We start from the raw sequence: 226,246 nt of genomic DNA on the forward strand, positions 1-226,246 counted from the left end.
CTATAACGAACAATATACCGGCAGTTTTTCAGCGGGTACTTCCGGCTTATCCTTACGCGGCATCGGTCAAAAAAATACCCTGATCCTGGTGAATGGCAAACGCGTGAGCAGCTATGCAACTGCGCAAAATATTCAGGATGTATTCGTTGATCTGAACAGTCTGCCTATGGCTGCGGTACAACGTATAGAAGTGCTGAAAGACGGCGCGTCTTCTGTCTATGGTTCCGATGCGGTGGCCGGTGTGGTGAATATTATCCTCTACCGTGAATTCACCGGAACCGAGCTGACGGTGCAGGGTGGTCAGTCTGCTACCGGCACCGGCCAGTCTGAGCAAAGCGCCTTGCTGCAAACAGGCTGGGGTCAGCTGAACAAAGATGGCTACAGTATTTCGCTGTCGGTGGATGCGCAAAAGCGCAGCAAATTGCAGCAGAGTGATGTGAGCTGGTTACGCGATGCGGATTTCCGCGATCAGCAAAATGGCAGTCTGGGCTGGGTCGCGACCAATTACTTCGGCTCTGATCCTACCCGTACTTTGGGCGGTGTGCAGGGACCTTTGCAGTTGCTGCCTTACTCCGCGCTGACCCCGGGTAAGACGGGGCAGGTGCTGGCCTATAATCCTGCGCCTTACCGTACCCTGATTCCAGGCATAGAGCGTGTGCATACCGCCTTGTCCGGTACGTATCAGATCAACGCTGATACCCAGGCTTATGCAGAATGGCTGCATAGCTATTCGCGCGCCGACCAGACTTTCAGCGCACCACTCAGCGTATCGAGTAATCTGCGTGCCTGGAATAATGCAAATCAATCGCTGACCACGATCCCGGTCGTGCTGCCGGTCGGTCATCCGAATAATCCGGGCTCCACACCGCTGGCTTTCAGCGCCACTTTATTCGATCTGGGACCGCGTCTGAAAACTGATCGCGTCACGTTTTACCGCGCACTGGCTGGGATAAAAGGCTATACCTCAGGCTGGGACTGGGATTTATCCGCCGGGAAATCCAGCAGTGTGATGGTGGAAACGGTCGCCAATTTCGTGAACCGTTATGTGTTCCAGCAAGTGCTGGCTGACGGCAGCTATAACTTTGCCGATCAGTCGAAAAATTCTGAAGAACTCAGAAACCGTCTGCGTCTGTCTACCCGCCGTCCTGCACAATCTGAGCTGACCACTGTGGATCTGAGTGCCTCGTCCGAGTTGTGGACGCTGCCAGCCGGTAAAGTGGGTTTTGCCGGTGGTGCGCAATGGCGCAGGGAGGCCATGGATTCCCAGACTTCCACTGCAGTGTTGAGCGGCACCGAATTGCGTCCCGCGATCAATATCATCAACGGTCAGCGTGACGTGTCTGCACTGTTTGGTGAACTCAGCGTGCCGCTGGTCAAAGACCTGAATCTGAATCTGGCTGGTCGCTATGATCATTATTCCGATTTCGGCAATGCGTTTTCACCTAAGGCCAGCCTGCGTTATCAGGCGGCTGACTGGTTGCTGTTACGTGGTACTGCCTCGCGTGGTTTCCGCGCACCGTCTTTCCCGGAAATTACCAAGAGCACCTCGGTCAGCTATGGCAGTGTGACCGATCCGCGCGATCCGCTGACGCCGAATCAGCCACGTGGCGTGACCAATATCACGATCGCCAATGCGGCTTTGCAGCCTGAACGTTCCGATAATCTGAACTTTGGTATCGTGATCGCGCCTTCCGCCAATACCAGCCTGGGCATCGATTACTACCGCATCACCCAGAAAGGCGTGATCGGTACTGAGTCCGCTGACACTATTCTGGCTTCAGAAAAAACACGTCCGGAAAAAGTGACCCGCGATGAGCAGGGCCGTATCACGACGCTGTATCGTCAATACCGTAATCAGGGCAATCGTGAAGTATCCGGACTGGATCTCGATATACGTCAACGCTTCCAGAGCAGTGACTGGGGTCAGCTGACTCTGAATGGCCAGCTCAGCTATGTGCTGCGCTTTGCCGAGCCTTTATCTGCGGGTGCTGAACTGACAGAGGGAGCGGGCACTAATTACTTCGGTTCCATTCCTAAGTGGCGTGGCGTCAGCTCCGTCAACTGGACTAAAGCTGCCTGGTCAAATACTCTGATCTGGAATTATGTCGGTGGCTATGAGCAAAAATCTGCCAGCAATGAAACGGTGGTGGCTTTCAGTAGCCTGGATCTGACGACTTCTTACAAGCTGAGCCCGGCAACCACGTTGAGTTTGCTGGTACAGAATCTGACGAATCGTCGTCCATCCTGGGATTCATCAACCAGCTTCTTCGATATTACCCAGGCTGATCCGCGTGGCCGCTTTGTGTCGCTCAAAGTGCAGCATCAGTTCTGATCAGGTATCAGATGCAAAAACGCAGGGCGGTGTGATGCTGCCCTGCGTTTTTTTTAGTATGCGATGGCCGCACCATCAGGATTGCGCGGATCTGAATAACCGCTGATCCCATCGGATTTGATCAGGATAGTCTGGGTTTTGCCCATGGTGGCACCGGCTTTTAATTGCTGGCCTTTTTGTTCCAGCAGACGCAGGGTATCGAAGCTGATACCTTTTTCGAAGCGTAGCTGATCCGGCATCCATTGCTGATGGATGCGCGGAGCGACGGCGGCTTCCGCCGGATTCATGCCAAAGTCGATCACATTCAGAATAGTCTGCAAAGTGGTGGTGATAATCCGGCTGCCGCCCGGGCTGCCTGTCACCAGATAGGGTTTGCTGTCTTTGAGTACGATAGTCGGTGTCATCGAACTCAGCGGACGTTTCCATGCCTGCACCGCGTTGGCATCACCGCCGACTAAACCAAATGCATTCGGCACCCCGGCTTTAATCGAAAAATCATCCATCTCATTATTCAACAGGATGCCGGTACCGGCGGCGACGATGCAGCTGCCAAAATTCAGATTCAGCGTGTAAGTGGTCGCTACCACATTACCATATTGATCCGCCACGCTGTAATGCGTGGTCTGATCGCTTTCATAGGCCTGCGGCTGGCCCGGTTTAATCTCGGCCGAAGGCGTGGCTTTATCCTGCTTGATTTTCTGCGCTAAGGTGTCTGCATAGCGGCGTGAGGTCAGGCCAGTGACCGGCACCTTGACGTGATCCGGGTCACCCAGAAATTCCGAACGGTCGGCATAGGCAAGTTTCATGACTTCACTGAGCTGATGCAGCGTCTGGGCGCTGTTATGGCCTTGCTCGCGCAAGGGGAAACGCTCCAGCATATTGAGCATCTGGATAATATGTACGCCGCCGGAACTTGGTGGCGGCATGGAGACGATGTCAAAGCCGCGATACTGACCGCGTACCGGCTGGCGCTGCACGGCGCGGTAAGATTTCAGATCCGCTTCAGAAATCAGTCCCTGATGCTGACGCATTTCGGCTACGATTTTCTTCGCAATATCACCTTCATAAAATGCTTTCGCGCCTTGTGCTGCAATCTGACGCAAGGAATTCGCCAGATCTTTTTGTATCAGACGCTCGCCGGCACGCAGCGGACGACCATCCTGAAAGAAAATCGCTTTAGCGGCAGGGAAGGCGGCCAGTTGTTCTTTACTCGCTTCCAGCATCGCAGCCAGATGCGGACTGACCACAAAGCCTTGTTCGGCATAACGGATCGCCGGTGCCAGCAAGTCTTTGAGCGGCAGGCTGCCATAGTCACGCAGTGCCATCTCGAATCCCGCCACGGTGCCGGGCACGCCGACGGCCTGATGGCTGTACAGGGATTTGCCACGTATCACATTGCCATTGGCATCCAGATACATATCGCGGCTGGCCAGTTGCGGTGCCAGTTCACGGAAATCAATCGCCACATCTTTGCCGCTTTTCGCGTGATGTATCATCATGAAGCCGCCACCACCGATATTACCGGCATTCGGCAATACCACGGCTAGCGCAAAGCCGGTTGCAATCGCCGCATCGACCGCATTACCACCGCGTTTGAGGATATCGATACCCGCTTGCGAGGCCAGTTGATGCTCACTCGCGACCAGGCCTTTTTTGCCTTCTACCGGACTGATGATGGGATAGCTGGTGTCGTATTTGATGTTGGCCGCAATCTGCGCCTGCGCGAACTGTGCATTACTCAGTGCAGTCAGGGCCAGCAGTGTTGCACATACTGTTGGCAATAAGGTAGGAAGTAAGGCTGGTAATAAGTGGGAACGGTTCAACAATGGTCTACTCCGGTCAGCATCAGATGTGTGGGGGCTTAGGCAAAACCATGAGGCCAGCAGGACGATGCCAGGCCATTTGCTGGCATGATTTTGCGTAAAACGAAACCTGTAGTGTAAGCGAAAAACTGCAGACGTAAAAAAACCAGCCCGCAGGCTGGTTTTTTCAGATCATTCTGACGAAATCAATTCGCAGAATTATTTTGCTTCAGCGTCAGCAGAAACAGCACCTGCTGGTACGGTAGCGATCGCTACAGTTGCGTCGTCGCCGTGTACAACTGCTGTTACGCCAGCTGGCAAAACCAGTTGAGAAACGTGTACGGATTGACCAGCTTCCAGTTTGGACAGGTCAACTTCAACGAATTCTGGCAGATCAGCTGGCAGGCAGGAAACGTCCAGCTCAACAGCAACGTGGCTGATGACTGCTGCGGACAGTTTTACTGCTGGAGATACGTCAGCGTTAACGAAGTGCAGAGGCACTTTAACGTGGATCTTTTGGTTAGGATCAACGCGTTGGAAGTCTGCGTGCAATACCAATTGTTTGTATGCGTGGACTTGGAAGTCGCGCAACAGAACTTTTTCTACTTTACCGTCAACTTCCAGATCCAGAATGGAAGAGTGGAATACTTCTTTTTTCAATGCGTGGTACAGCGCATTGTGGTCCAGGCTGATTGCTACTGGCGCTTCTGTGCCGCCGTAGATGATGCCAGGTGTTTGGCCAGCATTGCGCAGGCGGCGGCTCGCTCCGGTCCCCTGTTCTTTGCGTGCAAATGCGATAACTTTCATGGTGTTACTCCAAAAAATGCAAGAGCTAACTTGCGGTTTTGTATCCCCGCGACCAGGGATACAGTAAAAAGCGCCACCACGTACATGGCAGCGCCGGAAACGGGTTCGTCGATTAGTCTGTTAGTCTGTGAACAGGGAGATGACCGATTCGCCTTTAGTAATACGGCGGAAGGTTTCTGCCAGCAGGCTGTCACAGGACAGTTGACGGATTTTACTGCAGGCGCGTGCTGCGTCTGACAGTGGAATGGTGTCAGTCACAACCAGCTCATCGAGCGGGGACTGGGAAATACGCTGAATCGCCGGGCCGGACAAGACTGGGTGAGTACAGTAAGCCAGCACTTTTTTCGCGCCGCGTTCTTTCAGTACTTCTGCTGCCTTAGTCAGTGTGCCTGCGGTATCAACCATGTCATCCATGATTACGCAGTTACGGCCTTCAACTTCACCGATGATGTTCATGACTTCGGACACATTGGCTTTTGGACGGCGCTTGTCGATAATCGCCAGATCGCAGCCCAGGCGTTTTGCCAGCGCACGTGCACGAACCACACCACCGACGTCAGGCGATACCACCAGCAGGTCATCATAGTTTTTAGAAACCAGATCACCCAGCAAAATCGGGGATGCGTAAATATTATCAACCGGGATATCGAAGAAACCCTGAATCTGATCTGCATGCAGATCCATAATCAGAACGCGGTCTACACCGGCTTCTTCCAGCATATTGGCAACGACTTTGGCAGAAATAGCCACGCGTGCGGAACGCGGACGGCGATCCTGGCGTGCATAACCGAAATACGGAATCGCTGCAGTGATGCGGCCAGCGGATGCACGTTTGAGCGCGTCGACCATCAACATGATTTCCATCAGGTTGTCATTGGTTGGCGCACAAGTGGACTGCAGAACGAAAACATCTTTACCGCGCACGTTTTCATTGATTTCGACAGCAACTTCGCCATCAGAGAATTTGGAGACATCTGCTTTACCAAGCGGAATACCCAATTGTTTTGCAACGCCGGCAGCCAATGCAGGATTGGCGTTACCAGTGAAGACCATCATGTTGTCGTGTGCGCGCGCGTTTGCCATGGCGGGACCTATCGGCTGAATTTTTTGAGGGCCAGACTATTTGTCTAATTGGTGAAGCTTTAGAAAATAATCAGAGGTATAAACTGAAAAAGCCGCCGCACATTGTATGCGGCGGCTTTAATTTAATGGCAGGGGAAGAAGGATTCGAACCTTCGCATGCCGGAATCAAAATCCGGTGCCTTAACCAGCTTGGCGATTCCCCTACACAACCGTTTATCTGTTGTCAGAATCTTTCGCTATTCTAGCGTAAAACTCGCAACAGACCAAATTTTTATCTCTGCAGCAAATCAACTAAAGGATGTTGATTCAGCGATTTTGCCTTCCATGATTTCCAGCGACCGGGCATTTGCATTATTACTTTGTCTGCTGCTGATTCATCAGCAAAAGCACAAAAAACACAAGCTCCTGATCCTGTCATCTTCGCATTTCCAAATTTCGAGAGCCACTGTATGGCTTCATCGACTTGCGGAAACATTGCGCAGGCAACTGTTTGCAGATCATTTCTCCAGTAATTTTCTGCATTGCTGGAAAAGTCCGCTATTCTGACGGCCTTACTGTCTCTTGTCAACTCCCTGGACGAAAAAATTGCTGGAGTCGGTACATGTACGCCCGGTTCTATCACCACAAACCAGCGTTCCGGCGTGCTGATCGCTTGTAATTCCTCGCCTACGCCCTCGGCAAATGCATTTTCGCCGAAGATAAAAAACGGCACATCGGCACCCAGCTGCAAACCCAGTGCCATCAGCTCAGTGCGGCTCAGTCCGGTTTGCCATAAATGATTTAAAGCCATCAGCGTCGTCGCCGCATCCGAGGAGCCACCACCGACACCGCCGCCCATAGGCAGGATTTTATGCAAAGTCAGGTCAGCTCCCAGCGTGGTGCCGGTTTTCTGTTGCAGCAGGCGGGCGGCGCGTACGATCAGGTCGCTGTCCGCCGGAACACCCGGCACATCGTTGGTGCGCAGAATTTGCCCATCCTGACGTACATCGAAATCGAGCAAATCACAGCGATCTATCAATTGGAATGCGGTTTGCAGCAGGTGATAGCCATCATCGCGGCGACCTGTCACGTGCAGGAATAAATTCAGTTTGGCCGGTGCCGGACATTGATGTAAAGACTTCATGGTGAGGAAGGGGCTTCTAAAATAATTTGCAGGCTGACCTGGCCAGCCTCGGTAGTGTAACGGGATAATTCTAGGCGCTTGGGTGAACCCGGCTGATGCCAGCTGGCGTAACGGATTTTCCAGCCATCGGTTTCTACCACCTGATCATTCGTGCTTAAGGCGATCAGCTGACCATCAGCCTGGCGTATCTGTCCCTGCAGCCAGTAGCGCAAACCGGAAACCGGCAGCGGGAAGTGCAGGCTGTCTTGCAGCAGCTGTTCCAGATTGTCGGCTTGTAGCGGCAGCTTGTCCTGTTGCTCCAGCAGCGCGGATTGCGCAGTCTGGGTAATTCTGGCGATGGTTTGTCCCAAGGGATTGTAGAGATCGATGACCAGATTTTGCGCGTTCTGCTTCCAGTCAAAGTTGCCGGGTAATTGCTGTGCTTTGCCATTCTGTTCATAGCGTATAAACAGTTTGCCGCTCAGGCTGATTTGCTGCTGATAGCTGCTGACTGGCTGAGTCTTGAGCGTGCCGCTTTCGGATGGAGTGAGCGGTATGACGGAGCAGGCGCTGCTAAGTAGCAGCATGCCCAACAGCAGGGGATTAATCAAATTCATAGAGGTAGACCTGGATGTCAGGGAGGGCAGTGCAGAGTGAGCCTAAGGCAGGCGATACCTGTGCCGGTATCGCCTGTAGTCGTTAGCCGTTCAGTCTTTAGGGCTGAAACTGAAAGCGCTGCAGCGTGCCTTTTAATGTCGTGTTGCCCGCATCCTTGCGGTGCGCTTCACGCCAGATTTTTTTTGCGGCATCCTGATCACCTTTGCTCCACAACAGTTCGCCTAAATGTGCCGCGATATCGGCATCGTTACGGATTTCATAAGCACGGCGCAAGGCTTTTTCTGCCTCGTTGATTTTACCGAGGCGGAAGTAAACCCAGCCCAGGCTGTCCAGAATATACGGATCATCCGGTGCCAGCTGATTCGCTTTCTGCACCAGGGTCAGCGCTTCATCGAGCCTGATATTACGGTCTGCGAACGAGTAACCCAGCGCATTGTAAGCATGCTGATTTTCTGGTGCCAGCGCGATCACTTTGCGCAGACTGGTTTCCATTTCCTCCAGGCTTTGCTGGGATTCCAGCAGCATGGCATAGTCGTACAGCAGGTCGGCATTGTCCGGGAATTTCTTACTGCCTTCTCTGAGTAACTGACCGGCTTCCAGCACGGAACCGCGGTCACGCAGTAACTGCGCTTCGGTTTGTATCAATTGCACTTGTTCTGCTTCATTTGCTGCAGACGTGGTTTTGAGTAATTGCATTGCGGCGTCCGCATTGCCAGTGCGTGCTAACAGGTGAGCGCGCCGGATTTGCACATTGAACCAGACCGGATTTTTGCCATCATAGGATTCAATTTGTGATAACCAGTCCAGCGCTTGTTGGTAATCCTTTTTTTCGATGGCGATACGTGACAGGTTCAACAGCGCCGGGCTCAGATCGCGATCTTCCGGCTTATCTTCTGCCAGTTTCAGATATTGCTTCAGATAGTTTTCAGCCTGCTCGGGCTGGTTACGCTCCATAGACAGCACACCCAGTGTGTAGAGTGCATTGGTGTCGTCCGGCTTATCGCGCAGCAGTTGAGCAAATTCGTTATAGGCCTTGTCGTACTCTTTCAGTTCAATCAGCAAGCTGGCCAGCGCCAGTCTCACATCACGTGCCTGCGGATTTTTTTTCAAAAAGCTATTCAGGAATTTAACCGCATCGGCCTGCGTGGAAGCCTGTGCTATGGTCAGTGCGGCGATTTGGGAATCGGTTTTTTTGCTGAGCACCTGTTGTGCCTCGGACAGTGCACGTGCTTTGTTACCAGCTACCATCGCGCCTTGCGCCAGTGCCAGATGCGCTTCCGGGAAATTTTGATACGGTGCCAGCAGTTCTTCCAGCATATTCATGGCGGCTTGTTTGTCGCGCGCGCGTGACAGCAAGCGCTGCGCCTGCAGCATGATGACCTGATATTGCTCAGGGCTGGCGGCTTTCAGTCTGTCGGTGTAGACCTGACGGATTTCGCTCAGATTATTATTCATCAGCATGAAGCCCAGGTAATACTGCATGGCTTCATTCGATTCCGGTGCCAGTTCGCGCCACAGCCTGATGGCCGACAAGGCTTCGCTCGGTTGTTTAGCGCTCAGCGCGATTTCAGCGGAGCGGCTGGCAAAGCGTGGATCACGCGTTTCCTGTGCGGTCGACATCAGTGTCACATAGGCTGCTTGCCAGCTGCCGCGCTGATAGGCGACTTCTGCCATCATCACTTTGTACAGTAATTCGGGGCTCAGGCTGAGTTCGGGCAGCTTATCCTGTTGCGGCACCTGCGCCACCGGGGGAGCACCCACTTCTTTTTCGGCGGACAGCGCAGCATGGGCGGCATCGCGTGCATGATGCGCATCCTCAGGCTGTAGTGCCGTCTGTGTTCCTAATCCGGCGCAGGCAGTCAGCACGACGGTGCATGCCAGATAAGCAGTAGGCCTGAGAGCGGCTACAATAGCGGTCGAAACAAAATTGTTCAGAGTTTTCAAGTCGGATCCGAATAGAGAAGAGGATGAGCGATTTTACGCTGAACTTATCTCAGCGTGGGTTTCTTAGGATTTTATACAAAACGCCGCCAGCCTTACGATTTGAGCGACTGGCCTTTATCCTCAAATTATTGCTCTGTGTCAAATTGTAAATGCGTTTGTCTGCCTTGATTGCTTACACCATGATGACGGTAAAAATGCATCCCGGTCACAAACTGAAGTGGCACAATGGCGCATCCAGCTTTTTAGATTTATCTGCTCAGAAAAGTTCCCGCTATGCCTGAATTGCCAGAAGTTGAAGTGACCCGTCAGGGGCTTGATCCACATCTGCATGGACAAGTCGTCACCAGCGTCGTGATGCGCAGGGCGGGTTTGCGCTGGCCATTTCCTGAGCAATTGCCCGGCCTGCTCAGCGGACGCAGAATATTGAGCACTGGCAGACGCGGGAAATATTTACTCTTGCATTTTGAGCATGGCAGTCTGTTGATACATCTGGGCATGTCTGGCCATTTGCGCATATTGCCCGCAGATCAGCCTGCCGCAAAACATGATCATCTTGATATTGTGGTCGGTACGCAGGCTTTAAGAATGACAGATCCGCGCCGCTTTGGTGCGGTGTTATGGCATGACCATGCAGATGGACCGCTGGAACAGCATGTGCTGTTGAGCGGCCTGGGTGTGGAGCCCCTGCAGGCTGATTTCAACGGGCAGTTTCTGTACCAGCAAAGCAGAAAGCGCAGTGCGGCGATTAAACAGGTGCTATTGGCGGGTGATATTGTGGTCGGGGTCGGCAATATCTACGCGTCTGAGAGCCTGTTCAAGGCCCGTATACGCCCGGAAACTGCCGCACAGCGTATCAGTCTGCAGCGCTACCAGTTGCTGGCTCATGCCATTAAGGAAACCTTGGAAAGAGCCATTACTCAGGGTGGCAGCACCTTGAAAGACTTTGTCGGCGTAGATGGACAGAGCGGTTATTTTCAGCAATCGTATTTTGTGTATGACCGCGCGGGGCAGCCCTGTCGCTTGTGTGAGCGCCCTATAAGGCAAATCCGGCAGGGGCAGCGCAGTAGTTTTTATTGCGCGTATTGTCAGAAATAAGTCAAAAAATAGTCAAAATGCCTGCACTTTGGGGCAATGCTTGTTGGTAATACCGTGTTTTGCGTTTTTTTTGCGGCGCTTACATATATACTTGAACGAATAAAAAATTTACTGAGGGGAACATGAGCAATCTGGTTCAAAAATTCCAAGAATATAGCGAATGGCGCAAGGGTGTCGCCCGGGCGCTGGAACAGTATCGCGGCTGGATTAGTGGATCAGACATGGCTGATGCGGCAACTGATCAGCGTCTGGCCCGTTTGCAGGAGCGTCTTGTTGACGATAAGTTATCAATTGCTTTTGTTGCTGAATTTTCCCGTGGCAAGTCTGAGTTAATTAACGCTATTTTCTTTGCTGATTATGGTCAGCGCATCCTGCCGTCATCGGCCGGACGCACTACCATGTGTCCGACTGAACTGCTGTACGACGATACGATTCCGCCTTGCATACGCTTATTGCCGATTGAAACCCGCGCCGAAGCGCAGTCAACCAGCGAATACAAGGGACAGAACCACGTATGGAAAGTGCTGCCGCTGAATATCAGTTCAGGCGATGGCATGCTGGAAGCCTTCAAGCAAGTCAGTCTGACCAAAAAAGTCAGTGTAGAGATGGCCAAGCAATACGGCCTGTTCGATGAAGATGATCCCGACGCAGCGCTGGAAGTCGATGAAAACGGCCTGGTCGAAATTTCTCAATGGCGTCACGCCATCGTCAATTTCCCGCATCCTTTGCTCAAAGAAGGCCTGATCATTGTTGATACGCCGGGTCTGAATGCGATTGGTACCGAGCCTGAACTGACGCTGAACCTGATCCCGAATGCGCATGCCGTCCTGTTCATTCTGGCCGCCGATACTGGTGTGACCAAGAGTGATATCGATGTCTGGCGCAATCATATAGGCTCTGGTATGGGCCGCATGGTGGTGCTCAATAAAATCGACAGCATGTGGGATGAGTTGCGTACGACTGAGGAAACTGAGCGGCAGATTGCACGTCAGGTCAGCACCGTCGCACAGACCTTGGCGCTGGAAGAAAAACAGATTTTCCCGGTTTCCGCACAAAAAGGCCTGGTTGCAAAAATCAATAAGGATGCGCCTTTGCTGGCACGCAGCCGTTTGCCCAGCCTGGAATATGCCTTATCGAAAGAGCTGATCCCGGCAAAGCAAGACATCATCCGTTCGCAACTGATCGCAGAAATTACTGAAATCACCCATGCACAACAAGCCGTGATCACTTCACGCAGCCGCAGCGTGGTGGAGCAGATGCTGGAGCTGAAAAGCTTACGCGGTAAGAACATGAACGTGATCGAGCACATGATGAAGCGTGTCGACGCCGAGAAAAGGGAATTCGATGCGAGCCTGATTCGTATGCAGGGTACCCGTGCGGTATTTACCAAGCTCTCAACAGAAGTATTCACCAGCCTGGGCATGGATATTCTGCGCGAGGAAGTGCGCAAAACCCGGGAAGCGATGGAAGCCAGTCATTTGACAACCGGTTTGCGTGATTCGATACGTCAGTTCTTTGCGCAGGTCAGACTGAATCTCATTTCCTCTAACAAAAAGACCGATGAGATTTCTGAGATGATGGCGGTGATGTATCGTAAATTCTCGACTGAGCATGGCCTGGCTTTGTCCGCACCTATGCCTTTTTCACTCGATAAATACATCAATGAGTTAGACGCTATTGAAGTAGTGTGTCAAAAACAGTTTAGCTACACCAAGATGATGAGCAAAACCCGTGTCAAGCTGATTCATAAATTCTTTGATTCAGTGGCAGCGCGCGTCAAACAAAACTTTTTACAGGCAAATAAAGATGTGGAAGCCTGGCAAAAAGTGGTGATGGCACCGTTGGAAGCGCAGATTCGTGAGCATAAATCTCAGCTCAAAAATCGCATGCAATCGATACAGCGTATCCATGTGGCGACTGATAGTCTGGAAGATAAAATCACTTCATTTGAAACTATGCAGGCTGAGGTCGATGCGCAGAAAAAAGCGCTGACTGATCTGGAAACCGAACTCAAAGAAGCGCTGGCCGCTAATTTATCCAAATTAAAAGTAGCCGCCTGAATTTATCCATGACCCATGTGACACCGGCGGCTGCGGCCGCCAGTTTTTTTTCTGACTATGCACCCGATGCCGGCTTTTCCTTTGCTGTGATTGAATGGCAAAAGCAGCACGGCCGCCATGGCTTACCCTGGCAGCAAAGCCGCGCGGCGTATCGCGTCTGGCTGTCAGAAATCATGCTGCAGCAAACCCAGGTCAGTGCAGTCATTCCGTATTATCAGAAATTTTTAAGCAGCTTCCCTGACGTATATGCGTTGGCGCAGGCACCGTCGGAACAGGTGATGGCGCATTGGGCCGGACTCGGTTATTACACCCGTGCGCGCAATTTGCATCAGTGTGCCAAACGCGTGGTGGCTGAGTATGGCGGGGAATTTCCGGCTGATCCAGCTTTACTGCAGGATTTACCTGGAATAGGAAGATCCACGGCGGCAGCGATCACTGCTTTTTCTTATGGCACTAAGGCGGCCATTTTGGATGGCAATGTCAAGCGGGTGTTGGCGCGAGCGTTTGGCATACATGGTTATCCCGGCAGTAAACCGGTTGAGGATAAAATGTGGCGACTGGCCGATGCGCTATTGCCAGATAGCGGCATTGAAGCCTACACCCAGGGCCTGATGGATCTGGGCGCGACCGTTTGTACCCGTAGCAGTCCGACTTGTCTGCTGTGCCCTTTGCAGCAACGTTGTGTGGCCAAGGCAGAGGGATTGACCGGGCTATTGCCCTTCAAAAAACCTAAGACAGCCGCAAAACAAAAACAGACTGTGATGCTGGTGCTGATGCACCAGGATGCGGTATTAGTCGAACGTCGTGCCGATATCGGCATCTGGGGAGGCCTGTTATCACTGCCAGAACTGGATGGCATGCAAGCCTGCGAACCAGGCCGCAGCCCCGATCTGCCACAACTGCCCACTGATGCCTTCAACACGGTGATACGGCCATTTGGTCAGGCTGGAACCGGCCGCTTATTACCGGTCATGGAGCATGTGTTTACCCATTTCCGCTTATGGATGCATCCGCTGCTGATGGAGTTGCAGCCTGCCGCCGCAAGCTCCCGGTTGGTTGTGGCCGAAGACAAATACCAATGGCTGCCACTCAATGAAGTGCAGGATGCTGCTTTGCCGGCACCGGTGAAAAGCTTATTGCTGAGCCTGGCCGGTGATGTGCAGATCACTGCGCGCTGATGGCTGTGTCTGAGTACACAACACAGCGCTGCTTAGTTCAGCATCGTGTTGCCGTATTTAGTCACTGCAAAACCTTGTTTCGTCACATGCTGCCACTTTTCTAATTGTTAGCGATACACTAGGCGTCCTCAAAGTAAAACAACTCAGGAGACTGCCTTGCCCCGTCATGTTTTTTCTCAGCTACTGAGCCTGACAGCCTTACTGGCCGCAGGCGGTGCGCAAGCCGCGACCAGCGCTTGTCGCGTGCCCGATTTTCCTCAGGAAGTGCAATGCGGTGTGGTGTCACGCCCGCTCAATCCGGATCAGCCTGCCGGTAAAAAAATCGACGTACATTATGTAGTGTTGCCATCCCAGGATAAAAACAAATTACCGGATGCGGTGTTTTTGCTGGCCGGTGGACCTGGTCAGAGCGCGGTACAGGTCGCGGGTTTTGGCCAGGCTGTGTTGGGACGTCTGAATAAGCGGCGCGATCTGGTGTTTGTCGATCAGCGCGGTACTGGCCGCAGCGCTTCGCTCAGTTGTCCTGAGCTGGAAGCACGCGATGAGGTGCTGGATGAGGTGCAGACAGAACGGCGCACCGAGGCTTGTCTGAAACGCCTGCAAAGTTTGCCGCATGGCGAACTGGGGATGTACACCACCAGTATCGCGGTGCAGGATCTGGAGGCGGTCAGACTGGCGCAGGGCTATAACAAAATCAATCTGGCCGGTGCATCGTATGGTACCCGCGTTGGTCTCGAATACCTGCGTCAGTTCCCAGGCTCAGTCAGACGACTGGTGCTGGATGGTGTAGTGCCGCCCGATATGGGCATACAAAGCGCTGATGCACAGGCGGCACTGGATGGGCTGTTCACGGATTGCGCCAAGCAGGAGCGCTGCAATCAGGCTTATCCGCAACTGGCACAGCGCTGGCAGCATTTACTGAACAGTCTGCCTAAGCAAGTGACACTGACACACCCGCGTACCGCAGCCACGATGAAGCTGGAGCTGAGTCGTGATCAGGTCTTGGGTATGGTGCACCGTACCCTTTATACGCCAGCCTTGACCGCAGGTTTGCCCTACGCGATATCGCAGGCGGATCAAGGGAATTTTCAGGCTTTGGTTGGCCTCAGTGGCTCGACCAATTTGCCCGGCCCGGCCGCAATCAATTACGGTATGCATTACTCGGTCTGGTGTAGTGAGGCAATGGCTAAACCCTTGCCTGCGGCGCGCAATGAATTTGAAAAACTGATGAATGGCATGTATGAAAAAGCCTGTAAAAACTGGCCGCGCGGCAAAGTACCTGAGGCTTTTTATCAGATACCGGTGACTGCCGCGCCCGTCATGCTGTTGAGCGGTGGTATCGATCCGGTCACGCCGATACGCAATGGTGCCGCAGTTGCACAGGCACTGGGTGCCAATGCACGGCATATCACGGTTGATAACGCCGGTCACGGACTGCTCGCTCACTCATGCGTGCGCGATGTGGTGGTTCGCTTTTTCAGCGCCAAGGAAGATAAAGAAGCCCTGGCGACTGACAGCAGTTGTGTACGTCAGATACCCAGACCGCTGGCATGGATGCCAGTACAGGAAAAGAAGGGAGCTCAGCCATGATTATCGTCGACAATCTGCATAAAGAATTTGTACGCGTAGGTAAAGCAGAAGCGCTGACCGTGCAAGGCATAGCCCGTTCGCTGGGTTTGATGAAAAAACAGCCTGAGCTGGTGAAGGCAGTCAACGGCGTCAGCTTCAGTGCGGAGGATGGTGCGATTACCGGCTTACTCGGCGCGAATGGTGCGGGTAAAACCACCACGCTGAGAATGATTGCCGCCTTATTGAAACCGGACTCAGGTTCGATACAGGTTGATGGTGTCACTGTGCAGCCAGGTGCGCAATCCACTCAGTCACAAATGGGTGTGTTATCGGATGCGCGTGGTCTGTATCCACGATTGACGGCACGTGAAAACATACGCTATTACGGTTTGCTGCATGGTCTGCAGGCAGACGCGGTGGATGCCAGAATCTCCCAGCTCGCGCATTGGCTGGAAATGGAAAAACTGCTGGACCGGCGTACTGATGGTTTCAGTCAGGGCGAGAAAATGAAAACCGCGCTGGCGCGTGCATTGGTACACGACCCTAAAAATATCATTCTGGATGAACCGACCAATGGACTCGATGTCGTCGCTACAAGGGCACTGCGCGAGTTTTTACGCTGGTTACGCTCAGCAGAAGGCGGCGCCAAATGCATCATTTTTTCTACCCATATCATGCAGGAAGTGGAACGTCTTTGCGATGATGTGGTGATCGTGGCACAAGGCCGGAATGTGGCGCGCGGCACGGTACCGCAATTACTGGATTTAGCGGGTAAACCGGACTTTGAAGACGCCTTCGTGAAACTCGCATTTTTAAATGATGCCGACGCTGTGAAAGGAGTGCCGGCATGATGGCTACCATAGAAATTCTGAAAAAAGAATTACGCGATGCCTTGCGTGATCGCCGTACCCTGATGACTGCGCTGATCAGCTCTTTGCTGGGGGTACCCATCATGTTGGTGATCTTTTCAGCCATACTGTCCCAGGTCGAAACCCAGGAAGAAAAGCGTATCGTGATCGCGGTCGGCATGGAGCATGCGCCGCAACTCGAGAACTTCATTCTGCGTCAGGGTTATCAGATTCAGGCGGCAGCAGCCGATTACGAAGCTAAGTCACGCAATAAGGAGCTGACCCAGCCGGTGTTGCTGATCCCGGCAGACTTTGAAAGCAAGCTGCTGAGCGCTGAGCCAGTCCGGCTCGAGCTGGCCTACGATACCTCGAATCGTCAGGCTGAATTCGGCCTGCGGCCTTTGCGCCGCTTGCTTGATGCGTTTGTACAGGAGAGCATGGTGATGAATCTGACCATGCGTGGTATTTCTCCTGACTTGTTACAGACGATAGAAATCCGTGAGCGCCATCTGCAAAAACCGGAGGAACGCAAAACCACGCTCACGGAAATGCTGCCCATGATGGTATTGATGGCGATCGTGGTGGGTTGTATGTACGCGGCGATCGACACCACCGCCGGTGAGCGTGAGCGTGGTTCGCTGGAACCATTGATGATGAACCCTGTGAGTGGCTGGCAACTGGCCGTCGGTAAATGGGGCGCGGTGGCGCTGGTCGGTATGGGGGTGGTCGTGCTCACGATCTTCAGCTTCTTTCCTACCCAGTGGCTGATTAAGAATGAGACCCTGCGGGCTGCATTTCAATTTAATCTGAAAGACGCCTTCGGTTTCCTGTTCATCTTATTGCCTTTGGCGGCCAGCGTCGCAGCCTTACAGATCGCGATTGCGCTGGATTGCAAGAGCTATAAAGAGGCACAGGTCAGGAATCAGATCGTCACCATGTTTATCCCTTTTGTATCGCTCGCACCTATCCTGTTTCCGGGGCGTGAACCAGCCTGGTTTCAATGGGTGCCAGTGCTGGCGCAGAACCAGATGATGAATCAGGTGCTCAAGGGCGAAGCGCTGAATTTCCCGGCTGCCGGTGCCGCACTGATCGTCTGCAGCGGAATCACGCTGACCGCCTTGCTGTATATCGCACAAAAAATGCGTAAAGTGGTGATGGTCTGAGCAGGTCTGAGCTTGAGCAAGGAAGTTGAAATAAAAAAAACCGGGAAAAATTCCCGGTTTTTTTATGCATCATTTCCAGTGCGCTGCGCTTAATGCAGGCGGCGATGGCGTATCAAAACTTGTTCCGTCGTGAGGAATTGTTGAGTCAGTTTTTCCACCATATAAACAGAGCGGTGCTGGCCACCGGTACAGCCTATCGCCACCGTCAGATAGCTGCGGTTATCTGCCTTAAACGCAGGTATCCATTTGCGCAGGAATTGCAGGATATCCTGATACATGTCCTGCGCCATGGGTTGTCCATCCAAAAATTCTATCACCGGCTCATCGCGTCCGGTCAGCGGGCGCAGCGCCAGGTTATAGTGCGGATTCGGGATCATGCGCACATCGAATACCAGGTCGGCATCCAGTGGAACGCCACGTTTGAATGCGAAAGACTCAAACATTAGCGTCAGTGGAACGTGCTGTATCTGAATAAATTCTTTCACCCATTTGCGTAATTGATTGGCGTTCAGATCAGTCGTGTCTATCACATGCGCACTGGCCTGGATAGTCGCCAGTATTTCTCTTTCCTCATCTATGCATTCGGTTAAGGTCAGATGAATCGATGCATAGGCATCGATGCCCATGCGATGCGATAAAGGATGGCTACGGCGTGTTTCTGAAAAGCGTGCGACCAGCGATTCTGTGCTGGCAGTCAGGAATAAAATTCTGACGGTATGGCCAGCCTGACGCAGTTTTTCTATGGTGGCTGGCACCGTGGTCAGCAAATGCGCGCTGCGGGAATCCATTGCAATCGCAACCGTTTGTTGTGACTCGCGTTCCAGCGTGTCTATCAGTTCCGGTAACAGTGAAGGCGGCAGATTATCGACACAGAAATAACCAGCGTCTTCCAGCACATTCAGCGCCACCGATTTTCCTGAACCGGAAATACCTGAAATCAGTATCACATCCATGCTCAGTCTCCCGCTTCCATGGCACGACGCTGGCGTTCCATAAAGTCTTCCAGTGTATTGATGCCGCGCAGCTGCAGGATAGTGTTACGTACCGCCGCTTCCAGCAAGACCGCAATATTGCGACCAGCCGCGACCGGGATCACCACTTTGCGTATCGGCAGGCCCAGCACTTCCTCGGTGTGCGAATCGATAGGAAGGCGTTCATAATTTTCTTCCAGCGTGCTGCGTCTGACCAGATGCACGATCAGCTTCAAACGCATTTTGCGCCTTACCGCCGTTTCGCCGAATATGGTTTTAATATCGAGTAAGCCCAGGCCGCGTACTTCCAGCAAATTTTGCAGTAATTCTGGACAGCGGCCTTCTATCATATTCGGTGCAATGCGTGAAAATTCCACTGCATCATCCGCCACCAGGCCATGGCTGCGTGAAATCAGCTCCAGACCCAGCTCGCTTTTGCCTAAGCCGGATTCACCGGTAATCAGTACACCTACACCCAGCACGTCCATAAAAACGCCGTGCATGGTGATGCGTTGCGCGAGTTTTTTCGACAAATAAACACGCAGATAATCGATGACCTGTGCTGATGGATAGGGCGTGGAAAACAAGGGGATATTGTTATCGTCGCAGGTAGTCAGAAACGCCGGTGGCGAATCCAGACCCTGCGCTACGATCAGTGCAGGCGGGCCACCGGCCACCAGTTCACGGATCAGATTAGCGCGCGAAGCATTGGATAAACGGTTGTAGTAAGCAAGTTCCTGATGCCCGAGTACCTGAATACGGCCAGGATGAATCAGGTTTAAGTGGCCGACCTGATCGGCCGAAGAAGCGGCATCGCCAGTGATTTGTTTATCCGCTCCGGCAAAGCCGGCAAACCAGCCCAGCTGCATGATGTCGCGGTTGTCGTCGTAGATTTTTTGTATCGTTAATTCTGTAAATATTGGCATGGCGGGGAAATCAACAATCTGCGAAGACGATCAGGCGTTAAACAGCAGGAGGTAAATTCGGGCGCCAGGCCAGAATTTTATCGTAGACGACACTGGCATCGGTCTCAGTCTGTAATTCATCACGGAATGCTTCATTGGACAGCATTTCAGCGATTTCAGAGAGTATGGCCAGATGCTGTTGCTGTACATTGTCAGGCATCAGTAAAAAAATCAGCAGGCTGACCGGCTGTCCATCCGGCGATTCGAACGGAATCGGATCTTTGAGGCGCACAAAAGCAGCAATCGGCGCTTTCAATCCCTTGATGCGACCATGGGGAACCGCAACGCCATGCCCCAGCCCGGTTGAACCCAGGCGCTCCCGCGCGAACAGATTATCCGACACGGTGGAACGGGCGATGCTGCAGTTATTTTCAAATAACAAGCCTGCCTGCTCAAATGCTCTTTTTTTGCTGGATATTTCCAGATCCAGCAGCACATTGGAAAGGGGCAGAATTTTTGCAATATTTGTCATGGTGCGAAGAAAGTACAGCTGCGATAGGAGCTAGACATGCAAATTATAGGCTGGAAATGGATGCTCAGTGTAATTAACTTAAGTTAATCATTGTGCCAGCTGCGCTGAAACAAGGTTTCAAATTCGGCCGCAGGTACCGGGGGGCTGAAGTAATAGCCTTGCATCTCCTGACAGCCTGATCCGGCCAGGAATTGCATCTGCTCACGGTTTTCCACGCCTTCAGCGGTGACGCTCATTTGCAAGGCCTGACCCATCGCGATAATCGCACGGGCCAGCGCGACGGAATCCGGGTTGTGCGGGATATCATGAATAAAAGAGCGGTCTATCTTCAGGTTATCAATTGGAAAACGCTGCAAATAAGACAGCGAAGAAAATCCGGTACCGAAATCATCTAAGGAAATACTGACACCGAGCTGACGCAGACTCTCAAACATAGGCAGCAAAGTATCGAGGTCTGCCATCAGCAGCCCTTCGGTAATTTCCAGCTGCAGTGCATGGGCGGGTAAGCCCGTGCGCTGCAAAGTGCGCTGTATGAACTTACATAAGCCGGTATCCTGAAACTGTTTGGGCGAGATATTGACACTGATGACCAGATCCGCATGATGCTGTTCGCGCCAGTACTGGGTTTGCTGGCAAGCTTGTTCCAGTACCCAACGCCCAAGCGGCAGGATCAGGCCGATTTCTTCCGCAATAGGGATAAACTCGGCCGGAGAAATCAAGCCCAGTCCCGGCATCTGCCAGCGCAGTAATGCTTCGGCCCCAACGATGCTGGAGTTGCTCAAACATAGCTTAGGCTGGTAATACACGCGGAATTCCTGCTCTGCCAACGCACGGCGCAGGTTGGTTTCCAGCGAGTAGCGATGCTGGGCCCGCACATTGAGTTCGGTGGTAAAGAACTGGTAATTATTGCGGCCACATTCTTTGGCGTGATACATCGCAGAATCGGCGCAACGCATCAGTGTCGCAGCATCCTGGCCATCATGCGGAAAGACGCTGATGCCTATCGAGGTGCCCAGATGATATTCATTGCCGTCTATGATGAATGGCTCGCGCATGCGCACCAGTACCCGTTCACCCAGTTCGCGCAGATAGAACGCATCTCTGACTTGTTCCGCAATGATTACGAACTCATCGCCACCCAGGCGCGCCAGCATATCGGTCTCGCGTATACAGGAATGCAGGCGTTCGGCGACATTGCGCAACAGGCTGTCGCCAGCCGCATGTCCCGCAGTATCATTCACATTTTTGAAGCGGTCGAGATCGAGAAAGAGTAAAGCGACATGTTGGCGATGCTGTTTGGCCTCGCTGATGGCTTTATCCAGCCGCTGATTCAACTGATGCCGGTTCGGCAGGCCAGTCAGGGCATCAAAACTGGCCATCAGATTAAGCTGGTGCTGGGTTTCTCTTACTTCTGTGGTGTCGGTAAATGAAATCAATACGGCCGAGGCATATTGACTGTTTTTGCCGGAAATCGGTAAGCAATTGACCAGCAGCCAGACCACAGAGCCATCCTGCAATTCCATGCCTATCGACAGATCCAGTATGGCGGTTCCATTGCGGAAAACCTGTGAAGCAGGGTCTTCGCCCAGTTTCAATGCATCGCCATTTTCAGTGAATATACGTTTGAAATAGCGGTGACGGCGTCCGACCGAGCTGATATCTGCAATTTTGAGGATGCGCAGTGCGGAAGGGTTGGACGTCAGGATCTGACCGCCCGGGCCTATCACCATGATACCCTCAGTCAGGTTGGTCACGACGGAACGGTAGCGCTCCTCGCTCTCTTCCAGACTTTGCTCCATGTTCTTTTTGTCGATGGCCAGTGCGATCAGACCGCAGGCATCCATAATCATGGCTTGTTCATCTTCATCCGGCGCATGTGGATGCTGGTAGTACACATCCACCGTACCCAGCAGCGAGCCGAAGGCCGTACTGATGGGAGTAGACCAGCTTGCATGCAAGCCATTGTCCGCGGCCACTTGCCGCAGCTCACCCCAGACCGGACTGTGCTGTATATCCTGTACGATAGTGACCCGGTTTTTCAGTATCGTCGCTGCGCTACAGCCATTGTTTTCCTGTACTTTCAGCTGCAATATCCGTTTTACAAACGCTTCCGGTAGCGAAGGGGCGGCTCCCAGATTCAGCACTTGCAGTTCCTCATCGACCAGGCTGATGGCGCATAAGGCACCGTTGTCCAGCAAGCGCTCCATGCGATCGCACACATCTTCCAGGATATCGGCCAAAGGCTTATCCAGTGCGATCATTTCCAGGATTTCTTTTTCGTGGTGCAGCGCTTCGTGCACCCGGCTGCTCTGGTGTTTGACTTCGTTGATTAATTGCTCAATGGTTTGCTGCGCTGGGGAAGGGCTTTTGTAGTGCCGTGCGCTGAGTAAAATTGCGGTCTGTTCGCCGATCAGCAAGCCTTTGCTGTAAACCTCTACGTCTACAGTCTGCCCATCCAGTCCTACGCATTGATAGTACTGTGGGCCAGGAATACGTTCGTTTTTTCCGAGTTCAAATAACTGGCGTACCGCAAAGTGATACTGGCCTGTCAAAAAATCTTCTGGCCGCATTCCCATGATCTGCTCGGTGTTACTGGCTTGCAGCAGCTCCAGTCCTGCCTGGTTGGCATAGGCGATTTTCTGATCGAGCAAAACAAAGATCGCATCCGGCTGCATGTCCAGCATGGCGCTATGCCATTCTGGGCTGACGGTGAGCACAGCTGGCGCAGGCTCAAAATTAGGTTTGGACGGTATCACGACAACGTAAAAACAAGGCAGCAACAAGTTCAACAAAAAAAGTCAGCTGCGTTCTGATCGGCGCTAGCGACTCACATAATATGCTTCTTAGGACCTGTGTGGAAATGCAAACTGGTGTCAGTTTTATTGCATTTGTTACATGAATTACGACGTATGATCCGGCTGCTGCGTATCCGCATGCATGCCTGGTCATTGCTTTATGCCATCAAATTGACACAAGGCAATGATCATCGCAAATACGGATGGCGTCCGTCAATCGTTTAGTTTAGATCGATGCGTACGAATAGCAATAAAACGTCACCATTGCCTTTGTTTTTAGAAAAACGCGGTACATAGGCCGCCATCAGCTTACTGTGACGGGTACCGACTGAGGCGACCGGCAATACGGCCGGGAAGGGGAAGCCACCAAAATAGTCGGTGCGGCTGATCAGTAAGCCAGTCGCGCCTACGCCGACTTCCAGTTTTTCAGATAATGGTTTAGTCCATTGATAGGCATAGCCGACCATAGGCTGGGGCTTGAAGTGGGAATCTGAAATCACCATGCCATAGATGGATTCTTCATTATCCTTTTCATCACGCATGACTTTGCTGAAACCCAGTCCCCAGGCGCGTTCATTCAATTCAGCGATACGTTCTGGGGTGTAGGTATTACGTCCATGACGCGCATAACCCGACAACATCAGAGACAGCTGTCCATTGTCATACAAGCCAACGGCCTTGTTTTTATATTTTTCCCACCAGCTGGTGTCGGTTTTTTCCTGAGCCATGGCGGCCAAGGGTAGTGCTGCGGCCAGACATAGGCTAACGCGTAGCAGAGTTTTTGTGAAATAAGACTTCATGGGTCCAGTCGAATAAGAAGTTAATTAAGTAGCTAATGGTTTAAATGAAAGTGTGTGCAGGGTGTTTATTGCCGCGCATTGCGTGCATTCCCCGGTGCCTGGGCAGTGGAAAAATTGCTGCGCCACGGATTGATGTCCAGCCCGCCACGTCGTGTGTAACGTGCATACACGGCCAGTTTCTGCGGCTGACACTGACGCAGAATATCGACAAAGATGCGCTCTACGCATTGTTCGTGAAACTCGTTGTGATTGCGGAAGCCAATCAAATAGCGCAACAGGCTCTCCTGATCGATTTGCGGACCGACGTAATGGATTTGTACACTGCCCCAGTCGGGCTGGCCGGTGACCAGGCAGTTAGACTTAAGCAGATGCGACACCAGGGTTTCTTCGACTATCGCTTCATCGTGGTTAGCGCGCAATAATTCCGGTGCCGGATGGTAGTCATGGACTTCAATATCCAGCCGGTCAAGTAAAGTGCCGCTGAGTTCCTGCATCTGCAATTGGGAAAACTGTTCCGGCAGGGTCAGGCTGACAGACACATGCGCACCGGCTGCGGCAGTCAGATCGCGTTGTAAAGTCTGGATCAGCGTATCCGTATCCACCACCTTAGTCTGGTTAAAGGAATTCAGATACAGCTTGAAGGACTTCGATTCTATGATGTTAGGAGAGTCTGCCGGCACATGGAAACGCGCAATCGCAACTTGTGGCTTACCGCGCTGATTGAGCCAGGACAGTTCATAGCCATTCCAGATATCCACGCCAAAGAAAGGCAGGGTGCCGCTGACACCGATTTCCTCGCGTTTGGCACTGCGCGGAATCGGGAACAGCAGGGATGCATCATACTCCGCCTTGTAGGTGGCGACTTTACCCAGCTGGGATTGTTCCGGTGAATTCAGTGTGTGGTCTTGTGTCATGGTTTTAAAGTTCTAAAGCGCTTACAGTTCTTAAAATTGTTGAAGAACTCAGCCTAAAAATAATTTGTATACCGGATTTTGACTCTCATCCCAGTAGCGATAGCCCAGCGTGGACAGGAAGGAACGGAAATCCTTCATTTCTTTTTTCGGCACTTGCAAGCCGACCAGTGTGCGACCATAGTCGGCACCGTGATTACGGTAGTGGAACAGGCTGATATTCCAGTTCGGAGCCATGCTGTTTAAGAAGCGCATCAGCGCACCCGGACGCTCAGGGAATTCAAAGCGATACAGCAGCTCATTCTGCGCCAGTCCACTCTTTCCACCGACCAGATGGCGGATATGCAGCTTGGCGAGTTCATCATGTGTTAAGTCCAAAGTTGGGAAACCATGTTTCTCAAAATTTTTGGCAATCTTGCTGGACTCCAGCTTGTCATTGACCTGGATGCCGACAAAAATATGCGCGGCTTTATCATCGCTGATGCGATAGTTGAATTCAGTGACATTACGTGCGCCGACCAGTTCGCAGAAACGACGGAAACTGCCGCGCTCTTCGGGGATGGTCACCGCAAATACGGCTTCACGTGCCTCACCGACTTCGGCGCGTTCAGCCACAAAGCGCAGCCGGTCAAAATTCATATTTGCACCGCAGGCTATCGTCACCAGGGTTTCGTTTTTGAGTGGTTTTTTCTGTGCTTTGGCGCGCTCGATATAGGCTTTGCAGCCAGCTACCGCCAGTGCACCGGCGGGTTCCAATATGCTGCGCGTGTCCTGGAATACGTCTTTAATCGCAGCACAGACCGCATCGGTATCAACCGTGATGACTTCATCCACATACATTTTCGCCAGGCGGAAGGTTTCTTCGCCTACCAGTTTGACTGCAGTACCATCCGAGAACAGGCCGACATCGTTCAGCGTCACCCGTTTGCCTGCAGCCAGGCTGCGTGCCATGCCATCAGAATCGGTGGTTTGCACACCAATGATTTTAATGTCAGGACGGATCGCTTTGACATAGGCGGATACACCGGCGATCAGGCCACCGCCACCAATCGCAACAAAAATCGCATGAATAGGACCAGCATGCTGGCGCAGGATTTCCATACCCACCGTGCCCTGACCGGCGATCACATCCGGATCATCGAAAGGGTGGACAAAGGTCAGCTTGCGTTTTTTTTCCAGCTCCAGCGCATGGGCGTAGGCATCGGAATACGAGTCACCATGTAGCACGATTTCCACCAGTTCGCCGCCATGCGCACGCACCGCGTCGATTTTGACTGGCGGGGTGGTGGTCGGCATCACGATCACTGCTTTGCAGCCGCGTCGTTTGGCGCTCAGTGCCACACCCTGCGCATGATTACCAGCGGAAGCGCAGATCACACCGCGCTTGAGCTGGGCAGCATTCAGATGGGCGATCTTGTTATATGCGCCGCGAATCTTGAAGCTGAACACACTTTGCATGTCTTCGCGTTTGAACATAATTCGATTATCCATCCGGGCTGACAGGCTGGGTGCAAATTCCAGCGGTGTTTCAAAAGCCACGTCATAGACGCGTGCAGTCAGGATCTTTTTCAGATAATCAGTGCTCATATGCTTTGAAAGTGAGTCTGAGCTCAGTGGCAGGCTCAGTAGGGTTGAAAATTGCTGCAATTAAGCATCTATTATAATGGATGCGGTTTTGAGACCCGCAGGCTGAATGTAACATCGCTTAATTTGACCTGATTTGAAACAGAATGAAAGCTAAATGGAAGCCGAATGGATGCACTGATACACTGGATTTTTGAGGTTTTGGCAGTGCCCGAGGTGGGCTTGCTGTCAGTCTTTATTGTTAGTTTTATTTCGGCAACATTGCTGCCCATGGGCTCAGAGCCTGCCGTGTTTGCCGTTATCAAAGCCAATCCCGAACTATTCTGGCTGGTGATTGCGGTTGCCACCGTTGGTAATACGCTGGGTGGAGCGGTCGATTATGCGATGGGCTACGCGGCAGAAAAGGCTTTTCACAAAGAGCGCCGCAGTTTCTGGTTTGGCTGGCTGGAAAGGTTCGGCCCGAGGGCCATGCTGCTGGCCTGGCTGCCCATCATCGGCGATCCGATTTGCACCCTGGCCGGCTGGCTCAGACTGCCGTTCTGGCCCAGCTTGCTGTACATGGCAGTGGGTAAGTTTCTGCGCTATGTAACGGTCACTTTTTTATTGTTGAAGGTGCCAGATGGCTTTTGGCGCCGCTTGGTTGAGCTGATTTCCTGAAATCAGGCTGACCTGACGCCAGGATTCAGGTAATATTTTGCCATTTGTTTCCCTGCGGCATGTTTGTTTGTCGTAACAATGTCATGAATCGCTGACATACTCGCGGGTTACTCATACGACCGGTCAGCGTGGATGCGCTGGTCAGTATTTCGTTTCACTATCTTTTAAAGGATCATAACGATGCAACACACAGACAAACCACGTCGTGGCTTTATTCAGGGACTGATGGCAACGGCAGCTGGCGCTACGCTGGCAGCACCAGCGCTGGCGCGCCCGGTAGCAGCGGCTGTACCTGCCGTTATCCTGGACAGTGCGAAATGGGCACCACGCAACCGTGAACTGATCGCTGCTATGATCGCTAAGCATGGCATCACCAGCAAGACCTATAACCCTAAACGCAAGCCTTACGCCGTGTTTGACTGGGATAACACCAGCATCATGAATGACTGCGAAGAAGCCTTGCTGCTGTACCAGATCAACCAGCTCGCCTTCAAACTGAGCCCGGCAGAATTCTCTGCGATCGTGCGTCAGAATGTCCCGGCTGGTAATTTTGCGCCTGACTTCAAAAATGCAGCTGGTAAAGTCGTCGATCTGGAAAGCATTTGCGCCGACCTCGACAGCGATTACGCCTTCCTGCATGCGAACTACAAAGGTCTGGCTGGCAGCCGCACGCTGGAAGATATCGCAACTACCGAACAATTCCTCGATTTCCGCGCCAAGCTCTACTTCCTTTACGAAGCGGTGAATGATACTCACGGCGTGAATGTCGGCTATCCATGGGTGATCTACTTCTTCGCCAACATGACGGTGAGCGAAGTCCGCAAACTGGCAGAAGCCTCGCATGACGCCAATCTGGGTATGAGTCTGGTTAAGGCTAAATTCACCAGCCCGGCGTCTCTGCCAGGTAAGGCCGGTGTGATCACTGCTTCGCATTCCCAAGGTATACGTCTGTGCACTGAAGTAGCGACACTGATGGATACTTTCCGCAATCACGGTATCGATGTGTATGTGAGCACCGCTTCGCTGGAAGATGTGGTCGCAGAGTTCGCAACCAATCCTAAATACGGTTACCACGTCAAGCGTGAAAACGTACTTGGCCTGCGTTTGGAACAAGACGGCGAAGTGTACAAAAATGCCTATCGCAAAAACTGGACACTGAACTGGGGTCCGGGCAAAACTATCGTGATCAAACAAGAGCTGGTCGCGAAAAAAGGCTACGGCCCGGTATTTGTTGCCGGTGACAGCGATGGCGACTACGACATGCTGCGCGACTTCCCGGAAACCGCAGTCGGCCTGATCGTCAATCGCCTGAAAAAAGGCAAAATCGGCGAATTATCCAAAGCCGCCGCCGACGCACTGAAAGAAGCGAATCCACGCTTCCTGCTGCAAGGCCGCCAGGAATCGACAGGTAACTGGTTGCCTGTAGAAACGACCCTGAAGTTAGGTAAGACTGCACCAGCCTTGTTAGGCTAATTGGACGGGCTGCCAGCGCATTGATGCTGGTTAGCAGAAAACCCTCAGCACACTGCGGTGGCTGAGGGTTTTTTATTGGGCCTATGCGTTTTATGGCTTGTTGTTAGTGTGACGGAGGCGCCGTATTTTATTCTTTTCGCATACGCACTCTGGCTGTTATCGCGCTCTGACCTTGCCCTGTAAGCGTTTGTTTAGTAAAAAACCTAAACATGCCCCGAAGAGCAAACTGGATTTGCACGCTCACTCATAGCGCAGTATATATACAAACAGTAGTTTCCTAATCAAGCTCAGGGTGATAGCGATTGCTCTCATCGTAGTTGATCAAACTGCCAAATAAGCAAGCCTTAAGTAAGCGTTAAATAAGCGTTAAATAAGCGTTAAAGAATAACTTCCTGGTGCAGTATGTGCAGTCAAACCTAAACTATTTATATCACTATGCATGCGACAAATACAAAAACACAATGGGGACAATTTATACCACTGGTGACAGTGTTTTTCTTTTGGGGGTTCGTGGCGGCCAGCAACGATATCCTGATCCCAGTCTTCAAAGAAGCCTTTCATCTTAGTCAGGAGCAAAGCCAGCTAGTGTCGCTGGCTTTTTATGTGGCGTACACCGTTGGTTCGCTGATCTATCTGGCTGTTTCCCGCTTCATCGGCAATGATCTGGTCAATAAACTGGGATACAAAAATGGTCTGGCTCTCGGCTTAATCATTTCTGCTGCGGGTACGCTGTTGTTTTTACCCGCCGCTAACACCGGCTCTTTTACGCTGATGTTGTCGGGCCTGTTTATCGTGGGACTGGGATTTTCACTGCAACAGACTGCTGCCAATCCTTTGGCAATTGCCCTGGGCTCACCCGAAACAGGTTCGCAAAGACTGACTTTGGCCGGAGGTGTGAATAACTTCGGTACGACCATAGGCCCGCTCATCGTCAGCTTTGCTATCTTTGGTGCGCCGACTAGCATGAACCGTCAACTCAGTATAGAAAGCGTCAAATTCCCCTACCTGATGTTAGGCGCTGCGTTTCTTCTGGTCGCGATTATGCTTAAATTTTCATCTCTGCCAGATCGCCCGGCGATACAGGCTAATGAAGATGCAGCAGATGGCTCGGGCAAGCAATCTGCACTGCAGTTCCCGCAGCTGGTGATGGGCATGTTGGCTATTTTTGTCTATGTCGGTGTGGAAGTATCTACCGCCAGCAATCTTCCTGCCTACATGGAGAGCAAGCTGGGTTTGCCAACCAGAGATGTGGCTCCGTTTATTTCGCTCTACTGGGCCAGCCTGATGATAGGGCGCTGGACGGGCGCAGTTGAAGCTTTCGATTTGGGTGCGGGCTTGGGTAAGCTGTGTAAATTTTTGGCGCCATATCTGGCCTTTAGCGTGTTTTTACTGGTCAATGCAATTGCCCGGCACGAGCTCAGTCATTTTTATGTGTATGCCCTGATCGTGCTGGTACTGATTGGGGCTGACATGCTGAGTCAGGGTAATCCAGCCAAAATGCTTGGCATATTTTCTGTGCTCGGCATTTCTGCGCTGTGTATAGGGATGAGCACCACCGGCATGATCAGTGTCTACGCTTTCACCAGCATAGGTTTATTTTGCAGCACCTTGTGGCCATGCATATTTACGCTGGCAATCAGCGGTCTGGGCAGGTATACCGGGCAGGGAAGTAATTATCTGGTCATGATGATTATGGGGGGCGGTATCGTCAGCTGGCTGCAAGGCTTTGTGGCTGACAAGATCGGTATACAAATGAGTTATGTGGTGGGCGTTGCCTGTTTTTCTTACCTGGCTTTCTATGCCTGGAAGGTGCAGGGCATTTTGCGTGCGCAAGGCATCAGGCTTGGTAAGTCCACTGCGGTAGCGCACTAAAATTAGCCTTGTTCATTGTTGTGGCGCACTGTCATCAGTGCGCCATTATTTTTGAGCGAATTCCGCTCAGTGTTTTTTCCGGTCTTGTTTACTAAAATTAATAAACTGAGACCATTTTTTCTCGCTTAATTGACCCTTGATTTTGCCACTTGTATAAATGAGTTCAAATGAAGAATTCGTATTTTGGGGCAAATAGTTGCTAGCTTGAAGTGGTCTGTATCGTTTATTAAACATACTGTCGCTGACAGGCTGGAAGTCGTTAAATGGAATAGGTTTAACGATGTAAATACCAGCCAAGGTAAACGCATCACATTCGCATTTCAGCACTATCCACTACGAGCACTATCAGCAGGAACAAAGCAATGAACAAGATACAGGCTCGCTTTCCTGATTTTGAAACTGATCTAACTTGCAAGGAGTTCACGGCATGAGTGTGACCATACGCGATATTGCGCAGGCTACCGGGCTGTCGATTGGTACGGTATCACGTGCATTGAAGAACCAGGGTGGATTGACCGAGGCTACCCGCGTGCGTATCAGCAAAGTCGCGCGTGAGCTCGGCTATGACTTTGCCAATCTGAAGCAGGGCAGAATCAGGCGCATCGTTTTTCTTTTACATCGGCAGCATAATACTCTGTCGAGCAGTCCCTTTTTCTCTCCTGTGCTGCATGGAGCTGAAGAGGCTTGTCGCAGGGAGGGAATCGCGCTCTCGTTCGTGGCCATTGGCCCGTCAGAACCCGTTATGGAGCAGATACGTCTGCATCAGCCGGATGCAATTTTATGCGCTGGTTTTTTTGAACCGGAATTACTCCAGGCCCTGCTGCATACCAGTAAGCCTATCGTGCTGGTCGATATGCGCTTGCGCGGTTATACCTCGGTGAATCCGGATAACCGGCTTGGTGGTTTTCTGGCGACCCGCCATCTGATACAGAGCGGACGCAAACGTATCGCCATGATCTCTGGATCACTTGCGCATTTCAGTATTCAGGAAAGGGCACGCGGTTTTCGTCAGGCCTTGTATGAATCCAAAACCCTGGCCGACCCCAGTCTGGAAGTCAGCATTCCGGACCCCAGTGATATCGAAAACGGCGTGCGTGAAGCGATGCGTGAATTGCTGAGTCTTAGTCGTCCGCCAGATGCTGTGTTTTGCTACAACGATAGTGCCGCACTGACGGCGCTGCATTACTGTCTTGATCTTGGCATGAAGGTGCCGCATGACATCGCCATCGTTGGCTTTGATGATATCAATGCTGCCGCCAAATCTATCCCTCCGCTGAGCAGTATCCGAGTCAATAAAGAAGCACTGGGCGCGACCGGCGTGGATTTACTGATACGCAAACAAACTGACGACATCATAGAAAAAACGCTGGCAGTTGAATTAATCGTACGCGAAAGCAGCTGCGACGATTAGCCGCAGCACTCAGGCTTTCACTTTTCTCTCTCTTTTGAGCTCCATTCCTAATTGTATGCATCCACTTCCCGACTTTAAATCAATTTCTGTCCTGACCGATCACATCAGTGACACACTGAATTTCTACTACCCGCGCAGTATTGATCCCAGTGGTGGTTTTTTTCATTACTTTAAAGATGATGGCAGTATTTATGATCTTCACAGTCGTCATCTGGTCAGCAGTACCCGTTTTGTTTTTGTGTATGCCATGGCCTATCGCCATTTCGGCAATCCCGCATATTTGGATCAAGTCAAACACGGAGTGGATTTTTTACGGCAGGTACACCGTGATTCGCTCACAGGTGGCTATGCCTGGCAACTGCGCTGGGAAAATGGCAGCAAGACCATTATCGACGCTGATAATCACTGCTACGGCCTGGCTTTCGTCATGCTGGCCTATGCCCATGCTCTGATGGCAGGGCTGACTGAGGCGCGCGCTTTTCTTGATGAGACGATGGACTTGATGGAGCAGCGTTTCTGGGAGCCGCAGCATGGTCTGTATGCCGACCAGGCGAGTGCTGACTGGCAGCAGCTGGACAGTTATCGCGGTCAGAATGCCAATATGCATGCCTGCGAAGCCTTGCTGGCTGCCTACGAGGCAAGCGGCGAACTGCACTTTTTACATCGTGCAGAAACCGTGGCGCACAACATCACGCAGCGCCAGGCCGCGCTGGCGCAAGGCATGATCTGGGAACACTACGACGCGAATTGGAACATCGATTGGAATTACAACCTCGAAGACAAGGCCAACCTGTTCCGTCCCTGGGGATTTCAGCCCGGCCACTTTACCGAGTGGGCCAAATTATTGCTGCAACTGGAAAGTCATTCCCAGCATCTTCAACATGACCAGGCATGGCTATTGCCGACTGCTGAAGCCTTGTTCGAAAAGGCCATGCAGTTTGCCTGGGACGAGCAATACGGTGGCATCTGCTACGGTTTTGCGCCTGACGGCAGCATCTGCGATGGTGACAAATATTTTTGGGTACAAGCGGAATCTATGGCCGCAGCAGCGATGCTGGCCAAACGAACGGGTCACGACAGCTATTGGGAGCGTTATGAACATCTGTGGCAATACAGCTGGCAACACATGATCGATCACGAGTTTGGTGCCTGGTTCCGTATTCTGTCCCGTGACAACCGTAAGCTCAGCGATGAAAAAAGCCCGGCAGGCAAAGTCGATTATCACACCATGGGTGCCTGCTATGAAATCCTGCGTGTTTTGAAGGAGGAACAACATGGATGCTGAATTTCCTGTAATGCTCAGTGCTGGCGAAGCACTGACTGACATGATCGCTTGCGGTCATGGACAGTGGCGCAGTGTCGTAGGTGGTTCGACCTGGAATGTCGCACGCAGTATGGCCAAACTGGGACTGTCTACCGGTTTCGCCGGTGCGGTTAGCAAGGATTTGTTTGGTCAGGAACTGTTGCGGGCCAGTGCCGATGCCGGGCTGGATTTACGCTTGCTGCAGCAATATGAACGTCCCCCTTTACTGGCTATCGTTGGTGAAAGTACTCCCCCTGATTACTTCTTTATTGGCAGCGATAGTGCCGACTTGCATTTTGACCCGGCACAGTTACCGACTGGCTGGAGTTCGCGTTTGCAATGGGCGCACTTCGGCGGCATCAGCCTGGCTCGCCAGCCTTTGGCTGGAAAACTGGTGGGACTGGCGCGACAGTTGAAAGCGCAAGGCGTAAAGATCAGTTACGACCCGAATTTTCGTAACAATATGCATGCTGACTACGACGCCACGCTGCATGAAATGGGGCGCCTGGCGGATCTGATCAAGGTCTCCGACGACGATTTGCGCGGACTATTTCGCTGCGATGATGCTGATCTGGCATTCAAACAACTGCGTGCTATCAATCCTGCTGCGACCGTCTTATATACCCGTGGTGAATTGGGTGCCTCACTCCATATCGAAGAATCGGTATGGCGCGCAGATGCACTCAAGGTCGCGGTTGCAGACACCATCGGTGCTGGCGACGCCAGCATTGCAGGCTTGCTCTACAGCCTGTTCATGCATCCGGAAAGAGCGCCGGAAAATCATCTGCGCTTTGCTCTGGCAGCCGGGGCTGCAGCCTGCATGGCATCAGGCGCACAGGCGCCAGGCTTGCAACAAATAGAGGCCTTATATAAAGGCCCGTACAAAAAGAACTGAATCTTGACAGTGATAAAGGAGAACAACATGCGTATCAAAATATGGTCTGGCATCTTGCTGGTGCTGGCTCTCGGTGTCGCGACACTGAGTCATGCGACTCAACAAGAAAGCGTGACGGAAAAAGAAGCTGCTCATCTGGCATTACAAGTGAAAAATGAAACCCGGCATGCCTGGGAATCCTACAAACGCTATGCCTGGGGCTACGACGCCTTAAAGCCGCTGAGTAAATCCGGACATAACTGGTACGCACAATCCTTGCTGATGACGCCGGTGGATGCACTCGATACGCTGGTATTGATGGGCTTGAAGAAAGAAGCTGATGAAGCGCGCGAACTGATCGCCACTAAGCTCTCTTTTGATCACGATATGGAAGTACAGAATTTCGAAATCACCATACGCTTGCTGGGTGGTCTGTTGTCCGCCTACCAGATGACCGAAGACCCAAGATTGTTGAATCTGGCAAAGGATCTGGGTCAGCGTTTGCTGCCGGTTTTTGAGTCGCCTACCGGCTTACCTTTTACGCATGTGAATCTGCGTACTGGCAAGGTACGCGGCAAGATCAGTAACCCGGCTGAAACTGGCACCTTGCTGCTGGAGTTTGGCATGTTGAGCAAACTGAGCGGCGATCCGGTTTTCTATAACAAAGCCAAACGCGCGCTGGTTGCCACCTATGAGCATAGGTCCAAACTGGGGCTGGTTGGTTCAGCCATTGATGTAGAGACGGGTGTCTGGGTTAACAAGAACGCGCATATCGGTGGTGGCATCGATTCCTATTACGAGTATCTGTACAAATGCTGGAAGCTGTTTGGTGACCAGGATTGCAAAATGATGTGGGAAAAGAGTATTCCCGGTGTCAATCAGTATCTGGCGGACGAAGTACGCGGCGAGCTGTGGTACGGTCATGCTGACATGGATAAGGGGACCCGCAACGCCACCCAATATGGCGCATTGGATGCCTTTATGCCAGCCTTGCTTGCTCTGGGTGGCGATCTGGATCGCGCCAAACGTCTGCAAGAATCTAATCTGAAAATGTGGCGCTTGCATGGCATGGAACCTGAAGCCCTGAACTATCAATCCATGCTGGTCACTTCGCCGGAATACGCATTGCGGCCTGAGATCATCGAGTCGGCCTATTACTTGTATCACTACACCGGAGATAACAAGTACCGCGCCATGGGTAAAGAATTTTTCCTCGATTTTGTGAAACGCTGCCGCAGCGAGGCTGGATACACTGCGCTAAAAGATGTGCGTAACAGCAGCCGCGAAGATTCGATGGAGAGCTTTGTGTTTGCCGAAACCTTCAAGTATTTTTATTTGTTGTTTGCGCCAAAGAAGACCATTAATTTTGAGGATGTCACTTTCAATACAGAAGCCCATCCTTTCTGGCTGAATCAAAAAAAGAAAATCATCAAAAAATAAGAAAAGAGTCCATCACAATGGCCGCTACCGTTGTGGTGGCTGACAAAATTCAGGAGACAAATTGAATACACTATCCAACTTTGGACGCGTGGCCGTTGCAGCTGTGCTGACGCTGCTGGCCGGTACCGGCGATTTTACTTACGCAGCTAGTGCTACCGACAAGCGCTTCCCGGTCAATACGTTTATTGGTACGCAGGACGACGGGAATACCTTTCCCGGTGCGGTCGCTCCGTTTGGCATGATACAACTCAGCCCTATCGGCGAGCACTATGCAGGCTGGCGCTATACTGATCAGAAAATTCGTGGCTTTGGCCATTCATTTTTGTCTGGTGCAGGGTGCTGGGAACAGGGTGGTCAACTCTCTGTGTTGCCGGTCACAGGCAGCATTCAGGCGGGCGGAAATTTTGATACCAGTAAAGCTGGCAGCTTCGATCACAAGAGCTATGGTTCCCGCTATACCCACGATGGCGAAGTGGGGCAAGCGGGCTACTTCAAAGTCAGGCTCACTGACTACGGCGGCATTACCGCCGAGACCACCGCACTCACCAGAGCGGGGGCAGAGCGCTATACCTTTCATCAGCCGAATGGACGCGCGCATATCTTGGTCAATCTGGGGCAGGCCAATGAGCGTCATTCAGTCGTAGGCAGCCATTTGCAAGTAGTGGACAAACATACGCTGGAAGGAAAAATCGTCACACGCAGTTTTTGTGGCGGGGCGCAATATACCACCTGGTTCAGGATGGAGTTTGATCAGGATTTCCGTACCCATGGTATTTGGAATGAAAGCGGCGGTACCGAAGCCAGCATGCAATTAAGTCAGCAAGGGGATAGCAAGCCCCATGGCGCCTGGCTCAGTTTCGATCTGAAGCCGGATCAGGCGGTGACGGCCATTACTGCGATCTCCCATGTCGATGCAGAGGGTGCCCGACGTAATTTACAAGCTGACGGAAAGTCTGGCGGTAAGCTGCGCAGCTTCGATGCGATGCGCAAGCAGGCGCAGGATGAATGGAATAAGGAACTTGCCAGTGTCCGCATAGAGGATGGCAATAATGACGATCGTACCGTGTTCTACACGGCGCTGTATCATGCACTGTTGCAGCCGCTGACCGGCAATGACAGCGACGGCCGTTACCGTGGCTATGATGATGCCATTCATACCGTCGATAGCGGCACTTATTACGAATTCTTTTCGCTGTGGGACACCTATCGCGCGCAAAATCAGCTCATCGCCTTGCTACGGCCAGAACGGGCGCGTGATATCGCCGGTTCTGTCTTGAAAATACAAGAGCAGGCCGGCTGGCTACCACGCTGGGGCTATGCGAATTTTGAATCGAATGTGATGACGGGTGATCCGGTGACACCGTTTTTGGTGGATCTGTGGCGCTACGGTGCGCTGTCAGGCAAAGAGACGGCAGCCTATGCCGCCTTACGTCAAAATGCCTTTGGTGTACCCAGCTTCAAATTACGCTCAGAAGGACGGGCAGGCAATCCACAATATCTGCGCGAGGGCTTTGTGCAATATGACAAAGGCTTCAGGGCGAAGGGGATGGACGTAGACCCGCATCACGGTGCTTCAGCCAGTCTGGAATATGCTGCAGCCGACGCCGCCTTATCCTATATGGCAGCAGCTTTGGGCGAGCAGGCTGATGCTGCTTTGTTGCGACAGCGTGCGCAAAACTGGCGTAAGTTGTGGGACAAAGACGCGGTCGATAAAGAGTTGGGATTCACAGGATTCCCACGCCCACGGCTGGAGGATGGCAGTTGGTTCTCTGAATTGCAGGGGCATTACAATCCACGGGCAGAACATGGTTTTCATGAAGGTACGGCCTGGCAGTATCAATGGCTGGTTCCTCAGGATGTACAGAAGCTGTTTGCTGCAATGGGCGGGCGCGAGGCCGCTGCGAAGCGACTGGATGCTTTTTTTGCCTTTGATCAGATAGAAAAAAACGCCTATCAGACTGTGCGTAAAGACTGGGTAGTCGGGCCATACAGCTACTACAATCAATATCGCTACAATCCGAATAATGAGCCAGACTTGCATGTACCCTGGATGTACACGCTGGCCGGTCAGCCGTGGAAAACAAGCACCGTATTACGTGCCGCCGAAACTCTGTTCAGCAATGCCCCCAATGGTGTGACGGGCAATGATGATTTAGGCACGATGTCCGCCTGGTATATATTCAGCAGCCTGGGCATTTATCCGTGGATGCCGGGCAGTGGTCAGTTCTTGCTGCATGCGCCTAAGTTCGCAAAGGTGGAGCTGGATCTGGGCAATGGAAAAACGCTTAGCATAGTGAGTAAGGCAGCAGCACCTGCAGCACCAACAGGTTCAACAGGGTCAACAGCGGTCCCTTTGATCCGGCAGGCACAATGGCAAGGCAAGCCTTTGTCTCAGGTATGGCTGTCATGGGAGCAGATACAAGGTGGCGGCAAACTTGTTCTGGATCTGAGCCATGACGACAAGGCTAAATCCTGGGGCAGCAGTGTGCAGGCACTGCCTCCGGGTCCGCTGGATGGGCATTAGACTGCACTAGTGTTGCGGTGAGCTTGTTTGTTCCGGGCTGCCCTTGCTAATGGCTAGGGCAGCCCGGCGTGTTTTAAGAGCGGATTTCGGCGCATAGCCGTATCCCGGTATCGCAGGTACATGCCGGCATGTACCTGCGACCGGAAATGAACTCAGTAGTTGAGTGTGATTTTTCCAGCGCTGTTCGGGATAGTGAATTTGGATACATTCAACTCCCTGTCTTCCTGCCCAAAAAATCCCAAGCGCAGTGTCTCCAGGTCGATGGTCTTGCCATTGAACGCTATGCTGCGCACGTCATTAAAGCCGTGTAACAGGATCTCCAGCTTACGAAATTTGGATGCGTGTTTCCCCTGGCTGGCCTCGAATTGAATTTCCCTGCGCTCAGGAACAAAGCGCATCTGACGTTGGTAGAAATCTCCGTTCTGGTACGCATAGGAGTGGCCGTCATCTTCGTAATAGCTGGCGCTGTTGCTTTGGGTACCGTTATACACATGGATAAACAAGCTGTCTTCCGGCTGCTCAGCGGTGCTTTGGACTTGAGATTGCATGGGGATGATGCTGCCGGCTTTGACATAGACAGGTAAGCGGTCCAGGCGCAATTCCAGCGTTTTTGCTTGTTTGCCGGGTTCCCGTTTATCGCTATACAAGTCATACCATTCACCTTCAGGCAGATAGAGGCGGCCAAACTCTTTGTTGCTGGTAAAAGGCGCAATCAGGAAAGCATCGCCAAACATGTATTGGTTTTGGTAATGCCTGCTATACACCTGCGCATCATGAGTGTAATCGATTGCCAGTGAGCGCATGACTGGCAGACCTGAGCTGGCGGCCTGGTGAAAACTGGAATACAGATAAGGCATGAGCCGGTAGCGCAAATTAATGTAGTTGCGGCTGATGTTCAGCACATCCTCGCCATAGGTCCATGGTTCGGAAGAACGGCTGTCACTGGCGGCATGATTACGGAAGTAGGGGGTGAAGGCACCAATCTGCATCCAGCGCGCATACAAGCCAGCTGTCGGTGTACCTGTGAAGCCACCAATATCCATGCCGGTAAAAGGCATGCCACTCAGACCCAGACTATTGAGCAGGCGGACACCGAGCAGCATGTGTTCTTCGTCTGCCGTATTGTCCCCGGTCCAGATTGCCGCATAACGTTGTAAACCGGCATAGCCCGAACGCGACAAAATAAACGGACGTTCCCCGCTCGCCTGCTTCATCCCTTCATGGCTGGATCTGGCCATTTCCAAGGCATACACATTGCGGCCTTGCTTGTGGGTAGTGAGCTGGCCATCATAGTCGAATAAGATATTGTTGGGCATTTTCTGGCCCCAGGTGGAAATCTCGTTCATGTCATTCCATATGCCGGCCACGCCTTGTTTTGCATAACTGGCGACTTCAGCCTGCCACCAGGAACGGGTGGCGGCGCGGGTAAAATCAGGAAAAACCACCCAGCCCGGCCAGACTTCGCCAGCGTAGTGCGTACCATCGGCATAGCGCAGAAATGCATCCTGCTGCAGACCGCGTGTATAGGTGGCGTAGCCTGCGTCTATTTTGATGCCGGGATCAACGATGACCGTAGTTTTAAAGCCCAGCTTGGCCAGCCTTGCTGTCATGGCTTTGGGATCTGGAAATGCCTGCTTATCCCAGCTGAATACCCGATAGCCATCCATGTAGTGAATATCTAAGGTAATGCCATCAGCCGGAATTTTCTTTTCGCGTAAAGTTTGAGCGATACGCATCACTTCTGATTCCGGATAATAAGACCAGCGATTTTGCTGGTAACCCAGACTCCATAACGGAGGTAAAGGCATACGCCCGGTCAGGTCGGTATAGGCGCGGAGGATATCCGCCACACGCGGCTGAAAAATGAAGTAATAGTTTAACTCGCCACCTTGCGCCGAAAAGGAGGAGAAACGGCGGTTGCTGGCACCAAAATTGAAATCCGTCTGATAGCTGTTGTCAAAGAAGATGCCATAGTTCATGCCATGATGAATGCCGATGTAAAAAGGGATACTTGCATAGAGCGGATCGGTTTCTCCGGTATAGCGAAACGCATCGGTATTCCAATTGGTATAAGCACTGCCACGCCGGTCGAGATTACCTGTTTTTTCACCCAGTCCAATAAAACGCTCGCCATCCTGCAGCGTTTTGTAACTGCTGACCTCATCGCCTATCCATGAATTCGACAGACCGGGTTCATCCTGATTTATCAGCACGCCGTCAGGGGTCTCAAAGCGCAAAGAAAAGGTCTGCTTCTGTATCAAGAGCTGCAATGCTGAGGTTTGCAGAATCAGCTTGTCGTCAAGCTCAGTGAGTTGAAAATCCGTCTTACTTGCCTGACCAGTGACTGCATAAGAAAAATCGGACCCCAAATTTTTTTTATCCATACGCACCCGTATCACGCCGGGTGAAAACACTGTCAGTTCGACCTGTGCATGTTCGGTTTTTATCGCCACCCCGTTGGGATTGCGTGTGTAAGAAATGAGCTTCCCTGGCTGCAAAACAGGGTGAGCAAGCACCTCTGTCATCATCAGCACCAGGCTGGAGCTACACAGCAGAATAGTGCAAAGGTTTTTCAGTTTCTTTCGTGGCAGACGTGGTATCGACATATGATGCCTCTTCAAGGAGATGGTGCCGGAGCTGCGGCTTTGAGTTGAGCCAGGTGACGAATGCGCAAACTGTCGCGCAGCGTCGTCAGGTTTTGCGCACTGTCGAGACGCAGGGAAATGCTTTCGCCAGGGAGTAAGGTCAGCGCGTTGTCGGACAAGCTGTGCTGATGCTCGCCAAAATCCAGCCAGACAGCGCGTGCCAGCTTGGTTGCATGTAAGTGCAGACGATAATGGTCCGCCTCAGCGACAATAGTCGCCTCCAGTAATGGATCGGGTAAAGTCAGCTGTTTGGATGCTTGCAAATAGGCGATACTGCGCGCGATGCTGTTCCCGTCTCTGATTAATTCAGCCACGATAAACGTCGTATCGGCTTTGCTCGCCGGAGGTAATTCTGCATCGCTGATTTGTGCCAGTTCTATCGCGCTGTTGGCAGATAATGTGAGTGGCCGGATTTCATCGCGCAAGAGCTTGCCGTCTACGTCCATGATGCGCAATCGCCATTCCAGAGCCTGGTCTTGCAGCAGATCAGACACAGCGCTGATCCGGGTGATGCCCTTATCATGTAGCGCTGCAACGGCGAGCGGTGCGAAAAATCTTCTCGCATGAAAATGCAAAGCTTTCCAGTGCCCAAAATAATCGATGCCGGACCAGGATGCGCCAGGCCATACGTCATTCAGTTGCCAGTACAGAGAACCCATAGTGCGAGGTTTGCTGCTGCGGTGATGCAGCGCTGCCAGTTCTATGCCTTCGGCCTGCATCAACTGACTCAGATAAATAAAATCGGCAAAGGTTTTGGGTTCCGGGTAACTGGCGCGGATATAGTGCAGCAGGCGCTGATTGCCATCACCCGCCAGGAATTTTTGATGGGCGCGGATCAGCGGGCTATCGCTGCTCTGTTCACTGCGGGGCGCAAAGGCATCGACGGTACTTTGTACTGGCCAGGCTTGCAGGCCAAATTCTGACATGAACCTGGGTGTCTCGGATAAATAAGACTCTATCGCTTGTGAGCCGGCCCAGACATCCCAGTAATGTTTGTCACCGTTATTGCTGTCATTGGCGCGATCCGCCAGATCATTTCCTGGCGAGCTGGACCAATACGGAACCCCCGCGCCTAAACGGGTAACCTGCTCCCGCAAATCTTTACCAAACAGCGTCTGATAGCCTGCCCAAACGTGCGCAGCGAAAATCGGATTGGCTTCGGTGAGTTTCTGGCCTATTCCCCAATCCTTCCAAGCCGTCTCCTGTTCGTTGTTGCCACACCAAAGTACTATGCTGGGATGGGAGCGCAGACGCAGTATCTGCTCTCTGGCTTCAGCAATGACATTGTCACGAAATTTTGGATCATATGCCGGAACGACGCCACCGCCAAACATAAAGTCCTGCCATAGCATTAAACCCAGCTCATCTGCCATGTCGTAAAACGCATCGCTTTCGTAGTAGCCGCCGCCCCACAAGCGCAGCATATTCATATTGGCATCTTTGGCTGATTGCAGAATGGCGCGTATCTGCCCGGGCTTGACGCGGTTGGGAAACATATCGAAGGGAATTACATTGGCACCCTTGGCAAACACCGGGATACCATTGATCACAAAGCCAAATGCCTGGCCCCATTGATCCTTTTCACGCGCCAGTTCAACCTGCCTCAAACCGGTACGCTTAGTTGTCTCCGTAATGATTTTTTTGCCCTTGCGTATGCTGAGCCTGACACTGTACAAAGCTTGCTCACCCATGCCATGCGGATACCAGCGCCGCGGATGATCTATGTGTAGCGGCAGTGAAAGTTGATTGTGTCCTTTGCCAAGCTGAGCCTGCACATTTTTGGAGAGGATCTGTTTGCCATCCGGATCAAGGATGCGTAAATCCAGATCGATCTGTGTATCCTGATCGGCTTGTATTTCCAGCTTAGCTTGCAGTTCCGCACTTTGGGTATTCAGCCGGCCTTGCTGAATATGAAAATCCTGCAGAAACACCTCGTCATAACTGACGATTTTGACGGCGCGCCAGATACCGGCACTGACATACCTGGGGCCCCAGTCCCAGCCATAATGATATCCAGGCTTGCGGGCAAAATTGCCGGTCATGGCATCACGCGGCTCATCCCCAAATGGCGATGGGTAGTTACCTGCCAGCTTGATGGGCATGGCTTGTACCTGTGGCAGTAAGCGTTGTATGGGGGAATGCAGGATGAGTCTTAATTCATTCTGACGTTTTTTGAGCAGGCTTTTGGCCGGTAAAACCCAGCGCCGGAAGGCATTGTCCGTCGTCGCAATTTTTTCCCCATTCAGATAGATGTCGGCAAATGTATCGATACCCTCAAATACCAGATCCTGATGTCTGGATTGCCGGATATGTTCATCCAGATCAAATTGCAGCCGGTATTCCCATGCCGCATTTCCTATCCATTGCAAGGCAGCTTCAGCATCACCCACATAAGGATCGGCAATCAACTGGTGTGCCAGTAAATCTGTATGGACATGGCCGGGAACCTGCGCTGTATGCCATTCGGTTGCTTTCGCATAGTTGGCGGCCGCAGGGTCGCTGTGTGGCAAGCGAAAAGACCAGCTGCCGGATAAATTCTGCACACGCGTAGTGGCTCCCGTTACAGGTGCCGCCATGATCAGGCTGGATGAGGCTGCAAGCAAGCCCAGGCAAGCCTTGTGAAAATAGCGCCGGAAGGAAGAGTGGGGTAGGTTCATGTCGACATCCTGATCATCAAAAGAATTGAAGAAAGAGACAGCTGAATCAGCCATCACAAACCAACTGCAATCGACAAAGCTGCGACAGTAAGAACGGGCTGCCAGCTTGTGTCAGCGTGCTGGATACCGCCTTATCCATAATTTTTTTGCCGACCTGGGGGATGGGCTGGGCTTCGCGCACTGATTCGTCAGACCTGCCTGAATGCGCAGTTACTGAGTTGCTAAGCGACTGAAAAAACAACGCGGATTGATCCGAAATTTGCATGCGACAGAGGAACTGCTGCGCATGCATTTCATCGTTTATAGGTAAACAGGCCCTGAATCCCTCTGATGAAGGTTTATATAGCGCCAATTTTTTTACTTCAATTAATACAAAAAAATCTGCGCTTGTTTATAGAGTTCACTAAACAAAATTTCTTACTGTCGGCAGCGCTTGTGCGCTCGCGCGCATCGTGCCTGGGCTGAAGTTCAGCTTTCGTGATACGGAGTCTGGATTTAGAACTTGTATCAGGATGCTTACCATCAGCGAAGAGGAGAAAGTTGACTTAACTGCGCGCAGTCCTGATTGCAAAGGCAGTATGTCCGGCTTTGGCTGACAGAGCAGGCATGCGTGACAGCCGACGCGGAATGACAGAGTCAGTTGGCATTACATAGATTATGCGGGAGCACGATCCACACTTTTCGACTTGTGTTTACTAATCAAGCTAAACTTCGCCCAAATTTTGAGATCTTGTTTAAGTGTGTTTTCTTTTTTTGTATAAACGGATTTGGGTGTATTTCCGTGCCCAACGACATGTACATAGAAAAAATGTCGTTTAGTAAATCGTCAGGACTCTCATCAGTTTGCGTAATGCGCTTTCTGGGGAAGCGAGCAGATTCGGAAGGTGCAGGTCTGTTCCACGAACGAAGAGTAATCAGCCAGCGCCATATAACAAGCCCGCTGTTGGCCACAATCAGGAGACATAATATGAGCTTTAGAATTGATCCCGCCTCACATCATTATCGTCGTTGTCGCTTTACCCCCATCGCCATGGCTGTGAGTGCCGCATTGCTGGCTCTTTCCAGCGCGCACGCACAAACTGCTCCAACAGAAAAACCTGCTCAGAAGGAAGCAGAAAAATCAACCGAAACGACACAACCAGCTGCAGTGGTCGTGACAGGCTACCGTTATGCTATCGAGCATAGCCTTGATCAAAAGCGCTCTGCCAATGCGATTGTTGAAGTGGTGACGGCTGAGGATGTTGGTAAATTCCCTGACAAAAATGTCGCTGATGCCTTACAACGCGTACCCGGTGTGATTGTGAATCGCAGCGGTGGTGAAGGTAAAAATGTCAGCGTTCGTGGCTTATCTTCTGAACTGACACTGACCCAGCTGAATGGCAATTACATCGCCACAGCTGAATCCAATGGCGATCCTACCCGTTCATTCAACTATATGCTGATGCCCTCGAATATGCTGTCGAGTGCAGAGCTGTATAAGACACCGGAAGCGCGTCTCGATGAAGGTGGTATTGGTGGCACGGTTATCTTGCGCACCCGTCGTCCGCTGGAGGTCAAGTCGCATAGCGGTTTTATTTCGACGGAAGGAACCTGGGCGGATACCAGCAAGAAGCTTGATGGACAGTTTTCCGGTCAATATGCCTGGCATGATGAAAGCAATCGCTTTGGCGTGCTGGTCGGCTACACCCAGCAAAAGCGCACCACACGTACCATGGGGGCCAGCACAGAAAACTGGCAATGGTATGCCGATAACTACAAGACTAATCCACCTGTCGATGTCAATGGCGCACCGTCGGGGCTGAACTCCAAATGGTGGGGGCAATCCGGTTTCTACGACCAGAATGGCAAGTACTACAAAAACTTCATGATGCCAACCTCAGTCAATCTGGATGTGAAGAGCGAGGATCGTGAACGCAAGGGCGGACAGCTGACCTTGCAATTCAAGCCTGTGCGCAACCTGAATCTGACAGCCAACTATTTCCGTTTCGATCTGTCGCAAAACTCACAAACCAATACTTTAAAAATTCCGGAATGGAATCTGGCACGCTATGACGGAGACGGCAACTGGCCAGGCGGGCGTATGCTCGACGGCCTGACTTTCGACCGTAGCGGTACTATTGTCACTGGTGCGCAATACAGCGCACGTCCCGGCAAGACTTATTATTGCAGTGGTAGCGCAGCAGCGGCTGGTGGCCTCAAAAATACAGGTGGTTTCGGTCCTGATGACTGTACTATCCCGACGCCGCAGATTACCGGTAGCTTTAATCGCGAAAGCTCTTTGTCACAGACAGCTGATTTCGAAGCTGAATGGACTGGTAGCTCGATCGATGCGACTTTCAAGGGCGGACGTACCTGGGCCAGCGGTGGTCCTGAGATGCAATTTACCATGCCGATCAAGCCGCGCATGCAAAACGCGGACAGCAGCTGGACACTGGGGAACTACGCCAGTTCCTGGAGTACCGTCGGTACGCCGACCATGAACTTCTCGCCGCAACTGATGGATAACCTGAGAAAAGGCATAGGCGAAATCGACCTGGGTTCAACCTCTTCTTCATGGACTAAGAACAGTACCGAGCAAAAGTATGCGCAGGCCGACTTTACCTGGCATGTCGATGGTGACTGGCTTGACTCCTTGCAATTTGGTGCCAAGTACCGTGATGGCGGCATTCGTCGCAGCACAGGAAATAATTACTGGGCCTGTAAGGGCACGGATGGCAGCAACTATGATAACCGCTACCAGGCAGGTTGCGACTCCAGTGCTTCCAAGTTTCAGCCGGGCTTTTTGTATCCCACATCGCTGGATAATATTGCCGGTGGCTTTAAGGCCAGTGCATTCCCGGCGATTAATTTTCCTGCCTATATCGCCTACCTGAATCAGACCTATGGTGCTATGCGGACGCGTAACGAAGACAATTTCGTGTACAACGTCAGCGAAAAAATTACAGCAGCTTATCTGCAGGCGAATATCAAAACGAATCGCCTGCGTGGTAATGCCGGTTTGCGACTGGTGCAAACGAAGCAGCATGCCGATTCGACCGATCAGGTGGATTACTACAACGATTATTTCTACAACGGTGCGAATGGTGCGCCTGCACCCTGCCGTGCGGGTGGGCTGCCAGCCACCGGTGCGCCTGCCGGTTCCGGCTGCATCAGCGGTTACACCACACTGCCGGACAGTATAGGACGCAAGTCGTCTTTCGTCGTCAGTTCCCTGGATCGCACTTATACAGACGTACTGCCCAGCTTTAACCTGGCCTATGATTTGAGCGACAAACTATTGTTGCGTGCAGCAGCTTCCAAGGTAGTGGCGCGGCCAAGTTATGGTGACATTGCGTCGCCTGGCAGTTTGAATTACTACAGCCAGGAATATGTGAATGATCGTCGTCTGATCGGCGGTGCTGATCAGCAGGGCTGGTTTGGCCAGGGCAGCAACAAGGGCTTGGAACCATACAAGGCCACTCAGTTTGATTTGGGGCTGGAATGGTACTTCGATCGCGGATCGGTACTTGGTGCTGGTTTGTTCCGCAAGAATGTCAGCAATTTTGCGGTACCGGTACTGGTAAGTATGCCTATGGTCGTTGGTGGTAATCCTGTGACGGTACAAAACTTTTCCACCAATGCGGGTGGCCGCGACGCGGTGTCGCAAGGCGTTGAATTGTATGCGCAGCATACGTTCAAATCCGGTGTTGGATTTCAGTTTAACTATACCTATAACCAAACTAATCAAGCCGCAATCACGCTTGCTAATGGTAAGGAGCTCGGTAAATCACCGCTGGTTGGCAGCGCCAAAAATCAAACCAATCTGACCTTGTTTTACAGCACAGAGCAATACCTGGTGCGTGCTTCGTATAACCGCCGTGGCGAAGTCGTGGGAGGGCTGATTAATGGGCTGAATGTTTATCAGGACCCATACAGCCAGCTGGATCTGAACGCAGCTTATAACATTAGTCCGCAACTCAGCCTGACTGCTTCTGTGTCTAACCTGACGCAATCGGAATCAAGTTCTCATCTGGGTAACGACACCAGGGATCGCTTTTACTCGAATGCCTATTCAGGTCGCGTTTTTTACGTGGGCCTGAATTACAAGTTCTGATCTGCAAACACAAGTCCCGCAAGCTCCCCAACGCGCAATGCAAGGGGTGTTTTTTACAGGCAGTGGCCGACCTACCGGCTACTGCCTTTTTTTATGACAGCCCAGGCTTGTAAAAGCGGTGACACCAAGGCACAGAGATATACCGCGAGCCGCGTGGATCTTATCTCAAGCCCTCGCAGGACGCGTCTTTCAAATGGAACATATGACGGTACTGTGCATTAACAGCGAATTAGCCCGGATATTGTTTCTCTAATAATTTAATGGTAATTTGGTAAATCATGTACATATAATGCTGTGGATTAACTAATACTGGGATGAGGCCTTAGCTGTTGAGGATTTTTCTGAAACCCAATCGTGAATTCTTTTGAGTATTTGGTATCGTTGATAAAACCTATGTGGCAGTCTCCAAACCGGCATCATCTGATTGGCTCGACATGTTGCGGTCTGCGGAGCTTCCTGAATCCATTAACGTTCGCGCTTATAAAAAATAATGCCCACAAAACTTTATGCCTTAGCCTACATCAGTACTGCAACAGAACGATTAAGTACGCCAGAGGCGATTGATGCTTTACTTGTGGATGCCAGAGCCTTCAATCGTAAGTGCGATGTTACCGGGGTGCTGTTGCACAATGATGGTAGTTTTTTTCAATACCTTGAGGGTTCTAAAGACGCAGTTGATCTCGTCTATGAGCGTATTCGTCGTTCTTTCTCCCATCGAAATATTTGTGAGTTAGTGAGCGAACCCATACTCCTGCGTCACTTCTCGTCCTGGTCGATGGGATTCGCGGAGGGCACGGCCTCAGAGCTGAAAGCGATCGCCCAGGCGCACTGGAACCATGAACGCAGAAATCTCAAGGGGGCATCTCATGTGTCGCCTGGCTTAAAGTTGTTACTGCACTTCTGGCAAAATTCCAAGCGCTGTGTCGCCTGATTTTTTTAATTACTATCGTTGAAGAATCGCTGATTCGGTCGCATGCGGTGGACTCCTGCGTCACTTCTCGTCCTGGTCGATGGGATTCGCGGAGGGCACGGCCTCAGAGCTGAAAGCGATCGCCCAGGCGCACTGAAAGAAGCGAATCCACGCTTCCTGCTGCAAGGCCGCCAGGAATCGACAGGTAACTGGTTGCCTGTAGAAACGACCCTGAAGTTAGGTATGAAGGAGAACTTGCTTTTTTACTCAAGCTTACTTCGCCCATGCAACCGAAACGCTGTTCCAGTACATGGTTTTGGATGCAGTCTTTCGAAGTTGGAACAGTAAGGCAAGATCACCAAAGCACGCACTGAAATGCATACCAAAGGTATTCACCATTAGTGCCTGATTGATGTTGGGGTTGCAGTAAAAGAAAATGCTGAGTACAACCGTGAGTGTCAGCAGCGGCGCAAGCAAAATGATGTACATTCTGCGAGATGAAACCTCTCCGTTGTAAACGACAAATATCGTCCCATTTGCAGCCCCGGCCATGGTGCGCTTTGAAAAGCCATGATCAGGGTGAAATGCAACGTGGATGATTTCGTGGATGACAAAATACAGTGCGATGAATATGCAAATCGTGCTCAGAATACGAACTGGTTGACTGCCCACAGTCTGTACAAAGTCTTGCAGGTAACTGAAACCAAAGTAGTGCAGACACAGGCCATTGACTATAAAAAACAGCAAGATCGTGCCATAACTGATAAACCGTAGCATCAGGTTGGAAAAACCAAGCGGCACCGTTTGCCAGCCTTGGTTTAGTGGGGGATGCGTGATATTGGCTTCGAGAAATTTGATCATAAACAGTGAACTAGTGATTGGACAAAATACAGAGGTGGCAATTTGCCACTTCATTACTTCGGTAATTATTGCCACCCCCATGCGATCACGCCATGTATATTGCGCGAAGGTAAGCGAAATCGCTACCCTGATGGGGCAGTCTGGCCAGAACAAATGGTTATATTTTTCCAGAAATGATTTTTGTATGGTGAATAAATTTTCATGGATTTAATCAGGATAGGGCTGGCAGACGGAATAAACTTTGGTCAAATGCCACAAAATGGAGCCATAGCCGTACAAACTTCAAGGCTGTTGCCGCATGGTGCATCGCAATAAGTTAGAATAAGCCTTTGAGAAACCTCAGACGGAAGCAAGTTGGTACGCTGGCGCTGGTTTGCCGGCAGCCTGCCTGCGCTGTCTGCCATCGTCTAAGCCGCCGCACATGAACGCTCCAGTCCAGATACCCACCCTGCATGCAGAGACGCCGCAGGGCGCTTTACCCACCCGTGTCCGGGAAATTCCGTATAACTACACTTCATTCTCCGACCGTGAAATTGTGATCCGCTTGCTGGGCGAAGCGTCCTGGACGCTGCTGGATCAGTTGCGTGGTAAACGCCAGACCGGTCGTTCTGCACGCATGTTGTATGAAGTGCTGGGCGATATCTGGGTCGTGCGCCGTAACCCGTATCTGCAGGACGATATGCTGGATAATCCGGGACGGCGTCAGGCGCTGATCGATGCGCTGAATCACCGTCTGGCGGAAGTCGAAAAACGCCGCCTGAATACCCAGAATGATGACGATGCCGAGCGTAGCAACAGCGTGGAAACGCTGGTACAGGCTGCGCGCAAGGCAGTCGCCGATTTTGCGCGTGAATTCCGCGACACCTATGATTTGCGTAAAAAAGCCAGCCGTCTGCTGGCGCGCTATACCGCCAAAGACAATATCAAATTTGATGGCCTGAGCCGGGTCTCACATGTGACGGACGCGACTGACTGGCGCGTCGAATATCCGTTTGTGGTACTGACGCCGGATACCGAAGATGAGATGGCAGGCTTGGTCAAGACTTGTATAGAACTTGGGCTGACCATTATTCCACGCGGCGGTGGTACCGGTTATACCGGTGGTGCGATTCCGCTCACGCCTTTGTCGGCTGTGATTAACACGGAAAAACTGGAAACCCTGGGTGCAGTCGAGATGACACGCCTGCCGGGTGTGGATCGCGATTACGCGACCATCTATTCCGGCGCAGGGGTCGTGACCAAGCGGGTGTCGGATGCGGCAGAAAAAGCTGGCTTCGTATTCGCAGTCGACCCGACTTCGGCCGAGGCGTCCTGCGTAGGCGGCAATGTGGCGATGAATGCGGGTGGTAAGAAAGCCGTGTTGTGGGGTACGGCGCTGGATAATCTGGCTTCCTGGAAAATGGTCGATCCGAATGGCGACTGGCTGGAAGTCACGCGTCTGGAACATAATCTGGGCAAGATCCATGACGTGGAACTGGCGAAATTCCGGCTGGAGTGGACCCATCCCGGCGATAAGCAGCCTTTCAAAACCGAGCAGCTGGAAATCAAGGGCCGCGTATTCCGCAAAGAGGGCTTGGGTAAGGACGTGACTGACAAATTCCTGGCTGGCTTGCCAGGTGTGCAAAAAGAGGGCTGTGACGGACTGATTACTTCCGCGCGCTGGATTTTGCACAAAATGCCGAAATTTGCGCGCACCGTTTGTCTGGAATTTTTTGGCCAGGCCAGGGATGCGATTCCTAGCATCGTCGAGATCAAAGACTATCTGGATGGCGAAAGCAAGCAGGGCGGCGCGATACTCGCCGGTCTGGAGCATCTGGACGAGCGTTATCTGAAAGCAGTGGGCTACACCACCAAATCCAAACGCGGTGTGTTGCCAAAGATGGCCTTGTTCGGCGATATCGTCGGCGATGATGAAGATGCGGTAGCGCGGGCTGCCTCGGAAGTGATACGCATCGCGAATACCCGCGTGGGTGAAGGCTTTGTCGCGGTGAGTCCGGAAGCACGTAAAAAATTCTGGCTGGACCGCGCTAAAACAGCCGCCATTTCCAAGCATACCAATGCCTTCAAAATCAATGAAGACGTGGTGATACCGCTCAATCGTATGGGCGAATATACCGACGGTATAGAACGTATCAATATCGAATTGTCGATACAAAATAAACTCGCCATGCTGGCTGAGTTGAAAGCATTTTTCAGTAAAGGCAATCTGCCGCTGGGTAAGAGTGAGGATGCCGATGGCGACGATATTCCGGCGGCTGAATTGCTGGAAGACCGGGTATTGCAAACCCAGGCTTTACTCGATGCGACCCAGGCACGCTGGTCTTATTTACTGCAGCAACTGGATAAGCCTTTGCGTGAAGCACAGTCCGAATTACTGCAACTGGGCCTGGAAAAACTGGCAGCGAATGTTGAAGAAAGGCTGCAACGCCAGCCTGACGCAACGGTGTTCTCGCTGGTGCAGGACAGAACCATACGCGTCTCCTGGAAAAATGAATTACGCAGCCCTTTGCGTCAGATTTTTAACGGCGCCGCATTCCGCCTGATACTGGATGAGTGCGTCGCCCTGCATAAAAAAGTACTGCGCAGCCGTGTGTTTGTCGCTTTGCATATGCATGCAGGTGACGGCAATGTGCATACCAATTTGCCGGTGAATTCGGATGACTATGCGATGCTGCAGGTGGCGCATCATGCGGTAGCGCGCATCATGGTGTTGGCACGTTCGCTCAATGGCGTGATTTCAGGCGAACACGGCATCGGCATCACCAAGCTGGAATTCCTGACTGAAGAGGAAATCCGTGACTTCCGCAGCTACAAACAAAGAATCGATCCTGAAGGCCGCTTCAATAAAGGCAAGCTGCTGAATCTGCCTGAGTTCGCCGCGGATTTACGCAATGCCTATACGCCTTCATTTGGACTGATGGGCCATGAGTCGCTGATCATGCAGCAAAGCGATATTGGCGCGATTGCTAACAGTGTCAAGGATTGTCTGCGTTGCGGTAAATGCAAACCGGTGTGCGCCACCCATGTGCCGCGCGCGAATCTGCTGTATTCGCCGCGTAATAAAATTCTTGCGACTTCGCTGCTGGTTGAGGCCTTCCTGTATGAAGAGCAAACCCGGCGTGGGATATCGATCAAACACTGGGATGAGTTCTCGGATGTGGCTGATCACTGCACGGTCTGCCATAAGTGCGTGAACCCCTGCCCGGTGGATATCGACTTTGGCGATGTCTCTATGAATATGCGCAATCTGCTGCGCAAAATGGGACAGAAAAAATTCAACCCAGGTACCTCGGCGGCGATGTTCTTCCTGAATGCGACTGACCCGGCCACGATTAATGCGACCCGTCAGGTCATGATAGGGCTGGGCTATAAAGCGCAGCGCTTAGGCCACGACTTACTGAAGAAAGTGGTGAAGAAGCAGACTAAGGCACCACCGGCAACGGTAGGCCGCGCACCGGTCAAAGAGCAGGTCATCCACTTTATCAATAAAAAAATGCCGGGCAATCTGCCTAAGAAAACTGCGCGTGCTTTGCTTGATATTGAGGACGATAAAGTAGTGCCGATTATCCGTAATCCGCACACCACCAATGCCGATACCGAAGCCGTGTTTTACTTCCCGGGCTGTGGCTCGGAACGTCTGTTCTCGCAGGTAGGTCTGGCGACGCAGGCGATGTTGTGGAATGTCGGTGTACAGACGGTGCTGCCACCTGGCTATCTGTGCTGCGGTTATCCGCAACGCGGTAACGGCCAGTTTGATAAGGCAGAGAAAATGATGACGGATAACCGCGTGCTGTTTCACCGCATGGCGAATACACTCAATTATCTGGATATCAAAACGGTGGTGGTATCTTGCGGTACTTGCTATGACCAGCTCGCGACCTACGAGTTTGATAAAATTTTCCCGGGCTGCCGCATTATCGATATCCACGAATATCTGATGGAGAAAAATGTGCGTCTGGAAGGCGTGACCGGTACCCGTTACATGTATCACGATCCCTGCCATACGCCGATGAAGTTGCAGGACTCGCTGAAGACAGTGAACGCGTTGATTCCGGCTGCCAATGGCACACAGAAGATAGAGAAAAACGAACGTTGCTGCGGTGAGTCTGGCACGCTGGCAGTCAGCCGTCCTGACATATCTACTCAGATACGCTTCCGCAAAGAAGGCGAAATGCAGCGCGGTGCCGATAAGCTGCGCGCGGATGGCTTTAGCGGTGATGTGAAAATTCTTACCTCCTGCCCATCCTGTATGCAAGGCCTGTCGCGCTATAACGACGACAGTGGCACTGAGGCTGATTACATTGTGGTCGAAATGGCGAAGCATATTCTGGGTGAGAACTGGTTGCCTGAATATGTGGCTAAAGCGAATAACGGCGGAATTGAAAGGGTATTGGTGTGATGCAGTCTGTTCAGCATGAAGCCGTGCCCGGCTGTGAATTATGTGCGGCTACTCAGCCGCAGCTTATTGTGAGCAGTGCTAACTGGCGCGTGATTTTGGTGGATGACGCGAGTTATCCTGGCTTTTGCCGTGTGATCTGGAACCACCATGTTAAAGAAATGACCGATTTGTCTGAGGCAGAACGGCTGGAAATCATGCAGGTGGTGTGGCAGGTGGAAGCGGCGCAGCGTGAAGTGCTGCTGCCGCATAAGATCAATCTGGCCAGTTTTGGTAATATGGTGCCGCATTTACACTGGCATGTGATACCGCGCTATCTGGATGACGTTCATTTTCCGAATCCGGTCTGGGCAGCAGTACAGACCCGTGGCCCGGCAGAAGAAATTCTGACCGCCAGACGTGAACGCCTGCCGCAATTAATCCGCGCCATACAACAGCGCTTATCCAGCATATAACAACGATGAGTACAGCTAAACCACAACCTACTTCACTCAATGCGCGTACCCAGTCGCGCGTCCTGGAAATCAGCTTTGACGATGGTCGCAGCTTTGTGCTGCCGTTTGAGCTGATGCGTGTGTATTCGCCTTCAGCGGAAGTACGTGGTCACGGCGTGGGGCAGGAAACCCTGCAGACCGGTAAGCGCGAAGTCAGCCTGGTGGGCATAGAGCCGGTCGGGAATTATGCGGTGCGGCCCTTGTTTTCAGACGAACATAGCTCAGGAATTTTCACCTGGGAGTATTTACACTGGTTAGGCGAAAATCAGAGCCAGCTGTGGCAGGACTATCTGCAAAAGCTGCAGGCAGCTGGGCATCCGGGTGAGACTGGCCGCGATGCGCCCATGATCAGTGCAGGACGTTCCTGTGGCAGCGCGCACTAAGCGTTTATTACAGACCGGACGCAGGCAAATGCGCCGCTTTGGCCGCACAGCCAGTGTCAGTGCGGCAGGTTTGCTGCTGATGAGCGCTTGCAGCAGCATTACTGAAGCGCCGCCTGATCGCAGTGGCTCTGTGCCTGGCATAGCCAGCCCTGTCATTGGTTCTGGTCATACGAATGCTGTTCCGGCGGAGATGCCAGCACGTTCACTGCCACCTCCGGCACCATCACAGGCGGCCAGCATAGATGCATATAAGCGCGAGGTGGCGCAGCGCGTCTATGCCAGTTTCCCTTCTTATGTGTATCAGGAGCAGCCTCAGCCTTTGCTGCGTGCCGTGATCGTGCTGCGTTATGTGATCAATGCCGATGGCAGTCTGAGCCGGGTGGAACTGTTACGCGGTAACGGCGACCGTTTTGCTGAACAGCGCGCCATGCAAAGCCTGCGTCAGGCTGCACCGTTTGCCAAACCGCCGGCTAAATTAATTCGTGGCGCCAGACTGGAGCTATCTGAAACCTGGCTGTTCAATGATGATGGGCGTTTTCAGGTGCGCAGTATCGCCTTACCTCAGCGCGCAGAGTAGGCTGCTGTGCAGCGTCCCGGGCTGCGGCCAGTACCCTGGATACATGTTGAGATGACCAAAATCCATGCCGTTTGCGGGCACTTCCCCTATAATGCGGCATCGCAAAGGAGTCAGAAATTATGAGCAATACCACCCATTTCGGTTACACCACAGTCGAAGAAAATCAAAAAGTACATAAGGTTGCGGAAGTTTTCCATTCTGTGGCGGCCAAATACGACATCATGAATGACGTGATGTCCGGTGGCTTGCACCGCATCTGGAAAATCTTCACCATCGCCCAGGCTGGCGTGCGTCCCGGCTTCAAGGTGCTGGATATCGCCGGTGGCACCGGTGATCTGACCAAGGAATTTGTGAAGCAGGCGGGCAAGACTGGCGAAGTCTGGCATACCGATATTAATGAGTCGATGTTGCGTGTAGGACGCGATCGCCTCTTGAATAAAGGCCTGATCACCCCCACTTTACTGTGCGATGCAGAGAAATTGCCTTTCCAGGATAATTATTTTGACCGCGTCACGGTCGCTTTTGGTTTGCGTAATATGACGCACAAAGAGCAGGCGCTGGCAGAAATGCACAGGGTGTTAAAGCCGGGCGGTAAATTGCTGGTGCTGGAATTCTCTAAGGTGCCTGAAGTGCTGCAAAAACCGTATGACCTGTATTCATTCAAGATACTGCCTTGGATGGGCCAGAAAATCGCTGGTGATGCAGACAGTTACCGTTATTTAGCGGAATCTATCCGTATGCATCCGGATCAGGAAACGCTGAAAGGCATGATGGAAGCGGTCGGTCTGGAAAAGGTACAATATTTCAATTTGACGGCAGGTGTGGCCGCATTACACACTGGAATCAAACTTTAAGAAGTGAAGGAGTCACTGCAATGAAGAAATTTTTACTCGCCATGGTCATGGTCGCCAGCACCTTAGCAATGACGGTGACGGATGCTGATGCTAAACGCCTGGGTAGCGGTGGGTCTTCCGGACGCCAGTCACAAAACGTGTCACGCCAGGCGACGCCGGCTACACCTGCGAATCCGGGTAATGCTGCGAATCAGGCCAAGCCTGGTGCGCCAGCTGCTGCACCGGCAGCTGCTGTTCCGCCTAAACCAGCGACACCATGGAAAGGTATCGTCGGCGGTCTGATCGGTGGTGCCTTGCTGGCGGGTGTGTTGTCGCACTTTGGTCTGGGTGGTGCCGTCGCCAGTATGTTGGGTTCGCTGCTGACTTTTGCGACCATCGGTCTTCTGATTTTCTTCCTGTTCCGTCTGTTCCGTGGCAATAAAGCGGCACCGGCGAACGCCTTTAGTCAGCCAGCGTATGCCGGTGTACCACAGGCGCAGAGCTTTAATCAGGCTCAGCCTCAGGCAGATCATCAGGCTTATCAGTCAGCCCAGACACAGACTGCAGTCGATCCGAATGCGGGTTCCTGGACAATTCCGGCTGATTTTGATGTGCCTGGCTTCCTGCGCAGCTCCAAGTCTTATTTCATCCGCTTGCAAGCGGCCTGGGATAAGGCTGACATCAATGATCTGCGTGAATTCACTACCGCCGAAATGTTCGCTGAATTGAAATTGCAATTGCAGGAACGTGGTGCCAGTGCGAATGTGACCGACGTGGTCAGTATCGATGCCGATTTGCTGGGGATTGAACAGGTAGGCAATGATTACATGGCCAGCGTGAAATTCACTGGCATGATCAAAGAAGCGGCGAATGCGCCGACCGAGCCTTTCGCCGAAGTCTGGAATCTGTCTAAACCTGCAAATGGTCAGGGTGGCTGGGTACTGGCAGGGATACAGCAAGTCTGATCTGGCAGTGCAGACAGGTCGCAGCAATGCGCTGCCAATCAGTTGATCGCAATCAGTTGATAGCAATAAGTTGACATCAGCTGATACAGATCCAGGACCTGCCTGCCCGGAAACTGTTAAACTGGAGACCGCCCGTCATTTGTCGGGCGGTTTTTTTATTGATACCTGGCAGAGCATATCCAGACGTGTTGGATACTAAGCCTGCCACCGGGACTGTTATGATCTCCATTGCTCCCTTTATTAATCACTTGTTAGCGCGCGAAGACTGGGCTTTGCAGCAGTTATTACCGCATGCCGGTAAGGTCGCCTGTATTGATACCCAAATGCTGCAAATCCGCCTGAGGATAGCGGTCGATGGCTATCTGGAAGCGGTAGCGCCGGATGCGCTGGCTGATGTCACGATACGGATACAGGCCAGCGATGTGCCGCTGATACTGCAAAACCGCGAACGTGCTTTCTCTTATGTGAAAATTGAAGGGGATGCTGATCTGGCGAATACCATATCCCGGCTCAGTGAACACTTACGCTGGGATGCGGAGGCCGATCTGAGCCGTGTGATTGGCGATATTCCCGCCGTCCATCTGGTCGCGGGCAGTAAATCATTGATAGCAAACGTGCAGCAGGCGCACCAGCGGCTGCAACACAATCTGGCTGAATATCTCACCGAAGAAAAACCCGTGCTGGTACGGCCGCAGCTGACCCGCCAGCTAAGTCAGCAAGTTCAACAAACCCGCGATGATGTCGAGCGTCTCATGAAGCGCATCGAAAGACTGGAAAGGTTGCGTTCATGATTTTGAAGTTTGTCCGTCTGTTTAAAATTATCCGTGTCACGCTGCGTTATGGCATAGATGAAATCGCGCTCAGCGGCTTGCAAGTACCGGGCTTGCTGAAGCTGTTGAAAACCGCTTTGTTTTGGCGTGACTTGTCAGCGCCGCGTGGCGAGCGCCTGCGCAAAGCCTTAGAAGACCTGGGTCCTATTTTTGTGAAGTTCGGCCAGGTCTTATCCACCCGGCGTGATCTGATGCCACCGGATATCGCCGAAGAACTCGCGAAGCTGCAGGATCGCGTTCCTTCCTTCGATCCTGATCTGGCAATAGCACAGATACAGAAATCACTGGGTGCCCATCCAGATACCTTGTTCGGCAGTTTTGAACGCATACCGGTCGCATCTGCTTCCATCGCGCAGGTGCATTTCGCTACGCTCAAAGACGGCCGTGAAGTCGCGGTCAAAGTCCTGCGTCCCGGGATGAAAGACACGATCGATAAAGATGTAGCCCTGATGCAGGTCGCCGCCAGCTGGCTGGAAGCCTTGTGGGCCGATGGCAAGCGCCTCAAGGCCAGAGAGGTGGTCGCAGAATTTGATAAATACTTGCATGACGAACTGGATCTGATGCGTGAAGCAGCGAATGGCAGCCAGTTGCGCCGTAATTTCATGGACTCCGATTTATTGCTGGTACCGGAAATGCATTGGGACTACTGTTCTTCATCGGTGATCGTGATGGAGCGCATGAAGGGTATACCGATTTCCCAGATTGAGCGTTTGCGTGAAGCCGGGGTCGATCTCAGTAAATTATCCAGAGATGGCGTGACCATCTTTTTCACCCAGATTTTCCGCGATGGTTTTTTTCATGCGGATATGCATCCCGGGAATATCCTGGTATCGACAGAGCCGGCGACCTTTGGACGCTACATCGCGCTGGATTTTGGTATCGTTGGCACCCTCAATGACTTTGATAAAGATTATCTGTCGCAGAATTTCCTGGCCTTTTTCCAGCGCGATTACAAACGCGTGGCACAAGCCCATATCGAATCTGGCTGGGCGCCGAAAGAGACCCGTGTCGATGAGCTGGAAGCCGCAGTACGCGCTTGTTGTGAGCCCATCTTTGATCGTCCGCTAAAAGATATTTCATTTGGTCAGGTGCTGCTGCGTCTGTTCCAGACTTCACGCCGTTTTAATGTAGAAGTCCAGCCGCAACTGGTACTGCTGCAAAAGACACTGCTGAACATTGAAGGCTTGGGACGTCAGCTCGATCCGGATCTGGATTTATGGAAAACCGCCAAACCTTATCTGGAGCGCTGGATGAGCGAGCAGGTGGGTTGGCGCGGGCTGCTCGATAAACTCAAAGACGAGGCGCCACGCTACAGCCATATCTTCCCGCAATTGCCACGTCTCGCGCATCAGGCCCTGAGCCGGGTGGCAGAGGGGAATCAGGATCACCAGATGCTGGCTGCTTTGCTGGCAGAGCAAAGGGCGACCAATACCCTGCTGCGTACCATCATTTACTTTGCCGGTGGCTTGCTGGCTGGTGTGATTGCTGCGCAATTGCTATACCACTGGTACTTTTTGGCCTGAACCTCAGGCAGGGAAGCTGCGACTATGTCAAACTTTCAGCAACGTGATGCGCGCCAGCCAGCCTTCTGGGATGAGCGCTTTGAGCAGCAATTCACGCCCTGGGACAAAGGGGCGGTGCCTCAGCAATTCCGGCAATTCATCGCGCAAAGTGAGGCTGGCAGTGTGCTGATACCCGGCTGCGGTAATGCCTATGAGGCGGGTTTTTTGGCGCAACAAGGCTGGCAGGTCGAGGCAATTGATTTTTCTGCGGCTGCGGTACACAGTGCCCAGCAAGTGCTGGGGCCGTGGGCAAAGCTGGTGACGCAGGCAGATTTTTTTGAATTTACGCCCGCTCAGCCGTTGGCATTGATTTACGAGCGCGCTTTTTTTTGCGCACTGCCACCTGAATTCCGGCCACGCATCGTTCAGCGCTGGGCAGAACTATTGCCGGCCGGCGCCACGCTGGCGGGCTATTTTTACCTTGATGAGAACCCACTGCATACGCCCAAAGGACCGCCATTTTTGACGCATGCCGACAGCCTGATGCAAATGATGTCGCCTTATTTTCAGTTAGTGCTGGATCAGCCTTCGCTGGATGCGCTTGAGGTATTCGGTGGCAAAGAGCGCTGGCAAGTCTGGCGCCGGATATAAGTGAGTTTTGTTGATGCTTAGCGGGCTGCGCTTGCTAGGAAGCCAGCGCAGGTAGTGCTACTATCTTCCTGTTTTTGTCAGCCACACTTCCCGATGCGATTTCTACGACCACGTTCAAACTTAGATCAGTTGCCAGCGATAGCACTGGATGCGGGTAAAGTCCGGACTTTGCTGAGTGCTGCTGCCTATAAGCAGGAATTGCTGCAGCAGATCGCGCATGCAAAAAACCGGATTTACCTGTGTAGTCTGTATCTGCAGAATGATGAAGCCGGAGCGGAAATACTGGCGGCGCTACATGCTGCCAAAGCTGCGCGTCCGGCGCTGGATATAGCCGTCCTGGTGGACTGGCACCGCGCACAGCGTGGTTTAATCGGTGAGAAAAAACAGCTAGGTGTCAGTGCCGGTAACGCCGCCTGGTATCAACGCGTCAGCAGTACCAGTGAGACGCAGGTGCCGGTATATGGCATACCGGTACAGACCAGTGAATTGTTTGGCGTGCTGCATCTCAAAGGCTTTGTGATTGATGATCTGGTCATCTACAGTGGTGCCAGTCTGAACAATGTCTATCTGCATCAGTTTGATAAATACCGGCATGACCGCTATTTGCTGATACAGAATGCCGTGCTTGCGAATTCCATGGTGGACTTTATCCGTCAGCATTTGCTTTCCGCCTCGGCGGTACACAGACTGGATAAGCCAGGCTATCCGGCGACTAAACAGATACGTCCGGAAATCCGCAGCTTTCGTGCCAGTCTCAAAAAAGCACGCTATCATTTTCCATCCGGGCTGGAGCGGCATGCGCAGCAATTATCCGTGACACCTATCGTCGGTGTGGGGAAAAACAATCCCTTAAACCGCGTGATATGCCAGTTGATTGCGAATAGCCAGCATAGAATTTGTATCTGTACCCCATACTTCAATTTTCCGGTCGCGATTACCCGTGAAATCAACCGCGCCTTAAAACGTGGCGTCAAAGTGGACGTGATCGTCGGCGATAAAACCGCGAATGATTTTTATATACCGCCGGAAGAACCCTTCAAAGTGATTTCCGCGCTGCCGTATCTGTATGAGGCCAATTTACGCCGCTTCGCCAAATCGCATCAGAAAGATATTCAGGCTGAACGCCTGCGTTTGCATCTGTGGCGTGAGGGGACGAATAGCTATCATCTCAAGGGCATGTGGATAGATGAGGATTATGCGCTGATGACAGGGAATAACCTGAATCCGCGTGCCTTCAGACTGGATTTGGAAAATGCCTTGCTGATTCATGATCCTCAGCATGAATTGCAGCCACAACTGCAACAGGAACTGAACAGCATTTTGCAGCATACCAGCCAGATCCGCGATTATCAGCAACTCGAAAAAATCCGCGATTATCCGGCGGATGTAAGTAAATTACTCGGACGTCTGAGTACGGTAAGGCTGGACCGCCTGGCCTACCGGGTGTTATAGGCTTGCACATGGCAGAATGTGCGCTGAGCAGGAGTAAGTAATGCGTTTTGCATTTGTGGGTTGTGACAGAAATATCGGCGTACTGGAAAGTCTGCAAGCCTCAGGCTGGACTTTGCTCAAAGCATACAGCCAGTTAGCCACGGAGGTCTCGGGCAGCAATCAACAACTGACTGCATTGGCGGCCTTGCAGGGTATTCCGCTGCAATTAAACCGCATACAGGCTGCCGATTTGCAGAGCCTGGCAGATGCTGGATGTGAGGTCCTGATCGTGGCCAGCTATAACCATAAAATTCCCGACTGGCGTGCTTATCTGCCGTATGCAGTGAATTTTCATCCTTCACCGCTGCCAGTCGGGCGCGGACCTTATCCGCTGATTCAGGCTATCCTGCGCGGACATCGCTCCTGGGCGGTGAGTTGCCACCGTATCGATGCAGGCTATGATACCGGCGCGGTGCTGGATGCCGAGGCTTTTGCGCTCGATGAGTACGATACGCATGAAACCCTGCACCTGAAAATACAGATCGCCAGCCAGGTGCTGGCGACCAGGGTCGCAGCCGGATTTGGACAGTTATGGCGTGAGGCGCAAATTCAGGATGAGGGTGAATACTGGCCTATGTTCAGTACGGAAGATCAGACGCTGGATTGCAGTGGCAGCGTCGCAACTATCCGGCGTCAGTTACGCGCTTTTGGCGAGCTCGGCTGTTATACCCGTTTTCAGGGACGAAAAATCCAGGTGCAGCGAGCCAGTGCCTGGCCTACCGGCCACAGTCTGCACCCTGGTACCCTGCTACATCACGCTGGGAATACGCTGGTGCTGGCTTGTGCTGATGGCTATCTGGCTTTACAGGACTGGCGCTATCTGCCGGACTAGAGCTTGCAATGGACGAGGTTTGTAGTGCCAGTTTGTTTTGCCGTGTCTTACGCCATTGTTTAAGCCTATAGATTTGTTCAGCGACCAGGCGATGCCAGCGGCTGTTCTTCACGCAATGAAATTCCAGATAATCGACTTGTTCTGGTCCCCAGCGGGTTTTTGATACGTCTTCGCCGACAGATAAGTTGATGGCCGGGATGCCGCAACGGATAGCCCATTGTATGGTCTCCGCGACCAGGGTGGTCATCACACTATACTGACCATAGTTCAGGTCGTAGCCGGAATAATACAGATAGACTTGCTGCTCCATGCGGAAGGCCAGCCTGAGTGCGACTATCTTGCCGTTCAGTTTAAGAACCAGTAGCAGACAGCGTTCCGAAAACGGACTGTTGAGCAAGGCTTCCAGCAGTGCACGATGGCGCGGCGCGGCGAAATAATCGGGATGCTGTATGGTGTCACTGGCTGCTGCGCGCATGCCATGCAATTGGTAAAACAGCGGTAGCAGCGGCAGGATTTGCTCGCGCCCTTGCAGCACACAGAATTCCGGTTCCAGCTGATCGCGTTTCAGCGAGTTATAGCAGCGCCGCAGCGATTCCTTGATATTGCGCTTTAACTGGGATTTGAAACTATCCCAGTCCGTGCCCAGATGCAGTACAAAGTTAGGAATCTCGCGGCTGGTCAGCGCATGCAAGGCATGATGGGTTTGCAGGAAGTGCCGTGCACTATTTGCATCCTGCACTAATTGAAATTCTGTCAGTCCGAATAGCTCTTCTCTGGAAATCTCTTCCCAACACTGCAAAACCCGTTCACGGTAAGCCGGCAGGCACAGCGGCAGTCTTAGCTCAGTCAGATTCGGGTCAGCTCCGAAGGGGCGTACATAACGGTACAGATGAAAATGATGCGTGCCGACATAGGCATTGGTGAGCGGCAGCACTGCGACCAGATCCTGGCCGGAAAACAGCGCGCAAATCAGCAATTCATCCTTGCGCCAGCCAGTCCGTTGAGCAAAGCTAGTCCACCAGACCCGGTTCCAGTCATAAGTCTGAAACGGCAGCAAGTCTGTCACCTGAGTCTCCAGCTTGCGCCAGGCATCTGCCAGTGCATCGAAGTCGGCCTCGGATCGGATTATCTTTTTCTGTAAATGGCTCATGCGTACGGATTCACTCAAACAAACAACTCATTCGGCGTATGTCTATATGGAAACTTAATAGCTACACTGTGTTACAAGAGCTTAGCTTATGCCATGATTTTTCGTTTCAGGCAACTCATTTCAGTGCAATAAACAGGATGAAGCGATGAACTGGTCTGTTTGTAATTGCGTGACCAGCCAGGCGAAAAAGCTTATCAAGCTAGCTTGTGAGGATAGTTTTTTCGAATTGAGGCCTGACTGGTATGCAGCGTAGGTGCAAAGACGAGTGCTCTGCGGGCGCGCTGACTATCGCTGACTATGACTGTCAGACCAATACCGGATGTTTGCTGCATACAAGGCTGATACCTGCTCACTAGATTATGCTGCGTTGAGCCTTATCAACGCTTGCTACAACTGAATCAGCATACTGATAACTATCCGGCGTGCGGCCTTCATCTCCCTCTATGTAAAAAAAGGCGATTTGACAGAGCTTGTTTGCCAGGATTGTTTACTCCACTAATTACCGAGGTGAGCGATGAAACTGATGATAGATTTGTTTTCTACTGATTATGGTCTGATGAGCCTGGGCGTGATACTTTTTGTGCTGTTTATGGGGGTGTTTTTCTTCAGTATGTTTAAGAAACACGTCCAGGAAGAAATGCGGGCTAACAAGTAAGCAGCGCGATGTTGCGTGTAATAACAAGGCAGGGGGCGCAATCGCCTCCTGTTTTTTTTTTGAGTACAGCACCTTGGTCTCAGACCGCAAGTTGTATTTGCTGGCCAGTCTGGCGCCCCGCTCACTGTCCCTTTTACAGCATGTTGAGTGAAACTTGCTGGTACTTTGCATCATCGGTCAGCACGGGATCGAATTCCGTTTGTCCGTCGACACATACCCGGTTTCTGCCCTTCTTCTTGGCACGATACAGAGCGCGGTCAGCCGCATGGATCAAGGCTTCAGCATGGCCGTCATCCTTCTGCAGAGCGATCCCTATGCTGATCGTATAGGCGGGTAGGGCGGGGTTGGTTTGCTGTGCTGTTTGTTGTGCTAATTGGCGCTGAATTGCATATGCCAGCTCCAATGCAGTATCAGTAGAACTGACTGCAGACAACACGACAAATTCTTCCCCGCCGAAGCGTGCCAGCACATCATCTGGCTTCAGGTGATCACGTATCTTTTTGACGATATCTACCAATACCAGGTCACCCATACCGTGACCATACTGGTCATTGATAGCTTTAAAGTGGTCTATGTCTATCACCAGCGCACTCAGCCGTATTTGAAGCGAGGCTGCGGCTGCATTTTTCTGTTGATAGGCGATGTCAAAGCCGCGCCGGTTTAAGGCCTCGGTTAACGGGTCCGTTAATGCACGCTGTACCAGGCATTTCTGCAATTCATGGGTACTCATGAGCATAATGCCGACGCCTATTAACAGCGACATGAAGGTATTGCTGTACAAGTAGAACTGATGGGCGAATCCACCATGGAAAATATCAAACGGAGTTTCCTGCCTTTGGTATATGTGACAGGCATTAATCAGAATTGCCAGCGTCTGTATGAGTAGCAGCCCGACCAAAAAGTAAGAGGAAAAATGATGGTCGCCGTGCCGCAGGATTAGGAAGACCTGCAGCAGATACATACTGCATAAGAAAAAAGCAGCGATCACTATCCGTACTGGAAAATCGTCATGCAGCAGCAAAAACCAGAGTATGCCCAGATACGCTGTACCGGAAAAAACCAGTAAAGCAGGCCAGTATATGGGGCGCCTGAAAAAGCACGTCGTGCCGGCCACAATCGCGATGGTGCTGACGAACACCATGCAGTTGGCAATGATCAGTGCCCAAGCTTGTGGTAACACATAGACCAAGCCATAGCTGGGGCCGATCAAAACGGAAACCGCAGCACCTAAACACCAGTAACCCAGTCCCTGTATATCTTCAGGAAAACTGCGATAAGCCGAAAACATGACCAGACTGATCCCGGCAGCCATCGCAGTGGCCATTAGCACCATGGTATGTACGAGTTCCGGAGACATGTCTGGGGTGGGGGAAATTTGAATGCACGCATCATATCAAAAAACGCAGCATGGAAATTCCAAAAACAAATTGTAGTTGCGGCTTGTGATGACTGAGGTAGCCAATGCGCGAATAAATGTAGATAAAGCTTAGACTCAGCTTGACCTCAAAATATGAGTAAGCTTGTCAGCCGCATGCATGTCTCAGGCTGTTGTTTTTCAGTTATTTGATGAATACCTCAACATGATGAAAAAGCAAATCATTTATACTTTTTACTCTTTTAATAAAAACAAAGGTGTAGAAGTGAGGAAGCAGCATTTACAGAAGAAGAATGGGACGCTGGCCGCGATTTTTGCATTGTCGCTTAGCTTGAGCGCATGTGGCGGCGGGGGCAGCAGTGCCAGTGGATCAGATGGCAATACGAATGGCGGGACGCAAACGCCAAGCGTCACAGTCAGTTCCAGCGTCAGCACGGTCGCAGCGGGTGATGGCAGTGTGCAGTTGAGTGCCCAGATTACAGGTAGCACAAGCGCAGTGACCTGGAGTATCTCACCTGCTGGTATCGGCAGTCTGGATAGCACCAGCGGCACGCAGGTGAAATACATACCGCCACTGGCCGGTACCGTGCTGGCTGATACGCCAGTGACTATTACTGCCAGCGCTGGTCAGGTCAGTAAGTCTGTGAGTCTGACGGTACAACGCGCAGCCGGTGTTGCCTTGCTGGCGGGTGACTACGGACGTATGGTGGATGGTCCGGTAAATATCTCAAAACAGCTGCGTCCGGGAAATGCTGTAACCGATTCCAAGGGCAATCTGTATGTCATCAATAGTGGTATGTCCATACGCAAAATTACACCAGACGGCAATGTCTCCACCATTGCCGGTTCTGTCATGCAAGGAACACTCAAAGAGGGCAATGCAAATGACGTCAATTTTAGTTCATTGAACCAATTAGCGATCGCGCCAGATGACACATTATATGCAATTGATGTAATCGATAAAACGATCAAGAAGATAACAACGGCAGGTGTGGTCACTACCATAGCCGGACCTTTGAAACCCAATAACAAGGAAAGTTTTGACAAGCTTACTAGCCTTGCGGTTGCCAAGGATGGTAGCGTCGTTTTTTCTGATGCTATTTGGGACCAGGAGAATATGCCTGTCTCTGTTCCAGCTCCTAACGTGTATCGCGTTAAAAATGGCATTGTCGAACTCTTAAATAGTAAATCGAATATTAATGTCGTCGCCATGGGTGTGGATAGCCGCAATGGCGATATCTATGCCTTGGAAAGTTATTTTGGCGGCCTTGTGAAACTACAAATCACAGGCAGTAACATAGTGGCGCAGCCCTTCCAATGGTTAAGAGGACGCGGTATCACTGATTTCAACTATGCGGCTATTGCAATCAACAGTCAGGGTATCGTTTATATTGCCAGTATCACGGATAATAAAGTATTCGCCATGAATAGCGGCGCTAACCCGGTCGTGTTTTTATCTGCACCGGTGACCGAAGCGGAAGGCCTCAACAGTTTTCAGGATGGATTGCTTGCGACGGCGAAATTCAGTGATGTGAATGGCTTAGCTATTGATGCTGCAGATAATTTATATTTGACGGAATACCATAACGAGAAAGTCAGAAAAATTACGGCAACAGGCTTAGTATCGACCATTTCCGGTGCGCCGCATCGTGGTATTCAGTCTGGTTTGGCAACTGACAGCAGATTTTCAACTTTATTCGGTGTGACTTTGGATGCGACCGGTAATATTTTTCTGTCGGAATCTGGTTACAATGCGATACGGAAATTAGATAAAAACGGTAAGGTACAGGTTTTTGCAGGAGGAAATGCTGCCAGTGGCTACGCAGATGGTATTGGCAATGCTGCAAAGTTCAATTACCCCATGGGTAGTTTTATCAATGCTGATGGTGCATTGCTTGTTGCTGATACCTATAATCAGCTCATACGCAAGGTCGACACTAATCAAAAAGTAACTACCCTGGCTGGTAGGCAGGGTGTGTCAAGCCGGATAGATGGAAGTATATCAGGCGCGTCCTTCCGCTCACCATACAGTGTTGTTCAGGATAAAAGTGGGAACATTTATGTTGGTGAAACTTACTCTATCCGTAAAATAGCAACGACCGGTCAGGTGACGACCATTGCAGGTGGTAAATATCAGCTTGCTACCGTTGGTGGAGTAACGACTTTTATTTATCCGGACGGACCAGCTTTGAGTGCTGGCTTGGGATACGTTTATGGGATGACGATAGACAGTAAAGATAATTTGCTATTTGCAGATTGTTATTCACATCGGATCAGAAAACTCACACCCAACGGTGAAATTATGACTGTCGCTGGCTCGCTCAACAGCGAGCGGGGTAAAACGGATAGTAATGGTATCAATGCGAGGTTCGCTTGCCCCAATGCGGTAGTTGCGGATGAGTCTGATAATCTCTACGTACTGGATTACGGCAACCGCCTGATCCGTAAAATCACCCCGCAAGGCGACGTGACGACGGTCGTTGGAAATGGCAGCTATTTAAGCTCGGTCGGTAAATTGCCCGCCAATCTGAGTTCGTTATCTGGCTTGGCCTATGATAAAAATAGTCGTTCCTTGCTGGTTACGACTGATGCAGCCTTGTTCCGTGTGGTGTTGCCCTAAGTAACAAGCCGCTAGTTTGCAATGAAAATACAGCCCCGTTTGTTGAACAGACGGGGCTTTTTTATATGGCTGTTTGAATAAAACTTGTTAATTTTTGTAATTTTATACACAATGCTAAACGGGAATTATTTCCCCATTAAGTATTTCTTATCCAGCATTTTTACTCAGCAGCTTTTGCCAAGGGCCATTCATGTCAGAACTTTCAACCATCGCTGAAGCCTATGTCCGCTTAGTCCTGGCTGTCGGTTTGCATGATCCCGGTTATGTCGATGCCTACATTGGGCCGCAGGCCTGGCGCGATGAGGCACAGCAGTTGCCGCTGACGCAGTTGAAGCAGCAGGCCGCTGATTTATTGGAAGGTATCGCTGCGCTGTCTGACAGCGATGTAGAGCAAAAAGCGCGACAGGCATTTCTGCGCTTACAGATCGCCTCGGTGAAGACGTATATAGAGCAACTGATGGGACAGTTGCTGCCCTTTGATCAGGAGTCGCTGGCCTTATATGATGCGGTTTCTCCGCCACTGACGCCAGCTGATCTGGATGCAACACTGGCGGAGTTGGATGCGCTGGTACCGGGGCAGGGTGATCTCAATGCGCGTCTGTCTGACTACAACCGCCAATTCGAAATTCCGCGTGACAAACTCGATGCCGTGTTCACGGCAGCTGTCAACGAAGCTCGTGCCAGAACACGGCGCTACATCGCTTTACCGGACAATGAGAGTTTTGAAATTGCCTATGTCAATAATCAGGTCTGGAGTGCCTATAACTGGTACAAGGGAAATAACCGCAGCCTGATCGAAGTCAACACTGACTTTCCCATGTTTATCAGTCGTGCCATAGACCTGGCCAGCCATGAAGCTTATCCTGGCCACCATGTATTCAATTTGCTGCTGGAGCAAGACATGGTGCAGCAAAAAGCCTGGATGGAATATGCGGTCTATCCACTGTATTCACCCATGTCTTTTCTGGCAGAAGGCAGTGCCAACTACGGTATAGAAATCGCCTTCCCACATGCAGAACGTATGGAGTTTGAAAAGACGGTGTTGTTTCCGCTGGCAGGCATAGATCCGGAAAAGGCCGAGCTGTATTACCGGATACAGGCAGTGCTGCAGCAATTATCCTATTCCGGGAACATGGTCGCCAAAAGCTATCTGGATGGAGAAATCGGGCGTGAGACGGCAATAGCGATGCTGATGAAGTACAGCCTGTCAGATGCAGCACGTTCTGCGCAGCGCTTGCGCTTTATTGAGCATAACCGATCCTATGTGATCAACTACAACCTGGGTCAGGATACGGTGCAGGCCTTTGTCGAAAAGCGGGCCGGTAAAACCGATGTCGCGTTGCGCTGGCAAGTGTTTACTGAATTACTGCGCAAACCAGTCAGCGCATCCATGATGCATTGACTGGCACTGAATGGATGGCTTTATTCCCCGCGCTGCGCACTCAGTATCGCGTGGGCAATCAGGTCGATCGCTGGGCGGGTATTGCCTTGCTTATCGGTCCAGACTTTAGGTGTCAGCGCACCTGACAAACACACGCTTTCACCATCGCCCAGCGCCAATAGCGCGCTGCGCACGGCCTGTTGAAAAGTGATCACATTGCACATTATCGTATCGCCCTCATCGGTGGCGACTTTCAGCTTACAGGTTACATAGACCGAGCCCGCCTGGCCTGATCGCTGCTCTGCGATACCATACAAACGTCCTGCCACTAAGCCATCTATCATGGAATTCATCCCGGAAATTATTGAATAACGCGCATTAGACGATACTTAGTCTAAGATGGCAAATACAGATGTCAGCAGGCATGCTGAGTCCGCCCTTGCAGCCAGCCTGGCGCCGTACGCTGCAGGTGTGCCACTTTATCTGCTCGCCCTGAGACTGACATACAAGTACAATGCGCGTCCCCCAACATAGACAGGAGTGATCACCATGACCATGAGTTACGAGGAATATCTGGACGAAGTCACCACATTAATGACAGAAAATTTTGATTTGTCTGATGAAGCCGCGATCAAATATGTGATGCGTGCTCAGGCCAATGACTTTTTCACTTTGCATGATGATATGCCTGCCATGCGTACGTTGGAGCGCGCAGTGCAGGACGCGCAGACGATCTACGATCAGCGCCATGCATCGCGCCCCCACGTACCGCCAAAACGCAGCAATAAAGTTCGTAGCAAATAAGTGCGTAGCAAATAAGTTCGTAGCAAATCAGTTTGTAGCAAATAAGCGCATAGCAAGTAGTTCGTACTCATGACCTTGGCTGTTGGCTAGGTGCAACAGCATTCCGCATATTTACACGTCAATTAATTTACTTTCCATTAGTTTGATCTAAGCGAGGCTGTAGCTACCGCGTTTTCTGCTACATTGATTTCTATTAGGACTTACGCAAAACCGCCCCAGCTGCGTTATGGCTCCTTGTCGTACACTGCGTACTGTCTGCGTCGCCATGCCTTGCCGGGACGATTTCGCGTAAGTCCTCTCTATGTTTCATTGGTGGTGGTATCACCGGCAGGCGAAGCCTGCGCATAGTCAGTCTCCTCAGCTGACCTGATCCGTATGCGTTGCACCCCATGCCTGTGTACGTGATAGTGATCCAGCAATCACGATTTTCACGCAATAGACTTATTGGTATTTGTCACTATAGGGAGAAGAATGATGTGGAATATCTCTATCCGCGCCAGATTGAACTTTGCCATGCTTAGTCTGGGCGTACTTCTGGTGTTGATTGCAGCCGGTGGATTTATGGGGCTGCGTCAGTCTAACCATGCAGTGCAAACCGTGTATGAAGACAGATTGCTTGCCATGGGTCAGCTTGATACCGTGATACGCGCCATATTACGCAATCAGATTGAAGTCGCCGCCGCCTTATCTGCGGAACCGGATGCGATACAGCCGTATCTGGATGCAGTCAAAAAGAATAAAGAGATCGCCGATAAGGAATGGACCGATTACATGGCGACCTACCTGACGCCGGAAGAGAAAATACTGGCGGATCAATTTACCCAAAGCCGTAAGCAGTTTCTGGAGCGTGGTTTGTTGCCTGCATTGAAAGCCTTGCAGCAAAAAGACCAGAAAACAGCCGCTGACTTGTTCCGGGGGGCGATGCGGACTGAGTTTGAAGCCGTGAAAAAAAACATGGATGACTTATTGGCATTGCAGCTCAAAGAGGCCAAGCAGGAATATCAGAATAGCCAGGCAACGTTTAGCAGTTTTACCTGGGTTGCCATTATGGTGGTGATATTGGGGTTAGGTCTGGCGCTGGGCATGCGCTATTGGTTGATTAACTCGATTTCTGCACCGCTGAACCGGGCGGTAGATTTTGCTGATGCGATTGCGGAGGGGGATTTAACGCGCCAGATCCGTATCGACTCTCAGGATGAAATCGGTGAACTTTTACATTCGCTGCAAAAAATGAGTGGCAATCTTCAGCAAATCGTACAACAGGTCAGAACAGGGACGGAAACCATCACGACTGCTTCGACTGAAATTGCCAGCGGCAATATGGATTTGTCCGCCCGTACTGAAGCACAGGCAGGCTCACTGGAAGAAACCTCTTCTTCGATGGAAGAGCTGACCTCCACCACCCGTCAAAATGGTGACAATGCACGTCAGGCGAATACGCTGGCCTTGTCCGCTTCAGAGATCGCGGTCAAAGGTGGTGAGGTGGTGTCGCGCGTAGTCGATACCATGGGCTCGATTAACAGCTCTTCGCAAAAAATTGTCGACATCATCAGCGTGATTGATGGCATCGCATTTCAAACCAATATCCTCGCACTTAACGCAGCAGTCGAAGCTGCACGTGCCGGTGAGCAGGGCAGAGGATTTGCAGTAGTCGCATCTGAGGTGCGTAATCTGGCTCAGCGTTCTGCCGCTGCCGCCAAAGAAATCAAAGTCCTGATTACAGATTCTGTCGAAAACGTGGAACAGGGTAATCGTCTGGTCAGCGAGGCAGGCAGTACCATGCAGGAAGTCGTCAACAGCGTCAAGCGGGTGACCGACATCATGAGTGAAATTACTGCCGCCAGCCGTGAACAGGAAATCGGTATAGAGCAAGTCAACCAGGCGATCATTACCATGGATGGCGTGACACAACAAAATGCGGCGCTGGTGGAGCAGGCTGCTGCTGCCGCCAAGTCGCTGCAGGATCAGGCAGAAGAACTCGTGCAGGTGGTCGGTGTATTCAAATTACAGAATCAGTTCTCTGCAGCGGTTCAGGCTATGCCACAGGCACGGGCTAGCCAGGCCTTATTGCGGGCCTGATGTGCTGAACTGCTGACGCTATATGTTTGCTGCGCTGCCAGCTGTGCTGGCGCAGCTGGCGCGAAAATGATATGTTGCGTTTTTTGTTTTTACACGCGTCTTGCGTGTTTCCATCATGTTTGCTTCCCGAAGTTTTTGTACTCTGCTGGTGTTGCTGACCGTGTTGGCATCCACTGCCTGTGATCGCAAACCTGTCGCTTCAGGCGCCTCCGCAACTGCTACAGGCACCCAGTTATCTGGCCGTTTTCATCTGGCAGATTTATATGGACAGAATTATCCGCAACAGCAGACCGTGCTGTCCCAGAGCATACTGATCCGGGATAGTCAGCCCGCGCTGATGCAGGCGCTGGCAGCCGTGATCTTCCGTCATACCGCGATCAGCCCATTTGATGTCACGCAGTTCCGGCAAGTCCATATACAGCTGGCCGGAACGCAGAAAGACGTACAAAAAGAGAGCGGGAAAGCAGCAAATACGCCGCATAACTATGAAATACAAGTGACGCTGGGCCCGCAGATCAGACCAGAGCAGTTTGTTGCTTTACTCAATGAACTGGATGCACTGCGTTCAACAATGAAACCAGATGGCGAATTTCAATACAGTTTACGCTTCCCACCGCGCCAGGCCTTAGGCACGTCGCAGTGAAATGACGGTATGTATTCAATTTGAGCGCTCAGGCAGATGCTTACGCAGTATGCGGTTTAACTGTCCCGATTGCTGCATTTCATCCAGGCGTTTATCGATCTGATGAATGAGCTTAAGGCCCTCAGGATGGGCTTTGCTGACGGCATAATGCAGCGCGATGCGGCTGCTGCCCGGCAGCGGCACGATACGGTAGCGCTCATTGTCAAACGGCAGGATTTCTAATTGCGCGAAACCTGCAAAAATCTCCTGCATATCGATCAGAATATCGCAGCGGCCGATATCGAGTTTTTTCAACAGGCTCGTGTAATTCGGTGCGCCACTGTCTATGCTGGAAGCGGGCAGCTTGCTGTAGGAGGTAAAGCTGCCACGCAAGGCGCAGACTTTAAACTTAGTCAGATCACTGAGCTGCGTGACTGGGGCTGACGGAAAGCGCTGGCTTGCATACAAATAAGACGGTGTCAGTGAAAAATAGGAACGTGAAAACAGATATATCTGCTCGCGCTCCGGACTCTTCAAGGTCGACATGGAGATATCGATCTGGCTTGCGGCCTGCATATCGGTCAGACAGCGTAGCCAGGGCAGCAGTTTGATAACGGGATTGGGGAAAATCTGACGTAACAAATCGGCAGAGATGCCCTGCACTTCATTATCCCCTGTCGCCTGATAAGAAAATGGCGGCCATTGACTCTCGCCGCCACAGGCACGGGTTTGTGCATGCGCAGTTGCTGACGCCAATAAGCCGCACGCAACATAGTAAAACAGCTTCATAAGTCCCTTTCTGTCACATAGTTTGACTCTAGGTGAACGTGGGGGACTTGGCAAGTCAGACTATGTTAAATGACTAATTTAGATAACTAATGTAAATAAATAATTTAGTCACTATTGATGCTGGCAATCCGGTTTATTTCTGTATCAGTTCCGCGTGAAAAAAGCTGCCCGGGGCGGCCTGCGACAATTGCAGCAAGCGATCTATATTCGGATGTTTGCCTGGATGCTGCTGCGCATCGGCTGTGTGTTCGGCATACCATGCCAGCCCCTGTTGCGCTGCCGCCTGATCAATCTGCGATGCTGCATTGATCAGCGCATGATAGACGCGCACACTGCCGGCAGAGCCAGGCTGGTTTTCTATGCGTGCCAGCAAAGTACCATCCTGATACAACGTGATGGCAGCCAGATGATCGATGGTGGGCAGGGAGGATAAAATTTCTGAGAATTGCATATGCGGTCAGCGAAAAGTAAAGATGAAAGGGGCATATTGTAAGCGTGCTTCGGATGTTTTGCAGTGCTCCTGCTTAGCATCGCTGCCTGATCACGCAATGCTATCCTGGCTCGCGGACAGAGGCAGACATACAAGCATGCCGTAGCATGCCCTGAGGCATATCGTACTCATGCTCATTTTATAAAAAGTCACTTTTTTCCATATTAAATGGCTTCATCCAAGCTTGTGGAAACTCTGTTTTTTCAAAAGAATCGTATCGCGTCATCTGCTCGTCATAACTGTTCTATATCGTTCGGTTTTTTTCTGACGGATCGCTGACTATGTCCTTTACTCCCAAAAAAATCATGCTGGCAATCACTGCCTTGTCTCTGAGTGCCTGTGGTGGAAATTCCACACCAGCGCTCCCTTTGCTGACTCTGGATGGCGAAAAACCGATGGTGGTTGCGCATCGCGGTGCGTCCGGCTATCTGCCGGAAGAAACCTATGAAGCCTATGTGAAAGCGATAGAGATCGGTGCTGATGCGATAGAGCCGGACCTGATTTCGACTAAGGATGGCGTACTGATTGCGCGCCATGATCCGAATCTGGCTTACAGCACTGACGTTGATAAACATCCGGAATTTGCATCCCGCAAAAAAACGGTGAGTGTCGATGGTGAAGTGCAGACTGGCTGGTTCGCCAGCGATTTTACTTTCGCTGAAATCAAAACCCTGGGCGGCATTTCCACCGATGCGGAACGTCCTCAGCAATATAATGGCTTGTACAAAATCGTGAGTTTTCAGGAGATCATCGATCTGGTCAAAGCCAAGTCTAAAGAGACTGGCCGTACCATCCAGGTATATCCGGAAACCAAGAACCCGAGCTACCATCGTGCATTAGGATTGCCGCTGGAAGACAAGCTGATAGATCTGATTAATAAGGCAGGCTGGAATAGTAAAACTGCGCCAATACTGGTGCAGTCATTTGAGCCGGGCAGTCTCAAGGAAATGCGCAAAAAAGGCTTGAATGTACGCCTGGTACAGCTGATTGACGCCGATGATGTCGATCTCAAAACCGGTGCCCTGACATATGCTGCGCCGTATGACAGACCGTATGACTGGGCGCTGGCCGGTGATAAGCGCATGTTCTCCGACATGGTGACGCCAGCCGGGCTGGCTGAAATCAAAACCTATGCCGACGGTATCGGTCCCTGGAAGCGTTACATCGTGAGCGTGAAGGGCACAGTCGGTGTCGATGGTAAGCTGCAGGACATCAATGGTGATGGCAAAATTAATGAAGCTGACACGACCACGCTGGCACCGGGCAGTCTGATCGCCGATGCGCATAAAGCCGGTTTGCTGGTGCATCCATACACCTTCCGCAATGAAAAGCGCCGTTTAGCTGCGAATTACAAAGGTGATCCTAAAGCCGAGTATCTGCAATTCCTGCGCTTGGGTGTAGACGGCATGTTCTCGGATTTTGCTGACACTGCACTCAGCAGTCGTGCTGACTATCTGAAAGAAATGGGACGCTGATCCCGATGACTACGCTGGCCAGCTTTAATGACTGGCCAGCCTGCCTCAACTGACTGTGATAGCGCTTTTCCCACCCGCTGCGCGTTGCACCAGAATACGGGTGGAAATCCGTTCCGTCATTTCCTGTACATGAGAAATCACACCGACCTGACGCCCTTGCGCCTGCAGCGTATCGAGTGCATCCATCGCGATTTGCAAGGTGTCCGCATCCAGACTGCCGAAGCCTTCATCGATAAATAAAGATTCGACTTTGACACGCTGGCTCGATAAGGAGGCCAGACCCAGTGCCAGCGCGAGCGAAGCCAGGAAGGATTCACCTCCTGATAGCGAATGCACCGAACGCTGTTCATCTGCCATGTCCTGATCAATCACCATCATCGCCAGCGTATCCGGTATGCGTTGCAGCCGGTAGCGTCGCGCCAGTTGCTGCAAATGGCGATTGGCATAGGCCAGCAATACATCCAGCGTGATTTGCTGCGCATAATTGCGGAATTTTTTTCCATCAGCAGAACCGATCAGTTCACGCATCTGTTCCCACAAGCGGGTTTGTGTGGACTGCTGTTGCCACTCCTGACGCAGGCTGCTGTTATGTGCACGGCGCGTATCATCCTGACGTTGTTGCGCCATGAGCTCACTGCAGGCTTGCTGCGCCTGCTGCCATTGCTGGTGCAGACTGTGCGCATGGGCTTGCCATGCCTGCTCCAGCGTTTGTTCAGCAGTGTGCTCTGCCTGTGCCTGGTGTGGGCTGTCAGTCTCAAATGATGGCGGGGAGGTAGGTAGGGATTGTTGATGGTGAGCGACTTGCTGGCGTCGCTCAGTCAGGATGGCCGCAGCCTGCAAGCGCGCACTGGCTATCGCTTGCAGCGCATCTCTTTCAGCCTGTATCCAGTCGCCGTCCAATTGCAGCAAGTGTGCACACTGTGCATGCAAGGCAGGCAGCGCTGGCGGTGTTGTGCCGTTGCTGACTTGTGCAGCGCTGCTTTCGTTGTCATCCTCAACAGCTTGAGTGAGGAGCAAATCCGCGTGTTGCAGCAACCAGGTGTCCAGCGCTTCAGTGGCGCTGTGCCAGGCTTGCTGCGTTTCCTGCTGTTGTTGCTGCAGCAGTTCAGCGGCCTGCTGCAAACGGATTAATTCCTGCTGTTGATGCTGTGCCTGTTGCTGCTGTTGTTCGAATTGTTCACGACTCCGTTGTACTTGCTGTTGCAGTGCCTGAGCGACGATTTCGGTCGCTTGTCCATCCAGACAGCGCTGACGTTGCTGCTGTTTTTGCTGCAGCAGGGCCTGTGCTTCCCGCGTTTGTTGCGAACTCAGTTCCAGCGCTTGCTGTGCCGCTTCTTGCTGTTGTTGTGCCAGATCACGTGCATGGCTGGCGTCCTGCAGGCTGCGCTCCAACTCTTGCTGCTGTCGCTGGATTTGCTGCCACTGCCCGACCTGGATGCGGCACTGTGCATGGACATCCGCCGCTGCCTGTTGCCACTGTACTTGCCACTGTATTTGCCATGTCGGCGTAGCGCTTTGCTGCTCAGCTTCGGCCGTATGCAGCGCGCTCTGCATGGCAGCATCGATTTGCGCTAAGTCCTGCTGTATTTGTGCAGCATCCAGCGCGCACTGTTGTTGCAGACTGCGCTGTTGCTGACTTAAGCGCTCGCGTGCCTGACTGATCTGACTCAATTGTTCGCGGCACTGTATCTGCCGTTGTTGCTGGTGCTCCCATGCTGCCTGTTGTTGAGAATGATGCTGGCTGGCTTGCTGCCATTGCCGCTCTTGTTGCTGCACTTCCTGCTGATGCTGTTGCCACTGCGTTTGCGCCTGCTCCAGCCAGCTCTGAATCTGCGCGCTGTGTTCCACATCGGGCAAGCTGGCATCAGGCTGTGGCTGGCACAATACCCAGCGCAGGTGCTGTAATTGCTGCCACTGTGTTTGTAATTTGCTGTGGATCAGTCTGGCGTCTGTTTCTGCTTGCTGTAACTCTTGCAGTCGTTGTGTGCCGTGCTTCAGTTGCGCAGTCAGGGTGGTGATCTGATCGCGGCTGGCGGCTTCGCGCTGGCGGCAGGCGTCCAGCGCTGACTGTAAGCCTGTCAGCGCAGTATGCAGCCGGGTTTGCTGACCCTCTGCTGCATACGGATGACTGGCGCTGCCACACACAGGGCAAGCCTCGCCATCGTGCAGGCCAGCGCGCAAACTTTCCACATCCTGAGCACAGGCGGTCTCCACGATTTTCAATGCCTGCTGTGCCTGTAGCGTGGCGGCTTGCAGTGTCGGCAGTTCGCTGTGCGCTCGCTGCAGTTGAGTGCTGCTTTGCTGCTGCGTGTGATGTGCCTGGCTGAGTTGTTGTTCCAGCAGCTGTAACTGCTGCGCACTTTGCTGCGTTTGTGACCAGCAAAGGCTGAGCTCCTGCAGTTGTTGTTTTTCCTGCGTCAGTTGTTGTGCTCTTTGCTGTAATGCCTGCTGATCCAGCGCTGCCAATGCCTGCTGGCTCGCTTCACGTGCAGTTTGCGCCCGTTGCAGTGCCTGTTCGGCTTGCTGCGCCTGTTCTGCCGCATGGTCGTAATGCTGTTGCTGTTCGCCGAGTTGCAGCTCCAGCATCTGCAGCGTTTGCTGATCCGCCAGTAAGCGGCTGCGCTGTTCTGCCGCCTGTTGCAAGATACGGTCGGCCAGAGGCCAGACTGTGACCAGCGCCTGCCAGTGTGTGTGCTGCTGCAACCATTGCGCGTTGTCTTGCAATTGCTGCTGCAATTGCTGCTGGTGTGCGGTCTGTTGTTGCAGGCTGAGTGTGGCCTGCTGCAGTGTACTGCTTTGCTGCTGCTGACGTTGCTGCAGCGGCTGTAACTGCGCTGCCTGCTGCACGATCTCACTATCGAGCTGGCGCGCCTGTTGCAATTCTGGCTGGCTGTGCTCCCAAGTTGTCAGCGCTTGTTGTGCCTCGGCCTGTGCTTGCGCCAGCTGTTGTTGGGCTTCGCTGCTGCGCAGAGCAGTGGCTTGGTGTTGCAGCTGTATGTCTTGCAGACGCTGGACGCTGACCTGGTATTGCTGTTGGCTGTGCTCTGCCTGCCGCACTAAAGGACGCGCCGCCTGCACCTGCTCCACCCGGCTCAGTATGTGCTGACGCGGCTGTGCAGCCTGCCAGGCCTGCGAGGCTTGCTGCGCCTGGCTGTCCGCCTGCGCTGCCTGCACAGCCAGTGTTTGTGCGGTGTCCAGCCAGCGCAAGGCGGCATCCGCCTGTTCTTTGCGGCTATTCAGTTGCTGTACTGTGTGCTGGCTGTCTGTGAGTTGCTGATCGAGTGCGGCGCGCTGTTCATCGTTGAGTCCGGCATTGTCGCTGAGGCGTTGGCTCAGGCGATCCAGTGCTTCGCGTTCGGTCTTGGCGCGTTCAAAGGCGCGGCGTGAAATATCGCGGTAAATCTGGCTGCCGGTCAGCATTTCCAACAGCGCGCCACGTTCATCGTCATCCGCTTTTAAAAAACCGGAAAACTCGTTTTGTGCAAGCAGCACGGCACGTGTGAATTGCTCAAATTCCAGTCCTATCCTCAGACGGATTTCTTCTTTGACTTCGGTTTTTTTACCGCCTATCGGCGTCAGCTCCGGCAAGCGGTGCAGGCTCATGCTGGCAGCCTGCAATTTGCCACTGGCTTTGTTGTAAGCACGCTTGATGCTCCAGCGCGCACGGTAGTGCTGCGCATCGATGCCAGCGAAATCGACTTCGGCATAGCCTTCACTGCAGCCCCGGCGTAACAGATTGCCGCCATCCTGCTGAGAAATCAGTTCTTCGCCATCCGGCAAAACCTTGCCAGCGGCAGCGCGCAGCAGGCGCGGCGTGTTTTCATACAAGGCCATGCACAGTGCATCGAGCAAGGTACTTTTGCCAGCGCCGGTTGCGCCGCTGATCGCAAATAAGCCGGCCGATGCCAGAGGCTCCTGTTGAAAATCAAGTGCAAATTCTCCAGCCAGCGAAGCCAGATTTTTGCCACGGATCGCCAGTATTTTCATTGCGCTACTCCGTGCATTAATTCATTCAATGCCTGCCGCAATTCCAGTGAGGGGGCTTCCTGATAACGGCTTTGATACAGGCGCTCAAACATCTGGGCCGGGTTCAGCTGCGCCAGTTCTTGCGGCGCGCTCTGCTCATTCGGGTCATTTTTTGCCGTCGCATAAGATACTTCTATACGAACTAAGCGTACCGTCTTGCCCTCCAGTGCCTGCTCAACCAGACTGCGGATCGCTGGTTCCGGTTCTTGCAAGCGTACCCGTACCTGCAGATACGGTGGATAGTCTGTCGCGGGCAAATCGAGCTGACGCAGCGCCTCCAGGACTTGTGCCAGCGGCGCTGGTTGCGGCATCACGCGCAACATCGGCACTGCGCGCGGCACCGGCAGCGGTGTGACGCTGGCAAGCTGCGCTCCGGCCAGATCGACACATAGTATCTGATGCAGATAGTCCGTTTCAGCAAACGATAAAGCCAGCGGACTGCCGCAATAGCGTATATGTTGTTGCTGGCTGACTTGTTGTGCCAGATGCAGATGACCGAGTGCGACATAGGTCACGCGGCTATCGAAAATGCTGGCTGATAAAGCCTCGCTGCCGCCGATCACAATACTGCGCTCGGATGCGGCCGATACCTGGCCTCCGACCAGATGGCAATGGCCGAGTGCCACAATCGCCTGATCCTCATTGCGTAATTCCAGCGCACGCTGCTGCACTTGCTGGTACAGCAGGCCTATGCCCGCCATATACGGATCAAGCGCATCTTCCACTTTTGGTACATCGGCTGGACGCAAAAATGGCAGCGCCAGTGCATAGGCACGCGTGACTCCGTGGCGGTCGCGCAGCGGCAGGATCAGCTTGTCCAGATCGATGTTGCCATCGTCCTGGCGCGGTACAAAGCCGATCACATGGGTGTTGAATTGCTCCAGCAAAGGCAGGGCTGATTCCAGCCGTCCCGGTGAATCATGGTTACCCGCAATGACGATAATTTGCAGATGTGGCTGTACCGCTCTGGCCTGCTGCAGAAAACGGTAAAACATTTTTTGCGCCGCGGCCGAGGGATTGGCTGTATCAAACACATCGCCCGCAATCAGCAGTACATCGGCGTCCTGCGCCTGTATTTGCTGACACAGCCAGTCCAGGAAATGCTGATGCTCCGCGCTGCGGTCAAATTGCTGCAGAGTCTGGCCCAGATGCCAGTCAGAAGTATGTAAAAGTCGCAAAGGGATTTCCTGTGAAGACGGTGCCAGCCAAAACGGCTATTTTCGCATGCGTCCGGCAAATAAGGCTAAAGCCGCGCCAAAAGCACAGGGGCTCTGTTAGCATCTCGGCTTATACCAGACCGACCTGAAGGCAGAATATGGTACCCAAAAGACAGACTGTGGCGGCGCGCAGTGGCAAATCGCCGGTGCAGGCCTATTTGCTGGGAGAGGATGTCGCTGTTTTGCAAGCGGCAGCTCAGCTTGCCGCCACACTGGAGAACAGCAAATCTGCTGGACGCTGGCGGCCAGTTTGCGCGGACAGCCAGGCATCATCGAGGTGGTACCTAGTATGAATAATCTGAGTGTACGCTTCGACAAAAGGCGTTACGATCCTGCGCAAATGCTGTCCGCCTTGCAGAAGCAATGGCAAACGCAGAGTGCCGCTGCTGATCCTGTTTCGCACGCTGCGTCTGCTCCGAGGTTGGTGCAGATACCGGTGCAGTATGGCGGTAAGGATGGTCCTGATCTGGCGCTGGTCGCCGTGCATTGCGGCATGTCACCAGCACAGGTGATTGCCGCTCACAGCGAGGCGGAATACCGGGTGTATTTTCTGGGCTTTCAGCCGGGCTTTGCATATCTCGGTAGTTTGCCTGAGTCGCTGTTCACACTGCGCCGGGCTGAACCCCGGCTCAGCGCGCCAGCTGGCTCGGTTGGTATAGGTGGTGCGCAGACCGGCATTTATACGGCTGCCAGCCCGGGTGGCTGGCAATTGACAGGGCGCACTGCTTTAGCCTTTTTGACCCTGCCCGCGCAGAACCCAGCTGGTTGCAAAGCGATGATCTGGCACGCTTTGTCCCCGTCACGTAAGGAGCGGCTGATGCTTGAACTAGTGCGCGCAGGATTGCACAACAGTGTGCAGGATCAGGGACCTTACGGTTTTCGTCATCTGGGTGTGGCGCAGGATGGGCGCATGAGTGCCGGTGCGACGCACTGAGCGGTGTATTTTTTACGATATTCAGGATAGCTACTATGTTTTCAATGTCCCTTGGTCAGTATGGATGTAGCCGTGTGTTGCGTCGTTGTGTGGGTATGAGCCTGTTTGGGCTGGCCTGTTTGGGTGGGCTGGCACAGGCGCAGCAGGCTGCGGTGCCAGACAGGGCGCCATCCGTGCAGACGCAATTGATGCATGATCTTTACACCTTGGCCGCGCCGGAGATGGCAGGGCGTGCGACCGATACGGCAGGAAACCGGCAGGCAGCGGCGTGGATCATGTCCCGTTTAGAGCAACTGGGCCTGCGTCCTTGTGGTGTGGATTTTATTCAGGAATTCCGTTTTACGGTGCGAGGTCAGGATAAACAGGGCAGGAATATTCTGGCCTGCCGCGCTGGCAGTGCGCCGGATCATGCCAGTCGCCCCATGCTGTTATTGTCGGCCCACTATGACCATCTGGGCGTGCACAATGGCAAAGTGCATCCTGGTGCAGATGATAATGCTTCCGGTGTGGCAGCTTTGCTCGCGATTGCAGGTGGATTACAGACTCAGCCTTTGCAGCATGATGTGGCGCTGGCATTCTTCGATGCAGAAGAACTGGGGCTGCAGGGCGCAAAGGCACTGATCGCCCAGCCAGTGCTGGATTTGCAGCGGGTGGCGCTGAATATCAATCTGGACATGGTCGGGCGCGGCGATCATGGGGAATTGTATGCAAGTGGCAGTTACCATACGCCGGCGCTGCGCGAATTGCTGCAGTCCTTGCCCGCCTCGCCGGACCTGCGCCTGAAGCTGGGACATGACAGACCGGAGCAGGGCCAGGATGACTGGACCACCCAGTCTGACCACTATCCCTTATTCCGGGCCGGGATACCGTTTTTGTACTTTGGGGTGGAAGACCATGCTGACTACCACCAGCCTGGTGATACGCCGGATAAAATCCAGCCCGCCTTTTATCAGGCTGCGGTCGACTTGATCGCGCAGGCGCTCAGGGCGGCGGATCAGCGGATACTACAAGGTGATTTGCAAGCTGGCCTGCAAGCCCGGAAAAAGAATGCTGCACCTGCTACTGTGAAGGGCGCACCCGGCTGAGGCCGGACTGGCGGTATCTGCGTATTTAGAATGCTAATTCGTGGTTTTAGCGACAAAAATCCTTTAACTGCTTTCTAAAGCCTTGCTTACTTAGGTCTATAATGCGCGCTGCAAAAAATGCGGGTTTTTTTATTGAACTATTGGTACACACGCCTACATGAACACACTTATCTGGTTTGTCATCCTGTATTGGGTGATTTCGGTTGGTATCGGCTTATATGCTGCGCGCTATGTAAATAACTCCAAGGACTTCGCTGTCGCTGGCCGCTCGCTGCCTATGTATGTGGTGACTGCCACCGTGTTTGCGACCTGGTTTGGTTCTGAGGCGGTGCTGGGGATTTCATCTACCTTCGTCAAAGAAGGGCTCAAGGGCGTGGTGGCTGATCCGTTTGGCTCATCCATGTGTCTGATCCTGGTTGGTCTGTTCTTTGCCAAACCACTGTACCGCATGAATTTGCTGACTATCGGTGATTATTACCGTAATAAGTTTGGCCGTGCAGTTGAAGTGCTGGTCACCCTGTGTATCGTGGTTTCGTATCTGGGCTGGGTAGCCGCACAGATTAAGGCACTGGGGCTGGTATTTAATGTCGTGTCCGGTGGCTATATTTCTATGGATGTGGGCATGGTGATCGGCGCTGCCAGTGTGTTGATATATACCCTGATGGGCGGTATGTGGTCGGTCGCGATTACCGATTTTTTACAAATGATCATCATCGTGATCGGCATGGTCTATATAGGCTGGGAAGTATCTGGCATGGTCGGTGGTGCCGGCGTGGTGATAGAGCATGCGGCCAATGCCGGTAAATTTGAATTCTGGCCAGCCCCGACCGCGCGTGAAATGCTGTGGTTCTTTGCTGCCTGGATCACCATGATGCTGGGCTCGGTACCGCAGCAGGACGTATTCCAGCGCGTAGCTTCATCTAAAAATGAAACCATCGCCGGACGCGCCTCGGTACTGGGTGGCTTGCTGTACTTTGGCTTTGCCTTTATTCCTATGTTCCTGGCCTACTCGGCCACGCTGATTGATCCTTCCATGGTGGCCAGCCTGATCGACAAGGATTCGCAGCTGATTTTGCCTACCCTGATCATGACCAAGGTGCCTATGCTGGCGCAGGTGATGTTCTTCGGTGCGCTGTTATCGGCGATTAAAAGCTGTGCCAGTGCGACTTTGCTGGCGCCATCGGTCACGTTCTCAGAAAATATTCTGAAGCCGTTTTTCCCGCAGCAAAGCGATAAGCAATTCCTGCGCATGATGCGTATCGTAGTCTTGCTGTTCACTACTGTGGTGACCCTGTTTGCAATGAATACCGATTCCAGTATTTATAAGATGGTGGAGAATGCTTATAAAGTCACACTGGTGGCAGCCTTTGTCCCGCTGGCTTTTGGCTTGTACTGGAAGCCTGCCACGGCGCAGGGGGCTTTGGTCTCCATCCTGCTCGGACTGAGCAGCTGGATTGCACTCGAAATCACCGCGCCGGAAGGCTTTTGGCCGCCGCAACTGGTGGGCGTGCTGATGAGTATGACGGGTATGCTACTGGGTTCTCTGTTGCCGCAATATACACGTAAAGCGGCGGAAGTCTGAATCAGGCTTGATGCAATGCGCAAATTTTCCGGTAAAACCTTTATAATTCAGGGTTTTATCAGTTTTTTAGGGCGAGAGTATGCCGATTTACGCTTATCGTTGCGAACAGTGTGGTTTTGCCAAAGATGTATTGCAAAAGATTTCTGATGCGCCGCTGACCGATTGTCCTGAGTGCGGCAAGTCTGCATTTAAGAAGCAGGTGACTGCGGCCGGTTTTCAGCTCAAGGGTAGTGGCTGGTATGTGACTGATTTCCGCGGTGGCTCGGGTGGCTCTGCTGCTTCAGGGGCATCAGGTGAATCTGCCAGTGTACCCGGTACGTCTGCACCTGCCGTCTCCAGCGAAGTGAAAACTGCGGCGGCACCTGTAGCACCTGCTGCAACCACTGCTGCGGCTACACCAGCGGCAGCCACTGCATCCGGCTCTGGCGACAGCGCCTGAGCACTTAAGCGCAGGTTGTAAGGACCGATTTTTTTGATCAACATAGAATGTTCACCATGCGTAAATATTTCCTGACGGGCTTACTGATACTGGTTCCACTGGCGATTACGCTATGGGTGCTGCATGCCATCATCAGCACCATGGATCAGTCTCTGTTGTTATTGCCGCCACAATGGCGCCCGAAAGAATTGTTCGGCTTTCAGATGCTGGGTTTCGGTGCCGTGCTGACGGTGCTGATTATTTTCCTGACCGGTTTGCTGGCGCAGAACTTCATCGGCAATTATGTGGTGCGGGTATGGGAAGGTTTGCTCAAGCGTATCCCTATCGTTAACTCGATTTACTCCAGTGTGAAACAGGTGTCGGATACGCTGTTCTCTTCGTCCGGCAATGCCTTCCGCAAAGCCGTGCTGATAGAGTATCCGCGTCAGGGTTCCTGGAGTATCGGCTTTCTGACTGGCGTGCCGGGTGGCGACGTAGTGAATCACCTTAAAGGCGATTACGTCAGCGTGTATATACCCACCACGCCAAATCCGACTTCCGGTTTTTTCCTGATGGTGCCTAAGGCAGATGCCATAGAACTCAATATGAGTGTGGATGAAGCACTCAAATACATCGTTTCCATGGGCGTGGTGGCTCCCGAGCATCAACCACCAAAATAAGATAGCGCGGAATTCTGCGCTTCCTACACATTATTAATTTTGAAAACAGACAGGTAAGAAATATGTCCATGCGTACCCATTACTGTGGCCTCACTACTGAGGAATTACTCGGCCAAACCGTCAGCCTGTGCGGCTGGGTGCATCGTCGTCGTGATCACGGCGGTGTGATTTTTATCGATCTGCGCGATCGCGAAGGCTTGGTGCAGGTGGTTTGCGATCCGGATCGTGCGGATGTGTTTGCCGCAGCTGAAACGGTACGTAATGAATACTGCCTGCGCATCACTGGTCTGGTTCGCGCACGTCCTGAAGGCACAGGTAATGCAAATCTGAAATCCGGCAAAATCGAAGTGCTGGCGCATCAGGTAGAAATCCTGAATGCTTCCGTTACGCCACCGTTCCAGCTGGATGATGACAACCTGTCTGAAACTACACGTCTGACACATCGCGTACTGGATCTGCGTCGCCCACAGATGCAAAACAATCTGCGTCTGCGTTACAAAGTCGCGATGGAAGTGCGTAAGTTCCTGGATTCGAACGGCTTCATCGATATCGAAACACCGATGCTGACTAAATCGACACCGGAAGGCGCACGTGATTACCTGGTGCCATCACGTGTGAACGCCGGTGAATTCTTCGCCTTGCCACAATCGCCGCAATTGTTTAAACAATTGCTGATGGTGGCTAACTTTGACCGTTACTATCAGATCACCAAGTGCTTCCGTGACGAAGACCTGCGTGCTGACCGTCAGCCAGAATTTACCCAGATCGACTGCGAAACATCCTTCATGTCTGAGCAGGAAATCCGCGACATGTTCGAAGGCATGATTCGTCTGGTATTCAAAAATACCCTGAACATCGATCTGCCTGACCCATTCCCGGTCATGGAATATGCGGAAGCCATGGGCCTGTATGGTTCCGATAAACCGGATATGCGCGTCAAACTGCAGTTCACAGAACTGACCGACGTAATGAAAGACGTAGACTTCAAAGTCTTCTCCGGTGCAGCCAATATGCACAATGGCCGCGTGGTTGGTATGCTGGTACCGGGCGGTGCCAACATGCCACGTTCTGAAATCGACGCTTACACCCAGTTTGTCGCGATTTACGGCGCTAAAGGTCTGGCCTACATCAAGGTCAACGAACTGGCAAAAGGCCGTGATGGTCTGCAATCGCCTATCGTCAAAAACATCCACGATGCCGCGTTGAGCCAGATTCTGGAACGCACCGGCGCAAAAGATGGCGATCTGATTTTCTTCGGTGCCGACAAAGCCAAGGTCGTCAACGATGCGATCGGCGCACTGCGCGTGAAAATCGGTCACAGCGAATTCGGTAAATCCAATGGCTTGTTCGACGACGTCTGGAAGCCACTGTGGGTGATCGACTTCCCTATGTTTGAACATGATGAAGAAAACGACCGCTGGGCCGCTGTGCATCATCCTTTCACTGCACCAAAAGATGGTCACGAAGACTTGATGGAAACTGATCCGGGCAAATGTATCGCTAAAGCCTACGACATGGTTCTGAACGGTTGGGAACTGGGTGGTGGTTCTGTGCGTATTCACCGTGCTGATGTACAAAGCAAGGTATTCCGTGCTTTGAAGATCAGCGACGACGATGCAAAACTGAAATTCGGCTTCCTGCTGGACGCACTGCAATACGGCGCGCCTCCACACGGTGGTCTGGCTTTCGGTCTGGATCGTATCGTGACCATGATGGCCGGTGCTGAGTCTATCCGTGACGTGATCGCTTTCCCGAAAACACAACGTGCACAAGACTTGCTGACCCATGCACCATCCCCGGTCGATGAAAAACAATTGCGTGAACTGCACATCCGTTTGCGCGCAGCTGAACCAGCCATCAAGGCCTGATGCAGCCTGTCCTGCTGATGTAAGGCAGGATCCTCAGATTAAAAAGCGCGGATGATGTCCGCGCTTTTTTTTCAGGCTGCGACGATGGCCGCAATGTATCGAACAAGGAAATCAGGATGTCGGCCACATGGACACTACGTCCTGCCGTAGTGAGTGATGCAAACCGGCTGGCCGTGCTCGCGGCGCAGGTCTGGACCCATACTTACTGCAAGCAGGGCATTAATCAGGATATCGCTGCATATGTGCTGAGCAGCCTCACGCCTGCTGCTTTTCTGGCTACGCTAAATCAGCCGCAATTGCGCCTGACTGTGGTGGAGCAGGGTGGATTCTTGCTGGCTTACGCTTTGATGGATACCGCGAGTAGTGCCGCTCTCAACGCGACTGAGCGTGCGCAGTCCGCTTATGGCGTGGAACTGGCGACTCTGTATGTGCAAGCCCATGCAGCCGGGCAGGGCATAGGCAGCGCTTTGCTGCAGCATGCAGAGCAGCTCGCAGCGAGCCGGCAAGCGCGGCTATGGCTAAAGGTCAATGCGGAAAATACCCAGGCGATCCGTTTTTATGAAAAACACGCTTATCAACGCCTGGGTGACTGGTATTTTGAGCTCGGTGAGGGGCGTTATCTGAATTACCTGATGGGGCAATAGCAAACGGTGGAAAGGATGACGACCGTTGTAAGGTGAAAGTTACAATTTTTACATATTGAAAAGATCACTTTTCGCCTTGCTTAGTGTAAATTTCCCGTTTTCTAATGCTACTCAGGATAGGATACATGACACTGCGCACCACTACCCCGTATCACATTGGCTTATGCCTGATCACCGTGCTCGCACTGAGTGCCTGCGGTGAGAAAAAAACCGAGCTCGGACAAGGTACTTCGGAGGTCACAGGCTCAGCCGGTCCGGCAGGTGCCAAAGGTGCCAGTAAATCCCTGACGCAATGCAGCGCGCCGGTCGCCACACTGGCGATGGTAGAAAATCCCAATGGTTATACCTTACAGAGTTCGTATAATCTGCCGACTTCGCCGGTGCCGCTGATCCGTTTGCTGGCGCAGCAAAGTGGCTGCTTCCGCGTGGTGGACCGCGCTTCCGGTTTAAAGTCTGTGATACAGGAGCAGGATTTGCAGGCGCAAGGCATTATCCGCAAGAACACCACGGTGCATAAGGGCAAAGGCTACGAGGCGCAATACACCATGATCCCCAGCCTGACGTTTTCAGAAAGCCACGCCGGAGGCGGCATAGGCGCCATCATGGGTATGATCCCTTTCCTTAAAAATTTCACGGGTTATGCCGAGAAAGTCACTTTCAAAGAGGCGCAAGTCGCCTTGCTGCTCACTGACAATGAGACCACGGAGCAAATTGCGGCGGCGACCGGGGCCGCCAAATCCACCGATCTCGGCATGGGTGGCCTGAGCTTCGGTGCAGGTGGCGGCGGTCTGGGCGCTGGCTGGAGTAATACCAACGAAGCCAAAGTCATCGTGGCGGCTTTTTTGGATGCGCATAATAAACTGGTGAGCCAGGTACAGCATTTACAGAGCAAAGAATTGCCACCTGCAGTACCGAAGAAATAAGCGAAGCGTATCGCCAGTAAAAGGCTGACAGTGTGAGCTGTCAGCCTTTTTGCTATGTTGCGGTTTAGTCAGCTTAAGACGGTGAGGAGGCAGAGTTTTTTTTGCATCGCACAGTAGCAGCGGCGATTGTCTGAAATCTGTTGGCTGTTGAGTCAGAGTAGAAAAATGCAATGATAGTTTTAATTAAGAAATATTGCGCTGCATTAAGTTAAGTATTGTCAATTCTCCATAAGGCCCTTATTTTCCTCCAGGAAAGTGCTATAACTTACACATCAAACCGATTGATTGTTCAGCACTTTTAGGAGCCCACATGAAACTACGTTCTGCCTCCCTCGCCGCCAGCGTTTTCGGTGTCGCTGTTTTCTTCTCGGGCCTGGCCAGTGCGGCCGAACACGGCAGCGAAGCCGAAGCGCAGAAAATGGTGAAAGACGGTATCGCGCTGGTGAAATCAGCCGGTGCAGACAAAGCCTATAAAACCTTTACCGAACATCCTGATGGCGCGTTTAAAGACCGCGACCTGTATGTATTCGCCTATGATTTTGAGGGAAATTGCCTGGCGCAGGGAGCGAATGCCAAGATGGTGGGGAAAAATTTATTAGGCATGAAAGATGTGGACGGCAATGCCTTCATCAAAGGCATGATAGACATGGTTAAAGCTTCGGGTAAAGGCTGGTATGGACCCTATAAATTCAATAATCCTGCCACCCAGTCCTATGATCTGAAAAAATCCTATTGTGAGCGTGGTGCAGGAGACAGCATGCTATGCGTGGGCGTCTACGCATCTAAATAAAAGGACTGACGCAAAACGGCCTCAGCTGCGTTTTGGCTCCTTGTCCTGCTTAGCGTACTGCCTGCGTCGCCAGGCCTTGCAGGGACAATTTTGCGCAATTCCTCAATGAAAATCAAAACGAGAGTTGGCATGGCGTCTCATCAGCGCCATGCTTTTTTTTGTCGATTTGTTGGGATCAGGTAGCTGCAGTAATCATAGCCAGTTTGCTGCCCAGTGCCGCTCACAGCACCGTGACCGAAACCAGTTAGAATAGCGTTGTTGCTGACTTCGGAATGAAGATCCATGATGCCTCCGCCTTTGCTGTGACGGCTGTGTCGGTTTTGACTTCCGGTCAGTGTTGATGAAGGTTCTGCTTCTGACTTGTTGCTATGCCCTATAAAATTCCTGAGTCTGTACTGGTCGTGATTTATACCCCTGCGCTGGATGTACTCTTGCTGGAGCGCGCTGATAAGCCTGGCTTCTGGCAATCTGTCACTGGCTCCAAAGATACGCCCGATGAGGCGCTGGCGTATACCGCAGCGCGTGAAGTGGCAGAAGAAACCGGGATAGACGCAAGCCTGCATCGCTTGCATGACTGGGAACTGTGCAATGTCTATGACATTTACCCGGTCTGGCGCCACCGTTATGCGCCGGGTGTGACGCGAAATACTGAGCATGTATTCGGACTGTGTGTGGATGCGATTCAGGCGGTCAGACTGGCGCCGCGCGAACATTTGCAGTATCGCTGGCTGCCCTGGCATGCGGCTGCCGATGCCTGTTTTTCACCCTCCAATGCGGAAGCCATTTTGCAGCTGCCGCGCCTGCATGCTAAGTTTCATCCCGGGTCTGTTGAACAGATTGTCAGCGTATGACACTTAAAATCGCCAGCTACAATATTCATAAAGGCGTCAGCGCATTTGGCCGTCAGGCCCGTATCCATCATTTAAAAGATGCGATTGCTACGCTGGATGCGGATCTGGTGTTTTTACAGGAAGTACAGGGGCAGCACGACTTGCATGCCCGCCGTCACGCACTGTGGCCGCAACAGGCACAACATGAATTCCTGGCCGGAGATTCGCATCATGCCGCCTATGGCATGAATGCCGTTTATAACCACGGACACCATGGCAATGCGCTGCTGAGCCGCTTCCCGATTCACTCTCAGGCTAATCACGATGTGTCTGACCATGCTTATGAACAGCGTGGCATTTTGCATGCCGTGGTCGATCATCCGGCTGCCGCCATCCATTGTTTCGTGATTCATCTGGGTTTGTTTGCCGCCAGCCGCAAACGCCAGATTGCGGCGCTGATCGCGACCATAGAACGCGATACACCAAGCGATGCACCGCTGATTATTGCGGGCGACTTCAACGACTGGAATCAGCGTCTGAGTCAGGATTTATACACAGCGCTGGGTGTGCGCGAGGCATTTGACATCGATGCCGGGCACCGGCATCCCGCATTTTTACCGGCCAGTCTGCATCGTTTGTGGAAGCCATCGCGCCCCAGTCATGCCAGAACTTTTCCGGCTGGCTTACCCTGGCTCTGCCTGGATCGCGTGTATCTGCGCGGCTTTGAAGTCAGCCAGGCGCAGGTACTTAGCGGTAAGCCCTGGACAAGTTTATCGGATCATGTGCCGATCAGCGCTGAATTGCAGTTACTGCAGCCGGGGCAGCCTGAGCGATGAGTAAGCTAACGTTCATCGATGGCAACGATGTGCGCCTGCTACGATCAGGCAAGGAATTTTTTCCAGAATTGCTGGGCGCGATACATGCCGCGCAGCAGGAAATTTATCTCGAAACCTATATCTTCACTGCCGACCCGACGGCCAACCAGGTCAGGGATGCGCTGATGGCGGCAGCCCGCCGTGGCGTGACCGTCCGGGTCGTGATTGACTGGCTGGGCAGTGGCAGGGCAGCAGCAGAAACGCTGGTGGCTGAGTTATGCGCTGCCGGTGTGGCCGCACGTTGTTTCAATCCCTGGTTCCGCCGTGGGCTGGCGCGTACCCACCGCAAAATTCTGGTGGCGGACCGTGCCGTCGCACTGCTTGGCGGCTTGAATATTATTGATGATCTGGTGTCGGATGATGGCTGGGACTTGCCTCTCCCTTATCCACGCTGGGATTTTGCCGTCAGCCTGCGTGGGCCCCTGGTGAATCTTGTGTTTCATGAGGTGGATGCGCAATGGCGGCGTACCGGTAAGCTCAATTTACGCGCCCGTTTTGCATTGATGCGCGATTTACATCAGGAAGCTAAAGTCGCGCGCACCCGTTTGAGCCCGGCTGCCTTGCTGGTCCGCGACAATCTGCGTAACCGCAGCACTATCCAAAAAGCTTATCTGCAGGCGCTGGGGCAGGCGAGGCAGCGTGCGATCCTGGTCACGCCGTATTTTGCGCCGGGCCGCAAATTTCGCCGTGCTTTGACTGCCGCCGCCAGCCGTGGTGTGCAGGTGACACTGGTGGTCGGGGTCGGACAATTTGCCTTACAGGATGCGGTGGCGCAGTCCTATTATCCCAGCCTGTTACGGCAGGGCGTGAGGATCATCGAATATCATAAAACCCAATTGCATGCGAAAGTCGCGATTGTCGATGATGACTGGGCGACGGTGGGCTCGAGTAATTTTGACGCGCTCAGCCTGTTCCTGAATCATGAGGCCAATATCGTGATTCAGGATGCTGAATTTACCGCTGAATTGGAAGCTGAACTCAATCAGGGGATCGCCGACGGCACCGAAGTGCAGGAAGCGGATTTTTCCAGCTTGCCGTGGACGCGCAAGCTATGGAATGGCTTCGCTTTTCTGGTTTACCGCAACCTGATGCGCATCATGACTTCCGGGCATTACGGCTGATGACGCTGCTACACGGCATAGATTTCACTTCCGCACCCAGCCGTCGTAAGGGTATTACGATCGCGACTGCAGTAGCGCAGGACGGTATGCTGACGCTGAGTGGCCTCACGACGCTGCCTGGTCTGGCTGAATTCTCCGCGTGGTTACAGCAACAGGAACACTGCGTGGCCGCGTTTGATCTGCCGTTTTCACTGCCACGTGAATTGATCGAGCATCAGGGCTGGTCACAGCACTGGCCCGCGCTGATCGCTGAGCTGAGCACGCTGAGCCGTGCCGGTTTGCGTGAGGTCTGCAAAGCCTTTTGCGATGCCAGACCGGCCGGCAACAAGTTTGCCCACCGCGCCACCGACCGGCCCGCCGGATCTTCACCTTCGATGAAATGGGTTAATCCACCCGTCGCCTACATGCTGCATGCGGGCATGCCGCTGATATTACAAGCTGGCTTTTCGGTGCCAGGCATGCATATGGCGGAATCGCACAAAATTGCGCTGGAAGCCTATCCCGGCATGGTCGCGCGCAGCATTACCCGGCTGTCGTATAAAAGCGATGATAAAGCGAAGCAGGATGCATCCCGTACAGAGCAGCGCAGCCGCATCATCGCTGCCATCGAAGCGGGGGCTACACCCTGGCAAACTCCTTTATCGCTGGGGCAGTGGCGCGATGCGATTCTGGCCGATGGCAGTGCCGATTTACTCGATGCGGTGCTGTGTCTGCTGCTGGCGGGCTGGGCCTGGCAGCGCCGGGAACAACAGTTTGGCTTGCCGGCTTTTGATGCGCTGGAAGGCTGGATCGCAGGTTGTGAGCTGGCTGCCATCTGAGTACCTGTGTGCCGGGCCGCCAACGCAGCACAGAAATGGCTTGTAATTCACCTGAGGCTGCAATACATTGCTTCAAAATAGAATGAACGTACGAAAATTTTTGGGCGCCTGACTGCCAGTCAGCGGACTGCACCATCTTCGTTTTACCTATCCCCATGACAGACACAACCCGTATTGATAAATGGCTATGGGCTGCGCGTTTTTTTAAAACCCGCAGTCTGGCCACCCACGCCGTCGAGTTAGGCCGCGTGTTGCAAAATGAACAGAGAGTTAAACCGGCGCACAGCGTGAAACCCGGCGACCTGATCCAGGTCACGCATGGTGAGCAAACCTGGGAAGTCCATGTGGTGCGCATCCTCGAAATGCGCGGGCCAGCAGCGGTGGCGCAGACCATGTATCAGGAAACCGAGGACAGTCTGGCGCGCCGTCACACGCAGGCTGAGAACCGCAAGTATTACCGCGAGCCGGCTGCAGCGATACAGGGGCGACCGACCAAGCGGGATCGCCGTCAGCTCGACTTTGACCGATCCTGAGTCGCCGGGACGCTTGCAATCACTGACAACATTGAAAAAACAGCCGGAGCCTGAAGCAATGAAATACCGCTGTCGCAAAACAAATAGATACTCTCCTCTAAAGGCGGAAAGCAGTTTGACTTTTCATGCGCTCTGACTAATAGTACGAGCGTTCGATTAATTCACTCGTTTGCATATTTTTGCTAAACGTAAAGCATTTCAAAATAAGCAATGTAATATGAATATGACATCGAAATTCATGCGCAAAGGGGAATTGACCCGCGCGGCTATCCTGGACGTAGCACTGGATGCCGCCAGTCGTGACGGCATAGAAGGCCTGACTATAGGCTTGCTGGCTGACAAGATGAACATGAGTAAGTCCGGCGTATTTGCCCATTTCGGCTCACGCGAGGATTTACAGATCGAAGTGTTGAAGCTGTATCACCATCACTTCGAGCAGGAAGTGTTCTACCCGAGTATGAAAGAAGAGCGTGGCTTACCGCGCCTGCAGTCGATGTTTGCATTGTGGATTAAGCGCGTGACGGTGGAAATCGCCTCCGGTTGCATCTACATCAGTGGTGCGGCGGAATACGATGACCGGCCTGGTCCGATCAGGGATGAACTGGTCGGCATGGTCAGAGCCTGGCAGGGTGCATTGCACCGCGCTGCCACCCAGGCAATTCAGCTTGGGCATTTGCGCGCCGGGGTCGATCCGGAACAGATAGTGTATGAAATGTATGGCCTGATACTGGCGTTACACCACGATGCGCGTTTCTTGCGCAAACCTGGCAGTGTCGACCGGGCCCAGGCAGGTTTTGAACGTATGATCGAATGCTATGCACCAGTCGGAGAAGCTGCGTAAGCCGATACCAGACTGTTTTTTTTCAGTAGCGACAGGGGCGCTTGTCATGTGCCGGACATGCCTGTCACTAGTTTCGTAAATTTAACTATTTAATTTTGCCGTCAGGAGATAATCATGGGTCAATATATCGCTCCATTGCGTGATATGCAGTTTGTGTTGCATGAATTACTGAATGTCGAATCCGAGCTCAAGCAATTGCCAGCACACGCGGAAGTCGATGCCGATATCATCAACCAGATTCTGGAAGAAGGCGGCAAATTCACCTCTGAAGTACTGTTCCCGCTGAACCATTCCGGTGACCGCGAAGGCTGCCACCACGATAAAGCAGCGCATACCGTCACCACACCAAAAGGCTTTAAAGAAGCCTACGAACAATACATCGCTGCAGGCTGGCCTGCTTTGTCCTGCGACCCGGAATACGGTGGTCAGGGCTTGCCGCTGGTCGTCAACAATTCTTTCTATGAAATGCTGAACTCGGCTAACCAGGCATGGACCATGTACCCAGGTCTGTCCCATGGCGCCTACGAGTGCATCCATGAGCACGGCACAGACGAACAAAAATCGCTGTACCTGCCTAAACTGATTTCCGGCGAATGGACAGGCACCATGTGTCTGACCGAGCCACACTGCGGTACCGATCTGGGCCTGCTGCGTTCTAAAGCAGAACCACAGGAAGATGGCACTTACAAAATCACTGGCGCTAAGATTTTTATCTCTGCCGGTGAACACGACATGTCACACAATATCGTCCATCTGGTACTGGCACGTCTGCCAGGCGCACCGGAAGGTTCGAAAGGTATTTCCCTGTTCATCGTGCCTAAGTTCCTGCCGAATGCAGATGGTTCTAACGGTGCACGTAACCCGATTTTCTGTGGCGCGATCGAAGAAAAAATGGGTATCCACGGTAACTCTACCTGCCAGATGAATCTGGATGGCGCAACTGGCTGGCTGATCGGCGGCCCGCACAAAGGTCTGAACGCGATGTTCGTGTTCATGAACGCAGCGCGTCTGGGCGTTGGTATGCAAGGTCTGGGTCTGACTGAAGTCGCGTATCAAAACGCGCTGGTGTATGCAAAAGACCGTATCCAGATGCGTAGCCTGTCCGGCCCGAAAGCACTGGACAAACCAGCTGATCCTATCATCGTGCACGCTGACGTACGCCGCATGCTGCTGACCGCTAAAGCCTATGCTGAAGGTGCGCGCGCATTCTGCTCTTACGTCGCACTGCAACTCGACAAAGAACTGAACCACCCAGACGAAGCAACCCGTAAAGATTGCGCTGACGAAGTCGCTCTGCTGACACCTATCGTCAAAGCCTTTATCACTGACAATGCATGGACGTCGACTTCTGAATGTCTGCAAGTGTACGGTGGCCACGGCTTTATCGCAGAATGGGGCATGGAGCAGTATGTCCGTGACGCACGTATTAACATGATTTACGAAGGCACCAATACCGTCCAGTCGCTCGATTTGCTGGGTCGTAAAATCCTGATGGATAACGGTGCAAAACTGCGTAAATTCGGCGCTAAAGTACAAGCCTTCGTTGAAGCCAACGGCACTAACGAAGCACTGGCTGAATTCGTGACACCACTGGCTGAGCTGGGCGATAAAGTCACTAAGCTGACCATGGAAATCGGTATGAAAGCCTTCCAGAATCCAGACGAAGTCGGTGCTGCTGCCGTGCCTTACCTGCGTGTAGTTGGTCATCTGGTATACAGCTATTTCTTTGCACAAATGGCGAAAATCGCTCTGGAAAAACAGGATTCCGGCGATACATTCTACAAAGCGAAACTGGCGACCGTACGTTTCTACTTCGCCCGTCTGTATCCTGAAACAGCGATGCTGATCCGTCAGGCACGTTCCGGTTCCGCTAACCTGTTGTCGCTCGAAGCAGATTTGTTCTGATGTTTTAATACCCGGGGTGTGCATTGCACGCTGCGGGTTGGTAGTGATGTGTGATGACACACCATGATCTTCCGGATTGGCAGGCTGCGCAGTGCGCGGCCTGTCGGTTCAGCCCGCTGTTGAGGGAAAAGATCATTCACAGATAATTTGCTTTTCGTTGTTTTACGAATTTCAACCGAGGTTAAAAATGACCAATTTCATCGTTAAAAAAGTCGCTGTTCTGGGCGCCGGCGTGATGGGTGCGCAGATTGCCGCTCACTGCGTCAATGCAAAAGTACCTGTAGTCCTGTTCGATCTGCCAGCAAAAGAAGGTCCAAAAAACGGCATCGTTCTGCGCGCGATAGAAAACCTGAAAAAACTCAATCCTGCTCCTTTGGGTAACAAAGATGATGCAGCATTAATCGAAGTCGCCAATTACGAAGACAACCTCGATGTACTGGCTGGCTGCGATCTGATTATTGAAGCCATCGCTGAGCGCATGGACTGGAAACATGACCTGTACAAAAAGGTTGCTCCACACATTGCGCCAAACGCAATCTTCGCATCGAATACTTCCGGTCTGTCCATTACTGCCTTGTCTGAAGGCTTCGAGGCAGAACTGAAAGCCCGTTTCTGCGGCGTACACTTCTTCAATCCACCACGCTATATGCACCTGGTGGAACTGATTCCTACCGTGTCTACCCGTGCTGAAATCATCGACCAGCTCGAAGGCTTCCTGACCACCACGCTGGGTAAAGGCGTGGTACGCGCTAAAGACACACCGAACTTCATCGCTAACCGCGTTGGTATTTTCGGTATGCTGGCCACCATCTATGAAGCAGAAAAATTTGGTCTGACCGTAGACGTAGTGGATGATCTGACCGGTAAAAAACTGGGCCGTGCTTCTTCCGGTACTTTCCGTACTGCCGACGTTGTTGGTCTGGACACCATGGGTCATGTAATCAAAACCATGCAGGACAACCTGGCGGATGATCCTTTCTTCGCTGTCTACAAAACGCCGGACGTGCTGGCTAAGCTGGTAGCGGCGGGCGCGCTGGGTTCCAAGACCGGTGCCGGTTTCTACAAAAAAGTCGGTAAAGACATCCAGCGTCTGGATTTCGCATCCGGCGAATATGTCGCGGGTGGTGCCAAGGCAGACGACGTAGTTGCGCGTATGCTCAAGGAAAAAGATCCGGTCAAGAAAATGAAGACTCTGCGTGAATCCAGCCACGTACAGGCACAGTTCCTGTGGGCGATTTTCCGCGATGCTTTCCACTACATCGCTGTGCATGGCGCGACGATCGCTGACAATGTACGCGATATCGACTTCGCAATGCGCTGGGGCTTTGGCTGGAACGTGGGTCCGTTTGAAACCTGGCAGGCATCTGGCTGGCAGGAAGTGGCAGGCTGGGTGAAAGAAGATATTGAAGCAGGTAAGGCACTGTGCAACACACCATTGCCAGCCTGGGTATTCGATGGCCGCACCGGCGTACACAGCGCCGAAGGTTCCTGGTCGCCAGTCAGCAGCAGCTATGTACCACGCTCTGCACTCAAGGTATATGACCGTCAGGTATTCCGTGCACCGGTACTGGGTGCAGGCGCAGAGAGCGGTGCCAATGCCGGCACGACTTTCTTCGAAGATGAATCGGTTCGTATCTGGCACCAGAACGATGACGTGCTGATCCTGTCCATGAAAACCAAGATGCACGTGATAGGCCCAGGCGTGATCGAAGGCATGGAAAAAGCCATCGCTGAAGCCGAGAAGAATTTTAAAGGTCTGGTGATCTGGAGTGCGGATGCAGCCGATGGCGGCGCGTTCTCTGCCGGTGCTGATCTGCAAGCGATGCTGCCGCTGTTCATGTCCGGTGGTATCAAGGCGATTGAGCCTGCGATCTCCCGTCTGCAAAATGCCCATCAGGCACTGAAATACGCGAACATCCCGGTCGTGGCTGCGGTGTCCGGTCTGGCACTGGGTGGCGGTTGCGAATTGATGATGCATGCTGCGAAGCGTGTGGCATCGATCGAATCCTACATCGGTCTGGTAGAAGTCGGCGTTGGTCTGGTTCCAGGCGGTGGTGGTCTGAAAGAAGCCGCAGTACGTGCTGCAGCGGATGCCAAAGGCACAGACTTGCTGCAATTCCTGAAAAACTACTTCACCAATGCAGCGACTGCAGCGGTCTCCAAATCTGCGCTGGAAGCGAAGAAAATGGGTTACCTGTCTGACAGCGACGTAATCGTGTTCAACCCATATGAATTGCTGCATGTAGCGAAGGTAGAAGCACGTGCGATGTTCGATGCGGGCTACCGTGCACCGATGAAAAAACTGGTGCCTGTGACTGGCCGTCATGGCATCGCGACTATCGGCGCACAGTTGATCAATATGCGTGACGGTGGCTTCATCTCTGCGCATGACTTCAAACTTGGCAAGATGATTGCAGAAGTAGTTTGCGGTGGCGATATCGACAATGGCAGTCTGGTCAGCGAACAATGGTTGCTCGATATGGAGCGTAAAGCGTTTATGGAATTGCTGAATCATCCGAAAACGCAAGAGCGCATCATGGGCATGATGCAAACCGGCAAACCAGTACGTAACTAATTAAAAGCTTAAAGACCAAAAACCCTTGGACACAGAGACACGGAGACACAGAGATAGCACAGAGAGCACCCTGTAGTGTTGACTTGCTCTGTTTTTCCTCTGTGTCTCTGTGCCTCTGTGGTGAGGGGTTTTTGAAGATTAAGCCTGAGCTGACCTTAACGAATTGAGGTAATCAAAAATGACTAAACAACTCCAAGACGCGTATATCGTCTCTGCTACCCGTACCCCTATCGGTAAATCCGGTCGCGGTATGTTCCGTAACACCCGTCCGGACGACCTGCTGGTGCGCGTACTGCAATCGGCTATGGCACAGGTACCGAATCTGGATCCTAAGCTGGTTGAAGACGCGATTGTTGGCTGCTCCTTCCCGGAAGGCGCACAGGGTCTGAATCTGGCACGTATGGGCGTATTGCTGGCTGGTTTGCCGAATACCATCGGTGGCGTCACCATCAACCGTTACTGCGCATCCGGTATCACTGCCGTGGCGATGGCAGCGGACCGCATCCGTGTTGGTCAGGCTGATGTGATGATCGCAGCTGGCGTGGAATCCATGTCTATGGTGCCTATGATGGGCAGCAATCCATCCATGAACATGGCGATCCTGAACGATGAAAACGTCGGCATGGCTTACGGCATGGGTCTGACAGCTGAAAAAGTCGCACAGCAATGGAAAATCTCGCGTGAAGCGCAGGATGCATTTGCGCTGCAATCTCACCAGCGCGCAATCGCTGCGCAGAATGCGGGTTACTTCGATGCAGAAACCACTTCCGTGGACATCATCGACCGTGTACCAAATCTGATCACTGGCGAAATCGAACTGAAAACCCGCACGGTGAGCCGTGATGAAGGCGCACGTCCAGACACCACCATCGAAGGCCTGGCACGTCTGAAGCCAGTATTCGCCGCCAAAGGTTCTGTCACTGCCGGTAACAGCTCCCAGACTTCCGATGGCGCAGGTGCTTTGCTGATCGTCAGCGAAAAAATCCTCAAGCAGTTCAACCTGACACCGCTGGCACGTTTCGCGTCTTTCGCAGTACGTGGCGTACCACCGGAAATCATGGGTATCGGTCCTAAAGAAGCGATCCCTGCTGCTTGCCGTGCTGCTGGTATCACTCAGGATCAGATCGACTGGTTTGAACTGAATGAAGCGTTTGCAGCACAATCGCTGGCCGTGGTGCAGGATCTGGGTCTGGACCCAGCCAAGGTCAACCCTATGGGCGGCGCGATCGCTCTGGGTCACCCACTCGGCGCAACCGGTGCCATCCGTTCCGCTACCACTATCCATGCGCTGCATCGTAACAACCTGAAATACGGTATGGTCACGATGTGCGTGGGTACCGGTATGGGCGCAGCAGGTATTTTCGAACGCTGCTGATAGTCCGCATTGGGTTCTGAAAAAAACCGCACAGAGCGATTTGTGCGGTTTTTTTTCAGACCGGAAGTCCGCGCAGCCGCTGGCTGCTGGCGCTACAATGCCAGGCATGCAAACACCTCACATTACAGAATTCAGAACATATAACGGGACACAACATGGATATTCAGACTCAGACCGAACAAGGCGTATTGACCATACAGTTCAATCGTCCGGAAAAAAAGAACGCGATCACCCAAAGCATGTACCAGACCATGGCCGATGCCTTGCGTGCAGCGGAAACCGATAGCGCAGTGCGCGCCATCCTGATCACCGGCCAGCCAGAGATTTTCACGGCAGGCAATGATCTGGAAGACTTCATGAAAAACGCCAGCAGCTTTGCCACCAGCACCGCAGTACCACCGGTGTATCAATTCATGCAGGCGCTGAATGAATCCAGCAAGCCAGTCATCGCAGCCGTGTCTGGTGCAGCAGTGGGTATCGGTACCACCTTGCTCATGCATTGTGACCTGATTTATCTGGCCGATAATGCCAAGCTGTCCATGCCTTTCACGCAACTGGGTCTGTGCCCGGAATTCGCATCCAGCATGGTGTTCCAGCAAATCGTCGGTTATCAGCGCGCAGCAGAAAAACTGATGCTGGGCGAGGCCTTCAGCGCACAGGAAGCGATGGAGATGGGCTTTGTGAACAAGGTATTGCCTTTGGCTGAATTACTGCCTTATGCGCAGCAGGTCGCCGCTAAACTGGTCGCGCTGCCAGCAGCCTCCATCCGCGTTACCAAGCGCCTGATGAAGGCGAACCAGCCAGCTGCGATTCAAGCCAAGATGGTTGAAGAGAACCAGCATTTTGCCGCGATGCTGGCGGCACCGGAAGCGCGTGAAGCCTTCATGGCATTCTTCCAAAAACGCAAACCGGATTTCAGTCAGTTCAATTAAGCTGACACCGGCCTGCAACGCAAGCTTGCGGTAGTCGCACCAACGAATATGTGCATAAGGCCAGCATCATGCTGGCCTTATGCACATTCTGAGTCGGGCTGTCGGATTTACAGTATGCCGGGCAGGAACTGGATGCCGGTACGTTTCACCAATTCTTCATAGCTGATAGGCTTGCCCGCTTTGGCATCGTCAGCGTTTTCCACCCAATACGCCCAGGCCCGTTTTTCGGCCGGGTCATACATCAGTTTGTATAAATACTTAGGCACCCAGACCTGGTTCCTGCCTATGGTTTGTGGCTGCTTGTCGAATACCGGGCCAGTCACGATGTAGACATCACCGGTGGCGCGCATCGCGTATTTGCGTGCGGCTTTTTCGATATTGGCCCAGGTCTTGCGATTATTTTCAGGTGCTTGCGGCACCATATTCGCCAGAGAAAAACTCTGTGCCATACCTTCATCGCTGGACATATCCCCGGCTGGCGCCATGTGGCCACGGTCAAAACCGGAGCCTTTGTAATCATCCAGTTCAGCCCGTTCTGCCCGTGGCAGACGTGCATCGGCGAAGAAACGATTGGTTCTTTCCTTGTCCTGTGCGTCCAGCACACTGCGCCGGTTCAGCTTCTCTGCGACATACAGCGGGGTGCGGCTTTTACCGGAATGCATGATGGCAAATGCTGAGAAACACAGCGGACGCGTCATCAGCGCTTGATCATTCGGAATCACAGGTACTGTTTCTTTGGCAAAAAACTGGCGGCAATCTGAAAACGGGGTGGTGGCACTGGCAACACTGGCAACACTGGCAATGCTGGCTGCAGCAGCCAGTACCAGTCCTAAAGCGAACTTCTTGAACATATCGGGACAATTCAGAGGATAAAAATGGTTAGCTGCATACACTTCCTTGCAGCAAACAGCAGGCAGGGCTTGATGCGGGACACCGGAATGGCGTCAATGAAAGATTCTACCGAGAAATTTATTGAAATTCAGCAATGTAAGAAGAGAAAGATTGAAATCTGTGAAAGATAATGTTAATTACATTGAATATTAATAATCTGTTTATGCTTAAGTTGCGCAGCACAGCCAAAAGAAATCCTTGTCGCAGCCGTAACAGATGAAATTGAAAGAGGATTTTTTTCGCGATGAAACGCAAAAATTTGCAATCTGCGCTGGCCAAGCCGCGCAATCCGCATGCGCTGGCGGCGCGCTTACGCAATGCCGGAGCCCATAGCGGGCCACATCCTTTGCGCGAGGACAGGCGTAAGCAAAAGCAGCAATTGCGCTCCGCACTGGCGAGGTCGCGCAATGGTCTGAGCGAGGATTAAGCATCAGCATGCGTGGAATGTCAGCGTCAATCCGGGCTAGCCTGAGCAAAACGCAGTAAAACGGAATAAAACGGAATAAAACTGAGCAAAATTGAACTGACTTTATGTCATATTTCTCATTGACATGTTATTTACATATAAAATGCTTATCATATGGCAATTGTTGACATAGTTTGCGTGCAGCTGGCGCAGGCAGCGATCAGGCAGCGATCAGGCAGACAACGGACGAATTCTGAAACCACATGCAAAACCAGCCTACAGTTACCAACAGCATTGAGAATGATGCTGCAGCCGCGGCAGAGTTGCCGCCGCAGCGCTATTACAAGCACTATCAGATCGAGGGGCAGCTGGGTGAAGGCGGCTTCGGTCATGTCTTTCAGGCCTGGGACCCTAAGCTGTGCCGCCATGTCGCGATCAAACAGCTGAAAATCGACAGTCAGGAATCCGGCCCCGCAACGACTAATTTGCTGAAAGAAGCGCGCCTGGCCGCTTCGCTCAATCATGCCGCCTTTGTGCAGATATTTGCGATTGAAGATGATGTCTCCCCGGCCGCCATTGTGATGGAGCTGGTACAGGGAAAAACCCTGAAGCAGCTCATGCAGCAAGGTCCGGTGTCTGCTTCACGTGCACTCGAATGGCTGGTGCAGGTGGCTGCGGCGATGCTGGTCGCGCATCAGGCTGGCCTGGTACACGGCGATCTCAAACCCTCGAACCTGATGGTGGAAGCCGCTGGCCGCGTACGCATTCTGGACTTTGGTCTGGCTTCGCAAGAAGATGCTCAGGCAACCGGCTCAGTCAGCTACGCAAACCCGCAAGGAACCATCGCCTACATGGCACCGGAACGTTTATTAGGACGCGCTGCCGATGCGCTGGCTGATGTGTATGCGCTCGGCGTGATGTTGTATGAAGCCGTGGCTGGCCACCGACCATTTCCGGAATTGCAGGGCCTGGCACTGGCTGCGGCACACATGCAATCCAATTCCGATAGCTGGAGCTTTCCACCGCAATTAGAACAGTCAGTCGTGCAACTGATCGTCAGCATGACCGCACGCCAGCCTGAACGCCGTCCCGCAGGCATGGCAGACGTGCTGCAGCGTATGCAGTATCTGCTGGAACATACCGATGCCAGCGGTGTGGTCGCCGCCAAGCCTGTTGCGGATGCAGTACCGGTCGCTGCACCCGCACAGCTGATTTCCGGACAAAGCCGCATACTGACTGCCTCCTGGCGGCGTTACGCCAGTATCTTCGCTGTCGTAGCGGTACTGGGCTTAGGTGCATGGAAGGCCTATCCCTATCTGGAGGATAGGCTCAGCCTGCTCAAACCCTATTCAGAGACTCTGAACATGCAGCAAGGCATACAGGCTGTACAGTTATTTGACCGCCCGGGTAGCCTGGATAAAGCTGCCAAGAATTTTGAAACCATACTCAGACACAACCCCGAAAACGCAGCCGCAGTGGCCGGCATGTCGCTGGTGTACAGTTTTCGCTATTCTGGTGATGAGAAAGATGAGCTGTGGTTAAGTAAGGCCGACGCAAGTGCGCAGCATGCGTTGAAACTGAATGCACAGCTAGCTATCGCCCATGCGGCCAATGGTCTTCTGCAATTGAATAAGTGGCGCATAAATGAAGCACTCGAAATTTTCGATAAAGCCTTGGCCTTAGATGCAAAGAATTGCTTTGCCTGGTATGGGAAGTTTGACACCTTAATATTGTTGGGGCGTCTCAATGAGGCGCGTGATTTAGCACTCGAAGCACGCAAGCGCTTTCCAAATGACCGCTTATTTGCTGATAGTCTGGGCACTGCGTATTACACGGCTGGCGACCTGGCATCCGCTGAACAAGCATTCCGCGACAGCATACGCTTGCAACCGGATGCGGTAAATGCCTATGCCAATCTGAGCGCGACGCTGAGCGACCAGGGACGCACGGAAGACGCACTGCACATCCTGCAGCAAGGCTTGCAGATACGCTCCAGCGGCAGGTTGAATACGGCGTTAGGCGTGGCTTTATTTCAAAAGGCGGATTATCTGGGGGCTGCCAGTGCGTTTGAGCAGGCCGTAGCACCTGACAAGGGAAATCCTGCCAATTATGTGTACTGGGCTAATCTGGCTGACACCTTGTTATGGATACCTGGCCGTCAACCAGAAGCGCGCAACGCCTATCTGAAAGCCAAGGAATTATTGATACCGCAATTGCAGCGTGCGCCTGACGATGTGGTGCTGGTGTACCGTATGGGCTTATATGCGGCAAGGCTGGGTGAAAAAGAAGACGCGGTACGCCATATCCGGCGGGCACTGGAACTGGCACCTAATAGTGCGAAAGTACATTTTCGGGTTGGTATGGCATATGAATTGCTTGGTGACAGGCAGCTGGCTTTGGCAGAAATTGCAAAAGCCGTGCAACTTGGCTTTCCGGTCAAGTCGATAGAAGCGGAACCGGATTTGATGGCCTTGCGCCGAGATCCGGCTTATCTGAAGTAGAACTTAATATTGCGGAGTCTGAATGGCAAAGAACTATGTGTTTACAGTGGATTTACGATATGGCGGCACCACCCCGTCCTTTCTGATCTTCTTAGATGGCAAGGACATCCTGCCTTTGAATACTATGCCTGTGCTGGAGAAAGATGACACCATCACTTTCTCATTTAAAGGACGTGAAGTCTTGGATGGCGCGATGTACTGGCGCCCGCTGGCAAATGATTTGCCACTGAATCCATTTGCAGGGCAAGAGGGGTTTAAATTTCCGGTCAAAGAAGGCGATGTATTTACCATCGATAAAAAGTCCGGCAACTGGAGCTTTGTGATCACTGGTACTTATCAGGCAACCCTGACCTTTGGCCATGAAGCGATCAGCATTCCTTTCCTGATCGATCCTGAGGCTGACGTAGGTACGGGTGTAGGCCCGCGTTAATACTGATTTGCAATGTAGGTAAAAAACCGGCTGCGATGCCGGTTTTTTACGTTGTAGGTACGAAGAGTTAGGGATGCTAGACCTGAAGCGCGTTATCTGTCGAGTGCGTAGATAGTGATAATCCTAGGGTGAGAGTGCCAACAACTTAAAAAACAAAATAGGGAAATGCAGTTATTTCTTGCTTCAAGACCTTGACCTTCTTATGCCTAGCTTGGTATTGTTGAAAAGCTGCCAACTGCAGTGTAAGTATCTTCCAACTTTGAAGGAGAATGCTGTGAGAGAACTGAATACAGTGGAAGTAGAAGAAGTAAGTGGTGGTCTTGTCGGCACGCCGCAAGCGATCCCGGCTGTGGGTGAAGTCGTGATTTGCCTGCTTCCTGAAGCGGATGTGGGAACTGGTGGTGGAGGTCCTGGCTAAGTAAATTGGGAGCTGTGACTTGAGCAAAATTTAGCCGGGTTCACAACGATGAAGAGCTGGCCGCTAAGCCAGCTCTTTTTGTTTGCGCAGTTGCTGTCCTGATCAATGTCCGCACAATCTAAGTGGCTTTATCAGCTTAGGGTGGCAGTCATGATAATCGGTTAGGCTGGGCGTCAAGCAATTCAAAATAGACATTTGGTAATTTGTTGACTTAATGCAATATTGCACTTGACTATCTTGTTGTTGACTTGGTATTGTTGAGAAACTGCTAACTGCAGTGTACGCATATTTCTAACTTTGAAGGAGATCGCTGTGAGAGAACTGAATACAGTGGAAGTAGAAGAAGTAAGTGGTGGTCTGGGCGGAGCGCCGCAAACGATCCCGGCTGTGGGTGAAGTCGTCATCTGCCTGCTTCCTGAAGCGGATGTGGGTACTGGTGCAGGTCCAACTTAATACTAATTGTGCTGTATGAAAAAAAAACCGGCTGAGGCCGGTTTTTTTGTTTTCATCCTTACTGCGACGAGCAAGGCGATCAGGCCAGCAGCAGCTTATCCGCTGAGTGCGCTAATCGCGATGATGCGTGCGTAACGGCGCAGGCTTTCGGCTGGGGTTTTGAGTTTGTGGGCGGCTTGCTCGATCACGCCCTGGGTCGCATCCAGTACGGCGCGTAATTCTGCGACCGGTATCTGTTCTGCTTTACGTATCTGGCTATGCTGCTCCAGTAGTTTATACATGGAGGGCCGCGAAATACCCAGCTCTTGCGCCGCGCCCTGGATATACCAGTCATGCCGTATCATCGCCTGCAGTACATCGTCTTCACTCAGGTCGGTCAGTTTCTTGCGCGCTGACTGGGTAACTTCCACGGTTTTCCCTACCGTGCCCGTCACAGGATGGATGGCTTGGGCGGGCTGAGCGGCTGGCGCGATGCTGCTGCGTTCTTTGCTGATGCCGACCAGCTGGTGGAAGTCTGCAGGCTGCCCTGCCTGCAGTGCAAGCAGTATGCGGCGCAGCACATGACTGAGCTGGCGGATATTGCCTGGCCAGTCGTAAATCAATAAGTCGCTGATCAGTGAAGTGGGTAAGGCCACCGGATACTCGAGTTTATTTTGCTTCAGCAGATACAGGATCAGTACGCCTATGTCTTCGCGGCGCTCACGCAGTGGCGGCAAATGAATCACAAAACTTTCCAGGCGGCGTAACAAGGCCTGATTGAAATTCTCACCGTATAAATCCTGATCGGTTGCTGCGATCAGGCGTGCATTGGCATGCAAATCCTGGGTCGCGCCGAGTGGCCGGTAATCGCCGGTTTCCAATACCCGCAGCAGCATGGGTTGTATGCTGGCCGGGGTATTGCCGATTTCATCTAAAAACAGGGTGGCGTTTTCCGCTTCCGCAAATAAGCCCTTACGTGCCTGTTGTGCGCCGGTGTAAGCGCCACGGGCTGCGCCAAACAAATCGGCGGCGGCCAGTGATTCATTCAAGGCCGCCATATTGACGGTCACCATCTGGCTGTGACGCCGTTGGCTGTGTTGGTGTATTCCACGTGCTGCAATTTCTTTACCGGTGCCGGTCTCACCCAGCAGCAGCACCGGAAAATCGGTATTAGCCACCTGACGGATCTGATCGCGCAGCAGTATCGCGCTGCTGCCGACGCCGATCACGCCTTCCATCTCATTGGTTTTGGGCAGGCATTGCATCCAGTGCAGGCAAATCAGCACGGCGCGCCCGAGTCCGAGTATCAGGCCTTTGTTCAGTTGTTCCTGCGTGATGTGAACCGCGGCATGGATAGGTACGCCGTTGATCTCGACCACCATACGGCTGGCGGGTGGCGTAATCAGCACGCCCTGATCGCCATTGCGCTGTATGCGCAGCGCCTCGCGCGAAATGCCGCCATGACCGAGAGGCAGCGCTTCTTTACCCGCCAGCCGGAAGGCGGGACTGAAGCGGCTCAGCTCCAGTTCGGCCTGGGGATCAGCAACGATAAACTGCTCGCCGACGCGATTGCTGTCCGGATGCCAGGCGATGGTCAGGCCCAGCATGGGACTGCTATTGCCTGCGACCAGCAGAGAAGGAGAGGTCATGGTGTGATCGCTGAAACTCATGGAGACCTTTTCTTGAAATACATGTAAAGCAGTGAATGTAAATTTCATTGCCTGCCATGTCAATTTACATATAAAAATAGCTAGCCCGGATTCGTGTTTGCGACTGCATTCAGCGATGCATTCAGACGCAAATGCAGACCTCGATGCAGATGCCCATGCAGCAGACCGGGTATCGCACCGAGAGCTGGCATCAGTTTTGCTGTCTGGTCTGACAGTTTGAACGCAGCTTGAACTTAGCTTGAGAGTTGCCGGGAAGCACATGCAATTTGCATGCCCTTATTTTGACCGTATTTTGACCGAACACTCAGGAGAAAAACATGCAGGTACATCTGTTAACTGGAACAGTCATTCTGATTCTGGCGATCAGCGTCTTGTATTTGCACAGAAAACTGCAATTAACACGTCAAATGGCACTGCGCCTGATATTGGACGATGTGTATTATGCAGACGTGCATCAGGAATTGCTGAGTCAGTTTGAAGCATTGGATACGATAGAAGATAAGGTCATGGAGACGCAGGACTGTCTGGCGGTGCTCAGGAAAAAAGAGCCTTACGCCAATGAATTTGCCTGGAATTCAGCGCTGAAGACCTTCCGCGCATCCTGATTTTGCTGCAAATAAAAACGCCGCAACGCTTGAGCGTATGCGGCGTTTATATTGACGCGATCATTGCGCGATCATTGCGCGATCATTGCGCGATTTTTTTGCTGCCTTATTTTCCGCTGGCTTTGGCCTGCGCGCGTAATTGCATCAGACTCGCGCCTGGCGTAATCAGATTGCCGTCATATCGCAACTCGATCAGCGCAGGCAACTGGTGGTCGCGTGTATGCTGCAGCGCGCGTTCCAGTGCCGGGCCGAATTCTGCCGTCGTCAATACGGTTTCACCACTCGCACCATAGGCACGCGCCAACGCGGCAAAATCAGGATTATGTAATTCCGTGCCGGACACGCGTTCCGGGAATTCCCTTTCCTGATGCATGCGTATGGTGCCGTACATGCCATTGTTAAACACGATGATGACGATACCGGCGCGGTATTGAACGGCAGTGGCCAGCTCCTGACCATTCATCATGTATTCCCCATCACCCGCAAATGTGATCACGCAGCGCTCAGGTGCAGTGAGCTTGGCGGCCACGCCGGATGGCACGCTGTAACCCATCGCGCCTGAAGTCGGTGCCAGCTGGGTGCGCATTCCGGCATAACGGAAATAGCGATGGGCCCAGGTCGCGTAATTGCCTGCGCCATTGGTGATGATGCTGTCAGCCGGAGCCAGGCGCATGATGTCCTGCACCACTTGCCACAGATTGAGCGGCGCATTTTCTTTGGCAAAAATGGCGGGTTCCTGCTGCCAGGCGTGCAGTTCTGCTTTGGCTTCAGCCACGCTGTGCTGCCAGCGGGCGGCGCTTTCTAACTTGCCCTGCTTGCTGAGTTCCGACAGCGCATGGGCGAATTCCTTCATGCCGCTATTGATCATCAGCGGTGCCTGATACACGCGCCCCAGTTCCAGCGCATCGCTGTGCACATGTACCAGGGTTTGTTTGGGTATCGGGGCTTCGAGCAGGGTATAACCACCGGTCGTCATTTCACCCAGACGCGGGCCGATTGCGATCACCAGATCGGCTTGCTGTATGCGTTTTGCCAGTTGTGGGTTGATGCCGATGCCGACATCGCCGATGTAGTTAGGATGCGCATTGTCCAGCAAGTCCTGGAAGCGGAAAGCGCAGGCGACCGGCAAATGATTCAATTCCGCGAATTCCCGCAGTTGCGTGCAGGCGGTCTGATCCCAGCCACTGCCGCCCAGAATCAGCACGGGACGTTCAGCCGCCTCCAGCATGCTGCGTAACTGGCTCAGTTGTGCTGGCGAAGGGTAGGCCTGTACCGGTGTGTAATGCAGGGTATCGGCCACTTCCACGGTCTGGGCCAGCATGTCTTCCGGCAGTGCCAGCACCACCGGGCCGGGACGGCCGCTGGTGGCGACCTGGAAGGCGCGCGCAATGTATTCGGGTACGCGGTCGGCGCGGTCTATCTGCGCCACCCATTTCGCCATCGGGCCAAACATGCGGCGGTAATCGATTTCCTGGAAGGCTTCGCGCTCCACAAAATCATTGCCGACCTGACCGATGAACAGGATCATCGGTGTCGAATCCTGATACGCGGTATGCACGCCTATCGAGGCATTGGTGGCACCCGGCCCACGCGTGACGAAGCAGATGCCGGGCTTGCCTGTCATCTTGCCATACGCATCGGCCATAAATGCCGCACCGCCTTCCTGGCGGTTGATGATGAAGCGTATCGCGCTGTCATGCAGCGCATCCAGCACCGGCAGGTAACTCTCGCCGGGCACACCAAAAATTGTCTCAACTCCGTGTACGCGCAATGCGTCCACCACCAACTGACCACCAGAGCGTAATGTCTTCATTCTATTTTTTATCGTTGTTGGTCTTACCTGAACTGCCGCAGCAAGTTTGGGTAAGCCTGTGTTTTGTCAAAGGAAACCGTACGCTACCAGAAACTGCGCCATATTTGGAATGGAATCCATAGCCCTGATGCAGACTGGCTGACAGGCCATTTTGGCTTGGAAAGCCGCATGGAATATAGGTCTTCTATTTGAAAATCAGTGTTTTCCGATCTGTGCGGGCGTAGGGAAATCACAACAGCGGCAGCTGACTGCTCTTAGCCGGGATGGTGGCGCTATTCAGGCGCGGTGCGGATAATCAGGGCGGGATGGCCTGCTTTCGGTTACAATAGCGCCCGAAGCAGGCCAGACAATCGCTGGTTGCCATAGCAATGTGGTGACGGGAGGAAGGTCCGGACTCCACAGAGCAGGGTGACGGCTAACGGCCGTACGTTGAAAGTCGCAGGCTTAGCTTGCGATATAAGGCGAGGAATAGGGCCACAGAGACGAGCGTATTTAGTTACGGTGAAACGCGGTAACCTCCACCCGGAGCAATTTCAAATAGGCACGCGTTGATGTGGCTCGCGGAGCGTGCGGGTAGAAAGCTTGAGCGGCGGAGCAATCCGTCGCCTAGAGGAATGATTGTCATAGTCGCTCATAGCAATATGAAAGACCGTAACAGAATCCGGCCTACCGGCCTGCTTTACTTCTAATTCACTTCTTGTCACCGTGCGCCTCAGCCTAGGGCTGACAGGCCGCAGCACATGGGCAAATCAGCCCGACCCACATCGTTTCCGGTTTATTCACACCTGCTCACGCTCAGGATGAGATAAATCGATGTTTCATGCCAAAGTTTCAGGCAAAATCAAAAACACTGGTGTTACACTTAGCCGTTTTCTCGCTGGCGCCGCCGCCATATGTAGCAGTATGCAGCGCGGCAGGTGGTACACCAGGTCTGCCGTGTCTGATGACAAGCTTCGGCGTGTAAAGTTACCCATTACAACATAGGACTTACGCAAAATTGTCCCGGCAAGGCATGGCGACGCAGGCAGTACGCATAGTACGGCAAGGAGCCATAACGCCGCTGGGGCGGTTTTGCGTAAGTCCTACAACATATAAAAACGAAACGCATGGAGACAACAGGGATTAAAAAAGTGCGCGATGTGCCCTTGATGGCCTTCGTCATCTGCATCGCGTTAGTGTTGTTCGTCATCATTGCGCAAAGCTGGTGGTCGGTGCGGGAAGACCGTAGCCTGACTTTGGCCGATGCGCAGCAGAACAGTTATTTCACGGTGCGCATTCTGGAAGAGCATGCGGGCCGCGCCCTGAGTGAAGCTCTGCGTGAAATGGAAGCCGTCGGTGCTGAAATCCGTCAAAACCCCGGTAGTGCTGAGCAGGAAGCGCACTTGCAAAAAATCCTGCGCACCCAACATCAGGAAACCCAGTTTATCTATGCGATCTCGGTCTATAACGCCGCAGGTCTGCGCGAAGTAGCCAGCCGCCCGGCCGAGCAGGTGGCAACAGAAAAAAATCCCCAGAGCCATAGCCAGATCCATATCGCGACCTTATTAAAAAATCCTAAAGACCGGGGCCTGGCGATCGGTTCTGCTTTGAGGCTGGATGAGTCTGATCTGTGGATTTTGCCGGTGGCTCGCAATGTCTACAGTGAGGATGGTCGGCTGCTGGCGATACTTGAGGTGGCTATTCGTCTGGCCTATTTTCAGGATTTCTATGAACTGGTCGCGCGCGGCAGCGCTGCGGCAATTTCTCTGCACGACAGCAGCGGCAATGTGCTGGCCCGTGCGCCTTTCGATAAAGCTTATCTGGATACGCCACTCACACAAAGCAATGTGATGAAGGCGATTACCGATGCCAGTACCGAAGGCTCATTGCAGAGCGGCCCGCTGATGGGGGGCGCCGGGGAATATCTGTACACCTATCGCAAGATCACTGGTGTGCCACTGACGCTGGTGTATGCACGAAATATCGACGATATCCTGGCCGACTGGAATGGCCGGGTACGTCAAAGGACAATGTTTACCGCAACCACCGTGATCTTCATCCTGGTACTGGCGATCTTGTTGCTGATACAGCTCAGGCGCTTGCAGGAATCCAAGGCCAGGTTTGATGCGAGTGAGAGCCGTTACCGCCTGCTGTTTTCCGGCGCACAGGATGCCATCTTACTCATCAGCCGCGATTATTTGTATGTCGATTGCAATCCGGCTGCGGTCGCACTGTTGGGCCTGAATAATGAATCGCAGATTATCGGTAAGCCGGTCGGTTGTTTTTCTCAGACTGCACAGTCGGTTGCCGGTTTTGCGCAAACAGATCGCGATGAGCTGGTCCGATTGCTGGTAGACCGTGCATTTGCCGGTGTGCCGCAGCGTTTTGAATGGGTCATGATCCGTAATGGTCAGCCTTATTACAATGAAGTCAGCTTAAGCCGGGTCGAGCTGAATGGCGAGATGCTGGTGTTTTGTGTGGAACGTGATATCAACTCACGCAAGAGCACAGAGCGCCTGCTGGAAGGTCAGAATCGGCTGTTGCAGCTGATAGGCGGGAATGAAGATCCTATCTACATATTGAATGCGGTCTGTGACTTTGTGCAAGAGATGCGCCCGCAGTGGATAGCTGGCATACAGCTGCTGTCGGACGATCAGCGCACCTTTGTACAGGGCGTGGGCAAGCGTTTTCCGGAAGTGCTGCTGGATCAGCTGTCAGGCTTGCCGGTCACGCATGGGAATGGTATCTGGAGCGAGGCCGTGCTGGTGGCCTGTCCGGTTCAGAGTGATGATTTGCTGAGTGCGCCCAGCATGCAGTTTGTGAATCAACTGGAGTCCATCAGTCATTTGTGTTCGGCGAGTGCCTGGCCGCTGATGGATAAACACGGTCAGGTGCTGGGGGCGTTTAGTTTGCTGTTTCCGGCTAAGCCTGTGCTGAACGATGAAGACATGGGCCTGATTGGCATCATGATAGAAATCGCCAGTATTGCGATAGAAGGTCGCCGTTCCGAGAAAAAAATCCTGCAGCTCGCGCATTACGATGAACTGACCGGCTTGCCCAACCGCTTTCTGTATAACCAGCATCTGGCCAAGGCGCTGGCGCTGGCTGAACGTAACCGCAGCCGTCTGGCGGTCTTGTTTCTGGATCTGGATCGCTTTAAAAATATTAACGATACCTTTGGTCATGATGAGGGCGATAAGGTATTGCGCAGCGTGGCACAGCGTTTCCGTCACACCTTGCGGGAATCGGACATCGTGGCGCGCATTGGTGGCGATGAGTTTATTCTGCTGATCGATCAATTCCACGAGCCGCGCGATCTGGGCGATATCGCCGACAAATTGCTGTATGAGGCCTCGCAGCCCTTTGAAATCGACGGACAGGAATGCCAGCTCAGCGCCAGTATTGGTATTGCGACTTTCCCGACCGATGGTAAAGATGCGCAGACGCTGCTGAAAAATGCGGATATCGCGATGTATCGCGCCAAGAACAAGGGAAAAGATAATTACCAGTTCTATGCCTCGGAAATGAATACCCACACGGTCGAGCGGCTGGCCTTTGAGGCACGCTTGCGTAAGGCGCTGGAGCGACGTGAATTCGTGGTGTATTACCAGCCTAAGATCGCGGTCGACACCGGCATGATCGTTGGCGCAGAAGCGCTGGTGCGCTGGAATCATCCTGAGCGCGGCATCCTCTATCCGAATGATTTCATCATGCTGGCAGAAGAGGCTGGTCTGATTCCACGTCTGGGTATGCTGGTGCTGGATATCGCCTGCCGCGATGTACTCAATTTCAGGCAAACCGACCCGCAGTTCGGACGCGTTGCGATTAACTTGTCCGGCTCACAGTTCAATGATATCGGCTTGCTGGAAGAGGTCAAAAGTGTGGTCGATTTCTGGCGCGTGCCTGCGAATGCGCTGGAATTTGAAATCACCGAAAGCATGGTGATGCATAACCGGGAACAGGCGATCAAACTGATGGATGGCTTTAAAGATGCCGGTTTCAGTTTGTCTATTGATGACTTCGGTACCGGTTATTCATCGCTCGCTTATCTCAAGCGCTTCCCGGTCGACAGCGTGAAGGTGGACCGTTCCTTCATCAAAGATATTCCCGATGATCCGAATGACACCGCGATCGTACTGGCCATCGTCGCGATGGCACATACGCTGGGCCTGAAGGTCATTGCAGAAGGGGTGGATGCGCGCATGCAGCTTGATACCCTGCTCAACTTTGCCTGTGATGAATATCAGGGCTTTTACTTCAGCAAAGCGATCACCGCCAAAGACTTCCAGACCCTGCTGCAAAGGCAGGTCAGCAGCGGTCAGCCTATCGCAATCGATAGCATTTGATGCAGAACCGGCCGCCAGCGCCGCGGTGACGGCTTTTCCCGCCTGTAAAAAGCGGGAAGCCGTCGCTAAGATCGCTTAAATTCTTCCAAATTGTAAAAATTCAATGCCGGAAAATTCCGGCATTTTGTGTTTATTTCTGAGGTCTCACTTGCACAAAGCTGTGTAAGTCTTTCATTTATCTAAGAATTTTATTTTGGAAACATTTTGCATTGCGAGCTAAGTCATTGACTTCATTAAAGAAATTGCTTTTTTCGCCTGTAATTTTGCTTGACCATGTCTCATGCATCCTCTAAAGTGGGCATTAGTGTGAAAAAGTGTAATTTTGTGGGATAAAATCCCAGCATTCTTATATCTTCACCAAACCACTTCCGCGTACAAGTTCAGACAAAAGGTAAATAGCGTGTTTCAGGGTCCATCCGCACTCAATCTCGATGCGAAAGGCAGGATGAGTATTCCTGCGCGCTATCGTGATGCCCTGAGCGAACGCTATCAGGGGCAAATCACCCTGACCCGTCATCCTGATGGTTGTCTGTTACTGTTTCCGCGCCCCACCTGGGAATCCCACCGTGAACAAATCGCTGCCTGGCCTATTCAGGCGCGCGACTGGAAACGTATTTTTCTTGGCAATGCCTTCGATGTCGACATGGATAGCGCAGGGCGCATTCTGCTGGCACCGGAGCTGCGCAATGCAGTGGGCATACAGCGCGACATCATGCTGTTAGGCATGGGCAGTCATTTCGAAATCTGGGATGCCGGTCGTCTGGCTGAGAATGAAGCCAATGCCAAAGCGGCAGGTGCCCCGGATGTTTTAAACAATTTCACTTTCTGATCGCGAGCAATGACCAATCAGCAGGCGACAGAATTCACGCACACCACCGTGCTTTTGCACGAGGCGGTGGATGCCCTCGATTTGAGTGGCGAGCGTGCGCATGGCACCTATATAGACGGCACTTTTGGCCGTGGCGGGCATAGCCGCCTGATCCTGGAAAAATTATCGGAACGCGGTCGTCTGATCGCTTTTGATAAAGATACCCAGGCCATTGCCAATGCCGCAGAAATACGCGATCCGCGTTTTGAGATCGTACACAATAGTTTTGCGACCATCACAGAAGCGCTGGCGCAATTACAGATACAGCACGTAGACGGCGTGTTACTCGACCTCGGCATTTCTTCGCCGCAGGTGGATGATGCCGCACGTGGTTTTAGTTTTCGGGCCGATGGTCCACTCGATATGCGTATGGATACCACCCGTGGTATCTCCGCTGCAGAATGGCTGGCGCAAGAAGACGAGGAAAAAATCAGGGAGGTTATTAAGAATTATGGGGAAGAACGGTTTGCTTTTCAGATTGCAAAGGCGATTGTTGCTTGCCGGAAAACGGATCCCATTACTGGAACCCGACAACTTGCACAACTGGTCGCACACGCCGTCAAAACTCGCGAGAAGGGTAAGGACCCGGCAACTCGCACCTTTCAGGCTATACGGATTTACATCAATAAAGAGCTCGAAGATCTCGAAGTAGGTCTGGACGCCGCCTATGCGGCGCTGGCCCCGCAGGCACGCATGTCGGTGATCAGCTTCCATTCGCTGGAAGACCGCATCGTCAAGCAATTCTTTGCCTCTAAGGTCAAGGTCGATCAACCTGACCGCCGTTTGCCTATACGTCAGACTGAACTGCCGCAGCCCAAAATGCGGCTGATCGAACGTATCAAACCGTCTGAGCAGGAGATCGCCGTGAATCCGCGTTCCCGCTCAGCGATTTTGCGTGTGGCAGAGCGCTTGCCGGAGGGGAGCGCGCAATGACCAAGGTGAATATCGTGCTCGCAGCCTTACTGATCAGTTGCGCACTGCTGCTGATCAATGCGCAATATCAGGCCCGTCGCCTGTTTATTGAGCTCGAGCGCGAACAGACCCTGAGTCGTCAGTACGAATTGCAATGGACCCAGCTCAAACTGGATCAGTCAACGCTGGGTAAGCATTCCCGCATCCAGGCCACAGCGGCCAGTGAATTGAATATGCAGCCGATCACACCGGATCGCACCCAGTATTTGAAAGCGGTGGAAGTCAAATGAGCCGCAGCCGCAACATGTCCCGTACCGCCGCGTCGCGCGGGGTGGCCTATGCGTCCAACCCCTTGCTGGAAGTGAAGCTGCCGACCTGGCGCTCGCGTCTGGTGCTGTTCCTGTTGTTCAGCGCATTTTTCGCGCTGATTGCACGTGCCTTATTCTTGCAAGTGAAAAGCACAGACTTTTTGCAAAAGCAGGGGGCCAGCCGCTATACCCGCAACATAGAATTACCTGCCACCCGCGGCAAAATCACGGATAGAAACGGTCAGGTACTGGCGTCTTCTGTCCCTGTGCGTGCGATCTGGGCCGATCCGGAAGATGTGCGTGCCGCACCCGCAGAAAAATTAAGCCAGCTGGCCAGGCTGTTGGAAATGAGCGAGCCCGATTTGCGTAAGAAGCTCGATTCTGACCGTCAGCTGGTGTATCTGAAGCGTCAGGTAGAAATGCCAGTGGCGGAAAAAATCCTGGCACTGGGCATCCCTGGCATCGAAGCGCGCAAAGAATATAAACGTTATTACCCCGAAGGTGAGGTGATGGCGCACGTGGTTGGTTTTACCAGCGTGGAAGATATCGGGCAGGAAGGTATAGAGCTGGCTTCAGAAAAAAATCTGGCCGGTAAGCCTGGCAGCCGCCGCGTGATCAAAGACCGGTTGGGTCGTATCGTGGAAGACATACAGGCGATTCGTGAACCGCATGATGGCAAGGATCTGACGCTGTCGATAGACAGCAAAATCCAGTACATCGCTTTCACCCATTTGAAAGAGGCGGTCGAAAAACATAAGGCCAAGGCTGGTGGTGCGGTCGTGATTGATGTGCAGACTGGCGAAGTGCTGGCGCTGGTGAACCTGCCTACCTATAACCCGAATGACCGTTCGGTGCTGACCGGTGCGCAATTACGCAACCGGGTACTGACCGATACGTTTGAACCCGGTTCGACCATGAAACCGTTTCCAGTCGCATGGGCGCTGGAAACTGGCCGTGTGACACCGGATACCATCATAGAAACCGCACCAGGTGTGATGAAAATCGGCCCTGAAACGATTCATGATGCGCATAAACAAGGCTCGCTGACGGTATCGCAGGTGATACAGAAATCCTCGAATATCGGCACTGTCAAAATGGCTTTGCAAATGCCGCCTAAAGAGATGTGGGAGTTATTCACCACGGTAGGCTTTGGTCAGCAGCCAAAAATCGGTTTCCCGGGTGCAGTCGCAGGTCGCTTACGCAACCACAAAAACTGGCGTCCTATTGAACAGGCCACGATGAGCTATGGCCATGGTGTTTCGGTGTCCCTGATCCAGATGGCGCGTGCTTACACCATCTTTGCACGCAATGGCGACCTGATTCCTTTGACCTTTGAAAAAACGACAGAAATGCCGCGTGGTCAGCGCGTGATTTCAGAAAAAACCGCGCAGCAAATGCGCCTGATGATGGAATCCGTGACTGAGCCGGGTGGTACTGCGACCCAGGCTCGTGTCGCCGGTTACCGCGTGGCGGGTAAAACCGGTACCGCGCATAAACTCGAAGGCGGCCGCTATGTGAAAAAATACATAGGCGATTTCGTCGGCTTTGCGCCGGTCTCCAGACCACGTGTGATTGTGGCGGTGATGATCGATGAACCGACTAGCGGTGGCTATTACGGCGGTATCGTCGCCGCACCGGTGTTTGCCGCCATCACGGCGAATGTTTTGCGCTCTATGAATGTTCCTCCTGATTCTTCAGTGACCAGCATTATTCCTGATACCAGTGTGCAGGAGAGCATGTAATGATCAACACCGATGTCTCCATGAACGAAATCTTAAACTGGCTCAGAACGCATGCGGCAGATGCCCAGCTGTGTTCGAATTCCCGACAGATACTTGCGGGTGACGTATTTTTCGCGCTACTGACCCATCAGGGCGATGGCCGCAATTTCATTGCGCAAGCCATAGAGCAGGGCGCGGCTGCCATCGTCTATGAAGCCGCAGATTTTAGCTGGCAAGCCGACTGGGCTGTACCGCATCTGGCAGTGACAGATTTACACAGCTGTGTCGCTGAACTGGCTGCTGCCTGGTATGCCCATCCGGATCAGACTATGCATACCGTCGGTATCACCGGTACCAATGGCAAGACCTCGTGCAGTCAATGGATAGCCAAGGCCTTGTCCTTACTTAAATGCGATACCGCAGTCATCGGCACCTTGGGTGTGGGCCTGTATCAGCAGGGCAGCATCGCGCATTTGCAGGAAACCGGTTTCACCACGCCGGATGCGATACAACTGCAGCGCGCCTTAGGTGGCTTGCGCGATCAGGGTGCACAGGCGCTGGCGATAGAGGTTTCGTCCATCGGTCTGGATCAGGGGCGTTTGGATACCATGCATTTTGATACCGCTGTGCTGACTAATCTGACCCGCGATCATCTCGATTATCACGGTGACATGCAGAACTACGCAGCGGCGAAGCAGCGTCTGTTTGACTGGCCAGGTCTGAAAAATGCGATCGTGAATCTGGATGACGCATTCGGTGTACAGATGCTGCAGCACATGCGTGCCCAGCATCCCGAAGTCAATCTGCTCAGCTATAGTCTGGAAAAAAATGCTGAAGATGGCAGCGCAACACTGCTGGCGACGCATTTGAAGACGACGCATGCCGGCACCAGCTTTCATCTGGATTCCCCATTTGGTCATGCCCAGGTCAAAACGCATTTGATCGGCCGCTTCAATATCAGCAATGTACTCGCTGTGATCGCGGTACTGCTGGCTAAGGGCATTCCATTTGCCAAGGCAGTCTCAGTGATAGAAAAACTGGAGCCGGTTCCGGGACGTATGCAGTTACTCGGCTCGCCTGGCCACGCCATGGTCGTGATCGACTACGCACACACACCGGATGCCTTACAAAAAACCCTGGAAACCCTGCTGCCAGTCGCGACTGAGCGCGCGGGCCAGCTTTGGTGTGTATTCGGTTGCGGCGGCGATCGTGATCCGGGCAAACGTCCGCAAATGGGGTTGGTGGCGGAAACCGCACAGCATGTCGTGGTGACCAGTGATAATCCGCGTACCGAAGATCCATCCGCCATCATCGCTCAGATCGTGGCAGGTATGCGTCGTCAGACTCACGTGATCGAAGACCGTGCATCTGCGATTTTGTATGCGATTAAGCATGCGAGTGACCGCGATGTCATTTTGCTTGCTGGTAAAGGCCATGAAACCTATCAGGATATTCAGGGCAAAAAATGGCCGTTTTCTGATCAGGAACACGCCTCGCTGGCGCTGGCCACGGTCGCTACCAGCATGAAGAGGACTTCATAATGCAAACCACGCTTCAGCACTTATTACCTGCACTCAGCCAGGCCACTGTCAGTGCAGATCTGGCTGCAGACGTCAGCCTGAGCGGCGTGACTACCGACAGCCGCCGTATTGCGCCGGGCAATCTGTTCGTGGCACTGCGCGGCGACAATTTTGATGCGCATGATTTTCTTGAGCAGGTCGCCAGCTCCGGTGCTGCTGCCGTGATCGCCGAACGCGTACCGGCAAATTTTGCACTGCCTGCCATCATCGTGCCGGATACCAAGCTGGCACTGGCAGAAACCGGGCGTTACTGGCGTCAGCAATTTACTTTGCCGGTGATCGGTGTCACCGGCAGTAATGGTAAGACCACCGTCAAAGAGATGATCGCAGCTATTCTGGCGACGGCCTTCGGGGAGACTGCCCGTTTGTCGACCAGCGGTAATCTGAATAATGAAATCGGCGTGCCGCTGACCTTGTTGGGATTGACATCACAGCATCGTGCTGCGGTGATAGAAATGGGCATGAATCATCCGGGTGAAATCGCCTTGCTGGCTTCAGTGGCGCAACCCGGCGTAGTGCTGGTCAATAACGCACAGCGTGAACATCAGGAATTTATGCAGACGGTGCAGGCTGTGGCAGAAGAAAATGGTTCTGCCATCCGCGCCTTACCTCACGATGGTGTCGCAGTATTCCCGTATGCTGATGAGTACAGTGCCTTGTGGGCTGCTTATGCGAAGGAATCCGGCCAGCGCCGCATCTTGCGTTTTGGCTTGCAGGCTGAGGCTGAAGTCAGTGCCAGCTATGTGCCGCAACAATTCGGCAGTTTACTGACAGCCAGTTTTCAGGGGCGCAATCACAGCATACGTCTGAAGGCGGCTGGTGAACACAATGTACTGAATGCTTTAGCTGCAGCTGCCTGCTGTGTGGCGATAGGTATTCCAGATGCGCAGATCGTGCAGGGTTTGGAAGCGTTTGCGCCGGTGAAAGGCAGATTACAGGCGCAAACCCTGAGCAATGGTGCGCTGCTGATCGACGACACGTATAACGCCAATCCTGACTCTGTGCGCGCTGCAATCGATGTGCTGCGCCAGTCGGCCGGACCACGCATGCTGGTACTCGGCGATATGGGTGAAGTGGGCGTGAACGGACCGCAGTTCCATGCTGAGATCGGTGCCTTTGCACGCGAGTCCGGCATCACCCATCTGTACTTGCTGGGTGAACTGGTGGCGCATGCGGTCAGCGCTTATGGCACTGGTGCACAGCATTTTGCCAGCGCAGAGGCGCTGCAAAGCGCGCTGTCAGCTGCACTCACCGCAGACAGCACCGTGCTGGTGAAAGGCTCGCGCTTCATGAAAATGGAAAGGGTCGTGCAGTATCTGGCGAGCCAGACCGAATTGGTATCAACACTACAATAACAATAGGAAGTTTTTAGCATGTTGCTTTGGTTAGCAGAATATTTTAAGTCAGATCTGGGATTGCTACGCGTCTTTGGATTCATCACGTTCCGCGCGGTATTCGCCACCATGACTGCACTGTCGATCGGCATTTTTGCCGGACCGGCGGTGATACGTATGCTGACTCGCATGAAAGTTGGCCAGGCAGTGCGCGCCTATGGAATGGAAACGCATCTGGTCAAATCCGGTACGCCGACCATGGGCGGTGCATTGATTTTGCTGTCGATAGGGATTTCTACCTTGTTGTGGGCCGATCTGAGCAATCGTTTTGTCTGGATCGTGCTGATCGTAACGCTGGGATATGGTGCGATCGGCTGGGTCGATGATTATCGCAAGGTAGTACACAAAGATCCGGAAGGCATGCGTTCGCGTGAAAAGTATTTCTGGCAATCGGTGATTGGTATTGCGGCTGCGTTTTACCTCGCGTTTTCGGTATCGGCACCAAGTGGCTCCAAAATTCTGGATTTGATTTATGCCTGGGTACAATCGGGTTTCAGCATGTATCTGCCACCGAAGGCAGATCTGATCGTGCCTTTCTTTAAATCGATCAGTTATCCGCTCGGTGTCTGGGGCTTTATTTTCCTGACCTATTGCGTGATCGTGGGGACCTCGAATGCGGTAAATTTCACCGATGGTCTGGATGGTCTGGCGATTATGCCTATCATCATGGTCGGTGTGGCGCTGGGCTTGTTTGCGTATCTTTCGGGTCACGTGGTGTATTCCAAATACCTGTTGATTCCCTATATTCCGGGTGCCGGTGAATTGCTGATTTTCTGTGGCGCGATGGCAGGTGCGGGTTTAGCCTTCCTGTGGTTTAACGCCCATCCGGCGCAGGTTTTCATGGGTGACGTCGGCGCATTGGCGTTGGGTGGTGCCTTGGGAACTATCGCCGTGATCGTCAGACAGGAAATCGTGCTGTTCATCATGGGCGGTATTTTTGTCGCAGAAACCCTGTCCATCATCCTGCAGGTTTCGTATTTCAAGTTCACCAAAAAGCGTTATGGCACTGGTCGTCGCTTGTTCCTGATGGCGCCGCTGCACCATCATTTTGAGAAAAAAGGCTGGAAAGAAACGCAGGTGGTGGTGCGCTTTTGGATCATTACCATGTTGTTGGTGCTGATCGGTTTGTCGTCGCTGAAACTGCGTTAATCCAATACGCAAAGCGACTCGTGTTTTTTTGTATCGTTATTTAGAAAAAGTGGATGTAGCCGGGTATGAATTATTCTGATCAACACGTACTGGTTCTGGGGCTCGGTGAGTCCGGTCTGGCAATGGCGCGCTGGTTGTCGCGTGCCGGTGCCACCCTGCGTGTGGCTGATACCCGTAGCCAGCCTGAGCGTTTGTCTGCTCTTGCGCAATTCGCCACACCAGCAGAGTTTGTGGCAGGCGAATTTCAGCCGTCTTTGCTGGATGGGATTACGCTGATTGCTGTCAGTCCTGGTCTGGCACCCGGCAAAGAATTAGCCGCATTGCTGCCGCTGGCGCAGGAGCGCCAAATCCCGGTCTGGGGCGAGATGGAAATCTTCGCCCAGGCTTTGCAGGACTTGCGTGAACAAACTGCGTACCAACCCAAAGTGATTGCGATCACCGGCACCAACGGTAAAACCACAGTGACCAGCATGGTCGGCTTGCTGTGCGAACGCGCAGGCTTGCAAACCCGGATTGCGGGCAATATCAGCCCGGCGGTACTCGATGTCTTGCTCGAATGTGTGGAACAGCAGACGCTGCCGCAGGTCTGGGTGCTGGAATTATCCAGCTTCCAGTTGCACAGCACGTATAGTCTGCGGCCAGATGTTGCGACAGTATTGAATATCAGCCAGGATCACCTGGACTGGCATGGCAGCCTGGCTGCCTATAGTCAGGACAAGGCCAGAATATTTGGCGAAGGTACGATACAGGTACTCAATCGCGATGATGCGCAAGTCATGATCATGGCTAAGAGCGGTGCTGCTGTCGTGAGTTTCGGTTGTTCCGCGCCTGATTATCTGCATGATCTGGGCCTGTTGCATGAGCATGGTATGACCTGGCTGGTCACCGCCAATCCGGCTGAAGATATACCGGTCGTGAGCAGCCGTCGCAAGAAAAAAGAAGCAGAAGAAATCCCTGTGATTTTGACGCGCTTAATGCCGGTCGATGCCTTACAGATTCGTGGTCAGCATAATGCCAGCAACGCGCTGGCCGCGCTGGCACTGTGCCGTGGCATAGGTCTTCCGCTGGCGCCTTTGCTGCATGCGCTGCGTGAATACAAAGGGGAGCCGCACCGTGTAGAGACAGTCGCAACTGTGGCAGGCGTCGATTATGTCGATGACAGTAAGGGCACTAATGTTGGCGCTACTGTCGCCGCCTTAACCGGACTGGGCCAGCAACTGGGCGCAGGTGCCAGACGTATCGTGCTGATCGCCGGTGGTGATGGCAAGGGCCAGGACTTTTCTCCTTTAAGTGATCCGGTCAGCCGCTATACCAAAGCAGTACTGCTGATCGGTAAAGACAAAGACGTGTTACGTCAGGTATTGGCCGAGAGCGGTGCTGAGCTGCAAGACTACGCCACTCTGGAAGCCGCGACAGCAGCGGCCGCCGCGCTGGCGCAGGAAGGTGACATCGTATTGTTATCGCCAGCATGCGCCAGCCTTGATATGTTCCGCAATTATGCGCACCGTGCTGAAGTGTTCATTGCCAGTGTGCGTGAGATCGCGCTGGAACGCGGGGAGGTCTGCTGATGAAGCAGTTATTGCTTCCATTGCAGAAATTACTCCCGTTTTCGGCCCCGGGGCCGGAGACGCAGCTGGTACATCGTTCCAAAATGATGAACTACGATGAGCTGCTGGTGTGGGTCACCATGATACTGATGTTATTCGGTATGGTGATGGTGTATTCCGCCTCTGTCGCATTGCCCGATTCGCCGAAATATGCGAACTATAAGAACAATCATTTCCTGCTGCGGCAGGCGATGTTTATTTTGATTTCTATGGTGGCGGCAGCGTTGGCATTCCGGATTCCGGTCGCCACCTGGCAAAAGTTGGCACCGTATTTGTTTGTCGCCACCCTGATTTTGCTGGTCATCGTGCTGGTGCCGGGTCTGGGTAAGGGTGTCAATGGTGCGAAGCGCTGGATTTCTCTGAAGGTGCTCAACCTGCAGCCGTCGGAATTCATGAAAATGTTCATGGTCTTGTATGCGGCTGATTACACAGTCAGGAAGCAGGAGTACATGCATAAACTGACCAAGGGTTTTCTGCCTATGATGGCAGCGGTCGCGGTAGTCGGTTTGCTGTTGTTGCTGGAGCCTGATCTGGGAGCATTCGGGGTGATCGTTTGTATCGCGATGGGCATTTTATTCCTGGGCGGGATTAACGGTATTTGGTTTGGCGGTATTGCTGCGACGCTGGTCGGCATATTTACCATGGTGATTGTGTTGTCACCCTGGCGCAGGGAGCGGATTTTCGCTTATCTGAGTCCTTTCGACGAAGATCATGCGCTCGGTAAGGCGTATCAGCTCACGCATTCCCTGATCGCGTTTGGCCGCGGTGAGATTTTTGGTGTTGGCCTCGGCGCCAGCGTAGAAAAACTGCATTATCTGCCGGAAGCGCATACCGATTTCTTGCTGGCCGTGATCGGTGAGGAATTAGGATTTTTCGGTGTGACTGCTGTGATCCTGCTGTTTTATTTTTTGGTCAAACGCGCATTTGAAATCGGCCGTCAGGCGATCGCGCTGGATCAGACTTTTGCTGGCCTGACTGCCAAGGGCATAGGTTTATGGATAGGCGTACAGACCTTCATTAATATGGGTGTGAACCTGGGCTTGCTGCCAACCAAAGGACTGACCTTGCCGTTAATGAGTTATGGTGGTTCAGGTGTGATGATTAACTGTGTAGGACTGGCGATTTTGTTACGGGTCGATTTTGAAAACCGGGTACTGATGCGCGGAGGCCGCTTATGATTAAGCGCAACGCGAACAGCACTCAGAAAACGCTGATGATTATGGCGGCCGGTACTGGCGGTCATATTTTCCCTGGGCTGGCGATTGCCGACATCATGCGTGAGCGCGGCTGGCAGGTCAGTTGGCTGGGCACACAAGCCGGTATGGAAAATCAGATTGTGCCGCAACACGGCATCGCGATGGATACGCTGGATTTCCGAGGCTTGCGCGGTAAAGGCCTGCGTCATAGTCTGACCGGTGCCTGGAAACTGATCAGCAGTTTTATCGCATGCTATCGTCTGATTGGCCAGCGCAAACCGGATGTGGTGTTAGGTATGGGCGGTTATGTGACTGTGCCCGGCGGTGTGATGGCTGCCTGCCGTGGTGTGCCGCTGGTGTTGATGAATGCGGATGCTGCTTTGCTGTTATCGAATAAAGTGCTGCAGCCATTGGCACAGCATTTACTGTTTGGCTTACCGGCAGCAGGAATGTCTGGCAGCTCGCAGATGAATGGAAAGTTGCGCCTGACCGGCAATCCTATCCGACGTGAGATTTGCGAACTGCCCGCACCGGCACAGCGTTATGCGCAGCGTCAGGGACCATTACGTATCCTGATCGTAGGTGGCAGTCTGGGGGCGAAAGTGCTCAATGAAACGCTGCCTAAAGCCTTGGCATTGCTGGCACCGGAACAGCGTCCGGTCGTGACACATCAATCTGGCAAACAGCATATCGCTGCTTTGCGTGCGCATTATCAGCAAGCCGGGGTGGAGGCTGAGGTACTCGATTTTATCGATGATATGCCACGCCGTTATGCCGATGCCGATCTGGTGATTTGCCGCGCCGGTGCGATTACCGTGTCTGAATTAACAGCCGCAGGTGTCGCGAGTATTCTGGTGCCCTTCATGGCATCCAGTACTTCGCATCAAAAACAGAATGCGGAATGGATGGCGCAACAGCAGGCCGCAATTTTTATTAGCCAAAGCGGGCTTACTGCCGAAGCTTTGGCAACACAGTTGTCTGCATTGAGCCGCGCAGATTGCCAGCGTATGGCAGAAACGGCTTATCAGTTAGGACAACGCGCGGCGACGCAACAGATCGCCACTATTTTGGAAGCATTAGCATGAAACACAAAGTCAAGCATATTCATTTTGTCGGTATTGGCGGCTCCGGTATGAGCGGTATCGCCGAGGTCTTACTGAATCTTGGATATACCATTTCCGGCTCCGATCTCAGCACCAATGCCGCTTCGCAAAGGCTGGCCGAGCTGGGTGCCGACGTGAAACTGGGACATGCTGAAGAACATATCGCCGGGGCTGATGCGATCGTCACATCAACTGCCGTCAAGGCCGATAATCCGGAAGTGCTTGCTGCGCGTGCGCGTCACATTCCTATCGTGCCACGTGCCATGATGCTGGCTGAACTGATGCGTTTGAAAAGCGGTATTGCGATTGCCGGTACCCATGGCAAAACCACCACCACCAGTCTGGTTGCCAGTGTGCTGGCACAAGGTGGTTTAGATCCGACCTTCGTGATCGGTGGCCGCCTGAACAGCGCAGGTGCCAATGCCAAACTCGGCAGCGGTGATTTCATCGTAGCGGAAGCCGATGAATCGGATGCGTCTTTCCTCAATCTGCTGCCAGTGATAGAAGTGATCACCAATATCGATGCGGATCACATGGAAACTTATGGCCATGACTTTGGCCGTTTGAAACAGGCTTTTGTGGAATTCACCCAGCGTCTGCCTTTCTATGGCGTGGCTGTGTTGTGTCTGGACGATGCCAATGTGCGTGAAATCATGCCGCAGATTTCTAAGCCCATTGTCAGCTATGGTTTTCATGAAGAGGCTGATGTGCGCGCGGTCGATGCGCATGCGGGTGGCGGCAAGATGCATTTCACCGTGGTTCAGCAAGGCTATGCCGATATGCAGGTCAGCCTGAATCAGCCTGGTATGCACAATGTACAGAATGCCTGCGCCGCCATTGCGATTGCACGTGAAGTCGGCGTGGAAGACAGTGCGACCCAGAAAGCCCTGAGTGAATTTAATGGTGTCGGACGACGCTTTACCCGCTATGGCGAAATCCCGCTGGCGAAGGGCGGCAGCTTTGCGCTGGTTGATGATTATGGACATCATCCGGTGGAAATGGCGGCAACGCTGGCTGCCGCGCGCGGTGCCTATCCGGATCGCCGTCTGGTACTGGCGTTTCAGCCCCACCGTTACACCCGGACCCGTGATTTGTTTGAAGATTTCGTGCGTGTGATTTCCACCGCCGATGCGGTGGTGCTGGCCGAGGTTTATGCGGCCGGTGAAACACCGATTCAAGCCGCGGATGGCCGTGCACTGACCCGCGCTTTGCGTGTCATGGGCAAGGTTGAGCCTGTGTTTATTGAGTCTATCCAGGATATGCCGGATGGCTTGCTGCATGTTCTGCAGGACGGTGATGTGCTGATCGTGATGGGCGCCGGATCGATCAGTGGTATACCGGGAAAATTAGCGCACAATCAGTAAAGATAATCAGTCGAAAACTGAAATTTGAAAACTGACAATAGAAAACAGAATACTGAAAACCGAGATACGAAAATGAGTGATTTTGATATGCAATCCCTGGGTAAAGTAGGCGTACTGTTCGGCGGTCGTTCTGCTGAGCGCGAAGTCTCGCTGATGTCCGGTAACGGCGTATTAGCTGCTTTGCGCAGCAAGGGTGTGGATGCGCATCCGTTTGATCCGGCTGAACGCAGCGTGGCTGAACTGCAGGCGGAAAAATTTGATCGCGTTTTCATCGCGCTGCATGGCCGCTATGGCGAAGACGGCAGCCTGCAGGGTGTGCTCGAACAATGCAATATTCCTTACACCGGCAGCGGTGTGATGGCATGTGCGATAGGAATGGATAAAATTTTCACCAAGCGCATCTGGCAAACCCACGGCATCAGCACGCCGGGCTATGCAGTGCTCAATGCACAGTCCGATTTGCAGGCTTTAGGTCAGAATCTGGGCTTGCCTATGATACTGAAGCCGCCGCATGAAGGTTCGACCATCGGTATTACCAAAGTCAATCATACTGCTGACATACAACAGGCTTATACTCTCGCCGCGCAATTTGATGAGGTGGTGCTGGCAGAAGAATTTATCGAAGGCCGTGAATTCACGGTCGCGATCCTGGGCCGTGGTGAACAAGCCTATGCCTTGCCAATTATTGAGATCGTGGCACCGGAAGGCAATTACGATTACCAAAACAAATACTTCACTGACGATACCAAGTATTTATGTCCAGCGCCGCTGACGGCAGAACTGAGTGCGACTATCCAGAAAATGGCAGTGGATGCCTATCGTGCCCTCGATTGTGAAGGCTGGGCACGTATCGATGTGCTGGTGCGCGAATCGGATCAGCGGCCTTTCCTGCTGGAGATCAATACTTCACCTGGTATGACCGGACATTCACTGGTGCCTATGGCTGCCAAGGCAGTGGGTATGAGTTATGAAGATTTGTGCGTAGAGATATTGAAGACAGCACGCCTGAAAATTTCGGGTGAGAAGTCCTGAGCTGAAATGCGGAGCGGAGTGTAAATTTTATGTGGCATGACATCAGACTGATGAACAATACCGCCAACGCCTTGTTTGGCCTGGTATTGCTCGCGCTGATCGCCTCGGGCGTATGGTGGGTGATTCATAGACCCATGTTTACGCTGGTCACGATAAAGGTGGAAGGCGTCAACCATGCCAGCCTGCGCCACGTCAATACACTCACGATACGCAATAATGCGATTCCCAAGATACGCGGGAATTTCTTTACGGCGAATCTGGACTCAGTTCGCGCTGCGTTTGAAAGCGTGCCCTGGGTCAGGAAAGCATCGGTACAGCGAGAATGGCCGAACCGGCTGGTGATTTCGCTGGATGAGCATGTCGCGCTGGGTACCTGGGGTGATCAGGGTAAGCTGTTGTCGGTCAAAGGCGATGTGTTCACCGCGAATCTGGCTGAAGCAGAAGAAGACGCCGATCTGATTGCTTTTGCCGGGCCGGATGGCAGTGAAAAAGAAGTGCTGTCGCAGTATATGCAGTTTAAAAGCTGGTTTCAGAAAATTGGTCTGGAACCCGATGGCGTGAATTACTCGGGACGCTATGCCTGGAGTGTGAAACTCAATAATGGCATGAATGTGGAGCTGGGCCGGGTGCAGGATAGCGAAACACTGAAAAACCGGGTTGATCGCCTTATGACGGTTTACCCACAGTTAATCGCCAGTCTGCAAGATAGTATAGAGAGTGTGGATATGCGTTACCCGAATGGCCTGGCTTTAAAGTCCAGTCATAGCGCTGTGGGTTCAAAAAAACAAATAAAAGCAAGTGGAAAGACATGACAAAAGACGCTAAAAATCTGATCGTTGGTCTCGATATCGGGACATCCAAGATCGTGGCCGTGGTTGCCGAGGTGATGGCTGACGGCCGTCATGAAGTCATCGGCCTGGGCCAGCATGAATCGAAAGGCCTGAAAAAAGGTGTCGTGGTCAATATCGAGGCGACCGTTGAATCGATACAGCGCGCGCTGGAAGAAGCGGAGCTGATGGCGGACTGCAAAATCAGTCGCGTCTATACCGGTATCGCCGGCAGCCATATCCGTAGCTTCAACTCCAGCGGTATGGTGGCGATTAAGGATAAGGAAGTCACCGCAGCTGACGTGTCGCGTGTGATAGAAACCGCAAAAGCCGTCAACATCCCGACCGATCAGCAATTGCTGCATACCTTGCCGCAGGAATTCATCGTCGACAGCCAGGATGATGTGCGTGAGCCTATCGGTATGAGCGGTATCCGTCTCGAAGTAAAAGTCCACATCGTGACTGGTGCGGTGTCGGCAGTACAGAATATTGTGAAGTGCGTACGCCGTTGTGGCCTGGAAGTTTCGGATCTGATTTTGCAACCAATGGCATCGGCCGAAGCGGTACTGACGCGCGATGAAAAAGAACTGGGCGTGGTGCTGATCGATATCGGTGGCGGCACTACGGATGTCGCGGTATTCAGTGAAGGTGCAATACGTCACACTGCGGTGATTCCTATCGCCGGTGATCAGATCACCAATGATATTGCGATGGCACTGCGCACACCGACTTCAGAAGCGGAGGAAATCAAAGTTCGCTTTGGCGTCGCCAAACAGGTACTGGCTGATCCTTCTGATACGCTGGATGTACCGGGTCTGGGTGATCGTGGTCCACGGTCTTTATCACGTCAGGCATTGGCGGCTGTGATCGAGCCTCGCGTCGAAGAATTGTTCGCACTGGTGCATCAGGTGGTGCGTGAATCGGGTTACGAAGATGTGCTGTCATCAGGCATCGTGCTCACCGGTGGATCGGCATTGATGCCGGGTATGGTGGAGATGGCGGAAGACATCTTCCTGAAGCCGACCCGGCTGGGTATGCCAGCCTACAGCGGACAGCTGGCAGATGTGGTGCGCAGCCCGCGTTATGCGACAGTTTTAGGGTTGTTGTTGGAAGCGAAGAAGCAGTATTTGCGTGGTCATCTCGTGATACGGCAGGAAGGTTCTGCTAAAGCGGTGTGGCAGCGCATGAAAGAGTGGTTTTTGGGGAATTTTTAAGCAGCTTTTTGTACCACATTTGGTGTAGTCATTTTATAATGGTCTGATATACAGTTATTAGTCGCTAGTCGTCTCATCCGTGATCATTAGCGACTGATAACTGCCTACCTGGAGGAGTCATGATGGAGTTCGATATGGTTGATAACGCCACACAAGGCACCGTAATTAAGGTTGTCGGCGTGGGTGGTGCAGGCGGCAATGCGGTTCAGCATATGATCAACAAAGGTGTGTCCGGCGTTGAATTTATCGCAGCAAATACAGATGCGCAGGCTTTGCTCGCATCCAAAGCACACAATGTGATACAGATCGGTGATACCGGTCTGGGCGCTGGTATGAAACCGGAAGTCGGTCGTCAGCTGGCAGAAGAATCGCGTGCCCGCATCGAAGATGCACTGCGTGGCGCGCACATGGTGTTCATCGCTGCCGGTATGGGCGGTGGTACCGGTACCGGTGCTGCTCCTGTGGTGGCACAAGTCGCCAAAGAATTAGGCGCACTGACGGTGGCAGTCGTGTCCAAACCATTTTCTTACGAAGGTAAGAAATGCATGGATATCGCTGATGAAGGTCTGGATGCACTGACTCAGCATGTGGATTCGCTCATCATTATTCTCAACGAGAAGCTCGAAGAGATTTATGAAGACGACAGCATGATCGAATGGCTGCAACATGCTGACGATGTATTGAATAATGCGGTTGCAGGTATCGCTGAAATCATTAATGTACCAGGTCACATTAATGTCGATTTCAACGACGTCAAAACCATTATGGGTGAGCAGGGCAAAGCAATGATGGGTACCGCAACAGCCTCCGGCGTTGATCGTGCCCGTATCGCGGCGGAACAGGCAGTGGCTTCTCCTCTGCTCGATGGTATTGATCTGTCCGGCGCACGCGGTGTACTCGTCAACGTCACTGCCAGCCGTGGTCTGAAAGGTAAAGAGATCAAGGAAGTCATGGCTGCTGTGCGCGCGTTTGCAGCTCCGGACGCTTCTATCGCTCAGGGTATCGCCTACGACGACACCATGGGTGATGATATCCGTGTGACTGTGGTTGCAACTGGCCTCGGACGTGGCAAGAAAAATATCCAGCTGGTACAGACTCCGGTGCTGCGTACTGGTACCAATAATGAAACGGTGATGTCGGCTGCAGCGATTGCGACCACTACTGTTTCCAATGGTATGGTGAATGCAGTGCCAGCGTTTGACGGACTCAGCAAACCTGCGGTATGGCGTCGTGAATCTGCGTCAGACACAGTACGTGCTCTGGAAAAAAATGGCATGGAAACCTATGACATTCCAGCTTTCCTGCGCAAACAGGCTGACTGATGCTGCTGACTTGTCAGCGCTGCTGATATGTCTGAAAAAAACCTCGCTGCGGCGGGGTTTTTTTATCTTTGCGCTCTACAGGAAAGACGCTGTCCAGCAAAACTTCGCGCCTTGATGCATACTTCAGCCTGATCAGGAAAATGCAGGTATCCTGATGTAGATCAACACGTGTCAACTTACCTATTTTGAAAGGAAACATCATGACGATTAAGATCGGCGATCAACTCCCAGCAGCAAGTCTGGCGGAATTCATAGAAGTGGAAGGCGAGGGCTGCACACTGGGTCCTAACACTTTCCAGGTAGCTGATCTGGTCAAAGGTAAAACCATCGCGATCTTTGGTCTGCCTGGTGCCTACACACCAACCTGCTCGGCAAAACATGTGCCTGGCTATATCGAACATGCCGCTGCATTGAAAGCTAAGGGCGTGGATGAAATCTGGTGTGTGTCCGTCAATGATGCCTTCGTGATGGGTGCCTGGGGTCGCGATCAAAAAGCGACTGGCGTTATCCGTATGATGGCAGATGGTAATGCGGCTTTTTCCAAAGCACTGGGTCTGGATGCAGACTTCAGCCAGTTTGGCATGGGCACCCGTTCCCAGCGTTACTCGCTGCTCGCCGTGGATGGCGTGGTAAAGCAGCTCAACGTAGAAGCTGGCGGTAAGTTCGAAGTATCGAATGCAGAAACGCTGCTGGCACAGTTAGGCTGATTGTCTGCACTCGTGATAAAAATGCCCGGTCTGCGCCGGGCATTTTTTTGTCAAAAACGCCAGGTAACTTTGCGCAAGCCTGACTGTCAGTGTCCGGCCCACGCCACATTACTGTGAATAATTTAGTGCTTTTTCATTGCTGGCGATATGAATTGTGCTGAATCGCTATAATACGCCTATGTTAAAGCAAACCACTATCCAACAAACTGTCAGGACCGTCGGTGTCGGCCTGCATTCCGGTACCAAGGTCGAACTGGTGCTGCGTCCCGCGCCCGTGAATACCGGCATCGTCTTCACCCGTACTGATTTACAGCCGCCGCTGGTGTTTCCTGCATCCGCGACCACAGTCGGCGATACCCGCATGGCTTCTACGCTGACCAATAACGGGCAGCGCGTTTCTACGGTTGAACATCTGCTGTCTGCGTGTGCCGGTCTGGGTGTGGACAATCTGTACATCGATGTGAGTGCAGAAGAAATCCCCATCATGGATGGCTCCGCCTCATCTTTCGTGTATTTATTGCAGCAAGCCGGATTGCAGCAGCAGGAAGCTGCCAAAAAATTTATCCGTGTATTGAAACCGGTCGAAATTCGTGAAGGCTCAGGTGCCAGTGAAAAATGGGCGCGTCTGGAGCCGTTTGATGGCTTTAAATTACACTTTTTTATCGAGTTCAATCATCCTGCGGTCGATGGCACGGTACAGACTGCCGTGGTCGATTTTGAAAAAGTATCGTTCGTGAAAGATGTGGCAAGAGCCCGTACTTTCGGCTTTATGCAGGACGTGGAAATGCTGCGTGGCATAGGACTGGCGCGTGGCGGCTCGATGGAAAATGCGATCGTGATGGATGAGTACCGCATCCTGAATGCCGATGGTTTGCGTTTCGACGACGAGTTTGTGCGCCATAAAATCCTGGATGCGATCGGTGACTTATACCTGATCGGACATCCATTGCTGGCCAGCTATACCGCCCATAAATCTGGTCATGGCTTAAATAACCAGTTATTGCGCGTACTGTTATCGCAACCGGATGCGTATGAAATCGTCAGTTTTGACGATGAAAAAAATGCGCCCATCACCTATGCAGAACAAAGTCAGCGTGAATGGGTGGCGGCCTGAGAGTGCGCAGCTACTAGCGCACAGGTATTAGCGCACCAGCACTGCGTTTCAGCATATAAAAAAACGGCAATCCTCAGATTGCCGTTTTTGTTTGTATCACCAGTCGACCAGTCGGTTGCCGGTTTTACTGTGTGTTGCTGCGTGTGATTTCCGGAAAGCGCTGACGTATAGAATTCTCTATCCCTTTGGCGTCCAGTCCGCATTGCGACAGCAGCAGTGCGTGATCACCGTGGTCGATGAATTTGTCCGGCAAACCAAGGATCAGCAATGGAACAGAAATGCCCTCTGCAGCCAGCGCCTCGGCCACTGCAGAACCGGCGCCGCCCATAGTGCAGCCTTCTTCTACGCAGACCAGGGCTTTGTGCTGTTGCGCCAGTTTGCGCACTAAGTCCACATCCAATGGTTTGATGAAGCGCATATTGGCAACGCTGGCATCCAGGGCCAGACCCGCCTGCAGCGCAGGATGCACCATAGAGCCGAATGCGAGTATCGCGATTTCTTTGCCTTCGCGTTTGATTTCACCTTTACCGATTTCCAGCGTTTGCAAATCCGCTGTGACTTGCGCACCTATGCCGGCACCGCGCGGATAACGCACCGCTGCCGGGCCTGGGTAGTGATAGCCAGTGCTCAGCATTTGACGGCATTCATTTTCATCTGAGGCCGCCATCACCACCATATTCGGAATGCAGCGCAGATAGGCCAGATCGTAATTACCGGCATGGGTAGCGCCATCGGCACCGACCAGTCCGGCGCGGTCCAGCGCGAATGTCACATCCAGATTTTGCAATGCCACGTCATGAATTAACTGATCGTAGGCACGTTGCAGGAAAGTCGAGTAAATCGCAACGACCGGCTTCAGACCTTCGCAAGCCAGGCCTGCCGCAAACGTGACAGAATGCTGTTCCGCGATGCCGACGTCGTAATAGCGCTTAGGGAATTGCTTTTCAAATTCCACCATGCCTGAACCTTCACGCATGGCCGGTGTAATACCCACCAGCTTCTTATCAGCGGCAGCCATATCACACAGCCATTGTCCGAATACCTGTGTATACGTTTGTTTGGTCGTGGTGGATGGCTTGATGCCTTCAGCCGGATTGAATTTACCCGGGCCGTGATACAGCACAGGATCTGCTTCCGCCAGCTTGTAACCATTACCTTTTTTCGTGACCACGTGCAGGAATTGCGGGCCTTTCAGGTTTTTGATGTTTTGCAGAGTCGGGATCAGGGAATCCAGATCATGACCATCGATAGGCCCTATGTAGTTGAAGCCAAACTCTTCAAACATGGTCGCAGGGACCAGCATGCCTTTAGCGTGTTCTTCAAACTTTTTAGCCAGTTCCAGCATCGGTGAAGGCAACACCGACTTGCCGACATTACGCGCTGCTGCATAGAATTTACCCGACATCAAACGCGCCAGATAGCGGTTCAGTGCGCCTACCGGTGGTGAGATCGACATATCGTTATCGTTCAGGATCACTAGCAGGTTAATGTCGTCATACACGCCCGCATTATTCAAGGCCTCGAAAGCCATACCAGCCGTCATGGAACCATCGCCGATAATCGCGACAGCGTGGCGGCTTTCACCTTTGGTGCGCGCTGCCAGCGCCATGCCCAGTGCGGCTGAGATCGAAGTTGAAGAGTGGGCTGTGCCGAAGGTATCGTATTCACTTTCATCGCGGCGCGGGAAACCGGAGATGCCACCGTATTGACGCAGCGTAGGCATCTGGTCGCGACGGCCAGTCAGAATTTTATGCGGATAGGTCTGGTGACCCACGTCCCACACCAGTCTGTCTTCCGGCGTATTGAACACATAATGCAAAGCGATAGTCAGTTCTACCGTACCCAGGTTGGAGGATAAATGTCCGCCAGTTTTCGATACCGATTCCAGTACATGCTGGCGCAGCTCATCCGCTAAGGGATTGAGCTGGTGACGCGGAACTTGGCGCAGATCCGCCGGAGATTGAATTTGTTGTAATAAGCTAGTCATAGTAGGTCGCGGTTTATGCTTGTCTTTGTACGATCAGATCGGCCAGATCATGCAAGTATTGTGCCTTTTCACCAAAGGGCAACAGTGCCTCATGGGCATCCCGGCACAGTTGGCTGGCCAGTTGACGTGAGGCGTCCAGACCAAGCAGGCTGACATAAGTCGGCTTGTTATCTGCCGCGTCTTTTCCTGCAGTTTTACCCAGGGTGGCTGAGTCCGCAGTCGCATCCAGAATATCGTCCACTACCTGAAATGCGAGACCGATGGCGCCTGCATACGCATGCAGCGCTTCAGTTTCTGTCGCATCGGGTAATTTGCCACAGATCGCGCCCAGCATGACCGATGCGCGTAACAGGGCACCGGTCTTCAGTCTGTGCATTTGTTCGAGTTGTTCGCGGTTGAGTGCGAGGCCTACGCTGGCCAGATCGATGGCCTGACCACCGCACATGCCCAGCGAACCGGAAGCCTGTGCCAGCACTTTGACCATGGCCAGTTTGGCAGAGGGATCGCCTGGCCCTTCAGACAAGGTGATGAATGCCTGTGCCTGCAGCGCGTCACCGACCAGCAAGGCGGTCGCTTCGTTGTAACGGATGTGTACAGTCGGTTTGCCACGGCGCAGATCATCATCATCCATGCATGGCATATCATCGTGTACCAGCGAATAGACATGTATCATTTCTACCGCTGCCGCTGCACGTTTGAGCAATTCGGCTGGCGCATCAAACAGCTGACCCGCTGCGTACACCAGCAAAGGCCGCACCCGCTTGCCGCCATCCAACGCGGTATAGCGCATGGCTTCGTGCAATTCCTGTGGTGTGGTGCCCGTGTCAGGGATCAGTTCATCTAAAGCTTGCTCGCAAGTTTGCTGGGTAAGTTTCATCCAAGTCTGGAAATCCTGGCTCATGCAAGTTCCTCGTCGTGATCGACATTAAAAGGTTTGAGTACGCCCGCCTCCAGTACTTTGACCTGTTGTTCAACTTTCTCAAGCTGGCTGGCGCAGAACTGTATCAATTCTGAACCACGTTGATACGCAGTCACAGAGGCCTCCAGCGGCAGATTGCCGCTTTCCATCTGCTGAACCAGCTGACTCAGTTCCGCCATCGCCGCTTCAAAGCTGGCTGGCTGACTGGCAGCAGAGGTGTGAGAGTCTGGATTTTTCTTGGGCATAGGATGGTGAAGATGTTGAAAACGGCGTCGTGTGACACAAAATTTAATGAACCTTCTATTTTAGAGCAAAGCAGCTGTAGTCAGTATGAAAACCATGCAAATTCAAAGTGCATTTGCTTACAATTTGAAACTACAGTTTCAAATCGGAAATGCTAATGTTGGGGAAAACCGAATTACACTGAAAAAAGACGCAGAATTGCGTTTCAAACATTTCCATGTGGAAATTATGTGTATATAGTTCGGTGAGATACAGGCGTGGCGCAATATATTATCCATGAAATTTTATCAAAAATACATGGCTTTCACCTCTGATGTCCAAATTTTTTTTCTTATCCAGGTAACATCCCTCACTCAGGCTGGATAGGGCAAACAACACACTTACCTCAATTTTGCATCCCTAAACATGCCTACTCAGCATAAGCATACCGGTCAGTCAGTGGGCGTCAACGCGCCTGCCGGTGAGTTGCTGCGCGCCTTAATCCCAATTGCGACGCATTTGGTCGGGGCGCAAATTGAGGCAATGTCGGTGCGCTTATCGGCTGCTTTTCTGGCTATGTCTGAAACCAGCCAGGATTCGCGCGAAGCCAATCTGAGTTTTCATGCCGGACAGCTGCTGAAAAAAAATGCCTATGCTTTTTATTATCTGGTTGCAGCTGATATAGAGAAAGCCCTGCGTGCAGATATCGACCAGCTGTTGTCGCCACAGCGTGTGGCGCAACCAGAAAAGAAGCTCGTGATGGAGCCCGATCTGAGTCTGGTGTCTTACGAAGAAATGGATAAAAAACTGGCGCTGAGTCGCGCCAGTCGCAGCATAGAGCTTGATAACGCAGAGCAGTACACAGCGCTGAATATGCGCATCGCGCACCTGATGCAAAAAGAAGCCTTAAGCATAGCGCAAAACCCCTTCCGGCCAGAATTATTGCTGACCACACTGCATCAGGCCTGGTGTCAGTTTGATCCCGAAACAGGAACGCATGAACTGGTGCTGTCTTTACTGAGCCCCGATATCCTGTTTGATCTGGAACCGATACTGGCAGAGCTAAATCAGGCACTGGTCGCGAAAGGTGTGTTACCTGACTTGCAGGAATCGTACCGCATTCGCCGCCAGCTTCAGAAAAAGCTGGAAGAGCAAAATGAGCTGGGTGCAGCCACCGCCACCGAAGAAAAATTACGCCAGTACTTTGCACAAGGTGGCGCGCAGCATAGTGCCCAGACCGACAGGACACACCATGGACTGACGGGCAGTGGCCCTGCTGGCTCTGGTGTCTCAGGAAGCTCTTTGCAGCAGTTATCTGACTTTCAGAAAAGTCTGCAATTCCGTCAACTGATGTCGGAGGCCAAAGACGTACTGCGTTTGTCGCAGATGCGTGAACAGGCACCGGAAATGTTTGCAACCGGCGTGGAAAAACAGACGCTGGATTTGCTGTCTCAGGTGTTCGACAATGTTTTCCGTAATCAGGCCATCCCGGCACAGGTGAAAGAACTGATCTCTGTGCTGCAGATCCCGGTGCTGAAAGCGGCGATGATCGATAAAGAGTTTTTCTTTAACGAGCACCATCCGGCACGGCGCCTGATTGACCTGCTGTCGCGCTACAGTCCTGCGGTCAATTCTCAGCAGGCACAGCAAGATCCCCTGTTCCAGACTATGCAGCGCAATGTGCAGCGCGTCAGTGATGAATTCGATCAGGAAGTAGCGCTGTTCGAAGAAGTTGTGAATGATCTGGAAGCATTCATTGCGAAAGAAGAGCAGGCCAGTGTGCAGGCCCTGCAGGCACCGATACAAACTGCGCTGCGCAAAGAGAAAATCAAGCAGGCCAGCATGACTGCGACCCAAACCGTGGCGGTACGCGTTGGTACTGGCGAAGTGGTGGCTTTTGTGGAAACCTTCCTGGAAAACCGCTGGATTAAGGTCCTGACCTTGGCTTACAGCGTGAAAGAAGAAAAACCCCAGGCTGTGGAAGATGCGATCCGTACCATGGATGATCTGATCTGGAGCGTCAAACCCAAGATCACACTGCAAGACAGACAAGAGCTGCTCAACCGCTTGCCAGCGATATTGGCGCGCCTGAATAAATGGCTGAGTCTGATTAAATGGGATGATGCTGACCGCGTACGCTTTTTCGCGGAGCTGGCGGAATGCCATGCTTCCATCGTACGTGCGCCGCTGGAATTGTCACCCGATAAGCAGCTGGAAATTGCGGTCGAAGCGGCACAGCATGCAGCTGAGCGCAGACTGGAAATACGCGCCGAGGCGGAGAAGAAAGCACAGCAACAGGCCGAGCAGGAAGCCGCAGCGGATGATGATCCGGCCATACAGTTGGTCGAAGGTCTGGAGCGCGGTGTCTGGCTGGAGTTGCAGAAGCCAGATGGTGAGCCGGTTAAGGTCAGACTGGCCTGGGTCAGCCCTATGCGCAGCTTGTTTATTTTTACATCCAGTCAGAAAGAGCAGAGTTTTTCCATACCAGTCAAACAACTGCAACAGGCTTTCCGCGAACAGAAAGCCCGCTTACTGGAACTCGATAAAGTGGTAGACCGCGCCTTGATAGAAGCCCTGGGCAGCTTGCACCCTGACGATGTGACGCCTTCAGCAGAGCCAGGTGCCCCGATAACTGATACTGATGCCCGCGTATCAGTCACCCCTGACTGAACTGGTTTCTTTAGTACTAATCCACTCAAAACCGCATCAGCAGACTAGCTGAAATGCTGCTTCAGATATTGCTCTGAGCAGCCTGCGGCGCGTGCTGCTCACTGCTCTTCATACGCTGGCAGCCGCATTTGTTCCTGTGTACTGAAATAACGATTCCTCAACGCGGATATTGACTGCGATAACTGCACCTCATTCAGTCCCATATTGAGCAAACTGCGGCGCTCATTCAGGTAACGTTGTATCCGCGATGTCCAGTCTGCTTCTTCTCTATCTACTTGTGCCAGCCGGTTTGCTGCATCCGGACTGATGGCGGCGGCGCGCATGCGATATACGTCATCTTCACTGGCACCCTGGTTGCGCATGGCGTTTGCCTGTTCTTCCAGCCGTATCACTTGTAGTGGTGCGTTTTTCGCTTCTTTCAGATCTGCTGGTAAGTTCTCATCCAACGTGCGCAAACGCGTCTGCTTTTCAGCTTCCGTCAGTGCGCGGTTGTTCGCTATCTCCAGCCGCGCAATTGCATCCAGATCATACGCATCATCAAAGCCAAACATGGCCTGACTTTCTTTGGCGCTGAAATACTGTAGCCGCAGATTTTGCATCGCCTGCCAGCGTGTACGCATAGCGGTCGCCATCATGGTGGCAGACTGAACTTGCTGTCCCAGCTGTTTTTCACTGTCGAATAAGGCTGTTTTATATTGCAGATAGCGTGCCAGCAACGCCTTGGCTTGTGCCGCAGCATGTGGACGCAAGCGCTGGTCCAGCACTTTTTCGATTTCCTTGCGGATTTCAGCCAGCGATTTTTCTCCGGTGGCGGCCAGATAGTAATCAAACATTAAACGCAATTCGGCATTGACCACCAGCTCGCCTTGCGCTTCTTCGAGCTTGCCATCGGTCTGCGTGCCCTCCATGGAGCGTACAAAAGACAAGTGCGTATCTGGCGCTGTTAGCTGAGCCCTGTCCTGCTGCTCAGTGAGTTTAGTGTTCCAGAAAGTGAAAAAAGCGGCGCTGCCTAACGCCGCTAAACCCAGAGTCCAGGTAAGTGTTTTCATGCTGCCGGCTCCGTCAGAGTGGTTTAGGCTAGAGACCGCTGTTTTTCAGGCGGTTTGCATGTTGACGGTAAATCGTGACTGGATTGGTTTCGAAAATATTCACCAGCCCGATCGCCTGATTGACTTCATCCAAATGGTTCATGGCATAGTCGTCACGGATCACTTTACCCAGATGCGTAGAGCAACTGGCGACCAGACCATCGTTCTTGGCGCCGGCGAACGCGAGTGATGTCAGTGCCAGTGCCGGATCTGAAATGTCGAACAGATTTGTCATGATTTTCGCACCACTCCAGGAATAATAGGCAACCCCGTTCGCAGAGTAAGCACCTTCACCGCAAGCGCTGGTCGGCACCCCGGCAGGGTGGCGGCTATTGAATTGCAGTGAACCGGCAGTGCTCAGTGATTTGGCCGCAGCCAGCGCATCTTGTGGGATGCCGGGTTTGCCAGAAATGAAGCTGATCAGTGTTCCCAGCCCATTTGCCACGGAAACCAGCACGGCATTGGGCAGGCTGCCATCCGGCGCGACGCCTAGCAGGATGTCGGCCACTTTAGAGCCGCGATTGACACCGCCGACCGAGGTGACAGAGGCGACCAGATCAGGACGTACTGAAGCCACATAACGTATGGTTGGGCCACCATGGCTGTGTCCGATCAGATTGACTTTGCTGGCACCGGTAACGGCCAGGATTTGCTTAACCTGGGTCAGCAATTGTTCGCCACGGACTTCGGTGCTGTTAGCCGCAGCCACCTGCGTGATATAAACTTTGGCGCCGTCTGCTTTCAAGGCAGATGGAATGCCGTACCAGTAATCAACGGGACCGATCTTGTCAAATCCGAACAGGCCGTGCACCAGCACGATAGGAAATTTTGTCTCCGTGTAACCTGCTGCCCATGTCTGTAGCGGTAATACAGACAATGCGAGAAAGAAAGCGAGCATTTTCTTCATCATTGTGTTGTTCATGTTGACTCTTTCAAAGGTTGTAGGGCTGAGCCAAAACCTGTACGGTGTAGCAACTTGTTTTGCCTCACTGTGAGGGCTTCAATGGGTAGCTTTACCGGATAAATTTTGTGCCAGTCCTGAGTTGATTCAAAAGCAGACTCCAATGAAACCAGGCATCGTTGGTCGGTTTGCCTCTGTGGGCATTCAGACTGACTGCAGGGGGACCAACGTGTTTGCAGACTAAGTTTGCAACACGCAAGCGACAAGCTGCGATGCAGCATAAACAAGCTTCAAATTGGCATCGTGTGCAGCGTTTCGCATCGGCCTGCTTGACAACGGAACTGCATGTCGCTCAGTGAATGTGCCAACATTTGTCTATGATCATGCCGACTGAATGGGGCGGGCGGGTGGCTCTTTATTTTTCTGCCGGGAATGATTTAGATGTTTTTACCTAAAACGTCAGCGATGTTGTTTATCAAGCAGAGCAGTACAGAGTTAGATATGCTAAGAAGTTGATTTTGCTCAGGAAATTTCAGCAGCCCGGGGCAAAGTTACAAGATTCAGGTATAATCTCGGGTTCTGTCCAAAATTTCCTCTTCAAGTCGTTTGATCGTTTGAATTTCCGCTCTGGCAGCAAACCAGTCGGAAACAGGTTTTTGTGGATTCTTTCTCTCTTAGGTTGGTGCAAATTAATTTGGGGGGTGGGGATGTCCGATCTGGCTTCTTTGTCTACATTAGCGCGTTCTGACGCGCAACTTCCGGTACACGTCTATTTTGATGAGACGCTTTTGCAGCGTGAAATCAAGGATTTGTTCCAGGCAGGTCCTCGCTACGTGGGCCACGAACTGATGGTTCCTAACGTAGGTGACTTTGCTACTTTACAGTCTGAAAATGAAGGCCGCATGCTGGTGCGTAATGCACAGGGCATAGAGCTGATGTCGAATGTCTGCCGTCACCGTCAGGCATTGATGTTCAATGGGCGCGGCAATACGAATAATATCGTCTGTCCTTTACATCGCTGGACCTATGATCTCAAGGGTGAGCTGATCGGTGCGCCGCACTTTTCAGACACGCCTTGTATGAATCTGAAACGCACGCCTTTACAGAACTGGAATGGTTTGCTGTTCGAGCAAAATGGTTACAACGTGATGGAGCGCATGGCGCAACTGAGTGTGACCAAGGATCTCGATTTCAGCGGCTATATGCTGGATCACGTGGAAGTGCATGAATGTGATTACAACTGGAAAACCTTTATCGAGGTCTATCTGGAAGATTATCACGTCGAGCCTTTCCATCCCGGCCTGGGCAGTTTCGTCTCTTGCGATGATTTGCGGTGGGAGTTCGGTGAAGATTACAGCGTACAAACCGTAGGCGTGAACAGTGGTTTGCTCAAATCCGGCTCACCGGTGTATCGCCAGTGGCAAGAGCAATTGCTGAAGTTCCGCAATGGTGAAGCACCGAAATACGGGGCGATCTGGCTCACGCTGTATCCGAATATCATGGTCGAATGGTATCCGCATGTGCTGGTGGTTTCCACGCTGTGGCCAACCGCGACCGGTAAAACCCGCAATGTGGTGGAGTTTTACTATCCTGAGGAAATCGTCTTGTTCGAACGCGATTTCATCGCAGCAGAACGCGCCGCGTATATGGAGACCTGCATAGAAGACGATGAAATCGGCATGCGCATGGATGCTGGCCGTAAGATCCTGCTGGAACGCGGAGAAAATGAAGTTGGACCCTATCAGTCACCGATGGAAGATGGCATGCAGCATTTCCATGAATGGTATCGTCGTAATATGACATTCTGATTCCGCATTGTGTTGTCGTATGCGATCAAACATTGAAGAGGCGCTGGCATTTGCTATGCGCCTCTTTTTTCATCCTGACGCAAACGTTTGTGGCGACTGCCTGTCGCGATAATGTTGCCTGAATTTGTTTTATGCCTCGGTGAAGCACAGCTTGCCTGAGGCGAGCGGAGAAATAGAAATGCAATCTTTATGGATGCTGGTCGCCAGTCTGTTGTTTTCACTGATGGGCGTCTGCGTCAAACTCGCTTCTGATCACTATGCAACCGCAGAAATCGTGTCTTACCGCGGCCTGATCGGCAGCCTGCTGTTGTTGGCCTTGATACGGGTTCAGCGCGGCACTTTGCGTACGACCATGCCGGGCAGTCATTTATGGCGTGGTCTGGTCGGTGTGGCAGCGCTGTGGATGTGGTTTTACGCGATAGGCCGCTTGCCGCTGGCGATGGCGGTTACGCTGAACTATATGTCCGCCGTCTGGATCGCTGCCTTTTTGTTCTTGCGTGCCTGGCGCTTGCGTGAACAGCAGCTGGACTGGCGTCTGGTGGCGGCGATACTGCTGGGTTTTGGCGGTGTCATTTTGCTGCTCAGACCAACGATACATGCCGATCAGTGGCTGGGTGGCGTGATTGCGCTGGTGTCCGGCATGCTGGCAGCTCTGGCCTATCTGCAAGTCAGGCAAATGGGCGTGGCTGGTGAGCCGGAATACCGCGTGGTGTTTTATTTTTCGCTGACCTGTGCAGTCGCCGGTTTTCTGGGCGTTAGCCTGAGCGCGTTAGCTGGCGGTACAGGCTGGCATGCACATACGGGTCAGGGTGCTTTGCTGCTGCTGGCAATCGGCATTACGGCGGCACTGGCACAAATGGCGATGACGCGCGCCTACCGGCTTGGTAATACTTTACTGACTGCGAATCTGCAGTATCTGGGCATCGTCTTTTCCAGTATCTGGGATGTACTGATCTGGCATGACAGCCTGTCCTGGCTCAGCTGGGCCGGTATCGTCGTGATACTGTGCAGCGGTTGTCTGGCCAGTTTTTACAATGCGCGCAATAGTCCTGCTAAAGTAGCGCCTGATCCGATTGCGACTGAGTAGGCCAGCAGGCCGCTCGTCTGCATCATGTCTTGATTCTTCATCTAAGGGGAAACGATGTACACCAGCTTAATCCGTGCCGGCCAACTGGCCGCTTTGATTGACTCTGCAGCACAGGGACATACCGTGATTCTGGATTGCCGCCATGACTTGACTGATACCGATGCCGGCACCCGCGCATTTGCAGCCGGACATTTGCCCGGTGCGCAGTTTGTGCATCTTGATCAGGTGTTATCTGCTGCTAAAACCGGTGCTGATAGCGTATTCCGTGGCCGTCATCCTTTACCCGATGCAGAAGACTTTGCCGCCAGCCTGCGTCAGCTGGGCGTCAATGCGGATACTCAAGTGGTGGCGGTAGATGCCCATGGCGGCATGTTTGCGGCACGTTTGTGGTGGATGCTGCGCTGGATAGGCCATGCTGCAGTCGCTGTGCTGGATGGTGGTATACCGGCCTGGCAGGCAGCGGGTTATGCACTCAGCACTGAGCAAGTAAGCCGTGCGGCGGGCAATATCCAGGTACAGTCCAGTCTGGTCACCCAGGTCAGCGTGGCGCAGGTGCTAGCCAATCTGGAGAGTGCAGAACGCATCGTGATCGACGCGCGTGCGCCGGATCGCTTCCGCGGTGAAAATGAAACCATGGACCCGGTAGGCGGCCATATTCCGGGCGCGAAAAACCGCTTCTTCAAAGATAATCTGCAAGCCGACGGCAGCTTCAAACCCGCCGCACAATTAAGCCAGGAATGGGCGCAACTGATCAGTGATCCGGCCCGCGCCATCATGCAATGCGGTTCAGGCGTGACTGCCTGCCATAATCTGCTGGCACTGGAAGTCGCTGGCCTGCGTGGTGCGGCTTTGTATCCGGGCTCCTGGAGCGAATGGTGCGCCGATCCTGCGCGTCCGGTTGAACGTTAATACTGCATGTAGTCTGTGTACGAAAAAAAAGCACTGTTGAGACACAGTGCTTTTTTATGGAGAGCTGCATCGCTCCTTTAATGATGCCTCGTCACCAGCAAGACCAGCACGATGCCCAGCGTGACCAGCAAGACCTGTGGCACGGTTTCTTTGAATGTGGCGCGGCGCTGCATTTGCGGCATCAGGTCGCTGACGGCGATATAAATAAATCCCGAAGAAGCCAGTACCAGTACATAGGGCAGCAAGTCGGCCGCCTGCTCCAGTAAAAAAAAACCCGATACACCACCGACCACGCCCATCATGCTGGTCATCAGATTGTACAGATAGGCGCGGGTGCGGCTGAAACCGGCATTCAGCAAAACGATAAAGTCACCGATTTCCTGCGGAATTTCATGCGCGATAATCGCGAATGCTGTCACGATACCGAGTTCAGGATTAGCCAGAAAAGCCGCCGCGATCAGGATGCCGTCGGTGAAGTTATGCATGCCATTGCCGACCAAAATCATCCAGCCGGATTTGCCTGCTTCATGCGCATCATGCCCATGTTCGTGATGGTGACCATCGCCTTCATGATGATGCGAGTGGCGCAAAATGGCCGCCTTCTCCAGCAGGAAAAACGCCAGCAAACCGGCCAGCAGACAGGCGAACAGCGTGCGTGGATCAGCCTTGGATTCGAAGGCTTCCGGCAGCGCATGCAGCAAAGAGGTGGACAGCATAATACCGACCGACAGGCTGACCAGTTTTTCCACCATTTTCGACAACAGGGAGAACGAGAAAATCGCAGCGGCAGATATGCTCAGCACCCCTGCTAAGGCTGTGGTGAAGAGGATGGATAACAGGGTGGAGTGAATTTTGAACCTCGGGGGAATTTGCAACCAGGTTGCAAATTAAAGCACAGACTGGCGAATTAAGCAAATCCAAGGCTGATGCAGACTGGCCGGAGCCGGCCTGCATCAGCCTCTTGGTGTGCAGGCAGCTGCACGCAGCGGCTCACAGAATGCGGCAATCCGGTTCAGCCCGCGCCGTTCGCCTTTAACCAGGCCACGCAAGCTTTCCAGCCATCTTTGGCATCCGCTTCCACATAGCTGGGACGGTAATCGGCATGGAAGGCATGGCCGGAATTTTCATACACTTTGAATATGGAATGGCTGCTGCCTTTGGCTAGCGCTGCTTCCATTTTGGCGATAGAGTCCAGGCTGATGCCGGTATCTTTAGCGCCATACAAACCCAGCACCGGTACCTTGAGCGCGGCTGCAATATCCACCGGATGCTGTGGCGACAGCGCGTTCGCTTCACCCACCAGACGGCCATACCAGGCTACCCCGGCTTTGATAGCAGGGTTATGTGCTGCATACATCCAGGTGATGCGGCCACCCCAGCAAAAACCGGTGATGCCGACCCGCTTCAGATCGCCACCATGTTTATCAGCCCAGGCCAGCACCGCATCCAGATCGCGCATCACCTGCGCATCGGGAACTTTGGCAATTACTTCTTTGATCAGCTCTGCCACGCTCGCATATTTGCTCGCATCACCCTGACGCACGAACAGGTCTGGTGCCAGCGCCAGATAGCCGAGTTGGGCAAAACGGCGCGCCACATCCGCGATATGTTCATGTACACCAAAGATTTCTGACACCACCAAAATCACAGGCAGATTTTGTTTGCCCTCAGGCCGCACGCTATACACAGGCACTGCCTGGCCATCGACTTCTATCTGCAGTCTTTGCTCACTCAGACCAGTAGTTGGTGTGCGCAGCATGGTTTGGGCGCAGACCGGTAAGGCCGCTGCTGCAAAGCCCACGCCCAGCGCGCTTTGCAAAAACTGGCGTCGATTGCTTTCCTGCTGGCTGCTCGTTTTTTTCTGCGTGCCAGTGCTGTCTACGCTGGCGCCGGTCAGGCTGTTAAATTCTGCTCTGTCATTCTGATTATGCATGCGGGTCTCCTGAATAAGGGCTGAAATAGAGGCGTGCTTACAGCGATACCGCGCGCTGCGATTAAGGCCGCGCAGTATCAGGCTGCATATTAGCGGTTTTCACATTGGCTGGCAGTGCAGTCAGCAAGTAGGTTCAATAAAATGAGCAAATTGCAAATTTTTACGTGCGGGCGTATATTGGCGAGACGCTCGCCCGGCACTGCCGCCCTCAATCCTGCACCCGTATTGATCATGCATACCAACCAGACTAAACCGCCACTGACAGACAGCGACATCGATCACCTGCTGGGCAAAGTAGCTCGCCAAAGCAGACGCAAACAGATACTGACTCATAGTTTGCAGACGGCTGGAACATGGAGCAACTTATTCAACATATTGTGTGTGCCCTTATTGGGCGTAGGGATAAGCTTACTGCCCGAGTTCTCAAAGCCTTCAGGCATGAATATGCTGATATTGGTAATAGGAAGTGTAGCGGCAGCGACTTTCTTTGCCCTCATCGGAGTGCAACGCAAATTGGATATCGCTATCGAGTTATTGCGGCTGCATGACGCCGAACTTGCTGAGGAAAAGGCTGACGATTGAGCTCTTGGCGATCTGGAATTAATTTGAAAAAAATTGGAGAAAGGACTAGACCATGCCACTCGAACTAAGACGCTCTTTTCAGATCACGACTGGGGTACTCGGCCTGGGACTGAGTATGTTGTGCTATTGGCTGATACGCGCTGGCGCAGAACATATGCAGGGCGGCGCTGCGATGGCACTCAGCATTATGTTCATCGCAGCCGTCCCGGGCTTTCAGCGCTTGCTAGTCTTGTTTTTGCCTTTGCTCCTGGTGAAGCTGTTTCCTAGTCTGGATCAACTCTGAACGCTAAGCTTTAGACACTATACCGCCCAGCTTAATCCGGTTGCAGATAGAACGCGTCCGGTAATTGCGCACCGGCGGTGGTGGTTTTGATGTCGCCTTTGAGATTGGTCAGGATGATTTCCAGCTCAGGACCGCCGAGTTCCAGCAGCACCTGGCGGCAGGCGCCGCAAGGGGCGATCGGGGCTTCGGTATTGCCGGTGACGGCGATTTTTGCGAATTCACGTGGGCGGTAGCCCGCCGCGATGGCTGAAAACAAAGCGGTGCGTTCGGCGCAATTGCACAGGCCGTAGGACGCATTTTCTACATTACAGCCCTGAAAAACTTTGCCATCTTTGGTCAGCAAGGCAGCGCCCACCAAAAAGCGCGAATACGGCGCATAGGCTTTTTCTCTGGCCTGATTGGCCAGGGCGATTAATTCCTGGTCTTGCATATCGAAGTTCTCCGTACCAGTCTTTGACTCGTCTGTCAGTGTTTCGTGTTGAGGAAAAAAAAGGCATGCCTCGCATGCCTTCAGAATTCTTTGCTGCTTATTTACTGCAAACAGAAGTCCGCACAGAATATGGCTGTCAGCCCGAAAAGCTGCCAGCAGCCGCATTCTGCCTGGGTCTCTGCTTATTTTTTCACGCCCAGTTCACGCAAACGTTCCTGCAGATAGCTGCCGGACGTGTGACGTTCAGACAGCACAACGTCAGGACGCGGATGCAGGAACAGTGGCAGCGAAATACGGGATTTCTTCGCTTCTTCGCCAGTCGGATTCAGCACGCGGTGGATGGTCGATGGGTAATAGCCTTGTGAGGCTTCATCGAGCATGTCACCGATGTTGACGATCAGCATACCGAAGTCGCATGGCACATCATGCCAGGCGTCGTCCTTGCCCAGCACCTGCAGGCCAGCCTGCGTCGCTGCCGGCAAAACCGTCAGCAGGTTGATGTCACCATGGGCCGCAGCACGGACTGCATCCGGTTCTTCATCGCCATTCAGCGGTGGATAGTGCAATACGCGCAGCAGGGTCATGTCACTGTCGGTGATCATGTCCGACAAAGGCATGGAGTACTTGGCTTTGATGTCTGCCGGGGTATGGTCTTCCACCCATTGCAGCAATTCTGTCGCCAGCTGATTGCCTTGTTCGTAGTATTCGCGTGCCGCGTTCGATACTTCCGACGGCACCCGGCCCCAAGGGTACACATGGTAGAACTCTTTCAGATCGCGTTTGGCAAAGCCTTTGGCGGTCTCGGAGACTTTAGGCGAAAAATAGCCATCCATTTTTTCAGTATCGTAGTTGTACTTGTGCTTCGCATCAGTCTGGAAGAACTCGTACCATTCCTGATAAATGGTGTTGAGCAGGGGTTGCGATAAAGGATGATTGGTCAATACGCCAAAGCCGGTCTGGTGCAGGCTTTCGGTGAATTTTTTCGCGGCATCCGGATCACGGTAATCGACAGGTTGTATCAGCATTTTCCGCTCCCGATTATGCCAGCGCTGGTTGCAGCCAGTCGCCGGACAGGGTCTGGTCGATCAGCTTAGCGCAGGCCTCGGCATCCACTTTCATGCAGACGCGGGTTTCCGGTTTGCTGACTTCCCAGCCTGCTTGCGGGTAAGGGATAGCGAGTTTCGCCATCATGGTCTGACCATTGCCTATGCCTTCTTTGGCAACGCGCACACGACCGCTCTGGGTTTCAAAGATTTCCGGTGCCACCAGCCAGACAAAGGCCAGTACGTCATGACCGTAGCAAGCGTGACCGAGGTCAGGGCGTATGCTTTGGTAGAAGTTTGCGTAGAAATTCACAGCGTGCGACAGGGTATCCATCGCTACGTGTTTATGTTGTTCTGCCAGACGTGCAAAGAAGCTCGATGGCAAGACCACACGGTGGGTAACGTCCAGACCAACCATGGTCAGGTCCCAGCCTGCGGTGAAGACCAGATCGGCTGCGTCCGGATCATTCCAGACATTGGCTTCGGCGACCGGCGAGACATTGCCCGGTTCATCAACTGCACCCGCCATCAGTACGACTTTTTTCAGCAGCTTAGGCAGTTGTGGTTCCATTTTCAGTGCCAGACCCAGATTACCCAGCGGACCGACTGCGACCAGCGTGATTTCGCCCGGATGCTGACGCGCCATCTTGACGATGAATTCTGCTGCGCTTTCTACTTCAGCCTGACCACCGACTTCGATACGGGATGGCAGATTGCCGAGGCCGTCTGCGCCGTGGATGAAGTCTGGCGGCGTACCGGCCGCTTTTGCGAATGGCACATTGACGCCTTGCGCAACCGGGATAGCGCGGCCTGCAATACGGGTCAGGTACAGGGCATTGATGGTCGCCTGTTCGACATAGACATTACCAAAGGTAGTGGTGATACCGACTACATCGATATCAGGATGGGCCAGCGCGAAATACAGCGCCATTGCGTCATCTACACCAGGATCTGTATCGAATATGACTTTATGTTTTGCTTGCATGAAAATACTCCAGGAAATAGCTTCAGCTGGCCATTGGACAGAACCCAGTTTGAAGCGATTTGTTGTGTTTGACCTGGTTCAAGGAGGCCGAATTAAAGAGCTACAAGAGAATTGCAAAAGAGCTAAAAAAGAGCAAAAAAGAGCTCAATGTTCGATTTAAATGAATAAATCACCGGCAGCCAGTACGGGGCAACCCCATGCTGTTTGCCGGCAGGTTTTATAGTCTTTTATCTTGACTTTACAAACGGCACGCCTATCGCCTTAGGCGCGACGGATTTCGCCATCAGGCCTGCAAGAACGACGACGGTTACTACATAAGGAATCATCTGTATCAATGATCCCGGCACTTTTCCTAAGCCAGGGAAGACCACGCCTTCAATCTGGACTTGCAGAGCAGTGAAAAAACCAAACATCAGGCAGCCCAGCGCCGTTTGCAGCGGACGCCAGTTACCGAATACCAGCGCGGTCAACGCCAGATAACCATTACCGGCTGACATATCGCGCAGGAAAAAACCACTTTGTACGATGGACAGATAAGCGCCCGAGAATGAGCACAGCAAACCGGCACACAGCATCGCCATAAAGCGGGTGCGTTCGACATTGACACCTGCTGCATCTGCTGCATGCGGATTTTCACCCACCGCGCGCAGGCGCAGGCCAAAGCGGGTGTGGTACAGCACCCAGTGCACCAGCGGTATCAGTGCAAATGCCAGATACACCAGTGCACTGTGACCACCTATCAGGCGGGTGTATACCCAGCCCAGCAACGGTATTGAAGCCAGCGCTTCCGAACCTGGCAGCACGATGTCAAACAGGCGCGCTGCACCCAGATCCGGGGTACGGCCACCTTGCATGAAGAAGAACTGGGCAACGACGAAAGTCAGACCACTAAGAGTGATATTAATTGCGATCCCGGCCACCAGCTGATTGCCTTTTTGGGTGATGCTGACAAAGCCTTGCAACAGCGCGATAGCGACCGATACGCCGACTCCGGCCAGGATGCCCAGCCATGGATTTTGCGTCACATAGGCGACTGCGGCTGAGACAAAGGCCGATGCCAGCATCTTGCCTTCCAGCGCCAGATCAACCACGCCGCTGCGCTCTGCAAACAGACCCGCCATGGCAGCGAAAATCAGGACCGGGGCATTACGTATGGTAGAAACCAGAATGCTGGAAAATTGAAAATCATCAAACATCATTTTTCCTCAGGATGGCTTACGTTTGAGCAGGGCAGTTAAAGCCGGTGCATACAGGTTTTCCATGGCGCCACAGAACAGGATAATCAGGCCCTGGATAAAGATAAAGGTTTCAGGTGGAATATTCGGTTTTTCCAGCGACAGATCGAAGCCACCCTGAATCAGCGCGCCAAACAGGATAGCGGATAACAGGATGCCAAGCGGATGCTGACGTCCCATGAGGGCAATCGCAATACCGATAAAACCGGCACCGGCCGGGAAGTTCAGATTCAGATAGTGGGTGGAACCCATCACCGAGTTGACCGCGCCCAGACCTGCCAGCGCACCGGAAATCATCATAGTGACGATGATGGTTTTGCTGATAGAAATACCGGCATAGTGGGCCGCATGCTGATTCAGGCCGGTGGCGCGCAACTGATAGCCCCAGGTGGTGCGCCACACCGCCAGACCGTAAATGACCAGTGCCAGCAGCGCCAGAATAAAGCTGATGTTGAGTGGTGTTTCGCCCAGTATCGGTAAAATGCCATTGAGTTTAGGCAGCCAGGCGCTTTCAGCAAACACGCGGCTGGCGGTGTTTTGTTCGCCGGCCGGGATCAGGAAGCTCACGATCACATAGTTCATCAGGCTGGCAGCGATAAAGTTAAACATGATGGTCGTGACCACCACGTGGCTGCCGCGTTTGGCTTGCAGATAGCCAGGCAGAAAGGCCCAGGCCGCGCCGAATACCGCGCTGCCCAGCATGGCCAGCGGGATCAGCGCCCAGCCCGGCAGACTCGCATCGAGTGCCAGCACCACCAGTGTCAGCCCCAGACCGCCGATATACATCTGGCCTTCGCTGCCGATATTAAACAAGCCAGCCTGCATCGCAATCGACACCGATAAACCGGTGAAGATAAAGGTCGCTGCATAAAACAAGGTGTAGCCCAGACCTTCAGGGTTAAATACAGCCGCGTTGAGCAGGATGCCCAGTGATTCCAGCGGACTTTCACCCAGCAGATAAATCACGCCTGCTGCGACCAGCAAGGCTGACAGCAGATTCAACAGGGGCAGGGCAAAGGCAGTGGCCCAGCGAGGCAGATCGGTTTGGTTCATACGTATCGTCTTAAAGAATTACTCTGGTGACGCTTGACTGTCCGGGTAGGACAGCCGCATCAGTGTTTGTGTAAGCCACCCATTAACAGGCCGATGCGGGTAGCATCAAATTCTTCTACTTTCAGTTCGCCGGTAATGCAACCGCCTGACATCACCAGGATGCGGTCAGCCAGCGCGCGTACTTCTTCCAGCTCTACCGAGACCAGCAAAATCGCAACCCCGGCATCGCGCATCGCGAGCAGGCGTGCATGCAGGCTTTCTATGGTGCCGATATCGACGCCACGGGTAGGCTGACCGACTAAGATCAGTTGCGGATTGGCCGCCATTTCGCGCGCCATCACGACTTTTTGCTGATTACCGCCGGACAGCAATGCGATACGCAAATGCGGATCGGACGGACGCACATCAAACTGTGCCAGCAAATTCTGGCAATTTTTCAGAATCGATTTGTAATCCAGCCAGCCTAAGCTTTTGCCCAGTTTTTTCTGGTAACCGAGGAAGCTGTTCATCATGACCGAGAAGTTTTTGACTACCGCGTCACGCAGCCGGTCTTCCGGTACATGGGCGATACCGAGTTCACGGAAGGTAGCTGGCAAGCCATCGGCATCCTTGCGTCCGGCATACGGCAAAGCCTTGCCCTGCATGCTGATGTCGCCCGCCGTAGGCAGACGCATACCGCTCAGAATTTCGAGTAATTCGCTCTGACCATTGCCGGAAACACCGGCGATGGCGACGATTTCACCGGCGCGGATTTGGAAATTGATGTCTTTCAGCAGACTGACTTGCTGGGCATTGATCAGGTTGAGGCCTTTCACATCGAGCACCGTCGCGCCCGGCGCATACGGCGCGCGCGGCAATTGGGTCTCGATAGGGCGGCCGACCATCAGTTCTGCCAGTTGTTCTTTATTGGTTGCTGCTGTTTGTACCGCACCCACCACCGTACCGGCACGCATCACGGTGACTTCGTCCGTGATATCCAGGATTTCCTGCAGCTTGTGGGTAATCAGGATGATGGTTTTGCCTTGTTCTTTGAACAGGCGTAATACTTCGAACAGGGAAGCGGTTTCCTGTACCGTCAGCACCGCGGTCGGTTCATCCAGAATCAGGATGTTCGCGCTGCGGTAAATCTGCTTCAGGATTTCCACCCTTTGCTGCACGCCGACCGATAAATCCTCAATCTTGTCGAGCGGATCAACGTCGAGTGAATAGCGCTGGCAGATGTCACGCAATTGCTGCTCAACCTGTTTGCGGTTTTTTTGCAGACGGAAGCCACCTTCGCCGCCCAGCATTACATTGTCGAGCACGGTCATGTTATCGACCAGCATAAAGTGCTGATGCACCATGCCGATGCCGAGACCGATTGCCTCATGGCTGTTACGGATATCCTGTTGCTGACCGTTGATCAGCAATTTGCCGCCATCGGCACGGTAGTAACCGTACAGGATACTCATGAGTGTGGACTTACCTGCGCCATTTTCGCCGATGATGCCGTGGATCGATCCTTGCGCAATGGAGAAGCTCACATCGCGATTGGCTTGTACTGCGCCAAAGCGTTTGGAGATGTGTTGAAATTCGACAGCTGGCTGCATACGTTCAGGATGTTAGGTTCGGCGGAACGGGTGAAAAGGATCAGGACTATGGAACTGAGTAATGAATCAGGGCGCATTTTACTGCGCCCCGCTGAATTACTGTATGGGTCAGACCGGGCACTTATTGGCATCGCGGAAGTCGACCACTTTCACTTTGCCATTGATGATGTCTTGTTTAGCGGCGTTGATGCGTTTTTCCATCTCGGCGCTGACGACACTGCGGTTATCTTTATCGAGCGCCCAGTCCACGCCGCCTTCTTTCAGGCCTTTGTAGACGGTGCCGCCTTTCCAGTCACCATTCTTCATTTGCATGAAGCTGTCATAAATCGCCTGGTCAACGCGTTTGACCATGGACGTCAGCATACTGCCCGGATGCATGTAGTTTTGATTGGAATCCACACCGATGCCGAGCTTACCTTTTTCTTTGACTGCTTGCAGCGTACCCATGCCACTGCCGCCAGCTGCGGCAAAGATCACGTCCACACCGCGTTCAAACTGCGCACGCGCCAGTTCGCCGCCTTTGGCCGGATCATTCCAGGCCGCAGTGGTGGTGCCCACCATGTTTTGCAGAATTTCGATTTTACCGTCAGTTGCTTTGGCACCCTGCGCATAGCCGCAAGAGAAATTGCGGATCAGCGGGATGTCCATACCACCGATAAAGCCGACTTTTTTCGATTTGCTGGCCAGTGCTGCTGCCACGCCAACCAGATACGAGCCTTCCTGTTCCTTGAACAGTACCGAACTCACGTTGTCACCTTTGGCGATGCCGTCGATCAGAACGAATTTAGTGGCCGGGAATTCTTTGGCGATATTCTGTACCGCCTGCGCCTGCGCAAAGCCGATTGCTGCGATCAGGTCGACTTTTTTGCGCGCCAGATTGCGTAATACCTGTTCAGTCTGGGTGTCACTCGCGACCTGCACTTCCATGAAACCGATCTTGGTCTCTTTTTTGAAGCGTTCTGCGCCTTCGGAAGCAGATTGATTGAAGGACTTATCAAATTTGCCGCCTGCATCGTAAATCACCGCAAACTTAGGGTCTGCAGCATGGGCGCTGGCTGCAGTCAACAGAGCAGCCAGAGTCAGGCAGAAAGGTTTGAGTTTCATGAGAGCTTCCTTATTCAGATGTCGTAGTGTGAGGGATGCAGACGCTTAACGATAGTCAGATCTTCACCAGCCTAACATGGCGAACACCTCTGGCTCACCATGGAATAAAAATTTTATCAAATCCCGCGCTGTATTCGGGGATGTAATCTGTCACTTATGCTTTACGGGCTGCCATGAAGGCCAATACTTCTGCCCTTTGTGGTATGGAAGTCTGCGCACCCAGTTTGGTCACGGTCAGTGCCGCAGTATATTGCGCTTCCTGGCTGGCTTCCAGCAGCGATAAGCCATTGGCGATGCCGACGGCAAACGCGCCAACGAAGGTATCACCTGCCGCCGTTGTATCGACCACATCCACCCGGATCGCCGGAATGAACTGGCTCTGACCTGCTTGCGTGATCAACGCGCCGTGGCCGCCCATGGTCAGTAAGACCTGGCCGACACCCATGGCCAGTAATTTTTCAGAGGCTGCCTGAGCACTGGCATTGTCAGTGACGGCGATGCCACTCAGTTGACCGGCTTCAGTTTCATTCAGGATCAGGTAATCCACCTGAGCCAGCAGTGCCGGGCTCAGATCCTGTGCCGGAGCCGGATTGAGGATGACCTTGACACCGGCGGCACGCGCGGTAGCGATCGCCCGGGTGACGGTGTCCAATGGTGTTTCTAACTGACACAGCAGGATTTGCGCAGCGCGGATATCCGCTGCTGCCGCATCTATATGGGCCGGGGTCAGTGAGGCATTGGCACCAGCAGCCAGCACGATGCTGTTGCTGCCATTGTCTTCCACCAAAATACCGGCTACGCCTGTAGCGACGCCGGGAATGCGGCTCAGATGAGTCAGGCTGATGCCGTCAGCGGACAGAGATTGCTGAGAAAAATCGCCGAAGCCATCATCGCCGACTGCGCCGATAAAGCGTACATCTGCTCCCTGACGGGCTGCAGCAACTGCCTGATTCGCGCCTTTGCCGCCGGGTATCTGACGGAATTCGTGTCCATGCAAAGTCTCGCCCACCGCAGGCATACGCGGTGTGCGGAAGACCAGATCCATATTAACGCTGCCGACAACGCATATCTGTGGCTTCATGATGCTGTTTTTCTCAAATAAATAGGGTTGCGCAATCGTTTGCGCAAACGATTTCGTATTTAACTATGGGCGAAACGCCTAGTCAAGCGGATTCGCGTTTTCTGGTGATTTTTTGTGCAATTTCCAGAGCCTGCTGCGCCAGGTTTTTTCCGTGCTGAAGCAGGCTGAAATCATGTGTCAGGATGCACTTTTTCCGGACTGCACTCCCTGAAGGCCAGAATTGAGCAGAAAAGCTGCGCTGAATAGATGCTCTAGTCTGGATTTTCTGGCGGCGAGCGAGATTGTGGATGGCTTGTCACGCTATGTCAAATAGGTCTTAAAAACAGGTCTTAAAAACAGGTCTGAAAACACGTATTCAGTTTTTCTCAATTTGCTGGTGTCCTGGTCATGATCCAGGGGCTTGGGCCGGCAGGGCTTCCGTTCTGTTGGTTGACTTGATTTAAACATTTGTTTAGAGTTGCAAACAATTGTTTGATCATTCAAGTATTCGAGTATTCGATTATTTGCTTGTCTAATCATTTTCCTGGATACGCACATCCTTGAATGCAAGATCCTTGCATTCGATAGCCAGCGTAGCCCTGGCAACTTGCCTCCCCTAGAAAGAAACTGTGATCCCTGAAATGAACAGCTTGTCCAGAAAAGAGCATTTGCTGCGGCTGATACAGGCCCATCCTGCAGTCACTCAGCAAGAGCTGGCCGATCAGTTGCAATTGTCACGTTCGGCCGTGGCCGGTTATGTGGCGGCACTGATACGCGAAGGCAAGATACTGGGCCGTGCCTATGTCTTACCGGATAGCCGGCCAGTCGTGTGCATAGGCGGTGCCAATCTGGATCGTAAGTTGCGTACCCTGAGCGATTTGCAAATGGGTACCTCGAATCCGGTCAGCCAATATGAAAGCTTTGGCGGTGTGGCGCGTAATGTGGCCGAAAACCTCGCACGTTGTGGTCAACGCGTGCAGTTAATGAGCATAGTCGGTGATGATACTGCCGGTCAGGCCATACTCAGCTATAGCGCTGAGCAGGGCATAGATACCAGCGCTTGCCAGACCCTGGCTGGCGTCAGCAGCGGCAGTTACACAGCTGTGCTCGATCCGCAAGGCGAGATGGTGCTGGCACTGGCGCAGATGGATGTGTGCGAACGGCTGGACCCGCATTTTCTGCGCTCGCGCCAGCGTCAGCGCAGCGCAGCTGCCATGATAATTGCTGACTTGAATTTGCCAGCCGACAGTCTGAGCTTATTACTGCAGGAAGCGCAGCAGCAACAGCAGCAAATTCCGCTGGTGCTGATCGCGGTCTCACAACCGAAAATGCAGCGCCTGCCTGCGCAATTGCAGGGCTTAAGTTTGCTCATACTGAATCATGGTGAACTGGAACAGCGCGCCGGACAGGCTTTGCCGGATCAGGCCGCGATACAGCAAGCTGTTGCTACACTGCGTGCACAAGGCGTGCAGGATGTGATTGTCACCATGGGCAGCGCAGGTGTCTTGTGCACCCGGCCTGATACCGATTTGCTGACGGCGATACCTGCGCCACAGTGTGAGGTGGTGGATGTGACCGGTGCTGGCGATGCCTTCAGCGCTGGCGTTTGCTACTCCTTATTGCAGCAAGCTACACAATTAGAACTCGCTTGCCAGCGCGGACAGCAAATGGCGGCACTGACTTTGCAGAGTAGCCGGACCGTGTCTGAGCGCCTGCACCCTAACATTTTTCAAGAGGAAAGCTATGCATAATTACCTGGTATTTTCAGCAGAAGTTCAGGCCGCACGCGAGGCTGGCAAGCCAGTGGTCGCGCTGGAGTCGACCATTATTTCTCACGGTATGCCTTATCCGCAAAATGTGCAGACCGCCAAAGAAGTGGAACAAATCATTCGTGATCATGGCGCAGTGCCAGCCACGATAGCGATCATGAATGGCAAAATCCATATTGGCCTGTCCGATGCGGAACTGGAATTGCTGGGCCAGTCGCGTGATGCGATTAAGGTCAGCCGCCGTGACCTGCCTTATGTGCTGTCTACCGGCAAACTGGGCGCGACCACGGTGGCCGCAACTATGATCTGTGCCGAACTCGCAGGTATCAAGGTATTCGTCACTGGCGGCATAGGCGGTGTACATCGCGGCGCCGAAACCAGTTTTGATATTTCTGCTGATTTGCAGGAGCTGGCGCAGACGTCGGTAGCTGTAGTGTGCGCGGGTGCGAAATCTATCCTCGATCTGGGACTTACATTGGAATATCTGGAAACCCATGGGGTGCCTGTCGTCAGTGTCGGCCAGGAAGCCTTCCCGGCCTTCTTTACGCGTGACAGTGGCTTCCGTGCTGACTTCCGTTTAGATACGGCGCAACAGCAGGCAGCCTTCCTGAACACCAAATGGGCACTGGGCTTACAAGGTGGTGTCGTGATCGCCAATCCGGTGCCGGAAGCGGATGCCATGCCTGCAGCCGAGATCGAGGCGATTACGCGTCAGGCTTTGGATGAGGCGCAGCAGCAGGGTATAGGCGGTAAAGCAGTCACGCCTTTCCTGTTAGCACGCATCAAGGAACTGACTGCTGGCCGCAGTCTGGTCACCAATATCGCGCTGGTGAAAAACAATGCGGTATGTGGAGCACAGCTTGCGCTGGCATTGAACCAGACCGCATAAACCGGGAGCTGTGGCTGGGTGCTGTGCTACATGCCGGACCTGGCCGCAGCTTTTTTCATACAAGTGCCGACATCGAACGCTGGCGGTGACTCATGGCGTCTCCATTTCCAAAGAAAAAAAGACATAGAAGGTGAGTCCGGTCAGGAAAATGAATGAAGACAGCATGAAGCAGCACAGGGCTTTCAGATAGCCTTTGAAGGATTCCTGCTCGAAAAATTGAACCAGCGCTAACGTAGAAAAAACCATTTTTGCGAACAGATTGCCATAAAACCGCCAGTTACCTTCCAGGAAATGATTCGCGATCGTTAACAGGGTTGAGAACAGTAAAATTTGCGCCAGCAGAAAAATACTAAAGACGAGAATCTCAAAAAAATTATATTTGGTGTTGCGGTAAAAAATAAACTTGATCGTGATGCACAGGCATACCGCCTGTATGAGTTGCACCATCGTCGTGTTTTCCAGAAAAAACTGACAAAATTTTGTGACCAACTTGTCACATGCCAGAGAGTCGGGATACACGCTGTTGATCCAGACAAAAAACGTGGCACAGGCGGCGATATAGGCGACCGGTTTAATGATCAGATCACGATCATGTTGCAGATACTTGCGTACCGAGTGACCAGGGTGAAACGATAAACCCAGCAGGGTGTCGCGGAAGCCTTTGAGCATCCAGGTTTTATAAAATTGTTCGATAATAAAAAACCAGTCGACCGGATTGACTTGTAATTGCTTACCGCATTTAGGGCAATACTTATCGCCAGCCACATGGTCGCATGGAGTGGCCTGCTGTTTTATGAGTTTGCTCAGCACGGGGCGTGGATCGATTGGGGTAGGGTCTGGCATATTCAATATTTCTTGAAACAGGCAATCTGGAATGAGGAATAGGTGTTTGCTTAAGCTGGCCGGACTTTGCCAGGCTGAACACTCTGCTTGAGAAATCTATTCATCTCAGTACATACAGTCGTGTAGCCTGTCATCGTTCGAACTCAGAATCGCAAGTTGGAAGGCAAGATTTTTCGATTACTTTGCTTACCTGCGGAACTTAAAACGGAGTGCTTAGGTTTCTCATGGAAAATGTTTTTTTATGAAACTCATCATGCTTAAGATTTCAGGGCAATTCAAGCGCCGGACTTCTGATAAATCTTATAGGCAGTAACAAAAATTTAGCGGCTATCGAGGAGTTCATGGCTGCTTCCCTCTGCATGTAGATGTTATCTGGCAACTGGCTGCGAATTGAGCTGTAACTTTGCTTAAGTTGGGCAAGAATGAAGCCGGTTTTTGTGAGCGAAAGCGCGGCAGGATCTTGCATCATGTCTGAATCTACGCTGATTAAATTTGAAGATATTTTGAATGGAGCTGTTCTGAGTAAAGAATAGCGCGTAGCGCCGTATCCGCAGCTACGCGTTTAACCAGTTTAGAAATGGGCTTGTAAGCCTATTGTCACGCTGGTGGCATTGCTGGAATTGCCAGAGCCTGCATTGACGCGGCGCGCATCAATATCAGCACGCAGTGCCAGATTAGGTGTTAATCCGTAAGTGGCACCGACACCGAAGACCACTTGGGTTCTGCTGATGGAGCTGGATGCTGATAAAGCGGGTGCAGGAATTGTGTAAGTGCTTTCTGTCTTGGTTTGACCTATGCCTAGTTTTCCAAATACGGCAACATTATTTCCATAATCGATACGATAGACGCCCACGATTTCAACGCCGTTTCCTTTGACAGAGGCGCCCGCCACTGCGCCATAGGTAGGAACTGTGACGTTTGCACCAATAGTTCCCAATGAGTAATAGCCAAACTCAGCTCCCCAATGAGGATCAACGTTGTAACCCGCCAATAACTTATAGGCAGTATCGTTGGATTTGCAATTGGAACTGCCTGAGCAATCGACATTCCAGAAGGATTTACCGATGGAAGCATCCACATACATACCGTTTGAGGCACCAGCCGCGAATACGGATGAAGCCATGCATGTTCCTGCTGCAAGCATCGCCAGATGATGTCGTAATTTCATAATTTCTTCCTCAAAAAAAAGGCGTCAAAGACAACGCAAATTCATCTTAAACAGGCTTTTTGCAGGGTTTAATAATTTTTCTATTTTTAACAACAATAGAAATGTTTCTGAAAACTAATTAACTTTCACTGAAGAATGATTTCATTGCTGTGGAAGCTAGCTCAGCAGAAATCTTAAGAGTGGAGAGGTGGCAAGATGTTGTTTGGGAAATTTAGTTTCCCCTTGTAATGTGAGTCGGCAATGGACTCAGGATGGACATGGTGGCGATGTTGTTTTTGTACCAAAGAAGATAGGCGCCAGAAAAAGAGGAGCAAGCCCTCTTGTCATATCTTGCCAGCGATGCCCGTGTTGGCTACAGGGGCGGTTTTACATAAGTTCTACAGGTAAGTATGCGCCAGCACCCATGAGTTGCGTGAGTGTGAGCGGGCAGGCGGGGTGGCTGCTGCCATGAAGTATTGCAAGCTGATTTAGAGCTCGGGGAATTGAAACCGCTGTGACGATGGAAGAAGATCAAACGCCGTCAGCGTAAGGCCTGAGTTTGTGGCAGTAAGCATCAAGGATAAAACGCACCGACATGATAGCCAGAGGCTTTGAGTTGAGGCAGTTCAAAATAAATTTTGATGTTTTTGTCTGCGTTGGGCGTGAAGCCCTTGGCTTCTTCGCCTGCTTCGCTCAGATATTCTTTGGGACTGAAACTTTTTCTGATCACCGTCTTATCTTTGGCGTCATTCAGGATCAGTTCCACATGGGGCCAGGCGAGCGGCATGGCGCTGTGATTTTGTAATTGCAGTGTGAGCTGGAAGATATTTTTCTCACTGTCCTGAGAAATCAGTTCATTCGCCTCTATCGTAATCTGCTCAATTTTTGCTGGCAGGCTGATCTGGCAAGCCAGCAGGGCGCAGGCTTTTTGCAAACCCGGCTTGCTATCCGGATACATCGCGGCAATGCTGTTGCGATTGAGGTAGACCACTTGTCCCAACAGCGCAGGAAGCAGGATGAGTGATAGCAGTGCATACACGATGGTCAGAATTTTTTTGCGTTTTTGGGCGCGCTCTGCCTGTAATACAAATTCCGGCTTGTCTTCAGTTGCCGGTTCTGCTTGCGATACTGCTGCACTGTCGGCATTCAGTTCGTTTGTTTCTGTGAGTGATACGGATAAGTCTGTTGCAGACAGCGCGTGCATTTCTGCATCCGACAGCGGGAAGTCAGCAATAGGGTGCTCTGCCAGCAAAGGGTCGGCCTGCAGCGTATCCTGCTGCGTGAGTTCCGATAGTAAATCCGCGTCACTGCCATTTTCTGCGACCGACCAGTCAATTTCCGGTTCGCTTGCCAGTGCTGCACGGGTTTTCAGCTCTATACTGGACGCGATGCTGGCTTCCGATGCCTGGCTGTCCGGCAACATGCTGTCCATGCCTTCACCCAGATCGAAGTCTATCGCCGCTGCACTGACGGCTGGCGCGTCCGTATTCACAGGTGTAGCCTGGCTGACTGGCGGTTCGGCAGTCAGGATTGTGGATTCGGCCTGAAGCTGCAGGCGTTCCAGTTCTTGTTGTTCACGCAGCGCCAGTGCGAATTCGTCGAGCTCTTCCGCATCAGCTTTAGCCTCAACATCAGCTTCAACATCAGCTTCAACACGGCTGGCATGGCTCCAGACCTGTGGGCTTGCGGTCTGAGTTTCTGCGCTTGCAGTTTGGGTAGTGCTGATATGGCTGTCTGCTACATTCTGTGTCGCTGCTGCCAGCACGACACTTAATTCTGCATCTGCTGAATTGTTATCGCTGGCGCTGGCCAGCTGATTCCGAGTGTTTGTGTCGCTTTGCACTTCGCTTGCTACTGCCGTTTGGAGGCCGATAGTTACAGCAGCAGGTGTCTGCACCAGCGGCTTGTTGTCCGCCTGAGCTGCTTGTGCAGACTGGCTGGCTGGCGCCGCTTTGACGGCATCCGGCGCCACCAGGTGTTCCACCCCATTGAAGGCCTGATGACAGGCGCCACAACGGACCAGTCCGGCATGTAGCTTTAACTGGTCATTCGCGACCCGGAAGGTCGTTTGGCAATGGGGGCAACGGGTGGCAAGTGCCATGGCTTATGCGGGTAAATGACCGGCCAGGGCAACCCAGCCTTCATGTTCTGCCCACACGCTGAGCTGGATGAACGGCGCATAAGCGGCTGCGACTTCTTCGGCCTGGCGTGCCAATACGCCGGAAAGTATCAGTGCACCACCTGGCGCAACGCGTCCGGCCAGCATAGGCGCCATCAGCTTTAAGGGGCTGGACAGGATGTTAGCAACGACCACATTGAATTTTTCAGATTCAGGATAGGCGACAGAAAATGGCTCTGGCAGCGCGTATTCGATTTCGCAATGATTGCGCTCAGCATTAAAACCAGCTGACTCTATCGCTTGCGGATCAATATCGACGCCGATGACTTTCGCCGCACCCAGCTTTTTGGCAACCATGGCCAGAATGCCGGAGCCGCAGCCGTAATCCAGTACCGATAAGCCTTGCGGCGCATGCGCTTCCAGCCATTCCATGCACAGACGGGTGGTCGGATGGCTGCCAGTACCAAATGCGAGGCCAGGATCGAGTTCGAGTACCAGTGCATTCGCATCCGGTGCATCATGCCAGCTAGGTACGACCCAGATGTTTTTGCCGATATGGATAGGCGCGAATTGGGATTGGGTCAGACGTACCCAGTCTTGCTCTTCAACGCTACGTGTAGTGTAAGCCGGCGTGGCTGGCAAACCGATACTGGCCGCTGCTTCTGCCACCAGTGCGGCGTGATCGATATCGACATCGGCGAGTGCAACTACACGGCTGCGATCCCAGGCCGCTTCATCCGGCTCCATGCCAGGCTCACCGAACAGCGGTTTTTCTGCATCGGTACCTTCATCTGCATCTTCCACGGAAACTGATAAAGCACCGGTTTCCATCAGGGCATCCGATAAAGACTCTGCATGTTCACGCGCCACTTCGATGACGATTTCTATCCAACCCATAATTTGTTTCTTTCTCAGAACTCACGCAAAATTGTTCCGGTATGGCGGCCGTGCTTCGCCTTTTTGGCGGCCGGGCCGCCGCCGGAACGGTTTTGCCTAAACTCTGTTGTTCTCAGTTTTAGTCTGTTGTAACGCACAGAGGCTGTTGCCAGCCTCTGTACACTTCTGCCAATTTCAGTTTGCGCTAATCAGGATGTGGCGCAGTCTGTTTTACTGATTTTTTACTGATTACTTGACCTTCTTATCCAGCACTGGCATGCCTGCCAGTTTATGTTCCAGGTAGTGAATATTGGTGCCACCTTCGATAAAGCGTGCATCGATCATCAGTTCACGATGTAAAGGGATGTTGGTTTGTATGCCTTCCACCACCATCTCTGACAACGCGATCTGCATGCGACGTATAGCCTGATCACGGGTTTCACCGTAAGCAATCACCTTACCTATCATGGAATCATAGTTAGGCGGTACAAAATACCCTGCATAGGCATGTGAGTCAACACGAATGCCAGGGCCGCCCGGAGTATGCCAGGAAGTGATACGGCCTGGTGAAGGGATGAACTTGAACGGATCTTCAGCATTGATACGGCATTCGATCGCGTGACCACGGAACTGTACCTGGTCTTGCGTAAAGCGCAGCTTTTCGTTGAAAGCGATACGGATTTGTTCCTGCACGATATCGATGCCGGTAATCATTTCTGTGACCGGATGTTCAACCTGCACACGGGTGTTCATTTCGATGAAATAGAATTCGCCGTTTTCATACAGGAATTCAAAGGTACCCGCGCCACGGTAGCCTATCTTGCGGCAGGCTGCGGCACAGCGCTCACCGACTTTGGCGATCAGCTCGCGCGGAATGCCTGGTGCCGGTGCTTCTTCGATGACTTTTTGATGGCGGCGCTGCATAGAACAGTCGCGTTCGCCCAGCCAGACTGCATTGCCATGCTGGTCGGCCAGAATCTGGATTTCCACGTGACGTGGATTTTCCAGGAATTTTTCCATGTAGACTTCAGGATTGCCGAAGGCGGCACCGGCTTCGGTCTTGGTCATGGTGACTGCATTGAGCAGTGCAGCTTCGGTGTGAACCACGCGCATACCGCGTCCACCACCACCACCGGCAGCTTTGATAATGACCGGATAGCCGACTTTACGTGCAGTCTGGACGATCACCTTAGGATCATCCGGCAGTGCGCCTTCTGAGCCGGGTACGCAAGGTACGCCAGCTTCTATCATGGCATGCTTGGCTGAGACTTTGTCGCCCATCATACGGATGGATTCGGCACGTGGGCCGATGAAAACAAAGCCGGATTGTTCTACGCGTTCTGCGAAATCAGCGTTTTCAGACAGGAAGCCATATCCTGGGTGGATAGCCTGGGCATCGGTCACTTCCGCCGCGCTGATGATGGCTGGCATGCTCAGATAGCTCAGATTAGAAGGTGCCGGGCCGATACAGACGGATTCATCCGCCAGTTTCACATACTTGGCTTCGCGGTCGGCTTCAGAATGCACAACCACGGTTTTAATGCCCATTTCGCGGCACGCACGCTGGATACGCAATGCGATTTCACCACGATTGGCGATAAGAATTTTTTCAAACATGATTTAACTTTGCTGTAGCTATGGTTGCAGCTGCGGTGCCTGTCAGGCATCCCGGCCAGGATTAGCCAATCACAAACAGTGGTTGACCGAACTCGACTGGCTGACCATTCTCTACCAGGATTTGCTTAATCGTGCCTTCGTAATCGCTTTCAATTTCATTCAACAGCTTCATCGCTTCGATGATGCACAGGGTATCGCCCTTGGCGACGCTCTTACCGATATCCGCAAATGGCGCTGCGCCTGGTGCAGAAGAGCGGTAGAAAGTACCGACCATCGGTGATTTCACGATCAGGCCTTCCGGTGCTGCAGGTGCTGCTGCCACTGGCGCTGCACTTGCCAGCGGAGCTGCCGCTAAAGGAGCAACTTGTTGCGCCTGAGGCTGCATCATCACAACTTGATTCTGGGGCATGGCGGAGGACTTAACGATACGGACTTTGCCTTCACCTTCCGTTACTTCGAGTTCTGCGATATCCGATTCTGCTACGAGGTCGATCAGGGTCTTGAGTTTTCTTAAATCCATGTGGAATCCCCTTGAAAAAAGTAGTTCTGGAAAAAGTAAGCGCGCAATATAGAGTGTTTACTCGGTTTCTGCAATGCTTCCGCGCAGAAAATTATAAACTATTTTATTTAAATTTAAGCTAAGTTAGCGCGGAGATGGTAGAAGTTAGCGCTTTTTGAGGAAAAAATCAATCGCTAACCGGTATCCGTCTGTGCCCAGGCCGCAAATTACACCTTGAGCGATGGCGGATAAAAATGAGTGATGCCGGAAACTTTCGCGCTGGTGCACATTGGAGATATGCAGTTCAATAAAAGGAATCGCCACACCAGCCAATGCATCCCGCAATGCCACGCTGGTATGCGTTAGCCCACCAGGATTGACCACAATGGCGTCAATTTGTTCCGCACGTGCAGCATGAATGCGATCGATCAGCGCGCCTTCATGGTTGCTTTGGAAGCAGAACAGTTCTGCACCCGCCGCCCGCGCTTGCGCAATGGCGGCAGCTTCCACTTCAGCGAGGGTGGTGGAACCATAGGTTGCAGGTTCACGGGTGCCAAGCAAATTCAGATTGGGGCCATTCAGCAGCAGCAGTTTGCTTGCCATAGTCGCATTCAGTTTGACGAAGATGGCCGCATTTTGCCGTTAATAACCGCAGATTGGCAAGAAAAAAACGACTTACTTTGATTTTTCCGCAGAATATTTGGCGATATCCGCTTTTAATTCCTGCATTTTCAAGCGCCCCAGATAGGTTTTGACCAGCTTACCTTGCGCATCCAGCATCACAGTAAATGGCAGACCACCAGCCTGATTGCCTAGCTGACGTGATAGCTCACTACCGTCCAGACCCGCGACAAATATGGGGTAGCTGACAGGATACTTCTGCGTGAATTCGGTGATATTGGATGGACTGTCTATGCCCAGACCCAGTATCTGCACCTTTTTAGATTTGAGTTCATTTTGCAATTCAGATAATTCTGGCATTTCTTGAACGCAAGGTTTACACCAGGTTGCCCAAAAATTCACGATCAGGAGTTGATTGCCGTATTGTGCCAGCGCGTGGGGTTTACCACTTGCGTCCGGTAAGGATTTGCTCATCAATTGTTTGACTGCGCCGGATTGCGGTGTGTCCGGTGTGGAATGGACATTGCCAGCATAAATACCGAGACCGGCGCAGGTGGCGCCGACCAGGACGGCAAAGGAGAGGAATTTTTTATTGATCATGATCGCTTGCTCTCTGTATGACTGAGTTGCTGGGTTTCTGACTGCCAGGCATCTTAGCGCAGTTTGTCTTAGCGCGTGTTCACGCAGCTTGATTGCACGCCGCCTCATAAGTGGTATTTGTGCAAATTATATGTAAAAATAGTAACGCGATTGACGCAATGCAGCAAAGGGCGGGCCATGGCTTGTGGCGGTGTGGGCGTAGTAAGTCCTTCACCGTGCCGGGAGCGTTGCCATGCTGAAGCCTTGAAACTGTTGCAATCGCTAATTTGCAATCGCTAATTTGTCCGCCTTGAGGTCGTCACTGATTTGGAAAGTCTTATGTTAAGTAGTCATGCATTACCTGTGGACCAGCTAAGCGCTCCGGCCACTGAAAGTCAGGATGCCATGCCATCCAGTCCGCCCGTCACTTTGACGGACACGGCGCAGGTTCCGTCTGTCGACGACCGCATTTATTTTACCGGCAGCGGCAAGGAATACTTCCGTATCTGGATCATTAACCTGTGCCTGAGCCTGCTCACGCTGGGTGTGTATTCGGCCTGGGCCAAGGTCAGGCGGCTCAAGTATTTTGACCAGAACACGGTGTATGCAGGGGCGGTTTTTAATTTCCATGGCCGTCCAGAGGTGATTTTGCGTGGACGTATCATTAGCGTGATATTTTTGTTTTTTTATCACTATGTGTATGGCTTGTCTAAAATGAGTGCAATCCTGATCGCGGTGGCTTTGCTCTTCATGTTGCCGCTGATGCTCAGAGGGGCCTTACGTTTTCGCTTACAAAATACCAGCTACCGCGGCATTCGCTTTCAATTTCATGGCAGCCGCATGCGTGCTTACCTGGTGTACTTGCCGGTGGTGGTGATATTTCTGTTGCCAGGCTTGGTGACTGTACTGTATCCACGCCGCACCACCTTGCTTATATATGCCTTCCTGCCTTATTTGAGCTGGCCTTGGCTCTATGCGGGGATGAAGCGCTATCAAAATGGGAATTTTGCTTATGGGCGTTTGCGCTCTGCCACGACACTGGGGTGGACTAGTTTTGTTTGGCCTTTCGTCGCTGCTGTTTTAGTGATGCTGCTGGCAGTGTTTATCATTGGCTTGGTGACTGCTGTCACTGTCGATGGCTCTCAAATTTTCGCTAAGGATAAAGTTGCTTTTGCTTCTGTCCTGATGGCAATTATAGGCGGGCTCACCACCGCCTATATTGTTTATCTGATACTGGGTCCGGCTTTGCAAATCAGTCTCTGGAACCGGCTTTGGAATAGCACCTCTTTACAAGGCGTGCAAATTCAATCTGTACTGCCTATGCAGGCCTATATCAAATTGCAAACAAAAAATTTCTTCCTGACCATGTTGAGCCTGGGTCTTTATCGTCCTTTCGCAGTCGTGGCGGCGTATCGTTTCCGGCTTGAGCATATGCAACTGACGGTTGCCAGTTTTGAGGCGGCTGGAGCTGCCGCCGATGGCCAGCGCAGCACCGCGACTGCGGATGCATCGGCAGATATGTTTGGTTTTGATCTTTCCTGGTGAGGGTGATGTGATGCAAGTATTGTATTTTGATGGACTTCACGCACAGCATCGTTCTGCACAGCTGCAGGATCACGGTGATGTCCTGGAGTTGAGTGGTGAAGCCTGGACGCAGCGTTACAGCAAAGCGCAAACCCAGCTGGACGAGTTATTTCGTGCAGCGCCAGGGTTTTTGCGCTTCCCGGACGGATCGCATGCCGAAGTACAGGCAGCCTCTGATAAGCAGGCGTTGCGCCAGATGATGGCTTACCAGCCCGGCCTGGTCGAGCGCTGGCAGTCAAAGTGGATGCTGGCCTTGCTGGCGATCGTCCTGATGGCGGCCATGCTGTTCAGTGTGTATCGCTGGCTGATCCCGGCGATTGCTGACCGGGCTGTGAACTGGGTGCCTGTCGCCGCTGAGCGTGAGTTAGGTGCCAGGGTGATGGCAGTCTTAGATGATCATACTTTCAAGCCGAGTCTGCTCACCGACGCACAAATTTTGCAGGCCGAGCAGATACTAAAACGTACTAAGCCAGCGAATGCGCTGTTCCCGATTCATCTGGAGGTGCGTTATTCCGGCCAGTTTGGTCCAAATGCCTTCGCCCTGCCAGGTGGTACGGTCGTGGTGACGGATCAGATGATACGGCTTTTGCAAACGGAAAAAAATGCATTACTAAACCCTGAAGCAGAGGAGCGGCTCGCTGCAGTGTTCGCGCATGAAGTCGGCCATATTCAATATCGCCATCCCATGCGCGGGTTGATCAGTGATTCCATGATCACGATCATGATGGCTACGCTGTTCGGTGATTTCAGTGTGGTTGCAACGGTGGCACCGGGCATTTTGCTCAAAATGGATTATTCGCGCGATGCTGAGACTGAGGCAGACGCCTATGCGTTTGCGCGACTGCAGGTGCTGGGGATTTCCCCGGATCGCTTTGCTGAATTATTTGAAATGTTAAGCAAAAAAAGCGATAGTGCAATGAACAGCCTGCCGATCTGGATGCGTAAAAGTCTGGACTATGTGAGTTCGCATCCGAATCCCAGGCTGCGCATAGAGCGTGCGCGCGCTGCAGCAGCTAAGTAGCAGAAAATAGCAGAAAAGTTTGAACAGCCAGCCTCATGCAATACCGGCGCTGGCTGATCAGGCTGGCAGGCTGCCAGCTTATTCCGTGGGTGTAGCAATCAGCTGGCGTAAGGCTGACAGATTTGCGCGTTCATTACTGCGGGTTTGCCCGCTGCGCAAACCATCCTGTTCGTGCAGGATCAGATGTACGCCTTCATGTTTATATAAGAAACTGAGCGTCTCTATGCTCTCATTGCGCGCGTTATAGCTTTCTGATACCTCAAACTGCACATCTTTATTCAGCAGGAAAATCGCGACTTCCTTGGCATTATCGGTGTACAGATGCAGATAAATATCGGAATGCTGACCGGCGGTGCCATTCAGTACGGCGCCCACCAGATAAGGCTGGAATTGCTCCAGTTGTTCCATGATTTCCAGTGCCAGCAGGCGTAAATGCTGTAAGCGTTGCGGCTGGGTGTCGCCAAAGAACAGCGCATTGTATTCGCGCACTTCCTGTTCTATCTGTGCATTGTCAGGAAGTACATCCCCTTTGATGCGCTGATTGCCCAGTAATTGTTTGGCGGCCTTCTTCTTGGCTGACGCGTAATCTGCGCCATCTTCAGCGATCATGCGGGCTGCCAGTGCCGCGATTTCCGCACGCAGTGCTTCGGCTTCATTCGGTGTGTGTATCATCATGCGGGCATGATAGCCCAAGCCCGTCAGGCTTGCCACACGTCGCTGCTGCCCGGGCATCACCCTGAGCGGCTGCCGACGCCGCATTTCTGTCGTTTTCCACCGATTTCCCCATAGGGTATCCATGCTGATGTCGGGTAGAATTGCGGGATTCTGAAATTTAGAGGCATTATGCATATTCATATTTTAGGTATCTGCGGTACCTTCATGGGTGGACTGGCGGTGTTAGCGAAGGAAGCCGGGCATACCGTGACGGGCTGTGATGCCAATGTCTACCCGCCCATGAGCACCCAGCTGGAAGCGCAGGGCATCACCCTGACCCAGGGTTTCGGTGCAGAACAGATCGCCTTAGAGCCGGATCTGTATGTGATCGGCAATGTGGTCTCGCGTGGTAATCCGCTGATGGAAGAAATACTGAACCGCGGTCTGCCTTATGTCTCTGGCCCACAATGGATGGGCGAGCACATCCTGCGCCATAAGTGGGTACTGGCAGTCGCAGGGACGCACGGTAAAACCACGACGTCAGCCATGCTGGCCTGGATACTTGAGTATGCCGGTTACGCACCGGGCTTTCTGATCGGCGGGGTACCGATGAATTTCGGTATTTCGGCACGCCTGCAGGGCAATCATGCTTCTGATTTTTTTGTGATCGAAGCGGATGAATACGATACTGCCTTCTTCGATAAACGCAGTAAATTTGTGCATTACCATGCCAAGACCGCCATTCTGAATAATCTGGAATACGATCACGCCGATATTTTCCCTGACCTGAAAGCGATAGAAACCCAGTTCCATCATCTGGTGCGTACCGTGCCAGGTGTGGGCCGTGTGATCTTCAATGGTGACAGTGAGGCACTCGCTCATGTGATGCAGCGCGGCTGTTGGAGTGAGCAGGAAAGCTTCGGACAGCAGCAGAGCTGGCGTCTGGAGCTGCAACAGGGTGAAGATTTCGATGTGTATTTTGAGCAGCAATTGCAAGGCCGCGTGCAATGGGCGCTGAATGGCGAACATAATCGTCAGAATGCCTTGGCTGCGATAGCTGCTGCACGCCACGTGGGCGTGCCGCCAGCACTGGCGATAGAAGCACTGTCGCAATTCGTGAATGTCAAACGCCGTATGGAAGTACGTGGCGTGGTGCAGGGTGTCACAGTGATCGACGATTTTGCCCATCATCCGACCGCAATCAGCACCACGGTAGCTGGTTTGCGTCGCAAAGTCGGTGCGCAGCGCATACTGGCTGTGCTGGAACCGCGTTCCAACACCATGAAGCTGGGCACCATGAAACAGGCCTTGCCGGAAGCGCTGGCGCAGGCCGATCTGGTGTTTGGCTATGGCGCCCAGGATGGCAAGGATGCCTTGGGCTGGGACCTGGCAGAGGCTCTCGCGCCTTTGGGTGACAAGGCAGCTGCATTTCAGCAGATACCGGCTTTGGTCGATGCCATCGTGGCGGCAGCCCGTCCCGGTGATACGGTGCTGGTGATGAGTAATGGCGGCTTTGGCGGCATCCATCAGAAGCTGCTCGATGCGCTCACAGCCTTGCCAGCGGAGCAGGCATGATACTGTACCTGCACGGCTTTCGTTCTTCACCCAGTTCCTTTAAGGCCAGGGTGATGCAGGCCCATATGGATCAGCTTGGCCGCAGCGCAGAATTCCATAGTCCGGCTTTGTCGCCGTCACCAGCAGAGGCAATAGCACAGGCGCAGGCCATCATTGCGGATACCGCACCGGAACAACTGACGATAATCGGATCATCGCTGGGCGGCTTTTATGCGACCTGGCTGGCGGAACAGTATGGCTGTCGCGCCGTGGTGGTTAATCCGGCGGTGAAGCCGCCGCGCGAGCTGGAATCCTATGTGGGGGTGACGACGTATTATCACAGCGATCAGGTATTTGAATTTAAGGCGGAATACGTGGATCAGCTGCGCGCGCTGGCCATCAGCGGCATTACCCGGCCTGAACGCTATTTTTTGATGGCAGCGACTGGTGATGAAGTGCTGGATTACCGTGAAATGATCAGTTTTTACGCCGGGGCCAGACAACTCATTATCGAGGGCAGTGATCACGGTATCGCTGAATTTGCTGACCATCTGGATCTGGTGCTGGATTACTGCGATGGCCGGAGTGCTTAAGCGGATGGAGAGTGCAATACGGCAGCAAAGTTATCACTGCAAACCGGCAGGCTGGAGCAGGCATGTGAATGCAGTGCAGGTCAGCCGTCAGATGCAGACCTGGCTGAGTAACCGTGACTCGCTGACGGCCAGGCTGGTTGCGCGGTGTCAGCGCTTCCGGGTGCAGCGCTTGTCGCAACACAAAGCGCGCTGTCTGGCCGATGAGTATGCTGCGATTGGACTGGCGCGGGCGCAGATGGTGCATGAGCGCGAGGTGATACTGCGCTGTGATGAAATACCGGTGATTTATGGGCATACCGTGGTGCCGCTCAGCGCCACTGCCAATGAATGGCCCTTGTTTCATGCTTTGGGCGAAAAGTCGCTGGGCAGCACTTTGTTTAATGATCCCGGTGTGCGGCGTGGCGAGCTCAGCTATGCGCGACTGCATGCCAGTCATCCGCTGATGCAGCGCATCGTGCAGACCTTGCCTGAATTGCGTGGCATCAGCTGGCTGCCGGCACGGCGTTCATTGTTCTGGCGACGTGGTGCCTGTTTATTAGTGACAGAAGTATTTTTACCAGCCAGCAGAAATTTACCGGATGCGCCATTGGCAGCCGGGCTAAACAAGAATTAAGCTGGCAGACTGGAGCTGAGGCGCGTCGCTGGACGCGCCCACATCAGTTTGCCGGCATCATAGCAAGGATAGATAGCGCAGCGTGTGCTGGTCTGAAACCCGCCGCCATTGCATCCGTCCGTAGAGAAAAGAAAAACTGTAATGAATGTATTTTTTGAAGAGTCAGGCGACTTTAAAGCAGGCAGCGTGTTATCGCAGGCAGGGGAAGCCTATCAGGTTGAACTGGCCAGCGGTAAGCGTGCTAAGGTCAAAGCGAAAGATGTGCTGCTGCAGTTCACAGCGCCCGATCCGGTCAGCCTGATCGAACAGGCCAAAGCCGCTGCAGCTGAAATTGATTTGCCTTTTTTATGGGAAGTCGCAGGTCAGGAAGAGTTTGGTTTTGCCGAATTGGGTGCGGAATATTTCGGCCAGGCTGCACAGCCAGTGGAAGCGGCCGGATTGATTTTTGCGCTGCATAATGCACCGGTCTATTTCTATAAAAAAGGCCGTGGCCGTTACAAGGCAGCGCCCGAGACTGCGCTCAAAGCGGCGCTGGCCGGGATAGAGAAAAAGAAGCAGCAATTGCTGATACAGGCGGGCTATGTTGAACAGCTGATGCAGCATCAGTTACCGGAAGCGATGCGCCCGCTGGCGCTGCAATTGCTGTTCAAACCGGATAAAAACAGTATCGAATACAAGGCACTGGTGGAAGCCTGTGATGCCTTACAAACCAGCGCCGCACGTCTGATGCTGGCAGCGGGTGGAATCAGCAGTCCCAAGCATTTGCATCTGGCGAAGTTTCATTATGAGCACTTCCCTAAGGGCACAGGATTTCCTGCACTGCCTTTACCTGCGCTGGCGGCCGATTTGCCGGTCGCGGATGTGCAGGCGTTTTCGATTGATGACGTGACCACCACAGAAATTGATGATGCATTCTCAATCGCAGAATTAGGTGATGGACAGATACGGGTCGGCATTCATATTGCGGCGCCGGGATTGTCGATACAAAGGAATGATGCGATTGATCAGCTCGCACGCAGCCGCATGTCTACCGTGTATATGCCTGGCGATAAAATCACCATGCTGCCGGATGAGTTAGTGGATGTATTCACGCTGGGCGCAGGGCAAAGCCGTCCGGCTTTATCGCTGTATGCGACCTTGAATACCGCGGACTGGAGTGTGCTCAGTACCGAGACCAAAGTGGAAGCGATCACCATGGCTTCCAATCTGCGTCATAACGATCTGGATGCGCTGGTGACGGAAGAAAACCTGGCTAATGATGCCGGTGATTATCCGCACAAAGCCGAAATCGCCCGTATCTGGCAATGGGCGCTGGCGTTGGAGCAGGGCCGTATGGCGAAGCGTGAGAGTTTCGGTATGAAGCCGGAACAAAATAACCGCGTCGATTTTAATTTCTATGTCGAAGACGATGTGGTCAGCATCGTGCGCCGTAAGCGCGGTGCGCCGCTCGATAAGATGGTGGCTGAACTGATGATCTTCGCCAACAGCACCTGGGGCAAACTGATGGCTGATCATGGCATCCCTGGCATTTACCGTGCACAAGGTGTGGCTGGTGGCCGTGGCCCTGGAGGCTGGGCGGCGCGTATGCAAGTCCGCATGCTGACGCATGCGGCACCACATCAGGGCCTGGGTGTGGATCAATATGCCTGGAGCACGTCGCCGCTGCGTCGCTATACCGATCTGGTCAATCAATGGCAGATTATCGCCTGCGTTCAGCATGGCATTACCGCACCGCTGGTCGCACCGTTTAAACCTAAAGATGCCGATTTGTTTGCGATCGTGTCCGGATTTGATGCGGCTTACTCCGCCTATGCCGACTTCCAGAGCAATATGGAACGTTACTGGTGCCTGCGCTGGCTGCAACAGGAAAATGCACGTCAGGTCGATGCGGTGGTGTTGAAAGATGAAGTCTTGCGTCTGGTCGATATTCCGCTCGTGATACGCTTGCCGGGTATGCCGCAGACTGCACGTGGTGCGCAGGTCAGGCTTGATATCCTGCGCTGGGATGAAGTCGATTTGACCGTAGAGGCACGTTTGCTGGAAGTTTTGAACGTCGTGACTGATATCGGCGAGGAAGAGCTGGAGGAAGAAAACGATACAGAAGCCAGCGATACCGATTTGGGTGAGGAAAATACTCAGGCTCAGCCAGACTTAGCCCAATCTGATTCAGATTCAGATTCAGAAGCAGTAGCGGAAGCAGAGCCCGTCTCTGCTGCTGGTACGCCTGAAACAACCGCTAACCCTTGATGACAGAGACCCGCAGTATGTCTAACCGACCAGGCTTTGAAAATCTCGTACTTGGTGCAGCGCTTACCGTATCGGTACTGGCGCATGTGATCCCGCTCGCCTTTATGCATTTCGTCAATCCACCGGCCGTGTCTTCGCCAGCCACTGACCCAGGCTTGGAAGTGATACTGGTGAATGCCAAACACGACAAAAAACCCGTCAAGGCAGAGGCATTGGCGCAGGCCGATCTGGATGGCGGCGGCATGCATGATGCCGGACGCAGCAAGTCCCCTTTGCCCGATATGCAGCGCAGTGAAAATGGTGATCATCTGATCGCCGCCACCAAGCGTATCGAAGAAATCGAGCAGCAACAAAAGCACCTGCTGGATCAGGTCAAAAAAAAATACCGATTTCCTGTTACCGGCGCAGGATAAACGTAAGCTCGATGATAAGCGTGCGCCAAATGCCGGTGCCGAAGATATGGAAACGACTAAGGCGCTGGCGCGGATGGCAGCTGAAATCAATCAGACCATCGAAGACCAAAATCGTCGCCCGCGTAAAACCTTTATCACCCCAAGTACCCAGCGGGTCGGCTATGCGATTTACTACAAGCAGTTGCAAAAGCGTATAGAGGATTTTGGCACGCTGAATTTTCCTCAGAAAGATGGGAAAAAACTGTACGGGGAACTGGTGATTTATATTCCGATTTTTCAGGATGGCAGCATCTATGAAAAAGAGGGTGGCCCCCGTATCGAAAAATCGTCCGGCAATAAGGCACTCGATAAAGCCGCTTTACGCATCGTGCGCAATGCCGCGCCTTTTGGCAAGTTCCCGCAGAATATGCGTTCCGGCGACAAAGATGATTTGTGGGTCGTGATTTCACGCTTCCGCTTCACCCGCGATCAGCAATTGGAAACCGATTTGCGCGGAGGGAAAAACTGATGCCTGAACCCTTACAGGAAAGCGCAGGCAAGGCAGTCGATCAATATGTGGTGATAGGGAATCCGATAGCCCACAGTAAGTCGCCACGCATCCATGCGCGCTTTGCGGCTGAGACTGCTCAGACTCTGCATTATGCGACCCTGCAGGCACCACTGGATGGCTTTGTCGCTACCGTTGAGGCCTTCCGCGCTGCCGGTGGGCGTGGAGCGAATGTGACCGTGCCTTTTAAGCTGGAAGCATTTGACTATGCAAGCCGGCTGACAGCGCGTGCTCAGGCGGCCGGTGCGGTGAATACCCTGATGTTTGATGGTGCAGACATTATCGGCGATAACACCGATGGCCTTGGATTAGTGAACGACATCGTGCGCAATGCCGGTATCCCCTTGCAAGCGAAGCGCATACTGCTGCTAGGTGCGGGTGGTGCAGCCAGAGGTGCTTTACTGCCTTTGCTGGAACAGCAGCCTGCGCAGTTAATTATCGCCAACCGCACACTCAGTAAAGCGCAACAGCTGGCGCAGGCGGCACAGACAGAATTCCCTGACCTTGTGGTCGCGGCCTGTACTTTCGAAACGGTTCCGGCAGACTGTGCGTTTGACGTGATTATCAATGCGACTTCTGCCAGTCTGCAGGATGCGGTACCGCCGCTGCCTGACAGTGTGTGGCAGGCACGGCCGCTGGCGTATGACATGATGTATGGCGCTACACCTACCACCTTTTTGCAGGTCGCAGCACAACATGCTGCGTTGTGCCGTGATGGCCTGGGAATGCTGGTGGAGCAGGCCGCTGCTGCATACGCCCTGTGGCGCGGCGTACAGCCAGCTACCGGGCCGGTACTGCACGAGCTCAGGATGGAAATGTCAGCGGTGGAGGGTAGGTGAAGATGCTGCGGCGCTTACTGTTCTGGCTGGTCGGTGTGCCGCTATTGCTGGTGCTCTTGTTGCAGCTTTATTTTTTGCTGCAGATACTGTGGTGGACTCAGTTTAATCCATCCTCAACCAGTTTCATGCGTCAGCAGCTCAGCGTACTTCAGGAAAAAAAGCCTGATGCGAAATTACAGCATCAATGGGTGCCGTATAACAAAATCTCCAATCACCTGAAGCGCGCAGTGATCGCGTCGGAAGACGACAGCTTTGTCGATCATGATGGTGTCGATTGGGAAGCGATGCAGAAAGCCTACGAAAAAAATCAAAAGAAAGGCAAGGTCGTTTCCGGTGGCTCCACCATCACCCAGCAGCTCGCCAAGAATTTATTTTTATCCGGACAGCGCAGTTATTTGCGCAAAGGACAAGAACTTGTCATAACATACATGCTTGAAACCTGTATGGATAAACAACGTATTTTGGAAATTTATCTGAACGTGGTGGAATGGGGCGTGGGTGTGTTCGGTGCAGAAGCCGCCGCCAGGCATTATTACGGCAGCAGTGCCGCGACGCTGGGTCCGGCACAAGCGGCCAGGTTGGCAGTGATGTTACCGAAACCACGCTATTTTGATAAAAATCAGGGATCCGGCTATCTGCAAAGACGCAGCGAGCTGATCATGAAACGCATGAATAGCGCAGAACTACCATGAATTTACACAAACAAAGAGGAATGAGTCTGGTTGCCGTATCGATTTTATTTATGATACTGGGGCTGGTTGCGATGGGATTTTTATACACCATACGCTATGGACATTTGCCTATGCAGGAAGTCTGGGCACGCTGGGGTAAGTCGGCCAATGTGATCGGCAAAGAATTAAAGAATGCAAGTGGCATACCGGATTCGTCTGCACCGGCCACTGGCAGTGCGCCTGGCGCTGAAAATATGCCGGCTCCGGTGACGGTTGAATCCGGTGTCAAACGCTGCGTCATCAATGGCAAAACCGTGTACTCCGACACTGATTGCCACAATAATGCGACCGCCACTACCATCAAGCTGCAGGATACTCAGGGCTTCCAGAAACCTAAGCCAGCTGCAGATGCGGCATCAGCCAGCTCGCCTGAGCAGGATGCACGTATCAAGATGATAGAAAAAGCCATAGAGAAGGCATCCAAATAAAGTCGTGCATGGATGGTGTAGTCCGGGCCAGCGTCGTCAGGATATATGTAAAAAAGTCCTGCGCCGCTGGTCGCGCTGACCTCAAACAGGTTTACAATCCAGCCCAACCGTTTGTCACGCTTTTTCCGGAATCACCTCATGATTAATGTCTTTGTTTTACACAATGGCCGGCTGAGCCAGATCAATATCGAAAACCGCGCAGATCTCGAAAACACTTTGCCGATCTGGGTTGATCTGACTGACCCTACCGAGGAAGAGCGTGAATGGGTCAAGAGCATCTATGGCGTGACTTTGCCAGGTGAGGATGAGGTCAAGGATATCGAAGCCTCGGCCCGTTATTACGAAGCAGACAATGGTGATCTGCATCTGCGCACCGATTTTCTGATCGACGAAGATGAGGATGACGAGCCAGCCCGCACTGTAACGGTGGCCTTCATTTTGGCGCGCGATATCCTGTTCTCAGTACACAATACCGACTTGCCGGTATTCCGTCTGGTGCGCATGCGCGCGCGTTCCCGTCCGGGTTCGATAGGCGACTATAAAGATGTCTTACTGGATTTGTATGCGACCGACGCTGAATATTCGGCGGATGCGCTGGAAGGCATTTATCAACAATTAGAAGAAGTCAGCCGCGCCGTATTGCAAAAAGAATTCAGCGATCAGGATGCCGCAGCAGCCTTGAATGCGATCGCACAGGAAGAAGATTTGAATGGCCGTATCCGTCGCAATATGATGGACACCCGCCGCGCAGTGAGCTTTCTGATGCGCGGCCGTTTGCTGAATGCGGATCAGTTTGAAGAAGCCAGACAGATTTTGCGTGATATCGAATCGCTCGATGGCCACACCTCATTTCTGTTCGATAAAATCAACTTCCTGATGGATGCGACGGTTGGTTTTATTAATATTAATCAGAATAAAATCATCAAAATTTTCTCGGTCGCCAGCGTGGCCTTCCTGCCTCCTACCCTGATCGCAAGTATCTACGGCATGAACTTTAAAGGCTGGTTTCCAGAGCTGGAATGGGAGCTCGGCTATCCATTTGCACTGATGCTGATGATCGCATCAGCCATCACGCCATTCTGGTATTTCCGTCGTCGCGGCTGGCTGAAATAATGGCTGCTATCGGACTCGATCATGCCAATCTGCGCACCGACCGTGCCGGGATGGCGCAGCTGCGTGATTTTTATATTCGCTATGTAGGGCTGGTCGATGGCCCGCGGGCTGCCTTAAGCAGTTTTGGGTACTGGCTGTATGCGGGTGAACAGGCGGTGCTGCATATCTCAGAAAATCGTGCTGGCGAGTCTGCGCAAACCGGAGTAAAGACCACCTTCGATCATCTGGCATTTAACTGCGCAGGTTTTGAGCAGATGTTGCAATGCCTGCAGCAGGATGGGATTCCTTATCGCTTATCGGAAGTCCCGGCCTCAGCAGGCTTTGCTTTGCAGCGTCAGATATTTTTTCATGATCCTGCCGGCAATGGCATAGAGCTTAATTTTACTGCCTGACGCCACTCCATTCCGGCACCGCTTATTCTGTCGTGCTTTGCACTGAGTCCGGACTTGGAACCGGCACCCGCTTGCCATCCACTCCGGCCTTAGTCCATACACCGTTTTCCCAAAACAGCATTTCACCACGCTGACCGGATTTGATATCTGAGTCGATGGAATAAACCCGTCCTTGCCAGTGCGCGTAGACACCGTTCATGGTGGTATGGCCAACCACGATATGTTGTACTTGCAGCGTTTGCAGTAACTGATCCAGCGCTTCACTCTGTAGCAGCGGTGCTTTCAGGTAGCCCCGATACCACAGCGGGCCGGTGCTGCCATACAGGAAGGAAAGCACATTATTTTCTTTAAAACTGGCCTTAGGCAAACCCAGACCAGCATGAAACTGTGCATTGACTTCAGCCAGACTGAGTTTCAGTTGCGCATAATCCGGATGCAGGCCACCGTGCATGAACAGGCTGTCGTTGATACGGATGATGACCGGTTTGCTGCGCAGCCAGCGTCCCAATACGGTTTCCTGACTAAACAGACGTGGGTAAGTCGTATTGAGTTTGTCTGCAACGACGCGGTATTTAGGATGCAGATAACGCAGGTCATTGGCGAGGCTGATCGCTTCGTGATTACCTAGCAGATAATGTACTTTGCCACCCGCCGCTTCGGCCTGTGCTTCCAGCATATACAGCAGCCACAGCGCTTCAGTCACCTTAGGGCCACGGTCAAATACATCGCCAGCGATGACCAGATGGCCGCTGCCGTATTGCCAGTTACCCTGTGCATCAATGATTTTATTCGCTTGCAGCAGGTTCAGCATCAGATCAAACTGGCCGTGGATATCACTGAAAGCCGCGATTTTTTTTGCTTCAAATCTGGCTGTGACCGGTGCGGCGGCGGCCTGCGCACGCAGCTGTAGTGTATAGGGGTAGCCACAGAGCGGCGCTATGCTTGTGTTGATCGTCGCAAGCAGCTGATCCTGACGCTGATCGTTACAGACCCAGCTGGCCTGCAGTTGCGCGCTGTCGCTGCTGAAAAATACGTGAGGGCCATCATTGACCGGCGTTGGTGTTTGCGCCTGAATACTGAGCGGGGCCAGCGCCAGACTGAGCAGCAGCGTGCACAGCGCACCAGTCAGTCTGTTGCGGCATTCGGCAGAAATCGGAAATCGTATTTGGGATGAGCGGGGTGATGAGGAAGTAAAGGAAAACAACATAGCTGGCGCCGGTGGCAGGTTAGGGTTGAAGCCAGTATCTTACTGTGTATCAGCCCATACTGGCAGTGCAGAGGTCACGCAACATCAATCGGTAGACAGCAGATTTTATTTGTCGCCCGCTCCCGTGCCTGAACCCAACATCTCGCGTTCCTCATCCAGATAGAGTTTGCTCTTACGTACTTTCTCTATGCTTTGCCAGATCATCTGGACCTGTGCCTTATTGGCCTTATAAAACGCATTATTGAATAACAGATACTGATCCGCGACTTTGACTGGCAGTGCTTCTCTGATGACGATGTCTCTGAGAGAAGGACGGTGGCTGAGCTGGCGCTTAGCTTCATGGTCCTGCAGCACAATGACTTGCAGTACGCGGTTTTCGAGGTAACTCAGCAAGTCACTGGAAGCGGGATAATATTTGATACGGTACCCCGCTTCTTCCAGATCTTTACCGACGCTATAGCCCAGTTGTGCGCCTACCGGCTCATTGCCCAGATGTTGAAATCCCTTGGTTTGCCAGCGTATCTGGCTATCAGCATGGCGATACACATAAAAGCTATCTGTATGCATGCGGTAATCGCGCTGCAGAGTGCCATCCGGGCTGCGCGGATAGACTCCCCAGATCGCTCTTTCTTTATTGTAGCTGGCAGCAATCGCGGCATGGATACGTCCGGCTTCAACTTCGAGCAGGCAACGCTTCCAGGGCAGACGCACAAAATCGAATTCTATGCCGGTTTCTTTGGCGACCAATTGCATCTGCAATAATGCCAGCCCCTGGCCAGTGCCAGTGACCCACGGATAGACTGAGCTGTCTTCATAGCATAAGCTGACAGGAGCAGCCATCGCTGGCAGCGAACAGCAAAGCAATAAAGTGGATAGATAGTCTGAGCGGCGCATACCAGGGCTTTTCGAAGCGGTAACTTATTGTAGTCAGGGAACTGACACATCGTAAGGACTAATGACCGAAAGCGCAGCTATCTTTATGTTGGTTTAACACTTTTTAAAACTTAAAACGCTAACATCAGACCATCAGATGAGGTCTGGCAGGTGTTTCGCGGCTTCGCGCCGGCTTAGCGCGGAGAGTTGTGTTCCATGCAGAGCGAGAAATTGCGTGACCTGTTGCGGCGCATGGCGTGCATAGTCGCGCAAGGCCCAGCCGATAGCCTTACGGATAAAGAATTCCTGCTCTGGGGCCAGAGTGAGCGCAAAGCGGAACAGGCGTTCGCTGTCTGTTTCTGCGCGCCAGCCGCATTGATGCAGCATCGCGATACGTCTGATCCAGAATGAGGGATGCTGCACCGCCTGTTCTATCTGGCTCAGCACTTGCGGCTGTTCTTGTCTTTGCAGACGGATCAGGTCACCCGCCACATCAGCCAGCCCATCGACACTGTCCCACCACGCATGCTGTTGTGCGAGTTCGAGCAGAAAAGGGAGGGTGGATGCAGGCAGATAGCGTCTGGCTTTGCCGAGCAGGTCTATCGCACAGTAATGGAATTCGCGTTCGCGTTGTGCCCATAGCTGCAGCGCTATGTCTTGAATTTCGGCGAAATCAGCACGGTAATAGGGACGCAGTAATGGCGTCGACAGGGCGCGCCGTGCGGGAGTTGGAATGCCCAGGAAGTGCAGCCTGTGCTGCATATAAGCAGACATTTTTTCTGCCCGCTGTGGATCAGCGGCCGCTCTTAAGGCCGCATCCAGCTGGGCGATCAGGGTAGGCATAGCAGTTCAGCAGGCAGAATAGCCTGAGCAGATGAGGCACTTAAGCACCAGACTCTTGTGTCTGCTTCCCCGCGCCGCTGCAACGCAGCTGTGGCGGGGTCATGCAAACCAGGTCGGTTTACTCAGGCAGTCTGATCAGCGTACGATGGCAAAACGCAGCGAGAATTTTTTGAAATGACGGTAGCTCGCGCTCAGGTGTTCGATTGCCTCAACCGATTCAGCGATGGATTCACCTTCCTGCACGAAGCTGGCGCGGAATTCTTCAAATGCGGCTTCCAGCACGCTGGCGAGTTGATGGTTATACAGGCGGCCATAGTTCATCAGGCGGCGTTTGGTGCGTAATTTCATGGTAGATCCTTCGTTTAAAAAATGCAGGGCAGGCCTGCGAAAAAAATAGTGTAATTTTGTGTGTGTAGAGGCGATCAGGCACGCCAGCCATACAGCATATGCTCGGCAATCAAATGTCGTGCCGGGCGAAATAAATCCAGTCCACCCAGCGACAGGCCTAACAGACTTTGCTTGAAGCTGCCATCGGGGGAACTCGCGAAAATGCGGGCCAGTGTATCCGTCAGACCTATCGTCAGGCTGCGGTCGGTCTGCCGTTCGCGTAAAAACTGCTGCAATGCGGCTTCCGGCATCGCCAGTTCACGGCTCAGGCATTTCGCCAGCACGATGCTGTCGCGCAGCCCCAGATTTAATCCTTGTCCAGCGACCGGATGCAGCGTTTGCGCGGCATTGCCTATGCTGACCACGCGCGCGCTGGCCTGTGCCTGGGCATTCAGACCGAGCGGATAGCTGACACGCTTACTAATGCGTGTCAGCTGCCCCATACGTTGTCCGAATGCGGTTTGCAGCCGCTGCCGGAATGCGGTTTCATCCAGTGCCATTAACTGCGCCGCATGTTCGGGTCTAACACACCAGACCAGCGCATAGCCATCTTCTTGCGGCAGCAGGGCGAGCGGGCCTTCTTCGGTGAAGCGTTCAAACGCGCGGTGCGCAATCGCCTCATCAAAACAGACATGGGCGATGACAGCCGTCTGTTGATAGTCGCGGCTTTGCTGGCGCTGGCTCTGGTCGGAAAAGGTGCCGCCTTCGGCCTGCACCACGACCTGCGCAGAAAACTGGCGCTGCAGCGCAGTTCCAGTCTCAGTCCCGTTCCCGGTCCCGGTCTGCACCGTCAGCCTGACATGATCATTGAATTCTTCTATCGCTGTGACCTGGCAGGGTCTATGCATTTGCACACCCGAGCGTGCGATCTCAGTTTGCATCGGAGCCACGATGTCACCATAACGCGCGACATAACCGAGTGCAGGCAACTGATAGTCCGCAGCCTGGATCAGGGTGCGTCCAAAATGGCCGCGCCGCGAGACATGGATGTCCTGAATCGCAGTCGCACGCAGCGGCCAGCAACCAGCCTGCAGCAGTATTTGCTGGCTGCCGTAAGACAGCGCAATTGAGCGCGCATCCTGTTCGGCCTCGGCTGCAGTTTTTCCGTCAAACAGAGCGATTCTTGCTGCCGGTATGCCTTGCTGTACCAACAGTAAAGCCAGTGCCTGCCCGGCCGGGCCAGCACCACAAATCGCAATGTCTGCATCATTGATGATGGTCGTCATGTTGTATCTCAGTCGCCGCGCATCCAGGCTTCGATTTCATTGATGGTTTTCGGGGTGTCCTGACTCAGATTCTGATGTCCGCTGGCGGTGATCAGTATATCGTCCTCTATCCGTATGCCGGTATTCCAGTATTGCTCAGGTACGCCAGCAGCCGGACGCACATATAAGCCGGGCTCTATGGTGATCACCATGCCGGGCTGCAGTGGCCGGTAAGGGCGCGTAGTCGCTGCATCCCCCGCGCTGTGTGGCGTGCGGTAATCGCCCACATCATGCACATCCAGACCCAGCCAGTGGCCAGTGCCATGCATGTAAAACTGGCGGTAAGCCTGACTCGCTATCGCATCGTCTACAGTACCAACTTGCTGACGCCTGAGCAGGCCAGTGTCGAGCATACCTTCTGTGAGTACCCTGACCGCTGCATGATGCCCATCCATATAGCCTGCGCCGGGCTGGGCACAAGCCAGTGCTGCCTGCTGCGCCGCCAGTACGATCTGATACAGGGTTTTCTGGGCCGGGCTGAAGCGGCCATTGGCCGGGAAAGTACGTGTGATATCCGAGGCATAGCTGTCAAATTCACAGCCGGCATCAATCAGTATCAGGTCGCCATCATTGATCCTGGCCTGGTTACTCTGATAGTGCAGGGTGCAGGCATTGGCACCGCTGGCGACGATGGACGAATAGGCGGGCGCCTGAGCGCCATGGCGCCGGAAGCAATACAGTAATTCTGCCTCCAGCGCATATTCATGCAGACCGGGACGCGCGGCACGCATCGCGGCGCGGTGCGCCAGTCCTGAGATGCGCGCTGCTTCCTGCATGCAGGCGATTTCCTGCGCATCTTTGAACAGGCGCATTTCATCTATCAGGCGGCAGACATCCATCAAACCGGCCGGAGACTGAATGCCCGTGCGGCTTTTGGCAGCTATTCCTGCCAGCGCCTGCTGGATTTGCGGTGTCAGACGATGATCGAATAAGGGGCTGGTGTACAGTGTGGCAGCACCAGCCAGGTAATCTTCCAGCCTGACAGCCAGTTCGCTCACCGGATAGGCCGCATCGACCAGGCAATGCTGACGCGCAGCTTCCGGGCCATAACGGTAGCCATCCCAGATTTCATGCTCTATGTTTTTTTCGCGGCAGAACAGGATGGATTCCTGTCTCTCAGCAGTCGCGATCAGCACCAGCACGGCTTCCGGCTCGCAAAAACCAGTCAGATAGTAAAAATAACTGTCGTGCCGAAATGGGAAATGATTGTCGTTGTTACGCGTCATTTCCTGCGCAGTCGGGATCACGGCCACGCCGCCACCCTGCGCCTGCATCTGCCGCATCAGCTGTTGCCGCCGTGTCTGGCAGGCCAGGCTCAGGGAGGAGGTGCTCATGCTTTACCTTGTGTGAGTTGCAGAGGCGCGTTCAGGGCTTGCAATTGCTCAGGCGTGCCTACATTGTGCCAGTCACCGCGATACTGTTCGCCACCAACGCGCCCTGCATCGATGTAATCACGCAGCAGCGGTCCCAGTTTGGCATACTCACCCGCTTTAATATTGGCGAACATTTCTGGACGATAGACACCGATATTGGCGAAGGTAAGCCTTGGTTCGCCTTCATTTGCGAGCCCCATCAGGGTCAGCGCAAAATCACCTTGCGGATGGAAGCTGGGATTTTTTACCATATACAGCCAGGCGATATCGCGCTGCTCAGGCGGATGCGGATTACCCCACGGGTCATTTTCTTCCAGCGTATTCAGGCATTCTTTGAAGTTGAAATGCGGGATGTAAATATCGGCCGACACCACCACAAATGGCGCATCGCCGAGTAAGGGCAGTGCCTTGGCGATGCCACCCGCAGTTTCTAAAGCCTGTTCTTCTGCCGAGTACTGTATGCTGGCGCCGAACTGGCTGCCATCACCGAGTGCATCCACAATCATCTGCCCCAGATGCGCATGGTTAATCACGATCTCGGTAATGCCTGCTTTGACCAGATTCAGAATATGCCAGACGATCAGCGGACGTCCACGCACTTTCAATAAAGGTTTGGGGCAGCTGTCGGTCAGTGGTCGCATGCGCTCGCCACGGCCGGCTGCCAGTAACATCGCTTTCATCGTGCTGGCCTCAGAAGGTATAGCCAACTTGTGGCGCTGTGTTTTCTAACTGATCCAGCAGACGCAGCAGTGGGACTAATTCTTTGTAACGATGGGCGGTTTTACGCACATAGTCCATCACGGTCGGGATGTCATTGAGGAACTGGTGCTTGCCATCACGGTGCGACAGACGCGCGAAAATACCGAGGATTTTCAGATGGCGCTGCAAGCCCATCCATTCAAAATCACGATAGAACTGGTCGATATCCGGTGGTACCGACAGGCCGGCACGGCGTGCTTTTTCCCAATAACGGATAGCCCAGTCCAGCACCATTTCTTCATCCCACTGTACATAGGCATCACGCAGCAGCGACACCAGATCATAGGTGATAGGCCCATAAACTGCATCTTGGAAATCGACGATGCCGGGATTGCCCTGATCCATCCACATCAGATTACGTGAATGGAAATCGCGGTGTACAAATACCTGAGGCTGAGCCAACGCGCTGGCCAGCAGATGATCGAATACGCCACGCAGGGTTTTTTGTTGATCTTCGCTGAGCGTCGCGCCCAGGTGTTTGCCTACATACCATTCACTGAAAATCTGCAGTTCGCGCTCTAAGAAAGCACGGTCATATTCCGGCAATACATCCGGCTGGCTTTGTGCCTGCATCAACACCAACGCATCAATCGCGTCCATATACAGTTTGAACGCAGTGTCATGATTCAGGATATGGGCATAGGTATGCTGACCCAGATCGCTGACCAACAGGAAGCCCTGTTCCAGATCATGGGCTAAGACTTCCGGCACCGACAGATTCATGGACTTGAGCAAGCCGGCCATACGAATGAACGCGGCTGAATTTTCTGTCGCAGGCGGCGCATCCATCGCGATACGGGTTTTGCCATCACTGGTATCGAGCCGATAAAACGAACGGAAACTCGCGTCGGACGAGGCAGCACGCAGGGTGTCTGTCAGCAGAGCCTGATCGCTGAGGCTGGCCAGCCATTGTTGCAGGGCGATGCGGCGTTGTTCTTTGTCCGGTGCGACTGCGGACGGCGTGCTTGGAACGTGAGAGGACATGGCTAAATGAATAATTGAATAGGTTTGTACACAAGCTTCAGATCGGTTCAGCAGCATTTCACCTATAATAGGCGGCTGATTTCTGGCGGCCAGTCGGCAGGATACCAGCTAGCCTACTTGCCAAAACGCTTACTACATACTGAATACATGCGCAGGAAACCCGTATTATCTCACTCACCGCTGTTGTTTCCTACTATCCCCGCGATTGTCGTGTCGGTACTGCTGCCTGCCTTCTTTTCTGAAGCCAGGGCACAGGCGCAGACCAGCACCAGTTTCGAGGAAGAACTGGCCCGCAATAAAAAGAAAAATGCGGAAGTCAGGAAGGATGAAAAAAAGCCTGAAACAAAGCCTGAAATAAAGCCGGTGGATGACAAAGATGCGCCTGTCATCGTCAAGTCGTATAAATTTTGGGGCCGTTCAGACCGCTTTATCCATTTCGAACATGATGTCGACGTCAATAAGGGGGCGCTGAATCTGCGGTCTGATAAGGCCAGTTACCGCTTTCTGGAAGACGAAGTAGAGGCGAGCGGCAATGTACGGGTAGAGAAAAATGGCGACTGCTATTACGGCGATAATGCCACCGTGCAGCTCGATTCCGGTGCAGGACGCATAGACAATCCTGTGTACAAACTATTGCGCAGTAATGCGCAGGGTCACGCCAGGCGCATAGATTTACTCGATGATGAGCGTTCCCTGATTCACGAAGGGACGTATAGTACCTGTGAAGGTCTCAATCCTGACTGGTATCTGAAGGCAAATACCCTGAGTCTGGATACCGGACTCGATACCGGCGTCGCCGGGAAGTCGGTGCTGTACTTTAAAAATATCCCGATTCTGGCTACGCCTTCGCTGACCTTCCCTTTGTCCGGCGCCCGCCATTCCGGCTTCTTGCCGCCTACCGTGGGCACCACCAGCAAGGGTGGTGTAGAGTTCGCGTTGCCGTATTACTGGAATATTGCGCCTAACCGCGATCTCACCCTGTATCCGAAAATGATCAGCCGCCGTGGCATACAGCTCGGGGCAGAAGCGCGTTACATGGGCGAGACTTTCCCTGGCGGGATATACAAGGGTGAAACCACAGTCGAGGATTTACCCAGTGATCGCCTGACCCATACCAACCGCTATGCCGTGACCTCGGTGCACGAGCAGGATCTGATGCCTGGCCTGCGTCTGGCCTGGAACATCAATGTCGCCTCCGATGACGATTATCCGGCGGATTTTTCAACCTCAATCGCCAAGACCGCGCAGCGTTTGCTCTCGCGTGAAACCAGTCTGATTTATTACGGTTCGTTCTGGAATCTGGGACTCAGGGCCACGAATTATCAGGTATTGCAGGATACAACGGCTGCGGTACCGATTGGTCGTCCCTATGACCGTTTGCCGCAGCTGCAGTTTCATGCAGAAAAATATGATGTGCTGGGACTGGACTTCCTGATGGATTCCAGCGTCACCCGTTTCTGGCATCCGACGCTGGTTCGTGGTGACCGGTTCGCGAATAACTTCCAGGTATCGGCACCACTGATCAGTTCCGGATATTTTTTAACACCTAAAGTATCGCTGCATGCGACCAATTATCATTTGGTGAATCCAGCTCCCGGACAAGAGCAAGATTCGCATAGAATTGTGCCGACTTTCTCGGTTGACAGTGGTTTAATTTTTGAGCGACAAACTAGTGTGCTGGGACGCGATTTCACCCAGACCCTGGAACCGCGTCTGTTTTACGTGAACACGCCTTACCGCGATCAGTCCAGGCTGCCGAATTTTGACAGTGGTCTGGCCGATTTTAACTTTGCCCAGATTTTCAGCGAAAACCGTTTTGTGGGACAAGATAGGATAGGCGATGCGAATCAGATTACGGCTGCGTTGGTGTCGCGCTATCTGGAGCAGGATGGCAGTGAACGCCTGAAGCTCGCGATGGGACAGCGTTTTTACTTTAATACGCAGAAGGTCAGGCTGGATAACACCATCAGCCCGAGCCGCTCAGACTTGTTGTTGGCCGCCAGTGGTAAATGGTCGGATCAATTGTCCGGCGATCTGGGGTTTCAGATCAGTGCCGGCACACGCCAGTCTGTGCAATCCAACTACGGCATACGCTGGCAGCCGGAAGCGAAGAAAGTGCTGAACTTGTCGTATCGCTTCCAGCGCGACAGCCTGGAACAGGTCGATATCTCCGCACAATGGCCAGTCGCTCAGCGCTGGTACGCAGTGGGTCGTGGCAATTACTCGCTGATGGATAAGCGGGTAGTGGATGGACTGGCTGGGTTTGAATACAAAGCAGATTGCTGGTCGCTGCGTTTTGTGGCTCAGCGTTTTGCGGTCAACAGTACGACCAGCAATACCGGATTTTCTATACAGCTGGAATTAAGCGGGTTGGCGAAATTGGGTGTAGGCGGAAATCCACTCGAAGCCTTGAAGCGGAATATTAATGGATATCAGCCGATTAGCGACCGCTGATTTGTTTGCGGCCGGAAGGCGGATTCAGCCCCCTTTCCAGCTGCCCAGTTTGTGAAATGCTTGCTAACGTGTATATTGCAGCTTTTGCGCCATTGGCGATGCTCAGTTCAAGGCAAAGCTTAACCAGGTTTTAACTTTTTATGCGACAACTATTGCACATGAAACAACGTACTCTTGTTACTTTACTGGCAGTGTCTACCGGTTTGTTGGCTAACCCGGGCGCCTGGGCGCAAACAACGCAACTGAAACCCGCGACCGCACTTCCAGCTGTCAGCAGCAAGCCACGTGCGGTGAATAGCATCATTGCTGTTGTGAACGATGAAATTATTACCCGTCAGGAACTTGACGAGCGTATCAACGTGGTTGAAAAACGCCTTAAAGCTCAGGGTACGGCTCTGCCCTCACGCGAAGAACTGCAGAAGCAATTGTTGGAGCGCTTGATACTGGACCGCGCCCAGCTGCAACTGGCGAAAGAAAACGGTATGCGTGCCGATGATCTGATGCTGGACCGCACTTTGCAGCGTATGGCAGAGCAAAATAAGATGAGCTTGCAGGAAATGCGTAATCAGATCGAACGTGAAGGCACGCCGTTCGCGCGCTTCCGCGAAGAGATGCGCGAAGACATCATGATGCAGCGCATACGCGATCGTGAAGTCGACAGCAAAATCATCATCACCGAAACTGAGATCGACAATTTCTTAGCCGCTGAAGCCAGTGCTAAAGCCGGTAAGCAGGAAATCAACCTGGCCCATATTCTGGTGCGTATCCCGGAAAATGCCAGTGCAGAACAGATTACGCTGCGCCGTAACCGCGCTGAAGAAGTATTGGAGAAATTACGTGGCGGCGCAGATTTTGCCAAGATGGCCGTGACCTATTCCGATAGCGCGGAAGCCTTGAAAGGCGGGGAAATCGGCTGGCGTGAACAGGAACGTATCCCACAATTATTCCTTGATGCTGTTGCTCAGGTGAAGACCGGCGAATTCTCCGGCATTATCCGCAGCGCGAATGGCTTCCACATCCTGAAGCTGGTTGGCAAACGTGCCGGTAATGATCCTAAAGCAGGCACCGAAATCGTTCAGCAAAACCGGGTCCGTCATATTTTGATGAAGCCCAGCCAGATCGTGCCCGAAGCTGAAGTACGTCAGAAACTGACTGACCTGAAACGTAAGATCGCAGCCAAAGAAATCAGCTTTGAAGAAGCGGCCAAAACCTATTCAGCCGACAGCACGGCCTCAAAAGGCGGTGACATCGGCTGGATCAATCCCGGTGATGTAGCTGCTTTCGACGAGGTGATCGCGAAACTGGCCATCGGTCAGGTCAGCGATGTGATTCAGTCCCAGTTTGGTCTGCATCTGATCGAAGTCACAGAGCGTAAGTCTGAAGACCAGTCGAAAGACCGCAAACGCATGGCGGCACGTGAGGCACTGCGTGAACGTAAATCGGATGAAGCCTTGCAGGACTGGTTACGCGAATTACGCGACCGCACCTATGTTGAACTCCGTACGGAAGAAAAATAATGCCTGAATCCAGATTGCCGGTCATAGCCCTGACGGTAGGTGAACCGGCAGGAATAGGGCCGGAAATCTCTTTGCGCGCCGCCTGGGAATTGCGGCACGAAGTGCGTTCCGTCCTGATTGGTGATGCCGCTTACCTGGCGATGATCGCCAATGAAATTAATCCTGATATCCGCTTCATGGGAATCTCCCTGGAGGCCTTGCGTTATGCGGGTATGCCAGGCTGTCCACCGGACCGGCTGACCCTGATCGATTGTCCGCTCAATGCGCACGTCAAAGCAGGTCAGCCCGATCCGCGTAACGGCAGACCAGTGCTGCAGACGCTGGATGTCGCAATCGAATGTGTACAACAGTGCTGGGCTGATGCCATGACCACGGCGCCGCTGCAGAAAAGCACCATCAATGATGCAGGCGTACAGTTCAGCGGACATACCGAATATCTGGCTGAAAAAACTGGCACTGCGCAAGTCGTGATGATGCTGGCGGCGGACGCGAATGCCCATCTGCCACAGCCTTTGCGGGTGGCGCTGGCGACCACCCATTTACCTCTCAGACAGGTTCCTGATGCGATACAGGCCGATGTGCTGCTGCGCACCGTGCAAATCATAGACAGCGATCTGAAACAAAAATTTGGTATTGCCACACCGCGCATACTGGTGACCGGACTCAATCCGCATGCGGGTGAAAACGGTTACCTGGGGCGTGAAGAAATCGATGTGATTATCCCTGTGCTGCAGCAAGCGCGCGCACTGGGAATTCAGGTTGAAGGACCGTATCCGGCTGATACCTTGTTCCAGCAAAAATATCTGGCGCAGGCTGACTGTGTGCTGGCCATGTATCATGACCAGGGACTGGCCGTACTGAAGCATGCGAGTTTTGGCCTGGGTGTGAATATCACGCTCGGTCTGCCACTGATACGGACTTCGGTCGATCATGGCACCGCACTTGATCTCGCAATTCAGGGTACCGGCCTGGCCGATATCCGCAGCATGGTGGTGGCCATCCGCAGCGCCGCCGCCATGGCAACTCACACACTTAAATCATGAAACACATACCCCGCAAACGCTTTGGCCAGAACTTCCTCACGGATCAGCTGGTACTGAGTCAGATTATCCGCGCCATCGATCCGCGCCCGGCCGACACCATGGTCGAGATTGGGCCCGGTCTGGCTGCGATGACCAGCCTCTTACTCGAAGGCCTGCCACATATGCATGTGGTGGAGCTGGACCGCGATCTGGTGGTGCGTCTGAAGAAGACTTTTCCGGCAGATAAGCTGACTATCCATGAAGGCGATGCACTGAAATTCGATTTCCGTACTATCCCAGTGCCGGAAGGACAAAAGCTGCGCGTGGTTGGTAATTTACCGTATAACATTTCCAGTCCCTTGCTATTCCATCTGGCTGAATTGGCGGATGTGGTATCGGATCAGCATTTCATGCTGCAGAAAGAAGTCGTAGAACGCATGGTGGCCGAGCCTGGCAGCAAGGCCTATGGCCGTTTGTCAGTGATGCTGCAATGGCGCTACCACATGGAATTATTATTTGTCGTACCGCCCGATGCGTTTGATCCGCCACCCAAAGTGGATTCGGCCATCGTGCGCATGATACCTAAGCGCGATATGCTGGATTGCCGTCAGGCTGATTTAGAAGCGGTGGTGACTAAGGCTTTTTCACAGCGCCGCAAAGTCATCCGTAACTGTCTGGCTGGCATGTTCACTGAAGCTGAATTGCTGGAGGCAGGCGTCGATCCGCAGGCACGTCCGGAAACCGTGGGACTGGAGCAGTACATTGCTTTAACACGTCTTTACAGCGCACGTACTGCAGGCAGCCAACACTGAACTCAACTAATTCTATCTTCACGATGAATATTACCCAGACCCCTGAGTGGCAGGCTTTGTTACAGGATCAGCAAAGGCTGGAGCAAACCCATTTGCGCGAGCTGTTTGCCAGCGATGCGCAGCGTTTTCAGCGCTTCTCCGCAGAGCTCGATGGCTTGCTGATTGATTATTCCAAGCAAAGGGTAGATGCTGAAACCTTGCGGCATTTGTTGTCGCTCGCGCGTCTGGCGAATGTCGAGGAATGGCGTGACCGCATGTTTGCGGGTGAAAAGATTAACTTCAGCGAAGACCGTGCAGTATTACACACAGCCTTGCGCCACATGGAATTTAGTCCTTTCCCGAGTGCAGAACTGGATGTGATGCCGCAGGTGCGCGCGGTGCGCAAGCAAATGCGCGACATCGTTGAACGTGTGCGCAGTGGCTTATGGCGTGGTTTTAAAGGTGACGCGATTCAGAATGTGGTGAATATCGGTATCGGTGGTTCTGATCTTGGGCCTAAACTGGCGAGTCGGGCTTTGTCCGCATTCCAGCATCCGAATCTGAATTTTTTCTATGTGTCGAATCTGGACAGTGCGCATCTGGCACCTTTACTGGAAAAACTGGACCCGCGCACGACGCTGTTCATCGTGGCATCCAAGACTTTCACCACGCAGGAAACCAGCATCAATGCGCAGACCGCCAGAACCTGGCTGATGGCAGCTGCGATGGAAGAATGGGCGATTGCCAAACACTTTATCGCCGTGACGTCCAGCCCGGCCAAAGCACATGAATTCGGTATTCCAGACGAAAATATTCTGCAGATCTGGGATTGGGTCGGTGGACGCTATTCCCTGTGGTCTGCCGTCGGTTTGTCGGTGGCCTTATCGATCGGTATGAATGGATTTGAGCGCATGCTGCAAGGTGCACAAACCATGGATAGCCATTTCCGTGAAGCGCCGCTGGAAAAAAATCTGCCAGTACTGATGGCACTGATATCCATCTGGAACACCAATTTCCTGGGCGCAGAAACCACAGCGATTCTGCCTTATAACGAATCGATACGGCATTTACCGGCCTTCCTGCAACAGCTGGAAATGGAGTCAAATGGTAAAACCGTAAGCCGTGACGGCGAGCCGCTGAGCTGCCGCGCCAACCCCATCGTCTGGGGTGAGATTGGCGTCAATGGCCAGCACGCTTTCTTCCAGTTGCTGCATCAGGGCGGCTGGCTGATTCCATGTGATTTTGTGGTGGCCGCTTCCAGCGATCACCCTTTGCCTGGACATCAGGCGCCGCTGCTGGCGAATTGCCTGGCACAGAGCGCGGCTTTGGCATTTGGTAAAACCGAGCAACAGGCACGTGAAGAACTGAGTCAGGCTGGTTTGTCTGAGGCGCAGCTGGCACGGCTGTTGCCGCATAAGGTGTTTGCCGGTAACCAGCCATCCACCACCATACTGATGCCTAGCCTGGACCCGTTCCAGCTTGGTATGCTGATCGCATTGTATGAGCACAAAGTGTTTGTGCAGGGCGTGATCTGGAGTATCAACTCCTTTGATCAGTGGGGTGTGGAATTAGGTAAGCAACTGGCGAACCGCTTGTTGCCAGCGATACTCGGCGACCAGGCCTTTGATGCGCAGCTGGATGCTTCCACCAGTGGGCTGATTGCGTATTTCCGCCGACACGGTCACGTTTAAAGCGTGTGGCACTTGCTGAGTGTGGCAAGTGCCATCGCGCACAACTGCGGCGCCCGCTGCGGTCCCGTTTAGACCTGAGGGGTAACATATCAATCCCACCACAAATACCTCAGACACCTCAGACAATGTTGATTTTAAGCATCATTTGTGACTGGTATTTTTCCAAAAAGCTTAAATTCCGTTAAATAATGTAAAAAAACTTGTCATTCAATTTGGGTCGAATCTGATCTGCGATATGCTTTCGGGCAATAGTAGTTTCTATTGGGAATTACGCAAACATGTTGCCGATAAAATTCGCTGTAGCAAGGCGTTCTGATGAGCGGAGATGCCATCCTTTTCACGGTTTTTGCGTAGTTCCTGACCATTTTTCATCAGGATAGCAGTCATGTGGACAGGTATTTTTACCGGTTTAATTCTAGTCTTTATTTTAGGGATCATCTTTCTGGTGAAAGCGATGAATAACGTCACCCATATGCCAGTCAAAAAAAACAAATCTGACGAGCATTAACATTGCGCAAGGGGCTGAAGCCTGCCTGTCTGCATAGCCAGCAAGCCGTCATACAGCCAGCCTGCTGAGCCTTGGAAACCGTTTCAGCCCTATCCGCCCTTACAGCGTGACTTCGCTATCGCGCTGTATCAGTTCCACTTTATAGCCATCCGGGTCTTGCACAAAAGCGATCACGGTTTTACCGCCTTTCACCGGTCCGGCTTCGCGCGTGACATTACCACCTTTTTGACGCACAGCCTCGCAGGCTGCATAGGCGTCAGGCACGGCAATGGCGATATGACCGTAAGCTGTGCCCATGTCATAGCTATCCACGCCGTAGTTGTACGTCAGCTCCAGCTCGGCATGTTCAGGGTTAGCGCCGTAGCCCAGAAAAGCCAGCGTGTATTGGTATTCTGGATTGTCTGACTGACGCAGCAGGCGCATGCCCAATACCTGAGTGTAAAAATCGATAGAGCGCTGAAGATCGCCTACGCGCAGCATGGTGTGCAGAATTCGCATTATTTTTCCTTTAGTTGATGAGAGTGTTTATATCAGCGTCAGCCTGACTATGCATGAGTAGCTCAGGCTGCTCAGAATGCCGGTAAATCGGCAGTGGATTGCTGCTTTAACTGATGTCTGGCCTGTTCCATTTCCGGGAAAACGCTTTGTACGGTCGCCCAGAAGCGCGGACTATGGTTCATTTCACGTAAATGGGCCAGTTCATGCGCAATCACGTAATCAATGATCATGGGCGAAAAGTGGATCAGTCGCCAGTTCAGCCGGATTTTGCCATCGGAGGTGCAGGAGCCCCAGCGTGTCTGTGCGGCCGACAACGACATGCTGCGATACTGCACGCCCAGCTTATCGGCAAATACGGGCAGGCGCTCTTGAAACAGCCGTTTCGCTTCCTGTTGCAGCCAGCCTTGTACCCGGTCTCTGATCTGCTGTTCAGCAGCATTCGCTGGCACGTGGATATGCAATTGCGCTGCAGCCTGGTCGAGGAAAGTACCGCTGAGCGAGCCCGGTGAAATACGTAAAGTCAGGGTCTGTCCCAGAAACGGAAACTGTGCGCCATCCTGCCATTGCATGGCGGGTTCCAGGCGTCTGGCAACCCGTTCGCGCCGCTCACTGAGCTTGCGTTGTATCCAGCCTTGCTTCTCACTGATGGCATGCTCAATGTCGCTGATGGTGACCCAGCGCGGTGCGGTCACACGCAAGCCGCCATCATGAATCAAAAAGCCTATGCTGCGCCGTTTTGATCGCAGCAATTCATAGTGTATGGTGCAGTCCGCCAGCACCATTTTTCGCAGTTTATTTCCCGAAGCCGTATCGCTGGCTGACGGTGTCGCGGCCGGTGGACTCAGTTCTGCCAGAGGGTTGGGCAAGGCTGCAGGTGTTGCCGATGGTTGCAAGCCGGGTTTTCCTGCGCCAGACGGCAAAATTTCGCTGAATAAATCCAGCTGCAAGGCCATTTGTATAGCTTTTCCTAGCGACGAGAATGATGACATAGAGAGTGGTAGAAACTGGCACAGCGACTGGTTCAGGACAGCAATGTATACCAAGTCGCAAAACTTCGCACAGCAGGCCTGATTTACACAAAAAAAATGCCCTGATCACAGGGCATGAGGGCAGACTTACTCTTGGTAGACTTGCGGTGAAATCACCCGCATTTCAGCTTCTATCCATTGTTCCACTTCCAGCATCAGCTCAGGCGCGGTTTTTCCTTCAGACGAAATCGGCTTTCCTACAGAAACCGTGACAGTACCGGGCTTTTTGATGAAAGAATTCTTCGGCCAGCACTCACCGGAGTTCAGCGCGATAGGAACGACCTGCGTATTGGTCTCTACCGCCAGACGTGCGCCACCGCCTTTGTAAGTGCCTTTTTTACCGACAGCAATGCGCGTACCTTCCGGGAACATGATGATCCATTGCCCATCTGCGAGGCGTTTTTTACCATGCGTGACCACTTGGGCAAACGCATCTTTCCCCTTGCTGCGGTCTATCGGTATCATGCGCAGCATAGAAATCGCCCAGCCAAAAAACGGGATATAGGTAATTTCTTTTTTGAATACAAACACCAGCGGACGCGGGGTTGCCATCAACAGGAATATGGTTTCCCAGGCAGACTGATGTTTCGCCAGCAGGATGGCCGGTTCATCAGGAAAATTTTCCCAGCCACGGCGTTCATAGTGGATGCCACAGATGACTTTGGCGGCCCAGATAATAAACACATTCCAGCGTGAGGTCACATAGTAACGCTGGTTGTACGGCAAAAAAGCAAACAGCATACTGATGGGGGCCCAGATCACTGTCGCCATGACCATCACGATCATGAAAATCAGCGAACGGATAAAGCAGGTAAAACGAAACATGTCTTCTCCAGTAGCGAATCTGTATTCAGTTCGCGTGTTGTTGTTCTGTTGGTGCATCCAGCAACTGATCGACCATCGTCGCCAGATCCGGATAAATGTGGGTGCCTGGTGGCAGCCCGCCTTTGTCCAGCGTTTTCTGGCCTTTGCCGGTCAATACCAGATGAGGCAGGCAGCCGACTACAAAGCCGGATTGCAAGTCACGCAGTGAGTCGCCCACGCTGTGCACACCTTTGAGGCTGATGTCATAGCGGCGCGCGATTTCATGCAGCATGCCAGGCTTAGGTTTGCGGCAGTCGCAGTTATCGTCGGCCATATGTGGACAAAAGAAAATCGCATCGATGGTGGCACCGACCTGCTGCGCCATCTGATGCATTTTCTGATGTATCGCATTCAGGGTCGCCATATCGAACAGCTTACGACCTATCCCTGACTGGTTGGTGGCAACCACGACCTGATAACCCGCCTGATTGAGGCGGGCGATGGCTTGCAGTGAGCCGGGGATAGGCACCCATTCATCCGGGGATTTGATGAAGGCATCGGAGTCGTGGTTGATGACACCATCGCGGTCCAGAATGATGAGTTTCATAGGCTGTCCTTTTTCTGGCATATCAGGCTGCCAGTTTAGAAATGTCGGCGACCTGATTCAGCATGCCATGCAGTGTAGACAGCAGTGCCAGACGGTTATTACGCAAGGCCAGGTCTTCCGCATTCACCATCACATCATTGAAGAAGCTGTCGACTTCGGCACGCAAAGCTGCCAGGGTTTTCAGCGCACCGGTGTAATCGCCCTGACTGAATGCCGCATCGACTTTCGGGCTGACATCGGCCATCGCTTTGGCCAGCGCCTGTTCAGCAGCTTCTTGCAACAAGGCAGGATTGACGGCGCCGGGTGTGACTTCCGCTTTTTTGAGGATATTGGTAATCCGCTTATTGGCGGCGGCCAGTGACGCCGATTCGTCCAGTGCAGCAAAGGCTTGTACTGCCTGCAGACGTGCGACCAGGGTGTCTAGCGTATCTGGCTGTTGTGCGACCACAGCTTCCACTTCATGCTGGCTGAAGCCACGTTCACGCAACTGGCCACGAAGACGGTCATACAGGAAGCTCAGTACTTCAGCGCCAGGGTCTTTGAACTGCGGATTCGCGCTGAACAGCGCGACAGTGTTGGCTAACAGGCTGTTCAGCGAGAGTGGCAGTTGCTTTTCCACCAGCATACGCAACACGCCGAGTGCATGACGACGCAGCGCGAAAGGATCACGGTCGCCGGTAGGTTGCAGGCCTATGCCCCAGATACCGACCAGAGTTTCCAGCTTGTCGGCCAGTGCCACCGCGGTACCAGTAGCACTGGCTGGTAGTGCATCACCGGCAAAGCGTGGCTGGTAGTGCTCTGATGCAGCTGCAGCGACTTCAGCATGCTCACCGTCATGCAGCGCATAGTAAGTGCCCATGATGCCTTGCAGCTCAGGGAATTCGCCCACCATATCGGTCAGCAGATCGGTTTTCGCCAGCAGTGCAGCGCGTTCTGCCAGTGCCACATCTGCGTGCAGCATGCCTGCAATCTGACCGGCCAGCGTTTTCACGCGCTGGGTGCGCTCTGCCTGGGTGCCCAGTTTGTTGTGGTAGACCACGTTGGCCAGCAGCGGCAGACGCGATTCCAGGCTTTTCTTTTTATCCTGCTCGAAGAAGAATTTCGCATCCGCCAGACGTGGACGGACCACGCGTTCATTGCCCTGGATGATATGTTGCGGATCGCTGGTTTCCACGTTCGACACGATCAGGAAGCGCGAGCGCAGCTTGCCTTGTGCATCGGTCAGCGCAAAATACTTTTGATTGGTCTGCATCGTCAGAATCAGGCATTCCTGCGGTACAGCTAAAAATTCCTGCTCAAAATGGCATTCGTACACCACTGGCCATTCGACCAGCGCAGTGACTTCATCCAGCAAAGAGTCTGGCATCAGCACCAGGTCAGCGCCTGCTTTAGCGAGCAGGGCCTGACGTATCTGTCCTTTACGTTGTGCGACATGCGCCAGCACTTTTCCTTCTTGCTGCAAGGTGCTGGCATAGTCATCGGCGTGCGCAATGCTGACCTGACCCTGAGACAGGAAGCGGTGGCCGCCAGTCAGACGATCGCTGTGCAGACCCAGCAGGCTCAGTGGCACCACGCTGTCACCATGCAGCGCGATCAGCTGATGCACAGGACGCACAAAATGTACTGTGCTGCCATCCGGACGCTGATAGCTCATGACCTTAGGAATCGGCAGTTTGCTGATCGATTCTTCCAGCGCGCTTTGCAGTGCCGGTGCCAGTGCTGAACCGGCACTGGTATAGCTGTAGAAAAAGCTCTCGGCTTTACCATCTTGTGCACGTTCCAGCTGGCTCAGCTGCACATCGGCAAAACCCATCGCAGCCAGCTTTTTCGCCAGCGGTGCAGTTGGATTGCCATTGGCATCGAGTGCGACCGAGACAGGCAGCACTTTGTCACGCATTTGTTTATCCGGCGAGGTCGCACGCACCTGGGTGATGCTGACTGCCAGACGGCGTGGTGAGGCATACGACGTAGCGACCGAAGCGGCCTCTAAAAAATCACGTGACTGCAGACCGGCAACGATACCGGCGGCAAAGGCTTCGCCCAGTTTTGCCAGCGCTTTCGGCGGCAGTTCTTCAGTAAATAATTCGACTAATAAAGTTTGGTTCATATAGAAATTCCTGTCCATTCTGTCCGGCTGCTGACTCAGGCAGCGTCTGTTTTCGTGGCTGCAGTGGCTGCGGAGGCTGCCGGTGGCGCTGGTTTATGCATATCGTCAGCGGCACACATAGGGAAGCCCAGCGCCTCACGCGAAGCGTAATACGCAGCGGCTACCGCGCGCGACAGATTGCGGATGCGGCCTATGTAGGCTGCGCGCTCAGTGACCGAGATCGCGCCGCGTGCATCCAGCAGATTGAAGGTGTGGGCGGCTTTCAAAATCATTTCGTAAGCAGGCAGGGCCAGTGATTTTTCTGTAATTTCCAGCAGGCGCTTGGCTTCTGCTTCGTAGTTGTTAAACAGTGAGAACAGGAAATCGGTATTTGAATATTCAAAATTGAAGGTCGATTGTTCGACTTCATTCTGATGGAATACATCGCCGTAAGACAGGCGCACGGTTTTGCCGTTTTCTTCGCGTTCCGTCCAGACCAGGTCGTACACGTTTTCCACGCCTTGCAGATACATGGCCAGACGTTCTATGCCATACGTAATTTCGCCCAGAATTGGTTTGCAATCCAGACCGCCGACTTGCTGGAAATAAGTGAATTGCGTGACTTCCATCCCATTGAGCCAGACTTCCCAGCCCAGACCCCAGGCACCCAGGGTAGGATTTTCCCAGTCATCTTCAACAAAACGGATATCGTTTTGCTGCAGGTCCAGACCCAGCGCCTTGAGCGAACCCAGGTAGAGATCCAGAATATTTTCCGGCGCCGGTTTCAACACAACCTGATACTGATAGTAGTGCTGCAGACGGTTAGGATTTTCGCCATAACGGCCGTCTTTAGGGCGGCGCGATGGCTGCACATAGGCGGCGCGCCAGGGTTCAGGGCCGATGGCGCGCAAAAATGTACCGGTGTGCGAAGTCCCTGCACCCACTTCCATATCGTAAGGTTGCAACAGGGCGCAACCCTGCTTGCCCCAGTAATCTTGTAATGTCAGGATGATTTGTTGAAATGTGAGCATCGTGCTATCTGCCTTGTGACTCCGGATGGAGTGGAGAAAATGGTTTGCCAAACCTTAGATTTTAACCTAGAAATCACGCTTCTTACGGATAAGACAGTTGCTGGCGCTGATGATATGGCGCTCTTGCTGCGCTGCGCAACAAGTTATTTGCGATCAGACCGTTCCTGATGCAATGTTTCTATTGCGGTAACACTTGTTACAGGGTATAAATTTGCCCGACGCACGCGGGATAAAGTAGCCTCGGCTACACGACCAGCGGCGACCTGATTTTTAAAAAAATAATAGTAAACAGGACAGGCACAACAGGCAGCTTAATGCTTGCTTATGGCGGCTTCGCCTCAGCTTGCAGCCACAGCCTCAGTAGCCTTCAGCATCCGCCGCTGGCAGGGCAGGGATGTCTGCTTTACCTGTCGATGAAGTTGGCTAAGAGGAGACTTGCCAAATATGAAAACAAGCGCACCGGTTGAGGATGTGCTGGACGCAGAATCACAGCGTCTCGAAGCCTGGTATCGCCTGCTGGGCGAACTCACGCATTGTTTGTGGTACCCCGATAGCATAGAGCAGATGCTGCAAGCTTTTTGCAGCATTATGGTCACTCGTGCCGGCTATCAGCGTTGTGCGGTGACGCTGAACAGCGAACAGTTGAAGCTGCATTTTGCGGCTGGTGCTGATGCGGTCAGCGTGGATCAGCCTGTGCAGCGCAGAACGCTGACACGTACCGGTTGCGATGTGCTGCTGGAAGTCTGCGGACCTGCAAGCCTGTGGGATGAATCCGAAACCGGCCAGCTGTTGACACGCATTTCGCAGGAGCTGGCGCGCGCAGTGGATGCGGTGCTGACCACGCACGAACATCAGAATTTGCAGGATAACCTGGAGTTGCTGGCGCTGGCGATTGCACAAAGCCCGCTCTCTGTGCTCATCACAGATCGTGCAGGCAAGCTGGAATATTGTAACCAGGCTTATCTGCAAAGAACGGCATTTCGCTTCGAGGAATTACTGGGGATTCCTGTGCTGTGGAATAGCGGGGATGGTACCGATCAGCGTCTACAGGCTGAATTCCAGGCGCTGACGCTGGGGCAACACTGGCATGGCGATATTCTGAGCCGTACCCGTGACGGCCAGCGCTACTGGGAAAAGCAGGTGGTGAGCCCGCTCGCCGATGTGGATGGCAGGATTACCCATTTGGTCGCGATACGTCAGGACCTGAGCGCATCCCAGTTTCAGCTGAAAGAAGTGGAGCAGGCTTTGCTGCTGCGCGAACAGGCGCTGGTTTCCAGCAGTAATGGCATCATGATCACACGCAGCGACGCCAATGATCACTCCATCGTCTATGTCAATCCTGCATTTGAACGGATAACCGGCTATCACGCGGATGAGGTGATAGGTCGCGAGGGACGTTTTCTGGTGCGTGATGATTTACAACAGCCGGATCTGGAAGAAATACGTACCGCCTTGCGCGAAAAACGTGAAGGCCGGGCATTGTTGCGCAATTACCGCAAAGACGGCACCCAGTTTTGGAATGAATTGCATATCTCGCCGGTTAAAGACGCGCGAGGCGCAAACACCACCCATTTTGTCAGCGTGATTAATGATGTCAGTGAACGCGTCAATTATCAGAAAGAGCTGGAATATCAGGCGAATCATGACAGCCTGACCGGGCTGGCGAACCGTAATTTGCTCAATGACCGCATCACCCAGGCAATTGCCTGGGCAAAGCGTCAGGATTTGCATGTGGGTGTGCTGCTGCTCGATCTTGACCACTTTAAGCTGATCAATGATGGCTCGGGCCATGGTGCCGGTGATGAAATGCTCAAGCAGGTGGCACACAGACTCAGGCAATGTGTGCGTGATACCGATACGGTTGCACGCCTGGGCGGAGATGAGTTCGTCGTCGTACTGACCGATCTGCCCGACAGCAGTGATGTCGATATCGTCGCCGATAAAATTCTGCAAGCGCTGTCCCGTCCTATCCAGATTCAGGCAGTGGATGTGTTTGTGACTGCCAGTATAGGAATTTCGGTGTATCCGCGTGATGGCGATCATGGAGAAATCCTGCTGCGCTACGCTGACATTGCGATGTATCGCGTGAAGGAACATGGGCGCAACAGCGTGCGCCAGTTTGTGCCGGAAATGGGATTGAACGCGATCAGCCGACTGAATATGGAGAGTGCCTTGCGGCGCGGTCTGGAGCGCGGCGAATTCCTGCTGCACTACCAGCCAAAAATTGATCTCGATCAGCAAACCGTGGTCGGCGCTGAGGCGCTGGTGCGCTGGAATCATCCGCAGATAGGTATGGTGCATCCGGTCGAATTTATTCCTCTGGCTGAAGAAACAGGCTTGATACTGCCGCTGGGCGAATGGGTGCTGGCGGAAGCCTGTCGCCAGCAAGTACGCTGGCGCGAGCAGGGCTTGGGTGATTTACAGGTGGCGATCAATATCTCCTCGCGCCAGTTCAGGCAGGAAGATCTGGCTGGCCGGATTGCCGCGATTATTGCTGCAGCCGGTGCGAATCCTGCCTACATCACGCTGGAGCTGACGGAAAGTATGGTGATGCAGGATGTGAACAGCACCCTGAGCACCCTGCGTTCCTTGAAAAAACTGGGTTTGTCGATTTCGCTGGATGATTTTGGCACCGGTTATTCCAGTTTGTCGTATCTGCGCCGCTTTCCTATCGACGAACTCAAAATCGATAAATCCTTTGTCAATGACATCCATACCGACCCCGATGATGCGGCGATTGCCAGTGCCGTGATTGCCATGGGCCTGAGTCTGGGATTAAATGTGGTCGCTGAAGGCGTGGAACGTCAGGAACAGATACAGTTATTGCGCGATATGCGCTGCAGTCAGGTACAGGGCTATTATTTTGCCCGTCCTATGGATGCACAGAGTTTCGCTCACTTTCAGTTAAAGCAAAAGGCGGTAAAACATGACTAAGCTCAGATGGCACGCCGGACAGCGCGCTGAGCTGGCACAATTGCTGGTCGAAGCTAAATTGCTGAGTTCTGCTGCGGTGGGTGCTGCGACCCTGTATCATTTCCAGACTGGTGATGACGAAATTGTGGCGCTCAGTACCGGGCAGGATAATGTGGTGCTGGTCAGCCTGCAGCCACCCGCAGCACCGGCCAGACGCCGTATCGATAAAGATGTTACAGAAAATAAGGATAAGGATGATAGTGGGCACTAATGTACCGTATGTACGCTGGTACTCGCTGGTGCTCACCATTGCGCAGCAGTCGCTGTGCTTCAGCCACAACAGCGCAGGGCAATTCCAGTTAAGCATAAAGATATAGATTAATGAATCAAGAACCAGAACAACAAGAACAAGATGAAGTGCAGCTGGAGCCTGAATCTGCGCTGCCCGCCTATCCCGGGCTGAAGCGCCAGCAAATCTGCATGGTGGAAGATGCCGCCACCTTGCAATATGCACTCACACAATTGCAGAGCGCCAGCATACTTGGCTTCGATACCGAGACCAAACCGGTGTTTCAAAAGGGCCAGAAAAATGATGGTCCGCATCTGGTGCAACTCGCCACAGAGACCCAGGCCTTCTTATTCCCGCTGACTACAGCGTTGCAGGCCGAGGCTGTCGTGGTCATCCGCCAGTTGCTGGAACAGCCTGCGATACAAAAAGTCGGTTTCGGCCTGGTTGATGACCTGCGCCATCTGAAAAGCAAATTTGGCATTGTGACGGCGAATGTGCTGGATCTGGCACGCGTGATGCGCGAAAGCAAACAGCGTGATATGGGCGTTAAGGCTGCGGTTGCCAAATATTTTGGCATGCAGATGAGTAAGTCCAAAAAAACCTCGACTTCTAACTGGGCTCAAAGTCCTTTAAGTGAGAAGCAAATCTTTTATGCGGCTAATGATGCGCATGTCGCTTTGCTGGTGTATCTGCATTGGCGTGAGCTCAAAACAAAAGCACTGGCGGCCTGAACTTCTGTCACAGTTGCCGGTCACAACAAGTCTTTGAAAAGGAAAGTCTATGCGCCTGCCTCTTGCCTTACACCAGATTTCCGCTGCCGTAGTCTTAAGCAGCTGTGCCCTGTCGGCCCATGCTGATGGCCTGAGTGATCTCAAAACGGCGCTGGGCCGTCTGCATGGCAGTGCGCCAGTCAAAGCACAAGTTGAAACCCGCATCAATAACCGCATCGGTGAAGGCAAGGAGCTGGAGGAAATCTCGGGTCAGGCCAGCATACAGCTGGAAGATGGCAACCGTGGCTTGCAACTGGTGTTCAGTAAAGATTTATTGAGCAAACTGGAAGCAGAAGAACGCGCGAAAGAGAAAGATCCGAAAGCGAAAACCCCGGCGCTGTCCAGCATCAAAGAATTGAGCCCGTCCGAGTTGCGACCGGTCGTGAACTATGCAGCAGCCTTTTTGCGCAAACTGGAAAAAGCCCAATTCAAAAGCGAGAAAGCTGATAGCTATAACGGCAAACCGGCACGCCTGTTAAATTTTGAATTATCGGTCGACAGGCTGAGTGAGAAAGAAAAAAAGTACATCAAAAAGTATGAAGGTAGTTTTGATGTCTGGGTTGATGCCGATGGTACACCTTTGGCCAGTCGCACCAGCCAACAGATATCCGGACGTGCCTTCGTTGTGGTCAGCTTTGAAATCCGCGAAGAAGATAACCTGGTCTATGCGGTAACGGGTGATCGTTTGCTGGTGCAGAAAAAAGAAAGAAAAAATCTGAGCTCCGGTACGGGTGATCGTGCCGAGATACGCTCAGTCACCACGCTCAATATCCTGTCCTGAATTACCTGAGCGCTGTGCGCTCTTTGTTTATCCCTCTGTCTTTGAGTTTATTACCATGTCTAAGTTTTCCCAAGCGATGCCAGCATGGCGTCCAGTCTGTGCCGCAGCACTGATGTTAGGCGTCTTATCCGGCACCTGGTCACCTGCCTCCCATGCTGCCAGTCTGGCAGCGGAAGCCGCACTGGCAGCACCGGTACCGGTCAGTGCCAAAAAAGTCATTACCCATGATGTGTATGCCAACTGGCGCAACATTCAGGGCAGTACGCTGAGCCGTGACGGTCTATGGGCCGCCTATGTACTGGCAGCTCAGGAGGGTGATGGAGAAGTGGTGTTCCGTCATCTCAAAGATGGTCGTGAATTCCGCTCGCCACGCGGTGCTGCACCGCTGTTCAGCGCGGATGGAAAATTTGCGGCATTCGCGGTACGCCCTACCCGTGCCGAACAGGACAAAGCCAAAAAAGAAAAGAAAAAACCAGAAGATGCACCGAAGTCCGGTCTGGGCATCATTGATCTGCAAAGCGGCAAAATCGAGCTGATCGAGCGTGTCAAACAGTATGCCTGGTCTGAAGAAGGTGGCGGTTGGCTGGCTGTGCTGATGGAAGCTGTGCCGGAAGCTAAGAAAGATGCGAAAAAAGACAGCGCAGAAAATAAGAAAGACCTGGATGAAGCGGATCAGGTCGCCAGAGCCGCTGCTGCCGGTGCTGCGGGTGCTGCGGCCAAGAAAAAAGAGAGTGGGTCCGAGTTGCTGTTAATCGATGTCGCCAACAGCCAGCGCATCAGCCTGAAAGATGTGGGCGAGATGTTATGGGCAAAAAATGGTGTTGCACTCGCTTATACGCTGAAACCCGTCGCGAAAGACAGCAAAGAGCAGGCTAAAGACGCAAATAAAGAAGCAAATAAAGAGGCGACTAAGGAAAGCGCAAAAGAAGCCGCTGAACTGGCGGCCAAAGAAGGCGTTTACCTGTTCACTCCGGCTGATCAGCAGCAACTGCAGATATTTTCCGGTACAGGCAGTATTAAACACCTGCGCTTTGATGAAGACGGCAAACAGCTGGCCTTCCTGAGCAATCGCGATGACCTGGCCAGGCGCCGTGCTGAAGACGAGAAAAAACCTAAAAAAGCACCTGCTTCTGACGCCGCTGCCGAGAAAGAAGATCCTCCGGTGTATCAGCTGTATTACTGGAAAAATGGTGAGCGCAATGCCGCCTTGCTGGCCAGTGCAGCGACCTCCGGCATGCCGGAAAAGTGGGGCGTCAGCGAATTCGGTGAATTGGGCTTTAGCAAAGATGGGCAACGCTTATTCTTTGGTACCGCAGAAATTCAGAAGGCAGAACCCAAGGATGCACCGGAACCGGTGAAAGTCGATTTGTGGCACTGGAAAGATCCTGAGCTGCAATCGGTACAGAAAGTCCGCGCTGAAAAAGATAAGCAAAAAAATTACAAGGCAGTGATACATCTGGCAGATCAGCGCTTTGTGCAGTTAGGCAGCGTGCAGATTCCTGCTGTGTCCGTCAATGATAATCCAGACTTCGCGATGGGTAGCAGCGATGTGCCATACAAAATGCTGCTGTCCTGGGATGGTTCTTACCGCGATGTATATGCGATTGATTTGAAGACCGGGCAGTCGCGCCTGTTAGCGCAGAAGCAGCGCTTTGTCGCAGGCATGTCGCCAGCAGGTAAATATGTATTGGGTTTCGATGCGAAAAACTATAGCTGGCAGGCCTGGTCGACTGCAGATGGCAAGCAGATCAACCTGACTGGAAAAATCAAAGCCCGCTTTGAAGATCATGAGCATGATACGCCGCAGCCACGCTCACCTTATGGCTATGCAGGCTGGACTGAGGGTGATCGCAGCGTGGTGTTGTACGATCAGTTTGACTTATGGGAAGTCACGCCGGCCACCCTGGCTAACCGCAATCTGAGTCAGGGCTATGGTCGTGCGCATCAGTTACAGCTGCGCTATATCAACCTCGAGAATACCCGCCCTGAAAACATGGAAGAACCGACGCCGGTCGCCGAAAGCAAGCCGCTGGCGCTGGGTGACTGGATGCTGTCTGCCTTAAATGAAAATACACGTGCTACCGGCTTTTACCAGATGCCTGCGAACGGCGCGCAGCCGCAGCAACTGGTCTTTGGCGACAAATTGTATGCCGGTGTGATCAAGGCAAAGAAAGCCGATACGGTCTTATTCACCCGTCAGAGCTTCACGGAATTTCCGGATGTGTGGGCCAGTGATGTCAAACTGAATGCGCCACAAAAAATCAGTCAGGCTAATCCTCAGCAAGCGCAATACAACTGGGGCACGCAGGAAATCATCGAGTACAGCACAACAGACGGCAGAAAACTCAAGGCCTTGCTGGCTAAGCCGGAAAATTTTGATCCCGCTAAAAAGTATCCGATGATGGTCTACATCTATGAAAAGATGACCGACAATCTGCACCGTCATACAGTGCCTGCGCCTAGCCAGAACATCAATGTCACCCGTTATCTGAGCAATGGCTATATCGTGCTGCGTCCGGACATCACCTATACCACGGGCCATCCTGGCCGCAGTGCTTTGCAAGCCGTGACAGGTGCGGTCAACAAAGTAGTGGGCATGGGTTTTGTCGATGCTAAACGGGTTGGTATCCAGGGCCATAGCTGGGGCGCGTATCAGATCAATTATCTGATCACCAGAACCAATATGTTCGCAGCGGCAGAAGCCGGTGCCTCGATGGCGAATATGACCAGTGGCTATGGCGGTATCCGCTGGGGCGCTGGTGTCAGCCGTGCCTTCCAGTACGAAACCGGACAAAGCCGTATGGGTGGGACACCGTGGAATAAAACCGCTGAGTATATCGAGAACTCGCCTTTGTTCCAGATCGATAAAGTGAAAACGCCTTACCTGACCAAGCATAATGACGAAGACGATGCGGTACCATGGTATCAGGCGATAGAATTCTTCACTGCCTTGCGCCGTCTGGGTAAAGAAGCCTACTGGTTTAACTATAATGGCGAAAAGCATGGTCTGCGTGACCGCGAAAATGTGAAGCATTACACGGTCCATATGGCGGAGTTTTTCGATCACTTCCTGCTGGGTGCTGCGCGTCCGGGCTGGATGGAGAAACCGATTCCTTATCTCGAACGCGGCAAGCGTGATGTGACGCCTTTGTTTAAACCAGCTGACAGCAAAGGTAAAGAAGCGAAGGCCGTTCAGCCAGCGAAGGCGGAAGAAAATACGAGCGCTGCAGCCGTCGCGAACTAAATTCTCATCGCTGGGATTACAACATTACGACAAACCCACCGCCGGCCGGTGGGTTTTTTTACGGAGCAAATATGGCACTGAGCCAGCAAGAACAACAGGCTTTTTTATCGGCGATAGAGCGTGTTAAGCAAGACAATCAGACCCTGCTGGAAAACAGCAAACAGCATCCGGTCTGGCCGCTGCATGTGATTCCGCGCTTGCATGGCGCGCTGGATCTGATCGCTACTCAGTCTGTGACTACAGCTGCAGTTGCCTGTACCGCAGGCTGCAGTCATTGCTGCCATCATCTGACGGTGGAAGTGAATAGCGCTGAAGCCAGTTTTATTGTGTATCAGTGGATCGCCGAAAGGCGTGATATCGCTGCTTTGCGTGTGGCCTGCCAGGCCTATGTCGATGCGTATGCGAGCGGTCAGCGTCAGCCCTGTCCCTTATTGCAGGATCAGCATTGCAGTATCTATGCTTACCGCCCAGCGGTATGTCGCAAAGCGCATTCGCTGGACTTGGCTGCCTGTGCCAGTCAGGCTGCGCATATTCCTCAGCAACTTGAGCGCATCCTGAAATCTGAAGCCTGGATAGAAGGCGTGACGCGCGCTTTGGATGGATTTCAGACCCAGCAGCGGCAGCCGCTGGCGCAAGCCTTGTTACAGGTGCTGGACGCGCTGGCGCGGCAACAGAGCGAACAACAGGCTTAAATCAGCGCCGCTGAAAATCCGTTGCCTGCATCGCATACACCGCCATATCACGGTTATACCAGTGTTCCAGCCCACGATACTGCATGCCGAGTTTTTTCATGACATGGGATGACGCATGATTATCCGGATCGCATACCGCCACCAGATCCGGGCTGTGCAGGGTATCAAAGGCAAACGCTGCCATCGCCTGCGCCGCTTCTGAGGCATAACCGCGGCCCCAGCGGTCACGCCGCAGACGCCAGCCGGTTTCCAGAGAATTGGCCGGATCACGTCCCAGATGTTGTATGCAGCCGGCACCGACGAGGGTGTCGGTTTCAATCTCAAAGAAACTCCACCAGGAAAAGCCAAACTGTTCCCAACGCGGTTTGACCAGATCGATCATGTTCCGGGTATCGGCAAGGGTATCCGGTTTGCCCGTGATATAGCGCATCACTTCCGCATCGCTGTTCATCGCAAACAAGCCATCCAGATGGCTATCGTTCATTGGTTCCAGCCTGAGTCTGGCGGTGTGCAGTATTGTCATGGGCGCTTAGCTTTAAGTGTCAATTTGGCTTTCAATTTTATCCCAGAATAATGCAAAACAAGCGGGCAAAAAAATAGCTACCCGTGGTAGGTAGCTATTTTCAGCTTGCGTTGAAGGCTGAAATTTCAGCCAGTCTTACAACTTATATTTAGCGTTTGAACTTCGCTTCAGCAACGCGGTCCGCGATCACACTGGTCGGCAAGCCTTCTGCATCAGCGCGCGCAAAGACTTCAGCCAGGGTTTCACCGATGCGGCGTACATGCGCATCCATGCCGTCTTCCGGTGTGTTCAGGTATTCGTAGCAAACCTTGATGATGCCACCGGCGTTGATCACGAAATCCGGTGCATACAGGATGCCCTGATTGCGGCAGGCGATACCCATGTCCGGTGTGGACAGCTGGTTGTTCGCTGCACCGGCGATGATTTTCGCTTTCAGGCGTTTCAGGGTGTCAGGATTGACAGTTGCACCGAGTGCGCATGGCGCATAGATGTCAGCCGCAACATCATAAATCGCATCAGTGCCGACAACTTCTGCACCCAGCTCATCTTTAGCACGCTTGAGCGCGCCTTCATCGATGTCGGACACGATCAGCTTAGCACCAGCTTCTTTCAGGCGGCGTGCATAGTCGAAACCCACATGACCCAGACCCTGCAATGCAACTACCAGGCCATCCATATCATCGCGGCCTAACTGATGTTTAACGGCTGCCTGGGCACCGACGAAGCAACCCAGTGCGGTAAATGGAGATGGATCGCCACGGTCACCCAGACCTGCGACGTATTTTGTTTTGCCTGCTACATAGGCCATATCTGCCGGGCTGGTGCCGACATCTTCTGCCGTTACATAACGGCCGCCCAGGCGTTCCAGGGCTTCGCCCAGCGCTTCAAACAGCGCAGGCGTTTTATCTGTTTTTGGATTACCGATAATGACACTTTTGCCGCCACCGATAGGCAGGCCGGCCACTGCGTTTTTATAGGTCATGCCGCGCGACAGACGCAGTACATCGCGTACCGCTTCGGCTTCGCTGGCGTAATTCCACATACGGCAACCGCCCATGGCCGGGCCCAGGTTGGTGTTGTGTACGGCGATGATGGCTTTCAGGCCGGATTTTTCTTCTGAGGCAAAAACGACTTGTTCGTGGTGGTCAAAATTGATTTCGTTAAATACAAAAGCGGTCATGCTTATGGCTCCGCGCGGTTTGACTGAATCACAGTGCCGGATAGGGCAGACTCATCATCCCGCAAAAAAGTTAATAAATAGGAATTTAACGACATTGCTTCTGCAGCGACGAAGCTGTATCTGTGCTCATCCATGTGCTGATCAATGTATTGATAAATGTCCCAATAAAAGGGCTACCGAAAGTATTGCAGATAGAAAAACGGCCTGTGGCTGCTGGTTGCGGCAGATTCAGGCACTGGGCGGTGATTGTGTCACGCGGGGCAGAGTATAGGGGAAGGCAAGGGGGGAAGGCAATTCGGGACAGCCCTTAGTGTGGATTGGCATCAGCTTGCCGGGCGCTAAATTCAGTGCTCAGGCCGCATCAGCAATGCTGGCGTTCTGCATCATGTGATACAGCTCATCGCCATAGCGGGTCTGGCTTTTGACGCAGGAACCGCGCGAATACACGTTCATGAAGCCATGTTTGCTGCCTTTCAGCAGCTCAGCCTGATGGCCACGCTTTTGTAAATCCTGCACTAATTCAGCTGGCGCGAATGCCGCTTCCTGTTCGGCGAAAATCAGTCTGACCGGGCATAGCGGCTGCAGTTGGCGGTATTCGCGTATGCGTGAGCCATAAAACAATACCATTTGCTGCAGGCTGGACATCATGCTGTGTTCTGCATTGACCCAGAGTGAACTGGCGCCGGCGCTGAAGCCGATCGCGAAGCGCAGGCTGGCTGCATGGGCCAGCTGGGCTGCTGCCAGCTTGTCGGCAAAACGCGCAATGCCACCTTCGGCCAGAAAGGCTTGATAGGCTTCCTGCTCAGACCCAAAATGGCGGCTGCTGTCTTCAAATGGGGAAACGATGAGTGCTGGCTGAGCCAGTTGGCGCACCAGACCATCGACTGCGGCAGTGTGACCAAAGACATCGGTGGCAATCAGGACGACAGGGGCGTGAGCTACAGCAGAAACAGACACAGGACAGACCAACAAAAAGCAGGGAGGGCGCAGACTACCGGACTTGGCGTTTTTTTGCAAGGATGCCGCAGTGTGTGAACGCAGAGCCGCATACCTTTCTTTTGTCGTCTACATAGCGAACTTTGTCTGCTAACATGCTTCGTTTGCAAGACTTAATGCCTATCGCTGAACCCGTATTCTGGCGCTGTCCGGCTTGCATACTGTTTTTCAGGTATGCCCTGCAGCGCGGCGACGGCCAGTCATGGTTTGCATATGTCTTGCCTGATCCTGGTTCCGGCTGTCAATGCTGTGCATATGCAGAGAGTAGGCAGTGTCTGGCGCTGAAACTTTTTATGTGCCGCGTCATCAAAGTGGCCTTCATTATAATAATTGTTATCCGGAGATACACTATGTCGCGTCCTGGTCTGATCGTATTGTGCGCAATGCTCGCGCTCACAGGCTGTAGTAAGTTGAAAAAAGAGGATGAATCCGGCAAGGCCAGCGCCGCTGGTTCTGCGTCCGCTTCTGCTTCTGTGCCCGCCAGCCTGGACAAAGCCCTCATGGTGACACGTGAGGACTTATCTCTGGTACAAAGCAGCGCACTGAGCTCAGGGCCAGTGGTGACTGGCTCAATACAGCCAGAACGTAAGGCGGATTTACGCTCTGAAATTTCCTCGGTCGTTTTGCAGGTATTGAAAGAAAACGGGGAAGCGGTCAAGCGTGGCGATTTACTGGTCAGGCTGGATGACGCTGCAATCCGCGACAGTCTGCATTCTGCGCAGGAAGCGGAACGTGCTTCCAGTCAGTCGTTTGAGCAGGCCGAGCGTCAGTTCCAGCGCTTAAAAACGCTGCGTGCTTCCGGTATGGCATCGACTCAGCAACTGGAAGATGCAGAAATCCGGCGCAATAACAGCCAGAGCGACCTGGTCGCCGCCAAGGCACGTACCGCGCAGGCCAGACAGCAGATTACCCGCACCGAAGTACGCGCTCCGTTTGATGGCGTGGTCAGTGAGCGTAAAGTCTCTCCTGGCGACACCGCGCAATTGGGTAAGGAATTGTTGAAAGTGATCGATCCGGCCAGTATGCGTTTTGATGGCCTGATTTCCGCCGATAAGGTGACCGCGGTGCGTGTGGGCCAGAATGTGAGCTTCCGCATCAATGGTTATGCCGGTCAGAATTTTGCAGGTAAGGTGAAACGGGTGGACCCGGCCGCCAATGCCACGACCCGTCAGGTCGAAGTCCTGATTGCGTTTGCCGATGCCAATCAACCCAGAGTCGCGGGTTTATATGCGGAAGGCATGATAGAGGCGACTACCTCAGAAACCCTGATGGTGGAAAATTCAGCGGTGGTGCGCGATGGTGACAAGGCTTACGTCTGGCGCATGAAAGACGGCATTTTGTCCAAAGTCGCGATACAGCTCGGTGAGCGCGACCAGCGCCGCGGTGATTTTGCGGTGCGTGCCGGACTCAATAATGGCGATCAGGTGATACGTAATCCTTTATCCACCCTGAAAGATGGACAAAAGGCGCAACTGGTGGCGTCTGCCATGCCAGTTAAAGCCGCAAGCGCGCCAGTCGCCGCTTCTTCCGCTGCGGGGAAATAAGCCATGTTCTTATCCGATTTCAGTATTAAGCGCCCCATCGCGATGATAGTCATCATCATCGCCTTGATGGCGCTGGGGCTGCTGGCTTTGAAAAAACTCAAAGTCAATCAGATTCCCGATGTGGAGCAACCGGTATTGGTGGTCAGCGTTCCCTATCCGGGCGCGTCGCCGGAAACCGTGGAACGCGAGGTGATAAATCGCATAGAAAAATCTCTGCAAAGTATTTCCGGCGTAGACCGCCTGACTTCGACTGCGGCTGAGGGCAATGCCAGCATCGTCATTTTCTTTAATTTTAATAAGAACATGATCGAAGCTTCGGATGAGGTCAGGAATTCTATCGCGGCGGTGCGCTATAAGCTGCCGGTAGAAATGCGTGAACCGGTATTGCAGCGTATAGATCCATCGGCTCAGCCCATCATGCAGCTGGCTTTGTCATCGACCACTTTGAGTCATGCCGAAATTTCACGCAAGGCTGAGGATGAATTTTCGGATAAATTCCGTGGCATCGATGGCGTCGCCACAGTGTCTGTCAATGGTTCTCTCAAACGTGAACTGAGTGTCTTGCTGCATGCGCAGAAGCTACGTGAATACAATGTCTCGGTGGCTGAGGTTGTCACTGCCCTCAAAAATCAAAACACCACGGCACCGGTAGGGAAGGTCAAAGGCGATCTGAAAGAACAGAGTATCCGTCTGATCGGTCGTATCGAGTCGCCACAGGAATTTCAGTCTATCGTGATTAAACGCCGTGGCACGGAAGTCGTGCGCCTGGCGCAAGTAGCTGACATCGCGGATGGTTTTGCTGAAATCAGCGGCTTCAGTGTACGCAATGGTAATCCGAATGTGGGGATTTCGATTACCCGTTCACGTGATGCCAGTACCGTGTCGGTCGCAGCCAGAGTGCGCCAGCTGGTGGTTGAAATTAATAAGACGCTGCCTGCGGGTACGCGGCTGGAAGTCACCCAGGATGGCGGCAAGGATGCTGAAAGCAGTCTGAATAATGTGATCGAATCCCTGATTTTTGGCGCAGTGCTGACCATTTTTGTGGTCTATGTGTTCCTCAATTCCTGGCGCTCTACGCTGATTACAGCGCTCAGTTTGCCGACTTCGGTGGTGGCAGCCTTTATCGCTATCTGGTTGTGCGGTTTTACCCTCAACTTTATGACCTTGCTTGGCTTGTCGCTGGCGATCGGGGTCTTGATTGATGATGCGATTGTGGTGCGTGAAAACATCGTGCGTCATATGGAAATGGGCGTGGACCGACGCACGGCTGCCAGTAACGGTACCAAGGAAATCGGGCTGGCGGTGGCCGCCACCACGTTTTCGATTATCGCGGTTTTTATTCCGGTCGCATTCATGCCCGGCGTTTCTGGTGAATGGTTCCGTCCGTTTGCGCTGACTGTTGCCAGCTCGGTGCTGGTCAGTCTGTTTATCTCGTTCACACTTGATCCTATGCTGTCAGCTTACTGGGGCGACCCGCCTGGCCATCATGAGCAGCCTAAGACCGGTCTGAGTCTGGTGCTGGCGAAATTCAATGCCTGGTTTGATCATCAGTCTGACCGTTACGGCAATGTGATCGCCTGGGCTTTGCATCACCGTAAATCGATGGCAGTGATCGCTGCCATGTCGTTTGTGCTGGCGCTAGGTTTGCATGCGAAGTTTGGTGGCTCCAGCTTTTTACCTTCTGCCGATAATGGCACGATTTTCGTTGAAGTCAGAACACCTTCCAGCGCCAGTCTGGATTACTCACGTCTGAAGGTGGAAAAAGCGGCTGAACTCGCACGTACTATCAAAGAAACCAAGGCCACCAACAGTAATATAAATGCGAGCGGTGGTCGCGTGTATGTGGATATCGGCAAGAGTACCGAACGTCAGCGTTCCGCTGCGCAAATCGCGGTGGAGTTACGCGGCCTGGTCGGCAGTCTGGTTGGTGCCGAATATGTGGTGCAGGACGATCTGAACAACGGTGGTGGTAAGCCAGTGCAGATCCAGTTCTCCGGTCCGGATGCGCGCAAATTGCTGGCGATTGCCAATGAATTCATGGATAAACTGCGTAAGGTAGATGGCGCAGTGGATGTCGGCTTGTCTGAGCAGGAACCTAAGGATGAGCTGCAGATAGAGATGGATCGTGGTCTTGCTAATTCTCTGGGTATTTCGGTCAACGATGCGGCGCAGGCTCTTCGGGTTGCCTTCGCAGGCGTAGAGGTCGGTGACTGGGTCGACCCTACCGGTGAGGCGCGTGATGTGGCGGTCAGGCTGCATCCTGCTGACCGCATTAATCTGGAAAATATTGAACGCCTGCCTATCGCCGTGAGTGGCAGCGACAAAATGGTTCCGCTCGAACAGATCGCTAAAATCAGCATGGCGAAAGGTCCGGCCAAGATTCAGCATTTCGATGGCAAACGCATGATTTCAGTTTCTGCGAATGCGCAGGGACGTTCGCCGGGTGAGGTGACTGCTGATGCGCTGAAGATCGCCAAGGCGATGAATTTCCCATCTGGCTATGCGCTGGAACTGGGCGGGGCGGCGCGCTCGCAAAAAGAATTGTTCAGCGAAATGGCGATTGCACTGGTCATGGGTATAGGCCTGATGTACCTGATCCTGGTGATGCAGTTTGGCTCATTTACGGCGCCGATCGCGGTGATGTTGTCGCTGCCTTTAAGTCTGATCGGTGTGGTGCTGGCGCTGTTGATGACTAAGGGGACGCTGAATCTGATGAGTTTTATCGGCATTATTATGCTGATGGGACTGGTTGCGAAAAATGCGATTCTCTTGCTCGATTGTGCACGCGAACTGGAACGCGAAGGCTTAGACCGCGAAGAAGCGTTGATGACAGCAGGGCGTAAGCGTCTGCGTCCTATCCTGATGACGACCTTTGCGCTGATCGCCGGTATGCTGCCGGTCGCGATAGGTCTGGGTGAGGGCGGTGAATTCTATCGCCCGCTGGCCATTGCGATTATTGGCGGTACGATTACCTCTACCTTGCTGACCTTGCTGGTGGTGCCGACTTTCTATGACAGTATAGAAATCAAGCGCGACAGCATGATCGCCAAGTTTTTACGACGTGAGCAACGCTGGAATACGTTTGTCGCATTTGTGATGACTTTACTCGAAGCCCTGCTGACTTTACTGTTAGTGCGCTTCGTATTCCGTATGCTGATGTGGCCGCTGCGCTGGATGCGCAAGCGCCGTTAACGCCTGTTGCGCAGCAGATCAGCAATGATGCGCTGCGCAAGCGCTTCTTGCTTGACTTGATCGGGGCAAATCGGGATACTGCGCGCACTATTTTCTAGCGGAATGGATTGCCGCCCTTACTGCGCTTTGCCTGACCGGACGTGCTTGTGTCTGGGCTTAGCGCAGCTTGCAATAAGGGCGCGCTCATCATGCATTTAATGATTTACCACAACTTACAATAACTGAATTGGAGAAACCGATGACGCAGCAAACTGCTCAATTGGATAAGCCGAAGATGCCAGGGCAGATCCCCTACATCATCGCAAACGAAGGATGTGAACGTTTCAGCTTTTATGGCATGCGTAATATCCTGACCCCGTTCCTGATTACCAGTCTGCTGTTATCTATGCCGGAAAGCATGCGCGCTGGCATGGCAAAAGAGGTATTCCATACCTTTGTGATCGGCGTTTACTTCTTCCCTTTACTCGGTGGCTGGCTGGCTGACCGTTTCTTTGGTAAATACAATACCGTGTTCTGGCTCAGCCTGGTGTACTGCGCGGGTCATGCCTGTCTGGCGGTGTTTGAAAATAATAAGGAAGGCTTTTATACCGGCTTATTCCTGATTGCGCTGGGCTCGGGCGGGATTAAGCCACTGGTCACCTCGTTTGTCGGTGATCAGTTTGATCAGAGTAACCGCAGTCTGGCCCAGAAAGTATTCGATGGCTTTTACTGGATCATTAACTTCGGTTCCTTCTTTGCATCGCTGCTGATGCCTATTTTCCTTAAACAATACGGTCCAAGTGTCGCCTTCGGTATTCCGGGTATCCTGATGTTTATTGCGACCGTGATTTTCTGGTCGGGCCGCACTAAATATGTCCATGTGCCGCCATCCCCAAAAAATCCTCACTCTTTCCTGAACGTGGTGAAAACCGCGCTGAATGCACATCAGCCAGGTCAGGCCCGCACTGGTTATTTCATTGCGGTATTGGGCGGGTTGCTGGCGCTTGCGTCCTTAACCCTGATCCCAAGTGTCGGTGTGGTGGCAGCGTTCTGTCTGGCGCTGGTGCTGGTCCTGGGTTTTGGTGGTATGGGCGCATGGCTGCAACTGGAGCGTGCACGCGGCGTGCATCCGGATGAAGCTGTAGACGGTGTACGTGCTGTGCTACGTGTATTGGTGGTATTCGCACTGGTCACTCCGTTTTGGTCACTGTTCGATCAGAAAGCATCGACCTGGGTCTTGCAGGCCAACGATATGACTAAGCCGGAATGGTTTCAGGCGGCTCAGATGCAGGCATTGAACCCTTTACTGGTCATGCTCTTGATTCCGTTTAATAATCTGGTTCTGTATCCTATGCTCAAACGTATGGGGGTGGAGCTGACGGCCTTGCGTCGCATGGGACTTGGTATCGCCTTTTCTGGTCTGGCCTGGATCGTGGTTGGCTTTATGCAGCTCGCGATGGATGGCGGTGATGCCTTGTCGATTACCTGGCAGATTCTGCCGTATGCATTACTGACATTTGGTGAAGTGCTGGTATCGGCGACTGGTCTGGAATTCGCTTACAGTCAGGCGCCGCTGGCGATGAAGGGCGTGATCATGAGTTTCTGGAATCTGTCTGTGACGATCGGTAACTTGTGGGTTTTGCTGGCCAATTCCAGCGTGAAGAGCCCGGCTGTGACCGAGTACATTAAAACGACAGGTATCAGCGTGACGGCTTTCCAGATGTTCTTCTTCGCCGGTTTTGCGCTGGTCGCTGCCTTGTTATTTGCGCTGTATGCGCGTAGTTACCAGATGCTGAATAATTATCGTAAGTCCTGATACTGATTCTGTATCTGCTGATTGCTGGCAGGCTGCAATAAATAAAAAACCGCATGTCTTGAACATGCGGTTTTTTTATTGCAGCGTATTTAACGGAGTACCCGGTGATACTGGCTAACGCGCTACATCGCTTCCTTATTATCAATTCAGAATTTCGCTCAGCACACGGCCTTCCGCACCGGATGGTGGACGTATCCGTAACAGATGGGACAGGGTAGGTGCGATGTCAACGACTTCTGCATATTGGCTGTAGTTACCAGCGCGGAACCATGGCTTACCCATGATCATCAATGGCACATTGGTATCGTAACTATACGGAGAACCATGTGAGGTCCCTTTGGCGCCATAGCTGAAATAGGTGTAAGGCTGGGTCACTAACAACAAGTCGCCGGACAATTGGCGGTTCCAGGCGCGCTGTATCAGTTTGGCCTGACGCGTGTCCGCTACCATACCTTGCTCCAGTTGGTGACGGGTGTAGACATTGGCGATGCCCGAATAGCCAAGCAAGAATTCTGCTGCGGCTGCTTCGATGTCACTTTGCTTCAGATTCTTTTCAGCGATCAGCTTAGTATTGAGCAAAACAGTCGGGCTGGACCATTTTTCTGCCAGTTGATCGCTGCCGAATTTGGCATTGAGCGCTTTATTCAATGCCGCCATCATGTCTTTACTGTTGATGCGTTGCGCTTCACGTTTGATCGATTGCGAAAACTCAGGCACATTCGGGAAACCATGATCGGCAGTCAGCACGACGATGGTGTTATCCAGACCGACACGTTTATCGAGATAGCTGAAGAAGTTACCCAGCAGTCTGTCCAGTCGCTGCAAATGATCATGTGACATGCGGCTTTCCGGGCCATAGGCATGATTTACATAGTCGTGGCTGGATAAACTCACGCCAAGTACATCAGTCACGCCAGCTGGATTTTTACCCAGATTTTCACCCTCAATTGCAGCACGTGCGAAGTCCAGCGTCATTTCATCAACAAACGGGCCGGTGAGCAGCTTGTTGTAATACTCGGCATCCGGTTTGCCGGACTTGCTTACATATTGGTAAGGGAAACGCTCTTTAGGATCGGCGACCAGATCATCGCTGGCATCATTGGTATATGCCTTATCAGCCAATAAAGGCTTCCATTCCTGACCGTAAAAGCGATCTTGCGGATTGTTCTGGTGATATTGCTGCACCCAGGCCGGATGACTTTGCATATAGTAAGTACTGCTGGCGAAATGGCCAGATTTGCTCATGTACATATATGCCGTACCTGCTTTGCCACCTAACAGGATGGCACCACGGTCTTTGCCGGACACGGTAATCACTTTGGCCTGGTTGCCAGTCGCGTACTTGAGTTCGTCACCAACTGTACTGACTTTCAAATTGGCTGGAGAGGTCCCGGCGCCGGCTTTCGTTTCTTCGCCTATATAAGTATGCGCATTATCTTGCGTGCAATACATCTGTTCCAGCGTTTTACGATCTGTCCATTCGTTGGCGATAATGCCATGCTGATACGGATAGGCACCGGTCAGGATGGCAGTGTGACCAACGGCAGTCAGCGTCACGCCATGAGCCTGGTGGGCATTGCTGAACCAGGCGCCTTTGTCTAACAGACGGCGGAAGCCACCATTAGCGGCAAACTGTTCGCGGTAACGCACAACCTGCTCTTGCGGCAGGCCATCCACTACCAGTACGACCATCAGTTTGGGTTGTGCCAGCTTTTCGCCAGCTTGCGCGGCGAGAGCGATAACAGGGGTACTGAGCAGGCTGGTGATGAGCAAACGTCGCAGCAAATTGGCGGATGGGGTAAGTTGCAGTTTCATGGAAATAGTATCCTGGTTGATAGGGAAATCAGAATTAAGCTGTTGCTGGCGGAGCTGACCTTCGCGCCTAGTTTAGCTAGCTATTATTTCATGCTTATGATGCGCTTGTGATCAAGCAGGCAGAAAAAGGCTGTTGATTATTGTTGCTTTGTAGAAAATCATGTTGCACAGTAATTTTGTGCGTGCTTTTGTCAGATCGCAGAGTAAAATAAAAGCTGTTCTGATGTCCTTCACTTTCCAAAGGTCTCTTTTTGAATTCCTTACATTCTTCTATTTCCCTGATTGACGTTCTTCCCAGCGCGGTCTTCATCGCGGTAGATGGCGTATTGGTTGATGCTAATCCGGCAGCATTGCGCTTGCTTGAGGCTGAGGAGTTGTCGCAACTGCAGGGGCAGAAAGTGGCTGATCTGGTACATACCCTGGATCAGACCCGCTCACAGGTCAGAATTCAGAAAGATGGCGGTAGCTGGGAAAATCCGGCTGCAAAAATGCGTATCCGCACCTTGAAAAATCACTTCCGTATTCTGCTGGTGGCTAGCCGTTCCATTCAATACCAACAACAGGATGCGGTGCTCATCAGTGCGCTCGACATGACAGAACATGATGAGATGGATGCCCATTTGCGGCAAAGTGAGCTGGATTTCCGCCGTTTGTTTGAAAATATGCAGGACGTGTATTACCGCACAGACGCTGCGGGATATATCAGAAAAATCAGCCCCTCAGTGCTGAATATGCTGGGCTATGAACCGGACGAAGTGGAAGGTAAAGACGCGAAGTCTTTCTATCTGGATGCTGAAGAGAGTGAGTCTTACCGGCAGGCGATCTTGTCCAGAGGACGAGTGACTGATTTCCCCGGGAAAATGCGCTGCAAATCCGGGCGTGTGATTGATATTTCTCTCAATAGTCAGGCGCTGTGCGATGAGCAGGGCAATTTTGCAGGCATAGAAGGCGTGTTCCGCGATGTCACGCAACGTAATGCAATGGAGCTGGAGCTTAAACGTCTGGCGACCACTGACGCGTTGACGAATATAGAAAACCGGCGTGCTTTCCTTGAGCATACCGAACATGTCTTTAAAAGCGCTCAGCGTTACAACACGCGGGTTAGCTTGTTAATGCTGGATCTGGACTTGTTTAAGACCATCAATGATGAGCATGGACATTTGGTTGGTGATCAGGTTTTGGTCAGATTTGCAGAAGCAGTAAAAATTGAGCTCAGAGAGATTGACTTGTTTGGTCGTTTGGGTGGCGAAGAGTTTTGCGTATTGTTGCAACAGACTACAGATCAGCAGGCCATGATTGTTGCTGAGCGTATTCGCAAGCGTGTTGAAGAATTGCGCTTTTTTGATAATGATGGCGCCCAGTTTGGTGTGACCGTCAGTCTCGGCATCGCTTCTAACCATCCGCAAGACCAGCAACTTGAACGTTTGCTTGAGCGCGCTGATAAAGCTTTGTATCAGGCTAAACACTCTGGCCGTAATCAAAGCAGGGTTGAAATTTTGCCCGCATAGGTATTGCGCTGTATCAAAGTCATCAGGGGGTAGCGGAGTAATCTGACTCATATCACTTCAATCCGGAGATAAAATGAGTCTGAGCAGTTCCCAAATCGAGAGCCTGAAACAGAAGCTGGATGCTTTAAAGTTGCGCATTCAGGAAGACTTGCGACAGCATAACCCGGCCACGCACAGCCTTGCTGCTGAAGCTGGCGACAGCGCAACAGGCGATACACTGAATCACGAAGCGATGTCGCAGTATTTGCACCAGCATGCGGAATGGGAGGCATTGCAGCGCGCTCAGGCCAGACTCAGCGAAAATATCGCGGATGTCTGTAAAGAGTGCGGTGCCAATATTCCTTTTGCCCGGCTGGACGTGGAGCCTACTGCCGAGCGTTGTATGCCATGCCAGACTGCGCTGGAGGCAGACGACAAGCGTTTGCACTTACACGGCCATTCAAGTATGTAGTGGGTCTGTATATTAAAAAAAGGTTTGCAATCGCTGCAAACCTTTTTTTATACCTTAAAGACAGATATCCGACTTAGGTATGAGTGACGAGCGATGAGTGATGCACCATAGTCCGGACATCTGCAGCAGCGTTCAGCTTGCAGCACTCACCTGTTCTCTGCATTAATTGGCCGACGGTTTAACGAAGCCTTCAGAAATCTCTGTGATGATTTTCATGGGGCGATATTCGCCGATACGCGGATCAAAAATATCCTTTACCTCGCAGCGTACGGTGACCATTTTTCCTGTGAGACCCGTGTACTGAGCGGGCAGATCCAGGTTTCCTTTGGTTGGCGATAACCACACAACTTTCTGCGTCTTACCCTGGGTATCTTTGATGATTAAACTGACATAGCCTTCTGTCTCTATTTTTTGTATCGTTCCTGATATGTCAGTCACAGTGTCTTTTATCATGCTATACAAGCTGGTAATCGGGCCCGGACATACGGCGGCCATTCTGGTGCCTATGATAGCGCCGGCTTTTTCCTGACCCTTGCGTTCAATATCAAACAAATCGACTTTGTAATCTGCCAATATTTTTTCCCGGTCGGCAGGGGTGACGGATTGCATGATGCACACACCCAGCTGTATGGTTAGCGCTTCCTTGTTAATTCCTTTGCGCGGAATTTTTTCTATGCAGGCACAGGAACGGTTCGCAATCGCTTCCATATATTCCTGTTGAGCGAGCGCGGGTGTCATCATGATGGTCATGAATAAAGCGAAGATCAGTTTTTTCATATTAAGTCAGGGTTAATTTGGGTAGAACATGATGCCCTTGGCATGCTTGTCAGTTATTAAATTGCAGGATTGCCATGGAATTACGCATGCAAATAATTACATGCTGGCTGCCAGCAATGACAAGATGAAGAGCAAGATAGAAATGATGGCTATCAAGATCAAAAACACGGTGCGCCAGATGCTTTCTAAGGGAGTTAGCTGATACGTCCCTTTGAGTTGTGCATACATGTGTACAGGTGGCCCGCAAATAATCAACACGGCTGCTAAGGCGCCCAGGCCAAATGTGCTTAGTACGCTACAGACTATCATCAGGCACGCCATAAAGCATAGCGAATACAAGGCGAACACTGCATGGTCAAACATCACAAATTTTCTTCGAAAAACAAACATCAGCCATAAAAACGGCAAGGCCAAAGGAGGAAGTAGCAGCGCAAACTTAGAGGCCCCGCTTTTCATTTTGTAAATTACCAGCTCAGGATTTTCCGATGCATGTCTGAGTCGCGTGGTTAGCCAGGCTGGCATATTGTTCTCTGCGCTTTTCTCCAGCTCTGTCGTCAGTTCTTTTAAACCGGTAGCTGCGGATTGGTCCTTATTTGTTGGCTTAGTAAGCTTTGTTGTGCTGCTTTGTGCCTGACTGGCTGCGGACGCAGCGAGATCCTTTTCAAGTTCTTCGATATCACGTTGCAAGTCCTTCGCAGCCTCACTGCCTGCCTGGACTTGTTTCTGCTGTGTACGCAATTCCGCAATTTCGTTTTTCAATGATTCCTTTTGCTTTTGCGAAAGCACCTTGGGTTCTTCTTTGGCTTGAAACCCACCATCAGTCGCTCCGGTTAAAGAGAAGACGAAAAACATCAGGAATAATAAAAATAAATACAGTGCGAGCGGAGATACGAAGCGGGTCCGCTTCCCTTCTATATAGTCCCGGGTCAGTTTTCCCGGAGAGATCGCCAGCGCTGGCAGAGTACGCCAGGCCTTGGTTTCAAAATGAAATAAACCATGCAGTAATTCTTCTGCCATATGCAGCAGCGAACGATGGATATGTGTGGATTGTCCGCAGTGATGGCAGTAAGCACCTATCACAGGCTGGTGACAATTGGCGCAATTGCCATGCTCAGCTTCCGCCTGCTTATCTAGGGAAAGGCCTGAAGCGATGGTCGCTGCCGCAGTAATATCTGTATCTGGGGTTGTTTCCGGGGACATGCTGAATTCCTGATTTGAATAATAGTGATTTTGCATCAAGCAATCTGCATCCTCAATCTTTCCGCTGGGTACAGATGATTTTCCTAAGAAAACCACACGTAATCGCATAATTCATCGAAGGGTGTTGACACAATCCGGCCGAGGCTTCATAATCTCGTTTCTCTGCTGCTGACGAACA

The 226,246-nt window shown here is 52.8% G+C and carries 187 protein-coding genes, 1 tRNA gene and 1 other RNA gene (1 of these 189 running past the window's edge); 116 read left to right on the forward strand and 73 right to left on the reverse strand.

The genetic code is table 11. The features are described from left to right. On the forward strand, window positions 1–2,332 hold the 3' portion of the coding sequence (locus tag EYB48_RS12295; RefSeq protein WP_162020659.1) for a TonB-dependent receptor. The gene continues 224 nt to the left of window position 1, outside the view; 2,332 of the gene's 2,556 nt are visible here — the last part of the coding sequence; its start codon lies off the left edge, out of view; the stop codon is at window positions 2,330–2,332. 53 nt (window positions 2,333–2,385) lie between these two features. Here EYB48_RS12295 and ggt read toward each other — a convergent pair whose 3' ends face one another. The 7 genes from ggt to EYB48_RS12330 form a co-directional block, all read right to left on the reverse strand. Further along, window positions 2,386–4,155: a gamma-glutamyltransferase gene (gene ggt, locus EYB48_RS12300; RefSeq protein ID WP_162020830.1), complete on the reverse strand. Its 1,770-nt coding sequence runs from the start codon at window positions 4,153–4,155 to the stop codon at window positions 2,386–2,388. A 198-nt stretch (window positions 4,156–4,353) separates the two neighbouring features. Beyond that, on the reverse strand, window positions 4,354–4,941 hold the full coding sequence (locus EYB48_RS12305) for a 50S ribosomal protein L25/general stress protein Ctc (RefSeq protein ID WP_162020660.1): 588 nt from the start codon (window positions 4,939–4,941) through the stop codon (window positions 4,354–4,356). 120 nt (window positions 4,942–5,061) lie between these two features. Next, window positions 5,062–6,024: a ribose-phosphate pyrophosphokinase gene (locus tag EYB48_RS12310; protein ID WP_162020661.1), complete on the reverse strand. Its 963-nt coding sequence runs from the start codon at window positions 6,022–6,024 to the stop codon at window positions 5,062–5,064. A 126-nt stretch (window positions 6,025–6,150) separates the two neighbouring features. Continuing rightward, window positions 6,151–6,227 (reverse strand) — tRNA-Gln (locus tag EYB48_RS12315). 68 nt (window positions 6,228–6,295) lie between these two features. Then, window positions 6,296–7,147, reverse strand: a complete 852-nt coding sequence (gene ispE, locus EYB48_RS12320) for a 4-(cytidine 5'-diphospho)-2-C-methyl-D-erythritol kinase (protein WP_162020662.1) — start codon at window positions 7,145–7,147, stop codon at window positions 6,296–6,298. Next, window positions 7,144–7,743, reverse strand: a complete 600-nt coding sequence (gene lolB / locus EYB48_RS12325; RefSeq protein WP_162020663.1) for a lipoprotein insertase outer membrane protein LolB — start codon at window positions 7,741–7,743, stop codon at window positions 7,144–7,146. The genes ispE and lolB overlap by 4 nt, the downstream gene beginning before the upstream one ends. A gap of 97 nt (window positions 7,744–7,840) precedes the next feature. Then, a complete protein-coding gene (locus EYB48_RS12330) occupies window positions 7,841–9,688 on the reverse strand; it encodes a tetratricopeptide repeat protein (protein WP_162020664.1) in 1,848 nt (615 codons plus the stop codon). A 273-nt stretch (window positions 9,689–9,961) separates the two neighbouring features. Here EYB48_RS12330 and mutM point away from each other — a divergent pair, with 273 nt between their 5' ends. The 6 genes from mutM (at window position 9,962) to EYB48_RS12360 (ending at window position 17,601) form a co-directional block, all read left to right on the forward strand. Next, complete coding sequence (gene mutM, locus EYB48_RS12335; RefSeq protein WP_162020665.1) at window positions 9,962–10,783, forward strand: bifunctional DNA-formamidopyrimidine glycosylase/DNA-(apurinic or apyrimidinic site) lyase; 822 nt, start codon at window positions 9,962–9,964, stop codon at window positions 10,781–10,783. Window positions 10,784–10,905: 122 nt separating this feature from the next. Continuing rightward, window positions 10,906–12,843, forward strand: coding sequence for a dynamin family protein (locus EYB48_RS12340; RefSeq protein ID WP_202927774.1), 1,938 nt, complete (start codon window positions 10,906–10,908; stop codon window positions 12,841–12,843). Between the two features lie 8 nt (window positions 12,844–12,851). After that, window positions 12,852–14,021 carry an A/G-specific adenine glycosylase gene (mutY, locus tag EYB48_RS12345; protein WP_162020666.1) on the forward strand — a complete coding sequence of 390 codons (1,170 nt, stop codon included), beginning with the start codon at window positions 12,852–12,854 and terminating at the stop codon, window positions 14,019–14,021. Window positions 14,022–14,177: 156 nt separating this feature from the next. Next, window positions 14,178–15,611, forward strand: a complete 1,434-nt coding sequence (locus tag EYB48_RS12350; RefSeq protein ID WP_162020667.1) for an alpha/beta hydrolase — start codon at window positions 14,178–14,180, stop codon at window positions 15,609–15,611. Further along, window positions 15,608–16,441: an ABC transporter ATP-binding protein gene (locus EYB48_RS12355; protein WP_162020668.1), complete on the forward strand. Its 834-nt coding sequence runs from the start codon at window positions 15,608–15,610 to the stop codon at window positions 16,439–16,441. The genes EYB48_RS12350 and EYB48_RS12355 overlap by 4 nt, the downstream gene beginning before the upstream one ends. Next, window positions 16,438–17,601, forward strand: a complete 1,164-nt coding sequence (locus EYB48_RS12360) for an ABC transporter permease (RefSeq protein ID WP_162020669.1) — start codon at window positions 16,438–16,440, stop codon at window positions 17,599–17,601. The genes EYB48_RS12355 and EYB48_RS12360 overlap by 4 nt, the downstream gene beginning before the upstream one ends. 89 nt (window positions 17,602–17,690) lie before the next feature. Here the strand turns inward: EYB48_RS12360 and rapZ are convergent, their stop codons facing one another. The 7 genes from rapZ to ilvA form a co-directional block, all read right to left on the reverse strand. After that, window positions 17,691–18,554, reverse strand: a complete 864-nt coding sequence (rapZ, locus tag EYB48_RS12365; RefSeq protein WP_162020670.1) for an RNase adapter RapZ — start codon at window positions 18,552–18,554, stop codon at window positions 17,691–17,693. A 2-nt stretch (window positions 18,555–18,556) separates the two neighbouring features. Beyond that, complete coding sequence (hprK, locus tag EYB48_RS12370; protein WP_162020671.1) at window positions 18,557–19,498, reverse strand: HPr(Ser) kinase/phosphatase; 942 nt, start codon at window positions 19,496–19,498, stop codon at window positions 18,557–18,559. A gap of 37 nt (window positions 19,499–19,535) precedes the next feature. Next, a complete protein-coding gene (locus tag EYB48_RS12375; RefSeq protein WP_162020672.1) occupies window positions 19,536–20,009 on the reverse strand; it encodes a PTS sugar transporter subunit IIA in 474 nt (157 codons plus the stop codon). Between the two features lie 83 nt (window positions 20,010–20,092). Then, entirely contained in the window at window positions 20,093–22,801 is a 2,709-nt protein-coding gene (locus EYB48_RS12380) for a sensor domain-containing protein (RefSeq protein ID WP_162020673.1), read from the reverse strand. 224 nt (window positions 22,802–23,025) lie between these two features. Then, window positions 23,026–23,604: a hypothetical protein gene (locus EYB48_RS12385; RefSeq protein ID WP_235935102.1), complete on the reverse strand. Its 579-nt coding sequence runs from the start codon at window positions 23,602–23,604 to the stop codon at window positions 23,026–23,028. Between the two features lie 65 nt (window positions 23,605–23,669). Beyond that, window positions 23,670–24,518, reverse strand: coding sequence for an NADPH-dependent 7-cyano-7-deazaguanine reductase QueF (gene queF / locus EYB48_RS12390; protein ID WP_162020674.1), 849 nt, complete (start codon window positions 24,516–24,518; stop codon window positions 23,670–23,672). Window positions 24,519–24,566: 48 nt separating this feature from the next. Further along, window positions 24,567–26,102, reverse strand: coding sequence for a threonine ammonia-lyase, biosynthetic (gene ilvA, locus EYB48_RS12395; RefSeq protein WP_162020675.1), 1,536 nt, complete (start codon window positions 26,100–26,102; stop codon window positions 24,567–24,569). Between the two features lie 165 nt (window positions 26,103–26,267). Here ilvA and EYB48_RS12400 point away from each other — a divergent pair, with 165 nt between their 5' ends. From EYB48_RS12400 to EYB48_RS12435, 8 genes are all read left to right on the forward strand, one after another. Continuing rightward, entirely contained in the window at window positions 26,268–26,756 is a 489-nt protein-coding gene (locus EYB48_RS12400; protein WP_162020676.1) for a YqaA family protein, read from the forward strand. Window positions 26,757–26,936: 180 nt separating this feature from the next. Beyond that, a complete protein-coding gene (locus EYB48_RS12405; RefSeq protein ID WP_162020677.1) occupies window positions 26,937–28,229 on the forward strand; it encodes a haloacid dehalogenase-like hydrolase in 1,293 nt (430 codons plus the stop codon). A gap of 435 nt (window positions 28,230–28,664) precedes the next feature. Next, window positions 28,665–30,101 carry an MFS transporter gene (locus EYB48_RS12410; protein WP_162020678.1) on the forward strand — a complete coding sequence of 479 codons (1,437 nt, stop codon included), beginning with the start codon at window positions 28,665–28,667 and terminating at the stop codon, window positions 30,099–30,101. A gap of 427 nt (window positions 30,102–30,528) precedes the next feature. Then, window positions 30,529–31,512, forward strand: coding sequence for a LacI family DNA-binding transcriptional regulator (locus EYB48_RS12415; protein WP_162020679.1), 984 nt, complete (start codon window positions 30,529–30,531; stop codon window positions 31,510–31,512). 55 nt (window positions 31,513–31,567) lie between these two features. Further along, window positions 31,568–32,797, forward strand: a complete 1,230-nt coding sequence (locus EYB48_RS12420; protein ID WP_162020680.1) for an AGE family epimerase/isomerase — start codon at window positions 31,568–31,570, stop codon at window positions 32,795–32,797. Then, entirely contained in the window at window positions 32,787–33,710 is a 924-nt protein-coding gene (locus EYB48_RS12425; RefSeq protein ID WP_162020681.1) for a carbohydrate kinase family protein, read from the forward strand. Before EYB48_RS12420 ends, EYB48_RS12425 begins: the two co-directional genes overlap by 11 nt. 27 nt (window positions 33,711–33,737) lie before the next feature. Next, a complete protein-coding gene (locus tag EYB48_RS12430) occupies window positions 33,738–35,129 on the forward strand; it encodes a glycoside hydrolase family 47 protein (protein WP_162020682.1) in 1,392 nt (463 codons plus the stop codon). 61 nt (window positions 35,130–35,190) lie between these two features. Continuing rightward, window positions 35,191–37,653 (forward strand): GH92 family glycosyl hydrolase, encoded by a 2,463-nt coding sequence (locus tag EYB48_RS12435; protein WP_162020683.1) that lies wholly within the window; start codon window positions 35,191–35,193, stop codon window positions 37,651–37,653. A 152-nt stretch (window positions 37,654–37,805) separates the two neighbouring features. Here EYB48_RS12435 and EYB48_RS12440 read toward each other — a convergent pair whose 3' ends face one another. Both EYB48_RS12440 and EYB48_RS12445 read right to left on the reverse strand, forming a co-directional pair. After that, window positions 37,806–40,259: a glycoside hydrolase family 31 protein gene (locus EYB48_RS12440; protein ID WP_202927776.1), complete on the reverse strand. Its 2,454-nt coding sequence runs from the start codon at window positions 40,257–40,259 to the stop codon at window positions 37,806–37,808. 11 nt (window positions 40,260–40,270) lie between these two features. Then, window positions 40,271–42,955, reverse strand: a complete 2,685-nt coding sequence (locus tag EYB48_RS12445) for a beta-mannosidase (RefSeq protein ID WP_162020684.1) — start codon at window positions 42,953–42,955, stop codon at window positions 40,271–40,273. Between the two features lie 967 nt (window positions 42,956–43,922). Between EYB48_RS12445 and EYB48_RS12450 the strand changes: the two genes are divergently transcribed. Further along, complete coding sequence (locus EYB48_RS12450) at window positions 43,923–47,048, forward strand: TonB-dependent receptor (RefSeq protein WP_202927777.1); 3,126 nt, start codon at window positions 43,923–43,925, stop codon at window positions 47,046–47,048. A gap of 490 nt (window positions 47,049–47,538) precedes the next feature. Beyond that, the gene (locus EYB48_RS12455) at window positions 47,539–47,979 is read left to right on the forward strand and encodes a BLUF domain-containing protein (protein WP_162020685.1); all 441 of its coding nucleotides are present in this window, start codon (window positions 47,539–47,541) and stop codon (window positions 47,977–47,979) included. 252 nt (window positions 47,980–48,231) lie between these two features. Here the strand turns inward: EYB48_RS12455 and EYB48_RS12460 are convergent, their stop codons facing one another. Next, on the reverse strand, window positions 48,232–48,900 hold the full coding sequence (locus EYB48_RS12460; RefSeq protein ID WP_162020686.1) for a DUF3267 domain-containing protein: 669 nt from the start codon (window positions 48,898–48,900) through the stop codon (window positions 48,232–48,234). A 340-nt stretch (window positions 48,901–49,240) separates the two neighbouring features. On the opposite strand from EYB48_RS12460, the gene EYB48_RS12465 reads away from it, so the two are divergent. The 11 genes from EYB48_RS12465 to EYB48_RS12515 all read left to right on the forward strand — a co-directional run bounded on the left by EYB48_RS12465 (window position 49,241) and on the right by EYB48_RS12515 (window position 61,773). Further along, on the forward strand, window positions 49,241–53,218 hold the full coding sequence (locus EYB48_RS12465; RefSeq protein ID WP_162020687.1) for a DUF3683 domain-containing protein: 3,978 nt from the start codon (window positions 49,241–49,243) through the stop codon (window positions 53,216–53,218). Continuing rightward, a complete protein-coding gene (locus tag EYB48_RS12470) occupies window positions 53,218–53,670 on the forward strand; it encodes an HIT family protein (protein ID WP_162020835.1) in 453 nt (150 codons plus the stop codon). The genes EYB48_RS12465 and EYB48_RS12470 overlap by 1 nt, the downstream gene beginning before the upstream one ends. A 5-nt stretch (window positions 53,671–53,675) precedes the next feature. Next, window positions 53,676–54,092 (forward strand): gamma-butyrobetaine hydroxylase family protein, encoded by a 417-nt coding sequence (locus EYB48_RS12475; RefSeq protein ID WP_162020688.1) that lies wholly within the window; start codon window positions 53,676–53,678, stop codon window positions 54,090–54,092. Next, window positions 54,076–54,669 (forward strand): energy transducer TonB family protein, encoded by a 594-nt coding sequence (locus tag EYB48_RS12480; RefSeq protein ID WP_162020689.1) that lies wholly within the window; start codon window positions 54,076–54,078, stop codon window positions 54,667–54,669. The genes EYB48_RS12475 and EYB48_RS12480 overlap by 17 nt, the downstream gene beginning before the upstream one ends. 119 nt (window positions 54,670–54,788) lie before the next feature. After that, entirely contained in the window at window positions 54,789–55,523 is a 735-nt protein-coding gene (gene ubiE / locus EYB48_RS12485) for a bifunctional demethylmenaquinone methyltransferase/2-methoxy-6-polyprenyl-1,4-benzoquinol methylase UbiE (RefSeq protein ID WP_162020690.1), read from the forward strand. Between the two features lie 20 nt (window positions 55,524–55,543). Continuing rightward, window positions 55,544–56,467 (forward strand): Tim44 domain-containing protein, encoded by a 924-nt coding sequence (locus tag EYB48_RS12490; protein ID WP_162020691.1) that lies wholly within the window; start codon window positions 55,544–55,546, stop codon window positions 56,465–56,467. Window positions 56,468–56,685: 218 nt separating this feature from the next. Beyond that, window positions 56,686–57,258 carry a ubiquinone biosynthesis accessory factor UbiJ gene (locus EYB48_RS12495; protein WP_162020692.1) on the forward strand — a complete coding sequence of 191 codons (573 nt, stop codon included), beginning with the start codon at window positions 56,686–56,688 and terminating at the stop codon, window positions 57,256–57,258. After that, on the forward strand, window positions 57,255–58,820 hold the full coding sequence (gene ubiB / locus EYB48_RS12500; protein ID WP_162020693.1) for a ubiquinone biosynthesis regulatory protein kinase UbiB: 1,566 nt from the start codon (window positions 57,255–57,257) through the stop codon (window positions 58,818–58,820). The genes EYB48_RS12495 and ubiB overlap by 4 nt, the downstream gene beginning before the upstream one ends. A 24-nt stretch (window positions 58,821–58,844) precedes the next feature. Next, a complete protein-coding gene (locus EYB48_RS12505) occupies window positions 58,845–59,450 on the forward strand; it encodes a class I SAM-dependent methyltransferase (protein WP_162020694.1) in 606 nt (201 codons plus the stop codon). A 93-nt stretch (window positions 59,451–59,543) separates the two neighbouring features. After that, window positions 59,544–60,902 (forward strand): CDP-diacylglycerol--serine O-phosphatidyltransferase, encoded by a 1,359-nt coding sequence (gene pssA, locus EYB48_RS12510; RefSeq protein WP_162020695.1) that lies wholly within the window; start codon window positions 59,544–59,546, stop codon window positions 60,900–60,902. Between the two features lie 40 nt (window positions 60,903–60,942). After that, entirely contained in the window at window positions 60,943–61,773 is an 831-nt protein-coding gene (locus EYB48_RS12515; RefSeq protein ID WP_162020696.1) for a methionyl-tRNA formyltransferase, read from the forward strand. Here EYB48_RS12515 and EYB48_RS12520 read toward each other — a convergent pair. Next, the gene (locus EYB48_RS12520) at window positions 61,658–62,941 is read right to left on the reverse strand and encodes a GNAT family N-acetyltransferase (RefSeq protein WP_162020697.1); all 1,284 of its coding nucleotides are present in this window, start codon (window positions 62,939–62,941) and stop codon (window positions 61,658–61,660) included. The two genes, EYB48_RS12515 and EYB48_RS12520, sit on opposite strands and share 116 nt — an antisense overlap. A gap of 505 nt (window positions 62,942–63,446) precedes the next feature. On the opposite strand from EYB48_RS12520, the gene EYB48_RS12525 reads away from it, so the two are divergent. Then, window positions 63,447–63,578, forward strand: coding sequence for a DUF3149 domain-containing protein (locus EYB48_RS12525; RefSeq protein WP_162020836.1), 132 nt, complete (start codon window positions 63,447–63,449; stop codon window positions 63,576–63,578). Between the two features lie 133 nt (window positions 63,579–63,711). Here EYB48_RS12525 and EYB48_RS12530 read toward each other — a convergent pair whose 3' ends face one another. Beyond that, entirely contained in the window at window positions 63,712–64,935 is a 1,224-nt protein-coding gene (locus EYB48_RS12530) for a GGDEF domain-containing protein (protein WP_162020698.1), read from the reverse strand. A 178-nt stretch (window positions 64,936–65,113) separates the two neighbouring features. On the opposite strand from EYB48_RS12530, the gene EYB48_RS12535 reads away from it, so the two are divergent. Next, complete coding sequence (locus tag EYB48_RS12535; RefSeq protein ID WP_162020699.1) at window positions 65,114–67,573, forward strand: NHL repeat-containing protein; 2,460 nt, start codon at window positions 65,114–65,116, stop codon at window positions 67,571–67,573. Between the two features lie 190 nt (window positions 67,574–67,763). Next, complete coding sequence (locus EYB48_RS12540; protein ID WP_162020700.1) at window positions 67,764–68,975, forward strand: hypothetical protein; 1,212 nt, start codon at window positions 67,764–67,766, stop codon at window positions 68,973–68,975. A gap of 20 nt (window positions 68,976–68,995) precedes the next feature. On the opposite strand, the gene EYB48_RS12545 is transcribed toward EYB48_RS12540, so the two are convergent. Further along, window positions 68,996–69,298 (reverse strand): single-stranded DNA-binding protein, encoded by a 303-nt coding sequence (locus tag EYB48_RS12545; RefSeq protein WP_162020701.1) that lies wholly within the window; start codon window positions 69,296–69,298, stop codon window positions 68,996–68,998. A 211-nt stretch (window positions 69,299–69,509) separates the two neighbouring features. Between EYB48_RS12545 and EYB48_RS12550 the strand changes: the two genes are divergently transcribed. The 3 genes from EYB48_RS12550 (at window position 69,510) to EYB48_RS12560 (ending at window position 72,480) form a co-directional block, all read left to right on the forward strand. After that, on the forward strand, window positions 69,510–69,758 hold the full coding sequence (locus EYB48_RS12550) for a hypothetical protein (protein ID WP_162020837.1): 249 nt from the start codon (window positions 69,510–69,512) through the stop codon (window positions 69,756–69,758). Window positions 69,759–70,229: 471 nt separating this feature from the next. Continuing rightward, a complete protein-coding gene (locus EYB48_RS19380; protein ID WP_162020702.1) occupies window positions 70,230–71,837 on the forward strand; it encodes a methyl-accepting chemotaxis protein in 1,608 nt (535 codons plus the stop codon). A gap of 115 nt (window positions 71,838–71,952) precedes the next feature. Next, window positions 71,953–72,480 (forward strand): hypothetical protein, encoded by a 528-nt coding sequence (locus EYB48_RS12560; protein ID WP_162020703.1) that lies wholly within the window; start codon window positions 71,953–71,955, stop codon window positions 72,478–72,480. 15 nt (window positions 72,481–72,495) lie between these two features. Here EYB48_RS12560 and EYB48_RS12565 read toward each other — a convergent pair whose 3' ends face one another. Both EYB48_RS12565 and EYB48_RS12570 read right to left on the reverse strand, forming a co-directional pair. Continuing rightward, entirely contained in the window at window positions 72,496–73,248 is a 753-nt protein-coding gene (locus EYB48_RS12565) for a substrate-binding periplasmic protein (RefSeq protein WP_162020704.1), read from the reverse strand. A gap of 133 nt (window positions 73,249–73,381) precedes the next feature. Then, window positions 73,382–73,699, reverse strand: a complete 318-nt coding sequence (locus tag EYB48_RS12570) for a DUF2322 family protein (RefSeq protein ID WP_162020705.1) — start codon at window positions 73,697–73,699, stop codon at window positions 73,382–73,384. Between the two features lie 320 nt (window positions 73,700–74,019). On the opposite strand from EYB48_RS12570, the gene EYB48_RS12575 reads away from it, so the two are divergent. Continuing rightward, on the forward strand, window positions 74,020–75,213 hold the full coding sequence (locus EYB48_RS12575; protein WP_162020706.1) for a glycerophosphodiester phosphodiesterase: 1,194 nt from the start codon (window positions 74,020–74,022) through the stop codon (window positions 75,211–75,213). A gap of 45 nt (window positions 75,214–75,258) precedes the next feature. Here the strand turns inward: EYB48_RS12575 and EYB48_RS12580 are convergent, their stop codons facing one another. Both EYB48_RS12580 and EYB48_RS12585 read right to left on the reverse strand, forming a co-directional pair. Continuing rightward, entirely contained in the window at window positions 75,259–79,200 is a 3,942-nt protein-coding gene (locus EYB48_RS12580; protein ID WP_162020707.1) for an AAA family ATPase, read from the reverse strand. Beyond that, complete coding sequence (locus EYB48_RS12585) at window positions 79,197–80,417, reverse strand: exonuclease SbcCD subunit D C-terminal domain-containing protein (RefSeq protein WP_162020708.1); 1,221 nt, start codon at window positions 80,415–80,417, stop codon at window positions 79,197–79,199. The genes EYB48_RS12580 and EYB48_RS12585 overlap by 4 nt, the downstream gene beginning before the upstream one ends. A gap of 316 nt (window positions 80,418–80,733) precedes the next feature. On the opposite strand from EYB48_RS12585, the gene pxpB reads away from it, so the two are divergent. The 9 genes from pxpB to EYB48_RS12630 all read left to right on the forward strand — a co-directional run bounded on the left by pxpB (window position 80,734) and on the right by EYB48_RS12630 (window position 89,380). Beyond that, entirely contained in the window at window positions 80,734–81,390 is a 657-nt protein-coding gene (gene pxpB / locus EYB48_RS12590) for a 5-oxoprolinase subunit PxpB (RefSeq protein WP_328823402.1), read from the forward strand. Window positions 81,391–81,425: 35 nt separating this feature from the next. Beyond that, on the forward strand, window positions 81,426–82,475 hold the full coding sequence (locus EYB48_RS12595) for a M20/M25/M40 family metallo-hydrolase (protein WP_162020709.1): 1,050 nt from the start codon (window positions 81,426–81,428) through the stop codon (window positions 82,473–82,475). A gap of 157 nt (window positions 82,476–82,632) precedes the next feature. After that, window positions 82,633–84,057 (forward strand): high affinity choline transporter 1, encoded by a 1,425-nt coding sequence (locus tag EYB48_RS12600; protein WP_162020710.1) that lies wholly within the window; start codon window positions 82,633–82,635, stop codon window positions 84,055–84,057. Window positions 84,058–84,136: 79 nt separating this feature from the next. Continuing rightward, complete coding sequence (locus EYB48_RS12605) at window positions 84,137–84,496, forward strand: FmdB family zinc ribbon protein (protein WP_162020711.1); 360 nt, start codon at window positions 84,137–84,139, stop codon at window positions 84,494–84,496. A 56-nt stretch (window positions 84,497–84,552) separates the two neighbouring features. After that, the gene (locus tag EYB48_RS12610; RefSeq protein WP_162020712.1) at window positions 84,553–85,155 is read left to right on the forward strand and encodes a DUF502 domain-containing protein; all 603 of its coding nucleotides are present in this window, start codon (window positions 84,553–84,555) and stop codon (window positions 85,153–85,155) included. Window positions 85,156–85,217: 62 nt separating this feature from the next. Continuing rightward, window positions 85,218–87,023, forward strand: coding sequence for an aspartate--tRNA ligase (gene aspS, locus EYB48_RS12615; RefSeq protein WP_162020713.1), 1,806 nt, complete (start codon window positions 85,218–85,220; stop codon window positions 87,021–87,023). Between the two features lie 116 nt (window positions 87,024–87,139). Then, on the forward strand, window positions 87,140–87,667 hold the full coding sequence (locus EYB48_RS12620; protein WP_162020714.1) for a GNAT family N-acetyltransferase: 528 nt from the start codon (window positions 87,140–87,142) through the stop codon (window positions 87,665–87,667). 125 nt (window positions 87,668–87,792) lie between these two features. Further along, window positions 87,793–88,590, forward strand: coding sequence for a CsgG/HfaB family protein (locus EYB48_RS12625; RefSeq protein WP_162020715.1), 798 nt, complete (start codon window positions 87,793–87,795; stop codon window positions 88,588–88,590). 310 nt (window positions 88,591–88,900) lie between these two features. Then, complete coding sequence (locus EYB48_RS12630; RefSeq protein WP_162020716.1) at window positions 88,901–89,380, forward strand: cache domain-containing protein; 480 nt, start codon at window positions 88,901–88,903, stop codon at window positions 89,378–89,380. Between the two features lie 140 nt (window positions 89,381–89,520). On the opposite strand, the gene EYB48_RS12635 is transcribed toward EYB48_RS12630, so the two are convergent. Then, window positions 89,521–89,664 (reverse strand): hypothetical protein, encoded by a 144-nt coding sequence (locus EYB48_RS12635; protein ID WP_162020717.1) that lies wholly within the window; start codon window positions 89,662–89,664, stop codon window positions 89,521–89,523. Window positions 89,665–89,748: 84 nt separating this feature from the next. Here EYB48_RS12635 and nudB point away from each other — a divergent pair, with 84 nt between their 5' ends. From nudB to EYB48_RS12685, 10 genes are all read left to right on the forward strand, one after another. After that, window positions 89,749–90,231 carry a dihydroneopterin triphosphate diphosphatase gene (gene nudB, locus EYB48_RS12640; RefSeq protein WP_162020718.1) on the forward strand — a complete coding sequence of 161 codons (483 nt, stop codon included), beginning with the start codon at window positions 89,749–89,751 and terminating at the stop codon, window positions 90,229–90,231. After that, window positions 90,228–91,046: an endonuclease/exonuclease/phosphatase family protein gene (locus EYB48_RS12645; RefSeq protein WP_162020719.1), complete on the forward strand. Its 819-nt coding sequence runs from the start codon at window positions 90,228–90,230 to the stop codon at window positions 91,044–91,046. Before nudB ends, EYB48_RS12645 begins: the two co-directional genes overlap by 4 nt. Next, window positions 91,043–92,206 (forward strand): cardiolipin synthase ClsB, encoded by a 1,164-nt coding sequence (gene clsB, locus EYB48_RS12650; protein WP_162020720.1) that lies wholly within the window; start codon window positions 91,043–91,045, stop codon window positions 92,204–92,206. The genes EYB48_RS12645 and clsB overlap by 4 nt, the downstream gene beginning before the upstream one ends. Continuing rightward, entirely contained in the window at window positions 92,206–93,024 is an 819-nt protein-coding gene (locus EYB48_RS12655; protein ID WP_162020721.1) for a DUF429 domain-containing protein, read from the forward strand. The genes clsB and EYB48_RS12655 overlap by 1 nt, the downstream gene beginning before the upstream one ends. Before the next feature lie 155 nt (window positions 93,025–93,179). Next, the gene (locus EYB48_RS12660; RefSeq protein ID WP_162020722.1) at window positions 93,180–93,557 is read left to right on the forward strand and encodes an RNA-binding S4 domain-containing protein; all 378 of its coding nucleotides are present in this window, start codon (window positions 93,180–93,182) and stop codon (window positions 93,555–93,557) included. 238 nt (window positions 93,558–93,795) lie between these two features. Beyond that, window positions 93,796–94,398, forward strand: a complete 603-nt coding sequence (locus EYB48_RS12665; RefSeq protein ID WP_162020838.1) for a TetR/AcrR family transcriptional regulator — start codon at window positions 93,796–93,798, stop codon at window positions 94,396–94,398. A 114-nt stretch (window positions 94,399–94,512) separates the two neighbouring features. Beyond that, window positions 94,513–96,303 (forward strand): acyl-CoA dehydrogenase C-terminal domain-containing protein, encoded by a 1,791-nt coding sequence (locus tag EYB48_RS12670; protein WP_162020723.1) that lies wholly within the window; start codon window positions 94,513–94,515, stop codon window positions 96,301–96,303. Between the two features lie 187 nt (window positions 96,304–96,490). Further along, window positions 96,491–98,878 (forward strand): 3-hydroxyacyl-CoA dehydrogenase/enoyl-CoA hydratase family protein, encoded by a 2,388-nt coding sequence (locus EYB48_RS12675; RefSeq protein ID WP_162020724.1) that lies wholly within the window; start codon window positions 96,491–96,493, stop codon window positions 98,876–98,878. A gap of 178 nt (window positions 98,879–99,056) precedes the next feature. After that, window positions 99,057–100,253: an acetyl-CoA C-acyltransferase gene (locus tag EYB48_RS12680; protein ID WP_162020725.1), complete on the forward strand. Its 1,197-nt coding sequence runs from the start codon at window positions 99,057–99,059 to the stop codon at window positions 100,251–100,253. Between the two features lie 155 nt (window positions 100,254–100,408). Continuing rightward, on the forward strand, window positions 100,409–101,185 hold the full coding sequence (locus EYB48_RS12685; RefSeq protein ID WP_162020726.1) for an enoyl-CoA hydratase: 777 nt from the start codon (window positions 100,409–100,411) through the stop codon (window positions 101,183–101,185). Between the two features lie 107 nt (window positions 101,186–101,292). On the opposite strand, the gene EYB48_RS12690 is transcribed toward EYB48_RS12685, so the two are convergent. After that, window positions 101,293–102,036, reverse strand: coding sequence for a DNA/RNA non-specific endonuclease (locus EYB48_RS12690; RefSeq protein WP_162020727.1), 744 nt, complete (start codon window positions 102,034–102,036; stop codon window positions 101,293–101,295). A gap of 284 nt (window positions 102,037–102,320) precedes the next feature. On the opposite strand from EYB48_RS12690, the gene EYB48_RS12695 reads away from it, so the two are divergent. The 5 genes from EYB48_RS12695 to EYB48_RS12715 all read left to right on the forward strand — a co-directional run bounded on the left by EYB48_RS12695 (window position 102,321) and on the right by EYB48_RS12715 (window position 106,284). Next, window positions 102,321–102,503, forward strand: a complete 183-nt coding sequence (locus EYB48_RS12695; RefSeq protein WP_162020728.1) for a hypothetical protein — start codon at window positions 102,321–102,323, stop codon at window positions 102,501–102,503. 242 nt (window positions 102,504–102,745) lie between these two features. After that, entirely contained in the window at window positions 102,746–104,983 is a 2,238-nt protein-coding gene (locus tag EYB48_RS12700) for a serine/threonine-protein kinase (protein ID WP_162020729.1), read from the forward strand. A gap of 22 nt (window positions 104,984–105,005) precedes the next feature. Next, window positions 105,006–105,413 (forward strand): hypothetical protein, encoded by a 408-nt coding sequence (locus EYB48_RS12705; RefSeq protein WP_162020730.1) that lies wholly within the window; start codon window positions 105,006–105,008, stop codon window positions 105,411–105,413. Window positions 105,414–105,687: 274 nt separating this feature from the next. Beyond that, a complete protein-coding gene (locus EYB48_RS12710) occupies window positions 105,688–105,831 on the forward strand; it encodes a hypothetical protein (RefSeq protein WP_162020731.1) in 144 nt (47 codons plus the stop codon). Between the two features lie 312 nt (window positions 105,832–106,143). After that, complete coding sequence (locus EYB48_RS12715) at window positions 106,144–106,284, forward strand: hypothetical protein (protein WP_162020732.1); 141 nt, start codon at window positions 106,144–106,146, stop codon at window positions 106,282–106,284. 95 nt (window positions 106,285–106,379) lie between these two features. Here the strand turns inward: EYB48_RS12715 and EYB48_RS12720 are convergent, their stop codons facing one another. Next, window positions 106,380–107,933 (reverse strand): sigma 54-interacting transcriptional regulator, encoded by a 1,554-nt coding sequence (locus tag EYB48_RS12720; RefSeq protein WP_162020733.1) that lies wholly within the window; start codon window positions 107,931–107,933, stop codon window positions 106,380–106,382. 317 nt (window positions 107,934–108,250) lie between these two features. Between EYB48_RS12720 and EYB48_RS12725 the strand changes: the two genes are divergently transcribed. Then, on the forward strand, window positions 108,251–108,538 hold the full coding sequence (locus tag EYB48_RS12725; protein WP_162020734.1) for a hypothetical protein: 288 nt from the start codon (window positions 108,251–108,253) through the stop codon (window positions 108,536–108,538). 106 nt (window positions 108,539–108,644) lie between these two features. On the opposite strand, the gene EYB48_RS12730 is transcribed toward EYB48_RS12725, so the two are convergent. Beyond that, window positions 108,645–110,351, reverse strand: a complete 1,707-nt coding sequence (locus tag EYB48_RS12730; RefSeq protein WP_162020735.1) for a thiamine pyrophosphate-binding protein — start codon at window positions 110,349–110,351, stop codon at window positions 108,645–108,647. Window positions 110,352–110,685: 334 nt separating this feature from the next. On the opposite strand from EYB48_RS12730, the gene rnpB reads away from it, so the two are divergent. From rnpB to lpxC, 19 genes are all read left to right on the forward strand, one after another. Beyond that, window positions 110,686–111,036: RNase P RNA component class A (gene rnpB / locus EYB48_RS12735), an RNA gene on the forward strand. A 421-nt stretch (window positions 111,037–111,457) separates the two neighbouring features. Continuing rightward, window positions 111,458–114,676, forward strand: a complete 3,219-nt coding sequence (locus tag EYB48_RS12740; RefSeq protein WP_162020736.1) for an EAL domain-containing protein — start codon at window positions 111,458–111,460, stop codon at window positions 114,674–114,676. 400 nt (window positions 114,677–115,076) lie between these two features. Then, the gene (gene mraZ, locus EYB48_RS12745; protein ID WP_162020737.1) at window positions 115,077–115,505 is read left to right on the forward strand and encodes a division/cell wall cluster transcriptional repressor MraZ; all 429 of its coding nucleotides are present in this window, start codon (window positions 115,077–115,079) and stop codon (window positions 115,503–115,505) included. A gap of 9 nt (window positions 115,506–115,514) precedes the next feature. Continuing rightward, complete coding sequence (gene rsmH / locus EYB48_RS12750; protein WP_162020738.1) at window positions 115,515–116,477, forward strand: 16S rRNA (cytosine(1402)-N(4))-methyltransferase RsmH; 963 nt, start codon at window positions 115,515–115,517, stop codon at window positions 116,475–116,477. After that, window positions 116,474–116,746, forward strand: a complete 273-nt coding sequence (gene ftsL, locus EYB48_RS12755) for a cell division protein FtsL (protein ID WP_162020739.1) — start codon at window positions 116,474–116,476, stop codon at window positions 116,744–116,746. Before rsmH ends, ftsL begins: the two co-directional genes overlap by 4 nt. Continuing rightward, window positions 116,743–118,506 (forward strand): peptidoglycan D,D-transpeptidase FtsI family protein, encoded by a 1,764-nt coding sequence (locus EYB48_RS12760; protein ID WP_162020740.1) that lies wholly within the window; start codon window positions 116,743–116,745, stop codon window positions 118,504–118,506. The genes ftsL and EYB48_RS12760 overlap by 4 nt, the downstream gene beginning before the upstream one ends. Continuing rightward, on the forward strand, window positions 118,506–120,026 hold the full coding sequence (locus EYB48_RS12765; protein WP_162020741.1) for a UDP-N-acetylmuramoyl-L-alanyl-D-glutamate--2,6-diaminopimelate ligase: 1,521 nt from the start codon (window positions 118,506–118,508) through the stop codon (window positions 120,024–120,026). The genes EYB48_RS12760 and EYB48_RS12765 overlap by 1 nt, the downstream gene beginning before the upstream one ends. Beyond that, window positions 120,026–121,420 (forward strand): UDP-N-acetylmuramoyl-tripeptide--D-alanyl-D-alanine ligase, encoded by a 1,395-nt coding sequence (locus tag EYB48_RS12770; protein WP_162020742.1) that lies wholly within the window; start codon window positions 120,026–120,028, stop codon window positions 121,418–121,420. Before EYB48_RS12765 ends, EYB48_RS12770 begins: the two co-directional genes overlap by 1 nt. A gap of 18 nt (window positions 121,421–121,438) precedes the next feature. After that, complete coding sequence (gene mraY / locus EYB48_RS12775) at window positions 121,439–122,608, forward strand: phospho-N-acetylmuramoyl-pentapeptide-transferase (RefSeq protein ID WP_162020743.1); 1,170 nt, start codon at window positions 121,439–121,441, stop codon at window positions 122,606–122,608. 65 nt (window positions 122,609–122,673) lie between these two features. Then, window positions 122,674–124,176, forward strand: a complete 1,503-nt coding sequence (gene murD / locus EYB48_RS12780; RefSeq protein ID WP_162020744.1) for a UDP-N-acetylmuramoyl-L-alanine--D-glutamate ligase — start codon at window positions 122,674–122,676, stop codon at window positions 124,174–124,176. Between the two features lie 83 nt (window positions 124,177–124,259). After that, the gene (ftsW, locus tag EYB48_RS12785) at window positions 124,260–125,393 is read left to right on the forward strand and encodes a putative lipid II flippase FtsW (protein WP_235935123.1); all 1,134 of its coding nucleotides are present in this window, start codon (window positions 124,260–124,262) and stop codon (window positions 125,391–125,393) included. Continuing rightward, window positions 125,390–126,496 carry an undecaprenyldiphospho-muramoylpentapeptide beta-N-acetylglucosaminyltransferase gene (gene murG / locus EYB48_RS12790; RefSeq protein ID WP_162020746.1) on the forward strand — a complete coding sequence of 369 codons (1,107 nt, stop codon included), beginning with the start codon at window positions 125,390–125,392 and terminating at the stop codon, window positions 126,494–126,496. The genes ftsW and murG overlap by 4 nt, the downstream gene beginning before the upstream one ends. Continuing rightward, on the forward strand, window positions 126,493–127,878 hold the full coding sequence (gene murC, locus EYB48_RS12795; protein ID WP_162020747.1) for a UDP-N-acetylmuramate--L-alanine ligase: 1,386 nt from the start codon (window positions 126,493–126,495) through the stop codon (window positions 127,876–127,878). Before murG ends, murC begins: the two co-directional genes overlap by 4 nt. Before the next feature lie 72 nt (window positions 127,879–127,950). Continuing rightward, window positions 127,951–128,910, forward strand: coding sequence for a D-alanine--D-alanine ligase (locus EYB48_RS12800; RefSeq protein WP_162020748.1), 960 nt, complete (start codon window positions 127,951–127,953; stop codon window positions 128,908–128,910). A 29-nt stretch (window positions 128,911–128,939) separates the two neighbouring features. Then, a complete protein-coding gene (locus EYB48_RS12805) occupies window positions 128,940–129,722 on the forward strand; it encodes a cell division protein FtsQ/DivIB (RefSeq protein ID WP_162020749.1) in 783 nt (260 codons plus the stop codon). Next, window positions 129,719–130,951: a cell division protein FtsA gene (ftsA, locus tag EYB48_RS12810; RefSeq protein ID WP_162020750.1), complete on the forward strand. Its 1,233-nt coding sequence runs from the start codon at window positions 129,719–129,721 to the stop codon at window positions 130,949–130,951. The genes EYB48_RS12805 and ftsA overlap by 4 nt, the downstream gene beginning before the upstream one ends. A 122-nt stretch (window positions 130,952–131,073) precedes the next feature. Then, window positions 131,074–132,273: a cell division protein FtsZ gene (ftsZ, locus tag EYB48_RS12815; protein WP_162020839.1), complete on the forward strand. Its 1,200-nt coding sequence runs from the start codon at window positions 131,074–131,076 to the stop codon at window positions 132,271–132,273. Between the two features lie 200 nt (window positions 132,274–132,473). Then, window positions 132,474–132,980, forward strand: coding sequence for a peroxiredoxin (locus EYB48_RS12820; RefSeq protein ID WP_162020751.1), 507 nt, complete (start codon window positions 132,474–132,476; stop codon window positions 132,978–132,980). Between the two features lie 178 nt (window positions 132,981–133,158). Continuing rightward, entirely contained in the window at window positions 133,159–134,094 is a 936-nt protein-coding gene (gene lpxC / locus EYB48_RS12825; protein WP_162020752.1) for a UDP-3-O-acyl-N-acetylglucosamine deacetylase, read from the forward strand. A gap of 124 nt (window positions 134,095–134,218) precedes the next feature. Here lpxC and dxs read toward each other — a convergent pair whose 3' ends face one another. From dxs to EYB48_RS12840, 3 genes are read right to left on the reverse strand one after another with little or no spacing between them, the layout of a single operon-like run. Continuing rightward, on the reverse strand, window positions 134,219–136,081 hold the full coding sequence (gene dxs, locus EYB48_RS12830; RefSeq protein WP_162020753.1) for a 1-deoxy-D-xylulose-5-phosphate synthase: 1,863 nt from the start codon (window positions 136,079–136,081) through the stop codon (window positions 134,219–134,221). 13 nt (window positions 136,082–136,094) lie between these two features. Beyond that, window positions 136,095–136,982: a polyprenyl synthetase family protein gene (locus EYB48_RS12835; RefSeq protein ID WP_162020754.1), complete on the reverse strand. Its 888-nt coding sequence runs from the start codon at window positions 136,980–136,982 to the stop codon at window positions 136,095–136,097. Next, window positions 136,979–137,245, reverse strand: coding sequence for an exodeoxyribonuclease VII small subunit (locus EYB48_RS12840; protein ID WP_162020755.1), 267 nt, complete (start codon window positions 137,243–137,245; stop codon window positions 136,979–136,981). The genes EYB48_RS12835 and EYB48_RS12840 overlap by 4 nt, the downstream gene beginning before the upstream one ends. A gap of 403 nt (window positions 137,246–137,648) precedes the next feature. On the opposite strand from EYB48_RS12840, the gene EYB48_RS12845 reads away from it, so the two are divergent. After that, entirely contained in the window at window positions 137,649–139,892 is a 2,244-nt protein-coding gene (locus EYB48_RS12845) for a DUF1631 family protein (RefSeq protein ID WP_162020756.1), read from the forward strand. 98 nt (window positions 139,893–139,990) lie between these two features. Here EYB48_RS12845 and EYB48_RS12850 read toward each other — a convergent pair whose 3' ends face one another. Both EYB48_RS12850 and EYB48_RS12855 read right to left on the reverse strand, forming a co-directional pair. After that, window positions 139,991–140,941 carry a lipase secretion chaperone gene (locus tag EYB48_RS12850; RefSeq protein ID WP_162020757.1) on the reverse strand — a complete coding sequence of 317 codons (951 nt, stop codon included), beginning with the start codon at window positions 140,939–140,941 and terminating at the stop codon, window positions 139,991–139,993. Window positions 140,942–140,969: 28 nt separating this feature from the next. Further along, window positions 140,970–141,902 carry an esterase/lipase family protein gene (locus EYB48_RS12855; protein WP_328823391.1) on the reverse strand — a complete coding sequence of 311 codons (933 nt, stop codon included), beginning with the start codon at window positions 141,900–141,902 and terminating at the stop codon, window positions 140,970–140,972. A gap of 686 nt (window positions 141,903–142,588) precedes the next feature. Here EYB48_RS12855 and EYB48_RS12860 point away from each other — a divergent pair. The 3 genes from EYB48_RS12860 (at window position 142,589) to EYB48_RS12870 (ending at window position 145,685) form a co-directional block, all read left to right on the forward strand. Next, on the forward strand, window positions 142,589–143,689 hold the full coding sequence (locus EYB48_RS12860) for an aromatic ring-hydroxylating oxygenase subunit alpha (RefSeq protein WP_162020758.1): 1,101 nt from the start codon (window positions 142,589–142,591) through the stop codon (window positions 143,687–143,689). 178 nt (window positions 143,690–143,867) lie between these two features. After that, window positions 143,868–144,776, forward strand: coding sequence for a DMT family transporter (locus EYB48_RS12865; RefSeq protein WP_162020759.1), 909 nt, complete (start codon window positions 143,868–143,870; stop codon window positions 144,774–144,776). Between the two features lie 54 nt (window positions 144,777–144,830). After that, the gene (locus tag EYB48_RS12870; protein WP_162020760.1) at window positions 144,831–145,685 is read left to right on the forward strand and encodes a sulfurtransferase; all 855 of its coding nucleotides are present in this window, start codon (window positions 144,831–144,833) and stop codon (window positions 145,683–145,685) included. A gap of 77 nt (window positions 145,686–145,762) precedes the next feature. Here the strand turns inward: EYB48_RS12870 and EYB48_RS12875 are convergent, their stop codons facing one another. Continuing rightward, window positions 145,763–146,488: a ZIP family metal transporter gene (locus EYB48_RS12875; protein WP_328823393.1), complete on the reverse strand. Its 726-nt coding sequence runs from the start codon at window positions 146,486–146,488 to the stop codon at window positions 145,763–145,765. Window positions 146,489–146,697: 209 nt separating this feature from the next. Then, window positions 146,698–147,618: a dienelactone hydrolase family protein gene (locus EYB48_RS12880; protein WP_162020761.1), complete on the reverse strand. Its 921-nt coding sequence runs from the start codon at window positions 147,616–147,618 to the stop codon at window positions 146,698–146,700. 141 nt (window positions 147,619–147,759) lie between these two features. Between EYB48_RS12880 and EYB48_RS12885 the strand changes: the two genes are divergently transcribed. Further along, window positions 147,760–148,200 carry a hypothetical protein gene (locus EYB48_RS12885; protein WP_162020762.1) on the forward strand — a complete coding sequence of 147 codons (441 nt, stop codon included), beginning with the start codon at window positions 147,760–147,762 and terminating at the stop codon, window positions 148,198–148,200. A gap of 52 nt (window positions 148,201–148,252) precedes the next feature. Then, window positions 148,253–148,483, forward strand: a complete 231-nt coding sequence (locus tag EYB48_RS12890; protein WP_162020763.1) for a hypothetical protein — start codon at window positions 148,253–148,255, stop codon at window positions 148,481–148,483. A gap of 31 nt (window positions 148,484–148,514) precedes the next feature. On the opposite strand, the gene EYB48_RS12895 is transcribed toward EYB48_RS12890, so the two are convergent. From EYB48_RS12895 to rbsK, 8 genes are all read right to left on the reverse strand, one after another. Next, window positions 148,515–149,078 carry a cytidine deaminase gene (locus EYB48_RS12895; RefSeq protein ID WP_162020764.1) on the reverse strand — a complete coding sequence of 188 codons (564 nt, stop codon included), beginning with the start codon at window positions 149,076–149,078 and terminating at the stop codon, window positions 148,515–148,517. 17 nt (window positions 149,079–149,095) lie between these two features. Beyond that, a complete protein-coding gene (locus EYB48_RS12900) occupies window positions 149,096–149,938 on the reverse strand; it encodes an isopenicillin N synthase family oxygenase (RefSeq protein ID WP_162020765.1) in 843 nt (280 codons plus the stop codon). A gap of 13 nt (window positions 149,939–149,951) precedes the next feature. Further along, window positions 149,952–150,941, reverse strand: coding sequence for a nucleoside hydrolase (locus tag EYB48_RS12905; protein WP_162020766.1), 990 nt, complete (start codon window positions 150,939–150,941; stop codon window positions 149,952–149,954). Between the two features lie 227 nt (window positions 150,942–151,168). Beyond that, window positions 151,169–152,140, reverse strand: coding sequence for an ABC transporter permease (locus tag EYB48_RS12910; protein ID WP_162020767.1), 972 nt, complete (start codon window positions 152,138–152,140; stop codon window positions 151,169–151,171). Between the two features lie 6 nt (window positions 152,141–152,146). Then, the gene (locus tag EYB48_RS12915) at window positions 152,147–153,229 is read right to left on the reverse strand and encodes an ABC transporter permease (RefSeq protein WP_162020768.1); all 1,083 of its coding nucleotides are present in this window, start codon (window positions 153,227–153,229) and stop codon (window positions 152,147–152,149) included. Between the two features lie 59 nt (window positions 153,230–153,288). Further along, window positions 153,289–154,818, reverse strand: coding sequence for an ABC transporter ATP-binding protein (locus EYB48_RS12920; RefSeq protein ID WP_162020769.1), 1,530 nt, complete (start codon window positions 154,816–154,818; stop codon window positions 153,289–153,291). 108 nt (window positions 154,819–154,926) lie between these two features. Further along, complete coding sequence (locus EYB48_RS12925; protein ID WP_162020770.1) at window positions 154,927–155,922, reverse strand: BMP family lipoprotein; 996 nt, start codon at window positions 155,920–155,922, stop codon at window positions 154,927–154,929. A gap of 154 nt (window positions 155,923–156,076) precedes the next feature. Then, a complete protein-coding gene (gene rbsK / locus EYB48_RS12930; RefSeq protein WP_162020771.1) occupies window positions 156,077–157,003 on the reverse strand; it encodes a ribokinase in 927 nt (308 codons plus the stop codon). A gap of 620 nt (window positions 157,004–157,623) precedes the next feature. On the opposite strand from rbsK, the gene EYB48_RS12935 reads away from it, so the two are divergent. Both EYB48_RS12935 and EYB48_RS12940 read left to right on the forward strand, forming a co-directional pair. Then, window positions 157,624–158,733, forward strand: a complete 1,110-nt coding sequence (locus EYB48_RS12935) for a carbohydrate kinase (RefSeq protein ID WP_162020772.1) — start codon at window positions 157,624–157,626, stop codon at window positions 158,731–158,733. Continuing rightward, entirely contained in the window at window positions 158,726–159,640 is a 915-nt protein-coding gene (locus tag EYB48_RS12940) for a pseudouridine-5'-phosphate glycosidase (protein ID WP_162020773.1), read from the forward strand. The genes EYB48_RS12935 and EYB48_RS12940 overlap by 8 nt, the downstream gene beginning before the upstream one ends. 90 nt (window positions 159,641–159,730) lie before the next feature. Here the strand turns inward: EYB48_RS12940 and EYB48_RS12945 are convergent, their stop codons facing one another. The 9 genes from EYB48_RS12945 to EYB48_RS12985 all read right to left on the reverse strand — a co-directional run bounded on the left by EYB48_RS12945 (window position 159,731) and on the right by EYB48_RS12985 (window position 167,962). After that, window positions 159,731–160,483 (reverse strand): DUF3667 domain-containing protein, encoded by a 753-nt coding sequence (locus EYB48_RS12945; RefSeq protein ID WP_162020774.1) that lies wholly within the window; start codon window positions 160,481–160,483, stop codon window positions 159,731–159,733. A 265-nt stretch (window positions 160,484–160,748) separates the two neighbouring features. After that, window positions 160,749–160,952, reverse strand: a complete 204-nt coding sequence (locus tag EYB48_RS12950) for a hypothetical protein (protein WP_162020775.1) — start codon at window positions 160,950–160,952, stop codon at window positions 160,749–160,751. A gap of 102 nt (window positions 160,953–161,054) precedes the next feature. Continuing rightward, complete coding sequence (locus EYB48_RS12955) at window positions 161,055–161,651, reverse strand: outer membrane beta-barrel protein (protein ID WP_162020776.1); 597 nt, start codon at window positions 161,649–161,651, stop codon at window positions 161,055–161,057. Window positions 161,652–162,204: 553 nt separating this feature from the next. Next, window positions 162,205–163,731: a DUF3426 domain-containing protein gene (locus tag EYB48_RS12960; protein ID WP_162020777.1), complete on the reverse strand. Its 1,527-nt coding sequence runs from the start codon at window positions 163,729–163,731 to the stop codon at window positions 162,205–162,207. A gap of 3 nt (window positions 163,732–163,734) precedes the next feature. Next, complete coding sequence (prmA, locus tag EYB48_RS12965; protein WP_162020778.1) at window positions 163,735–164,646, reverse strand: 50S ribosomal protein L11 methyltransferase; 912 nt, start codon at window positions 164,644–164,646, stop codon at window positions 163,735–163,737. A 228-nt stretch (window positions 164,647–164,874) separates the two neighbouring features. Next, window positions 164,875–166,242: an acetyl-CoA carboxylase biotin carboxylase subunit gene (gene accC, locus EYB48_RS12970; protein ID WP_162020779.1), complete on the reverse strand. Its 1,368-nt coding sequence runs from the start codon at window positions 166,240–166,242 to the stop codon at window positions 164,875–164,877. A 61-nt stretch (window positions 166,243–166,303) separates the two neighbouring features. Beyond that, window positions 166,304–166,762 carry an acetyl-CoA carboxylase biotin carboxyl carrier protein gene (accB, locus tag EYB48_RS12975; protein ID WP_162020780.1) on the reverse strand — a complete coding sequence of 153 codons (459 nt, stop codon included), beginning with the start codon at window positions 166,760–166,762 and terminating at the stop codon, window positions 166,304–166,306. Window positions 166,763–166,906: 144 nt separating this feature from the next. Continuing rightward, window positions 166,907–167,344: a type II 3-dehydroquinate dehydratase gene (gene aroQ / locus EYB48_RS12980; RefSeq protein WP_162020781.1), complete on the reverse strand. Its 438-nt coding sequence runs from the start codon at window positions 167,342–167,344 to the stop codon at window positions 166,907–166,909. A gap of 72 nt (window positions 167,345–167,416) precedes the next feature. Further along, complete coding sequence (locus EYB48_RS12985; RefSeq protein WP_162020782.1) at window positions 167,417–167,962, reverse strand: TlpA disulfide reductase family protein; 546 nt, start codon at window positions 167,960–167,962, stop codon at window positions 167,417–167,419. Between the two features lie 318 nt (window positions 167,963–168,280). On the opposite strand from EYB48_RS12985, the gene EYB48_RS12990 reads away from it, so the two are divergent. Together EYB48_RS12990 and EYB48_RS12995 are read left to right on the forward strand one after the other, a co-directional pair. Then, the gene (locus EYB48_RS12990; RefSeq protein WP_162020783.1) at window positions 168,281–169,486 is read left to right on the forward strand and encodes a YjgN family protein; all 1,206 of its coding nucleotides are present in this window, start codon (window positions 168,281–168,283) and stop codon (window positions 169,484–169,486) included. Then, complete coding sequence (locus EYB48_RS12995; protein ID WP_162020784.1) at window positions 169,464–170,546, forward strand: M48 family metallopeptidase; 1,083 nt, start codon at window positions 169,464–169,466, stop codon at window positions 170,544–170,546. The genes EYB48_RS12990 and EYB48_RS12995 overlap by 23 nt, the downstream gene beginning before the upstream one ends. A 78-nt stretch (window positions 170,547–170,624) precedes the next feature. Here EYB48_RS12995 and EYB48_RS13000 read toward each other — a convergent pair whose 3' ends face one another. After that, on the reverse strand, window positions 170,625–171,221 hold the full coding sequence (locus tag EYB48_RS13000) for a hypothetical protein (RefSeq protein WP_162020842.1): 597 nt from the start codon (window positions 171,219–171,221) through the stop codon (window positions 170,625–170,627). A gap of 168 nt (window positions 171,222–171,389) precedes the next feature. Here EYB48_RS13000 and mpl point away from each other — a divergent pair, with 168 nt between their 5' ends. From mpl to EYB48_RS13050, 11 genes are all read left to right on the forward strand, one after another. Continuing rightward, complete coding sequence (mpl, locus tag EYB48_RS13005; protein WP_162020785.1) at window positions 171,390–172,775, forward strand: UDP-N-acetylmuramate:L-alanyl-gamma-D-glutamyl-meso-diaminopimelate ligase; 1,386 nt, start codon at window positions 171,390–171,392, stop codon at window positions 172,773–172,775. After that, complete coding sequence (locus tag EYB48_RS13010) at window positions 172,772–173,347, forward strand: YqiA/YcfP family alpha/beta fold hydrolase (protein ID WP_162020786.1); 576 nt, start codon at window positions 172,772–172,774, stop codon at window positions 173,345–173,347. Before mpl ends, EYB48_RS13010 begins: the two co-directional genes overlap by 4 nt. Next, window positions 173,331–173,960 carry a chorismate--pyruvate lyase family protein gene (locus EYB48_RS13015; protein WP_235935106.1) on the forward strand — a complete coding sequence of 210 codons (630 nt, stop codon included), beginning with the start codon at window positions 173,331–173,333 and terminating at the stop codon, window positions 173,958–173,960. Before EYB48_RS13010 ends, EYB48_RS13015 begins: the two co-directional genes overlap by 17 nt. 141 nt (window positions 173,961–174,101) lie before the next feature. Then, entirely contained in the window at window positions 174,102–176,207 is a 2,106-nt protein-coding gene (locus EYB48_RS13020; RefSeq protein ID WP_162020787.1) for a ribonuclease catalytic domain-containing protein, read from the forward strand. Window positions 176,208–176,224: 17 nt separating this feature from the next. Then, window positions 176,225–176,620: a hypothetical protein gene (locus tag EYB48_RS19435; RefSeq protein ID WP_328823396.1), complete on the forward strand. Its 396-nt coding sequence runs from the start codon at window positions 176,225–176,227 to the stop codon at window positions 176,618–176,620. Window positions 176,621–176,666: 46 nt separating this feature from the next. Beyond that, on the forward strand, window positions 176,667–177,128 hold the full coding sequence (locus EYB48_RS19440; RefSeq protein ID WP_328823398.1) for a TonB family protein: 462 nt from the start codon (window positions 176,667–176,669) through the stop codon (window positions 177,126–177,128). Further along, the gene (aroE, locus tag EYB48_RS13030; RefSeq protein ID WP_162020788.1) at window positions 177,128–178,006 is read left to right on the forward strand and encodes a shikimate dehydrogenase; all 879 of its coding nucleotides are present in this window, start codon (window positions 177,128–177,130) and stop codon (window positions 178,004–178,006) included. Before EYB48_RS19440 ends, aroE begins: the two co-directional genes overlap by 1 nt. Next, entirely contained in the window at window positions 178,003–178,698 is a 696-nt protein-coding gene (mtgA, locus tag EYB48_RS13035) for a monofunctional biosynthetic peptidoglycan transglycosylase (protein ID WP_162020789.1), read from the forward strand. Before aroE ends, mtgA begins: the two co-directional genes overlap by 4 nt. Further along, window positions 178,695–179,165, forward strand: coding sequence for a hypothetical protein (locus EYB48_RS13040; RefSeq protein ID WP_162020790.1), 471 nt, complete (start codon window positions 178,695–178,697; stop codon window positions 179,163–179,165). Before mtgA ends, EYB48_RS13040 begins: the two co-directional genes overlap by 4 nt. A 138-nt stretch (window positions 179,166–179,303) precedes the next feature. Then, window positions 179,304–180,278 (forward strand): magnesium/cobalt transporter CorA, encoded by a 975-nt coding sequence (corA, locus tag EYB48_RS13045; protein ID WP_162020791.1) that lies wholly within the window; start codon window positions 179,304–179,306, stop codon window positions 180,276–180,278. Beyond that, window positions 180,278–180,670, forward strand: coding sequence for a VOC family protein (locus tag EYB48_RS13050; protein WP_162020792.1), 393 nt, complete (start codon window positions 180,278–180,280; stop codon window positions 180,668–180,670). The genes corA and EYB48_RS13050 overlap by 1 nt, the downstream gene beginning before the upstream one ends. 22 nt (window positions 180,671–180,692) lie before the next feature. Here the strand turns inward: EYB48_RS13050 and EYB48_RS13055 are convergent, their stop codons facing one another. The 8 genes from EYB48_RS13055 to EYB48_RS13090 form a co-directional block, all read right to left on the reverse strand. After that, window positions 180,693–181,877, reverse strand: coding sequence for a metallophosphoesterase (locus EYB48_RS13055; RefSeq protein WP_162020793.1), 1,185 nt, complete (start codon window positions 181,875–181,877; stop codon window positions 180,693–180,695). A 105-nt stretch (window positions 181,878–181,982) separates the two neighbouring features. Beyond that, entirely contained in the window at window positions 181,983–182,717 is a 735-nt protein-coding gene (locus EYB48_RS13060; RefSeq protein WP_162020794.1) for a type 2 periplasmic-binding domain-containing protein, read from the reverse strand. Window positions 182,718–182,903: 186 nt separating this feature from the next. After that, window positions 182,904–183,593 (reverse strand): DNA alkylation repair protein, encoded by a 690-nt coding sequence (locus tag EYB48_RS13065; protein WP_162020795.1) that lies wholly within the window; start codon window positions 183,591–183,593, stop codon window positions 182,904–182,906. Window positions 183,594–183,728: 135 nt separating this feature from the next. After that, complete coding sequence (locus EYB48_RS13070) at window positions 183,729–183,941, reverse strand: hypothetical protein (RefSeq protein ID WP_162020796.1); 213 nt, start codon at window positions 183,939–183,941, stop codon at window positions 183,729–183,731. Window positions 183,942–184,015: 74 nt separating this feature from the next. Continuing rightward, entirely contained in the window at window positions 184,016–185,206 is a 1,191-nt protein-coding gene (locus EYB48_RS13075; RefSeq protein ID WP_162020797.1) for an FAD-dependent monooxygenase, read from the reverse strand. Between the two features lie 8 nt (window positions 185,207–185,214). Beyond that, entirely contained in the window at window positions 185,215–186,579 is a 1,365-nt protein-coding gene (locus tag EYB48_RS13080) for an aminopeptidase P N-terminal domain-containing protein (protein WP_162020798.1), read from the reverse strand. Continuing rightward, entirely contained in the window at window positions 186,576–187,298 is a 723-nt protein-coding gene (gene murU / locus EYB48_RS13085; RefSeq protein WP_162020799.1) for an N-acetylmuramate alpha-1-phosphate uridylyltransferase MurU, read from the reverse strand. Before murU ends, EYB48_RS13080 begins: the two co-directional genes overlap by 4 nt. Window positions 187,299–187,308: 10 nt before the next feature. Next, window positions 187,309–188,361, reverse strand: a complete 1,053-nt coding sequence (locus EYB48_RS13090; protein WP_162020800.1) for an aminoglycoside phosphotransferase family protein — start codon at window positions 188,359–188,361, stop codon at window positions 187,309–187,311. 147 nt (window positions 188,362–188,508) lie between these two features. Between EYB48_RS13090 and EYB48_RS13095 the strand changes: the two genes are divergently transcribed. From EYB48_RS13095 to pgi, 5 genes are all read left to right on the forward strand, one after another. Beyond that, window positions 188,509–190,815, forward strand: coding sequence for an LPS-assembly protein LptD (locus EYB48_RS13095; protein WP_162020801.1), 2,307 nt, complete (start codon window positions 188,509–188,511; stop codon window positions 190,813–190,815). A gap of 158 nt (window positions 190,816–190,973) precedes the next feature. Next, window positions 190,974–192,332 carry a peptidylprolyl isomerase gene (locus EYB48_RS13100; protein ID WP_235935108.1) on the forward strand — a complete coding sequence of 453 codons (1,359 nt, stop codon included), beginning with the start codon at window positions 190,974–190,976 and terminating at the stop codon, window positions 192,330–192,332. Next, on the forward strand, window positions 192,332–193,375 hold the full coding sequence (pdxA, locus tag EYB48_RS13105) for a 4-hydroxythreonine-4-phosphate dehydrogenase PdxA (RefSeq protein ID WP_162020803.1): 1,044 nt from the start codon (window positions 192,332–192,334) through the stop codon (window positions 193,373–193,375). Before EYB48_RS13100 ends, pdxA begins: the two co-directional genes overlap by 1 nt. Beyond that, window positions 193,372–194,166, forward strand: coding sequence for a 16S rRNA (adenine(1518)-N(6)/adenine(1519)-N(6))-dimethyltransferase RsmA (rsmA, locus tag EYB48_RS13110; RefSeq protein ID WP_162020804.1), 795 nt, complete (start codon window positions 193,372–193,374; stop codon window positions 194,164–194,166). Before pdxA ends, rsmA begins: the two co-directional genes overlap by 4 nt. A gap of 23 nt (window positions 194,167–194,189) precedes the next feature. After that, complete coding sequence (gene pgi / locus EYB48_RS13115; protein ID WP_162020805.1) at window positions 194,190–195,836, forward strand: glucose-6-phosphate isomerase; 1,647 nt, start codon at window positions 194,190–194,192, stop codon at window positions 195,834–195,836. A gap of 607 nt (window positions 195,837–196,443) precedes the next feature. Here pgi and gloA read toward each other — a convergent pair. From gloA to glyQ, 6 genes are all read right to left on the reverse strand, one after another. Then, entirely contained in the window at window positions 196,444–196,842 is a 399-nt protein-coding gene (gene gloA / locus EYB48_RS13120; RefSeq protein ID WP_162020806.1) for a lactoylglutathione lyase, read from the reverse strand. Between the two features lie 71 nt (window positions 196,843–196,913). Beyond that, entirely contained in the window at window positions 196,914–197,795 is an 882-nt protein-coding gene (locus EYB48_RS13125; protein WP_235935110.1) for a M48 family metallopeptidase, read from the reverse strand. Window positions 197,796–197,957: 162 nt separating this feature from the next. After that, entirely contained in the window at window positions 197,958–198,695 is a 738-nt protein-coding gene (locus EYB48_RS13130; RefSeq protein WP_162020808.1) for a lysophospholipid acyltransferase family protein, read from the reverse strand. Window positions 198,696–198,720: 25 nt separating this feature from the next. Next, window positions 198,721–199,281 carry a D-glycero-beta-D-manno-heptose 1,7-bisphosphate 7-phosphatase gene (gene gmhB / locus EYB48_RS13135; RefSeq protein WP_162020809.1) on the reverse strand — a complete coding sequence of 187 codons (561 nt, stop codon included), beginning with the start codon at window positions 199,279–199,281 and terminating at the stop codon, window positions 198,721–198,723. 22 nt (window positions 199,282–199,303) lie between these two features. Beyond that, window positions 199,304–201,388, reverse strand: a complete 2,085-nt coding sequence (gene glyS, locus EYB48_RS13140; RefSeq protein WP_162020810.1) for a glycine--tRNA ligase subunit beta — start codon at window positions 201,386–201,388, stop codon at window positions 199,304–199,306. 35 nt (window positions 201,389–201,423) lie between these two features. After that, window positions 201,424–202,398 (reverse strand): glycine--tRNA ligase subunit alpha, encoded by a 975-nt coding sequence (gene glyQ, locus EYB48_RS13145; RefSeq protein ID WP_162020811.1) that lies wholly within the window; start codon window positions 202,396–202,398, stop codon window positions 201,424–201,426. Between the two features lie 444 nt (window positions 202,399–202,842). On the opposite strand from glyQ, the gene EYB48_RS13150 reads away from it, so the two are divergent. From EYB48_RS13150 to EYB48_RS13175, 6 genes are all read left to right on the forward strand, one after another. Further along, window positions 202,843–205,332, forward strand: coding sequence for a putative bifunctional diguanylate cyclase/phosphodiesterase (locus EYB48_RS13150; protein ID WP_162020812.1), 2,490 nt, complete (start codon window positions 202,843–202,845; stop codon window positions 205,330–205,332). Beyond that, complete coding sequence (locus tag EYB48_RS13155) at window positions 205,325–205,582, forward strand: hypothetical protein (protein ID WP_162020813.1); 258 nt, start codon at window positions 205,325–205,327, stop codon at window positions 205,580–205,582. The genes EYB48_RS13150 and EYB48_RS13155 overlap by 8 nt, the downstream gene beginning before the upstream one ends. Before the next feature lie 110 nt (window positions 205,583–205,692). Next, window positions 205,693–206,331, forward strand: coding sequence for a 3'-5' exonuclease (locus EYB48_RS13160; RefSeq protein ID WP_162020814.1), 639 nt, complete (start codon window positions 205,693–205,695; stop codon window positions 206,329–206,331). 49 nt (window positions 206,332–206,380) lie between these two features. Further along, window positions 206,381–207,151 carry a hypothetical protein gene (locus tag EYB48_RS13165; protein WP_235935113.1) on the forward strand — a complete coding sequence of 257 codons (771 nt, stop codon included), beginning with the start codon at window positions 206,381–206,383 and terminating at the stop codon, window positions 207,149–207,151. Between the two features lie 55 nt (window positions 207,152–207,206). Continuing rightward, window positions 207,207–210,395, forward strand: coding sequence for a prolyl oligopeptidase family serine peptidase (locus tag EYB48_RS13170; protein WP_162020815.1), 3,189 nt, complete (start codon window positions 207,207–207,209; stop codon window positions 210,393–210,395). A gap of 71 nt (window positions 210,396–210,466) precedes the next feature. Continuing rightward, complete coding sequence (locus EYB48_RS13175; protein WP_162020816.1) at window positions 210,467–211,087, forward strand: YkgJ family cysteine cluster protein; 621 nt, start codon at window positions 210,467–210,469, stop codon at window positions 211,085–211,087. A gap of 1 nt (window position 211,088) precedes the next feature. Here the strand turns inward: EYB48_RS13175 and EYB48_RS13180 are convergent, their stop codons facing one another. From EYB48_RS13180 to EYB48_RS13190, 3 genes are all read right to left on the reverse strand, one after another. Beyond that, window positions 211,089–211,610: a GNAT family N-acetyltransferase gene (locus EYB48_RS13180; protein WP_162020817.1), complete on the reverse strand. Its 522-nt coding sequence runs from the start codon at window positions 211,608–211,610 to the stop codon at window positions 211,089–211,091. A gap of 148 nt (window positions 211,611–211,758) precedes the next feature. Next, window positions 211,759–212,790: a Glu/Leu/Phe/Val family dehydrogenase gene (locus EYB48_RS13185; RefSeq protein ID WP_162020818.1), complete on the reverse strand. Its 1,032-nt coding sequence runs from the start codon at window positions 212,788–212,790 to the stop codon at window positions 211,759–211,761. A gap of 351 nt (window positions 212,791–213,141) precedes the next feature. Further along, window positions 213,142–213,747 carry a dienelactone hydrolase family protein gene (locus EYB48_RS13190; RefSeq protein WP_162020819.1) on the reverse strand — a complete coding sequence of 202 codons (606 nt, stop codon included), beginning with the start codon at window positions 213,745–213,747 and terminating at the stop codon, window positions 213,142–213,144. A 389-nt stretch (window positions 213,748–214,136) separates the two neighbouring features. Between EYB48_RS13190 and EYB48_RS13195 the strand changes: the two genes are divergently transcribed. The 3 genes from EYB48_RS13195 to EYB48_RS13205 all read left to right on the forward strand — a co-directional run bounded on the left by EYB48_RS13195 (window position 214,137) and on the right by EYB48_RS13205 (window position 220,317). Then, a complete protein-coding gene (locus tag EYB48_RS13195; protein ID WP_235935115.1) occupies window positions 214,137–215,330 on the forward strand; it encodes an efflux RND transporter periplasmic adaptor subunit in 1,194 nt (397 codons plus the stop codon). 3 nt (window positions 215,331–215,333) lie between these two features. Next, window positions 215,334–218,522, forward strand: coding sequence for an efflux RND transporter permease subunit (locus EYB48_RS13200; RefSeq protein WP_162020820.1), 3,189 nt, complete (start codon window positions 215,334–215,336; stop codon window positions 218,520–218,522). Between the two features lie 238 nt (window positions 218,523–218,760). Beyond that, window positions 218,761–220,317 carry a POT-type proton-dependent oligopeptide transporter gene (locus tag EYB48_RS13205; protein ID WP_162020821.1) on the forward strand — a complete coding sequence of 519 codons (1,557 nt, stop codon included), beginning with the start codon at window positions 218,761–218,763 and terminating at the stop codon, window positions 220,315–220,317. Window positions 220,318–220,458: 141 nt separating this feature from the next. On the opposite strand, the gene EYB48_RS13210 is transcribed toward EYB48_RS13205, so the two are convergent. Further along, window positions 220,459–222,132 carry an alkaline phosphatase family protein gene (locus EYB48_RS13210; RefSeq protein ID WP_162020822.1) on the reverse strand — a complete coding sequence of 558 codons (1,674 nt, stop codon included), beginning with the start codon at window positions 222,130–222,132 and terminating at the stop codon, window positions 220,459–220,461. Window positions 222,133–222,383: 251 nt separating this feature from the next. Here EYB48_RS13210 and EYB48_RS13215 point away from each other — a divergent pair, with 251 nt between their 5' ends. Next, entirely contained in the window at window positions 222,384–223,640 is a 1,257-nt protein-coding gene (locus EYB48_RS13215; RefSeq protein WP_162020823.1) for a sensor domain-containing diguanylate cyclase, read from the forward strand. 73 nt (window positions 223,641–223,713) lie between these two features. Next, window positions 223,714–224,091 carry a TraR/DksA family transcriptional regulator gene (locus EYB48_RS13220; RefSeq protein WP_162020824.1) on the forward strand — a complete coding sequence of 126 codons (378 nt, stop codon included), beginning with the start codon at window positions 223,714–223,716 and terminating at the stop codon, window positions 224,089–224,091. Window positions 224,092–224,253: 162 nt separating this feature from the next. Here EYB48_RS13220 and EYB48_RS13225 read toward each other — a convergent pair whose 3' ends face one another. Continuing rightward, window positions 224,254–224,868 carry a hypothetical protein gene (locus tag EYB48_RS13225; RefSeq protein ID WP_162020825.1) on the reverse strand — a complete coding sequence of 205 codons (615 nt, stop codon included), beginning with the start codon at window positions 224,866–224,868 and terminating at the stop codon, window positions 224,254–224,256. A gap of 96 nt (window positions 224,869–224,964) precedes the next feature. Next, on the reverse strand, window positions 224,965–226,176 hold the full coding sequence (locus tag EYB48_RS13230) for a DUF3667 domain-containing protein (RefSeq protein ID WP_162020826.1): 1,212 nt from the start codon (window positions 226,174–226,176) through the stop codon (window positions 224,965–224,967). Window positions 226,177–226,246 lie beyond the last annotated feature (70 nt).

It is taken from the genome of Cognatundibacterium crateris (assembly GCF_010078235.1).
Lineage (GTDB): Bacteria > Pseudomonadota > Gammaproteobacteria > Burkholderiales > Burkholderiaceae_D > Undibacterium > Undibacterium crateris.

Excerpts from the sequence above, each read along its gene's own strand:
- murD (WP_162020744.1), top strand. The coding sequence starts at position 122,674 with ATGAATTATTCTGATCAACACGTACTGGTTCTGGGGCTCGGTGAGTCC.
- EYB48_RS12490 (WP_162020691.1), top strand. The coding sequence starts at position 55,544 with ATGAAGAAATTTTTACTCGCCATGGTCATGGTCGCCAGCACCTTAGCA.
- EYB48_RS12450 (WP_202927777.1), top strand. The coding sequence starts at position 43,923 with ATGAGCTTTAGAATTGATCCCGCCTCACATCATTATCGTCGTTGTCGC.
- EYB48_RS12700 (WP_162020729.1), top strand. The coding sequence starts at position 102,746 with ATGCAAAACCAGCCTACAGTTACCAACAGCATTGAGAATGATGCTGCA.
- EYB48_RS12565 (WP_162020704.1), bottom strand. The coding sequence starts at position 73,248 with ATGAAGCTGTTTTACTATGTTGCGTGCGGCTTATTGGCGTCAGCAACT.
- EYB48_RS12665 (WP_162020838.1), top strand. The coding sequence starts at position 93,796 with ATGCGCAAAGGGGAATTGACCCGCGCGGCTATCCTGGACGTAGCACTG.
- corA (WP_162020791.1), top strand. The coding sequence starts at position 179,304 with ATGATTAATGTCTTTGTTTTACACAATGGCCGGCTGAGCCAGATCAAT.
- EYB48_RS12440 (WP_202927776.1), bottom strand. The coding sequence starts at position 40,259 with ATGTCGATACCACGTCTGCCACGAAAGAAACTGAAAAACCTTTGCACT.
- mpl (WP_162020785.1), top strand. The coding sequence starts at position 171,390 with ATGCATATTCATATTTTAGGTATCTGCGGTACCTTCATGGGTGGACTG.
- EYB48_RS12375 (WP_162020672.1), bottom strand. The coding sequence starts at position 20,009 with ATGACAAATATTGCAAAAATTCTGCCCCTTTCCAATGTGCTGCTGGAT.
- lolB (WP_162020663.1), bottom strand. The coding sequence starts at position 7,743 with ATGAATTTGATTAATCCCCTGCTGTTGGGCATGCTGCTACTTAGCAGC.
- EYB48_RS12445 (WP_162020684.1), bottom strand. The coding sequence starts at position 42,955 with ATGAACCTACCCCACTCTTCCTTCCGGCGCTATTTTCACAAGGCTTGC.
- EYB48_RS12840 (WP_162020755.1), bottom strand. The coding sequence starts at position 137,245 with ATGCCCAAGAAAAATCCAGACTCTCACACCTCTGCTGCCAGTCAGCCA.
- EYB48_RS12720 (WP_162020733.1), bottom strand. The coding sequence starts at position 107,933 with ATGAGTTTCAGCGATCACACCATGACCTCTCCTTCTCTGCTGGTCGCA.
- accB (WP_162020780.1), bottom strand. The coding sequence starts at position 166,762 with ATGGATTTAAGAAAACTCAAGACCCTGATCGACCTCGTAGCAGAATCG.
- EYB48_RS13090 (WP_162020800.1), bottom strand. The coding sequence starts at position 188,361 with ATGTCCTCTCACGTTCCAAGCACGCCGTCCGCAGTCGCACCGGACAAA.
- EYB48_RS13180 (WP_162020817.1), bottom strand. The coding sequence starts at position 211,610 with ATGACAATACTGCACACCGCCAGACTCAGGCTGGAACCAATGAACGAT.
- EYB48_RS12675 (WP_162020724.1), top strand. The coding sequence starts at position 96,491 with ATGACCAATTTCATCGTTAAAAAAGTCGCTGTTCTGGGCGCCGGCGTG.
- EYB48_RS12855 (WP_328823391.1), bottom strand. The coding sequence starts at position 141,902 with ATGAACAACACAATGATGAAGAAAATGCTCGCTTTCTTTCTCGCATTG.
- EYB48_RS13050 (WP_162020792.1), top strand. The coding sequence starts at position 180,278 with ATGGCTGCTATCGGACTCGATCATGCCAATCTGCGCACCGACCGTGCC.
- EYB48_RS12400 (WP_162020676.1), top strand. The coding sequence starts at position 26,268 with ATGGATGCACTGATACACTGGATTTTTGAGGTTTTGGCAGTGCCCGAG.
- EYB48_RS12620 (WP_162020714.1), top strand. The coding sequence starts at position 87,140 with ATGTCGGCCACATGGACACTACGTCCTGCCGTAGTGAGTGATGCAAAC.
- EYB48_RS12725 (WP_162020734.1), top strand. The coding sequence starts at position 108,251 with ATGCAGGTACATCTGTTAACTGGAACAGTCATTCTGATTCTGGCGATC.
- EYB48_RS12385 (WP_235935102.1), bottom strand. The coding sequence starts at position 23,604 with ATGAAGTCTTATTTCACAAAAACTCTGCTACGCGTTAGCCTATGTCTG.
- EYB48_RS12605 (WP_162020711.1), top strand. The coding sequence starts at position 84,137 with ATGCCGATTTACGCTTATCGTTGCGAACAGTGTGGTTTTGCCAAAGAT.
- rsmH (WP_162020738.1), top strand. The coding sequence starts at position 115,515 with ATGACCAATCAGCAGGCGACAGAATTCACGCACACCACCGTGCTTTTG.
- EYB48_RS13225 (WP_162020825.1), bottom strand. The coding sequence starts at position 224,868 with ATGAAAAAACTGATCTTCGCTTTATTCATGACCATCATGATGACACCC.
- EYB48_RS12685 (WP_162020726.1), top strand. The coding sequence starts at position 100,409 with ATGGATATTCAGACTCAGACCGAACAAGGCGTATTGACCATACAGTTC.
- EYB48_RS12705 (WP_162020730.1), top strand. The coding sequence starts at position 105,006 with ATGGCAAAGAACTATGTGTTTACAGTGGATTTACGATATGGCGGCACC.
- EYB48_RS12545 (WP_162020701.1), bottom strand. The coding sequence starts at position 69,298 with ATGATAGATGGCTTAGTGGCAGGACGTTTGTATGGTATCGCAGAGCAG.
- rsmA (WP_162020804.1), top strand. The coding sequence starts at position 193,372 with ATGAAACACATACCCCGCAAACGCTTTGGCCAGAACTTCCTCACGGAT.
- murU (WP_162020799.1), bottom strand. The coding sequence starts at position 187,298 with ATGAAAGCGATGTTACTGGCAGCCGGCCGTGGCGAGCGCATGCGACCA.
- EYB48_RS12340 (WP_202927774.1), top strand. The coding sequence starts at position 10,906 with ATGAGCAATCTGGTTCAAAAATTCCAAGAATATAGCGAATGGCGCAAG.
- EYB48_RS12430 (WP_162020682.1), top strand. The coding sequence starts at position 33,738 with ATGCGTATCAAAATATGGTCTGGCATCTTGCTGGTGCTGGCTCTCGGT.
- EYB48_RS12940 (WP_162020773.1), top strand. The coding sequence starts at position 158,726 with ATGCATAATTACCTGGTATTTTCAGCAGAAGTTCAGGCCGCACGCGAG.
- EYB48_RS12570 (WP_162020705.1), bottom strand. The coding sequence starts at position 73,699 with ATGCAATTCTCAGAAATTTTATCCTCCCTGCCCACCATCGATCATCTG.
- EYB48_RS12460 (WP_162020686.1), bottom strand. The coding sequence starts at position 48,900 with ATGGGGGTGGCAATAATTACCGAAGTAATGAAGTGGCAAATTGCCACC.
- lpxC (WP_162020752.1), top strand. The coding sequence starts at position 133,159 with ATGTTAAAGCAAACCACTATCCAACAAACTGTCAGGACCGTCGGTGTC.
- EYB48_RS13055 (WP_162020793.1), bottom strand. The coding sequence starts at position 181,877 with ATGTTGTTTTCCTTTACTTCCTCATCACCCCGCTCATCCCAAATACGA.
- EYB48_RS12770 (WP_162020742.1), top strand. The coding sequence starts at position 120,026 with ATGCAAACCACGCTTCAGCACTTATTACCTGCACTCAGCCAGGCCACT.
- mraY (WP_162020743.1), top strand. The coding sequence starts at position 121,439 with ATGTTGCTTTGGTTAGCAGAATATTTTAAGTCAGATCTGGGATTGCTA.
- EYB48_RS12420 (WP_162020680.1), top strand. The coding sequence starts at position 31,568 with ATGCATCCACTTCCCGACTTTAAATCAATTTCTGTCCTGACCGATCAC.
- EYB48_RS13010 (WP_162020786.1), top strand. The coding sequence starts at position 172,772 with ATGATACTGTACCTGCACGGCTTTCGTTCTTCACCCAGTTCCTTTAAG.
- mutM (WP_162020665.1), top strand. The coding sequence starts at position 9,962 with ATGCCTGAATTGCCAGAAGTTGAAGTGACCCGTCAGGGGCTTGATCCA.
- EYB48_RS12610 (WP_162020712.1), top strand. The coding sequence starts at position 84,553 with ATGCGTAAATATTTCCTGACGGGCTTACTGATACTGGTTCCACTGGCG.
- EYB48_RS12730 (WP_162020735.1), bottom strand. The coding sequence starts at position 110,351 with ATGAAGACATTACGCTCTGGTGGTCAGTTGGTGGTGGACGCATTGCGC.
- EYB48_RS13040 (WP_162020790.1), top strand. The coding sequence starts at position 178,695 with ATGAATTTACACAAACAAAGAGGAATGAGTCTGGTTGCCGTATCGATT.
- EYB48_RS19380 (WP_162020702.1), top strand. The coding sequence starts at position 70,230 with ATGATGTGGAATATCTCTATCCGCGCCAGATTGAACTTTGCCATGCTT.
- EYB48_RS12550 (WP_162020837.1), top strand. The coding sequence starts at position 69,510 with ATGAGTTACGAGGAATATCTGGACGAAGTCACCACATTAATGACAGAA.
- EYB48_RS12760 (WP_162020740.1), top strand. The coding sequence starts at position 116,743 with ATGAGCCGCAGCCGCAACATGTCCCGTACCGCCGCGTCGCGCGGGGTG.
- EYB48_RS12310 (WP_162020661.1), bottom strand. The coding sequence starts at position 6,024 with ATGGCAAACGCGCGCGCACACGACAACATGATGGTCTTCACTGGTAAC.
- EYB48_RS12470 (WP_162020835.1), top strand. The coding sequence starts at position 53,218 with ATGCAGTCTGTTCAGCATGAAGCCGTGCCCGGCTGTGAATTATGTGCG.
- EYB48_RS12985 (WP_162020782.1), bottom strand. The coding sequence starts at position 167,962 with ATGATCAATAAAAAATTCCTCTCCTTTGCCGTCCTGGTCGGCGCCACC.
- EYB48_RS13220 (WP_162020824.1), top strand. The coding sequence starts at position 223,714 with ATGAGTCTGAGCAGTTCCCAAATCGAGAGCCTGAAACAGAAGCTGGAT.
- EYB48_RS13125 (WP_235935110.1), bottom strand. The coding sequence starts at position 197,795 with ATGGCCTTGCAGCTGGATTTATTCAGCGAAATTTTGCCGTCTGGCGCA.
- EYB48_RS12515 (WP_162020696.1), top strand. The coding sequence starts at position 60,943 with ATGCGTTTTGCATTTGTGGGTTGTGACAGAAATATCGGCGTACTGGAA.
- EYB48_RS12670 (WP_162020723.1), top strand. The coding sequence starts at position 94,513 with ATGGGTCAATATATCGCTCCATTGCGTGATATGCAGTTTGTGTTGCAT.
- EYB48_RS12505 (WP_162020694.1), top strand. The coding sequence starts at position 58,845 with ATGTCAAACTTTCAGCAACGTGATGCGCGCCAGCCAGCCTTCTGGGAT.
- EYB48_RS12910 (WP_162020767.1), bottom strand. The coding sequence starts at position 152,140 with ATGATGTTTGATGATTTTCAATTTTCCAGCATTCTGGTTTCTACCATA.
- EYB48_RS12495 (WP_162020692.1), top strand. The coding sequence starts at position 56,686 with ATGATCTCCATTGCTCCCTTTATTAATCACTTGTTAGCGCGCGAAGAC.
- EYB48_RS12560 (WP_162020703.1), top strand. The coding sequence starts at position 71,953 with ATGTTTGCTTCCCGAAGTTTTTGTACTCTGCTGGTGTTGCTGACCGTG.
- EYB48_RS12540 (WP_162020700.1), top strand. The coding sequence starts at position 67,764 with ATGTCAGAACTTTCAACCATCGCTGAAGCCTATGTCCGCTTAGTCCTG.
- ftsL (WP_162020739.1), top strand. The coding sequence starts at position 116,474 with ATGACCAAGGTGAATATCGTGCTCGCAGCCTTACTGATCAGTTGCGCA.
- EYB48_RS12415 (WP_162020679.1), top strand. The coding sequence starts at position 30,529 with ATGAGTGTGACCATACGCGATATTGCGCAGGCTACCGGGCTGTCGATT.
- EYB48_RS12405 (WP_162020677.1), top strand. The coding sequence starts at position 26,937 with ATGCAACACACAGACAAACCACGTCGTGGCTTTATTCAGGGACTGATG.
- EYB48_RS12990 (WP_162020783.1), top strand. The coding sequence starts at position 168,281 with ATGTTAAGTAGTCATGCATTACCTGTGGACCAGCTAAGCGCTCCGGCC.
- pssA (WP_162020695.1), top strand. The coding sequence starts at position 59,544 with ATGCGATTTCTACGACCACGTTCAAACTTAGATCAGTTGCCAGCGATA.
- EYB48_RS12950 (WP_162020775.1), bottom strand. The coding sequence starts at position 160,952 with ATGATGCAAGATCCTGCCGCGCTTTCGCTCACAAAAACCGGCTTCATT.
- mutY (WP_162020666.1), top strand. The coding sequence starts at position 12,852 with ATGACCCATGTGACACCGGCGGCTGCGGCCGCCAGTTTTTTTTCTGAC.
- EYB48_RS13130 (WP_162020808.1), bottom strand. The coding sequence starts at position 198,695 with ATGTTTCGTTTTACCTGCTTTATCCGTTCGCTGATTTTCATGATCGTG.
- EYB48_RS12360 (WP_162020669.1), top strand. The coding sequence starts at position 16,438 with ATGATGGCTACCATAGAAATTCTGAAAAAAGAATTACGCGATGCCTTG.
- prmA (WP_162020778.1), bottom strand. The coding sequence starts at position 164,646 with ATGGGTTGGATAGAAATCGTCATCGAAGTGGCGCGTGAACATGCAGAG.
- EYB48_RS13200 (WP_162020820.1), top strand. The coding sequence starts at position 215,334 with ATGTTCTTATCCGATTTCAGTATTAAGCGCCCCATCGCGATGATAGTC.
- ftsA (WP_162020750.1), top strand. The coding sequence starts at position 129,719 with ATGACAAAAGACGCTAAAAATCTGATCGTTGGTCTCGATATCGGGACA.
- EYB48_RS12600 (WP_162020710.1), top strand. The coding sequence starts at position 82,633 with ATGAACACACTTATCTGGTTTGTCATCCTGTATTGGGTGATTTCGGTT.
- EYB48_RS12580 (WP_162020707.1), bottom strand. The coding sequence starts at position 79,200 with ATGAAAATACTGGCGATCCGTGGCAAAAATCTGGCTTCGCTGGCTGGA.
- EYB48_RS12870 (WP_162020760.1), top strand. The coding sequence starts at position 144,831 with ATGTACACCAGCTTAATCCGTGCCGGCCAACTGGCCGCTTTGATTGAC.
- EYB48_RS12900 (WP_162020765.1), bottom strand. The coding sequence starts at position 149,938 with ATGCTGATACAACCTGTCGATTACCGTGATCCGGATGCCGCGAAAAAA.
- ilvA (WP_162020675.1), bottom strand. The coding sequence starts at position 26,102 with ATGAGCACTGATTATCTGAAAAAGATCCTGACTGCACGCGTCTATGAC.
- EYB48_RS19435 (WP_328823396.1), top strand. The coding sequence starts at position 176,225 with ATGTCTAACCGACCAGGCTTTGAAAATCTCGTACTTGGTGCAGCGCTT.
- EYB48_RS13095 (WP_162020801.1), top strand. The coding sequence starts at position 188,509 with ATGCGCAGGAAACCCGTATTATCTCACTCACCGCTGTTGTTTCCTACT.
- EYB48_RS12805 (WP_162020749.1), top strand. The coding sequence starts at position 128,940 with ATGTGGCATGACATCAGACTGATGAACAATACCGCCAACGCCTTGTTT.
- gloA (WP_162020806.1), bottom strand. The coding sequence starts at position 196,842 with ATGCGAATTCTGCACACCATGCTGCGCGTAGGCGATCTTCAGCGCTCT.
- accC (WP_162020779.1), bottom strand. The coding sequence starts at position 166,242 with ATGTTTGAAAAAATTCTTATCGCCAATCGTGGTGAAATCGCATTGCGT.
- EYB48_RS12915 (WP_162020768.1), bottom strand. The coding sequence starts at position 153,229 with ATGAACCAAACCGATCTGCCTCGCTGGGCCACTGCCTTTGCCCTGCCC.
- ubiE (WP_162020690.1), top strand. The coding sequence starts at position 54,789 with ATGAGCAATACCACCCATTTCGGTTACACCACAGTCGAAGAAAATCAA.
- EYB48_RS12595 (WP_162020709.1), top strand. The coding sequence starts at position 81,426 with ATGTTTTCAATGTCCCTTGGTCAGTATGGATGTAGCCGTGTGTTGCGT.
- EYB48_RS12905 (WP_162020766.1), bottom strand. The coding sequence starts at position 150,941 with ATGCAAGCAAAACATAAAGTCATATTCGATACAGATCCTGGTGTAGAT.
- EYB48_RS12645 (WP_162020719.1), top strand. The coding sequence starts at position 90,228 with ATGACACTTAAAATCGCCAGCTACAATATTCATAAAGGCGTCAGCGCA.
- EYB48_RS12680 (WP_162020725.1), top strand. The coding sequence starts at position 99,057 with ATGACTAAACAACTCCAAGACGCGTATATCGTCTCTGCTACCCGTACC.
- EYB48_RS13080 (WP_162020798.1), bottom strand. The coding sequence starts at position 186,579 with ATGAGCACCTCCTCCCTGAGCCTGGCCTGCCAGACACGGCGGCAACAG.
- hprK (WP_162020671.1), bottom strand. The coding sequence starts at position 19,498 with ATGCCAATATTTACAGAATTAACGATACAAAAAATCTACGACGACAAC.
- gmhB (WP_162020809.1), bottom strand. The coding sequence starts at position 199,281 with ATGAAACTCATCATTCTGGACCGCGATGGTGTCATCAACCACGACTCC.
- EYB48_RS13060 (WP_162020794.1), bottom strand. The coding sequence starts at position 182,717 with ATGGCTGCTCCTGTCAGCTTATGCTATGAAGACAGCTCAGTCTATCCG.
- glyQ (WP_162020811.1), bottom strand. The coding sequence starts at position 202,398 with ATGCTCACATTTCAACAAATCATCCTGACATTACAAGATTACTGGGGC.
- EYB48_RS19440 (WP_328823398.1), top strand. The coding sequence starts at position 176,667 with ATGGAAACGACTAAGGCGCTGGCGCGGATGGCAGCTGAAATCAATCAG.
- murG (WP_162020746.1), top strand. The coding sequence starts at position 125,390 with ATGATTAAGCGCAACGCGAACAGCACTCAGAAAACGCTGATGATTATG.
- EYB48_RS13205 (WP_162020821.1), top strand. The coding sequence starts at position 218,761 with ATGACGCAGCAAACTGCTCAATTGGATAAGCCGAAGATGCCAGGGCAG.
- EYB48_RS12660 (WP_162020722.1), top strand. The coding sequence starts at position 93,180 with ATGACAGACACAACCCGTATTGATAAATGGCTATGGGCTGCGCGTTTT.
- EYB48_RS13165 (WP_235935113.1), top strand. The coding sequence starts at position 206,381 with ATGCGCCTGCCTCTTGCCTTACACCAGATTTCCGCTGCCGTAGTCTTA.
- EYB48_RS12945 (WP_162020774.1), bottom strand. The coding sequence starts at position 160,483 with ATGCCAGACCCTACCCCAATCGATCCACGCCCCGTGCTGAGCAAACTC.
- EYB48_RS12800 (WP_162020748.1), top strand. The coding sequence starts at position 127,951 with ATGAGTGATTTTGATATGCAATCCCTGGGTAAAGTAGGCGTACTGTTC.
- pgi (WP_162020805.1), top strand. The coding sequence starts at position 194,190 with ATGAATATTACCCAGACCCCTGAGTGGCAGGCTTTGTTACAGGATCAG.
- glyS (WP_162020810.1), bottom strand. The coding sequence starts at position 201,388 with ATGAACCAAACTTTATTAGTCGAATTATTTACTGAAGAACTGCCGCCG.
- EYB48_RS12690 (WP_162020727.1), bottom strand. The coding sequence starts at position 102,036 with ATGTTCAAGAAGTTCGCTTTAGGACTGGTACTGGCTGCTGCAGCCAGC.
- EYB48_RS12835 (WP_162020754.1), bottom strand. The coding sequence starts at position 136,982 with ATGAGCCAGGATTTCCAGACTTGGATGAAACTTACCCAGCAAACTTGC.
- EYB48_RS12740 (WP_162020736.1), top strand. The coding sequence starts at position 111,458 with ATGGAGACAACAGGGATTAAAAAAGTGCGCGATGTGCCCTTGATGGCC.
- EYB48_RS12860 (WP_162020758.1), top strand. The coding sequence starts at position 142,589 with ATGTCCGATCTGGCTTCTTTGTCTACATTAGCGCGTTCTGACGCGCAA.
- EYB48_RS13160 (WP_162020814.1), top strand. The coding sequence starts at position 205,693 with ATGAATCAAGAACCAGAACAACAAGAACAAGATGAAGTGCAGCTGGAG.
- EYB48_RS12890 (WP_162020763.1), top strand. The coding sequence starts at position 148,253 with ATGCCACTCGAACTAAGACGCTCTTTTCAGATCACGACTGGGGTACTC.
- dxs (WP_162020753.1), bottom strand. The coding sequence starts at position 136,081 with ATGACTAGCTTATTACAACAAATTCAATCTCCGGCGGATCTGCGCCAA.
- EYB48_RS12465 (WP_162020687.1), top strand. The coding sequence starts at position 49,241 with ATGAACGCTCCAGTCCAGATACCCACCCTGCATGCAGAGACGCCGCAG.
- pdxA (WP_162020803.1), top strand. The coding sequence starts at position 192,332 with ATGCCTGAATCCAGATTGCCGGTCATAGCCCTGACGGTAGGTGAACCG.
- EYB48_RS12850 (WP_162020757.1), bottom strand. The coding sequence starts at position 140,941 with ATGAAAACACTTACCTGGACTCTGGGTTTAGCGGCGTTAGGCAGCGCC.
- EYB48_RS12820 (WP_162020751.1), top strand. The coding sequence starts at position 132,474 with ATGACGATTAAGATCGGCGATCAACTCCCAGCAGCAAGTCTGGCGGAA.
- EYB48_RS13185 (WP_162020818.1), bottom strand. The coding sequence starts at position 212,790 with ATGACCGCTTTTGTATTTAACGAAATCAATTTTGACCACCACGAACAA.
- aroQ (WP_162020781.1), bottom strand. The coding sequence starts at position 167,344 with ATGGCAAGCAAACTGCTGCTGCTGAATGGCCCCAATCTGAATTTGCTT.
- EYB48_RS12955 (WP_162020776.1), bottom strand. The coding sequence starts at position 161,651 with ATGAAATTACGACATCATCTGGCGATGCTTGCAGCAGGAACATGCATG.
- EYB48_RS12575 (WP_162020706.1), top strand. The coding sequence starts at position 74,020 with ATGTCCTTTACTCCCAAAAAAATCATGCTGGCAATCACTGCCTTGTCT.
- murC (WP_162020747.1), top strand. The coding sequence starts at position 126,493 with ATGAAACACAAAGTCAAGCATATTCATTTTGTCGGTATTGGCGGCTCC.
- EYB48_RS12920 (WP_162020769.1), bottom strand. The coding sequence starts at position 154,818 with ATGCAGCCAGCTGTCGAATTTCAACACATCTCCAAACGCTTTGGCGCA.
- EYB48_RS12865 (WP_162020759.1), top strand. The coding sequence starts at position 143,868 with ATGCAATCTTTATGGATGCTGGTCGCCAGTCTGTTGTTTTCACTGATG.
- clsB (WP_162020720.1), top strand. The coding sequence starts at position 91,043 with ATGAGTAAGCTAACGTTCATCGATGGCAACGATGTGCGCCTGCTACGA.
- EYB48_RS12305 (WP_162020660.1), bottom strand. The coding sequence starts at position 4,941 with ATGAAAGTTATCGCATTTGCACGCAAAGAACAGGGGACCGGAGCGAGC.
- EYB48_RS12425 (WP_162020681.1), top strand. The coding sequence starts at position 32,787 with ATGGATGCTGAATTTCCTGTAATGCTCAGTGCTGGCGAAGCACTGACT.
- EYB48_RS13070 (WP_162020796.1), bottom strand. The coding sequence starts at position 183,941 with ATGAAATTACGCACCAAACGCCGCCTGATGAACTATGGCCGCCTGTAT.
- EYB48_RS12695 (WP_162020728.1), top strand. The coding sequence starts at position 102,321 with ATGAAACGCAAAAATTTGCAATCTGCGCTGGCCAAGCCGCGCAATCCG.
- EYB48_RS12885 (WP_162020762.1), top strand. The coding sequence starts at position 147,760 with ATGAGCAAATTGCAAATTTTTACGTGCGGGCGTATATTGGCGAGACGC.
- EYB48_RS13000 (WP_162020842.1), bottom strand. The coding sequence starts at position 171,221 with ATGATGATACACACACCGAATGAAGCCGAAGCACTGCGTGCGGAAATC.
- ubiB (WP_162020693.1), top strand. The coding sequence starts at position 57,255 with ATGATTTTGAAGTTTGTCCGTCTGTTTAAAATTATCCGTGTCACGCTG.
- EYB48_RS12355 (WP_162020668.1), top strand. The coding sequence starts at position 15,608 with ATGATTATCGTCGACAATCTGCATAAAGAATTTGTACGCGTAGGTAAA.
- EYB48_RS13210 (WP_162020822.1), bottom strand. The coding sequence starts at position 222,132 with ATGAAACTGCAACTTACCCCATCCGCCAATTTGCTGCGACGTTTGCTC.
- EYB48_RS12535 (WP_162020699.1), top strand. The coding sequence starts at position 65,114 with ATGTCTCAGGCTGTTGTTTTTCAGTTATTTGATGAATACCTCAACATG.
- EYB48_RS13170 (WP_162020815.1), top strand. The coding sequence starts at position 207,207 with ATGTCTAAGTTTTCCCAAGCGATGCCAGCATGGCGTCCAGTCTGTGCC.
- EYB48_RS12625 (WP_162020715.1), top strand. The coding sequence starts at position 87,793 with ATGACACTGCGCACCACTACCCCGTATCACATTGGCTTATGCCTGATC.
- EYB48_RS13020 (WP_162020787.1), top strand. The coding sequence starts at position 174,102 with ATGAATGTATTTTTTGAAGAGTCAGGCGACTTTAAAGCAGGCAGCGTG.
- EYB48_RS13065 (WP_162020795.1), bottom strand. The coding sequence starts at position 183,593 with ATGCCTACCCTGATCGCCCAGCTGGATGCGGCCTTAAGAGCGGCCGCT.
- EYB48_RS12845 (WP_162020756.1), top strand. The coding sequence starts at position 137,649 with ATGCCTACTCAGCATAAGCATACCGGTCAGTCAGTGGGCGTCAACGCG.
- EYB48_RS12635 (WP_162020717.1), bottom strand. The coding sequence starts at position 89,664 with ATGGATCTTCATTCCGAAGTCAGCAACAACGCTATTCTAACTGGTTTC.
- EYB48_RS12765 (WP_162020741.1), top strand. The coding sequence starts at position 118,506 with ATGATCAACACCGATGTCTCCATGAACGAAATCTTAAACTGGCTCAGA.
- EYB48_RS13075 (WP_162020797.1), bottom strand. The coding sequence starts at position 185,206 with ATGACGACCATCATCAATGATGCAGACATTGCGATTTGTGGTGCTGGC.
- EYB48_RS13175 (WP_162020816.1), top strand. The coding sequence starts at position 210,467 with ATGGCACTGAGCCAGCAAGAACAACAGGCTTTTTTATCGGCGATAGAG.
- EYB48_RS12895 (WP_162020764.1), bottom strand. The coding sequence starts at position 149,078 with ATGCGGCTGCTGGCAGCTTTTCGGGCTGACAGCCATATTCTGTGCGGA.
- EYB48_RS12925 (WP_162020770.1), bottom strand. The coding sequence starts at position 155,922 with ATGAAACTCAAACCTTTCTGCCTGACTCTGGCTGCTCTGTTGACTGCA.
- EYB48_RS13150 (WP_162020812.1), top strand. The coding sequence starts at position 202,843 with ATGAAAACAAGCGCACCGGTTGAGGATGTGCTGGACGCAGAATCACAG.
- EYB48_RS12475 (WP_162020688.1), top strand. The coding sequence starts at position 53,676 with ATGAGTACAGCTAAACCACAACCTACTTCACTCAATGCGCGTACCCAG.
- EYB48_RS12880 (WP_162020761.1), bottom strand. The coding sequence starts at position 147,618 with ATGCATAATCAGAATGACAGAGCAGAATTTAACAGCCTGACCGGCGCC.
- EYB48_RS13155 (WP_162020813.1), top strand. The coding sequence starts at position 205,325 with ATGACTAAGCTCAGATGGCACGCCGGACAGCGCGCTGAGCTGGCACAA.
- ispE (WP_162020662.1), bottom strand. The coding sequence starts at position 7,147 with ATGAAGTCTTTACATCAATGTCCGGCACCGGCCAAACTGAATTTATTC.
- EYB48_RS12960 (WP_162020777.1), bottom strand. The coding sequence starts at position 163,731 with ATGGCACTTGCCACCCGTTGCCCCCATTGCCAAACGACCTTCCGGGTC.
- rbsK (WP_162020771.1), bottom strand. The coding sequence starts at position 157,003 with ATGAAGCCACAGATATGCGTTGTCGGCAGCGTTAATATGGATCTGGTC.
- nudB (WP_162020718.1), top strand. The coding sequence starts at position 89,749 with ATGCCCTATAAAATTCCTGAGTCTGTACTGGTCGTGATTTATACCCCT.
- ftsW (WP_235935123.1), top strand. The coding sequence starts at position 124,260 with ATGATGAACTACGATGAGCTGCTGGTGTGGGTCACCATGATACTGATG.
- aspS (WP_162020713.1), top strand. The coding sequence starts at position 85,218 with ATGTCCATGCGTACCCATTACTGTGGCCTCACTACTGAGGAATTACTC.
- EYB48_RS13195 (WP_235935115.1), top strand. The coding sequence starts at position 214,137 with ATGTCGCGTCCTGGTCTGATCGTATTGTGCGCAATGCTCGCGCTCACA.
- aroE (WP_162020788.1), top strand. The coding sequence starts at position 177,128 with ATGCCTGAACCCTTACAGGAAAGCGCAGGCAAGGCAGTCGATCAATAT.
- EYB48_RS12410 (WP_162020678.1), top strand. The coding sequence starts at position 28,665 with ATGCATGCGACAAATACAAAAACACAATGGGGACAATTTATACCACTG.
- EYB48_RS12455 (WP_162020685.1), top strand. The coding sequence starts at position 47,539 with ATGCCCACAAAACTTTATGCCTTAGCCTACATCAGTACTGCAACAGAA.
- EYB48_RS12935 (WP_162020772.1), top strand. The coding sequence starts at position 157,624 with ATGAACAGCTTGTCCAGAAAAGAGCATTTGCTGCGGCTGATACAGGCC.
- ftsZ (WP_162020839.1), top strand. The coding sequence starts at position 131,074 with ATGGAGTTCGATATGGTTGATAACGCCACACAAGGCACCGTAATTAAG.
- rapZ (WP_162020670.1), bottom strand. The coding sequence starts at position 18,554 with ATGGATGTGATACTGATTTCAGGTATTTCCGGTTCAGGAAAATCGGTG.
- EYB48_RS13100 (WP_235935108.1), top strand. The coding sequence starts at position 190,974 with ATGAAACAACGTACTCTTGTTACTTTACTGGCAGTGTCTACCGGTTTG.
- EYB48_RS13230 (WP_162020826.1), bottom strand. The coding sequence starts at position 226,176 with ATGCGATTACGTGTGGTTTTCTTAGGAAAATCATCTGTACCCAGCGGA.
- EYB48_RS12525 (WP_162020836.1), top strand. The coding sequence starts at position 63,447 with ATGATAGATTTGTTTTCTACTGATTATGGTCTGATGAGCCTGGGCGTG.
- EYB48_RS12630 (WP_162020716.1), top strand. The coding sequence starts at position 88,901 with ATGAAACTACGTTCTGCCTCCCTCGCCGCCAGCGTTTTCGGTGTCGCT.
- EYB48_RS12655 (WP_162020721.1), top strand. The coding sequence starts at position 92,206 with ATGACGCTGCTACACGGCATAGATTTCACTTCCGCACCCAGCCGTCGT.
- EYB48_RS13015 (WP_235935106.1), top strand. The coding sequence starts at position 173,331 with ATGGCCGGAGTGCTTAAGCGGATGGAGAGTGCAATACGGCAGCAAAGT.
- queF (WP_162020674.1), bottom strand. The coding sequence starts at position 24,518 with ATGACACAAGACCACACACTGAATTCACCGGAACAATCCCAGCTGGGT.
- EYB48_RS12530 (WP_162020698.1), bottom strand. The coding sequence starts at position 64,935 with ATGTCTCCGGAACTCGTACATACCATGGTGCTAATGGCCACTGCGATG.